General features: G+C 72.3%; 207 protein-coding genes, 1 tRNA gene and 1 pseudogene (2 of these 209 only partly in view). 108 read left to right on the top strand and 101 right to left on the bottom strand.

Annotated features, from left to right (window positions below):
• On the bottom strand, positions 1–1,597 hold the 5' end (the start) of the coding sequence (eccCa, locus tag NOSIN_RS20770; RefSeq protein ID WP_236743483.1) for a type VII secretion protein EccCa. 2,309 nt of this gene lie to the left of the window's left edge; only the first 1,597 of its 3,906 coding nucleotides appear in the window; the start codon lies at positions 1,595–1,597; the stop codon falls past the left edge of the window.
• A gap of 289 nt (positions 1,598–1,886) precedes the next feature.
• Between eccCa and eccD the strand changes: the two genes are divergently transcribed.
• Entirely contained in the window at positions 1,887–3,221 is a 1,335-nt protein-coding gene (gene eccD / locus NOSIN_RS20760) for a type VII secretion integral membrane protein EccD (protein WP_077692353.1), read from the top strand.
• Between the two features lie 379 nt (positions 3,222–3,600).
• On the opposite strand, the gene NOSIN_RS20755 is transcribed toward eccD, so the two are convergent.
• Positions 3,601–4,071, bottom strand: coding sequence for a GerW family sporulation protein (locus tag NOSIN_RS20755; RefSeq protein ID WP_077692352.1), 471 nt, complete (start codon positions 4,069–4,071; stop codon positions 3,601–3,603).
• Between the two features lie 192 nt (positions 4,072–4,263).
• Between NOSIN_RS20755 and NOSIN_RS20750 the strand changes: the two genes are divergently transcribed.
• The gene (locus NOSIN_RS20750; protein WP_077692351.1) at positions 4,264–4,890 is read left to right on the top strand and encodes a hypothetical protein; all 627 of its coding nucleotides are present in this window, start codon (positions 4,264–4,266) and stop codon (positions 4,888–4,890) included.
• A gap of 26 nt (positions 4,891–4,916) precedes the next feature.
• On the opposite strand, the gene NOSIN_RS20745 is transcribed toward NOSIN_RS20750, so the two are convergent.
• The 5 genes from NOSIN_RS20745 to NOSIN_RS20725 form a co-directional block, all read right to left on the bottom strand.
• Positions 4,917–7,064 (bottom strand): protein kinase family protein, encoded by a 2,148-nt coding sequence (locus NOSIN_RS20745; protein WP_077692350.1) that lies wholly within the window; start codon positions 7,062–7,064, stop codon positions 4,917–4,919.
• 131 nt (positions 7,065–7,195) lie between these two features.
• Positions 7,196–9,367, bottom strand: coding sequence for a serine/threonine-protein kinase (locus tag NOSIN_RS20740; RefSeq protein ID WP_077692349.1), 2,172 nt, complete (start codon positions 9,365–9,367; stop codon positions 7,196–7,198).
• A gap of 13 nt (positions 9,368–9,380) precedes the next feature.
• On the bottom strand, positions 9,381–11,579 hold the full coding sequence (locus tag NOSIN_RS20735; protein ID WP_077692348.1) for a WD40 repeat domain-containing serine/threonine protein kinase: 2,199 nt from the start codon (positions 11,577–11,579) through the stop codon (positions 9,381–9,383).
• 183 nt (positions 11,580–11,762) lie between these two features.
• On the bottom strand, positions 11,763–12,986 hold the full coding sequence (locus NOSIN_RS20730) for a WD40 repeat domain-containing protein (RefSeq protein ID WP_227014964.1): 1,224 nt from the start codon (positions 12,984–12,986) through the stop codon (positions 11,763–11,765).
• A gap of 754 nt (positions 12,987–13,740) precedes the next feature.
• Positions 13,741–14,118 (bottom strand): hypothetical protein, encoded by a 378-nt coding sequence (locus tag NOSIN_RS20725; protein WP_077692347.1) that lies wholly within the window; start codon positions 14,116–14,118, stop codon positions 13,741–13,743.
• 563 nt (positions 14,119–14,681) lie between these two features.
• Between NOSIN_RS20725 and NOSIN_RS20720 the strand changes: the two genes are divergently transcribed.
• Both NOSIN_RS20720 and NOSIN_RS20715 read left to right on the top strand, forming a co-directional pair.
• Positions 14,682–15,968 carry an MFS transporter gene (locus tag NOSIN_RS20720; RefSeq protein ID WP_077692346.1) on the top strand — a complete coding sequence of 429 codons (1,287 nt, stop codon included), beginning with the start codon at positions 14,682–14,684 and terminating at the stop codon, positions 15,966–15,968.
• 88 nt (positions 15,969–16,056) lie between these two features.
• Entirely contained in the window at positions 16,057–16,497 is a 441-nt protein-coding gene (locus NOSIN_RS20715; protein WP_077692345.1) for a TIGR03668 family PPOX class F420-dependent oxidoreductase, read from the top strand.
• A 43-nt stretch (positions 16,498–16,540) separates the two neighbouring features.
• Here NOSIN_RS20715 and NOSIN_RS20710 read toward each other — a convergent pair whose 3' ends face one another.
• The gene (locus NOSIN_RS20710; RefSeq protein ID WP_077692344.1) at positions 16,541–17,380 is read right to left on the bottom strand and encodes an SDR family oxidoreductase; all 840 of its coding nucleotides are present in this window, start codon (positions 17,378–17,380) and stop codon (positions 16,541–16,543) included.
• 171 nt (positions 17,381–17,551) lie between these two features.
• Between NOSIN_RS20710 and NOSIN_RS20705 the strand changes: the two genes are divergently transcribed.
• Positions 17,552–18,409 carry a GNAT family N-acetyltransferase gene (locus tag NOSIN_RS20705; protein ID WP_077692343.1) on the top strand — a complete coding sequence of 286 codons (858 nt, stop codon included), beginning with the start codon at positions 17,552–17,554 and terminating at the stop codon, positions 18,407–18,409.
• Here the strand turns inward: NOSIN_RS20705 and NOSIN_RS28045 are convergent.
• From NOSIN_RS28045 to NOSIN_RS27855, 12 genes and pseudogenes are all read right to left on the bottom strand, one after another.
• Positions 18,384–18,848: an ATP-binding protein gene (locus NOSIN_RS28045; protein WP_206057620.1), complete on the bottom strand. Its 465-nt coding sequence runs from the start codon at positions 18,846–18,848 to the stop codon at positions 18,384–18,386. The genes NOSIN_RS20705 and NOSIN_RS28045 overlap by 26 nt on opposite strands.
• 123 nt (positions 18,849–18,971) lie before the next feature.
• Positions 18,972–20,789: an acyl-CoA dehydrogenase gene (locus NOSIN_RS20695; RefSeq protein WP_077692342.1), complete on the bottom strand. Its 1,818-nt coding sequence runs from the start codon at positions 20,787–20,789 to the stop codon at positions 18,972–18,974.
• A 282-nt stretch (positions 20,790–21,071) separates the two neighbouring features.
• A pseudogene (locus NOSIN_RS20690) lies at positions 21,072–21,557 on the bottom strand (ATP-binding protein); the annotation flags it as partial.
• Complete coding sequence (locus tag NOSIN_RS27870; protein ID WP_227015219.1) at positions 21,554–22,153, bottom strand: hypothetical protein; 600 nt, start codon at positions 22,151–22,153, stop codon at positions 21,554–21,556. The gene NOSIN_RS27870 and the pseudogene NOSIN_RS20690, both read right to left, overlap by 4 nt.
• Before the next feature lie 220 nt (positions 22,154–22,373).
• A complete protein-coding gene (locus NOSIN_RS28125; protein ID WP_077692341.1) occupies positions 22,374–22,688 on the bottom strand; it encodes a DUF397 domain-containing protein in 315 nt (104 codons plus the stop codon).
• Between the two features lie 34 nt (positions 22,689–22,722).
• Positions 22,723–23,247 (bottom strand): GNAT family N-acetyltransferase, encoded by a 525-nt coding sequence (locus NOSIN_RS20675; protein ID WP_077692340.1) that lies wholly within the window; start codon positions 23,245–23,247, stop codon positions 22,723–22,725.
• A 257-nt stretch (positions 23,248–23,504) separates the two neighbouring features.
• Positions 23,505–24,686 (bottom strand): ATP-grasp peptide maturase system methyltransferase, encoded by a 1,182-nt coding sequence (tgmC, locus tag NOSIN_RS20670; protein ID WP_077692339.1) that lies wholly within the window; start codon positions 24,684–24,686, stop codon positions 23,505–23,507.
• The gene (gene tgmB / locus NOSIN_RS20665) at positions 24,683–25,663 is read right to left on the bottom strand and encodes an ATP-grasp ribosomal peptide maturase (RefSeq protein ID WP_077692338.1); all 981 of its coding nucleotides are present in this window, start codon (positions 25,661–25,663) and stop codon (positions 24,683–24,685) included. Before tgmB ends, tgmC begins: the two co-directional genes overlap by 4 nt.
• Positions 25,663–26,016, bottom strand: a complete 354-nt coding sequence (gene tgmA, locus NOSIN_RS20660; protein WP_077692337.1) for a putative ATP-grasp-modified RiPP — start codon at positions 26,014–26,016, stop codon at positions 25,663–25,665. The genes tgmB and tgmA overlap by 1 nt, the downstream gene beginning before the upstream one ends.
• A 152-nt stretch (positions 26,017–26,168) precedes the next feature.
• Positions 26,169–26,804 carry a helix-turn-helix domain-containing protein gene (locus NOSIN_RS20655; protein WP_077692336.1) on the bottom strand — a complete coding sequence of 212 codons (636 nt, stop codon included), beginning with the start codon at positions 26,802–26,804 and terminating at the stop codon, positions 26,169–26,171.
• A 227-nt stretch (positions 26,805–27,031) separates the two neighbouring features.
• Complete coding sequence (locus NOSIN_RS27860; protein WP_227015220.1) at positions 27,032–27,268, bottom strand: ATP-binding protein; 237 nt, start codon at positions 27,266–27,268, stop codon at positions 27,032–27,034.
• Between the two features lie 2 nt (positions 27,269–27,270).
• A complete protein-coding gene (locus NOSIN_RS27855) occupies positions 27,271–27,435 on the bottom strand; it encodes an ATP-binding protein (protein ID WP_227015221.1) in 165 nt (54 codons plus the stop codon).
• A 452-nt stretch (positions 27,436–27,887) separates the two neighbouring features.
• Here NOSIN_RS27855 and NOSIN_RS20645 point away from each other — a divergent pair, with 452 nt between their 5' ends.
• From NOSIN_RS20645 to NOSIN_RS20635, 3 genes are all read left to right on the top strand, one after another.
• A complete protein-coding gene (locus NOSIN_RS20645; protein WP_077692335.1) occupies positions 27,888–28,748 on the top strand; it encodes a helix-turn-helix domain-containing protein in 861 nt (286 codons plus the stop codon).
• Positions 28,745–28,933, top strand: coding sequence for a DUF397 domain-containing protein (locus NOSIN_RS20640; protein WP_077692334.1), 189 nt, complete (start codon positions 28,745–28,747; stop codon positions 28,931–28,933). Before NOSIN_RS20645 ends, NOSIN_RS20640 begins: the two co-directional genes overlap by 4 nt.
• A gap of 104 nt (positions 28,934–29,037) precedes the next feature.
• The gene (locus NOSIN_RS20635; RefSeq protein ID WP_227015222.1) at positions 29,038–29,664 is read left to right on the top strand and encodes a GNAT family N-acetyltransferase; all 627 of its coding nucleotides are present in this window, start codon (positions 29,038–29,040) and stop codon (positions 29,662–29,664) included.
• Between the two features lie 129 nt (positions 29,665–29,793).
• Here the strand turns inward: NOSIN_RS20635 and NOSIN_RS20630 are convergent, their stop codons facing one another.
• From NOSIN_RS20630 to NOSIN_RS20585, 10 genes are all read right to left on the bottom strand, one after another.
• Positions 29,794–31,512 (bottom strand): thiopeptide-type bacteriocin biosynthesis protein, encoded by a 1,719-nt coding sequence (locus NOSIN_RS20630; protein ID WP_077692333.1) that lies wholly within the window; start codon positions 31,510–31,512, stop codon positions 29,794–29,796.
• A gap of 63 nt (positions 31,513–31,575) precedes the next feature.
• Positions 31,576–33,138, bottom strand: coding sequence for a nitroreductase family protein (locus NOSIN_RS27500; protein WP_227015223.1), 1,563 nt, complete (start codon positions 33,136–33,138; stop codon positions 31,576–31,578).
• On the bottom strand, positions 33,090–34,844 hold the full coding sequence (locus NOSIN_RS20620; protein WP_236743407.1) for a TOMM precursor leader peptide-binding protein: 1,755 nt from the start codon (positions 34,842–34,844) through the stop codon (positions 33,090–33,092). Before NOSIN_RS20620 ends, NOSIN_RS27500 begins: the two co-directional genes overlap by 49 nt.
• Positions 34,845–35,038: 194 nt before the next feature.
• Positions 35,039–36,793, bottom strand: coding sequence for a hypothetical protein (locus NOSIN_RS20615; protein ID WP_077692332.1), 1,755 nt, complete (start codon positions 36,791–36,793; stop codon positions 35,039–35,041).
• Entirely contained in the window at positions 36,786–37,934 is a 1,149-nt protein-coding gene (locus NOSIN_RS20610; protein WP_077692331.1) for a lantibiotic dehydratase C-terminal domain-containing protein, read from the bottom strand. The genes NOSIN_RS20615 and NOSIN_RS20610 overlap by 8 nt, the downstream gene beginning before the upstream one ends.
• Positions 37,931–40,615 carry a lantibiotic dehydratase gene (locus NOSIN_RS20605; RefSeq protein WP_077693684.1) on the bottom strand — a complete coding sequence of 895 codons (2,685 nt, stop codon included), beginning with the start codon at positions 40,613–40,615 and terminating at the stop codon, positions 37,931–37,933. Before NOSIN_RS20605 ends, NOSIN_RS20610 begins: the two co-directional genes overlap by 4 nt.
• A 53-nt stretch (positions 40,616–40,668) precedes the next feature.
• Entirely contained in the window at positions 40,669–41,520 is an 852-nt protein-coding gene (locus NOSIN_RS20600) for an ABC transporter permease (protein ID WP_077692330.1), read from the bottom strand.
• Positions 41,517–42,419 carry an ABC transporter ATP-binding protein gene (locus tag NOSIN_RS20595; RefSeq protein ID WP_077692329.1) on the bottom strand — a complete coding sequence of 301 codons (903 nt, stop codon included), beginning with the start codon at positions 42,417–42,419 and terminating at the stop codon, positions 41,517–41,519. The genes NOSIN_RS20600 and NOSIN_RS20595 overlap by 4 nt, the downstream gene beginning before the upstream one ends.
• A gap of 115 nt (positions 42,420–42,534) precedes the next feature.
• On the bottom strand, positions 42,535–42,717 hold the full coding sequence (locus tag NOSIN_RS20590; RefSeq protein ID WP_077692328.1) for a thiazolylpeptide-type bacteriocin: 183 nt from the start codon (positions 42,715–42,717) through the stop codon (positions 42,535–42,537).
• 151 nt (positions 42,718–42,868) lie between these two features.
• Positions 42,869–43,051: a thiazolylpeptide-type bacteriocin gene (locus NOSIN_RS20585; protein WP_077692327.1), complete on the bottom strand. Its 183-nt coding sequence runs from the start codon at positions 43,049–43,051 to the stop codon at positions 42,869–42,871.
• Positions 43,052–43,437: 386 nt separating this feature from the next.
• On the opposite strand from NOSIN_RS20585, the gene NOSIN_RS20580 reads away from it, so the two are divergent.
• From NOSIN_RS20580 to NOSIN_RS20565, 4 genes are all read left to right on the top strand, one after another.
• Positions 43,438–44,049: a suppressor of fused domain protein gene (locus tag NOSIN_RS20580; protein ID WP_077693683.1), complete on the top strand. Its 612-nt coding sequence runs from the start codon at positions 43,438–43,440 to the stop codon at positions 44,047–44,049.
• 226 nt (positions 44,050–44,275) lie between these two features.
• Positions 44,276–45,112, top strand: coding sequence for a CPBP family intramembrane glutamic endopeptidase (locus NOSIN_RS20575; RefSeq protein ID WP_077692326.1), 837 nt, complete (start codon positions 44,276–44,278; stop codon positions 45,110–45,112).
• Positions 45,109–46,263 (top strand): sensor histidine kinase, encoded by a 1,155-nt coding sequence (locus NOSIN_RS20570; protein WP_077692325.1) that lies wholly within the window; start codon positions 45,109–45,111, stop codon positions 46,261–46,263. Before NOSIN_RS20575 ends, NOSIN_RS20570 begins: the two co-directional genes overlap by 4 nt.
• On the top strand, positions 46,260–46,919 hold the full coding sequence (locus NOSIN_RS20565) for a response regulator (protein ID WP_077692324.1): 660 nt from the start codon (positions 46,260–46,262) through the stop codon (positions 46,917–46,919). The genes NOSIN_RS20570 and NOSIN_RS20565 overlap by 4 nt, the downstream gene beginning before the upstream one ends.
• 151 nt (positions 46,920–47,070) lie before the next feature.
• Here NOSIN_RS20565 and NOSIN_RS20560 read toward each other — a convergent pair whose 3' ends face one another.
• The 3 genes from NOSIN_RS20560 to NOSIN_RS20550 all read right to left on the bottom strand — a co-directional run bounded on the left by NOSIN_RS20560 (position 47,071) and on the right by NOSIN_RS20550 (position 55,133).
• Positions 47,071–52,095, bottom strand: a complete 5,025-nt coding sequence (locus NOSIN_RS20560) for a DNA repair ATPase (RefSeq protein WP_077692323.1) — start codon at positions 52,093–52,095, stop codon at positions 47,071–47,073.
• Positions 52,096–52,106: 11 nt separating this feature from the next.
• Positions 52,107–54,152, bottom strand: coding sequence for an SPFH domain-containing protein (locus NOSIN_RS20555; protein WP_077692322.1), 2,046 nt, complete (start codon positions 54,150–54,152; stop codon positions 52,107–52,109).
• A gap of 255 nt (positions 54,153–54,407) precedes the next feature.
• Positions 54,408–55,133, bottom strand: a complete 726-nt coding sequence (locus tag NOSIN_RS20550; protein ID WP_077692321.1) for an OB-fold-containig protein — start codon at positions 55,131–55,133, stop codon at positions 54,408–54,410.
• 314 nt (positions 55,134–55,447) lie between these two features.
• Between NOSIN_RS20550 and NOSIN_RS20545 the strand changes: the two genes are divergently transcribed.
• Positions 55,448–55,885, top strand: a complete 438-nt coding sequence (locus NOSIN_RS20545) for a YciI family protein (protein WP_077692320.1) — start codon at positions 55,448–55,450, stop codon at positions 55,883–55,885.
• 128 nt (positions 55,886–56,013) lie between these two features.
• Here the strand turns inward: NOSIN_RS20545 and NOSIN_RS20540 are convergent, their stop codons facing one another.
• Entirely contained in the window at positions 56,014–57,882 is a 1,869-nt protein-coding gene (locus tag NOSIN_RS20540) for an FHA domain-containing protein (protein ID WP_170293671.1), read from the bottom strand.
• 571 nt (positions 57,883–58,453) lie between these two features.
• Here NOSIN_RS20540 and NOSIN_RS20535 point away from each other — a divergent pair.
• The 7 genes from NOSIN_RS20535 (at position 58,454) to NOSIN_RS20505 (ending at position 64,998) form a co-directional block, all read left to right on the top strand.
• Complete coding sequence (locus NOSIN_RS20535; RefSeq protein WP_077692318.1) at positions 58,454–59,722, top strand: RNA polymerase sigma factor; 1,269 nt, start codon at positions 58,454–58,456, stop codon at positions 59,720–59,722.
• Positions 59,723–60,124: 402 nt separating this feature from the next.
• Complete coding sequence (locus tag NOSIN_RS20530; protein WP_077692317.1) at positions 60,125–60,862, top strand: ABC transporter ATP-binding protein; 738 nt, start codon at positions 60,125–60,127, stop codon at positions 60,860–60,862.
• A complete protein-coding gene (locus tag NOSIN_RS20525) occupies positions 60,859–61,626 on the top strand; it encodes an ABC transporter permease (RefSeq protein ID WP_077692316.1) in 768 nt (255 codons plus the stop codon). The genes NOSIN_RS20530 and NOSIN_RS20525 overlap by 4 nt, the downstream gene beginning before the upstream one ends.
• A gap of 135 nt (positions 61,627–61,761) precedes the next feature.
• On the top strand, positions 61,762–62,745 hold the full coding sequence (locus NOSIN_RS20520) for an NAD-dependent epimerase/dehydratase family protein (RefSeq protein ID WP_077692315.1): 984 nt from the start codon (positions 61,762–61,764) through the stop codon (positions 62,743–62,745).
• A 121-nt stretch (positions 62,746–62,866) separates the two neighbouring features.
• Complete coding sequence (locus NOSIN_RS20515) at positions 62,867–63,130, top strand: type II toxin-antitoxin system Phd/YefM family antitoxin (protein ID WP_077692314.1); 264 nt, start codon at positions 62,867–62,869, stop codon at positions 63,128–63,130.
• A 163-nt stretch (positions 63,131–63,293) separates the two neighbouring features.
• Positions 63,294–64,211, top strand: coding sequence for a DNA-processing protein DprA (locus tag NOSIN_RS20510; RefSeq protein WP_077692313.1), 918 nt, complete (start codon positions 63,294–63,296; stop codon positions 64,209–64,211).
• A 181-nt stretch (positions 64,212–64,392) separates the two neighbouring features.
• Positions 64,393–64,998 carry a hypothetical protein gene (locus NOSIN_RS20505; RefSeq protein WP_143832967.1) on the top strand — a complete coding sequence of 202 codons (606 nt, stop codon included), beginning with the start codon at positions 64,393–64,395 and terminating at the stop codon, positions 64,996–64,998.
• Between the two features lie 55 nt (positions 64,999–65,053).
• Here the strand turns inward: NOSIN_RS20505 and clpB are convergent, their stop codons facing one another.
• From clpB to dnaK, 5 genes are all read right to left on the bottom strand, one after another.
• Positions 65,054–67,666 carry an ATP-dependent chaperone ClpB gene (clpB, locus tag NOSIN_RS20500; RefSeq protein ID WP_077692311.1) on the bottom strand — a complete coding sequence of 871 codons (2,613 nt, stop codon included), beginning with the start codon at positions 67,664–67,666 and terminating at the stop codon, positions 65,054–65,056.
• An 84-nt stretch (positions 67,667–67,750) separates the two neighbouring features.
• Positions 67,751–68,323, bottom strand: coding sequence for a heat shock protein transcriptional repressor HspR (locus tag NOSIN_RS20495; RefSeq protein WP_077692310.1), 573 nt, complete (start codon positions 68,321–68,323; stop codon positions 67,751–67,753).
• The gene (gene dnaJ / locus NOSIN_RS20490) at positions 68,320–69,486 is read right to left on the bottom strand and encodes a molecular chaperone DnaJ (protein WP_077692309.1); all 1,167 of its coding nucleotides are present in this window, start codon (positions 69,484–69,486) and stop codon (positions 68,320–68,322) included. Before dnaJ ends, NOSIN_RS20495 begins: the two co-directional genes overlap by 4 nt.
• A gap of 144 nt (positions 69,487–69,630) precedes the next feature.
• Positions 69,631–70,401 (bottom strand): nucleotide exchange factor GrpE, encoded by a 771-nt coding sequence (gene grpE, locus NOSIN_RS20485; protein ID WP_077692308.1) that lies wholly within the window; start codon positions 70,399–70,401, stop codon positions 69,631–69,633.
• A gap of 35 nt (positions 70,402–70,436) precedes the next feature.
• Complete coding sequence (gene dnaK, locus NOSIN_RS20480; protein ID WP_077692307.1) at positions 70,437–72,299, bottom strand: molecular chaperone DnaK; 1,863 nt, start codon at positions 72,297–72,299, stop codon at positions 70,437–70,439.
• Positions 72,300–72,924: 625 nt separating this feature from the next.
• Here dnaK and NOSIN_RS20475 point away from each other — a divergent pair.
• On the top strand, positions 72,925–75,132 hold the full coding sequence (locus NOSIN_RS20475; protein WP_077692306.1) for a (Fe-S)-binding protein: 2,208 nt from the start codon (positions 72,925–72,927) through the stop codon (positions 75,130–75,132).
• A gap of 92 nt (positions 75,133–75,224) precedes the next feature.
• On the opposite strand, the gene NOSIN_RS20470 is transcribed toward NOSIN_RS20475, so the two are convergent.
• Positions 75,225–76,523 carry an alpha/beta hydrolase gene (locus tag NOSIN_RS20470; RefSeq protein ID WP_077692305.1) on the bottom strand — a complete coding sequence of 433 codons (1,299 nt, stop codon included), beginning with the start codon at positions 76,521–76,523 and terminating at the stop codon, positions 75,225–75,227.
• 69 nt (positions 76,524–76,592) lie between these two features.
• Here NOSIN_RS20470 and NOSIN_RS20465 point away from each other — a divergent pair, with 69 nt between their 5' ends.
• The 4 genes from NOSIN_RS20465 (at position 76,593) to NOSIN_RS20450 (ending at position 80,577) form a co-directional block, all read left to right on the top strand.
• Positions 76,593–77,219 (top strand): TetR/AcrR family transcriptional regulator, encoded by a 627-nt coding sequence (locus NOSIN_RS20465; RefSeq protein WP_077692304.1) that lies wholly within the window; start codon positions 76,593–76,595, stop codon positions 77,217–77,219.
• Between the two features lie 93 nt (positions 77,220–77,312).
• Positions 77,313–78,311, top strand: coding sequence for an ABC transporter ATP-binding protein (locus NOSIN_RS20460; protein WP_077692303.1), 999 nt, complete (start codon positions 77,313–77,315; stop codon positions 78,309–78,311).
• A 64-nt stretch (positions 78,312–78,375) separates the two neighbouring features.
• On the top strand, positions 78,376–79,215 hold the full coding sequence (locus NOSIN_RS20455; RefSeq protein WP_077692302.1) for an ABC transporter permease: 840 nt from the start codon (positions 78,376–78,378) through the stop codon (positions 79,213–79,215).
• Between the two features lie 171 nt (positions 79,216–79,386).
• Positions 79,387–80,577, top strand: coding sequence for a sensor histidine kinase (locus tag NOSIN_RS20450; RefSeq protein WP_077692301.1), 1,191 nt, complete (start codon positions 79,387–79,389; stop codon positions 80,575–80,577).
• Between the two features lie 9 nt (positions 80,578–80,586).
• Here NOSIN_RS20450 and NOSIN_RS20445 read toward each other — a convergent pair whose 3' ends face one another.
• Positions 80,587–81,090 carry a hypothetical protein gene (locus NOSIN_RS20445; RefSeq protein ID WP_077692300.1) on the bottom strand — a complete coding sequence of 168 codons (504 nt, stop codon included), beginning with the start codon at positions 81,088–81,090 and terminating at the stop codon, positions 80,587–80,589.
• A 233-nt stretch (positions 81,091–81,323) separates the two neighbouring features.
• Entirely contained in the window at positions 81,324–81,884 is a 561-nt protein-coding gene (locus NOSIN_RS20440) for a gamma carbonic anhydrase family protein (RefSeq protein WP_077692299.1), read from the bottom strand.
• A 395-nt stretch (positions 81,885–82,279) separates the two neighbouring features.
• Between NOSIN_RS20440 and NOSIN_RS20435 the strand changes: the two genes are divergently transcribed.
• The 4 genes from NOSIN_RS20435 (at position 82,280) to NOSIN_RS20420 (ending at position 85,877) form a co-directional block, all read left to right on the top strand.
• Positions 82,280–83,602 (top strand): ATP synthase F0 subunit B, encoded by a 1,323-nt coding sequence (locus NOSIN_RS20435; RefSeq protein ID WP_077692298.1) that lies wholly within the window; start codon positions 82,280–82,282, stop codon positions 83,600–83,602.
• Positions 83,603–83,789: 187 nt separating this feature from the next.
• Positions 83,790–84,239: a GNAT family N-acetyltransferase gene (locus NOSIN_RS20430; RefSeq protein ID WP_077692297.1), complete on the top strand. Its 450-nt coding sequence runs from the start codon at positions 83,790–83,792 to the stop codon at positions 84,237–84,239.
• Positions 84,240–84,427: 188 nt separating this feature from the next.
• Positions 84,428–85,075 carry a TetR/AcrR family transcriptional regulator gene (locus tag NOSIN_RS20425; RefSeq protein ID WP_077692296.1) on the top strand — a complete coding sequence of 216 codons (648 nt, stop codon included), beginning with the start codon at positions 84,428–84,430 and terminating at the stop codon, positions 85,073–85,075.
• A gap of 145 nt (positions 85,076–85,220) precedes the next feature.
• A complete protein-coding gene (locus NOSIN_RS20420) occupies positions 85,221–85,877 on the top strand; it encodes an SAM-dependent methyltransferase (RefSeq protein ID WP_077693682.1) in 657 nt (218 codons plus the stop codon).
• Positions 85,878–85,928: 51 nt separating this feature from the next.
• On the opposite strand, the gene NOSIN_RS20415 is transcribed toward NOSIN_RS20420, so the two are convergent.
• A complete protein-coding gene (locus NOSIN_RS20415) occupies positions 85,929–86,309 on the bottom strand; it encodes a RidA family protein (RefSeq protein WP_077692295.1) in 381 nt (126 codons plus the stop codon).
• Positions 86,310–86,515: 206 nt separating this feature from the next.
• Here NOSIN_RS20415 and NOSIN_RS20410 point away from each other — a divergent pair, with 206 nt between their 5' ends.
• Positions 86,516–88,111, top strand: a complete 1,596-nt coding sequence (locus NOSIN_RS20410; protein ID WP_077692294.1) for an N-acyl-D-amino-acid deacylase family protein — start codon at positions 86,516–86,518, stop codon at positions 88,109–88,111.
• Positions 88,111–89,073 carry a sugar kinase gene (locus NOSIN_RS20405; RefSeq protein WP_077692293.1) on the top strand — a complete coding sequence of 321 codons (963 nt, stop codon included), beginning with the start codon at positions 88,111–88,113 and terminating at the stop codon, positions 89,071–89,073. Before NOSIN_RS20410 ends, NOSIN_RS20405 begins: the two co-directional genes overlap by 1 nt.
• Before the next feature lie 19 nt (positions 89,074–89,092).
• Here the strand turns inward: NOSIN_RS20405 and NOSIN_RS20400 are convergent, their stop codons facing one another.
• On the bottom strand, positions 89,093–89,413 hold the full coding sequence (locus tag NOSIN_RS20400; RefSeq protein WP_077692292.1) for a hypothetical protein: 321 nt from the start codon (positions 89,411–89,413) through the stop codon (positions 89,093–89,095).
• Between the two features lie 286 nt (positions 89,414–89,699).
• Between NOSIN_RS20400 and NOSIN_RS20395 the strand changes: the two genes are divergently transcribed.
• On the top strand, positions 89,700–89,990 hold the full coding sequence (locus NOSIN_RS20395) for a DUF6412 domain-containing protein (protein WP_077692291.1): 291 nt from the start codon (positions 89,700–89,702) through the stop codon (positions 89,988–89,990).
• Between the two features lie 68 nt (positions 89,991–90,058).
• Positions 90,059–90,784: a YidC/Oxa1 family membrane protein insertase gene (locus NOSIN_RS20390; RefSeq protein WP_077692290.1), complete on the top strand. Its 726-nt coding sequence runs from the start codon at positions 90,059–90,061 to the stop codon at positions 90,782–90,784.
• Between the two features lie 67 nt (positions 90,785–90,851).
• Here NOSIN_RS20390 and NOSIN_RS20385 read toward each other — a convergent pair whose 3' ends face one another.
• The 3 genes from NOSIN_RS20385 to NOSIN_RS20375 all read right to left on the bottom strand — a co-directional run bounded on the left by NOSIN_RS20385 (position 90,852) and on the right by NOSIN_RS20375 (position 92,714).
• Entirely contained in the window at positions 90,852–91,472 is a 621-nt protein-coding gene (locus NOSIN_RS20385; RefSeq protein WP_077692289.1) for a superoxide dismutase family protein, read from the bottom strand.
• A gap of 63 nt (positions 91,473–91,535) precedes the next feature.
• Positions 91,536–92,030, bottom strand: coding sequence for a DUF3291 domain-containing protein (locus NOSIN_RS20380; protein WP_077692288.1), 495 nt, complete (start codon positions 92,028–92,030; stop codon positions 91,536–91,538).
• Between the two features lie 21 nt (positions 92,031–92,051).
• A complete protein-coding gene (locus NOSIN_RS20375) occupies positions 92,052–92,714 on the bottom strand; it encodes a helix-turn-helix transcriptional regulator (RefSeq protein ID WP_077692287.1) in 663 nt (220 codons plus the stop codon).
• A gap of 110 nt (positions 92,715–92,824) precedes the next feature.
• Here NOSIN_RS20375 and NOSIN_RS20370 point away from each other — a divergent pair, with 110 nt between their 5' ends.
• The 4 genes from NOSIN_RS20370 to NOSIN_RS20355 all read left to right on the top strand — a co-directional run bounded on the left by NOSIN_RS20370 (position 92,825) and on the right by NOSIN_RS20355 (position 96,037).
• Complete coding sequence (locus NOSIN_RS20370; RefSeq protein ID WP_077692286.1) at positions 92,825–93,445, top strand: YigZ family protein; 621 nt, start codon at positions 92,825–92,827, stop codon at positions 93,443–93,445.
• Between the two features lie 118 nt (positions 93,446–93,563).
• Positions 93,564–95,111: a PQQ-binding-like beta-propeller repeat protein gene (locus tag NOSIN_RS20365; protein WP_077692285.1), complete on the top strand. Its 1,548-nt coding sequence runs from the start codon at positions 93,564–93,566 to the stop codon at positions 95,109–95,111.
• Between the two features lie 170 nt (positions 95,112–95,281).
• Positions 95,282–95,605: a hypothetical protein gene (locus NOSIN_RS20360; RefSeq protein ID WP_193371955.1), complete on the top strand. Its 324-nt coding sequence runs from the start codon at positions 95,282–95,284 to the stop codon at positions 95,603–95,605.
• A gap of 15 nt (positions 95,606–95,620) precedes the next feature.
• Positions 95,621–96,037, top strand: a complete 417-nt coding sequence (locus NOSIN_RS20355) for a spore-associated protein A (RefSeq protein ID WP_077692284.1) — start codon at positions 95,621–95,623, stop codon at positions 96,035–96,037.
• On the opposite strand, the gene NOSIN_RS26885 is transcribed toward NOSIN_RS20355, so the two are convergent.
• Both NOSIN_RS26885 and NOSIN_RS20350 read right to left on the bottom strand, forming a co-directional pair.
• Positions 95,950–96,345, bottom strand: a complete 396-nt coding sequence (locus NOSIN_RS26885; protein ID WP_236743406.1) for a DUF4184 family protein — start codon at positions 96,343–96,345, stop codon at positions 95,950–95,952. The two genes, NOSIN_RS20355 and NOSIN_RS26885, sit on opposite strands and share 88 nt — an antisense overlap.
• Before the next feature lie 33 nt (positions 96,346–96,378).
• On the bottom strand, positions 96,379–97,110 hold the full coding sequence (locus NOSIN_RS20350) for a hypothetical protein (RefSeq protein ID WP_077692283.1): 732 nt from the start codon (positions 97,108–97,110) through the stop codon (positions 96,379–96,381).
• 388 nt (positions 97,111–97,498) lie between these two features.
• Between NOSIN_RS20350 and NOSIN_RS20345 the strand changes: the two genes are divergently transcribed.
• From NOSIN_RS20345 to NOSIN_RS20325, 5 genes are all read left to right on the top strand, one after another.
• Complete coding sequence (locus tag NOSIN_RS20345) at positions 97,499–99,433, top strand: methylmalonyl-CoA mutase family protein (protein ID WP_077692282.1); 1,935 nt, start codon at positions 97,499–97,501, stop codon at positions 99,431–99,433.
• Positions 99,430–101,652 (top strand): methylmalonyl-CoA mutase, encoded by a 2,223-nt coding sequence (gene scpA / locus NOSIN_RS20340; protein ID WP_077692281.1) that lies wholly within the window; start codon positions 99,430–99,432, stop codon positions 101,650–101,652. Before NOSIN_RS20345 ends, scpA begins: the two co-directional genes overlap by 4 nt.
• Positions 101,653–101,873: 221 nt before the next feature.
• Positions 101,874–102,866, top strand: coding sequence for a methylmalonyl Co-A mutase-associated GTPase MeaB (gene meaB / locus NOSIN_RS20335; protein WP_171986615.1), 993 nt, complete (start codon positions 101,874–101,876; stop codon positions 102,864–102,866).
• A gap of 351 nt (positions 102,867–103,217) precedes the next feature.
• On the top strand, positions 103,218–103,589 hold the full coding sequence (locus NOSIN_RS20330) for an STAS domain-containing protein (protein ID WP_077692279.1): 372 nt from the start codon (positions 103,218–103,220) through the stop codon (positions 103,587–103,589).
• A 10-nt stretch (positions 103,590–103,599) separates the two neighbouring features.
• Positions 103,600–104,262 carry a class I SAM-dependent methyltransferase gene (locus NOSIN_RS20325; protein WP_077692278.1) on the top strand — a complete coding sequence of 221 codons (663 nt, stop codon included), beginning with the start codon at positions 103,600–103,602 and terminating at the stop codon, positions 104,260–104,262.
• 49 nt (positions 104,263–104,311) lie between these two features.
• Here the strand turns inward: NOSIN_RS20325 and NOSIN_RS27325 are convergent, their stop codons facing one another.
• Together NOSIN_RS27325 and NOSIN_RS20315 are read right to left on the bottom strand one after the other, a co-directional pair.
• Positions 104,312–104,956 (bottom strand): hypothetical protein, encoded by a 645-nt coding sequence (locus NOSIN_RS27325; RefSeq protein WP_077692277.1) that lies wholly within the window; start codon positions 104,954–104,956, stop codon positions 104,312–104,314.
• A 16-nt stretch (positions 104,957–104,972) separates the two neighbouring features.
• Positions 104,973–105,356 carry a hypothetical protein gene (locus NOSIN_RS20315; protein WP_077692276.1) on the bottom strand — a complete coding sequence of 128 codons (384 nt, stop codon included), beginning with the start codon at positions 105,354–105,356 and terminating at the stop codon, positions 104,973–104,975.
• 203 nt (positions 105,357–105,559) lie between these two features.
• Here NOSIN_RS20315 and NOSIN_RS20310 point away from each other — a divergent pair, with 203 nt between their 5' ends.
• Positions 105,560–108,049 (top strand): PEP/pyruvate-binding domain-containing protein, encoded by a 2,490-nt coding sequence (locus NOSIN_RS20310; RefSeq protein WP_077692275.1) that lies wholly within the window; start codon positions 105,560–105,562, stop codon positions 108,047–108,049.
• A gap of 20 nt (positions 108,050–108,069) precedes the next feature.
• Here NOSIN_RS20310 and NOSIN_RS20305 read toward each other — a convergent pair whose 3' ends face one another.
• The 3 genes from NOSIN_RS20305 to NOSIN_RS20295 form a co-directional block, all read right to left on the bottom strand.
• Positions 108,070–109,065 carry a DUF3592 domain-containing protein gene (locus tag NOSIN_RS20305; protein ID WP_143832966.1) on the bottom strand — a complete coding sequence of 332 codons (996 nt, stop codon included), beginning with the start codon at positions 109,063–109,065 and terminating at the stop codon, positions 108,070–108,072.
• Positions 109,066–109,447: 382 nt separating this feature from the next.
• Complete coding sequence (locus NOSIN_RS20300) at positions 109,448–109,960, bottom strand: hypothetical protein (protein WP_077692273.1); 513 nt, start codon at positions 109,958–109,960, stop codon at positions 109,448–109,450.
• Positions 109,961–109,982: 22 nt separating this feature from the next.
• A complete protein-coding gene (locus NOSIN_RS20295; RefSeq protein WP_077692272.1) occupies positions 109,983–110,390 on the bottom strand; it encodes a hypothetical protein in 408 nt (135 codons plus the stop codon).
• Positions 110,391–110,676: 286 nt separating this feature from the next.
• On the opposite strand from NOSIN_RS20295, the gene NOSIN_RS20290 reads away from it, so the two are divergent.
• Both NOSIN_RS20290 and NOSIN_RS20285 read left to right on the top strand, forming a co-directional pair.
• Positions 110,677–111,660, top strand: a complete 984-nt coding sequence (locus tag NOSIN_RS20290) for a LacI family DNA-binding transcriptional regulator (protein WP_077692271.1) — start codon at positions 110,677–110,679, stop codon at positions 111,658–111,660.
• A gap of 454 nt (positions 111,661–112,114) precedes the next feature.
• Positions 112,115–113,299 (top strand): pyroglutamyl peptidase, encoded by a 1,185-nt coding sequence (locus tag NOSIN_RS20285; protein WP_455430053.1) that lies wholly within the window; start codon positions 112,115–112,117, stop codon positions 113,297–113,299.
• A 166-nt stretch (positions 113,300–113,465) separates the two neighbouring features.
• Here the strand turns inward: NOSIN_RS20285 and NOSIN_RS20280 are convergent, their stop codons facing one another.
• The 3 genes from NOSIN_RS20280 to NOSIN_RS20270 all read right to left on the bottom strand — a co-directional run bounded on the left by NOSIN_RS20280 (position 113,466) and on the right by NOSIN_RS20270 (position 117,453).
• Positions 113,466–114,038 carry a hemerythrin domain-containing protein gene (locus NOSIN_RS20280; RefSeq protein ID WP_171986614.1) on the bottom strand — a complete coding sequence of 191 codons (573 nt, stop codon included), beginning with the start codon at positions 114,036–114,038 and terminating at the stop codon, positions 113,466–113,468.
• Between the two features lie 197 nt (positions 114,039–114,235).
• Positions 114,236–115,393, bottom strand: a complete 1,158-nt coding sequence (gene xylA / locus NOSIN_RS20275) for a xylose isomerase (RefSeq protein ID WP_077692269.1) — start codon at positions 115,391–115,393, stop codon at positions 114,236–114,238.
• Positions 115,394–115,449: 56 nt separating this feature from the next.
• The gene (locus tag NOSIN_RS20270) at positions 115,450–117,453 is read right to left on the bottom strand and encodes a beta-galactosidase (protein ID WP_077692268.1); all 2,004 of its coding nucleotides are present in this window, start codon (positions 117,451–117,453) and stop codon (positions 115,450–115,452) included.
• A gap of 83 nt (positions 117,454–117,536) precedes the next feature.
• Here NOSIN_RS20270 and NOSIN_RS20265 point away from each other — a divergent pair, with 83 nt between their 5' ends.
• Together NOSIN_RS20265 and NOSIN_RS20260 are read left to right on the top strand one after the other, a co-directional pair.
• Positions 117,537–119,870 (top strand): glycosyl hydrolase family 95 catalytic domain-containing protein, encoded by a 2,334-nt coding sequence (locus NOSIN_RS20265; protein WP_077692267.1) that lies wholly within the window; start codon positions 117,537–117,539, stop codon positions 119,868–119,870.
• Positions 119,871–120,013: 143 nt separating this feature from the next.
• Positions 120,014–122,746, top strand: a complete 2,733-nt coding sequence (locus tag NOSIN_RS20260) for a cellulose binding domain-containing protein (protein ID WP_077692266.1) — start codon at positions 120,014–120,016, stop codon at positions 122,744–122,746.
• Between the two features lie 45 nt (positions 122,747–122,791).
• Here the strand turns inward: NOSIN_RS20260 and NOSIN_RS20255 are convergent, their stop codons facing one another.
• Positions 122,792–124,063 (bottom strand): Bcr/CflA family efflux MFS transporter, encoded by a 1,272-nt coding sequence (locus tag NOSIN_RS20255; RefSeq protein ID WP_077692265.1) that lies wholly within the window; start codon positions 124,061–124,063, stop codon positions 122,792–122,794.
• Positions 124,064–124,133: 70 nt separating this feature from the next.
• On the opposite strand from NOSIN_RS20255, the gene NOSIN_RS20250 reads away from it, so the two are divergent.
• Positions 124,134–124,604: a MarR family winged helix-turn-helix transcriptional regulator gene (locus NOSIN_RS20250; protein ID WP_077692264.1), complete on the top strand. Its 471-nt coding sequence runs from the start codon at positions 124,134–124,136 to the stop codon at positions 124,602–124,604.
• Positions 124,605–124,768: 164 nt separating this feature from the next.
• On the opposite strand, the gene NOSIN_RS20245 is transcribed toward NOSIN_RS20250, so the two are convergent.
• Genes NOSIN_RS20245 through NOSIN_RS20235 form a run of 3 tightly spaced genes read right to left on the bottom strand, consistent with a single transcriptional unit; the run spans position 124,769 to position 128,371 of the window.
• A complete protein-coding gene (locus NOSIN_RS20245) occupies positions 124,769–125,683 on the bottom strand; it encodes a carbohydrate ABC transporter permease (protein WP_077692263.1) in 915 nt (304 codons plus the stop codon).
• Positions 125,680–126,717 (bottom strand): ABC transporter permease, encoded by a 1,038-nt coding sequence (locus NOSIN_RS20240; protein WP_077692262.1) that lies wholly within the window; start codon positions 126,715–126,717, stop codon positions 125,680–125,682. The genes NOSIN_RS20245 and NOSIN_RS20240 overlap by 4 nt, the downstream gene beginning before the upstream one ends.
• Positions 126,710–128,371 (bottom strand): extracellular solute-binding protein, encoded by a 1,662-nt coding sequence (locus NOSIN_RS20235; protein ID WP_077692261.1) that lies wholly within the window; start codon positions 128,369–128,371, stop codon positions 126,710–126,712. Before NOSIN_RS20235 ends, NOSIN_RS20240 begins: the two co-directional genes overlap by 8 nt.
• Positions 128,372–128,569: 198 nt before the next feature.
• On the opposite strand from NOSIN_RS20235, the gene NOSIN_RS20230 reads away from it, so the two are divergent.
• On the top strand, positions 128,570–131,410 hold the full coding sequence (locus NOSIN_RS20230) for a glycoside hydrolase family 3 protein (protein ID WP_077692260.1): 2,841 nt from the start codon (positions 128,570–128,572) through the stop codon (positions 131,408–131,410).
• 8 nt (positions 131,411–131,418) lie between these two features.
• Here the strand turns inward: NOSIN_RS20230 and NOSIN_RS20225 are convergent, their stop codons facing one another.
• Complete coding sequence (locus tag NOSIN_RS20225; RefSeq protein WP_077692259.1) at positions 131,419–132,687, bottom strand: ROK family transcriptional regulator; 1,269 nt, start codon at positions 132,685–132,687, stop codon at positions 131,419–131,421.
• A 115-nt stretch (positions 132,688–132,802) separates the two neighbouring features.
• Between NOSIN_RS20225 and NOSIN_RS20220 the strand changes: the two genes are divergently transcribed.
• From NOSIN_RS20220 to NOSIN_RS20210, 3 genes are all read left to right on the top strand, one after another.
• Entirely contained in the window at positions 132,803–133,387 is a 585-nt protein-coding gene (locus tag NOSIN_RS20220; RefSeq protein ID WP_171986613.1) for a GNAT family N-acetyltransferase, read from the top strand.
• A gap of 43 nt (positions 133,388–133,430) precedes the next feature.
• Entirely contained in the window at positions 133,431–133,901 is a 471-nt protein-coding gene (locus NOSIN_RS20215; protein ID WP_077692258.1) for an NUDIX hydrolase, read from the top strand.
• A 145-nt stretch (positions 133,902–134,046) separates the two neighbouring features.
• Positions 134,047–134,307, top strand: coding sequence for a DUF6504 family protein (locus tag NOSIN_RS20210; RefSeq protein ID WP_077692257.1), 261 nt, complete (start codon positions 134,047–134,049; stop codon positions 134,305–134,307).
• 263 nt (positions 134,308–134,570) lie between these two features.
• On the opposite strand, the gene NOSIN_RS20205 is transcribed toward NOSIN_RS20210, so the two are convergent.
• From NOSIN_RS20205 to NOSIN_RS20190, 4 genes are all read right to left on the bottom strand, one after another.
• On the bottom strand, positions 134,571–135,503 hold the full coding sequence (locus tag NOSIN_RS20205) for a M48 family metallopeptidase (protein WP_143832965.1): 933 nt from the start codon (positions 135,501–135,503) through the stop codon (positions 134,571–134,573).
• 236 nt (positions 135,504–135,739) lie between these two features.
• Positions 135,740–136,483, bottom strand: coding sequence for a DivIVA domain-containing protein (locus NOSIN_RS20200; RefSeq protein ID WP_077692256.1), 744 nt, complete (start codon positions 136,481–136,483; stop codon positions 135,740–135,742).
• A 27-nt stretch (positions 136,484–136,510) separates the two neighbouring features.
• Complete coding sequence (locus tag NOSIN_RS20195) at positions 136,511–136,831, bottom strand: hypothetical protein (RefSeq protein WP_077692255.1); 321 nt, start codon at positions 136,829–136,831, stop codon at positions 136,511–136,513.
• Between the two features lie 80 nt (positions 136,832–136,911).
• On the bottom strand, positions 136,912–137,796 hold the full coding sequence (locus NOSIN_RS20190) for an N-acetylmuramoyl-L-alanine amidase (protein ID WP_077693678.1): 885 nt from the start codon (positions 137,794–137,796) through the stop codon (positions 136,912–136,914).
• Positions 137,797–138,373: 577 nt separating this feature from the next.
• On the opposite strand from NOSIN_RS20190, the gene NOSIN_RS20185 reads away from it, so the two are divergent.
• On the top strand, positions 138,374–139,759 hold the full coding sequence (locus NOSIN_RS20185) for an LPXTG cell wall anchor domain-containing protein (protein WP_077692254.1): 1,386 nt from the start codon (positions 138,374–138,376) through the stop codon (positions 139,757–139,759).
• Positions 139,760–140,266: 507 nt separating this feature from the next.
• Positions 140,267–141,577 (top strand): hypothetical protein, encoded by a 1,311-nt coding sequence (locus tag NOSIN_RS20180; protein ID WP_236743405.1) that lies wholly within the window; start codon positions 140,267–140,269, stop codon positions 141,575–141,577.
• A 269-nt stretch (positions 141,578–141,846) separates the two neighbouring features.
• Here NOSIN_RS20180 and bldC read toward each other — a convergent pair whose 3' ends face one another.
• Both bldC and NOSIN_RS20170 read right to left on the bottom strand, forming a co-directional pair.
• Positions 141,847–142,050 (bottom strand): developmental transcriptional regulator BldC, encoded by a 204-nt coding sequence (bldC, locus tag NOSIN_RS20175; protein WP_013155387.1) that lies wholly within the window; start codon positions 142,048–142,050, stop codon positions 141,847–141,849.
• A gap of 704 nt (positions 142,051–142,754) precedes the next feature.
• Positions 142,755–143,606, bottom strand: coding sequence for a hypothetical protein (locus NOSIN_RS20170; protein ID WP_077692252.1), 852 nt, complete (start codon positions 143,604–143,606; stop codon positions 142,755–142,757).
• 235 nt (positions 143,607–143,841) lie between these two features.
• On the opposite strand from NOSIN_RS20170, the gene NOSIN_RS20165 reads away from it, so the two are divergent.
• The gene (locus NOSIN_RS20165; protein WP_077692251.1) at positions 143,842–144,069 is read left to right on the top strand and encodes a DUF3073 domain-containing protein; all 228 of its coding nucleotides are present in this window, start codon (positions 143,842–143,844) and stop codon (positions 144,067–144,069) included.
• Positions 144,070–144,221: 152 nt separating this feature from the next.
• On the opposite strand, the gene purM is transcribed toward NOSIN_RS20165, so the two are convergent.
• The 3 genes from purM to NOSIN_RS20150 form a co-directional block, all read right to left on the bottom strand.
• A complete protein-coding gene (gene purM, locus NOSIN_RS20160; protein WP_077692250.1) occupies positions 144,222–145,280 on the bottom strand; it encodes a phosphoribosylformylglycinamidine cyclo-ligase in 1,059 nt (352 codons plus the stop codon).
• Positions 145,281–145,379: 99 nt separating this feature from the next.
• Entirely contained in the window at positions 145,380–146,876 is a 1,497-nt protein-coding gene (gene purF / locus NOSIN_RS20155; protein WP_077693677.1) for an amidophosphoribosyltransferase, read from the bottom strand.
• A 9-nt stretch (positions 146,877–146,885) separates the two neighbouring features.
• Positions 146,886–147,362 (bottom strand): sterol carrier family protein, encoded by a 477-nt coding sequence (locus NOSIN_RS20150; protein ID WP_077692249.1) that lies wholly within the window; start codon positions 147,360–147,362, stop codon positions 146,886–146,888.
• Positions 147,363–147,785: 423 nt separating this feature from the next.
• Here NOSIN_RS20150 and NOSIN_RS20145 point away from each other — a divergent pair, with 423 nt between their 5' ends.
• A complete protein-coding gene (locus tag NOSIN_RS20145; protein ID WP_073704808.1) occupies positions 147,786–148,403 on the top strand; it encodes a DUF47 domain-containing protein in 618 nt (205 codons plus the stop codon).
• A 197-nt stretch (positions 148,404–148,600) separates the two neighbouring features.
• On the opposite strand, the gene NOSIN_RS20140 is transcribed toward NOSIN_RS20145, so the two are convergent.
• The 7 genes from NOSIN_RS20140 to NOSIN_RS20110 all read right to left on the bottom strand — a co-directional run bounded on the left by NOSIN_RS20140 (position 148,601) and on the right by NOSIN_RS20110 (position 156,542).
• Complete coding sequence (locus NOSIN_RS20140; protein WP_077692248.1) at positions 148,601–149,566, bottom strand: nucleoside hydrolase; 966 nt, start codon at positions 149,564–149,566, stop codon at positions 148,601–148,603.
• 415 nt (positions 149,567–149,981) lie between these two features.
• A complete protein-coding gene (pstB, locus tag NOSIN_RS20135) occupies positions 149,982–150,761 on the bottom strand; it encodes a phosphate ABC transporter ATP-binding protein PstB (protein WP_077692247.1) in 780 nt (259 codons plus the stop codon).
• A gap of 55 nt (positions 150,762–150,816) precedes the next feature.
• Positions 150,817–151,902: a phosphate ABC transporter permease PstA gene (pstA, locus tag NOSIN_RS20130; RefSeq protein WP_077692246.1), complete on the bottom strand. Its 1,086-nt coding sequence runs from the start codon at positions 151,900–151,902 to the stop codon at positions 150,817–150,819.
• Positions 151,899–152,864 (bottom strand): phosphate ABC transporter permease subunit PstC, encoded by a 966-nt coding sequence (gene pstC, locus NOSIN_RS20125; protein WP_077692245.1) that lies wholly within the window; start codon positions 152,862–152,864, stop codon positions 151,899–151,901. Before pstC ends, pstA begins: the two co-directional genes overlap by 4 nt.
• 339 nt (positions 152,865–153,203) lie before the next feature.
• Positions 153,204–154,196: a mycothiol synthase gene (gene mshD, locus NOSIN_RS20120; RefSeq protein WP_077693676.1), complete on the bottom strand. Its 993-nt coding sequence runs from the start codon at positions 154,194–154,196 to the stop codon at positions 153,204–153,206.
• Between the two features lie 122 nt (positions 154,197–154,318).
• Complete coding sequence (locus NOSIN_RS20115) at positions 154,319–155,497, bottom strand: hypothetical protein (protein ID WP_077692244.1); 1,179 nt, start codon at positions 155,495–155,497, stop codon at positions 154,319–154,321.
• Between the two features lie 277 nt (positions 155,498–155,774).
• Positions 155,775–156,542: a winged helix-turn-helix transcriptional regulator gene (locus tag NOSIN_RS20110; protein ID WP_077692243.1), complete on the bottom strand. Its 768-nt coding sequence runs from the start codon at positions 156,540–156,542 to the stop codon at positions 155,775–155,777.
• 105 nt (positions 156,543–156,647) lie between these two features.
• Between NOSIN_RS20110 and NOSIN_RS20105 the strand changes: the two genes are divergently transcribed.
• The 8 genes from NOSIN_RS20105 (at position 156,648) to NOSIN_RS20070 (ending at position 164,486) form a co-directional block, all read left to right on the top strand.
• Positions 156,648–156,905, top strand: coding sequence for a MoaD/ThiS family protein (locus NOSIN_RS20105; RefSeq protein WP_077692242.1), 258 nt, complete (start codon positions 156,648–156,650; stop codon positions 156,903–156,905).
• A 35-nt stretch (positions 156,906–156,940) separates the two neighbouring features.
• Positions 156,941–157,207 carry a glutaredoxin family protein gene (locus NOSIN_RS20100; protein ID WP_077692241.1) on the top strand — a complete coding sequence of 89 codons (267 nt, stop codon included), beginning with the start codon at positions 156,941–156,943 and terminating at the stop codon, positions 157,205–157,207.
• Between the two features lie 327 nt (positions 157,208–157,534).
• A complete protein-coding gene (locus tag NOSIN_RS20095; RefSeq protein ID WP_077692240.1) occupies positions 157,535–158,230 on the top strand; it encodes a redox-sensing transcriptional repressor Rex in 696 nt (231 codons plus the stop codon).
• 136 nt (positions 158,231–158,366) lie between these two features.
• Positions 158,367–159,872, top strand: coding sequence for a glutamyl-tRNA reductase (locus tag NOSIN_RS20090; RefSeq protein WP_077692239.1), 1,506 nt, complete (start codon positions 158,367–158,369; stop codon positions 159,870–159,872).
• The gene (gene hemC, locus NOSIN_RS20085; protein WP_077692238.1) at positions 159,869–160,861 is read left to right on the top strand and encodes a hydroxymethylbilane synthase; all 993 of its coding nucleotides are present in this window, start codon (positions 159,869–159,871) and stop codon (positions 160,859–160,861) included. The genes NOSIN_RS20090 and hemC overlap by 4 nt, the downstream gene beginning before the upstream one ends.
• A 104-nt stretch (positions 160,862–160,965) precedes the next feature.
• Entirely contained in the window at positions 160,966–162,651 is a 1,686-nt protein-coding gene (locus NOSIN_RS20080) for a bifunctional uroporphyrinogen-III C-methyltransferase/uroporphyrinogen-III synthase (RefSeq protein WP_077692237.1), read from the top strand.
• A 78-nt stretch (positions 162,652–162,729) separates the two neighbouring features.
• Complete coding sequence (gene hemB, locus NOSIN_RS20075) at positions 162,730–163,728, top strand: porphobilinogen synthase (protein WP_077692236.1); 999 nt, start codon at positions 162,730–162,732, stop codon at positions 163,726–163,728.
• Between the two features lie 95 nt (positions 163,729–163,823).
• Positions 163,824–164,486 (top strand): bifunctional DNA primase/polymerase, encoded by a 663-nt coding sequence (locus NOSIN_RS20070; RefSeq protein ID WP_077692235.1) that lies wholly within the window; start codon positions 163,824–163,826, stop codon positions 164,484–164,486.
• 68 nt (positions 164,487–164,554) lie between these two features.
• On the opposite strand, the gene rraA is transcribed toward NOSIN_RS20070, so the two are convergent.
• Positions 164,555–165,043 (bottom strand): ribonuclease E activity regulator RraA, encoded by a 489-nt coding sequence (rraA, locus tag NOSIN_RS20065; RefSeq protein ID WP_077692234.1) that lies wholly within the window; start codon positions 165,041–165,043, stop codon positions 164,555–164,557.
• 250 nt (positions 165,044–165,293) lie between these two features.
• Here rraA and NOSIN_RS20060 point away from each other — a divergent pair, with 250 nt between their 5' ends.
• The 5 genes from NOSIN_RS20060 to NOSIN_RS20040 all read left to right on the top strand — a co-directional run bounded on the left by NOSIN_RS20060 (position 165,294) and on the right by NOSIN_RS20040 (position 169,574).
• Positions 165,294–165,992 carry a phosphatase PAP2 family protein gene (locus NOSIN_RS20060; RefSeq protein ID WP_077692233.1) on the top strand — a complete coding sequence of 233 codons (699 nt, stop codon included), beginning with the start codon at positions 165,294–165,296 and terminating at the stop codon, positions 165,990–165,992.
• A gap of 127 nt (positions 165,993–166,119) precedes the next feature.
• The gene (gene hemL, locus NOSIN_RS20055; protein ID WP_077692232.1) at positions 166,120–167,427 is read left to right on the top strand and encodes a glutamate-1-semialdehyde 2,1-aminomutase; all 1,308 of its coding nucleotides are present in this window, start codon (positions 166,120–166,122) and stop codon (positions 167,425–167,427) included.
• Between the two features lie 31 nt (positions 167,428–167,458).
• Complete coding sequence (locus NOSIN_RS20050) at positions 167,459–168,094, top strand: histidine phosphatase family protein (protein WP_077692231.1); 636 nt, start codon at positions 167,459–167,461, stop codon at positions 168,092–168,094.
• A gap of 220 nt (positions 168,095–168,314) precedes the next feature.
• Positions 168,315–168,413: a 30S ribosomal protein bS22 gene (locus NOSIN_RS20045; RefSeq protein WP_013155353.1), complete on the top strand. Its 99-nt coding sequence runs from the start codon at positions 168,315–168,317 to the stop codon at positions 168,411–168,413.
• Positions 168,414–168,638: 225 nt separating this feature from the next.
• Positions 168,639–169,574, top strand: a complete 936-nt coding sequence (locus NOSIN_RS20040) for an NAD-dependent epimerase/dehydratase family protein (protein ID WP_077692230.1) — start codon at positions 168,639–168,641, stop codon at positions 169,572–169,574.
• A gap of 367 nt (positions 169,575–169,941) precedes the next feature.
• On the opposite strand, the gene NOSIN_RS20035 is transcribed toward NOSIN_RS20040, so the two are convergent.
• Positions 169,942–170,739, bottom strand: coding sequence for an HAD family hydrolase (locus tag NOSIN_RS20035; RefSeq protein WP_077692229.1), 798 nt, complete (start codon positions 170,737–170,739; stop codon positions 169,942–169,944).
• A gap of 266 nt (positions 170,740–171,005) precedes the next feature.
• Between NOSIN_RS20035 and NOSIN_RS20030 the strand changes: the two genes are divergently transcribed.
• The 12 genes from NOSIN_RS20030 (at position 171,006) to NOSIN_RS19980 (ending at position 182,061) form a co-directional block, all read left to right on the top strand.
• Positions 171,006–172,154, top strand: coding sequence for a putative quinol monooxygenase (locus NOSIN_RS20030; protein WP_077692228.1), 1,149 nt, complete (start codon positions 171,006–171,008; stop codon positions 172,152–172,154).
• Between the two features lie 263 nt (positions 172,155–172,417).
• Positions 172,418–173,116 carry an LmeA family phospholipid-binding protein gene (locus NOSIN_RS20025; RefSeq protein ID WP_077692227.1) on the top strand — a complete coding sequence of 233 codons (699 nt, stop codon included), beginning with the start codon at positions 172,418–172,420 and terminating at the stop codon, positions 173,114–173,116.
• Positions 173,117–173,298: 182 nt separating this feature from the next.
• Entirely contained in the window at positions 173,299–173,637 is a 339-nt protein-coding gene (locus NOSIN_RS20020; RefSeq protein WP_077693675.1) for a TlpA family protein disulfide reductase, read from the top strand.
• Between the two features lie 194 nt (positions 173,638–173,831).
• Positions 173,832–173,918, top strand: a complete 87-nt coding sequence (locus NOSIN_RS28220; protein WP_366930680.1) for a putative leader peptide — start codon at positions 173,832–173,834, stop codon at positions 173,916–173,918.
• 81 nt (positions 173,919–173,999) lie between these two features.
• Positions 174,000–174,422, top strand: coding sequence for a DUF4395 domain-containing protein (locus tag NOSIN_RS20015; protein ID WP_077692226.1), 423 nt, complete (start codon positions 174,000–174,002; stop codon positions 174,420–174,422).
• A 79-nt stretch (positions 174,423–174,501) separates the two neighbouring features.
• A complete protein-coding gene (locus tag NOSIN_RS20010; RefSeq protein ID WP_077692225.1) occupies positions 174,502–175,347 on the top strand; it encodes a sulfurtransferase in 846 nt (281 codons plus the stop codon).
• Positions 175,344–175,649 carry a DUF1416 domain-containing protein gene (locus NOSIN_RS20005; RefSeq protein ID WP_077692224.1) on the top strand — a complete coding sequence of 102 codons (306 nt, stop codon included), beginning with the start codon at positions 175,344–175,346 and terminating at the stop codon, positions 175,647–175,649. The genes NOSIN_RS20010 and NOSIN_RS20005 overlap by 4 nt, the downstream gene beginning before the upstream one ends.
• Positions 175,650–175,916: 267 nt before the next feature.
• A complete protein-coding gene (locus NOSIN_RS27320; protein ID WP_170293669.1) occupies positions 175,917–178,076 on the top strand; it encodes a hypothetical protein in 2,160 nt (719 codons plus the stop codon).
• Between the two features lie 90 nt (positions 178,077–178,166).
• A complete protein-coding gene (locus NOSIN_RS19995; protein ID WP_077692223.1) occupies positions 178,167–179,423 on the top strand; it encodes a Mur ligase family protein in 1,257 nt (418 codons plus the stop codon).
• Between the two features lie 10 nt (positions 179,424–179,433).
• Positions 179,434–180,144 (top strand): type 1 glutamine amidotransferase, encoded by a 711-nt coding sequence (locus NOSIN_RS19990; RefSeq protein WP_077692222.1) that lies wholly within the window; start codon positions 179,434–179,436, stop codon positions 180,142–180,144.
• A gap of 118 nt (positions 180,145–180,262) precedes the next feature.
• Positions 180,263–181,183: an NADP-dependent oxidoreductase gene (locus NOSIN_RS19985; RefSeq protein WP_077692221.1), complete on the top strand. Its 921-nt coding sequence runs from the start codon at positions 180,263–180,265 to the stop codon at positions 181,181–181,183.
• A 167-nt stretch (positions 181,184–181,350) separates the two neighbouring features.
• A complete protein-coding gene (locus NOSIN_RS19980) occupies positions 181,351–182,061 on the top strand; it encodes a DUF4352 domain-containing protein (protein ID WP_227015287.1) in 711 nt (236 codons plus the stop codon).
• Positions 182,062–182,096: 35 nt separating this feature from the next.
• On the opposite strand, the gene ygfZ is transcribed toward NOSIN_RS19980, so the two are convergent.
• Both ygfZ and NOSIN_RS19970 read right to left on the bottom strand, forming a co-directional pair.
• Entirely contained in the window at positions 182,097–183,119 is a 1,023-nt protein-coding gene (gene ygfZ / locus NOSIN_RS19975; protein WP_077692220.1) for a CAF17-like 4Fe-4S cluster assembly/insertion protein YgfZ, read from the bottom strand.
• Between the two features lie 437 nt (positions 183,120–183,556).
• Positions 183,557–184,096, bottom strand: a complete 540-nt coding sequence (locus NOSIN_RS19970) for a nitrobindin family protein (protein ID WP_077692219.1) — start codon at positions 184,094–184,096, stop codon at positions 183,557–183,559.
• Between the two features lie 207 nt (positions 184,097–184,303).
• Here NOSIN_RS19970 and NOSIN_RS19965 point away from each other — a divergent pair, with 207 nt between their 5' ends.
• Positions 184,304–185,077, top strand: coding sequence for a GIDE domain-containing protein (locus NOSIN_RS19965; protein WP_077692218.1), 774 nt, complete (start codon positions 184,304–184,306; stop codon positions 185,075–185,077).
• Positions 185,078–185,091: 14 nt separating this feature from the next.
• Positions 185,092–185,454 carry a DsrE family protein gene (locus tag NOSIN_RS19960; protein ID WP_077692217.1) on the top strand — a complete coding sequence of 121 codons (363 nt, stop codon included), beginning with the start codon at positions 185,092–185,094 and terminating at the stop codon, positions 185,452–185,454.
• 78 nt (positions 185,455–185,532) lie between these two features.
• Here the strand turns inward: NOSIN_RS19960 and NOSIN_RS19955 are convergent, their stop codons facing one another.
• The 5 genes from NOSIN_RS19955 to NOSIN_RS19935 all read right to left on the bottom strand — a co-directional run bounded on the left by NOSIN_RS19955 (position 185,533) and on the right by NOSIN_RS19935 (position 190,334).
• On the bottom strand, positions 185,533–186,279 hold the full coding sequence (locus NOSIN_RS19955) for a phosphoglyceromutase (protein ID WP_077692216.1): 747 nt from the start codon (positions 186,277–186,279) through the stop codon (positions 185,533–185,535).
• An 84-nt stretch (positions 186,280–186,363) separates the two neighbouring features.
• Positions 186,364–186,876 carry a type III secretion system chaperone family protein gene (locus NOSIN_RS19950; protein WP_077692215.1) on the bottom strand — a complete coding sequence of 171 codons (513 nt, stop codon included), beginning with the start codon at positions 186,874–186,876 and terminating at the stop codon, positions 186,364–186,366.
• An 18-nt stretch (positions 186,877–186,894) separates the two neighbouring features.
• Positions 186,895–188,193, bottom strand: coding sequence for a D-inositol-3-phosphate glycosyltransferase (mshA, locus tag NOSIN_RS19945; protein WP_077692214.1), 1,299 nt, complete (start codon positions 188,191–188,193; stop codon positions 186,895–186,897).
• Positions 188,194–188,522: 329 nt separating this feature from the next.
• Positions 188,523–189,506 (bottom strand): YbgA family protein, encoded by a 984-nt coding sequence (locus NOSIN_RS19940; protein WP_077692213.1) that lies wholly within the window; start codon positions 189,504–189,506, stop codon positions 188,523–188,525.
• A gap of 297 nt (positions 189,507–189,803) precedes the next feature.
• The gene (locus NOSIN_RS19935) at positions 189,804–190,334 is read right to left on the bottom strand and encodes an O-acetyl-ADP-ribose deacetylase (RefSeq protein ID WP_077692212.1); all 531 of its coding nucleotides are present in this window, start codon (positions 190,332–190,334) and stop codon (positions 189,804–189,806) included.
• Positions 190,335–190,566: 232 nt separating this feature from the next.
• On the opposite strand from NOSIN_RS19935, the gene NOSIN_RS19930 reads away from it, so the two are divergent.
• The 3 genes from NOSIN_RS19930 (at position 190,567) to NOSIN_RS19920 (ending at position 192,360) form a co-directional block, all read left to right on the top strand.
• A complete protein-coding gene (locus NOSIN_RS19930; RefSeq protein WP_077692211.1) occupies positions 190,567–190,929 on the top strand; it encodes a BlaI/MecI/CopY family transcriptional regulator in 363 nt (120 codons plus the stop codon).
• Positions 190,930–190,934: 5 nt separating this feature from the next.
• Entirely contained in the window at positions 190,935–191,879 is a 945-nt protein-coding gene (locus NOSIN_RS19925; RefSeq protein ID WP_077692210.1) for a M56 family metallopeptidase, read from the top strand.
• Positions 191,880–192,060: 181 nt separating this feature from the next.
• A complete protein-coding gene (locus NOSIN_RS19920) occupies positions 192,061–192,360 on the top strand; it encodes a DUF2516 family protein (RefSeq protein ID WP_077692209.1) in 300 nt (99 codons plus the stop codon).
• A 69-nt stretch (positions 192,361–192,429) separates the two neighbouring features.
• Here NOSIN_RS19920 and NOSIN_RS19915 read toward each other — a convergent pair whose 3' ends face one another.
• Entirely contained in the window at positions 192,430–194,889 is a 2,460-nt protein-coding gene (locus NOSIN_RS19915) for a hypothetical protein (RefSeq protein WP_077692208.1), read from the bottom strand.
• Between the two features lie 131 nt (positions 194,890–195,020).
• Positions 195,021–195,506 carry a MarR family winged helix-turn-helix transcriptional regulator gene (locus NOSIN_RS19910; RefSeq protein ID WP_077692207.1) on the bottom strand — a complete coding sequence of 162 codons (486 nt, stop codon included), beginning with the start codon at positions 195,504–195,506 and terminating at the stop codon, positions 195,021–195,023.
• A gap of 104 nt (positions 195,507–195,610) precedes the next feature.
• Here NOSIN_RS19910 and NOSIN_RS19905 point away from each other — a divergent pair, with 104 nt between their 5' ends.
• Positions 195,611–196,216 carry a class I SAM-dependent methyltransferase gene (locus NOSIN_RS19905; protein WP_077692206.1) on the top strand — a complete coding sequence of 202 codons (606 nt, stop codon included), beginning with the start codon at positions 195,611–195,613 and terminating at the stop codon, positions 196,214–196,216.
• Positions 196,217–196,345: 129 nt separating this feature from the next.
• Here NOSIN_RS19905 and NOSIN_RS19900 read toward each other — a convergent pair whose 3' ends face one another.
• Both NOSIN_RS19900 and NOSIN_RS19895 read right to left on the bottom strand, forming a co-directional pair.
• Positions 196,346–197,356, bottom strand: coding sequence for a neutral zinc metallopeptidase (locus NOSIN_RS19900; protein WP_077692205.1), 1,011 nt, complete (start codon positions 197,354–197,356; stop codon positions 196,346–196,348).
• A gap of 74 nt (positions 197,357–197,430) precedes the next feature.
• Entirely contained in the window at positions 197,431–198,399 is a 969-nt protein-coding gene (locus NOSIN_RS19895) for a neutral zinc metallopeptidase (protein WP_077692204.1), read from the bottom strand.
• Between the two features lie 87 nt (positions 198,400–198,486).
• On the opposite strand from NOSIN_RS19895, the gene NOSIN_RS19890 reads away from it, so the two are divergent.
• Together NOSIN_RS19890 and dtd are read left to right on the top strand one after the other, a co-directional pair.
• Complete coding sequence (locus NOSIN_RS19890) at positions 198,487–200,328, top strand: DUF2207 domain-containing protein (RefSeq protein WP_077692203.1); 1,842 nt, start codon at positions 198,487–198,489, stop codon at positions 200,326–200,328.
• Between the two features lie 33 nt (positions 200,329–200,361).
• Positions 200,362–200,787 carry a D-aminoacyl-tRNA deacylase gene (dtd, locus tag NOSIN_RS19885; RefSeq protein WP_077692202.1) on the top strand — a complete coding sequence of 142 codons (426 nt, stop codon included), beginning with the start codon at positions 200,362–200,364 and terminating at the stop codon, positions 200,785–200,787.
• A gap of 345 nt (positions 200,788–201,132) precedes the next feature.
• Here dtd and NOSIN_RS19880 read toward each other — a convergent pair whose 3' ends face one another.
• On the bottom strand, positions 201,133–201,828 hold the full coding sequence (locus NOSIN_RS19880; protein WP_077692201.1) for a response regulator transcription factor: 696 nt from the start codon (positions 201,826–201,828) through the stop codon (positions 201,133–201,135).
• A complete protein-coding gene (locus NOSIN_RS19875; RefSeq protein WP_077692200.1) occupies positions 201,825–202,994 on the bottom strand; it encodes a sensor histidine kinase in 1,170 nt (389 codons plus the stop codon). Before NOSIN_RS19875 ends, NOSIN_RS19880 begins: the two co-directional genes overlap by 4 nt.
• Before the next feature lie 148 nt (positions 202,995–203,142).
• Between NOSIN_RS19875 and phoU the strand changes: the two genes are divergently transcribed.
• The 3 genes from phoU to ispF all read left to right on the top strand — a co-directional run bounded on the left by phoU (position 203,143) and on the right by ispF (position 205,125).
• Positions 203,143–203,805, top strand: coding sequence for a phosphate signaling complex protein PhoU (phoU, locus tag NOSIN_RS19870; RefSeq protein ID WP_077692199.1), 663 nt, complete (start codon positions 203,143–203,145; stop codon positions 203,803–203,805).
• A 331-nt stretch (positions 203,806–204,136) separates the two neighbouring features.
• The gene (locus NOSIN_RS19865) at positions 204,137–204,619 is read left to right on the top strand and encodes a CarD family transcriptional regulator (RefSeq protein ID WP_026129182.1); all 483 of its coding nucleotides are present in this window, start codon (positions 204,137–204,139) and stop codon (positions 204,617–204,619) included.
• A gap of 35 nt (positions 204,620–204,654) precedes the next feature.
• Positions 204,655–205,125: a 2-C-methyl-D-erythritol 2,4-cyclodiphosphate synthase gene (ispF, locus tag NOSIN_RS19860; protein WP_171986677.1), complete on the top strand. Its 471-nt coding sequence runs from the start codon at positions 204,655–204,657 to the stop codon at positions 205,123–205,125.
• Between the two features lie 90 nt (positions 205,126–205,215).
• Here ispF and NOSIN_RS19855 read toward each other — a convergent pair whose 3' ends face one another.
• Positions 205,216–205,584, bottom strand: a complete 369-nt coding sequence (locus NOSIN_RS19855; protein ID WP_077692197.1) for a DoxX family protein — start codon at positions 205,582–205,584, stop codon at positions 205,216–205,218.
• A gap of 124 nt (positions 205,585–205,708) precedes the next feature.
• Here NOSIN_RS19855 and NOSIN_RS19850 point away from each other — a divergent pair, with 124 nt between their 5' ends.
• Complete coding sequence (locus NOSIN_RS19850) at positions 205,709–206,572, top strand: sigma-70 family RNA polymerase sigma factor (protein ID WP_077692196.1); 864 nt, start codon at positions 205,709–205,711, stop codon at positions 206,570–206,572.
• A gap of 9 nt (positions 206,573–206,581) precedes the next feature.
• On the opposite strand, the gene NOSIN_RS19845 is transcribed toward NOSIN_RS19850, so the two are convergent.
• A complete protein-coding gene (locus NOSIN_RS19845; RefSeq protein WP_077692195.1) occupies positions 206,582–208,552 on the bottom strand; it encodes a hypothetical protein in 1,971 nt (656 codons plus the stop codon).
• A 294-nt stretch (positions 208,553–208,846) separates the two neighbouring features.
• On the opposite strand from NOSIN_RS19845, the gene cysS reads away from it, so the two are divergent.
• The 4 genes from cysS (at position 208,847) to NOSIN_RS19825 (ending at position 212,877) form a co-directional block, all read left to right on the top strand.
• Positions 208,847–210,247, top strand: coding sequence for a cysteine--tRNA ligase (gene cysS / locus NOSIN_RS19840; protein WP_077692194.1), 1,401 nt, complete (start codon positions 208,847–208,849; stop codon positions 210,245–210,247).
• A 133-nt stretch (positions 210,248–210,380) separates the two neighbouring features.
• A complete protein-coding gene (gene rlmB / locus NOSIN_RS19835) occupies positions 210,381–211,346 on the top strand; it encodes a 23S rRNA (guanosine(2251)-2'-O)-methyltransferase RlmB (protein WP_077692193.1) in 966 nt (321 codons plus the stop codon).
• A gap of 155 nt (positions 211,347–211,501) precedes the next feature.
• On the top strand, positions 211,502–211,804 hold the full coding sequence (locus tag NOSIN_RS19830) for a hypothetical protein (protein WP_077693672.1): 303 nt from the start codon (positions 211,502–211,504) through the stop codon (positions 211,802–211,804).
• A 50-nt stretch (positions 211,805–211,854) separates the two neighbouring features.
• Positions 211,855–212,877, top strand: coding sequence for a DNA topoisomerase IB (locus NOSIN_RS19825; RefSeq protein WP_077692192.1), 1,023 nt, complete (start codon positions 211,855–211,857; stop codon positions 212,875–212,877).
• Positions 212,878–213,023: 146 nt separating this feature from the next.
• Here the strand turns inward: NOSIN_RS19825 and NOSIN_RS19820 are convergent, their stop codons facing one another.
• Positions 213,024–214,418 carry a YcaO-like family protein gene (locus tag NOSIN_RS19820; RefSeq protein WP_077692191.1) on the bottom strand — a complete coding sequence of 465 codons (1,395 nt, stop codon included), beginning with the start codon at positions 214,416–214,418 and terminating at the stop codon, positions 213,024–213,026.
• Positions 214,419–214,699: 281 nt separating this feature from the next.
• On the opposite strand from NOSIN_RS19820, the gene NOSIN_RS19815 reads away from it, so the two are divergent.
• Positions 214,700–215,650: an SAM-dependent methyltransferase gene (locus NOSIN_RS19815; RefSeq protein ID WP_077692190.1), complete on the top strand. Its 951-nt coding sequence runs from the start codon at positions 214,700–214,702 to the stop codon at positions 215,648–215,650.
• A gap of 44 nt (positions 215,651–215,694) precedes the next feature.
• On the opposite strand, the gene fdhA is transcribed toward NOSIN_RS19815, so the two are convergent.
• A complete protein-coding gene (fdhA, locus tag NOSIN_RS19810; RefSeq protein ID WP_077692189.1) occupies positions 215,695–216,915 on the bottom strand; it encodes a formaldehyde dehydrogenase, glutathione-independent in 1,221 nt (406 codons plus the stop codon).
• Between the two features lie 242 nt (positions 216,916–217,157).
• Here fdhA and NOSIN_RS19805 point away from each other — a divergent pair.
• The 3 genes from NOSIN_RS19805 to NOSIN_RS19800 all read left to right on the top strand — a co-directional run bounded on the left by NOSIN_RS19805 (position 217,158) and on the right by NOSIN_RS19800 (position 217,842).
• A tRNA-Thr gene (locus NOSIN_RS19805) sits at positions 217,158–217,230 on the top strand.
• Positions 217,231–217,307: 77 nt separating this feature from the next.
• Positions 217,308–217,520, top strand: coding sequence for a hypothetical protein (locus tag NOSIN_RS27850; protein ID WP_227015286.1), 213 nt, complete (start codon positions 217,308–217,310; stop codon positions 217,518–217,520).
• Between the two features lie 13 nt (positions 217,521–217,533).
• A complete protein-coding gene (locus tag NOSIN_RS19800) occupies positions 217,534–217,842 on the top strand; it encodes a hypothetical protein (protein ID WP_227015285.1) in 309 nt (102 codons plus the stop codon).
• On the opposite strand, the gene NOSIN_RS19795 is transcribed toward NOSIN_RS19800, so the two are convergent.
• Entirely contained in the window at positions 217,825–218,784 is a 960-nt protein-coding gene (locus NOSIN_RS19795) for an IS481 family transposase (protein WP_077692188.1), read from the bottom strand. The genes NOSIN_RS19800 and NOSIN_RS19795 overlap by 18 nt on opposite strands.
• 786 nt (positions 218,785–219,570) lie before the next feature.
• Here NOSIN_RS19795 and betT point away from each other — a divergent pair.
• Positions 219,571–221,712 carry a choline BCCT transporter BetT gene (gene betT / locus NOSIN_RS19790; protein ID WP_077693671.1) on the top strand — a complete coding sequence of 714 codons (2,142 nt, stop codon included), beginning with the start codon at positions 219,571–219,573 and terminating at the stop codon, positions 221,710–221,712.
• Positions 221,713–221,849: 137 nt separating this feature from the next.
• Here betT and NOSIN_RS19785 read toward each other — a convergent pair whose 3' ends face one another.
• Positions 221,850–222,557 (bottom strand): CPBP family intramembrane glutamic endopeptidase, encoded by a 708-nt coding sequence (locus NOSIN_RS19785; protein WP_236743404.1) that lies wholly within the window; start codon positions 222,555–222,557, stop codon positions 221,850–221,852.
• 123 nt (positions 222,558–222,680) lie between these two features.
• Here NOSIN_RS19785 and NOSIN_RS19780 point away from each other — a divergent pair, with 123 nt between their 5' ends.
• Positions 222,681–223,271: a DUF2975 domain-containing protein gene (locus tag NOSIN_RS19780; protein ID WP_170293702.1), complete on the top strand. Its 591-nt coding sequence runs from the start codon at positions 222,681–222,683 to the stop codon at positions 223,269–223,271.
• A gap of 378 nt (positions 223,272–223,649) precedes the next feature.
• Entirely contained in the window at positions 223,650–224,054 is a 405-nt protein-coding gene (locus tag NOSIN_RS19775) for a four-helix bundle copper-binding protein (protein ID WP_077692186.1), read from the top strand.
• Positions 224,055–224,268: 214 nt separating this feature from the next.
• Here NOSIN_RS19775 and NOSIN_RS19770 read toward each other — a convergent pair whose 3' ends face one another.
• On the bottom strand, positions 224,269–225,135 hold the full coding sequence (locus NOSIN_RS19770; RefSeq protein WP_077692185.1) for an LLM class F420-dependent oxidoreductase: 867 nt from the start codon (positions 225,133–225,135) through the stop codon (positions 224,269–224,271).
• A 200-nt stretch (positions 225,136–225,335) separates the two neighbouring features.
• Here NOSIN_RS19770 and NOSIN_RS27315 point away from each other — a divergent pair, with 200 nt between their 5' ends.
• The 3 genes from NOSIN_RS27315 to NOSIN_RS19760 all read left to right on the top strand — a co-directional run bounded on the left by NOSIN_RS27315 (position 225,336) and on the right by NOSIN_RS19760 (position 226,720).
• A complete protein-coding gene (locus NOSIN_RS27315; protein ID WP_170293701.1) occupies positions 225,336–225,512 on the top strand; it encodes a hypothetical protein in 177 nt (58 codons plus the stop codon).
• A gap of 1 nt (position 225,513) precedes the next feature.
• Positions 225,514–226,101 (top strand): GNAT family N-acetyltransferase, encoded by a 588-nt coding sequence (locus tag NOSIN_RS19765; protein ID WP_077692184.1) that lies wholly within the window; start codon positions 225,514–225,516, stop codon positions 226,099–226,101.
• Between the two features lie 127 nt (positions 226,102–226,228).
• Positions 226,229–226,720 (top strand): FBP domain-containing protein, encoded by a 492-nt coding sequence (locus NOSIN_RS19760; protein ID WP_077692183.1) that lies wholly within the window; start codon positions 226,229–226,231, stop codon positions 226,718–226,720.
• Between the two features lie 171 nt (positions 226,721–226,891).
• Here the strand turns inward: NOSIN_RS19760 and NOSIN_RS19755 are convergent, their stop codons facing one another.
• Positions 226,892–227,086, bottom strand: a complete 195-nt coding sequence (locus NOSIN_RS19755; protein ID WP_077692182.1) for a DUF1918 domain-containing protein — start codon at positions 227,084–227,086, stop codon at positions 226,892–226,894.
• 288 nt (positions 227,087–227,374) lie between these two features.
• On the opposite strand from NOSIN_RS19755, the gene NOSIN_RS19750 reads away from it, so the two are divergent.
• Positions 227,375–227,445, top strand: the beginning of a protein-coding gene (locus tag NOSIN_RS19750) for an ATP-binding cassette domain-containing protein (RefSeq protein ID WP_077692181.1). It continues 994 nt past the right edge of the window; the window shows 71 of its 1,065 coding nt (coding positions 1–71); it begins with the start codon at positions 227,375–227,377; its stop codon lies off the right edge, out of view.

The following is a 227,445-nucleotide window of genomic DNA, read 5'->3' as shown; positions in this document are numbered from 1 at the left end:
GCTGCTGGCGGCGCACCAGCTCGCCGAAGGTCGCCTCGCGGAACCGCGTCACCAGGCCGTCGTCGTCGGCCAGGTTGGTGATCAGGCCGGCGCTGTGCGGCAGCCGGTCGGTGTCGGCGAAGGTCGCGCCGCCCTTGAAGTCCACCAGCAGCAGCGCCAGGTTCTCGGGCGAGTGGTTGATGACCAGCGAGGCCACCATGGTGCGCAGCATCTCCGACTTGCCGGAACCGGTCGCGCCCACCACCAGGCCGTGCGGTCCCATACCGCCGAACGCCGACTCCTTCAGGTCCAGCAGCACCGTGTTCCCGTTCGGGCCGATGCCGATGGGCACCCGCAGGTAGTCGCCGGTGCTGCGCTTGCGCCAGGTCCGCCGGGTGTCCAACTGGGCGACGTCGGGCACCCCAAGGATCTCCGGCAGCCCGACGGTCCCGTGCATGGCGTCGTCGCTGTCGGTGACCGCGATGCCGTACGGGGCCAGCACACGGGCCAGGGAGGTCAGGTGGGCGACGCTGGACCGGTCCGCCCGGCCCTCGATCGGCGGGTACGGGGAGTCCTCGTCCGCGCCCGGGCTCCCCGTGTCCTCGGTGAGCGTGCCGTCGGCCCCGATGTTCAGCCGCAGGTCCACCGCCTCCGGCTCCTCGCGCTTGTCCGAGACCAGGGCGATCACGTGGACGCCCAGGTCGGCCAGGGAGTTCACGGGGGGTTCGGCGTGCAGACCGGACAGGGTGGACTGGTACTCGCCGTCCAGGACGACGACCAGGCGCTGGGTGCCCGGACCGGGCGGCGCGCCCCGGCGCCGCTGCAGGTCGACGGTGCGCCGCTCGATCTCGTCGGAGAGCAGCTCGGCGGCCTGGACGGTGTTCACCGACACGAACCGGGCGGGCAGCGGACCGTCCTCGGCCTCGTCGAAGGTGTTGTGCGGCAGCCACTTCAGCCACTCCCACCTGGGGCGCAGCCTGTTGTCCCGCACCACGCCGATCCGCAGGTCGTGCGGGGAGTGGAAGGTGGCCATCTGCGCGATGAGCGCGCGGGCCAGCCCCCGCCCGGCCTCGCGGTCGCCCACGATCGAGACCACGCCGTGCTCGCGCAGCGGGACGACCAGCGGCATCTCCGGCACGTTCGCGTACAGCTCGATGAGCTGGTCGGCCGAGCCCTGGCAGACGGGGTCGTAGACGATCAGCGGCGACGAGGTGTCGACCTTGAGCTTGAGCCGCCGTGCCAGGGGGCGCGTCCCGGTGCCCGCGCGCAGGTCCAGGAAGTCCGGGTCGGAGGCCCGCCGCTCCCAGCGGCGCGCCCGTGACCGGGCCGGGTCGGTGAGCAGCTCCGGAGCGGGATGGCGGAACGCGTTGTCGGCGCGCTGGGTGGAGGCCACGTCCCGGACGATCCCGCGCAACTGGTCGAGGTAGTCGACGTAGCGCTCGCGCTGCTCGCGGATGCGCTTGCGCGGGCCGTTGTGCTGGGAGACGAACATGATGATGCCGACGACCACGCTGGCCATCATGATCATCACGCCCGCGACGGCCATCAGCGGACGGTGCCCCATGGTGATGGACATCAGGAGGGAGCCCGAACCGGTGATGATCGGCATGATGATCATCGCGCCGGAGCTCGACGCGGGCGGGTTCTCCGGCATCTGCGGTGGGGTCGCGATGACGAGCGGTGTGTTCCCGGGGGCAGCCGGGACGCTTCGAGCCGGGCGGGGGACAGGTCTCGTCGCCACAGGGATCTCTTTCGGTCCGCCTACGGGGGCTGGTCTCTGGGTGACTACGCTAGGAATGATCCCGCGATCCTCGCGAATCTCCTAATTCGTATCCGTCCCTCCCCCCGAGGGCGACGGTCCCTCCCCGAGGGCGACGAGCGCCCGTGACGACGAAGGAACCATTGGTGTGAGTGGATACTGCCGGGTCACGGTCACCGGGCCGGAGCGCTGGGCTGATCTGGCACTTCCCGGAACGGTCCCCGTGGCCACGCTGATGCCGCGCATCATCGAGGTCTGCGCCTCCGAGGAGGAGGGCACCGAGCCCGCGGGGTGGGTGCTGAGCACCGTGGACGGCGTGCCGGTGCACCCGGAGGAGCCGCTGGAGAGCGCGGACGTCCACGACGGCGACGTGCTGGTGCTGGACCGCCGCACCGCGCCGAGCAGGCCCGCGCACGTGGACGACGTCCGCGGCGCGGTCGAGGACCGCGTCGACGAGACGGCGCGCATCTGGAACCCGACGACGACGCTGTCCTTCGGACTCCTCGTGGCCGGAACCGGCCCCCTCGCCCTTCTCCTCCTGATGATGTGGCTCAGCCCCTCCACCGGCCACCTGGCCGTGGCGAGCGTGGGGACGCTCTTCACCATCGCCGTCATGCTGCTCGCCGCCCGGCGGCCGCTGCCCGTCGTCGCCCACGTGCTGTTCGCGGCCTCCTGCGGATGGGGGGCACTGACCGTGGTGCTCGCGGCGGGACTGGTGACCAACACCGGGCCCCTCGTCCAGGCCGCGTTCGGGCTGGCCGGGGCGCTGCTCGTGGCCGTGATCGGCTGGGCCCTGCACGAGACGGGGCTGGCCCACATCGCCGCGCTCGGCGTCGTCACCCTGACCGCGGGGGTGCTGGTGGCCGTCGGCGCCTTCACCGAGCCCGTGCAGGGTGTCCGGGCCATGGGGCTGGCCCTCACCCTGTGCGTCGGGGCGCTGCCGCGCGTGGCGATGGTGATGGGCGGCCTGTCCGGGCTCGACTACGAGGTGGGCCGCACGGGCCAGGTCGCCACGGAGCGGTTCGAGGACACCTTCACCACCAGCGACCGCCTGCTGCTGGGCGTCGTGCTGGGCGCGGCGGTCAGCGGCGGCGCGGTCACCGTGCTGCTGGCCTACCTGGCCGCGGGCCTGCCCGACCTGCTGCTGTGCGGGCTGCTGGCGGTGCTGCTGGTGCTGCGCTCGCGGCTGTTCGACCGGATCCGGCACGTGCTGCCGCTACGCCTGGCCGGTGTGCTCGGGCTGGGCGCCACGGGCGTGGCGGTCGTCGGCGAGTACGCGTTCCTGGCCCCGTGGCTGCCGCTGGCCGCGCTCGTGGCGGGGGTGGTGCTGGGGGTGCTGAGCCGGGTGCGGCTGACCGACGTGCCCCGGGCCTCGCTGCGCCGCCTCCTGAACTGGACCGAGGTCCTGGTGATCATCGCGATGTGCGCGGTGTTCGCGTGGGGGATGGGCCTGTTCGCCTTCGTGCAGCAGATGTCCTCCTAGCGCCGTGCTCTCCTGAGGCTGCGCCGCGCCTCGCCTCGTGCCCGGACGCCGCGGGTACGGGAACCTTCGGCCCCTGTGCGGTGCGCCCGCTCGTACCTCGCGTGCGCATATGCGGGACCTCCGGCGGCCCCGTCGGGGCCCTCGCTGTGTCGTCTTTGAGGCTGCGCTTCGCCTCGTGCTCGGGCGCCGCAGGCACGGGAACCTTCGGCCCCTGCGGTGCGCCCGCTCGTGCCTCACGGGCACACCTGCGCGGCCTCCAGAACCCCGTCGGCGCCCTCGCTGTGCGGTGGCACAGGACCGAGTCCACCGAACAGAACCCAGCGCCGTGGCGCGGAAGCCTGGGGTGCGCGGACACGGGAACCGGTGGGCGCCCGGCGCCTCAGCCGGAGCGCTCCTCCCCGCGGGCCCCCTCCCGCGCGGCCCGGTCGCGACGGCGGCGGCGCGCCTCGCGCACCGAGACACCCACGATGCGGGTGGCCGCGGCGGCCGCGACCACGGCCAGCGGGATGGCGAGCATCGTGGCCGGCTGCCGGATGGCCTGGAACCGGGTTCCGTCGCCGTCGAGCACCAGGAAGCCCGCGGGCCGGATCCGGACGAAGCCCGTGCCCCCGGCGCCGTCCCCGACCGCGGTGAGGAGACGGCTGGAACCCCCGCCCATCGCGGTCAGCGCGGTGACCCGGGCCACCGGGACGACCGTGACGCCCTCCGAGACCACGGGGTCGCCGAACACCGACGTGGAGCGCGCCGACGCGCCGGTGTTGTCGATCAGCCGGGCCAGGGCGGACAGGGCGGGGCTTCCGCGGCGGGCGAGGGCCCCGCGCGTGCGGCGGGCGACGGTGGTGCCTGGCATGGTGGATCCCTCCGGGGACGGACACGGAACTCCACGCTATAGCGCGGACGCCGTGCCACGGGGGCATGCGGGGCTCCCGGTGCGTTCGGGGACCTGTGTCCCGCCAGGTGCGGCGGTCACGGAACGCTGGGTGACGGCCTGTGAGTGCCGGGCGATACGGTGTTCCCCTCACCCCCGAGGAAGGAAACCCCCGTGTCCCCTGCACCCCGCACGCCCAAGAGCGCGGCCGCCCTGGCCGCGGGCCTGCTCCTCCTGCTGACCGCCTGCGGCGGAGGGGAGCCCGAGCAGGCCGCGGAGGCCCCGGACGCCGCGGCGGCCGACACGGAGGAAGCGCCCGCGCAGGCCCCGCGGGAGACCGCCGAACTGCGCGACCCGGTGGAGATGGCCCCCGACAACCTGTGCACCGTGCTCTCCGGGCGGACGCTGGACGGGCTCCTCGGCGCGGAGGACCTGCGCAGTGACCCCCAGGCCACCACGGGGACGCCCGATCCGCAGGACCTGGAGGAGTTCGACCGGCTGAGGATGTCCTGCCTGCTGGTATCGGCGGGCGGGGCCATGCTCCAGTTCGACATGGAGGTCCACGAGGGGCCCTACGTCGGGAGCACCCTTCCCGTCGTCACCGAGGAGGAGGCCGACCCCGGGGTCGACCTCGGCGACTTCGCGGTCACCGGGACCGGTGGAGACGGGGCGGAGGTCACCGTGGTGGAGGGCCAGGTCCTCGTGTACGTCGACTACTCGCGGATGGGGGGAGGCGACGAGGACGAGATGCTCGACGGCGCCCTCCTGGCGGCCGAGGAACTGCTCGCCTCGGTCGGCTAGCTCCGAGGCGGCCCGGGCGGGGACGCCTAGAACAGCGGTGGTCCGAGGGGCTCCAGGGTCTGCGCGTCCACCAGGGCGACACGGTCCTCCGGGGTGACCGCCGCCAGCACCTCGCCCCCGGGATGGACGGACACGCTCCTGAAGGGGACGGCGTCCCCGTTCCCGGCGAAGAGGTCCTCGCCGGTCTCCACGTCCCACACGTGGCTGCTGTGGCGGGTCTCGCCGTCGGCGAAGCCCCCCTCGACGTGGAACCAGCTCGCGTAGACCCTGGACCCGTCGGGCGAGAGCTCGGCCCCCAGGTAGTACGGGTCCTCCACGTCGGCGAACCCCGGGAGCCGGAAGGACGCCACCTCGGCGCGCTCGGCGTAGTCCCACCACACGATCCGGTCGCCGTCGAGGTGGAGCACCTCGTCGCTGCCGGGCACGACCGTGAAGCTGTGGTGGGATACCCCGCGCACGGTGTGCAGCTCCTCGCCGGTCTCCGTGTCCCAGACGGTGACCGTGCCGCCGTCGTTGGTGGCCACGCGCCCGGAACCCGCGAACTCCGCCTCGAAGGCGAGCGCGGGGGCGACGGCGCCGGTCCGCTCGCCGGTCCGCGTGTCCACCAGGCCCACGTTCCCCGCGTCCACGTCCCCGCCCGGCTCCAGGGCCACGCCCAGCAGCGACCCGTCGGGGCTGAAGGACACGCTCCCGGCGTCGCGCGGCCGGGCGGGCCAGGCGCCGTCCACCGGGCCCCGCTGCGGGCCCAGGTGCGGGGCGGCGGTCCCCGACGGCAGGTCGAAGGTGGTCGCCACCGACACCGGGTACTCCTGGTCCCCGTACTCGGTGGGCACGATCGCGGCGACCACGCACCCCACGGGCGCGAACACCGGGCCCGTTCCGGGGAGCACCGAGTCCGAGGGCCGGGCGACCTCCTCGCGCTCACGCCAGTCCCACACCATGAGCCCGGTGTCGGACGCGGTGACGGCCAGCAGGTCCCCGTCGGGGCTGAACGCCGTGTCCCACGCGGTCACCTGCTCCCCGTCCGCCCCGGCCCCGGGAGCCGGGTACCCGACACCGTCCCGGCACGCGGCGTCGGTGACCACGCCGGCCCCCTCCCCGGAGCCCTCCTCCGCCGCGGAGCCCTCACCCTCCCCGGAGGCCGGCTCGCGGTACTCCCACACGGCGACCCCGGCGACCACGGCCAGGGCGAGGCCGGCGGCGGACAGCGCCAGGACACGTGCGACCCGGCTCTCCTCCCCGGTTCCATGGCCCGCACCACCGCCGTCACCAACGGTCCCGTCGGTCCCCTCGGTCCCGTGAGTTCCTTCAGTCTCCTCCGTGCTGTCCGTTCCACCGTCCCTGCCCGCTCCACCGGTCTCCCCGGCGCCCAGGGCCTCGCGCTGGCGCCCGGCCGCCTCACGGATGGAGGCGAGCACCTCCGGCGGCCACGGCCCCGGGTCGAGGGCCCCGTCGCCGCCGAGCATGCGCACCAGGTCGGAGGAGCTGGGCCGCAGTGCCGGGCCCCGGCGCAGACAGGCGTCCACCAGCCCTCGCAGTTGGAGCGGGATCCGGGGGAGCCCGGGCGCGCCCTCCACCCCGCTCGCCGCGAACGACACCGTGGCCGCCCATGTGAAAACGTCCGTGGCCGGGGCGGTCCCGCCCTCGGGCGCGACGAAGGACGGGTGCGGCGCGCGCCGCCCGGGGTCGGCCAGAGCCCACTCCAGGCCGGGATCGGCGAGCAGCGCCGACCCCCGGGAGAGCACGACGCCCTCCGGCCACAGCGATCCGTGGGCGCGGCCCGCCGCGTGCAGGTCGGCGAGTCCCCGTGCCAGGGCGAGCGCCAGGCCGTACAGCGCTTCCGCGGGCAGCGGACCGTGTTCGCGCACCAGGTCGGCCAGGGCGGGGCCGGGCGGCCGGTCCACCGCGGCCCACGGGACCGCGCCGCCGGTGTCGGCGGCGCGCAACCGGCACACGTACGGGCTCTCCCACCCGGACGCGTCCGCGACCATCCGGGCGAACGCCTCGCGGAAGCGGGCGTCGGCGGTGTGCTCAGCGCGCACGACACGCACGGCGACGGGGTCCCCGCCGGCCGCCGCCGCCAGGTAGGCGCGTACGTACGCGTCCTCGCCCAGGCGGGCGTGGAGGCGGTAGGGGCCGACGGCGGGCGGGTCGTGGGGGTGGAGGGGGAGCATGGGGCCTCACAGTGTCATGGCGGTGGGCGGACCGGTCGGGACCGCCGGGTCGGCCGGGACCACCGGACCGGTCCGAACCGGCGGACGGCCGCGGTCGACAGGACGGTCGCGTCGGCGGGGCGGCACGGGAGTCAGCCGACGGTGTCGACCAGGCTCAGGTCCGCGGGGTCCAGGATCCGCAGGGGCGCCTGCTCCGGGGGCAGGCCCGTGACCACCTCGCCCTCGGGGTGCACGGTGATCCAGCCGACGTACTCCTCGTCCTCCCGCGCGGTCAGCTCCCTCCCGCTGGAGAACTCCCACACCTTCGTCCCGTAGAGTTCACGGCTCTCCCGCGAGACGATCAGGTCCCCGGAGGTGTAGCTGGCGTACAGCCGGTCGGCCGCCGGGTTCAGGGCGATCTCGCTCAGCCCGTTCTCCGGCGCGACGGCGGGTGCGAGAACCCGCGGCTCCCCGCCGTCGAGGAAGTTCTCGTGGACGACGCCGCCCCCGGCCATGTACAGGAGGTCGCCGTCGTCGCCCGGCAGCTCCAGGTTGTTGCCGAACCCCGGATCGGCGCCCTCGGCCGTCAGGAGCCGCTCCCCGCTCCGGGCGTCCCACACCCCCACGGCGCCCGCGTGGTTGACCGCGGCCACGTACGCGCCGTCCGGGGAGACCGTGACGCTGTGGGGGCCCTCGACCCCGTCGTAGACCCCGGTGACCTCGTCGGTCTCCAGGTCGACCCGGAGCAGGGCGGAGCCGAACGCGCCGTCGTCGGACAGCAGCAGCTCCTCACCGTCCCCGGAGAAGGCCATCGCGCCGACGTTCGTGCCCTCCTGGTACACCCTGTACCCGCCCGTCTCGATGGTGTACACGTGCGCGCCGTCCTCGGCGGCGTAGCCGATCCGGCACCCGTCGGGGCTGAGGACGGGTGTGCCGTCCAGGGGCGCGATCTCCGCCTCGATCCGGGCGATCTCGACGCCCTCCCGCCAGTCCCACAGCACCAGCCCCTCGGTGCCGCCCGCCGCGAGGACCCCTCCGTCGGCGGAGAACGCGGTACTGACCATCGAGGTCGACGGCAGGCTCGGCGGGTCCTGGGCGGCCCGGGCGAACTCGGGGGCGATGTGCTCGGTGATGTCGCAGCTCTCCCGCCGGCCGGGCTCCTCCGGGGAGGGCGCCTCCTCCCCGCCGCCGGAACCGGCCGTCGCCCATGTGCCCACACCGGCGGTGAGCAGCAGCGCGGCCGCCGCCGCTCCGGCCGCCAGGAGGCGCCGCCTCCGGCGCCGGAGGCCGTCCTCCGGAGGGGGACCGGCTCCCACGGCCGTCCCGGGACCGGCGGGGACTCCCGCCCCGTCCCCTCCGACAAGGCCTCCCGCCCCGTCCGCTCCGGCGGGGCCCTCCGCCACCTCCGTCCCGGCGGAGCCCACCGTCTCCTCCGCTCCCGCGGACCCGACGGCGTCCCGGTACTCCCGGCCGACCTCCTCCATGACCCCGACGGCCGGCGGAGGCAGCCAGGATCCGGCGTCGTCCGCGGGTGCGACGGGCCCGCCCAGGGACTCCAGTACCTGTGCGGCGTCGGGGCGCCGGCCGGGGGCCTTGTCCAGGCACGCGGCGACGAGTTCGCGCAGCGACTCGGGCACCCCCGTGAGCACCGGGTCCCGGTTGGCGATGCGGTACATCACCGCCGAGGGGTGGCCCTCGCCGAACGGGCCGGTACCGGTCAGCGCGTACACGACCAGCCCGCCGAGCGCGAACACGTCCGAGGGCGGGCCGCCCGGCTCCCTCCGGACGTCCTCCGGCGCCATGTAGCCGGGCGTGCCGATGATCCGGCCGCCCTCCTCCCCCACGAGGCGGGCGATACCGAAGTCGATCACCTGCGGACCGGCCGCGGAGACCATCACGTTTCCGGGCTTGAGGTCGCGGTGGACCATCCCGCCCGCGTGCACGCGCTCCAGGGCCTGGGCGACGCCGCGTGCGGCGAACCGCACCGCCCGCTCGGGCAACGGGCCGGTGAGCTGCACGAGGTCGTGCAGGGAGGGGCCCATCACGTACTCGGTGGCCATCCAGGGCGTCCGCCCGGCGGGGTCGGCGGCCAGCACCCGCGGCGTGTGGGCGCCGTGCACCTGGCGGACGAGGGCGAGTTCGCGCGCGAAGCGCTCTCGAAAGTCCGGGTCGTAGGCGTACTCGGCGCGCACCACCTTGACGGCGGCGGCCCCGCCCCGCGGGTCCAGCCCCAGGTAGACGCGGCCCATGCCGCCGACGCCCAGCAGGGCGACGGTCCGGTACGGACCGACCCGGCGCGGGTCGCCGGGGACGAGGTGTCGCATGGGTCCTTCCCGGTCAGGTCAGCTCGTTGACGATGGCGTAGTCGGAGCCGAGGACCAGCACGCGCCCGCCGCCGTCGGCGACCGTGGCCAGGTACTCGTCCTCGGGATGGGAGCCCATGGGGGCGTACACCGACACGTCGGCGTCGCGGAGGAGTTCACCGCTCCGGGCGTCCCACACGCTGCCCCGGTCCTCGACCCAGCCGTAGGCCCCCGCGTACACCCGGGAGCCGTCGGCGGAGTAGCCGACGCCGGTGATGGTCTCCTGCCTCCCGGAGGGCTCGGCGAGGGGGAGGACGACCTCTCCGGTGGCCAGGTCGACGATGTCGATCCGGCGCTCCCCGCTCTGGAGCGCCATGGTGCGGCTGTCGGGGGACAGCGCGAAGGAGTAGGAGTCCCCGCCCCCGAACAGGTGGAGGCGCTCGCCGGTCGCGGGATCCCACACGGCGACGCCGACGTGCTCCTCGTAGCCGGGTTCCATGACGGTCCCGACCAGCAGGGAGTCGTCCGGGGTGTAGCTCAGGCGGGTGAGGACGCCGTCGACGGGGAACTCCACCTCGGGGGTGCCCGACGCCACGTCCCAGACCTGGATGAGGCGGTCCCCGTCCGGGACGCCGCCCTCGGCGGCGAGCACGGCCACCCGGGACCCGTCGGAGGTCAGGGCGGGCATGTCGTAGAAGCCGAGGCCCCGGTTGTCCTCGCCGAAGCTGTTGACCTCGTTGTCGCTGGTGCCGTCCCAGACGCGGATCATGTCGCTGTAGGCGGCGGCCACGTGGTCGTCCGCACCGATCTGGGCGCCGCCGGGGACGGGTTCGAACACGTCGACGGGTTCGCCCGTCCGCCAGTCCCACGCGGACAGGGACATCCCGAACACGTAGAGGGTCTCGCCGTCGGCGGAGAAGTCGACCTCGTAGATCCACCCCTCGAGGTCGGCCTCGGGCGCGCCGTCCCCCGACGGCCCGCCGGAGGGCCGGGGCTCCTCTGAGGGCCCGGCGGAGGGGGCGCCGGGGGCGGAGGCACCCCAGGGGTCGGCCACGGCCAGCGTGGCGGCGGTGGCGCAGACGGCCAGGGCGGCCGCGGCGGCGGAGACGGCGGTGGCGCGGCGCCGCCACCACGGGCGGTCGGGCCGCTCCCCGGCCGGGGAGCCCCCTGAGGCGTCCTCCGGGGCGTCCGCCGAAGCGCCCTCCGGGATACCCGCCGAAGTGTCCTCTGAGGCGTTCTCCGGGGTGCTCTCCGGGGCGTCGCCGGAGCCGGGGTATGCCCCAGTGGTGTCCGTGGACGGCCGCTGCCCGGAACCGGCCATCGGTACGGTGGTGCGCTCGGCCTCGTCGGCCCGCCGGGACTCGTCCTCCCGCGCCTCGATCTGCTGGGTGACCGGGGAGGGGAGCCAGCCGTGCTCGGCCGGGGGCAGCGGCAGTTCGGACAGTCCTCGCACGACCTCCTCGACGCCGGGGCGCCACCCGGGGTCCTTGGCGAAGCAGCGGGCGAGCAGGTCGCGTACCGGCCCCTCGGGGACCGCGTCCAGGCGGGGATGCCCGGACATGACCCGGCGCAGTACCGCGGCGGCCGGTCCGGAGCCGAACGGGGGTTCGCCACTGGCGGCGAAGACCACCGAGCCCGCCAGGGAGAACACGTCGCTGAGGGGGGTGACGCCCTGGCCGACGACCTGCTCGGGGGAGGTGTAGGCCGGCGTGCCGAAGGTCTGGCCGGTACGGGTGAGGACGGTGCCCTCGACGGCGCGGGCGATACCGAAGTCGATCACCTGCGGGCCGCGCGGGGAGAGCAGCACGTTGCCGGGCTTGAGGTCGCGGTGCATGAGCCCGGCCGCGTGGATGGTCTCCAGGGCGCGGGCCAGGCCCAGCGCCAGGACCAGCAGCGACGGTTCCGGGAAGGGGCCGCCCGCCAGCACCGCCTCCTTGAGGGTGGGGCCGGGGACGTACTCGGTGGCCATCCACGGCACGTCCGCGTCGGGGTCGGCGTCCACGACGGCGGGGGTGAAGGGGCCGCGGACGCTCCGGGCGACGCGGATCTCCCGGGCGAACCTCGCACGGAACAGGGTGTCGTGGGCGAGTTCCTCCCTGACCGCCTTGAGGGCGCCCAAGTGGCCGTCGGGGGTGCGCGCCAGGTACACCCTGCCCATGCCGCCGGAGCCGAGACGGGCCAGGACCCGGTACGGGCCGATGCGGTGGGGGTCGTCGGAGGCGAGGGGCTGCACGGCGGTACGTGTTCCTCACTGCGTCGAGAGGACGGTGCCTGATCCCACCGTTTCGGAAGGGGTGGTGGGGATGTCCCAATGTAGCGGTCCGGGGAGTCGCGTCCCAGGGCCGGCCCGGATCCGGCCCCGGGCCCGGCGGCGGGGGAGGAGGGCGCCCGCCGCGCCCCGCGGGCGCCCTCCGGTTCAGTCGGTGAGCACGTTGAGCAGGGACAGGTCCGTGTCGTAGACCGCGATGTCGCCCGTCCCCGTCCGCAGGCCCGCCACCCGCGAACCGTCCTTGGACAGGGCCATGGGGAACACGCGTGGCAGGTCCGGGCCCAGGGCGACCTCGGTCGCCGCACCGTACTCCCACGCCACCATGTCGCCGGTGTCGTTGACGGGGTCCAGGCGGGCCGCGAACACCCGGCCGCTCGCGGCGCTGTAGGCGACGTCCACCAGGACTCCCCCGCTGGTGTCGGGGACGTACTCGCGCTTGACCTCGTCGGTCGCCGGGTCCACCAGGAGCACTCTGCCGGAACGGATGAGCAGCACGCCCGAGCCGTCCGGGAGGAGGTCGAACGCGCCCGCGCCCACACCCGCGCGGTCCAGGACCAGGCCCGTCGGCGAGGGGACGCCGGTGCTCCACACGGTGACCCCGCCGCCGTCCTCGCCGCCCGCCACCACGCTGCCGTCGAGCGAGTACCTGATCGAACCCAGCGTGGCGGAACCGGACAGCCGGTCCTCCAGATCCCAGGTCACGGTGTCGTACAGGTGCAGGAGCCGGCCGTCGGGATCGCTCCGCACGCCCAGCGCGAGCGAGGAGCCGTCCGGGCTGAAGGTGACGGACCGCACTGCCCCGCCCTCACCGACGGTCCTCCTCCCGCCGGTCGCCAGGTCGACGACGACGGCGCCGTGCGGGGTGCCGTAGGCGAGCAGGCAGCCGTCGGAGCTGAACGTCGCGGGGGTCGGAGGTACGGAGGAGGACTCGTGGTCGATCCGGGCGAGGACCCGTGACTCCCGCCAGTCCCACAGGGTCACCGTGTCGATCTGGGAGACGGCCAGGACGGAGCCGTCCGGGGAGAAGGACAGCTTGAGGGGGATCTCGTCGGAGAAGGCGACCTGGGGATCCTCCGGCGGCGCGAGGCTGTCGGAGACGGTCCAGGCGGACGCGGAGCAGGCCTCGGCGCCGGCGGCCGCCGTTCCCTCGGGGGGCCGGGGCGGGGCGGTGAAGGCGTACAGGCCCGCGCCCGCGAGGAGGACCGCCACACCGGTGAGGGCGGCCGCGCGCAGCAGGACGCGGCGTCCCCGCCGGAGCCGTGGTCCGGTGGCGGGCACGTCGGAGCCGCCTGGTACGCCGCCGGGACCGGGACGGGCGTAGGAACGGAAACCCCCGAGGCCGAGGGGCTCGTCGGGGTTGAGGGGGCGCATGGGTCCTCTGAGGTGGTTCAGGGGGTGATCGAGGACGGCCCGCCGGGGTTCGGGCCGGTGCGTGTGCCCGGAAATGTGTCAGCAGTCACCGTAACCCGTGGGCGATCCACGTGGGGCACAACTTCGGATGGTTCAGAGGGGTTGTATGCCCATATGTGGGGGTTTGATGCCGTAGGTCGGAAGATCTGTTCTGCCGGGTGACCGCCTCCCCGTCGGAGCCCCCGCCGGGCGGCCCTCACATCGGGCGGTCCTCACGCCGGACGGTCTTCACGCCGGGCGGCCCTCACATCGGGCGGTCCTCACGCCGGACGGTCTTCACGCCGGGCGGCCCCCACACCGGGTGGGACTCACATCGGGCGGTCCTCACGCCGGGCGGTCCTCACACTGGGTGGAATCCGCGTCGGCGGAGCCCGTGGCACGGGCGGGGACGCGGGGAGTCCAAGACGCGGGGCACCCCTGGCGCGGGCCGCTCTCGAAGCGGCGCGAGGGGCGGGGAGGAGCGGGCCGGTGTTCGGGTCCCGCCGGCCGGAGCGGGACCCTCCCGCCCGTGACGGGGCGCCTGGCGTGGGAGCGCCCGTGTCCGGGTTCCGGGCACGGGACGCCCGATGCGCGGGTGTTCGGTGCGCCTGGTGCGGAAGCAGGCCTCTCCCGTCGCCGGTCGGATCACCGGGGGAGGGCCGGGGGCGCGGGTGGAGCCGTGCCGGTGCCTGGAGCCGCAGTGCCCTGGAGTCGGCTCAGGAGCACCGGGAGGGTCTCAGGCGGCGACCGTGTGGCTGATGACGGAGCCGTGTCCGTACACGGGCTCCGGTCCCCGTGCGAAGGGGTTGAGGAGCTCGGCGGCGCCGGCGGGGTCGCTCGCGGGGTGGGAGATGGGCCCGCCGTGGAACAGGTCGTTCCAGAAGAAGCGGCCGTCGCGGCACCAGACGTTGACGTCGCGCTGGACCGAGACGACGGCCAGTTCGGAGGTGCCCGACCAGTAGAACTGGCGAGGAGTCAGGGAGGCGAGTTCGTTCAGCAGTGCCGTGATCGCGCGCTCGGCGCAGAAGGAGTGGCGAGGCTTGTGCTTGATTCGCCTGGCGAGGGCCGACTTCACCCTGGAGGCCCGGGGATTGTTCAGGCGCCAGTGACTCAAGGTCGTCTCCATTGGTCTAGGTTGCCGCGGTGGTGACTGTGCCGCATGTGCGGCCACGTCGCCGCGGTTCGAGGTGCGCCGCCAGCCGGCGGGTTCCCTCCACAAAGTTGGTGAGGCCCGAACGATGTCGTTACCTCGTAGTTATTCTTTGCGCTCCGGATGCTAGCAGCAACTGACCCCCGGTAGTCGAGGCTTCTTGGAGTGACCAATATCACATTTAACGAAACCATATCAACTGCGCGTCATCAAGAACCACCAGGTCAGCGCGGGTATTTCGTTCGTGCGTCCGACTCCTGGATGCGGGGGAAAAGATGTCCGCTTGCACGCGGGATGTCGTGAGTCTCACCCGTTTTGGCAACTCTTGGCTTGTTCTGTGTCGCTCTCAGTGACTCTGTGCAGGTTACGCGCCCTTGACCCGATCAAACATGGGCTTTGCCGGCCCCGTGCCCTGGTATGCCACGGGTGTTACGTCCGGTTTCGCCCGCCCCTCGCCCCGGTGTATGAGGCGGTCCGCCGCTTGGAGGACACTGGGAAGGTCGTACGAAACGGAGAGAAGTCGCCCAGTGGCACAGACCGATACATCCGATGAGCGGACTACAGCATCCGGGGGCGCCGTCCCCACGGGGCCCGTGGGCGGTGCCCGCGCCTGGCTCGTGTGGGCCGTCGCCGTGGGCGGGTACTTCCTGGCGATGCTGCACCGCAACGGCCTCGGCGTGGCCGCCCTGGAGGCGCAGGCGCGCTTCGACGCGGGCCCCGCGCTCCTGTCCCTGCTGCCGATGCTGCAACTCCTGGTGTACGTGCTCCTCCAGGTGCCCGCCGGTCTGCTCGCCGACCGGCTCGGCCCGCGCTACACGCTCGTGATGGGCATGGTGGCGATGATGGTCGGGTCGTGCCTGTTCGCGCTGGCCCCCGGCATCGGGACGGCGGTGGCCGGGCGGTTCCTCGTCGGGGTCGGCGACGCCCTGGTGTTCCTCAACGTCATCCGGTTGGCCGCCCTGTGGTTCCCGCGCTCGCGCTACGCCCTCATCAGCGGGCTCACCGGCGTGGTCGGCGGAACCGGCCAGGTGGCCAGTGCCGCGCCGCTGGCGTGGGCCCTGGACGGGATCGGCTGGGTGGCCGCGTTCCTGAGCACCGCGGCCCTGACCGCGCTGATGGCCCTCCTGATGCTGCTGGTCGTGCGCGACCGGCCGGCCGGGGCGGCGGGGCGGTCCACGGTCGCCGACCCGATCCCGGTGTGGGCCGCGCTCAAGGAGGCGCTGCGCACACGCGGCCCGCTGATCGGCATGGCCCACCACGCGGCCGTCATGGCGCCGTTCACGATGATGATGGTGCTGTGGGGCTACCCGTTCCTCGTGGGCGGCCTGGGACTGCCCGAGGGCACGGCCGCCCTCACCCTCACGGCCCTGGCCGCGGGCGGGCTGTGGCTGGCCCCGTTCGCCGGTGTCGTGATCGGCCGCAGGCCCGGTGTGCGCGGGGCGCTGGCCCTCACGCTGGGAACGGTGCTGAGCCTGGGCTGGCTGCTGCTGGTGGTGTGGCCCGGAGGGCCTCCCGTGGCCCTGGGGCTGACGGTGATGGCGGCCAGCGCGGTGGGGCAGACCCTGGCGCCGACGGTCTCCTTCGACTTCGCGCGCGACGGCATCCCCGCGAGCCGGACCGGGGTCGCCTCGGGCCTGGTGAACATGAGCGGCTTCACCACCGCCGTGGTGTGCACCGTGGCGGCCGGCGCGGTCCTACAGGCACTGCCGGACGAGCCGGAGTCGTACCAGGTGGCGTTCGTGCCGATGTGCGTGACCACGGCGTGCGCGACCGCGGTGCTGTACTTCTTCATCCTGCGCCGCTCCCGCGCCTAGCGCGGGGCCCGGCTCCGGATCCCGCTCCCGGACTCCCGGCCGGTGCGGCCCCCTTGTGCCCTCCCCGTCCGCGTGGCACGTTCTCCGTATGAGGTGGAGCCGGGAGCAGACGAGGGAGAGGTTCGCGAAGAGCCGCGTCGCCAGGCTGGCCACGGTGGACGACGGCGGGCAGCCCCACCTGGTGCCCGTGGTGTTCGCGGCCTACGGCGACACGGTCGCGATCCCCGTGGACCACAAGCCGAAGACCACGTACAGGCTCAAGCGGGTGCGCAACATCGAGGGCGATCCCCGGGTGTCGCTGCTCGCAGACGAGTACAGCGACGACTGGGACCGGCTGTGGTGGGCTCGGGCGGACGGCGAGGCGCTGGTCCAGCACTCGGGCCCGGCCTGGGAGGAGGCCCGGGAGCGGCTCGCCGAACGGTACTCCCAGTACCGCGCCGAGCCGCCCGCGGAGGCGGTCATCCTGGTCGAGGTCCACCGCTGGTCGGGGTGGTCCTCCCAGGAGGAGGCCGACTGGCCGAAGCGCTGACCCGGGACGCGAGGCCGGCGGCCGGCGCAGGCGGCCCGGACGGTCAGCCCGCGCGCCAGGTGGCGTCCTGGAGCGCGCCTCCGGCCTGCGGGCCCATCAGCGACAGGCCGCCGTCCACGAACAGCGAGGCCCCGGTGACGTAGGACGCCTCCGGCCTGGAGAGGAAGGCCACGGCCCCGGCCACCTCGTAGGCGTGCCCCGGCCGGGACAGCGGGTACCCGGCACGCGAGTCCAGCACGGGCTCCTGCTCGTGCTGGCCGGTCATGGGGGTGGCGATCTCTCCCGGCGCCACCGCGTTCACGGTGATGCCGTACAGCCCCAGTTCCAGGGCCAGGACACGGGTGAGGAGCTTGGCCCCGCCCTTGGCGACGCAGTAGGCGCCGGCGTTCACCCTCGGGTAGTCCTCGTGAACGCTGGTGATGTTGACGATGCGGCCGCCGCGCCCGGCGTCGCGCATGTGCGTCGCCGCGGCCTTCGCGCAGAGGAAGGCCCCGTCCAGGTCCACGGACAGGACCTGGCGCCAGCGCTCGTAGTCCGTCTCCAGCAGGGGCTCCCCGGAGCCGGTACCCGCGTTGTTGACCAGGACGCCCACGCCCCCGAGGTCCTCGATCAGCTCGGTGATGGCCTGGGATCCCCGCACGGGGTCGGTGAGGTCGTGCTGGCGGATCGACACCCGGCGGCCGATCTCGCGGATCTCGGCCTCGGTCCGGCTGACGCCCTCCTCGTCCCGCTCGAAGGTCACGCCGATGTCGAAGCCCTCCTGGGCGAGGCGGATCGCGGTCGCCCGGCCGATCCCGCTGTCCGCACCGGTCACCAGTGCCACACGGTCGTAGTCGTCGAACGCGTGCACGCCCTCGACGCGGTCGTCGTTGGGTTGTGCCATGCCTGTGCCCCCTTCCGTGCGCCTCCCGGCGGCGCATGTGTTCGGGTGTGCGGCTACCCAGGGCGACTTTCCGTACACGTGGGCCCGGAAGGCGCGCCCAGGGGGTGGGGATCCCTCCGGACGCTCCGGAAAACCGGTTGACCCGGGCCGTGCGGTCCGTAGGGTCTCTCCGTGACGAAGAGCGACGGCCTGCTCGCGGCCCATGGCGAGCAGACGCGGGGCGCGCCCCCGAACCTCCCGGCCGGTGTCCGGGCCGAGCGCGACGGGCCGGTGACGCGCCTGGTCGGCCGGCACCGGGGACTCGTCACCGCGCCGCCCGACACGGGGATGCGCGGAGAGGAGCTGGATCGGCTGATCGCCCGGCAGCGCGACCACTTCGCCGCGCGCGGGGAGCCGGTGGAGTGGAAGACGTACGGGCACGACCGGCCCGGGGACCTGACCGGGCGGCTCCGCGCGGCGGGGTTCGTGCCGGAGGAGCGCGAGACCGTGATGGTCGGACGGACCGGCTCGGTCGCCGCCTCGGAGCCGCCCGCCGGTGTCGTCCTCCGCGGGGTGGGGGAGGACGCGGACCTGCGCCGGATCGCCGACATGCAGTCACGGGTGTGGGGACAGGACTGGGGGTGGCTGGCCGGCGAACTCGCCGACCGCATCGCCGCGGACCCGGACGGGCTCTTCGTCATGGTCGCCGAGACCGACGGCGAGGTGGTCTCCGCAGCGTGGCTGGAGCTGCGGGAGGGCACGGAGTTCGCGGGACTGTGGGGCGGCTCGACGCTGCCGGGGTGGCGGGGGAGGGGGATCTACCGCGCGCTGGTGGCCGCGCGTGCCCGCGTCGCCGCCGCGCGCGGCGTCCGCTACCTCCAGGTGGACGCCTCCGAGGACAGCGCGCCCGTCCTGCGCCGCCTGGGATTCGAGGCGGTGACCACCACGACCCCCTACGTCTGGACTCCGCCGGGAGGCCGGGCGCGGGGGGAGGCCGACGCCGACGGGGCGGGGGGAGGTACGGTCACGGCCGGTCCGGCCACATCGTGAACCCGCCGGCACCGTCGGAGACGACCGTGTGGACCTCGTCGAAGCCGTCGGCCGGGGTGGGACGGCGCAGGAGCTTCCTGGTGGCGTGGACCCCCACGTCGGGAACCCGGCGCCGGCCCCGCCTCTGCGCGTTGCGCTCCAGGGTGAGCGGCAGGTCCGGGGGGAACCAGTAGCCGACCACCCGCGCACCGTGCTCCCGGGCGGCCTCGACGAGCGGCCGCCACTCCTCGGGAGAGGGGTTGGTGTTGTCGACGGCCACGCTGAGCCCCGCGCCCAGCGCCTCGTGCACCATGCGCATCTGGCGCCGCTGGGGCCTCCGGGCGTTGGGGAAGTCGTCCTTGCTGACGTGCAGGTGGGTGGCCGCGAGGCGGGCACGGTAGAAGGTGGTCTTGCCCGACGCCTGCAGCCCCACGAAGAGCGCCATCTCCGGACGGTCCATCCCCCCATTGTCGGACCCCGGCGCGCCGGGGTCCGCACGGTGGCGGTCGGACACGCGTGACGGGCGGGGCGGCCCGGAGGCCGCCCCGCCCGCCACGGGGTCCCGTACGCCGGGGAGGGTGCCCTAGAAGGCGGACTCGGGGACGTCCATCAGGTCCAGGGCCACGCCCTCGGCGACGCGGAGCTCGGCGGCGATGCGCGGCAGGAACTGCTCGGTGAAGAAGCGCGCGGCGGCGATCTTGCCGGTGTAGAAGTCCTTGTCCTCGTCGCCGGCGCCGTCGATCTTGTTCAGGGCCACCTCGGCCTGGCGCAGCAGCAGCCAGGACAGGACGACGTCACCGAAGGCCATGAGCAGGCGGGTGGAGTTCAGGCCCACCTTGTACAGCTCGCGCTTGTCCTCGGCGGAGCTCATCGCGTGGCCGACCATGAGCTCGACCATCTTCTCGACGTTCTCGGTCCCCTCAAGGAGCAGCGCGCGCTCCTCCTTGAGCTGGCCGTTGCCCGCGTCGCTCTGCGCGAAGGCCTTGATCTCACCGGCCAGCCTGCCCATCGCCTGGCCGCCGTTCTTCACGATCTTGCGGAAGAAGAAGTCCTGGGCCTGGATGGCGGTGGTGCCCTCGTAGAGGGTGTCGATCTTGGCGTCGCGGATGTACTGCTCGATCGGGTACTCCTGGAGGAACCCGGAGCCGCCCAGGGTCTGGAGGGACTCGGCGAGCAGCGCGTAGGAGCGCTCGGAGCCCACACCCTTGACGATCGGCAGGAGGAGGTCGTTCATCGCCTCCAGCTCCGTGACGTCCTGGCCCTCCTGGTGCGCGATCTGGATCGCGTCCTGCTGGGTGGCGGTGTACAGGACCAGGGCGCGCATGGCCTCCACGTAGGACTTCTGCGTCATGAGGCTGCGGCGCACGTCCGGGTGGTGGGTGATGGTCACCTTGGGGGAGTCCTTGTCCCCGGCCAGGTCGTTGCCCTGCACGCGCTCCTTGGCGTACTCCAGCGCGTTGAGGTAACCCGTGGACAGGGTGGCGATCGCCTTCGTCCCGACCATCATGCGCGCGTACTCGATGATGAGGAACATCTGGCGGATGCCGTCGTGCTTGTCGCCCACGAGGTAGCCGATGGCGGGGTGCTTGTCGCCGAAGGTCAGCTCGCAGGTGGTGGAGGCCTTGAGGCCCATCTTGTGCTCGACGTTGGTCACGTAGGCGCCGTTGCGCTCACCGAGGGAGCCGTCCTCGTTGACCAGGAACTTGGGCACCAGGTAGAGCGAGAGGCCCTTGGTGCCGGCGCGCGCGCCCTCGGGGCGGGCGAGCACCAGGTGGAAGATGTTCTCGGACATGTCGTGCTCGGCCGAGGTGATGAAGCGCTTCACGCCCTCGATGTGCCAGGTGCCGTCGCCCTGGTCGACGGCCTTGGTGCGGCCCGCGCCGACGTCCGAGCCCGCGTCCGGCTCGGTCAGGACCATGGTGGCGCCCCAGCCGCGCTCGATGGCGAGCTTGGCGAACTCCTTCTGCTTCTCGTTGCCCTCGGAGTAGAGGATGCTCGCGAAGCCGGGACCGGCCGAGTACATGTGGACGGCGGGGTTGGAGCCGAGGACCAGCTCGGCGGCGGACCAGACCAGGGAGCGGGGGGCGCCGAGGCCGCCGAGCTCCTGGGGGAGGTCGAGGTTGTACCAGCCGGCGTCCATGTAGGCCTGGTAGGACTTCTTCAGGCTCTCGGGGATGGCGACGGTGTTCGTCTTCGGGTCGAAGACCGGGGGGTTGCGGTCCGCGTCCTCGAAGGACTCGGCGACGACACCGGTGGCGAGGCGGTTGACCTCGTCCAGGATCGTGCGGGCGGTCTCCTCGTCGAGTTCCTCGAAGGGGGCCTTGCCCAGTACGTCCTGGCGCCTGAAGACCTCGAAGAGGTTGAACTCGATGTCGCGCAGGTTGCTCTTGTAATGCGTCATGGACAGCTCCGCTGTGTGTCCCGGCCGCGGTGTCTGTACACGCGGATCTACCGACTAGTAACAAGCCAATGTTACTACCGAGTAGCCACAGGCGCCAGTGGGGGGCAGGGACTTGTGTCCCAAGGGATACGGAAGGGTGCCGAAGGTCCCGTCGGCGGAGAAGGGGGCATATACGGGACATCCTATGGAAGCGCTCCCATGGGCGTGGCGCGGGTCGGGGAGGCGAAGGCCCACCGCCTCCCCGCCCTGTCCTCGTTCAACCGGCCGCGCCGGTGAAGACGTGGGGCGCGGGTCGGGCGGGGCCGCGCCCGCCTCCACGTCGAAGACGGCCCAGACGTGGGTGCCCAGATCCGCCCAGGGCGCGAGCCGGAAGTGGCCCCACCGCCTGGACAGGTTCTCGACCAGGAGCAGACCGCGCCGGCCCTCGGCCCAGCTCCACTCGTCCTCTGTCCGTTCCTCCGGGACGGCCGGGACGCCGCCCCCTCCACCGCAGTCGCTCACCGAGAACCGCAGGGTCCGCGCGTCCGGCATCGACAGCGCGCGCAGGACCTCGCCGTCCCGTCCGCCCGAGTCGGTGTACTTGACGGAGTTCGCGAAGAGTTCGCTCGCGCACAGCCGCACGGTCTCGACGAGGTCCTCGTCGAAACCGGCCAGGTCCGTCGCGAGTTCCGCGCGGACCCGCGCGAGCTGGTCCAGCGTCCCCGGGTAGACGCGGTGCTCCCAGAACACGAGGGGCCTGGGCACCTTGGGCATGGACAGGAAGGTCATGCCGGGACCGCCTGCCGGTGGTGCCGCTGCCCGGACCGCTGCGTGGGCTGCTGCGTCCGCCGTCGCTGTTGGTCGAGCCAGACACGGGTGAGGCGGGTGAGCGTACGCCAGTCCTCGGGGTCCTCGCATGCGGGCGACGGGGCGCGCGGGGCGGGTACGGGAAGGGGTTCGGGGCTCGGAGCCGGGAAGGGTCCGGCCGCGAGGAGGTCGCCGCGGGGCGGGACGTCCTCACCGGTCCAGCGGTGCGGGCGGGTGGTCGCCGTGGCCCGAACGCGCGCGAGTTCGCGCTCCCGGGCCTCGTAGTAGGGGCGGACCAGGGCGATCTCGTCGGCGGGGAACCGCTCGCTCGGCGGAGCCAGGCGGGGCGCGGGGACGGGAGCGGGGAGCCTGGGGCGCTCGGGGGCCCGGTCGGTTCGCATGGGAGGCGCGGGAGGTGCGGTGTCCTCGACCGGGGCGGGAACCGGGACGTAGCGGCGGACCCGGGTGGAGCGGCGGCGACGGCCGCAGACGGAGGAGTGGCGTCCGCACGGGGAGGCGAAGAGGGCCTTGGCCGTGCCGATGGCACGGATCAGGGCCGCAGCGCTAAACTTGCGCATGCTGGCAATCCTTGTCGTTAAAGGGTGGAAGTTGCTGGCCACGGCCCCGGACGGTGCTAACCGTCGCGGGGTCATTGTGTGGATTGAGTTGTGGGAACGCTGCCAGATTAGAGCAGGACTGGAGCGGATGCGAACCTTTCTGCGAGTTACCCCTGGGTAATCTCTGGTGTTCGCCATGTTCGCAGTTCAGGGCGGACAGAAAAGGAATTTTGCTCCTCTGTCATTCTTTCCAAACAGTCCTCAATGTCAGAATTGATGACATTTGCTCAAGGCGCCCATCGCCATGTGAGGACACGAAAGAGGGTGGCCTCCCGTGGGGGAGTACCGCCTTGGGGCCCGGTGGCCAGTCGTGGTCCCTGAGGGTATCCACGGGCACGGCCCACTCGGCGGCCGCGAACGCTGGGTGTCCCTGCTCCCGGTTCTGCGTGTCCCGCACAGCGGTAGGGGCTCCACCGGCGACCTCGACGCAGTTGGTGTCACCAGCGCTGTCTGGGTGGGTGGACCTTCCCCAGACGAATGCCTTCGTGCCTCCCATATGGAGTAACGGGGCGCCTTCCTCACTTCCAGTGTCAGGCTGTGGTCCTGGTTTCCATCCCGAGAGCTTCAAGGTCGAGACGTTCCGCTCGGCGTGCGAGTAGGTACAGGTGCCCGGCACTTCGGTTCTGTTCCTTGACCAGGCTGTACCCCTGGGTCTCGTAGTACTTGACCAACTCAGGGAAGAAGCATCCCCGCCTGACCCAGGTACGTCCCTGTCGTGCGGCCCGGTCGACGGCCCACAGCGCGATCAGGGTTCCAGGTTTGTGTTCCTGGTACGCGGGATCGGTCACGGTCGTGAACAAGTACAGGGCTGGTTCGTCCGCCTCCTCAGGTGTCCAGTCCTTGGGCGGTGCCTGGGTCATGACCGTGGTGCATCCGACGATGCTGCCCTCGAATTCGAGTACCCACATGAAGCCGCTCCCGGACTGCCCGGCGAGGTCGTCGATGTTCTCACGCCACGACTCCAACCCCTGCTGCTCCATCCAGCCACAGCGCGCTGTGATCATCGACGTGACCGCAGGGGTGTCGGCCTCGGTGGCGAGACGCATGGTGAACATGGCTTGTCCTCAATTCGTGCGTAAACGGTTCCAGGTAGCCCTGCTGAAGGACTGACTGGACTGGTTAGGGAAGGATCGGTTTCGCGACGGCTCCGTGGTGCGAGCCGACCGCATGGCGACCTCCACGTCTTGATCCCGAGCCCGTGAGCTCTGTCCAAGACCGGGCCCTGCGGTCGGAGGCGTGTCCCTCGTGCGGCACAAGGACCTCACCCAGGTGACCGGGCAAGGCCCCATCGCGTGTGACCACTGCGGGGCGGTCACCGCGGATGTGGCAGTGGCCAGCGCTGGTCGCTCTCCGGAGAGCCGAACCACACGTGCTGTTCTTCAGGTATGACGGTGGCTCCGAAGGCGCTCCAGTCCGGCTGACCGTTGGCGAGCCACCAGTGGTGCGCGTTCTCTACCTGGTTCCACAGACGGCGCGGACCACCCTGAACCACCGGGTGGCGGCCATTGACTGTGTCCGTGTCGATCTCGGCCCAGGCCCCGTCGGCGCCTTCCATGAAGAGGAAGTCAGCGCCGTCATCGGCTGTCCTGAGAACGGTGTCGGCGTCCGTCGTGGCCAGTTGCGCCAGGAATGCCATGGCCGGTTCCTCGCGCACGACCGCGGGGTTCAGCGCGGTCGTGCTCTGCTCACCCGCGTCGTCCACGGTGACGCGCTGCCGGGGGGTCTCGCTCCGTGCGGGCATGAACCCCGCCCACTGCGGGATGAAGCGTCCCTGCGCGGTGTGGTCGTCGCGCACCTGGAGTTTGAGCATGGCTCCTCCGGTCCCACCCGCGATGTTGACGAGGATGTCTCCCTCGGGAGCCGTCTGCCGGATCCACTCCGGTGGAACGTGGGTGAAGGCCGTGGTGCTGATGATCCGATCGTACGGAGCACGGTCGGGAAAACCCTTGTGGCCGTCATACTCGGCCACGACCGGTGTGTACCCCAGAGCGGAGAGGCGTTGGGTGGCGTCGAAGGCCAGACGCGGTGAGATGTCGATGCTCGTGACACGGTCCGAGCCCAGGACTTCGCACAGGATCGCGGCGTTGTATCCCGAGCCGACCCCGACTTCCAGGACGCGAGGGTCGCCATCCAGGTCGAGCTGGTGGAGCATCCGCACCATGAGGCTGGGCATCGTGGAGGAGCTGGTCCACCGGCCTGTGCCCGTGCCCCCGGGCAGGGCGTCGATGACCGGTTCTCCGGCGATCTCGATGATCAGCGTCTCATCGGCGTAGACATGACGAGCCCACGCCTCGTGCTGCTCGGGGACCTCACCCCGCACGAGCCTGTAGCGCACGCCCTGCGAGGTGTGCTCGTGCAGGGCGAAGGCCGGAACGAACACCCCCCGGTCCACACGCCGGAACGCCTCGGTAAGGCGGTCTCCTGGCACCAGTACGCCCTCCTCGATCATGTGAGCGGTGAGCCCGGACGAGAGTTCGTGAACAGCTCTGGTCACATCTGTCCCTTCTCCAGTAGTGCGGCGATGCTCTGTCCGACAGGCAGGCCGCAATGGTCCGCCAGCCACCCCCATTCGCCGTTGGGGTTGACCTCCAGCAAGGTCCACCTCCCATCGGGTGAGACCACGAAGTCAGCGGCGCCGTAGACGAGCCCGAACGCGTGCATGTAGCGCTCCAGGCCGAAGCGGACAGCGTCGGGAACGTCGACGACCTCGTACCGGTGGGCGCCATAGTCGCTGCGCCAGTCGATGTGCGCGGCCTGGGATCGGGCGTGGATCGCCACGGCGGACATCGCCTTGCCCACGATCGTCAGGCGGACCTCGAACGCTTTGTCCACCCATTCCTGGAAGCAGTGGGCGGTCAGGCCCACGGCGGGGTCGCGGAGTTCTTCGACGGCGGCGACCGCGTTGGCGTAGACGATCCAGGTGCGCCCCTGCTCGACGTGCAGGGCGCCACCGATCGGTTTGTACACGACGGGGCCGGAGATACCAGCGGCCCAGTCTGCAGCGTGGCCGGGCACGTTCGTGATGATCGTGCGCGGAACCCTCAGCCCGGCCCTGGCCGCTGTCGCGAGCTGAACGGGTTTGTACTCGGCCGCGCTCATGCGCGACGGCTGGTTGATCCACAGGCAGTCCAGTGCCAGTAGGACACCGCCGAATCCCATGCGGGCTTCACGATAGGCCCAGCGCTGGTCGGGGCCGGACATGCCTTCGGCCAACGTGAACTGGGAGGGACGCCGGTAGTAGACACTGCGCACCGAGCCCAGGTCCACTCCGCGGAAGGCGTCGTGGACCGCTCCCTCCCAGTGCTCGCCATCGAAGGCGGCTTCGACGGTCATCGAGGCCGGGAAGTCACCAGGGTCCATACGCACGACGGGCACGCCGCGTTCCGACAGGTGGTGGATCACGGGGTCGGCGGTGCCGTCCTCGGTGTTGGTGAGGACGAGCACCGCCTTCCGTGCAGCCGAGGAGACCATCAGTCGGAGGTGGTCTCCTCGGCTGTCGGGCGGCTTCCGTCGGGGTCGCCGGTGGTCTCCTTCGTGCCGCTGGAGCGCTTGCCGACCGCCGGTGCTCCGGTGATGCGGTCGGTGCCCTGCTGGGTCACGGGGTCGTAGACGAAGCGGTCCACCGCTTCGGCCACCTCGGGGCGCAGCTTCGGGGTGACCGCGCGCCGCAGACCCCACGGGCGGACCTGGGTCGGGGCCTCGTCGCTGGCCTCGAAGATGGCCGTGGACGGGTCGAGGGGAAAAGCGTCGCCGAGTCGGGCGATCTCCGCGCGAGACTCGCCGTCGGGCGACTCCAGCAGAGTCGAGAGGTTCTTGGGGGACATGTGGAATTCCTTCCTTCTCGGGTACCTCACGCCGTGTCGGTGTGAGGCTTCTCCCAGGTTCGCTCGGATGGTGTCTGCGGAACCGGGAGGCTTCGTTCGCTTTGCCACGGAGGTCATTTCCCCAGCGGGGGTTTCGAGCAGGTCGGAGGGGGTCATGTTCGGGCTTTCAACTCGTGGGCGGTCGTGATGTGCTGTTCGCGGTCGGTGAGGGCGAACCATGCGGTAGCTCCGCCAGGGGCGCTGGTCACGCCCCAGGGGATGTCTTGGTTGACGATCAGGCGCGGACCGTCCGTGTCGATGACGAAGGCGACATCGCTGTGACGGTTGGTTCCTGTGGTGGAGGGGTCGGGTGGGTCCATCACCTGCACGTAGATGGGGACGGGGCTGGTGATGACCACACACGGCACGCCTGGAGTCATTTGAGGCTTGGCCGGGGGCAGAGGCTCGCTGTCGTCGGGCAGTCGCCACCGTTTCCCGTCCGCGGCCCCGGGTGCTCCAAGGCCCGCCAGGGCGTCGACGGCGCGGTTGATGCTGGCGACGTTCACGCCGTTCTCCAGGCGCGAGACCATCGCCTGCGACAGGCCGGACATGGTGGCCAGAGCTACTTGGGACAGGTGTCGTGTGTCGGGGTGTTGGCGCATGCATCGGATGACCTCGGACAGGTTCAGGGTGCGTACGGCCTGGGCAAGATCGGGTTCTTCCCACACGTGGGCGGGGATGCAGGTGCAGCGGTAGGTCGGCGCTCCGCCCTCGCGTGGGTTGCCGCAGTGCCCGCACAGGAGAACCATCCGCTCGCTTTCTCGTTCATCGTCGGTGCCGTTGGATCTTGTCCACGAGGCCCCGTGCCGTGGGGGCGCTCAGTATCAGGGGGTGGGGGCCTCCGCGCAGGAAGCCCCAGAAGCTTCGCGACGCGGGTCCCCAGAACACGAGCCATCGAGGGCCGACGTGGTGCTGGAGTTCTCGGGCGGCGTCGTAGGCAGGTTGGTCGTCTGCGTGTGTCCAGCCCATGGCGGCCTCACGAGCTGAGGGTGAGAGGGACGCGGTCGAGCTCGAACCACACCGTGGTCCGGCCGTTCTCGTGGATCGTGCCCCAGCGGCTGGCTTCGTTCGCGACCAGGCGCAGACCGAACCCGCCCTCGCTGAGCGGATCCGAGGCGCGGAGGTAGGGAAAGGAGATACCTTCCTCGCTCTCTCGCGGTCCCTGGTCTGTGACACGTACCTGATAGCGACCGGGGAGCTTGAACACTGACACGGTCACCTCTCCCCGGGGCCACCACTGTGGGAATGACGCAGAGAGTTGGTGAACAACTCGCTCGCCAGGAGCACCACGGCGTCAGTCTCGGGGCTGTGTCCGTTGGTGCGCGAGCGGATACGGCGCCGCATGACGGCGACCTGGTCCGGCTCTCCAGGGAGGACCATCGCGGCACCCAAGTGAGGGCGGCCCTCATCGAAGGCCAGGGGCGCATTCGAGCGCGAGTCACCGAGGCGACGGGGGAGCCGGTCAGGGGCTTGTTCCCTAGGGCCGCCCGACCGCTTCTCATCCATGTCGATCACCATCGCCATCGTCGCCCTTTCTTCTTAGGTCGTCACCCTGAGTAGTTGAATGCATGGTTGGGCATCCAGGAAGAGAGCCAAGTCTTCAACGCCTCAGGCTCGACCCGTAAGGTCTGATTACACCTTTTGTCGCAACCGTTCCCGTTGCGATTTCGGTGCCCAGTGCTCTCCTTGTTGGCGCAACCAGCTAGATTCCGTTTGAGTGCTTCACTGGAAACGATGATCTGCGAGCGGTCTCGGTGTCCAGAGTCTTCAACCTTCGCCCAAGTTAGTTGAAGGACTTAGGTTCCTGGTGAAGTACGGGTGAAGCAACGTCGATGCCGATCCTGCTGGACAGGGTGATCAGCTCATGCGAAGGAGGCTTGATGGGCTTAAAAAAGATCAGCCCGATATGGGGGAAGTATGGCTCTGACGTGCGTAAATGGAGGAAGGCAGCCAAGCTTACGCTGAAGGATCTAGCTCCTCTGGTCGGCCTTTCAGAAGCCTCACTGTCGTACGTCGAGAACGGGAAGATGTCCCCAAAGGATGACCATGCTGCGAAGATCGACGCAGCTTTGGGTGCCAAAGGGAAGCTTCTCCAGTCATGGGAGAGATGCTCCAACCACGGACTCGTGCCAGTAGGGTTCCGCAAGGTTGTGGACATCGAGAAGGAAGCCCTCGAACTGCGCTTCTACCAGCCCGTTCTCGTTCCTGGGCTCGTCCAGGCACCCGAATACGCGAAAGCTCTCTTCGCGGCTGACCGCCCCCAGGCCGACGAAGAGACGATCGAACGCCTAGTGCAAGGTCGCTTGCAGAGACAGAAAATATTCAACCGACTTGAGCGGCCGATAGTATGCGTAGTCGTTGAGGAGTCCGTGCTTCGGCGCCTCGTGGGAGGCGTGCCCGCCATGCGGGCGCAGCTCGCTCACCTCGTGGACGTGATCGGGAAGCGCTGGGTTCGCTTCCAGGTTCTGCCCCGGACGCCCCGGGAGCATCCAGGCTTTCCAGGAGGGTTCCGGATCATGGTCCTAGAAGATCAAACAGTGGTGTCCGCCGAGCACGCCTTCGATGAAGTACTCATCGAGGACCCGGACCAGATACGCAAAGCCGTCAGCGTATACGGAAGACTTCAAGGTGAAGCGCTGTCACCGCATGACAGCCTAGAGCTGGTTCGGCAGCTAGAACAGGGAGAGCTATGAGCCATCACCGTCCGTGGCACAAGAGTTCCTACAGCGGTGGGAGCGGCGCCGAGTGCGTTGAGGTCGCCGAAGGCGACACGGTCTTCGTGCGTGACACCCAGAACCGCGAGCTGGGCCACATCGAGTATTCGCCCGCAGAGTGGACCTCCTTCCTTCATGATCTCAAGGCAGGCCCCCTCCAGTAAGCCTCCTCTTCGCCGCGCCCCCGGATTAGCCATGTCCGGGGCGCTGCTGTTCCTGCCGTCCGCCTGTCCTGTGGGCACGATGTCACGGTGTGCGAGGAGGAGACATGGCGGAGACGCCGATCCAGCCAGCACTTCAGAGCCGACCCGAACCTCGGGTCGCTAACCTGCCGGTCATGTATCCAGTCGAACTCTCCAGTGACAGGCTCACCCTGCGTGAGCTACGTCCGACCGATGTCGATGACCTGGTCAAGGTCTACGGTGACCGGAAGGCCGTCGAGCACCTGTCGTTCACACCACGCACCAAGGAACAGTGCGCTGCGCTCATCGAGGCCGCGGTCTCCGACGCCGGGCGGGGAGACCGCAGCGTCTACATGCTCGCCGCAGTGCAGAAGGACCATCTCGTTGGCACCGCGCGCTTGGCCGTGGACGAACGCCCCCACAGCGCTCAGATCGGGTTCGCCCTCCGCACGGATCTGTGGGGGCAAGGCTTCGGCAGTGAACTCGTCGGACTCCTTCTCCGACTCGGCTTCGACCGCCTGGGGCTCAAACGGATATGGGGTGCTCGGTCTCCGGAGAACCGGGCTTCTGAGCGCGTCATGCTCAGAGCCGGAATGGTCGAGGAAGGGCGCATCCGTCGACATCTGTGGACCCGGGACGCATGGCGCGATTCCGTCGTTCACTCGATCCTGGACGACGAATGGGTTCCGACTCCAAAGACGCGTGAACCGTAGATCCCGTGGTTCAGCTTGCGGGCACGGTGCCACGGTGTGCGAGGAGGAGACGGGGCCGGAGACGCCGATCCAGCACTTCCGAACGCCACAGTGGGGGCGCGGCCCCGGACCCACCGTGCTCCGCGGTACCTAGGCAGGGGAGGGCTTTGAGCCCACCGGCAACAGCGTCAGCGCGATCCGGTCCACGCCGTCCAGGTGCAGCCGGGCGTTCACCGCGTCGTCGGCGAACCCCGACACCACCAGGCTCCGCAGCCCCAGCGCCGTCGCGCACAGGGACAGGTTCTGCGCCACGTGCCCGGCCTCCTGTAGGAGCAGGCGCAGGGCGCGCTGGCCGTACCCCTCCCGCAGCCTCCCCAGGTCCCCCACCAGCACCAGCAGTGCTCCCACCGTGTCCGCCACGGCCCCCGGGCGGCCGTCGGCCGACCCCCGCAGGAACGGGGACAGCTCCGCCAGCCGGTCGGCGGCCGCGGCGCCGTCCGCCCGGACCAGGGCGTGTTCCTCGGCACGGTAGCGGTAGGTGCCCCGGTCCAGCCCCTCCACGTGCCGGGCGACCACCCACACCTGCGTGGCGTAGGCCGCACCCGGGCTCGGGTGGTTGCGCGGCGGCCGGCGGCGGCCGGGCTCGCCGGAGCGGGCGCGGCTGACCCCGGCGGCGTGCCCCAGGAGGGACGACAGGTCCGCCAGGGACATGCGGGAGCCGTAGTCGCCGTGCGTGCTGTACCGCTGGTCCAGCACGTCGCCGACCGGGGCGGTCAGCGGGCCGGGAGCGGGCAGGCCCACCACCGGAAGGCCCGCGTGGGAGGGGGCGGAGGCCGGGGAGAGCCCCTCCTCGTGCGGTACCGGCCGGGGCAGGTGCTCGCCGCCGATGGTCGCCGTCCGGTACTTGCTCGCCTCCGCGTACGCCCGGTCGGGCGAGGCCACCCCGGGCGCGAAGAAGTCCCCGGCGGGCTCCCACCGCGGATAGGACAGTGACAGGAGCCAGGCGATGCGTCGCTCGTCGTCGATGTCCAGGCCGATGCGGTTGTGGTGCATGTGCAGCAGGGACCACACGATGCGGGTGAGGGCGTTGGTGAGCGGCTGCTCCGCGTGCAGACGGCGCAGCTTCGCCACGGTCTCGCCGAGCGCACGGTGCCACAGGTGGTGGGTGGAGGAGCCGTCGGCGGAGACCAGGCGCTCCAGTTGCGTGCGGCGCTGGAGCCAGCGTGAGGGCGAGGAGTGGAACAGGTGCTCGGCCTCCTCGCGGGCACGGCCGTCTCCCCGGGCGACCTCGGCGGAGTAGTCCCAGGCGGCGTGGTAGCCGCGGGCCTGGCGGACCGCCTCCACGTCCGAGAACCCGAGCACGGAGAAGGCCAGCGACGCCAGGTCGGCGGCCACCGCCTGGCGCTGGTGCGGCTGTGGCGCGGAGCGCAGGACGGCGAGTGCGATGGCGGAGCTGACGCAGAAGAAGTCCTCGCACACCTCCAGCGCCTCCGGGCCGCCGTAGCGCCCGGTCTCGGGCTCGTAGACGGCCCCGACCACGTCGCCGTCACCGTGCCAGCGGCCGGGGTCGGCCTGCGGCAGGTTCGCGTAGTAGGCCGCGCTGTCCAGGGCGACCGCGTCGTCGGCGGTCTCCGCCGCGGCGGCGCGCATGTGCTCGGAGAACGCGTCGACGGCGTCGGCGTCCGCGTCGAGGAAGCGCACCCGCAGGTGGGGGCCGCCGTCCCAGTACCGCAGGAAGAACCACGCCTTGGCGCGGCCCCGCGCCACCAGTTCCTCCGCGCGCGGGGCCAGGTGGTCCAGCAGGAAGGCGTCGAGGTGCTCGCGCTCGCGGTGGAGGTGGACGTACACGGCCGACCAGGTACGGGTCACGGTGGCTGCTCTTCCTTGGCTTCGGGGGTCTCCCGCCCGGACACGGGGGCCGGGCGGACGGGGTCAGGGGGAGGCGTCGACTGGAAGGTCCATGTAGGAGCCGCGTTCGGCGCGCACCCACAACTGGTAGGCGGGGGTCTGGTCGGGGCCGAGCCCGAGCACGGCCGCCCAGTCGGCCTCCTGGTAGTTGCGCATGGGCCGGGCGCACAGCCCGGTGGCGGCGGCGCCGAGGCAGCCCCACTGCGCGGTCCAGCCGAGGAGGGTGTGCAGGACGGTCTGGGCGTGGTCGCCGTGGGCACGCGCCCACGGGCGGAAGTCCACGGCGAGCGTGTAGCCGAGGGAGGAGGAGAAGTTGGTCTCCCCGGTGCGCGCCACGGGCCGGGAGGGGAGTTCGGTGCCGTCGGGCACGAGTTCGCAAGCGGCGCGGTCGTCCACCCGGTCCGCCACGAGGACCTTCCGGTACAGGCGGAGCGCGCCGGGTACGGGGAGGGCCTCCCCGGCGGCGCCGAGGGCGGCCGCGAGGGCGGTGCTGACGCCCTCGCCCCCGCCGGGGCCGACGTGGGAGCTGGTGACCAGGTTGGCGGTGGACACCCCGCTGGTGCGGTCGTCGAGCCAGCGGCGCAGCGCGGTGCCCGTCGGCGCGGAGGCGGCTGCCACCCGGGACAGCGCCTCGGCCGACACCGTCGGCGCGGTGTCCGTAGGGGTCCCGTCAGCCTCGGGGAACCCGTCCGGCTCCGTGGCCCCTTCCGTTTCCGGAGCGCCGCTCACCTTGGGAGTGCCGCCTGCCTTAGTGGTCCCTTCCGTTTCCGGAGTGCCGCCTGCTTCTGTGGTCCCTTCTGTTTCCGGAGCGCTGCCCGCCTCGGGAGCCTCGCCTGCCCCGTCCGCGTCGGAGGTCCCGTCCGGCTCCAGGGTGATGGCGCCGCAGGGCGAGAAACCGCTGGGCACCGGGGTGTCGGTGGGACCGAAGTGCGTGCGGGGACGCAGACCGGCGCGTTCCAGGGCCAGACCGAGCGTCGCCAGCAGGTGTCCGCCCTCCAGCAGGGCGAGCGAGGGGCGCAGCCGCCCGTACTCGGGCGGGTAGCGGCGGTGGTCCACCGCCACGACCAGGCGTGCGTCGGCGAGGTCCTCCGGCTCCCTCGGCGCGGGCAGGCCGTCCAGGGGCTGGAGCGCGTGCGACTGCGGGTCCACGCGCAGGCACCGGGGTACGGGACCGCCGGAGACCACGAACAGGTCGGCGCCGAAGAGCCCGCGCGGGGACGGGTAGGCGCGGTGCACCGGGTAGCGGTCGGCCGCCGAGATCCGGCGCACCCGCACCGCCTCCACGCACGCGGCGAGCAGCCGCTGCGCGCGGGACCAGGGGCCGCCGAGCGGGGGCCCGGAGGCGTTCGTGTCCCGCAGCGGGCCCAGGGCGGGCAGACTCGGGCGGGCCTGCCCGGGTACGGGCCGGGCCAGGCCGTTGGACAGGTCCGGCCCGAAGAACAGGGTCTCCACCGGGGAGACGTCCTTGTCGTGCGACTGGCCGTGGAACCCGGCCAGGACCCGGGCCCGGGAGTCGGTCGCGGGAGGGCGGGGACCGGTCACGGGAAGGGGTGCGGTACCGGGTGGACCTGGCCGTGTCGTTCCCATGGGACTCCTCCCTCGAACAGCGTGGAAGCGCGGGTCAGCCGCTCCAGGGAGCGGGTACGGCGGTGGGTGTGGCCGAAGGTCATCGGCAGGGCTCCGGGGACGATCACCTTCACCGAGCGGACCCCGGCGGCGTCCGTGTACGGGGCGCTGCTCTGGTCCACCACGACCACGTCCAGCCCGAGCGCGTGCACGGCGTCGAGGCGTTCGCGGAGCAGGGCGGTGAGGTCGGCCCCGGCGAAGGAGGAGGGGCGGCCCGCGGCGAACCCCTCCATCGGGACGGTGGCGGTCGGGGCCCCCAGGAACTCCCAGTGCCGGCGCGACTCCCACAGCCCGTGCATTCCGGTGTGGTCCTCCAGTGTCCTGACCAGGGTGAAGTCCTCCAGCATGGGGCGGCAGCGCTCCACGTCGACCGACGCGCGCATCCGCACCCACTTGGGGTACATGAGCGCGTTGGTGGCGGTCTCCTCCACCGCCGCCATGACCGCGCGCCGGGGGTCGAGGTGGGTGCCGGTGGCCAGGCTCAGCGCCGGTGCCAGCCCCGAGCGCACCGCCTCCTCCGGGGCGGTGACCACCGCCAGCGCCGTGGGGATCCCCAGGTCGGAGGTGAGGTCGAGCAGCCGCAGGTGCAGGCCGCGCTCGTCCAGCAGGTCGGTCAGGTGGGCGAGGCCGGGGTCCGCCTCGATCTCGCGCAGCCGTGTGCGCGAGTACCAGGCGAGCAGGAACGCGTCGCGCTCCACCACCTCGAACAGTCCGTAGAGGACGGCCTCCTCCAGGGTCCCGCCGACCGCGCAGCCGTTGGAGGACTCGTACAGGAAGCGGGTGCCCTCGGTACCCGCGTGCCAGTACGCGACATGCTCGGGCACCAGGATCCGGCGGCGCTCCAGGGTGGACCAGCCCCAGACCCAGGAGGTGGGGACGTCGGGGGAGTAGGGGACCAGGTCGAAGACCGGGTGCCCGTACCACTCGGGTTCGTGCAGGCCGAGCCGTTCGGGGTCGAGGGCGTCGTCGGCGAGTTCGGCGTAGCTGCCGAAGACCGTGGCCGCGCCGGTGTGCCGGTGGCCGCCGGTGACGCGTTCGACGCCTTCGAGGAAGGCGGGGACCTCGCTGTCGGAGAACCGGGTGGAGCGCCCGTAGCCGCCCTCGCGCCTGGTGTGGCCGGGGGCGACGGTCTCGCAGGTCATGAGGGACAGCGGTGACTCCTCGTCCCGGTAGACGTGGGCGGCGGGTCCGAAGCGAAAGTCCAGGAGCCGCGCCCGCAGGCCGGCGCGGTCCATGGAGCGTGTGCGCAGGGCGTCGCCGGCGACCGGCCTCGGGGTCCGCAGGTCCAGGCCGCCGGGGACGGCGAGTCCGGCGCCCCCGGGAAAGCAGTGCGAACAGCCCGGGTGCGGGACGAGACGGTGCCGGGTGACCTCGCCGGTGCGGCAGTCCAGGGCGACCAGCGCCAGCCGCAGGTCCTCGGGGCCGTGTGCGGCGGTTTCGGCCAGGCCGGCGAAGGCGTCCGCCCACAGGGGGAAGAGCTCGGGGACGGGCCGGTCGGGGGCGGTGTCGCCCTCCACGTCCCGGCGCCAGAGCCCGGCGCACCGCGCACAGCCCGTGGACGCGTCGGGGGTCCACGGTCCGACGACCGCGAGCGCGCCGCTCATCGCCACGTGCAGCAGGCCCCCGCCCGTACGGAGGGTGCGGGGCTCGGCCAGCGTCGCCCCCACGGGGGACGGGACCCGGGCACGGACGCGCCCGTCCCGCTGGCCTCGCTTTTCACGTGCGGACCTCTGGTCCCGTTGGTCCCGCTCCTCATGCGCGGTCCGCTGGTCCCGGTGGTCCTGCTGACCCTGCCGGTCCTGCGGGTCTCGCTGGTCTCGCCCCTCAGGTGAGACCCGTTGGTTCCCCTGGTTCCGTGTGGTCAGGTCCATGAGGCCACCGCCGTGTACACACCGCGCTCCGCCCAGGCATCGGCCCCGCCGGGCGCGTACACCCGAACCAGGCCGGTCTCGCGCGCCCACCGCGCCAGGGACGCGGTCACCGCCTCGGTCCTCGTCGCCGTCACGGCCACGGTCTCCTCCGCGGATCCGGCGGACGCGGTGTCCCCGGAAGCACCGCCGGCCGCCCCGTCCCGCGCGGCCTGGACGCGGGCGACGGCGCGGAGCAGGGCCTCCCGTGTCGCGGCGTCGACGTCGGGAGCGGCGCTGACGCCCATGGGCTCCTCGCCGGGGCCGAGAACGGTGACCCGGCACAGGGCGGTGCCGTCCAGCTCCTGGCAGAGCAGCCGCGCCCCGACCCCGAAACGCAGTGTCAGCGCGGCCCACAGCCTGCGGGCGGACGCCGACATCGGTTCCGGCCGGTCCACGTCCTTCCAGCGGTCGCGGACGCGCACCACCAGGTCTCCGACGGCCTCGCCCACCGCCGCCGACGGGGTCAGCCCCAGCCCGAACCCGGGATCACCGGCCCGGGCACGACCACCGTCTCCCGTTCCGCGGCCGGATCCCTCCGGCCGGGCGACGGCGTGCAGCGCGGTGGTCAGCGCGTCCAGTCGGGCCGACGCGGTGGTGGTACCCGCGCCGAGGAGGGAAGAGCGCTCCACCCGGGCCAGTCCCACGGGCAACTGCTCCAGGTCGTCCGGCCGGGGTTCGCCGACCGGGCCGAACACCCGGTCCCACAGGTGCGCCACCGCGTCCAGTCGTTCGGGCACCTCCTCCGCGGGCACGGCTCCCGTGGGAAGGGGTGCCTCGACGCGCGGGTCCAGGGCGGGCAGGGCGACGAACGGATGCGGCTCGCTGACCAGCTCGTCCGTGGTCACCATGAACTCCGGATCGCCCGGGGGCTCCGCCGCGTCCACGCTCCGGGCCACCTGCGCGACCAGGGCCAGCGCCAGTTGGGCGGCCACCAGGGAACGTGTGATCGCCAGCCCGGGGCTCTCCTCGTTCCCGGACGCCCCAGGGACCCCGGAAACCCCAGAGCCCCCAGAGCCCTCGGAGGTCTCGGCGGCACCACTCGCCTCGGGGGCCCCGAGAGCGCCGTGCCCCCCGAACCAGGCCCGCACACGGTCCACCAGCTCGGGGCCGCCGGACGTGTTGCGCGGGCCCGAGACCCACACCCCGCGTTCGGTGTCGACCAGGTGCAGCGCCTCCTCCCGCCCGGGCACGGAGAGCCTGGTGGTCAGCAGCGCGCCGGTGCCGGGCCCGGTGTCGGCGTGTACCTCGCGGAAACCGGCGCGCCCCAGGGCACGGCGCACCTCCGCTTCGAGCAGCGGACAGGACGACCGGATCCGGACGGTGCTCTCCGCGAGCGCGCGCAGCGCCGCGTACGGCCGCGCGGTCAGCGACTCCACGTGCGGGTAGGCGGCCAGCTCGGACTCCGACAGCCCGTGCTCCTCCTCCGCCTCCCGCAGGAACCCGTGCTCCTCCAGTTGGTCCAGGACGCCCTCCAGGAACGGCCTGCCCCCGGCCGGGAACCGCTCGGTCAGGGCCCGCCGGGTGAACCCGGCGCGCAGCGCGGGCTCCAGGGCGCGCCACACGGTGTCGGCCCGGGCGCCCCGCACCACGACGGCGGTCGCCCCCATGCTCAGGGCGACCCCCTCCTCGGCGAGGGAGCGGGCGCGCACGGCGCTCTTCAGCCGGCGCGTGACGGTGTGCTCAGGCGTGGCGGTGTGTTCAGGCATCGCCCACCCACGGCAGGGTCGGCTTCAGCTCCGGGTCGCTGCTCTGGTGGTCGACCACCCGGCGCACGGTCTCCTCCCAGGTCTCGCCCACCACCTCCTGGGCGGCCTCGGTGAACAGGTACGCGATCGAGTACCGCTGGATCGGCGACACCCCCATCAGGGGCAGCAGGTCGAAGAAGCAGTTGATGACGAACCGGAACGCCGCGAACCCGTACCCGTCGCCCAGCCGGGTGAAGTCCAGCTTGCGGAACTCCCGGTGGAAGTCGCTGTAGGAGCGCTCGTCCGAGCCGCTCCACCGGATCCGCGTGTCCTCGCCGAAGCGGGTCGCCGTGTCCAGACGGTCCGGGTGCGGGAACGGCAGGATGTGCTCCCCGCGCGCCAGGGCCACCGCCTCGGGCAGCCACCGCCGCGTCCACTCCAGCCAGGACAGCGCGGACGGGTCGTCCGTGGTGCCCTCGTGGACCGCGCGCAGCGTTTCCACCAGATCCTCCCGCTGTGCCAGGTAGGACTCGGCGAGCCGCGCCTGCGCCCTCCCGTCGGGGTCCGACCAGTGGAAGTACTCCTTCCAGTGCGACAGGAACGCCTGGTAGCCGGAGCGCAGTCCCCACTCGGGGTACTGGGAGGCGATCGCGCCCATCCCCGCGAACACGTGGGAGGCCGCCGCCCCTCCGTCGGCCCGGCCGCCGACCAGGCCGGCCACCCGGGAGAGCCCGTCGGTCAGCACCCGGCCCTTGAGCTCGGCCGCCTCGCGCCCGCGCAGGAACGTGTCCACCGGGTCCCCCTCCAGCCGCCGGACCGAGTTGTCCGGTTCCAGCGGTGCGTAGGGCGGCTCCACCAGCTCCATGCGGCCCATCCTCGCGGAGAAGTCCGCGTACTGGCCGGGGTCGATCGCGTACGTGGAAGGCTCGCGTTCCAGGAACCCCCGTACGCGGACGTCCGCGTCGCGCAGCGCGGCGTCCACGGCTTCGGCGTCGCCGTCCGCGTAGAGCACGCAGTGCGGACCCAGCCGCCAGTGCAGGTGGAGCCAGGCGGCGGTGATCCCCTCCCTTCGGGAGGTCTCCAGGGCGGCCGGTACCAGGCACTCGCCCAGCAGCGCGCCCTTGTCGCTGTCGTAGTAGGTCACTCGGAGTCCGACGGTCAAGGGACCAGCCTCACTTCGCCTGGGGGAACGGGCATCGGAGGGACGGGGGAGGGCACGGTGGACAGTTCGAGGAACACCTCCGTGGCGTGCCGCCCGCGCGGCCCGCTCAGGCCGCCCTCCGACGGGCACGGCAGGAGTTCCTCCGCGAACAGGGTCGGACCCAGGTGGGCCAGCCGTTTCGCGGCGGTCGCCGTGTGCAGTCTGCTCAGGAAGTCCACGTGCTGGGGTTTGGGCGCCATCGCCCGCTCCATCGGACCCATCCGCGAGCCCTGGAGCGGTCGGACGAACACCTGGTCGGGCATGCCCCGCAGGGTCCGCTCGACGTTGATCCGCCGGTGCAGCGACTCCGGGTCCTCCCCGGGACGGGCGGCCAGCAGGTCGGCGTCCAGGGCCCAGCGTCGGCGGAACAGCAGCACGTCGCCGAAGGAGATCCGCGGGGTGCCGCCCGGCGCCCGGCGGTCGGAGCGGCTCCTCTCCCAGCGTTCGTGCAGGTCGATGACGGTGTCGCTGAACGAGAAGAACGGCGAGTCGGCGAGCATCGCCACGAGCATCTCGTCGTAGGGCAGCGCGTGCGGCACCAGGAAGCCGGTGTAGACCGGGTCGACCTCACGGGAGCCGCGCACCAGCCTCAGCCCGCGCGGGGTGTGCACGAGGTGGAGGTCGGCGGTGGAGGGCCCGTCCGCCAGGACCGGCTCGTCGCGCAGCGCCAACTCCTCGGGGGCGAGCAGCGGCGACAGGTTGGCGTTGAACCCCAGCGCGGACCGCATGTGAACGGTGTCCGCGTCCGGCGGACCCAGGCGGCGCACGTGTGCCGCGACCCGGTCGCGCACGCCGTCCGGCAGCGCGGCCAGGAACCGGCTGAAGTAGCGCGCCCGTCCGCCGTACAGGTGGTTGAGGACGAGCCCGCCCCGGTGGTCGGGGTGCCCGAACACGGCGAAGGAGCGCCGTGCGGTGAACTCCCGCTCGGGCAGGAGCGAGGCGACCTCCTCCACCACGGCCGGGTCCACCTCGACCGCCTCGGCGTCCTGCCCCGACAGGTCATTGAGGTGCTCGACCGCACGCCGCCGGGCGGCCAGCAGCCGGGACAGGTCCTCGTCCGCTTCGCCGGTCTCACCCGCCATCAGGCGCTGGGTCATGGGGAAGGCCGCGCGTGCGTGCCCGGCGAACTCGTCCAGGTCGGTGCACCGGCCGCCCCGGCCGTAGCGGTCCACGAACACGCTCTCCAGCGCGCCCGCCAGCACCCGCTGGTCGTCCAGGGCGAACAGCAGCGGCATGAGTCCGCGCAGGTCGGCGGACCACGCGCGGGTCCACTCGCGTGGGACCGGTGCGCCGCGTGAGACGTGGCAGTCCTCCACCAGGGGTGAGGAGGCCGTGTCATCGGAAGGCCGCCGTGCCGTCCGGGACCCGGACTCCTGGATCTCCCCGGGCTCCTGGGACTCCCGGTCCCCGGAGGCCCTTCCGCTCCCGCGGTCGTCCCGGTCCGCGGAGGCCGCCGGGCTCACCGCCGCCGACCACAGGCGTTGCAGGTGCAGCACGGAACGCGCCCGTTCCGTGCCCGTGGCCTCCCCGAAGTCATCGAGCACGTCCCGGGTGGCCTCGAAGGCCGCCGCCACCCGTGCGGCGGTCGCCCCCGGAAGCCGCCGGGCCAGCCCGTACCAGCGCCGGACGAAGTCGGGGGACTGCTCGGCGGCCGGCGCCCACGGCACCAGCACACCCGTTCCGACCAGCTTGTCCAGCACGCGCATCACCGCGTCGGACCCGTGCCCCAGATCCGCCGCGAGGCCGTCGCGCAGCTCGGACAACCGCACCGGCCGCGCCGCGCGCCGTTCGAGCGCGGCCACCAGGGGGCCCCACGCCCCCGAGAGCGGGATGCGCACCTCCTCCTCGCCGAACGCCTCCGCGCGCAGCCCGGGTGCGGGCGGCACCCACCGGCGGCGGCGCACCAGCAGGCGGTCGCCCTCGCGGCGGGCCCCGCCGGTGAGCACCCACTCCATCCCCAGGCGGGCCTCCGGGTCGGCGGCCAGCACGCGTCCCGCCTGCCGGACCAGCAGGCGGCGCAGGTCGGCGTCGGTGGTGAACCTCAGCGGCTCGCCGTCGCGCGTGACCGACGACGGCTGTTCCATGTCGTCGAAGTACACGCCCGTGTAGAGCGAGTACGGGCTGACCTTCACCGTGGAGCGCGAGTGGTAGCGCACCAGGGACGGCTCGGCCTTGCGCATCCGCTTGTCGGGCGGTCCGTCGGTGGCCCCGCGCGCTGCCACCGCCCGGTGCAGGTCCGGGCTGGACATCGCCGTGCTGCGGTCGGTGAGCGGGTCGCGCGCCCACGCCGCGAGCACGGCGCGCTCGGCGGCCAGGGCGGCTCCGTGCGCGGCGTCGAGTTCCCCGGCGGCGGCGCGTGTGCGCTCCCAGCTCCGCACCCACGCGCCGAGCGCGTCGATCCGCCGCGTGACCGGATGGCCGGCCAGCGACGTCCGGGGCGGGCGCCGGTTGTACACGTCGCGCTTGGCGGCCAGCGCCGTCCTCCGGTGCTCCTCGTCCTCGATGCCGGGGGCGGACGAGTGCAGGGTGTCGAGCAGCCGCTCGCGGATCCGCTCCCGGTACTCCTCCTCGTCGGCGAGGGTGCGCACCAGCTCGCGGTCCGTTTCCACGGCCGCGCCGCGCAGGGGCAGGTAGGGGTACATGTTCACGCGGGAGACCAGGTAGGGGCCCTCCACGCAGTCGAACGGAGAAAGGATCAACCCTCGACCCCCGACCCCTTGCGCTTGGCCGATCCGAACCCGCGCGGTTCGCGCTCGGAGGCCCACCGGAACCAGCGCAGCGCCGCCACCGTGCCCAGCAGGGACCAGGCGAGCAGCAGCCCCACCGCCGACCAGTCCCAGGCGGGGCCGGACTCGGCCAGGGAACCCTGGATGAGGACGGTCAGAGGGCGGCCGGGCAGCAGGTCCACGACCGCTCCGACGGTGTCGCCCAGCGGCAGGATGACGAACCCGCCCGCCAGGAAGGCCGCGGGGAAGAAGATGCCGTTGACCATCGGCACGGCGGCGTCGGCGTTGGGCGGCAGCAGCGACGCGGCCGCGCCCAGCGGGGCCATGCACACGAAGCCGAGCAGCAGCGCGACGAGCAGTTGCGGTACACGCGCCGGGTCGACGGTCACGCCCATGCCGAGCAGGCCGATCGCGGTGACGACCACCAGTACGATCACCGCCGTGAGCAGGGTGTTCACCAGGTAGGCGCCCATCACCGTCGCCGGGCTGACCGGGGTGGTGCGGAAGCGCTTGAACAGGCCGTGGTGGCGGCGGATGGCCAGGCCGATGGCCACGTTGGCGAAGGCCACCGACATCAGCGCGAAGCCGAGGATGCCGCCGTAGCTCAGGTTGGCCTGGGTGATCTCGTGGTCCCCGACCACACGGACCACGTCGGCCTCGGAGCGGAACGCGAGCCCGAAGCCGACGTAGAACATCACCGGCATCAGGACGATGAACGCCAGGGTGATGGGGGAGCGCCAGAACTCCTTCAGCTCCCCGTCCACGTGCAGGAGGAAGCTGCTGGGTCGGCGCCTGGTGCGCGCGGTCTCGGTGGTGCTCATTCGGTCCTTCCCGTCTCCAGCATCGCGATGTAGGCGTCGTCGAGGCTGGGCGGAACGATCGTCAACCCGCTGATCTCGGTCTCCTCCCGCGTGGCCCACTCCTGGACCTCGCGCACGACGGTGTCCTGGTCGTCGGTCCGGATGCGCACCCGCCCGTTGACGAGCGCGGCGCCCTCCGGCAGGCGTTCGGCGGCGACGCCGGGGTCGGCGAACTCCACCACCGTGAAGGCCGAGGAACCGCGGACCAGGTCGTCGGGGCTGCCCGACGCGATGAACTCGCCGTCGCGGATGACGTCCACCCGGTCGGCGAGCTCCTGGACCTCGGTGAGGTCGTGCGAGGTCAGGACCACGGTGGTGCCGCTGTCGCGCAGCCCGGAGACGAGGCCGCGGATGCGGCGGCGCGACACCGGGTCCAGGCCGGTGGTGGGCTCGTCCAGGAAGAGCAGCTCGGGGCGCCCGGTGAGGGCCAGGGCCAGGTCCAGGCGGCGGCGCATGCCGTCGGAGAGGGACTTGACCAGGGCGGAGCGCTTCTCCACGAGGTCGACCTGGTCGAGGACCTCGTCGGTGTCGAGCGGATCGGGGTAGTAGGAGGCGTGGCGGCGCAGGATGTCGCGCACCGACAGGCCGGGTTCCAGCATGGTCTGCTGGAGGACGACGCTCATGCGCCTGCGGAGCCGGGCGAAGTCGCGGCGGCTGCCCGGGTCGAGCCCCAGCACGGACAGCCGGCCCGAGGTGCGTCCCCGGTGTCCCTCCAGGATCTCGATCAGCGTCGTCTTGCCCGCCCCGTTGGGGCCGAGCAGCGCGGCGATCTGCCCGGTGGGCACCTGGTAGGAGACGCCGTGGAGGACCTCCCCCTTCCCGTAGTCCTTGGTGATGTCGGTGGCTTGGATGGCGTACACGTGCGGCCCTCGTGGTTCGTCGGGGTGGGGCGTGAGGGGGCGGCCCCCGGACCGGAGAGGGGGCCGCCCTGGGCGGTGCCGCTGGATCCGGGGCGGGAGCCCCGAGGGAGCACCGCTAGCCGCACGACCCCGAGGAGCAGCAGCTGCTGGAGCCGCAGCACGAGGTGGAGGTGCAGCTGCTGGAGCCGCTGGTGGCGCCCGTTTCGGGGACCGCGACGGCCTCGCGGACGCTCATGACCTCCATGCTGTCGAAGTCGAGGTCGGGCAGGTCGATCACGGGGGAGTCCTGCATTGCCATCAAGCACCTTCTTCTGAGGCTGGGTTCAGGGGATGTGCGTGCCTTCGAGCAGGCACGTCGAATTGGTTCACGCTTTGATCTGCTGATATGGCGTGAATTATCGAATCGGGGGTTTGGGGGACGTTGGTATCGGGAATGTAGCCGAATCGGCTCAGCCGCAGGAGCCGCCCGAGCAGCAGCTGCTGGAGCCGCAGCACGAGGTGGAGGTGCAGCTGCTGGAGCCGCTCGTGGCACCCGTTTCAGGGACCGCGACGGCCTCGCGGACGCTCATGACCTCCATGCTGTCGAAGTCCAGCTCCGGCAGGTCGATGTCGGGTGCTGTCGAATGGGGCATAGGTGCCTCTTCGCTAGTTCGTTTCTGCCTGACCCCCCGGGCCAAAAGAAAATAGCATGCGGCGAACGAGGTAGATAGAGGATGTATTGATCATTTCCTGAAGTGTGGTCGTCAGTTACACCCCCCGTAACAGGGAAGCCTTCGCCGGTTTTCGGGCCCCCGTACCGGCCGGAATGAGAACCCGGGTTTATCCCCGGGTGAAGTGGAGAATTCGAGTGGTTATTCGAATACCCTCCGTGCCCTCACTCGCCGGATACCCGGCCCTTTCCCCGGGACCCTCGGTCCCCGGCCGGGCCGCCACCGGGCCGGACGCCCCCGGCGCGCTCATATCCTCGGAAGGCGAACGACCACCGACGAAGGCCATCGGCCTGGAGAGCGACGACGCGATGCTGGAGATGCTGCCCGGACTCGTCCGGATCTACGAGGAGTGGGCGGAGCGGTATCCCGACGTGCAGCCGCTGACGGTCCAGTTCGCGGCGGACGGGAAGCGGGACGGGGGCCTCGACGGGGTGCTCGCCTATCCCCTCGACGGCCACTGGCTGCTGGTGACCTTCGGGCTGACCGAGCTCGGCGAGAAGACCAGCGAGGAACCCCGGGTCTCCGGCGCGGGCTTCGAGTTCACCTGCCGGATCCCGCGCGAGGACGGGGACGAGACCGTCCCCGGCTGGATCCTGCGCGTCCTCCACGCCCTGGCCGACCACTTCCTCTCCGGCAGCGAACTGGACGTCGGCCACTGGATCACCACCCCGTCCCCGCTCGGCGGCGAGCCCGCCAACGGCGACATGACCTCCCTGGTCATCGTTCCCGACGTCGAGATCCGCGTCATGGACACCCCCAACGGGATCGTCCTCTTCCACCAGATCGTCGGCCTGACGTCCGGGGAGGGCGCCGACGTCCAGGAGGCGCAGACCGCCGCCCCGCTCGTCGCGCTCCTGAGGGACCGTGACCCGAAGCTGCTCACCGACCCGGGCAGGGAGCCCGTCCGCCTGGACCAGTAGCAGCGGATCCCGAGCCCCGTGGACCCGCGTCCCGCGTTCGGTCCCGGGACGCGTGCCTCCCCGCCGGTGCCCGGGCGCGCACGTCGCTTCGCTCCGGCCCGGCCCCCTGTCCCCCGTGCGAGCTACGCGCAGGTGTCCACCGCGGGGTGACGACTCCGAACCGCCGGATCCGTAGTGTTCGACGCAGTCGCGGCGCTTCGGCCGCGGATCCGGCAAAGGAGTTCTCGTGAGACTGGTGTGGCAGTTCTTGGCCGTTGCGGTGGTCGCTCTCATAGGAGGCCAGAGCCTCGTCGCGGTGCAGGGAAACCTGTGGCTCACACTCGCCGTCGGTGTTCTGACGGCCGTGCTCTCGGTGCTCGTCTACGGGTGGGTGGTACGCCGGACCGAGCGCCGCGAGGTCACGGAGATCGCCCGGGAAGGCGCCGTGTCCGCGATCGGCCTGGGGACGCTGATCGGCGTCGCGCTGTTCGGGCTCGTCATCGCGAACATCGCCGCCCTCGGGTTCTACGAGGTCAACGGCCTGGGCTCGGTGGCGGGCGCGGTGGGGCTGCTCGGCTTCATGGCCGCGGTCGCGGTGGGTGAGGAAGTCATGTGGCGCGGCGTCCTGTTCCGGATCGTCGAGGGGTGGACCGGGACGTGGATCGCGCTGGTGCTGACCGGTGTGCTGTTCGGCCTGGTGCACCTGGTCAACCCGCACGCCAGCCTGTGGGGCGCCATCGCCATCGCGATCGAGGCCGGCGGCATGCTCACCGCCGCCTACGTCGCCACCCGCAAACTGTGGCTGCCGATCGGCCTGCACTTCGGCTGGAACCTCGCAGGGTCCGCCATCTTCAGCACCGAGGTCTCGGGCAGCGACACTCCCCAGGGACTGCTGGACACCGCGTTGTCGGGCCCGATGCTGATCACCGGCGGCGACTTCGGGCCGGAGGGAAGCCTGTACTCGATCCTGTTCTGCACGCTGGCGACGATCGTGCTCCTGTGGATGGCCCACCGGCGCGGCCGTCTGGTGCCCCTACGCCGGCGTGCGGAGGGGACCGGCGCCACCGCTAAGCTTCCCGGATGATCGATCGTCGGCGGTTCCTGGAGCTGTGGCACCGGCTCGACGTCACGGTCCGGGACCTTCCACTCGGGCTGCTGCTCCTGGCGCTCTCCTTCGTGCCGGCGCTGCACAGCCAGGGGACGGACCTCGGCGGCGTGGCGCCCCGCCCCTTCGACGCACTGGCCGTCCCGGCGATCGCCCTCCAGTGCCTCCCGCTCGCCGCGCGCCGACGGTGGCCGGTCGTCTGCCTCACCCTGGTGGCGCTCGGCTTCGCCGTCGACCAGCTCCACGGCTACCACTCGCTCGCGGGCATCGCGCTGCCCATCGCGCTGTTGAGCGCGGGCGCCCATCTGGAACGGCACCGGCACGCCACCGCGCTCGTGTTCTCCGCGGCGTACGTGCCGCTGGCGGTCACGCTCTCCCGGTTCGGTTCGGGCGAGACACCGAGCGGGTTCGTGACGTTCTACCTGGTGCTGGTCCTCGTGTGGGGCATCGGGGCGTGGCTGCGCTCCACCCGGGCCGCGGAGGCCGAGCACCGCCTCCGTGTCGCGGAGGACACCCGCGCCGCCGAACGCACCCGCATCGCCCGCGACCTCCACGACGTGGTGACCCACCATGTGACGGCGATGGTCGTGCAGGCCGAGGCGGCGCGCTACCTGACAGCCGCACCCGACCGCCTCGACCAGGCCCTGACCGCCGTCACCGACACCGGGCGAAGGGCCATCACCGACCTGCGGCACCTGCTCGACCTGCTCAACCCCGACCACGGCACCGGGCCGGGAACGGTGCCCGCCGGCGGACTCCTCACGCTCGTGGAGCAGACGCGCCGTGCCGGGCAGCCTGTGGAGTTCACCGAGGAGGGCACACCCGCGGAGGAGGCCGGCAGCGCCGACCTCGTGGCCCACCGGGTCGTGCAGGAGGCGCTGACGAACGCCCTCAAGCACGCCCACGGCAGTCGCACCTCGGTCCGGGTGCACCACGGCGAAAGGGAGATCACGGTGGAGGTCGGCACGGACGGCTCCGGCTCGCGGGCCGGGTCCCCCGACGGAGGCGGGTGGGGCCTCGCCGGCCTCCGCGAACGGGTCGACGTCCTGGGCGGCGACTTCAGCGCTGGTCGGCGGACGGACGGCGGCTTCGTCGTGCGGGCGCGCATACCCGCGGGGAGCCCGTCGTGACCGCGCCGGTCCGGGTCCTGGTCTGCGACGACCAGGTGCTGATCCGCACGGGGCTGACGACGATCATCGACGCCCAGCCCGACCTGGAGGTGGTGGGCGAGTGCGGGGACGGGCGGGCCGCCGTCGACCTCGCCGGCCGTCTGCGCCCGGACGTCGTGGTGATGGACGTGCGCATGCCGGTGCTCGACGGCATCGAGGCCACCCGCCTGCTGGCCGGTGCCGGGGTGCCGCGTCCCGTCAAGGTGCTCGTGGTGACGACGTTCAACCTGGACGAGTACGTCTACGAGGCCCTGCGCGCCGGGGCGAGCGGGTTCCTGCTCAAGGACGCTCCGGCTCCCCGGCTGCTGCACGGGATCCGTACCGTGGCCACGGGCGCGGCACTGCTGGACCCCGAGGTGACCCGCCAGCTCGTGGGGAGGTACGCCGCCCGGATCCGGCCCGCGGAGGGCGGCCCGAAGGACATCCCGCTGACCCCCCGCGAACTGGAGGTCCTCCGCCTCATCGCGGACGGCCTCTCCAACAGCGAGATCGCCGCGGCCCTCGTGATCAGCCCGGAGACCGTCAAGACCTTCGTGTCGCGCATCCTCGGCAAACTCGCGCTCCGCGACCGCGTCCAGGCGGTCGTCTACGCCTACCGCCACGGCCTGGTGACCTGACGCGCCGTTCGGGCGGCGGCGGAGCGCCGGGGCCATGGCCGGGAGCGCGCGCCGCCGGAAGACCCTCCGCCCACCGGACACACGGGCGGGCCGCCGCCTCCGGGTGGTTCCCGGGGCGGCGGCCCGTGCGTCCCTCGGCCGGTCCGCCCGGCTACCGCTCGGAGCCCCGGCCGATCGCGGCGCCGATCTCGCCCACCCGGTCGGCGAGCAGGCCCACCGCGCCGATGGCCCTGGTCATCGGGTCGTCGTCGGCACCGCCCAGGGCCCGGCCCCGGCGGAAGGCCTCCTTGACCTCCGTCCAGCGGGCCTCCTGCTCGGGCGTCATCACCCCGCGCAGCTCAGCGAGCTTGAGCAGGTTCGCCTCCGCGCCCGACGTCAGGGTCTGCGCCTCGCCCATGTAGTGGTCGTCGATCGCGGCCTCCACCTCGGCGCCGTTCATGACCGGCACGATCCTCTCCGCCAGCCGGTTCATGTTCCGGTACGAGCCCTGGAGCCGGAACGGCGGCTCGGTGCGCGCGTCCTCCGACTGCGCGGCCGAGGCGATGTAGGCCTGGTTGTTGGCCAGCACCACCTCCTGCACCCGCAGCAGCTTGCGCATCACCGACACGATCCGGTCCACCTCGGCCGCCGAGTACGGGTGGCCGAGCTGGTCCGCGCCCACCGAGTCGTCGCCCCGCGCCATCCGCACGAACCGGTACACGTCCTCCCGGTCCCGGGTGGACAGCGGCGCCAGGACCGGGTTCGAGGTGAGCGCGTTCTCGACGTAGCTCAGCGCGAACAGCTCCTCCCTGCCCGACAGCACGTCGCCCAGGTTGTACACGTCGGCGCGGTTGGCCAGCATGTCCGGGATCCGGAACCGCTTGCCCTGTTCGGTGTAGGGGTTGCCGGCCATGCACACCGCGAACCGCTTGCCCCGCAGGTCGTAGGTCCGGGTCCGCCCGTTCCACACGCCCTCCATGCGGCGCTGGCCGTCGCACAGCGAGATGAACTTCTGCAGTAGCTCGGGGTTCGTGTGCTGGATGTCGTCCAGGTACAGCATCGTGTTGCTGCCCGCCTCCAGCGCGAAGGAGATCTTCTCGACCTCCTGGCGGGAGGTGGCGTCCGGAGCCTCGTCCGGGTCCAGCGAGGTCACCGCGTGCCCCAGCGCGGGCCCGTTGACCTTCACGAACACCAGTCCCAGGCGGCTGGCCACGTACTCCATGAGCGTGGTCTTGCCGTACCCGGGCGGGGAGATGAGCAGCAGCAGGCCGCTCTGGTCGGTGCGCTTGTCGTCCCCGGCCGCCCCCAACTGCTTGGCCAGGTTGTCGCCGATCAGGGGCAGGTAGGACTCGTCCAGCAGCTTGTTGCGGACGAACCCGCTCATCACCTTCGGCCGGTACTCCTCCAGCCGCAGGCGCTCGCGCTCGGCCGCCACCAGCTCGTTGCGGCGCCGCTGGAAGTCCCGGTAGGCGGGCACCTCCTCCAGCCGGAACCGGCGGGTGCGCGGCAGGAACTCGTCCAGGCGCACCTCCAGGGAGCGCTCGCGCACGCGCGGGTGCGAGCCCAGCAGCCCGCCCACGCTCTCGTGCACGGCCGCCGACGACTCGTACCGGTCCACGGCGGCCAGCTCGATCGCGGCGGCCTCGGGCAGGTCGCCTGGGTCCACATCCTCCTGGGTGGCGGCGAACGCCTCCAGCCACGCCGTCACCAACTGGTGCCGCGCCGCCAGGTCGCCGTCGAGCTCGCGCAGGTCCTCCTCGAAGGCCTTGCGCGTGGTCTCCCGCGCGCTGCCCAGGGCCCGGTGGAAGCGGTCCAGCAGCAGACGGGCGCCCGCGCCGGACACGAAACCCCGCTCACCGGGAGTCTCCGAGGCGATCTCCTCGAACAGGTACTCGCCCACCAGGTCCAGGTCGGCGTCCTGGTGCAGCCCCGTCCCGGTCAGGAAGCCGTCCACACCGGCCGCCAGCTCCGCGCGCAGCCCGTCGACCGCCGCGGACCGGCGCACCCCGAACACCTCGCGGGCCCGGGCCAGCGAGGCCGCCCGGGTCCGCCACGCCGACCGCTGCTCCCCGGTGGCGCCGAACGCCCAGAACAACTGCGCCGCCGCACGCGCCGCGCCCGGGTACCGCAGCAGTCCGGCGCCGGTGCGCAGCCGCAGCAGCGCCGACAGGATCCGCGCGGCGTCGTGGTCGTGCACGCCCCGCTCGTACCCCTCGTCGTACCGGGCCGCGGCGACGTCGCGCACGAGCGCCGTCAGCGACGAGCCGTTCTCGGCGTGCACCTCGGCCTCGCGAAGCCGCTCCAGCGACAGCCCGTCCGCGCCCTCCTCGGCCGCGGCCAGGATCGACGCGGCCAGGTACTCGGCGCGGTACACCTCCGGGCTCTCCGACACCAGCATCCGGTCCCACAGGTGCCGGGTCCGCCCGAACCCCTCGTCGGTGACCGGAGCCCGGAAGTCGGTGCCGGTGATCGCCACCGACATCTCTCCGCCGTGCGGGGTGAGCGTCAGGTCGATCGGCTGGGTGTTCACCGCGAACCGGTACCTGCCCAGGCGGATCGTCTCGCCGCCCGCGCCGCCCTCGAACAGGTCGGCGCGGTCCCGCAGGGCCCGCCCCGCCTCCTGCCGGGCGGCCATGACCTGGCCGTCCAGCTCCTCCGCGCGCACGGTGTCGCCGAGTTCGCGCATCTCCTCCGCGGTGCGGCGCAGCCGCGCCACCATCGCGTCCGACGCGAAGTAGGTGTTGACGTCCTCCAGCGTGTCCAGTTTCGCGACCCGCCGGTGCACGCCCTCCAGAACGCGGGCGGCCGACGATGCCAGGCGGTCGGTCCGCCGCGCCCGCTCGTCCACCAGCGACTGCTTGCGCGTGGAGAACGCCTCGTACACGTCCTCGCGCTTGTCCGCCAACTCCCCGAGGAAGTCGTCGAACTCGGCGAACCGCGACTCCAGGTTCTCCAGTTGGAGCATGACGCGTCCGAGCTGCTCGTCGCACCGGTCCGGGGTGTCGGCGGCGGCCAGGGCGCCCGTGACCGCCTGTCCCAGCAGCGCGAACTCGGCCGCGAACTCCGCCCGGCCCTCCAGGGCCAGCAGCTCCCCGCGCCGCGCCTCCAGCGTGGCGCGCGCCCGGTTGATCCCGGCCAGCACCTCGCTGACCCGCTCCAGGATGCGCGTGCGGACCTGGGCGTCGCCGATGTCCAGGGACCCGACGACCTCGGTGACCACCTGCAGGCCCTCGGTCTGCTCGGCGACGCGCTCGCCGACGGCCGTCGCGGCGCTGACCGCCTCGATGCCCTCGGCGTCCGCGACGAGCCGGTCCACCTCGTCGTGGTACCCGCTGAAGGCCTCGCCTCGTTCCAGGAAGGCCACAGTGCGGCGGCCGGTCGCGGCGATCTCCTCCGAGAGCCTGCCGTCCAGGTCGTCCAGGCGCTCGGTGTCCACGTAGCGCGTCTCGCGCAGCGTGGCCGCCTGCCCCTGGGCGCGGCGCAGCTCGGTCAGCCGCCGCACCCAGCCCTCCGCCGACCGCGGCGTCTCCCCGCGGGCCGTCCGGATGAGCGCGACCACCCTCTTCTCGGTCTCCGCGAGGGTGTCGGCGGCCTGCCGGGTCAGGGTCTGGACGGTCTCGAACTCCTCCAGGACCCGGGTGGCGGTGGCCCGCGCCTCCGACAGGGGCGCCGCCAGGTCGCCCATCTCCTCCTCGCCCAGCCAGTGGAACCGGTCGCAGACCCGGCGGCAGGCGGAGATGATCGCCTCGAACACCTCGGTGGACGGCCGCATGTCCTCGGCCATCCGCGCCACCGACAGGCACTCGGAGACGCCCCGCACCAGCTCGGCGTTGCCGATCCGCTCCAGGGGGCCGGTCCCCACCGGCTGCGCCGCCGCGTACACGTCCGACACGTACGGGGTCCGCCACACTTGCATCGGGTGCACCCGGGTCGGCTCGCCCGCGTTGTCCCGGAACACCGTCATGGTGCCGTCGTCGAACAGCGAGTACCCGTGGCAGACGATCGGGGCGGCGACCTCCTTGCGGATGGTGTTGTACGGCAGCAGCAGGCTGCGGCCGTCCGCGCGGGAGTGGAAGACGTACAGCACGTCCTCGCCGTTGGGCGAGCGCACCACGCGCTCGAACTCCAGGTCGGTGACGTCGGTGTCGAACGTCCGCGCCGACCCGGTGGCCAGGTAGTAGCCGCCGGGGAAGATCAGCCCCTGGTCGTCGGGCAGGCGCTGGCAGGACTGGCCGACGCCGTCGAGGCGCTCGACCTCCTTGGTGCGCGTGTTGAAGACCAGGTGCCGCCACGCGGTCTCGTTGTAGGGCCGTACGCGCAGCAGGATGAGCGCGCCCACCCGCGCGTAGTGCACCGACGCGTCGGCCAGGCTCTGTAGCGGCTCGTCCACGGGCTCGCTGTAGACGCCCTCGCCGACCTCGGTGTTGTTCTCGACCTTGATGGTGAGGTCGCCGCCCAGCGTCTCCACGAACAGTTCGTCGAGGATCGAGATGTGCGGGTGGCGGCCCGCCACGTGGTCCTCGCGGGTGGTCTCCACCCACGTGAAGTCGTGCGACGGCGGGAACACGTGGTCGCGTTCGCCGCGGGCGTCGAGGTAGGCGATCTCGCCGGAGGGCGAGACCGACCACCGCAGCACCCGCACGTCCTCGGTGTTCGGCCCGGTCTGGAACACGGCCAGCAGCCGGTCCTCGACCCGGCGCAACTGGAGCAGGTGCGCGTCGCGGTAGTAGCGGTAGAGCTGGCCGAAGTCCTGCTGGAACCGCTCGTCGGAGAGCAGTCCGGGGACGGTCCCCTCGGGGGCGTCGGTGAAGGAGAACCCCTCACCGTCGCGTTCGTACCGGTGCAGCGAGAACACGTCGGGGACGTGGGTCTCGCGCTGCATTCCGATGAAGACGTTGTAGCCGAACAGGATCATCGCGCCGTCGGCGCCGGATCCGACGGAACGTCCCACGCTCACGATGTCCCGGGGCACACAGTTGTGCTCCGTGCGGATGCGCTCGGTGCCGAGCAGGGACAGCTCGGTGCCGCCGAACACCTCCAGACGGCGCGTGTTCAGTTCCTCGGTCCGCCGGGCCAGTTCGCCGGTCTGCTCGCGCAGCCGGGCGCGGAGCACCTCGTAGGTGCCCGCGTCCAGCGACCGCGCGTCGTCGGCGCCCGGCCCGGTGCCTTGGGTCTCCTGGGACTGGGCCTCGGTCACGAAGGACTACCTCACTGCTTCGCGTGGGCGAGAGCGGTCGCGGGCAGCTGGTCCACGCCCAGGGAACGGGCGGTGCCGAGCAGGCCGTCCAGCTTGTCGGCCTGCGGGCCGCCCGCGCCGATGAGCTTGAGCAGCAGCGCGGAGACGGTGAGGTTCTTGACGTCGTCGGTGTCCACCGACGCCAGTACCCGGCGCATGTCCTCGGCGAAGCCGCCCCCACCGTTGAGCCAGTCGCCGCCCAGCGCCTGCACGGTCTGGGAGTTGCCGACGAAGCCGTCCACGGCCTTGCCCAGGCCGATGGAGTTGACCATGCGGTCGAAGAAGGCGCCGTCGCCGCCGACGATGCTGATGTCGGCGCTCTCCAGCCCCGTGGCCAGCACGGTGGCCTGGGCCTCGGCGACCTGGCGGTGCACGTCGATCCCGGCCAGGCGGACCTCCTTGTCGGCCTCCAGCCGCAGGCGGTACTCCTCGTGCTCGCGGCTGACCTGGTCCAGGGCGGACATGGCCTCGGCCTTGTCGGTGAGGCCGGCGGCCTCGGCGCGCAGCTTCTGCTCGATGGCCTCGGCCTCGACCCGGGCCTTCTCACTAGCCACGGCGGCCTCGGCGCGGCCGACCTTCTCGATGGCGTCGGCGTCCTGCTCGCGGACCTGGACCTCGGCCAGGCCGGCGGCCGCGGCCTCGGCCTGGGCGCCCTCGGCCAGGCGGATCTTGGCGCGGGTGTCCAGCTCGGCGGCCTGCTGGCGGGCCTCGGCCAGGGTGAGCTCCTCGGCGGCCCGGTGCTTGGCGGAGGCCTCCGCGGCCTCGGCCGCCTTGATGTCCTTGACCAGGTTCTCCTGGGCCTCGGCCTCGGCGTGGATGATGACGGCCTGGCGCTGGCGCTCGGCCTCCTCGACCGCGCGCAGCCTCTTGATGGCCTCCTCCTGCTCGGCCACCGTGCGGTCGACGGCGATCCGCTCGCGGACGACGTCGGCGACCTCGCGCTTCTCGGCCTCGACCTCCTTGTCCTTGGCGATGCGGCTCAGCTCGGTCTCGCGCTCGCGCCCGATGACCTCCAGGAGGCGGTCCTTCTCGATGCGCTCGCTCTCGATGGCGATGACGCGCTCGCGGTTCTTCTCGGCGACCGCGACCTCGCGCTGCTGGTTCTGGTGCTGGACGCCCAGCGCCTCGGAGGTGCGGATGTTGGCGGTCTCGGCCTTGAGGCGCTCCTCCGCCTGCACGCGGGCGGTCTCGGCCTCCTCGCGGGCACGGATGATCTCGATCTCGCGCTTGGCCTTGGCGGCGGCCTCCTCGCGGCGCTTCTCCAGCTCGGCGAGGGTCTCGGCGGTCTCGGTGTTCTGCCGGTCGAGTTCCTTCTTGCGGTCGTTCTCGAACTCGTTGGTGCGCTTGTGCTCCTTGGCGGTGCGCTCCGTGATCTTCGAGATGCCCTGCGCGTCGAGGATGTTGTTGGCGTCGTGCTGGTGCAGCGGGGTCTGCTCCAGCTCGTCGATGGCCACGTCCTCCAGGATGTAGCCGTTGAGGTCGGTGCCGATCAGGGAGATGATCGCCTGGCGGAACTCCTCGCGCTGGGTGAACAGCTCCTCGAAGTCGAACTGCTTGCCGACGGTCTTGAGCGCCTCGGAGAACTTGGAGTTGAACAGCTCCTGGAGGGTGTCCTGGTCGCTGGCCCGCTCCGTGCCGATCGCCTTGGCGACCTTCTTGACGTCCTCGGCGGTCTCGTTGACCCGGACGTAGAAGTACACCTTGATGTCCGCGCGGATGTTGTCCTTGCAGGTCAGACCGTCACGGCCGCCGCGTTCGAGCGTCAGGCTCTTGAGCGAGATGTCCATGATCTCGGCCTTGTGCAGGACCGGGAGGACGATCGAGCCGGTGAAGGTGACGTGGACGTCGCGGACCTTGGAGATGATCAGCGCCTTGCCCTGTTCGACCTTGCGGAAGAGCCGGGTGATCATCAGGAGGAGGGCGATGAGGACGACGACGCCGACGGCGATGGCGACGCCCACGGTCAGGAAGGCCGCGTTCGCCGCCTCCTGGCCGTTCGTGGTAGCGCTCAGCAACACGTGGGGGTCTACTTTCTGCGAGTGACGTGCGTAAGAGGGGGAGAGCGTCGCCGGAGGGGCGCTCGGAGGGTGTGACGCGACGCGCGGGGAAACGGTTCCGCGCCGCCGGCGCCGTGCGGGGGACCAGGGCGGGACGCGTTCCGGGGGCGCCGGGCGGCGGTCCGTACGTCCGGTGCGGGCGCCGCGCACGTCACGCGGCGGGGCCTCGTGCGGCGGGCGGGTTCCCGGAAGGCCGGGATCGCCGAGGGGCGCGGCTCAGCCCTGGCCGGGGTCCAGCGCCGCGTCGAAGTGGGTGACGAGGAAGAGGTCGTCCTCGGTGCTGTGCTCGAAGATCAGGGCGGTGCTGCCGACGGGCAGGACCTCGCCGCCGGTGGTGCGCACCGGGATGGAGATCGCCGCGCCGCCCGCGGTGGTGATCTCGGCCTGGCCGAAGCCCTCGCTGGCCTCGCCGATGCGGATTGTGCAGGTGCGCCCGACCAGTTCGTGCTTGGAGTCGCCGCGCCGCTCGGGCAGGAACCGCTGCACCGACATGACCACGCCGCTGGTGACCGCCCACGCGGCCACGACCGCGATCAGCAGGACCACCGCGCCCAGGGCGATCAGCAGGGGAGTGGAGACGGTACCCAGAAAGCTGGTCACGATGCTCCCCATCATGCTCACGAACCAGGCGACGCAGACCAGCATGCTCAGCGCCACCGTGACCGGGACCCTGCCGAGTCCCACCCGTCGCCCGCCATCGCCCGCGGGGCGCTGCGCGTGGGACGGGCCACCACCCTCAACGGAGGCCTTCGGCCCGGTCAGCCCTACTCGCCCCATCAGAGCGCTCAGCCCCACGGCGTCGCCGGAGTCGTCCACGCTGTCGAGCACCTCGGAGTCGGTGGCGCCGAACACGACGAACAGCCAGTAGAGGGCGACGACGATCAGCAGCGGGGTGAACAGCACCGTCGGGAACCCGAAGGCGGTATCCAGGAAAAGCCCCACCCGTCACCCCTCGCCCTCGAACACGTCGGCAGTGTCGGCCGTGCCGACTGTGCTGGAACTTTACCGAACCCCGGCGCGCGGGACGCGGACGGGGGCTCGGTGGCCGCATGTGGCCACCGGGCCCCCGGACCCCGCCCCCTCCGCGTCCCTGCGGGCGGTGCCCGCCGGTCGGCACACCTTCGCGGGACGGGTCGGCGGCCGGGAGGAGGAGTCCGGAAAAAAGTTCGGGGGAGGTGTCGATCCGGCACGGGGCCGTTCGACGTGTGGATGAGAGCGGGGCAGAGAAGCCCCCCACCGCACGAGAGGAGCACGCCATGCGCTACCTGATGTCGATCATGTCCAGCCCGGAGACCGAGGCGGCCGACTACGAGCCCGCATCCGAGGTCTACGAGGCCATGGCCGCCTACAACGAGGAGATGGTCAAGGCGGGCATCCTGCTGGCCGGGGAGGGGCTCGCCCCCACCTCCGAGGGCGCCTACGTCACCTTCCGGAACGGCGAGGCCGCCGTCACCGACGGGCCCTTCGTCGAGGCCAAGGAGTTCATCGCCGGGTACTGGATCATCCAGGTCTCCTCCCGTGAGGAGGCCCTGGAATGGGCCAAGCGCTGCCCGCACCCGCCCGCCGGTGACGACACCGCCATGCGGCTCCAGCTGCGCCGGATCGCCGACATGGACGACCACGAGGACATGCCCGAGCACCTGAAGGAGCGCGAGCGCGAGCTGCGCGCCGAGGGATACGCGCACGGGAGCTGACCGCGCCCGCGCCGGCGCGGCCCGCGGTGCTCCGACGAGCCCGTGGGCCGCGCCGGCGCCGCACACGGGGTGAGGCGGCCGGCGCGTCGAGCCCGCCGCCCGCCGTCCCTTTCCGCGCCTCCTCGGGCTCAGGCCTCCGCGGCGGGCACGGCCTGTGCCTCGTCCCGGTAGAAGATGTCGATGTCGACCTCCTCGCCGCCCACGGCCAGCGTGTCCCACGGGCCGCCGGCCACCAGGGAGCGCAGGGTCTCGTCGTCCAGGAGGCACAGGTGGTTCCTCAGGGACACGTCGTCGGGCATGCCCGGAACGCGCGGGGACAGCCGCTCGCGGATCGCGCCCAGCCGCTCCATCATCGTCTCCAGGTCGGCCTCGCGGCCGGGGCCCTCCTCGTCCATGCTGCGGGCGATCCTGTCCTTGAACGTGCACACCGCCCCGTCCTCGTCGGTGGTCACCATCGCCTTCCACGCACGGCTCTTGTGCCGGTACTGCAACATCGACATCGCCGCCTCGTGGCGGATGAAGTCGGCGTCGCGGAAGGGCCTGCCGCTCCACGCGCTGCTGAGCGAGCGCGCCAGCGAGATGGCCGAGGCCAGTCCGCTGTTGAGCCCGCGGCCGGGCCAGAAGTGGATCGCGTTGGCGGCGTCACCGAGCAGGAACCCGTAGGTGCCCGGACTGGTCGGCGTCGTGGAACGGAGTTGGGCGGTGAACCGGGGCCGCTGGACCATGTTCAGCCGGAAGGCGGTCACGGCGCTGAGGTTGTCCTCGGCCACGCCGAAGAGCGCCAGCCCCTGCCGCACGCGCTTCCACAGGGCCGAGCCCCCGACCATGGCGGGGAGGAACAGCGTGCTGTGGGTCGGGCAGGCGAAGTCGCCGTGGCCGTCGCGCCCCATCACGCACGGGCGCGAGGCGACGCACTCCTGGAACACCTGCCGGACGGGGTCGATCCCGACGACCTCCCCGGCCTCGGCGTCGGTCAGGCGCATGTTGAGGAAGCCCTCGCCGCGCAGCGAGTTCAGCAGGAAGCGGTTCTGGGCCACGGTCAGCAGGACGGTGGTGGGGTCCGTCAGGTCGGACCTGACGCGCAGGCCCAGCACGACGTCCTGGACGTGCTCGCCGCCCAGGGAGTAGATCGTCCTGTCGGCCTGGCCGAACTTGTCGGTGAAGTACGCGCGTGTGCGTGAGCCCGCCCCCTCGCACACGGCGAGCACGTGGCTGTCGGCCACGACCTGGTGGTGCCCGGCCGCGTCGAACTCCTCGGGCACGAGCCGGATACGGCGGGGCCTCTCGTTGGCCATCTCCAGCAGGACGTCCTCGACGCGGGAGATGCGGATGTTGCGCGGGCCGTACCCGCGGATCGAGTCGGGGCCCGCGGGCCACATCTCGGTGTAGGAGCCGGCGTCGAACAGCCGGTCCCGCATCTCCTCGGAGAGGTTGAGGTACTGGCGGCTCTGGACCGTCACGACCTGCTGGCGCCGGACGTTGCCCTGCCTCTCGTCCTTCCACACGACGCGTGACCCGTCCCGGGTCCAGCGCCCGTCGTAGACGGTGACGACCACCTGGGGGCCGATGAGGTGTTCGAGCAACAGGGCGAGGGCCAGTCCGACGGGGCCGCCGCCCGAGACCGCGACGTGCAGGACCGGGCCCGAGACCACGGCGGACCGTACGAACATCTGGGTCACCGGGGGGCCGTCGGCCTCCGCCGGCGTCTCGGAGAACTCCCAGCGGAACGTCTCGTCGCCGATCGTGACGAGGTCGCCGGGCCGGAGGACGTGCGACGTCGTCTCCTCCCCGTTGACCGTCGTCCCGTTGCTGCTCTCCCGGTCGTACAGGACGTGTTCGTCCCCCTCGCGGACGATCTCCGCGTGGAAGCGCGAGGCCACCTTGCTGACGACCACCACGCTGTTGCCGGCGTGGCGGCCGAAGGTGACCGGTACGTCGCCGACGGGGAACCGCTGCTGGGAGAAGGGGCCTTCACACCCGACGATGAAGAACGACACGGCCTGCTTCCTTCTGTGAGTGGGGGAACTCTGCTCGGCTGCCCGGTACGGGCCGCTCATATTCGGGACGCGGATTCGGGGCGTTCGGATCTGGGATCTACGGAATTCATCGACTCAGTGCGCGACCGGATGTTCCGGACGATATCACCGCGCCGACGCGGCCGAGGGGGGCGAGGCTCGGCATCACGCGCGGAGAATCACCACCCGTCCCACCTGCCACTCCACGCCCCGATCGGTCACCGAACCCCTCCCTTTCCGGCCGGCTTCGGCGGCGTCCCACCTGTTCACGACATCCCGGGATCGGATGTTTATCCCGGGGAAGCGTATTCCAGGGTTAATGAATGCGGGCGTGCCCGTAGGACGCCATTGTCCGTTCTCCCCTAAACCCCTCCCCGGTGGATTCCGCGCACGGGGAACGCGGATCCGTGAACGGATTGTGGATCCGGGTTCCGGTCGTGACTCGACGCGTTTTCCGTGGTGTTCCAAAAAGGAGGGAGGTGTGTACGTGAGGGCGGGGAGCCGGCCCCGACCAGGCTTGCGGTGAGGCGGCCGGTGGTGCTGAGATGACCCCGTGAGCCACACCGACGCCACGCGCGCGGTCGAGGCGGTCTGGCGTATCGAGTCGGCCCGCCTCGTCGGCGCGCTCACCCGTATGGTCGGCGATGTCGGCCTCGCCGAGGAGTTCGCCCAGGACGCCCTGGTCAGCGCCCTGGAGAAGTGGCCCGCCGAAGGGGTGCCCGACAACCCCGGCGCCTGGCTGACCACCGTCGCCAAGCGCCGCGTGCTCGACCGCTGGCGCCGCGACGAGCGCTTCCAGCGGCGCATGGCCGACCTCGGCCGCGAGATCGTCGAGCGCGACGGGCAGGCCGGGTTCGACGCGGTCCTGGAGGAGGACTACGGCGACGACCTCCTCAAGCTGATGTTCGTGTGCTGTCACCCGGTGCTGTCCACCGAGGCCCGCGTCGCGTTGACCCTGCGCCTGCTCGGCGGGCTCACCACCGACGAGATCGCGCGCGCCTTCCTCGTGCCCGAGCCCACCGTCGCCCAGCGCATCGTGCGCGCCAAACGCACCCTCACCAGGAGGAGGGTGGCCTTCGAGGTGCCCGCGGGAGAGGACCGCGACGCCCGGCTGTCCTCCGTCCTGGAGGTCGTCTACCTGGTGTTCAACGAGGGATACACGGCCACGTCGGGCACGGACTGGATACGTCCGGAGCTGTGCGAGGAGGCCATGCGCCTGGGCAGGGTGCTCGCCGGGCTGCTGCCCAAGGAGCGCGAGGTACACGGGCTGGTGGCGCTGATGGAGCTGCACGCCTCCCGGTTCCGGGCCCGCGTCGGCCCCGACGGGGAGCCCGTCCCCCTCGCCGAGCAGGACCGCTCGCGCTGGGACCGACTGCTCGTCAACCGGGGGCTGAAGGCCCTGGCCAGAGCGCTTTCCTCCGGCTCGGGCGAACCCTGGGGCCCCTACACGCTACAGGCGGCCATCGCGGCCAAGCACGCCCAGGCGGTCACCCCCGGGGACACCGACTGGGCGGTGATCGCCGGGCTGTACCTGTCGCTGGCGAGGCTCACGGGGTCGCCGGTGGTGGAGGTGAACCGGGCCGTGGCGGTGTCGATGGCCTTCGGCCCCGGCCCGGCGCTGGAGATCGTGGACGCGCTGCGGGACCGGCCGGGGATGGCCGGCTACCACCTGCTGCCCGCCGTGCGCGGCGACCTGCTCCTGCGGCTGGACCGCCGCGACGAGGCCCGCGCGGAGTTCCACCGGGCGGCCGCCCTGACCCGCAACGAGCGCGAGCGCTCCCTGCTCGACGGACGTGCACGCGGCTGCGGCGCCGACACGTGACCTGGCCGCATGCGGCCATTTTCCGAGGGGCCGTCGGCTTTCTCCGGGACGCTCATCGGGGGCCTTCGCCGCTTTTCCTCCGGGGCGGCACATCGAAAGACGTGTGCCGGTGTGCCGAAGGATATGCCGTTCACGGTACGGGCCTTTCCCGGCCCGGCGGCGCCACCGCCCGGCGCGCCGCCGTGTCCCCGGCTCCTGGGACGTATCCGCTGGACCCGGCGGTTCACCACCCACGAAAGTCATGTGCGGCGGCGGTCGGGTCCGGGCCCTCCGGCCGCCGGAGAACGCCCGCGCATTCTTGTTAGCCTCCTTGCGGGCGCCGGAGAACGAGGGAACGGGACGGGGACACGGATATCACCGTCCGACGGTTCGCCCTGCCATTCCCCTAGGAAAGCGTAGGAAATGTCAGCGATCGAGATAAGGGAAGTATCCAAGGCCTTCCGCGGCCACCAGGCGGTCGACCGGGTCTCCTTCACGGTGGAGGCGGGCACGGTCACCGGTTTCCTGGGACCCAACGGCGCGGGCAAGACCACCACCCTGCGGTGCCTGCTGGGCCTGGTCCGGCCGGACGGCGGCGAGGGGCTGGTCAACGGTCGTTCCTACGCGAGCCTGCCCAACCCGCTGACCGAGGTCGGCGCGGTGCTGGAGGCCACCAACCTGCACCCGGGCCGCTCCGGCCGCAACCACCTGCGCGTCATGTGCGACGCCGCGGGCCTGCCGGGCTCACGGGCCGACGAGGTGCTCGCCGAGGTCGGGATCGCCGAGGCCGGGGACAAGCGGGTCGGCGGCTACTCGATGGGCATGCGCCAGCGCCTGTCCCTGGCCGGGGCGCTCCTGGGCGATCCCGGGGTGCTGATCCTGGACGAGCCCGCCAACGGGCTGGACCCGGAGGGCATCGAGTGGCTGCGCAGGTTCCTGCGCCACCAGGCGCACGAGAAGGGGGTGGCGGTCCTCGTGTCCAGCCACGTCCTGGCCGAGGTCGAACAGACCGTCGACGACGTCGTCATCATCGCCAGGGGCCGGCTGGTCCACCAGGGAACCCTCGGCGAGGTCACCGGCGACGGTGAGAGCCTGCACGACGCCTTCCTCCGCCTCACCTCCGCGGGGACGGCCGCCCACCCGGTTGGAGACTCCAAGTGACCGCGCTCGTCAAGTCCGAACTCCGCAAGGTCTTCACCACCCGGATCTGGTGGATCCTGCTCCTGGCCTCACTGGCCTGGGTGGCCCTGTCACTGGGCATCTCGATCCTCGCCTCGGGGATGGAGGACGGCCTCAGCCGCGACAGCACCGAGTACGCCGGGTCCGTCTGGCCGGTGGGGGCCTCCGGGACCCTGTTCACCATGGTCGTCGGCATCATGATGGTGACGTCGGAGTACCAGCACCGCACCATCAACGTCACCTTCCTGACCAGTCCCCGGCGCCTGCCCGTGGTCCTGTCCAAGGTCGTGGCCGCGGTCCTGGTCAGCCTCCTGTTCGGCGTGGTCGTCGTCGGGATCTCCGCGCTCGCCGCGGGCGCCTCCATCCTGAGCGGGGGAGGAGAGCTGAACCTGGTCGACAACCAGGTGCCGCGCATCCTCGTCGGCTCCGTGGCCGCCTACGCCGTCTACGCCATGATCGGCGTGGGTATCGGCGCGCTGATCCGCAACCAGGTCGCCGCGCTGGTGGTCAGCGTCCTGTGGGTGTTCATGCTGGAGCCGATCCTCGTCGTCGTCCCCCAGCTCCAGGACGTCGGCAAGTGGATGCCCGGCGGCGCGGTCTCCGCGCTCTACGACACGGGGGTCGACTACGGCTTCGGCGCCGCGGACCTGCTCCCGGTGTGGGGCGCCGCCCTGGTCCTGGTGGGCTACGCCGCCGTGGCCATCGCGCTGGCCTCGGTCACCACGCTCCGCCGCGACGTGGTCTGAGGGCACGCGCGGCCCCGCGGGGCGCCTCCTCCGAGCGGATCGGAGGGCGCGCCCCGCCGGCCGTGCCCCCCGCGCGGTTCTGCCCTGGGCAGGAAACCCTGGCGCGGCGGACCGCGAGCCGACAGACTGCCCGCCATGAGACTCCTGGTTCTGGGTGGCACCGAGTTCGTGGGACGAGCCGTCGTGGAGGACGCGCTCGCCAGGGACTGGGACGTCACCGTCTTCCACCGCGGCGGGCACGCCGCGCCCTCGGGCACCACCGTCCTCCACGGGGACCGCACCGAGGAGGGCGGGCTCGACGCCCTGGCGCCGGGCCGGTGGGACGCCGTCGTCGACACCTGGGCGGGCGCCCCGTCGGCGGTGGCCGACGCCGCGCGGCTGCTCGCCGGCCGGGCCGGGCACTACGCCTACGTCTCCAGCCGGTCCGTCTACACCTCTCCCGCCCGGGCGGGGCTGGACGAGGACGGGCCGGTCGTGGACGCCTCCCCCGAGGACGACGGCACCGACTACGCACGGGCCAAACGGGGCGGTGAGCTGGCAGCCGAGTCCGCCTTCGGCGACCGCGCGCTGTCCGTACGGGCCGGGCTCATCCTCGGTCCGCACGAGAACATCGGCCGCCTTCCCTGGTGGCTGGGGCGCATCGCCCGGGGCGGTCCGGTCCTGGCGCCCGGACCGCGCGACCTGCCGTTGCAGTACGTGGACGCGCGCGACCTGGCCGCCTGGACCCTCGACGCGGTCGAGAAGGGTCTGGGCGGCCCCTTCAACCTGGTGAGCCCGCCCGGACACACCACCACCGGGGAGCTGCTGGAGGCCTGCGCGGCGGTCACCGGCTCCGACGCCGAACTGCGCTGGACCGACCCCGGGGCCATCCTCGACGCGGGGATCCAGCCGTGGACCGAGCTGCCGATCTGGCTGCCGCCCGGCGAGACGCACGGGGCTTTGCACCGGGGCGACGTGTCCAAGGCGCTCGCCACCGGGCTGCGCTGCCGCCCCGTGGCCGAGACCGTCGCCGACACCTGGGCCTGGATGCGCTCTCTGGACGGTCCGGTCCCGCAACGCCCCGACCGCCCCCGGGTCGGCCTGGCCCCAGAGAAGGAGGCCCGCCTGCTCGGCGCCTGACGCGCGGATCCGGACCGCGGGGACCGCGCGGTGTGCAGGGAGGAACGCGCCCAGGATGTGCTCCGACAGTGCCGGGAGAAGATGTGTAGCACACCGGGACACGGAGAGCCGCAATCAGACTATGAAGACCATCATCCAGCGCGAGTTCCGCAACAACGCGGCCTCCATCATGGACCAGGTGGAAGCGGGCGAGAGCTTCCATGTGACCCGCAACAGGGTCGAGGTGGCCCAGGTAAGCCCTGTCACACGCCGTCGGCTCCCCAGCGCGGAAGAGCTCATGGAGCGTCACCGCAGGCTTCCCCGGGTGGACTACGTGCGGATACGGGAGGACGCCGACGAGTTCTTCGGCGGCGAGGACCGGATCGGGGACGACGAACGTGGCTGAGCGGTGCAGACCGTCCACGCCCACCGTCATGACCTTCAGGTATCGATTTTGTCGTCGTAATATTGGAACATGTGTTCTATGTAGTTTGCTTTGTGTTCCGAAGGAGGGGAGGAAGACAGTGTCTGGGGCCGATGAACAGGACAGGCGTTCTAGCCTTGGAGACATGAAGCAGAGTGAGGAACGGGTTTCCCTGCTCGCCCTCCTCCTGAGCGGTCGAGTCAGTTGGCGCAGAGCTGTCACGGACGTCCTTGAGACGACCAGCGCCCACCAAGCCCTGATGAACGCTCTGGGGCAGGGGGAGACACTGTTCGAGCTGGAGAAGGACCCCGTTCGGTCGGCTCTCACAAAGGCCCGGGAGCTGGTCGGCTGGTGTGTCTCCCACGATGTCGGGATCCACGCCTTCTGGGAGGACGGCTATCCGCTTCAGCTCAGGGATGTACACGAAATGCCACCAGTGGTCTTCACCCGGGGCACGGTTGTCCCGGACGAGCGTCGGGCGATAGCCGTGGTCGGATCGCGCAAGGCGTCCGACCGGGGACTGGAGGTCACGGGGAGCATCGCCAGGGAACTGGCCCGGGAGGGCATCACCGTGGTGAGCGGCCTGGCTTCCGGGATCGACACCATGGCTCACAGGACCGCCCTGAGCTACGGAGGCCGTACGGTCGCCGTGATCGGTACCGGTATCGATCGCTACTACCCTCCCGAGAACAGGGCCCTCCAGGACGAGATCGCGGTCAGAGGGCTTCTGCTCAGTCAGTTCCTGCCTGACGCACCGCCGACCAGGCAGAGCTTTCCCATGAGAAACGCGGTGATGAGTGGTTACGCCGCCGCCACGGTCGTCGTCGAGGCCGGGGAACACAGCGGTGCACGGATCCAGGCGCGCATGGCCCTTCAACACGGCAGGCCGGTGATTCTTCCGCGAGAGCTGCTGACGAATACCTGGGCCCGCGAATACGCTCGCAGACCGGGCGTCCACGTGGTGGGAGGGATCAGCGAGTTGATGGACACGGTGCACTCGGTCCTTGCTAACGCGGAGGTGGCTCCGGAAGATCTCGTCGAGGACACCGAACTTGTCTGGTGAGTACCGGCGATACTCGGTTCGTGCGCACGTCGAAGTCCAACTCGCCTACCTGCACGCCACGCCGGTCCAGGCTCCCGGTGTGTGTCGGACCTGCTTCGGAGCCTGTGAACTCAAGTACGCGAACTGTATCCCTTGCCGTGACATCGAGTACGCGGCTGGAGTGCACCGCGCGGATCTGGTGGTGCCCATCACCTACCGCAAGGGGTCGGAAGGACAGCACAGCCAGAACCTGCGGATGTACAAGCAGGTTCCCGCCAACAAGGCGGCGGCGACGAACCTGACCGCACTCTTCGCCCATTTCTGCCAGAACCACATCACTTGTGTGAAGGCCGCCGCCGACGTGGAACACTTCACCCACGTGTGCTTTGTGCCGAGTACGAAGAACAGGTCTCAGGCCAGACATCCTCTGGAGGAGGCACTCGCCTCGAAGGTTCGATCGCTTCGGCGGATCTCGGTAGGCGTGAACCCTGATGTTCAGCCGGATTCACGGTCGTTCAACAGTGACTGGTTCGTAGTCCAGAGCATCCCCGACCCTCAGCCTCAGACGGATGTTCTGCTTATCGACGACACATGGGTCACCGGTTCACGAGCGCAGTCCGTCGCGTATCAGTTGAAGCGGTCTGGGGCTCGACGCGTGGTGATCATGGTTCTGGCCCGGCAGATACAGCCCGGATACGGACCTGCGCGACCTCTGGTCGAACGTATCTCCTCTGTGCCGTATGACATGGACATCTGTGCTTTCCACGGCCACGGACGCGTGGGAGCCTCCCCGGAAGGCGACGGGTAGCGGGCCGCCCCCTCGGGGACGGCCCCTCCTGCTCGCCTCGGGCCCGGGCGTGCGGTCAGAGCGCCGGTGCGCCCGCCTCCCGCCTGCCCACCCGGAGCCTGTCCGCGGCGTCGTCCACGTCCACCACCACGGTGTCGCCCTCGGAGAGCTCGCCCGACAGCAGCTCGCGGGCCAGCGGGTCGCCGATCGCGGACTGCACCAGGCGGCGCAGCGGGCGCGCGCCGTAGTTCGGGTCGTAGCCCGTCAGCGCCAGCCACTCGCGGGCGCCCAGCGACACCTCCAGACCCAGCTGCCGGTCCGCCAGGCGCCTGGACAGCTTGTCGATCTGCAGGTCCACGATCCGCGTCAGGTCCTCGGTGGACAGCGCGTCGAACATGATCACGTCGTCCAGCCGGTTGAGGAACTCCGGCTTGAACGTCGCTCGCACCACGTCCATCACGCGGTCCCGGCGCGCCGACTCCTCCAGGGACGGGTCCACCAGGAACGACGATCCCAGGTTGGAGGTGAGGATGAGGATGGTGTTGCGAAAGTCCACCTGGCGGCCCTGGCCGTCGGTCAGCCGACCGTCGTCCAGCACCTGTAGCAGGGTGTCGAACACCTCCAGGTGCGCCTTCTCCACCTCGTCCAGCAGCACCACCGTGTACGGGCGCCGGCGCACCGCCTCGGTCAGCTGGCCGCCCTCCTCGTACCCCACGTAGCCGGGGGGCGCGCCGACCAGGCGCGACACCGAGTGCTTCTCGGAGTACTCGCTCATGTCGACGCGCACGATCGCGCGCTCGTCGTCGAAGAGGAACTCCGCCAGCGCCTTGGCCAGCTCGGTCTTGCCCACGCCCGTGGGGCCCAGGAAGAGGAACGACCCCGTGGGCCGGTCCGGGTCGGAGATGCCCGCGCGGGCCCGCCGCACCGCGTCCGACACCGCCGCCACGGCGTCCTTCTGGCCGATGAGCCGCCTGCCCAGCTCGTCCTCCATGCGCAGCAGCTTGGAGGTCTCGCCCTCCATCAGCCGCCCCACCGGGATGCCGGTCCACGACGAGACCACGTCCGCGATCTCGTCGGCGCCCACCTCGTCCTTGACCATGGTGTCGCCGCCCTGGCTGGCGGCGTTCTCCTCGGCCTTGGACGCCTCCTCGATCTGCTTCTCCAACTGCGGGATGTCCCCGTACATCAGCCGGGACGCCTCGCCGAAGTCGCCCTCGCGCTGGGCCAGCTCCGCCCGCGTGCGCAGGTCGTCCAACTGCCCCTTGAGCTCACCGACCCGGTTGAGCCCGGCCTTCTCCTGCTCCCACCGGGCCACGAGTCCGTTGAGCTGTTCCTGGCGGTCGGCCAGGTCCGCGCGCAGCCGCTCCAGCCGCTGGCGGCTGGCCGGGTCCGACTCCTTGTCGAGCGCCATCTCCTCCATCTTCAGGCGGTCGACGATGCGTTGCAGCTCGTCGATCTCCACCGGGCTGGAGTCGATCTCCATGCGCAGCCGGGAGGCCGCCTCGTCGATGAGGTCGATCGCCTTGTCGGGCAGGAACCGAGCGGTGATGTACCGGTCGGACAGGGTCGCGGCGGCCACCAGCGCCGAGTCGGCGATCTGCACCTTGTGGTGCGCCTCGTAGCGGCCCTTGAGTCCGCGCAGGATCGCGACCGTGTCCGCGGCGGACGGCTCGCCCACCATGACCTGCTGGAACCGGCGCTCCAGGGCGGCGTCCTTCTCGATCCGCTCCCGGTACTCGTCCAGCGTGGTCGCGCCCACCATGCGCAGCTCGCCGCGCGCCAGCATGGGCTTGAGCATGTTGCCCGCGTCCATGGCGCCCTCGGCGGCGCCGGCGCCCACCATGGTGTGCAGCTCGTCGATGAACGTGATGACCTGGCCCTCGGACTCCTTGATCTCCGAGAGCACCGCCTTGAGCCGCTCCTCGAACTCGCCCCGGTACTTGGCCCCCGCCACCATCGCGGACAGGTCCAGGCTCACCAGGCGCTTGCCCAGCAGCGACTGCGGCACGTCGCCGGCCACGATCCGCTGGGCCAGGCCCTCCACGACCGCGGTCTTGCCCACGCCCGGCTCGCCGATGAGCACGGGGTTGTTCTTGGTGCGGCGGCTGAGCACCTGGATGACCCGCCGGATCTCGCCGTCGCGGCCGATCACGGGGTCCACCTTGCCCTCGCGGGCCCGCTCGGTGAGGTCCACCCCGTACTTCTCCAGGGCCTGGTAGGTGTCCTCGGGGTTCTCGGAGGTGACCCGGCCCGAGCCGCGCACCCGCTCGAACCCCTCCAGGAGCGCCTCCGGGGTCGCACCGGCCCCGGTGAGCAGCCGGGCCGCCTCACCGCCGTCGGCGGCCAGCCCCACGAGCAGGTGCTCGGTGGAGACGTACTCGTCCTCCATCTGCTGGGCGCGCTGCGCGGCCGTGTTGATGGAGACGATCAGCTGGCGCGAGGAGCTCGGCGAGCTGACCGTGGAGCCCGCCACCTTGGGCAGCGCCCCGATGGCCGCCTCGACCTTGTCCCTGAGCGCGTCCGGGTCGGCGCCGACCTCCTTGAGCAGGGGCCGGGTGATGCCCCCCGCCTGCTCCAGCAGCGCCGACAGCAGGTGCACGGGCTCCGTCTGCGGGCTTCCGTCGGTGGTGGCCCGCCGGATCGCCACCGACAGGGCTTCCTGGCTCTTCTGGGTGAGCTTGTAGTTCATGCCCGTGACCCCTTTCGCAAGTGTTGTCACGTGGAGTGATGGACCATGGCCGACCACGCCCCGTGCCGCCGCGGCGGAACTCCGTCAGTCCTGCTCGTCCTCGGTACGGCCGGGCCCGCCCTGGCCGAAGCCGCCGTCTCCGGGACCGCCCTGCCCGGGCACGTCCGGCCCGTAGCCGCCCCGCCCGGAGCCCTCCGCCCTGGGCCGCCCGTCGCGGGGCTCGTCGGGGTTCCCCGGCTCGGCGGTGTTGAAGATGGTCAGCCGGGTTCGGCGCACCAGCTCGCCCCGCACCCCGGCACCGCCCTCGGGCCCCGCCGGACGGCCCCGCCGGGTCACGGCCCGCCGCGCCGCCTCGAGTTCGTTGGCCAGGTGGAACACCTGCTCGCGCAACTGCTCCACCTCGTGCTCCAGTTCCAGGATCCGCTTGATCCCGGCGAGGTTGACGCCCTCGTCCTGGGACAGACGCTGCACCTGGCGCAGCGTCTGCACGTCGCGCATGGAGTAGCGGCGCCCGCGGCCGGACGCGCGGCCGGGCGAGACGATCCCCAGTCGGTCGTACTGCCGCAGGGTCTGGGGGTGCATCCCCGCCAGCTCGGCGGCCACCGAGATCACGTAGACCGGAGCGTCAGCGCCGAAGGAGTCGTTCACGTCGTTCACACACCCTTCGCCCGCGCCTCAAGGCCGTCGCGCGGGTCGTAGTCGGAGGTCGCGGCGCGAAACTTCTCCAGAGCCTCGCGCGCGTCACCGTTGAGTGTCCTCGGCACCGCAACCTCGACCGTGACGAGCATGTCGCCGGCGGTGCCGTCCCTGCGGGTCGCGCCCTTGCCGCGTACCCGGAGCTTGTGCCCGTTCTGCGTGCCCGGCGGGATCTTCACCGTCACCGGGAAGCCCTGGAGGGTCGGGATGCGCACCTCGGCGCCCAGCGCGGCCTCGGGGAAGCTCACGGGAACGGTGATCGTCACGTTGTCGCCGCTCCTGCCGAACACGGGGTGCTCCTTCACGTGGACGACGACGTAGAGGTCGCCCGCCGGTCCGCCGTTCTCCCCGGGCGCGCCCTTGCCCTTGATGCGGATCCGCTGCCCGTCGGACACGCCGCCGGGGATGCGGGTCTGGATGGTGCGGGTGCTCTTGCCGCGCCCGCTGCCGTTGCAGGTGGGGCAGGGGTCGTCCACGACCAGGCCGCGGCCCCTGCACTCGCTGCACGGCTCGGACAGCGAGAAGCCGCCCAGGTTGGTGTTCTCGTGCCCGGTGCCGGAGCACTTGGGGCACATCCGCGGGGCGGTGCCCGTCCTGGCCCCGGTGCCCTTACAGGTGGGGCACGCCGACTCGCTGGCCAGCTTGAAGGAGCGCGTGGCCCCCTCGACCGCCTCGCGGAAGGTCAGTGTCGTCTCGGTCTCGACGTCGGCGCCGCGCCTGCTGCGGGCTCCGCCGCCGCCGCGCCCGCGGCCGCCGAACAGTCCGCCGAAGAGGTCGCTCAGGCGCTCACCGCCGGGGGCCCCGCCCGTGCCGGGACCCTGGCCGAACAGGTCGCCCATGTCGAACCCGCCGGGGCCGGTACCGCCTCCGCCGGGCCGGTAGGAGCCGCCGAACAGCGAACGCGCCTCGTCGTACTCCTTGCGGCGCTTGTCGTCCGACAGGACGTTGTAGGCTTCGGAGATCTCCTTGAAGCGGTCCGCCGCCTTCGGATCCTCGGTGTTCGCGTCGGGGTGGTTCTCCCGGGCCAGCTTGCGGTAGGACTGCTTGATCTCGTCCTTCGAGGCGGTCTTTGAGACTCCGAGGACCTTGTAGTAGTCCTTCTCCAGGTAGTCCTTGGTGCTCATCGACTGGTGCCTTCTCCCGCTGGTGCCGGTTGCGTCCGATGCTTCCACGTGGCCCCGGACCGCGTCGGTCCGGGGCCCGTCTCCGTCTCCGGCCGCGGCCCCGCGTGAGCGGCGGCCGCGGCCGGAGGGTCACGGGCGGACCCGTTACTTGTCGTCTTCGCCGTCGGCGTCGGTGCCGGCCGCGCCGGACGGCTCGGAGGTGTCCCCGCCGCTTCCGGCGGTGGACCCGGACGACTCGGCCGAGGCCTCGGCGTCCTCCTCCGCGGGCTCCCCGACGACCACGCGGGCCGGACGGAGGATCCTCTCACCCATGCGGTACCCGGGCTGGAACACCTCGATCACGGTCTGGGTGGAGATACCCGGAACCGGGACCAGGGTGAGCGCCTCGTGGAGGTTGGGGTCGAACTCGTCGCCCTTCTCCGCGTACCGCTCCAGGCCCAGCTTGGCGACCGTGGCCTCCAGGGCCTCGCCCACCGCCTTGAACCCGCCGTTGAGCTCGTCGTGCTCGCGGGCGCGCCCGACGTCGTCCAGGATCGGCAGGAGTTCGCCGACGACCTGTGCGGTGGCCATCTCGCGGACGGTCACGCGGTCGCGGTCGACGCGCTTGCGGTAGTTGGCGTACTCCGCCTGCACCCGCTTGAGGTCGTTGGTGAGCTCGACGACCCGCTCGTCGGCGTTGATCGCCTCGCTCACCACCGACTCCGGCGTGTCCGGGACCTCGGGGGCGTCGTCCTCCAGGTCGGCCTCGACGACCTCCTCCTCGGCGACCTCGGGGATCTCCTCGGTGTCGTCGCCCTCGGCCTCGGGATTCCTGACCTCACCCGTCTCGGGGTCGATCCGGCGGTTGTCGCGGATCACCGGTCCCTGGCGCTCCTCGCCCTCACCGGCGCCGTTCGTGTTCTCCGACGGAGTCATCTGCGACGTGTCTCCTTCCTCGGCTCGACCTCGGATCAGGACTGGCTGCCCTTGTCGTTGCCCTTGTCGTTGTCCTCGTCGACGATCTCGGCGTCCACGACGTCGCTGTCGTCGGAGGCGTCCGAGGTGCCCTGACCCGCGTCGCCCTCGGCGCCGCCCTGCTCGCCCTGGCTGTAGATCGCGGAACCGATCTTCTGGCTGGCCAGTGCGACCTTCTCGCTGGCGGTGCGGATGGCCTCCACGTCGGAGCCCTCCAGGGCGGTCTTCAGCTCGGCGACCGCCGCCTCGGTCTCGGAGCGCACGTCCGCCGGGATCTTGTCCTCGTTGTCCTTGATGACCTTCTCGGTCTGGTAGACGAGGGACTCGGCGTTGTTGCGGACCTCGGCCTCCTCGCGGCGCTTGCGGTCCTCCTCCGCGTACTGTTCGGCGTCGCGGACCATCTTGTCGATGTCCTCCTTGGACATCGCCGAACCGCCGGAGATGGTGACGGACTGCTCCTTGCCGGTGCCCAGGTCCTTCGCGGTGACGCTGACGATGCCGTTGGCGTCGATGTCGAAGGTGACCTCGATCTGCGGGACGCCGCGCGGCGCCGGGGGCAGACCGCTCAGGTCGAAGACACCCAGCTTCTTGTTGTACTGGGCGATGTCGCGCTCACCCTGGTACACCTGGATCTGCACGGACGGCTGGTTGTCGTCGGCCGTCGTGAAGATCTCCGAGCGCTTGGTCGGGATGGTCGTGTTGCGCTCGATGAGCTTGGTGAACACGCCGCCCTTGGTCTCGATGCCCAGCGACAGCGGGGTGACGTCCAGCAGCAGGACGTCCTTGACCTCGCCCTTGAGCACACCGGCCTGCAGCGAGGCGCCGATGGCCACGACCTCGTCCGGGTTGACGCCCTTGTTGGGCTCCTTGCCGCCGGTCATCTCCTTGACCAGGTCGACGATGGCGGGCATACGGGTCGAGCCGCCGACGAGGACCACGTGGTCGATCTCGCTGAGCTGGATCCCGGCGTCCTTGATGACCTGCTGGAACGGGGCCTTGGTCCGCTCGACCAGGTCGGAGGTCAGGCGCTGGAACTCGGCGCGGGTGAGCTTCTCGTCCAGGTGCAGCGGGCCCTCGGCCGAGGCCGTGATGTAGGGCAGGTTGATCGCCGACTCGCTGGAGCTGGAGAGCTCGATCTTGGTCTTCTCCGCGGCCTCGCGCAGGCGCTGGAGGGCCATCTTGTCCTTGGACAGGTCCACGCCGTTGGAGTTCTTGAAGCGCTCGACCAGCCAGTCGACGATGGCCTGGTCCCAGTCGTCGCCGCCCAGGTGGTTGTCGCCGTTGGTCGCCTTGACCTCCACGACGCCGTCGCCGACCTCCAGGAGGGAGACGTCGAAGGTGCCGCCACCGAGGTCGTAGACGAGGATCGTCGCCTCGCCCTCCTTCTCCAGGTGGTAGGCCAGCGCGGCCGAGGTCGGCTCGTTGATGATGCGCAGGACGTTGAGGCCCGCGATGGTGCCGGCCTCCTTGGTGGCCTGGCGCTGGGAGTCGCTGAAGTAGGCCGGGACGGTGATGACCGCGTCGGTCACGTCCTCGCCCAGGTAGGCCTCGGCGTCGCGCTTGAGCTTCTGGAGCACGAAGGCGCTGATCTGCTGGGGGTTGAAGGTCTTGTCGTCGATCTTCACCGACCAGTCAGTGCCGATGTGGCGCTTGACCGAGCGGATGGTGCGGTCGACGTTGGTGACGGCCTGTCGCTTGGCCACCTCACCGACGAGCACCTCGCCGTTCTTGGCGAAGGCGACGACGGAAGGGGTGGTGCGCGAACCCTCGGCGTTGGTGATGACCGTCGGCTCGCCGCCCTCCAGGACAGCGACGCAGGAGTTCGTCGTACCGAGGTCGATTCCGACCGCACGTGCCATGGTTGCTTCCTCCGTCAAAGTTGAGTCGTTCAGACGTAAGTTTGCTTCGTCGAGTGGCGGCTGTCAAATCAGTTGAGTCGCCCCGACTCAAGTTGGGTCCTACGCCCTGACAACGGCTGGCCCGGCCCGGATGTTCCCGGCCTGGGCACTCTTCGACGGAGATGTGGGGGAACCCCGGGACAACTCGGGGAGATCCTTGACCTGGAAACCAGGGATCCTCAGGGGTGTCCGGGGGGAGTGCCCGGGGTGGTGGCCGTTCCACTCCCGCGCGTGCCGCAGTCTGGTAACGGGAGGAGCGGTCGGGAGGAACGGTGAAGTCACCGATACCCCCGCCGCGTCGTCCGGTGCCGGCCGTCCGCTACACATAGGACGTGCGGTGTGCCAGAACTCCGTTCGGCCGCACCCGCGCGGTCCGCCGCGGGCGTCGGCCGACGCGGGCGCACGCGCGCCGGCCGGGCCCTCGCGGCCCGGTGGCACGCGGCGACGGCGGCGCTCCCGGAGGGGCTTCTCGGGGGCGGTCGGACCCCTCCGGTGGTGGCCGCGCTATTACTCGTAAGTAACATAGACTTGGACCGCCGGTGTGTGGCGCACCGGACGACGAAGTCAGGATGGGAGGCCACGGACGATGCTGTACCTGACACTGGGCATCATCACCTCGGTCTTCGCCGTGGTCGCGTTCACCATGTTCGCTCTGGGAATCCGCCAGATCGTGCGAACCGTGGGTGTGGGCCGTACGGCGGAGCCGGATCGCAAGGGACCGCTCGGTCAGCGTCTCACCATGACGCTCATCGAGATCCTCGGACACGGGCGGATGCTCAAGCGGCCCTGGGTCGGCGTCGCCCACTGGTTCGTGATGGTTTCCTTCCCGCTGCTGGTCTTCACGGTCGTGGAGGCCCAGGGCGAGGTCTTCGACCCGCACTTCCACCTGCCGGTCATCCACGACTGGGCCCTCTACGGCCTGGTCATCGAGGTCATCGCCGCGGCCAGCCTCGCGGGCATCGTCGGCCTGACGATCTACCGGCTGCTCAACGGCCCCAAGCGCCTCGGCCGCCAGTCCCGGTTCACCAACTCCCGGCACTGGACCGCGTACTACGTCGAGGCCTACCTGTGGGCCCTGCTGATCTCGATCTTCGTGATCCGCGGCTTCAAGTCCGCGATGGGCGACTTCCCCTTCCCGGCCTGGGCCACGCCGATCTCCACCGCCCTCGGCACGGTCCTGCCCGGCGATCCCGCGATCGCCGAGCCCGCCATCGCCCTGGTCGCCGCGTTCAAGCTGGTCATCAGCTACCTGTTCTTCATCGTCATCGCCCGCGTGCTCACGATGGGCATCGGCTGGCACCGCTTCCTCGCGCCGTTCAACATCTTCTTCAAGCGCAACGCCGACGGATCCCCGTCCCTGGGCGCCGCCAAGCCGATGATGGACAAGTCGGGCACCAAGCCCCTCGACTTCGAGGAGGCCGACCCCGACGAGGACCCGTTCGGCGCGGGCAAGCTGGAGGACTTCACCTGGAAGGGCCTGCTGGACTTCAGCACCTGCACCGAGTGCGGACGCTGCCAGTCCCAGTGCCCGGCCTGGAACACCGGCAAGCCGCTCTCGCCCAAGAAGGTCATCCTCGACCTGCAGGCGCACGCCTACGAGAAGGCCCCGTACCTGCTCCAGGGCATCACCGAGGAGACCCTCGCCGAGAAGCCCGACGAGAGCCACCAGGGCGTGGACGTGCTCGCCCTCCTCAACCGGCCGCTGGTCGGCACCGAGGAGGAGGGTGGCGTCATCCACCCCGACGAGCTGTGGGCCTGCACCAACTGCGGCGCCTGCGTCGAGCAGTGCCCGGTCGACATCGAGCACATCGACCACATCCTCGACATGCGCCGCTACCAGGTCATGGTCGAGTCCAACTTCCCGTCCGAGGCCAACACGCTCCTGAAGAACCTGGAGAACAAGGCCAACCCGTGGGGCATGGCCGAGGACCGGCGCATGGACTGGATCCAGGAGCTCGCCGAGAAGGAGAACCCGGTCGAGGTCGAGGTCGTCGACGACAAGCTCTCGCCCGACACCGAGTACCTGTTCTGGGTCGGCTGCGCCGGTGCCCTGGAGGACCGCGCCAAGAAGACCACCAAGGCCATCGCCGAGCTGCTGGACATGGCGGGCGTCAAGTTCGCCGTCCTGGGCGGCATGGAGGCATGCACCGGTGACCCGGCGCGCCGCCTGGGCATGGAGTACGTCTTCCAGATGCTCGCCCAGCAGAACGTGGAGACGCTGAACGAGGCCGGTGTCACGAAGATCGTGGCCAGCTGCCCGCACTGCTTCAACACCCTCGCCAACGAGTACCCGCAGCTCGGCGGCACCTACGAGGTCGTCCACCACAGCCAGCTGCTGGCCAAGCTCGTGGAGGAGGGCAGGCTCACGCCGGTCAACTCCGTGGACGAGAACATCACCTATCACGACCCCTGCTTCCTGGGCCGCCACAACAAGGTGTACACGCCGCCGCGCGACATCATGGCGCAGGTCCCCGGGGTCAAGACGCAGGAGATGCACCGCCACAAGGAGCGGGGCTTCTGCTGCGGCGCCGGTGGCGCGCGCATGTGGATGGAGGAGCGGATCGGCAAGCGCATCAACACCGAGCGTGTGGACGAGGCGCTGACCACCAACCCCGACACCGTCTCCACCGCCTGCCCGTTCTGCCAGGTGATGCTCGGTGACGCGATCAACGAGAAGAAGTCGCAGGGCGAGGCGAAGGAGTCGCTGGAGGTCGTGGACGTCTCCCAGCTGCTGCTGCGCTCGGTCCGGGAGGCTCCCAAGGAGAAGCCCGAGCCCGCCGACGCACAGAGCTGACGCCTGAGGGCCCGGAGCCTTCCGAGGGGGCCGGCGCCGACCACGGGTCGGTGCCGGCCCCCTCGCGCGCCTCGGGCCGGCGCGGGCGGCCCTCACGCGGAGAGGTGCTCGGTGAGGAAGTCCTCCAGCACGGGCCGGGTGACCTGGCTGGCGAGCCCTCCCCAGTTCAGGTCGAACATGTGCTCGGCCCAGGGGATCTCCAGGAGCCGGTGCTCCACCCCGGCGGCGCCGAGCCGGGCGGCGAGGCGGCGGTTGTCCTCCACGTCCAGGAACAGGTCGTGGCCGGACATGACCAGCAGGGTGGGAGGGGTGTCGGAGGAGACGTGGGTGATCGGCGAGATCATCGCGTACTCCCCGGGCACCTCGTCCGGGGTGCCGCCCATCATCCGCACGGTGTCCTCGTCCAGCTCCTCCCGGATCGGGGAGTGCCGCAGGCGCCACGGCACCCCGGGGGCGTCGGCGGTCCCGTCGGCCACCGAGTACCAGGCCACGACCGCGTCGACGCCGATGCCGCGCACGTCGCAGCTCGGCGGGATCTCCTCCGCCGACGTGTACCCGGCCAGGAGGGCGATCAGGCCGCCCGCCGACTGGCCGGTGACGGCGACCCGTTCGGGGGCCGCCCCGTACTCCTCGGCGTGCTCGCGGGCCCAGCCGATCGCGCACTTGACGTCGGAGACCGGTACCGACCAGCCGCCGTCGGGGAAGTAGCGGTAGTCGACGTCGAACACCACGTGCCCGCTGTCGGCGAGCCACGTGTCCCACCGGGGGAGAAGGCTCTGCGGCAGGTCGTCCGCGCCCCCGTGGACGTTCACCACGATCGGCGGCGGGGCGCCGCCGTCCCGGTCCCTCGGCTCCCACACGTCCACCTCCAGCTCCTCGGGGGCGGAGGCGCCGACGCCGGACCCGCCGGTCCGCAGGTAGACGCGGGTCTCGGGCTCGCGGTCGGTGCCGGTGGCGAGCCCGGCGGTGTACGCGCCGGGGCCGAGCGGGACGCCCTCGGCGCGGGCGGTGGACCAGATCGCCGCGGGCGGGACGAGCGCCGCGACCAGTACGGCACCGTTGGCCGCCGCGGCCGCCGCCGCGAGGCGCCGCCTCCACACCGCTCCGGCGCCACCGGTGGACGGACGCCCTCCGGCGCGCGCCTTCGCGCGTCGCCGGACGCGTCCCGACGCGACGAGGGACGACAGCAGGCCGAGGGCGGCCAGGGCGGCGAACACCAGGCTGAACTCCAGTGCCAGCAGACCGAGCTGCCACGCCGTCCAGGAAGGCGGCGGCAGCAGGACGAGCGCAGCGGCGCCCGTGCCGGGAAGGGCCGCCGTGGCCGCCAGGACGGTCGCCGTCCAGCGTCCGGCGGTGGCCGCGCGGCCTCGCCCGATGCTTCGGGGTGTCATGCTTCCTCCTTTTGATACGAGTGTATCGATACGAGCGTATCAAAGCGGGGAGTGTGTCAGACTACGGCCGTGCCCAGGTACGTAGACAAGGAAGAGCGCCGCCGCCACGTGGCCGCCGCGCTCCACCGGATCGCCGCGAGGGAGGGCCTGGAGAGCGTCAGCATCCGTACCGTCGCGGCCGAGGCGGGACTCTCCGTCGGAGCCGTCCAGCGCGACTTCGGCACCAAGGACGAACTGCTCCGCTTCGCCCTGCGCGAGATGCTCGCCAACGTGGAGCGGCGGTTCTCCGAGATCCGCGTCGGCCCGGGGGGGCTGTCCTTCGCGGAGGGGCTGCGCCGTGTCCTCACCGACCTGCTGCCCACCGACGACGAGCGCCTGGCCGAGGCCCGCGTCTGGTCCGCGTTCTACGCGAGGGCCGCCGTGGACGCCGGCTTCGCCGACACCCTCGCCGAACTCGACGCCCGGGCACGCGCGGCCCTGCGCTCCGCCGTCGGCTGGGCCGGCGAACAGGGGGAGCTGGCACCGGGGCAGGACCCGGACGCCCTGGTGGAACTGCTGCTGGTCCTCGTGGACGGGATCTGGCTCAGCGCCGTCCGCCAGCCGCCGGGCGCCTCGCTGGACGCCCAGCGCGCGGCCGTGGCGGCGGCCGTCGCCGCCGTCACCGTCGAGGGAGGACGGGAGGCGCGCCGCGGATGACATTTGTCAGTGCGTCCGCCGGGAGGTTCCGCACCGGCAGCCTGTGACAACGGCGTCTGTCCGGCGGACCCCGGTCCACGGGAGCCTGGACGCATGACGACGACAGCGAACACCGCGACGGCCGGCCCCGGCCACCGGGACACCACCGGCCCGGCGGTGGTCGTCCGCGACCTTCGCCAGCACTACGGCGACTTCGAGGCGGTCAAGGGGGTCTCCTTCGAGATCCACCCCGGCGAGCTCTTCGCCCTCCTCGGCACCAACGGCGCGGGCAAGACCACCACCATCGAGACGCTGGAGGGCTTCCGCCGCCCCAGCTCCGGCAGCGTCCGGGTCTTCGGCCTCGACCCCCACGGCCACCCCCGCGGAGTCCGTGAGCGCACCAACGCCGTCCTCCAGGGCAGCGGCCTGCTGGAGGACCTGAGCGTCGACGAGACCATGGGCCTCGCCCACGACCTCGCCGCCGGCCCCCGCGACACCGCGGAGGTCCTGGACATGGTGAACCTGACCGACAAGGGCGGGGTCGCGGTCCGCCAGCTCTCCGGGGGGCAAAAGCGCCGCCTGGACCTGGCCCTGGCCCTGGTGACCAGGCCCGAGGTGCTGTACCTGGACGAGCCGACGACCGGCATGGACCCCGAGGCGCGGCTGGAGACGTGGCGGGTCGTCTCCGAGCTGAAGAGGGACGGGGTGGCGATCCTGCTCACCACCCACTACCTGGAGGAGGCCGAGCGGCTCGCCGACCGGCTGGCGATCATGCACCGCGGCGAGGTGAGGGTCGAGGGCACCCTGGCCGGCGTGCTGGCGGGCTGGGGGGACCGGGTGGGCTTCCGGCTCCCCGAGAACGTACGCACCAGCGACCTGCCCGACCTGCCCGGCGCCGACCTGGCCGTGGAGACCCGCGACCACGCCCTGTGGGCCACCTACACGGCCATGGACGAGGACGTGGCCGACCGGGCGCACCACACGGTCGCGGCACTCGTGGCCTGGGCCGCCGAACACGGCACCACGCTCAAGCACCTCCAGGTGCGTGGCGCCTCCCTGGAGGACGTCTTCCTCCAGGTCGCGGACGGCGCCTCGGACCTCGTCTCGGGCTGAGCGGCCTCCCCGCCCGCACCGGGGCTCCGTCCCCCGCCGTCCCCCACAGACTCCAGGAGCACAGATGAGTACGACCACCGCCGCCCCGCCGCGTTCCCGCCCCTCCATCGGCTGGGCGAGGCAGACCCTGCGCCTGACCAGGACCGAGTTCACCCTGTTCGTGCGGTACAAGACCGCCTGGATGTTCCTGGCCCTGCCGCTCTTCCTGCTGTTCGTCGCGATGGGCCTGCCCTCCGAGGACGTCTTCCCCGGGGTCAGCAGCAGCACGCTGTCGATGGCCGCGACGCTGGGCAGCATCGGTGTGATCGTGGGCGTCGGGCACGCCTCGAACGTGTTCACCGCGCGGCGGGAGTCGCTGGTGCTCAAGCGGTTGAGGGTGAGCGGTGTGCCCCAACTGGCGATCTTCGGCGCCCTCACCGGAGTCGTGGTGCTGTTCTCGGTACTGGTCGCCGTGCTGATGGCCGCCCTGATCTTCGCGACCTCCGGCGTGCTGCCCCGGGACCCGCTGATGCTGCTGGTGGCCGTGGTGCTGAGCGCGCTGTCGATGACGCTGGTCGGGCTGCTGATCACGCCGACCGTGCGCAACGCCGAGGCCGCGCAGATGGCGGCGATGGTGCCGATGATGATCCTGCTGTTCGCGAGCGGGGTGTTCCTGCCGATGGACCTCCTGCCGGACACCGCGCGCCAGGTGGTGCAGCTGTTCCCGGCCACACCGAGCAGCGACATGGCGCAGGCCGCCTACAGCGGATACGACGTGTTCGGCGGCTACGCCGACGCCGAGGAGCCCGGCTACCTCGGCCTGTGGGCGGCGGCGCTGCCCTCCGTCGGCGTCATGTTCGCCTGGATCGCGGTGCTGGGGCTGCTGGTGCGCCGGTACTTCAGGTGGGACCCCCGCCAGCCCTGAGGGGCGGCGGTACGGGAGTGCCGGGGAGGCCGGGGACGGCGGTCTCCCCGGCGCGGCACACTGGAGCCGTCCACAGGTGTGGACACGGAGGCCGGGGAGGGGATCCGGCCCTCGGACCGGTCGCCGCACCGGTCCGGTCGGGAACCGCCCAGCCCAGGAGGAGGCACCGCGTTGACAGAGCACGGGACACCGCCGGCCGGGGACGTCCGGAACGGCCGCAAGCTCCGCGTCGCCAGGCTCATCATCCTGGCGTCGATATCGTTCCTGCTCGTCGCGCTGCTCGTCTTCCCGCTGATGGAGGTGACCATGGCCGGGGAGGGCTTCTCCCCGTGGCGCTCCCTCGCCGCCGCCGGCATCTCGGTCCCGCTCGGCGTCACGCTCGTGCTGCTGCTGCGGAGCAGGCTCGACGGAAGGCGTGACCCCGACCCCCGGCTCTACTGGGGTTCGGTCGCGCTGACCGTCGTCGGCGCGGCGGCCCTCCAGCACCCCTTCCTCTCCATGTCCTTCCTGGCCGCCTGGTGGGGGGTCGGAGTGTTCGTGGCGCCCCGCAGGCGGGGAGCCGTGGTCACCCTGGGGCTGCTGGCGGTGCCCTGGCTGCTCATCCCGCTCAGTCCCCTGGACATCCACTTCCTCGCCTACCTGGCGGTGTGGCTCTTCGCGATCGCCTGGGCGCTGGTCCTGGCCGCGGGGTCCCTCGCCTCGCTCTGGCTGTGGGACGTCACCAACGACGCGGTCCGGGGCCAGGCCGCACGCGCCCAGCTCGCGGTCACCGAGGAGCGCCTGCGCTTCGCCCGGGACATGCACGACCTGCTCGGCCACAGCCTGTCGGCCCTGGCGGTCAAGGCCGAGCTGGCGGGCAGGCTGGCCGAACGCGCGCCGGAGCGGGCCGCCGCGGAGATGACCGAGGTGCACGAGCTCGCCCGCAAGGCGCTCCAGCAGGTGCGCACGGCGGTGAGCGGCTACCGCGAGGTCGACCTCGCGGGCGAGGTGGACGCGGTGGGCTCCGTCCTGGCCGCCAACGGCACCCGGGTGTCCGTCACCGGGCTGGACGGCCTGGCGCTGTCCCCGGAGCGTGCGTCGCTGGCGGCGTGGGTGGTCCGGGAGGGCGTGACCAACGTGCTGCGGCACAGCGACGCCACCGAGTGCCAGATCGTCTTCACCCCGACCAGGGACACCGCGGTGGGCCGGGTCCTGGTGGTGGAGGTGTCCAACGACCGGGCACGCGGGGACGGAGCCATGGAGGGGTCCTCCGGCAACGGGCTGGCGGGGCTGTCCGAGCGCGTCTCGATGAGCGGCGGAACCCTGTCCGCGGCGCACACCGGGAACGGCGGTTTCCTGCTGCGGGCCGTGATCCCCCTCTGAGGCCTCCGGTCAGGGCGGCCAGGGGGTGAGGGGGAGGTCGGGCGGGGACCACGCGGTGAGGGGACCGTCGAACGGTACCGGGAGCACGTCGGCGAACGGCGGTGCCTCGGGCAGGACGCGCGTCGCCGGGAACAGCGGCCCGGTGGCGGGGAGCACGCGGGCCTGGGGTGCCTCCCCGCACGGCGCGGGCGGCCGTGTTGCCGGGCTCCGGTCCGGGGTGCGCGGAGGGGGCCCGGTCGGCCTCGCCTGGCGGGCCGGCCGCTCGGTCCGGACCGGTGGCGCGTACCGTCCGTCCGCAGTGTCCGCCCGGGGAACCGGCGCCTCGTCGGCGGCTCCGGCCGCGTCCTCCGAGGACGAGACCCCGAGTACGCGGTCGATCTCGTCGGGGGTGAGCCGGTGGTCGGCGTCGGCCACGGCGATGAGCACCTCGGCGTACAGCTCGATCTCGTCCAGCGCGACGTGGTCGTGGAGGATGGCGTGGTCGCGCGGACGCGGTTCCGTGTCGTGTTCCACGTGCGCTCACCTCCCGGCGACAACGGTGTCGCGGAAGGGGTGCCGGCCCCCGACGGGGCTGACGTGGTCCCGGGCGCGACGAAACCGGGTCCACGCGGCATGGGTTCTCAGGCTACGCGGGCACGCGGGCCCGCGCATGACCCGTGAGGACCAGAGAAGGAGTCACCCGTGTTAGCCAGAAGCGGCCGGCGCGGGTGCTTCCGGACCGCCCGCTCCCACTCCCCGGCGACGTCCTATTCCCAGGTGACGTCCTGGTGCTGGGCGGCGAGCGCCGCGTAGTGGGACGGCGTGTGCTGTAGCACGAGCCGGTCGTCGTCGTTCAGTTCGCGGATCACCTTGCCGGGCACGCCCGCCCACAGGGTGTCCGGCGGGACGGTCTTGCCGGGCGGGACGAGGGAGCCCGCCGCGACCAGCGCGCCCCGGCCCACGCGTGCACCGCCCAGGACGATCGCGCCGATGCCGATGAGCGCGCCCTCCTCCACGACCGCGCCGTGCACCATCGCCTTGTGGCCCAGGCTCACGTCGTCGTGCAGGACGGCGGGCTCCCCCGGATCGGAGTGCATGCCGCACTGGTCCTGGATGTTGACCCTCTCCCCGACGACGACGTCCTCGGTGTCGGCGCGCAGTACCGACCCGTACCAGACGCTGCTCCCGGCGCCCAGGCGCACGCGGCCCACCACGACCGCGCCGGGCGCGATCCACGCGGTGGGGTGGACCTCTGGCCGTCCGAACCCGGCGCCGCCCACACGCGGCCCCGCGGTCCCGTGCCCCGTCTCCCTCTCCGTCGTGCCCATCGCGTGGTCCTCCCTGAGTCTCTGCCGCCGTGTCCGCTCCCCCGTCGGGAGCCGGATCAGCGGGAAGTTGACCGCTCTGCCCCCGTACGGGGATGATCGCGCATACCTTAGTAAGAACGTGACCAGGGGCCGCACGGCGATGTATCCGGTCGGGAATCTTGACGCGGTCGCGTCGCGCGTGTCTACCTTGGTCGTTTGGACGGTGTCCACGACGTTACGCTCCGCCCTCGACCGAAGCCCCATACGGCCGAGCCGGCGCGGAAAAGGACACTATCGGGCGGATGTCGCTAACAGGACCCGATGGGTGTCCTTGTGACAATGGGTACGGGTCAACTCTCACCTTCTGCGACGTGCAGTCGAAACGGTGTTAAGGACATGAAAGGCACATGAGCGATATGTTGCCGGGCGGCGGACTGCAGCAAGACAGGTTCCCGACAGTGCGCAAGGGCGGCTACGACAAGGCGCACGTCGACGACTACTACGTACGGATGGACAACCAGGTCAAGAGCCTCCGCGAGCGCCTGCAGCGGTTGGACGACGAGCTGGAGCAGTACAAGCGCGACCTCGCCATCGCCCGCGAGAAGGCCCAGGTCAAGCCTGAGCACGAACAGATCAGCGAACGCATGGCCGAGATCCTGCGGATCGCCGAGGAGGAGGCCAAGGAGCGTCGCTCCAGGGTCGAGTCCGAGGTGAGGGAGATCGAGAAGAAGGCCCAGGAGGAGATCGCCAAGCACCGAAGGGACGCCGAGCAGCACGCGGAGCGGGTCGTCTCCTCCGCGCGCTCGGAGGCCAACGAGATGGTCGACAGCGCCAAGAAGGAGGCCGACCAGCTCCGCGACCAGGCCAAGCAGGAGGGCGAGCGCCGTCTGAGCGAGGCCGAGGCGCGCGCGAAGAAGATCCACGACACGGCGGACCGCAGGCTCGCCACGCTCACCGCCACGCACTCCGAGGCGCTGCGCCGCCTCAAGGACATGCACTCGACCCTGGCCGACCTGGTCGCGGCCGAGGACCGGGCGGGCGCGCTGGAGGCGGGCCTCTCCCGGGAGCGGGAGGAGGCCTCCGCGCCGGCTCAGAAGGGTGGCCAGGGCGGTCAGGCCAAGCCCGGCCAGGCGGCTCAGAACAAGCCCGCACAGGCGGCCCGGCCCGACCAGAAGCCCGCGCAGGCGGCCCAGCCCGCCTCCGGCAAGCCGGAGGAGGCCGGGGCGAAGGCCCAGGAGCGCGGTGCCGAGGGCTCACGTCCCGAGCCCGCCCAGGCTGCCGGGCCCGAGCCGGAGCGCGAGGAGGAGTCGACCGAGGCGACCACCAAGCTGCCTCCGCTCCAGCAGGAGTCCGACGAGGCGACCGTGCGCATCAAGCCGGTGGCCAAGCCGGAGCAGGGCGGACAGGACTCCCCGAAGGCCGGACAGGCCCCGTCCGGGGAGGAGCGGCAGGGTGACCAGGCCGCGCCCCGTCCTCCGCAGGGCGCCCGCTTCAACGCCCCCGCGCCGGGGAGCGCCCAGGGCCGGCAGCAGGCGCGGTCCGGTCCGCAGCAGGGCGACTCGGGCCCGCAGGCCCCCGCGGGCGACCCGGGCATCACCGGTGTCTACCGGCATCCGGAGTCCGGCCAGGGCCAGCAGCCCGCCTCGGGCCAGGGCCGGCAGCCCGGACCGGACCAGCAGTCCGGACCGAACCAGCCTCCCAAGGGCGACGAGGGCGTGCGGATCATCCGCAAGCCGTAGAGACGCCCCGACCCGACCCGCGCCGCCCGTGTGCCGTGCGCCGCGACGGCGGGGAACCGGTACTCCGGCCCCCGCACGGAACGGTTCTCCGGGGGTGGGGACGTCGTCCCCGCCCCCTGGTGTTTTGTGGCCGGTTGTAGGGTGACGTCCGCCTTGTCGCAGGCTGTCGGTTACGATGCCGTCAGCCATGATTATCCGCGCGGCCATCAGGTCCGACCTCGGTGCGATTCTGCGTCTGCTCAGGGAACTCGGCGACGCCACCCACGCGCAGAGCGCTCATGTTCGCATGTCCTCCGCGGCCGTGCGCGCCTGGACGAGGATGGAGAACGACCCCGGCCGCACGGTCCTCGTCGCCGAGCAGCGCGGGCAGATCATCGGCACCCTGGGCCTTCTGGTGGTGGCCAACCTGACCCATGACGCCCAGCCCTGGGCGGTGGTGGACAACCTCGTGGTCGACCCCCTCACCCGCGGCAGGGGCATCGGCCGGGCCCTGATGGAGGACGCGCTGGACCGCGCGACGCAGGCCGGGTGCTACAAGGTCGAGCTGCTGTCCCACGAGAGCAGGCACGGCGCCCACCGTTTCTACGCCTCGCTGGGCTTCGACCACTCCGCCGAGGGCTTCCGCCGCTACCTCTGACCGGATCCCCGGTCCCTGCGGTCCCCGCCACCACCGCGCTGAACGCGGCCGCGCCCGCTCCGGACTCATGTAAACACTGCTTACCTGTCAAAACGATATCTCTCCCCACGTTTCGGTATGCGCGGAGTCTTCGAAGGTGCCAACCTGGAGGACCGCAAGCCAGATCACAGCCGTCAAGGGGTGTGTAGATGGACCGTCCGGAGGAAACCGGAGGTGGTTCCGGGCCGACGCGAGGCCGGGAGGCCACGAGGGCCCGCATCCTCGCCAGCGCCAAGGAGCTGTTCACCAACGAGGGGTACGGCTCGGTGTCGTCGAGGATGATCGCCTCGCACGCGGGGGTCAACGTCGCGCTGATCAACCGCTACTTCGGGGCCAAACGCGGACTGCTCACCGAGATCCTCCGCGAGGACGGCGTCTTCCCCGGGCTGATCGAGGGCGACCCCGCCACCCTCACGCGGCGCCTGGCCGAGCACGCGGTGAGCCGCCTGCACGGCGAGGGCACCGCGCTCCAGCGCGCCCTGGACGACTCCGCGGGCGATCCCGACCTGCAGGCGGTCTACCAGGGACGGATCACCAGCGCGATGATCGATCCCCTGGAGGCCTACCTGGGCACGGACGGCGCACGGGCGCACGCGTCCCTGATGGCCGCGGTGATGCTGGGACTGACCCGTGTGCGGCTGGTCGAGGGGGCGACGGCGCTGCGCGCCCTGGACCGCGAGCTGCTCACGGACCGGCTCCGGGTCCTGCTGGACCTGTGCCTGGAGGACTTCGGCGAACCGGGGGCTCCGGAGGAGCCGGAGGGGCCGCGGGGTACGGAAGGGGTCGGGGAGGGCTGAGGGTCGGCGGGTTTTTCCGGGGAGCACGCGAACACGGTGTCCGCAGGGCGGGGCTGGGGCCTCGGCGACACGTTCTTGCCGCTTCGGCAAAGGACCTCGCGCATCGCCGGACCCGCGTGGAGAGTGGGGCTCGGAGGTGGTGGACATGACCCGGGAACACCCGGAGAACCCCTCGCTCGAGGACATGGGCGAGGACTTCTGGAACGAGCGCTACCGCTCGGAGAAGCGGATCTGGAGCGCGAACCCCAACCGCCACCTGGTGGCCGAGGCCGCGGACCTGGCGCCGGGCCGGGCACTGGACGTGGGCAGCGGAGAGGGCGCCGACGCGCTCTGGCTGGCCGAGCGCGGCTGGAGGGTGACCGCGGTCGACATCTCGGCCGTGGCGCTGGAGAAGGGCGGTGCCCACGCCCGCGAACGCGGCGGGGACGTGGCCGGGCGGATCACGTGGACGCGTGCGGACGTGACCGCGTGGACTCCGCCCGAGGACGCGTTCGACCTGGTGACGTCGCAGTTCATGCACCTGGGGCCGGGAGACCGCGCGCGGCTCTTCCCGGCGCTGGCCTCGGCGGTCGCGCCCGGGGGAGAGCTCCTGGTCGTCGCACACCATCCCCGGGACCTGGAGGAGGGTGTGCCGCGTCCGCCGATCCCCGAGATGTTCTACACGGGCGACGAGGTGGTGGCGGCCCTGCCGGAGGGGGAGTGGACCGTGCTGGTCGACGAGGCGCGCCCGGGGACGTCCACCATGGACGGGGTGGCCCACACCGTGCACGACCTGGTCGTCCGCGCCCGCCGACACGCCTGACCGCGTCCGCGGGGACGGCCGGCCCCCGGGCCGTCCCCGCGGACGGATCCGTCAGTCGCGGAGCAGGGCCACCACGTCGATCTCCACCAGGATGTTCGCCAGATCAGATCCCACGGTGGTGCGCACGGGGTAGGGAGCCGTGAAGTGCTTCTCGTACACGGCGTTGAACTCGGCGAAGTCCGACTTGAGGTTCTCCAGGTGGACGGTCGCCTTCACGACGTCGTCGAGGGTCAGGCCGTGCTCGGCGAGGACGGCGGAGACGTTGGCCAGCACCTGGGCGGTCTGCTCGCCCACGGTCGGCGCCACCCGGCCGGTCCCGGGCTCCTGCGGTCCGAAGCCCGCGGTGTACAGGAACCCGCCCGCGACGACTCCCTGGCTGTACGCGCCGGCCGGGGCGGGGGCGCTGTCGGTGCGGATCGCCTTCTTGGACATCCGTGGACTCCTTCGATGGGGGTGTGGCTCACCGGGTGTCGCGTGCGTGTTCACGCGCCGGCGCCCGCGCCGACCTCTGGCGGTTACGGGCCCATTTAGTGGAAACAAAGTTATCAATTGTCTTTCCGACAGCGTATCTTGGGCCGCACCGACACACTGGTGACGGCGCGCCGCCATCGGCGATCGGCACTTCGATCGGAGGAACAGTGCAGTCCGAGACCGTACTCACCGGGGGACGGGTGGTCGACGGCACCGGCGGGCCCTCCCGCCGCGCCGACCTCGTCCTCCGCCAGGGCCGCATCAGCGGCGTCCTCCCGCCCGGCAACGCGCGCACCGCCGGCGCCGTCGTCGACGTGGACGGGCTCGTGGTCGCCCCCGGCTTCATCGACATGCACTCCCACTCGGACCTGGCCGTCCTCGCCGACCCCGCGCACGAGGCCAAGACCCTCCAGGGCGTCACCCTGGAGGTCCTCGGCCAGGACGGACTCGGCTACGCCCCCGTCACCGACGACACCGTCGAGGAACTCCGCGCCCAGCTCGCCGGATGGAACGGCAGGCCCCGCCTGGACCACTCCTGGCGCACCGTCGGCGAGTACCTGGACCGGATCGACGCGGGCTCCCCGGTCAACGCCGCCTGCCTCGTCCCCCAGGGAAACGTCCGCATGATGGTCGTCGGCGGCGAGGACCGCCCGCCCACCCCCGGCGAACTCGACCGCATGCGCCGGATCGTCGCCCAGGGCATGGACGACGGGGCGCACGGCCTCTCCACCGGCCTGACCTACACCCCCGGCATGTACGCCACCGACGACGAGATCACCGCCCTGCTCGCACCCGTCCACGCCGCGGGCGGCTACTACTGCCCCCACCACCGCAACTACGGCTCCCGGGTCGTGGAGTCCTACCAGGAGTGCCTGGAGGTCGCCCGCCGCGCCCACGTGGCCCTGCACCTCGCGCACTGCCACGTCAACTTCCCCCGGAACCGCGGCCGCGCACCCGAGGTCCTCGACGCCATCGACGAGGCCACCGTCCGCTACGGGCTCGACGTCACCCTGGACAGCTATCCCTACCGGGCCAGCGCCACCCACCTCGGCGCACCGCTGCCCGGCTGGGCACAGGCCGGCGGCACCGCCGCCACCCTGGAGCGCCTGCGCGACGCGCCCACCAGGGCACGCATCCTGCACGAGATCGAGGTCGAGGGCACCGACGGCAACCACGGCGTCCCCATGGACTGGTCGGCCATCGTCGTCACCGGCGTCGGAGACCCCGCCCTGTCCTGGGCCGTCGGCTCATCCGTCGCCGACCTCGCCGAGAAGCGCGGCGAGGAGCCCGCCGGCCTCTACGCGGACCTGCTCGTGGCCGACGAGCTGCGCGGCGGCTGCCTGCTCCAGGTCGGCAACGAGGAGAACATCCGCACCATCATGCGGCACAGCTCCCACACCGCCGGCAGCGACGGCATCCTCGCCGGCGCCAAGCCGCATCCGCGCGGCTGGGGCACCTTCCCCCGCTATCTCGGCCACTACGTGCGCGAACTCGGTGTGCTCACCCTGGAGGAGTGCGTCCGCCACCTCACCTCGCGGCCCGCCCGCAGACTCGGCCTCACCGACCGGGGCGTCGTCCAGACGGGGGCGGTCGCCGACCTGGTGGTCTTCGATCCCGACACCGTGGCCGCGCGCGCCACCTACGAGGAGCCCCGCCTCGCGCCCCAGGGCATCCACCACGTCCTCGTGTCCGGGGAGTTCACCGTCCGGGACGGGCACCGCACCGACCGCCTCCCCGGCCGATCCGTTCGGAGGAACCGCTGATGACCGACCGCCGAAACGACACCGGGGGCGGGCCGACGGGCGGGACCGACGTCGTCTGCGTCGGGGAGACCATGGCCGTGCTCGCCTCCTCCGATGCGCTCAACGCCGGAACGAAGCTCGTCGTGGGCACCGGCGGCGCCGAGTCCAACGTGGCGGTCGCCCTGGCCCGCCTGGGGCACACCGCCGCCTGGGTCAGCCGGGTCGGCGACGACCCCTTCGGCAGGATCGTCACCGAGTCCGTCGCCGAGTGGGGCGTGGACGTGCGCGGTGTGGAGGTGGACCCCGGGCGTCCCACCGGCCTGTACGTCAAGGACACCGCCCCGGGCGGCGCGGGGGTGCTGTACTACCGCGCCGGGTCGGCCGCGTCCGCGCTGTCGGCCGCCGACGCCGACAGGGTGCGGTCGCTGGGCGCACGCGCCGTCCACCTGTCGGGCATCACCCCGGCGCTGTCCGCGAGGGCCGCCGCGCTCGTGGAGCACCTGCTGGACCACGGGGCCGGGGACGGCGTGCTGCGCTCCTTCGACGTCAACCACCGGCCCGCCCTGTGGCCGCCGGAGGCCGCCGCGCCGGTGCTGCTCGACCTCGCACGCCGCGCGGACGTGGTGTTCGTGGGCCGGGACGAGGCCGAGCGGCTGTGGGGCACCCCGACCGCCGAGGACGTGCGGGCGGTGCTGCCCGGGGTCCCGGTGCTGGTGGTCAAGGACGCCGAGCACGGCGCGACCTGCTTCGACGCGGACGGCGCGGTGTTCGTGCCGTCCCCTCCGGTGAACGTGGTCGAGGCGGTCGGCGCGGGCGACGCGTTCGCCGCGGGGTTCCTGTCCGGGCTGCTCGACGGCCTGCCCGTGGAGCGGCGGCTGGCCCTCGGCCACGCGGTCGCCGGCGCGGTGCTGTGCTCACCCGGGGACACCCTGGAGGCCCTGCCCGAGGGCGTCGCCGGGATCCGCGGGAACGCGGGGCGGTGACGCGCCGGTCCGGCGGTGGTCAGCCGATGACGATGGCTCCCGCGAGGACCGGGTCGCCGAAGCTCACCGAGCCGTGCCCGGAGGCCAGGGCGCGGCTGCCCTGGCAGCTCGTTCCGGCGAAGAGGGCGAACTTGACCTTGCTCTCCGTGGCGATCCCGGTGACGCCGCCCTGTCCGGTCTTGAGGGTGCGGCATCCCCCGTTCTCCAGGGTCTGCTCGTAGCCGGACTCGAACGTGACCCGGACCGGGGGAGCCTGGTCCTCTTCTCTGCTCGACAGTCCGGCGATCGCTCCGGCGATGGTGGCGGACATGGTGGCGAGGTTCGCAGGGCGGATCGGCACGTGATTCCCCTTCTCTGCCGGGCTCGCACGGGCACGACGGCTCCTGGCGAGTACTGAGTTGGTTACTCTGTGTCATTTAGCTACAGGATCACGCGAACCGAGCGGAGCCCGGGCGGAGTGTCGTCGGATTTCTCGGGGCCGTACCGGTCCGGGGGGTGCCGGCCCGGCCCCGGAGGACGTGCCGCCGGCCCCGGACAACGCGCCGGTCCGGGCCCGGACGCGCGTTGTCGGCCACGGAAGGGGCGGATAGGATGCGGTCCTGCCGCGAGCGAGGAGGGAGGGTGCCATGAGTCTCGTGCTCACGTTCTTCGAGTTCCTCATGCTGGGCGTCGTCCCGGCCGAGCTCCTCCCGTCCCCCGCCACCCTGGCCCTGCTGCTGGCCACCGTCGGCACGGCCGTCGCCCTGTGCGTCCTGTGCGGCGCCGCTCCGCGGCCCGCGGGCGACACGGCCACGCGCACGGCGCACGCGATGCGCCGCAGGTCGGCGCGTATGCCCGTGCTCGCCCTCCGCGACCCCGACGCGCCCGGACGGCCCCGTCCGAGAGCACCCGGCGCGGCCCTTCCGGCCGCTCGCTGACCGCTTCCGCGCCTTCCCGAGCGGCCTGACGTCTGTTCCTCCCGTACCGGACGAAGGGCCATCCGACCTTGTACAGCTTCGGGCCGATCGCGGCCGCCATGACCCTGCTCTCGACAACCCTCGCCACCCTCACCTCGCTGCTCACGCCCCTCACCGCGGGCCTGGCGGCGGGACTCGCCGTCGTGGCCCTGACCGTGGCCGTGCGCCTGCTGCTCGTCCCCCTCGGCGTGATGCAGGTCCGCGCGGAGAAGGCCCGCGCGCGCCTGGCCCCACGACTGGCCGAGATCAACGCCGAGCACGGCAAGAACCCCGAGAAGCTCGTCGCCGAGCAGCGCAGGGTCTACACCGAGGCGGGGACCTCACCGCTGGCGGGATGCCTGCCCTCCCTGGCGCAGATGCCCGTCGTGGTCGCGCTCTACGGTGTCTTCATCGGGGCCGGGGGCGTCGACGAGCCGATGCTCGACCACACCTTCGGCGGTGTCGAGCTGGGGGCGACCATGCTGGCCGGCGCCGACGGCCTGTCCGTGGCGCCGGTGTTCGCCGTCGTCATCGCCCTGATCGCCCTGATCGCCCTCGTGGCCTGGGCGAGCCGCCGCTACCTCATGCTGCCCGTCATGCGGGCGAACGCGGCCGCCAACCCGAACCAGCCGCAACCGGGCTTCCTGAGCTACATGCAGTTCACGACCGTGGTGGTGGCCGCCCTCGTGCCGCTGGCCGCTGGCCTGTACCTGCTGACCTCCGGCGCCTGGGCGCTGGGCGAGCGGCTCCTCCTGCGCCGGGTCATCCCCGACTGAGCGGGGACACGGCGGCTCCGTCCCTCCCCGGGCGCGTCCGGATCCCGCGCCCGGGGAGGGGCCGGCGTCAGAAGTCGACGCTGACGCAGGCCAGGCGGTCCCCCGCGGTGCCCGCCTCGCCGGGCCCGGTGCTGGTGTGGTGCTCGTGCAGCACCAGGGACCGGGCCTCGCCCTCACGGAACTCCCAGTCCACCGTGGCGGTGGCGTAGGCGTTGCCGCTCTCGTCGGTGGTGAAGTCCAGCCAGACCTCGTTCTCGGGGTTGGCGTAGGCGGGATCGGAGGACGGCTCGCCCCCGGTCGCGGCCGGATCGGCCTCGTTCTGGTAGTGGGGGCCCGCGTCCCCGGGCTTCTCGCCGCAGGGCCGGGTGTGCACGTGGGCGCCGAACTCGCGGTCGGGCGCCAGGCCGGTGCCGGTGAACTGCACGTAGGTCTCGCCCTCCTGCTCGCGTACCTGCACGTCGGAGGTGGCGCCCGGGGGCACGGCCGTCTCGTCGTAGGTGATGGCGCCCGTGCCCTCGCCGGGCGGCAGGAAGGTGGAGGCGGTCACCATGGGGGAGGCGGTGGGACGGGTCCCCGAGGTGGCCTCGGGGGTGGCGGAGCCGTCGTCGGCGGCGGGCTCGGGCCGCGCGCATCCGGAGGCGAGGATCGCTGTCAGGGCCAGGCCGACAGCGAGTGGTGTCATGCGCATGACGGAACTCCCGGTGTGTTCTCGGTGTCGCCCGCAAGACTACTCAAAGTATCCGGAGGGTGACTAGACGTGCGGAGCGCGATCTGCCGGGGGCGGGAAGGACGTCCTGAGGGTGAAGGCCTCCGGAGTGGGACCGTGCTCGCGCAACAGGTCCAGGCGCCTTCCGGCCTCCTCGACTGTGGGGATCGTACCGCTGGGAACCCACCACAGGGCCAGGTACGCCTCCTCGATGCGCTCGAACCACTCCCGGCGGCCGCGCAGCAGTTCCAGGTGCTCGCTCCGGTACGTGAAGTTCCACAGCGACTCCACGTCCTCCCAGACGGAGTAGTTGATCAGGAGCGCGTCACCGAAGGGGCGCAGGCCGGTGGCGTCCCCCGCACCCTCCTCCACCAGCCGCCACACGAATCCGGGCGCCTCGTCGGCCAGGGCGTTGACGGGGTCGATCCGTTCGGCGAACCCCGCCATGGAGGGGTCGTCGAGGGGTGCCTTCAGGACGCCGACGTTGATCTGGGCCAGGTGGTGGCCGGAGGAGGGGGTCTCGTTCATGTGGCACAGCACACCATGGCCCGGGCTTCTATGTCAACGTTCATTGTTTTTGGAGATCACCACGCAGCAGCGGTCCGGCCGGGCGTCCATCCGGGCGCGTTCGCCGTCCTCGCCGCGCCCCTCCAGCATCCCGCGCAACAGCTCCAGGTTCAGGCCGCAGGCCAGCGGCGGGAAGGCGCGCGCCAGGGTGTGGAAGGGGCAGTTGCGCAGCCGCACGGCACCGTCTCCGGCGCCGTCCTCCACCCCCTCCCCGGGCTCGTAGCCCCGTGCGCGCAGCAGTTCGTCGAGCGGCTCGCCCCGGTGCCCGGCCCCGATCCGGCGGCCCTCCTCGCGCGCGGCCGCGTGCAGGGACTCCTCGGCGCCGTGGCGCTCCACCGCCTCCGCCAGCACGTGCGCGGCCAGCTCGTAGTCCCTCGGGGGCAGGTGCAGGGACAGCTCCCCGGCGGAGCGCCGGTACAGCTTGGCCGGACGTCCCGAGCCCGGCCCCTCACGGCCGCTCACCTTGCGCAGGGACACCTCCAGCAGCCCGGCGTCCGCCAGCCGGTCCAGGTGGTGCGCGGCCAGGGTGCGCTGGATGCCGAGCGCTTCGGCGGCCTGGGCGCGGCCGACCTCGCCGCTCTGCGCCACGTACTCGTACAGCCTGCGGCGCACGGGGTCGGCCAGGGTCCGCGCCGCGTCGATCGAGGAGTCGTCCATGCCCCCATTGTCCGCGCGCGGACCCGCCGGGTGGTCTGCGCCGGGTGATCCGGTGCCGTCACCGGGATGGGACACTGGTGGACGACCACGACCCCTGCCGAACAGGCGACATGCGAACGATCAGACGCGGCGGCGAGCACGAGCTGGAGATCAGGAAGTCACGCTTCATCTGCGCGCTGGCCAGGGTGGACGGTGAGGAAGCCGCACGCGCCTTCATCGCCGAGCGCCGCAAGGAGCACTGGAGCGCCAACCACAACTGCACCGCCTACGTGCTCGGCGACGAGGGCGGCGTGCAGCGCTCCAGCGACGACGGCGAGCCCGCCGGGACCGCCGGGGTGCCCATGCTCGAGGTGCTGCGGCACCGGCGGCTCACCGACACCGTCGCCGTGGTCACCCGCTACTTCGGCGGGGTCAAGCTCGGCGCGGGCGGGCTGATCCGGGCCTACGGCAGCGCGGTGTCCGCCGCCGTGGACGAGTTCGGGGTCCTGGAACGCCGCCGGCTCCTCGTCGTGGACGTGTTCGCCGACTACGTGCTCGGCGGACGCCTGGAGAGCGACCTGCGCGACTCCTCCCTGGACGTGCGCGACGTCGCCTACGCCGACCGGGTCCGCATCGAGGTGGCCCTGCCCGAGGACGGGCTTCCCCGCTTCGAGCTGCGCCTGGCCGAGCTGACCGGCGGCAGGGCGGAGTTCGAGGTGAGGGGCACCACGGTCGTGGAGGTGGAACCCTGATCCCCGCGGTACGGCGACGTTCCACCCCCGTAACGAGTGAGGGTCGGCGGTGTCGGCATATCCTGGCTCAGCTTAGGATTTTGCCGTAAACATCATCTTTCGTGGGGAGAAACCTTCCATGCGCAGCTCACGGGTGCCCCAGGCCCTGACCTGTGGCCTCGCGGTGCTGCTGGTCGCCGCGTGCACAGGCGATCCGGAACTCCCCGAACCCGGACCGGAGGAGGAGCCGAGCCCGGTTCCCACCGTCTTCGACGGGGAGGCCCCGCCCGGGATCGAGGGCGAGGTGCTGCGGTACCTGCACGGTGACACCGCGGACGTCCACGAGATCCTCGCCGACCCCCTCGGAGTGCGGATCAGCCCCGTCGGAGACGCCCTCCTCATCAGCTCCGGCAGCGAGGACCGCCACCTCCTGCACGACGCCGCCACCGGCGAGACCCTGTGGGAGGGCGAGGCCCGCTTCGGCGGGTTCGACACCGACCGCGACGGCGAACGGGTCCTGCTCATGGCGGAGGCCGACGGGGCCCCGTTCGTCCTGGACGCCCGCGGCGAGCGGCTGTGGGAGCCCGCCGAGAAGGGCGACGCCTACCTGGACGGCCTCGCCGTGCGCCGCCCCGGCGGATGGAGCTCGCAGGAGCCCCACGGCGCCTTCTCGCTGCTGGACCCCGGGGGCGACGAGCTGTGGTCCTACGAGTTCGAGGCCCCGCCCGGCCCCGAGGCCGAGGAGGGCTCCGAGGAGGCGGAGGACACGGAGCCCGCCGGGGACGCCTCGGAGGAGTCCGGAGAAGGGGTCGGGGAGGAGCCCGACCTGGGCGTACCCGTGGCCGCCCGGGACGGCCTGGTGCTGCTCGCCTCCGGCGGCCCCACCCTGCACGCGTACTCCGTCGACCCCGACGCCGGGGCGGACTCCGACACCGACACCGACGGCGCCGCCGCGGGCGATGAGCTCTGGACGGTCGACGGCGGGGACGCGGACCTGGGCCTGCCCACCTCCGCGCCCGTTCCCGCGCCGCAGGTGATCGGCTTCTATCCGCTGCCCGGTTCCGAGGGCGGGTCGGCGCCGGAGGAGGACCCCGGCGAGGGCGGGGAGGACACCGGAGGCGACGGGGAGACCGCGGCCGGAGAGGACGGGGAGGTCCTGCTGCTGCGCTGGGCCCAGTCCGAGACGCCCTCCATGCTCTCCGCGCACGATCCCGAGACCGGCGACCTGCTGTGGACCCTGGAGGAGCCGGGCGCGAACCCGGTCGTCGGACCGTTCGAACCGGCCGGGGTCGCGGGCAGCCTGTACGACGACACCACCGGCACCCTCCTGCTGCCCCAGGCCGGCGGCGAGGCCCCCGTGGTCGCGATCGACCTGGCCGCCGGAGAGGTCCTGTGGGGCCTGGAGGAGGACGCGGGAGCCATCTCCCCGGCCTTCGCCTTCGACGGGCTCGTCTACGGGGACTCCCGTGCCAGCACGGGCGGGGACCGGCAACTCGTGCTCGACGCGGTCACCATGGACGTGGTCGAGGACGAGATGCCCGCGTACGTGGAGGCGGTCACCGAGAGCGGGCACGCCGTTCTCGTCCAGGGCCGGCAGCGCTTCGTCTACGGTCCGCCCCCGGAGGACGGGGAGGAGTCCGGGGAACCCTCGGACGGGGCCACCGGCTCTCCCGGCGCGGCCGACTGACGGCCGCACCCGGCATCCCCGGGCGCCCCGGCGGCCACCGCCCCGGGGCCTGTTTCCTTGAGGCCGCGCCGTACCCCGCCCCGTGCTCGGACACCGGAGGTAGGGGAACCCCCGGCCCCTGCGGTGTAGCCGCGCCTGCCTCACGGACGCACACGCGGAACCCGGCGGCGATGGCCGGGGCGGCGAGGGCCCTCGTCGGCAACTGGGACTCCCTGCCCATGGCCGCCTGGTTCGGGGAAGATCCCGTGGAGGAGGGCGCTCCGGCGCAGGAGCCCGGTGAGGAACAGCGCCGCCCGGGCCCGGTGGGCAAGGAGCCGCAGGAGAGCGCGTCGCCCTCCGACGACCCCTCCGAGGAGGCGTCCGAGAGCCCCGGGGAGGACGACGGGGAAGAGGAGGACGGGGACGGCTCCGGGACCGCCGGCGACGGCACCATCACCATCACCCGCCTGGTGGAGCTGCACCGCACCAGCGGCGTGGGCACCCCTCCCTGGTAGCCGAAGGGACCGAACGTGAACGGAAGAGACACGTCGAAGACCCTCGTCCGCGGGGCCGCCGCGGCACTGGGCCTGGCCCTGGCCGCGACGGCGGCCGGCTCCGCGCCCGCCGTCGCCGCCTCCTACGGCGGCCAGTGCGGCGGCGGGTACCAGGTGGTCAACAAGGCCGCCATCAGCGGAGGCACCGTCTTCCTGGCCTACAGCGGCTCCACCGGCAAGAACTGCGCCGTGGTGGTGCGGTCCAGCCCGGGAGGCGCCGTGGACATGGACGCGGCGCTCAAGCGCAGCGACTCCACCTCGTGGCAGACCGATCCGGGCGACTGGACGGAGTACGCCGGACCGGTCTACGTCGAGGCCGCGGGCCAGTGCGTGGACTGGGGCGGGGCGATCGGCGACGAGTGGGTCGTGCGCAACGGCACCAACTGCGGCTGACCCCTCGCGCCACCGCCCCGCCGTCCGGAACGGGGGCGCAGGCGTGCGGTGCGGGAGCCCGTTCGGCCAGCGCGTACAGGGGGAGCCCGAAGCGCGCACACGTACACGCCGGCACGGCGCCGCCGAGCAGCACGTCCGACCACAGGCCCGAGGTTCCGTGGATGGTCGCCGCGGCCTGGGTCAGGGGCAGGTAGATCAGGTAGATACGGCAGGCCGGGCGCGACCGAGCCGGCGGCCGGGGCCGGCAGCGGCAGGCGGGTACGCGCCAGGGGAAGGACCGCCGCGACGTGGCTCGGGGCGAAGGGCACGTCGCCGTCCGCTCCCTCCGGTTCGCCCGGCCCCTATCCCCCGTTCAGGTACGGGTAGGTGGCCAGGGTGCCCCCGATGAGGACGTAGACCTCGTAGGGGGTGATCGCGGGGCCCTCCGCCGACGCGCCGCCACCGCCCGCGGCGTAGCAGAGGTAGGGGGCCCTGTCCTCGCCCGGTGTGACGGCCACGACGTCGTCCATGTCGCAGTACACCGCCTCGACGCCGTGGTCGAAGCGGATGGTGTCCTCGACGACCGCGCGCACGGTGGGCAGCTCCGGGTACTCGAACCGGAAGGTGACGCCTCCGTCGCCGTCCTCGGCCAGGGCCGGGAACCGCATGTCCAGGCCGCCGTAGGTGAGGGTGCAGGTGTAGCTCCGCCCGGCGGCCTCCTCCATCCGCTCAGGGCACACGGCGGCGCTGCCCGGGGCGGCGTGGGAGGCCTTGCGGGACACCTCCGCCAGCAGGAGCCAGGCCACCCGTTCGGGCAGGGGCGCGGAGTCCCCGGGCTCGGGCGGTAGGGCGGACTCGTCCATCCGGGGCCTGGAGGAGGGGACGGGCTTCTCGACGAGGAGCCCCGCGAGCTCCTCCTGGGACAACTGGTCCGCGGGTCCGTCCTCCGCGGCGGTGTCCTCGGCGGACTCCTCCGAGGGGGCCGAGGCCTGGGCGGGTTCCTCCCCGCCGCCGCAGGCGGACAGGGAGAGCGCGAGCGCGAGGGAGGCCACCGGAGTGAGGGGGAGGCGGCTGTCACGGGGGAAGAAGGGCATTTCTGTCCTTTTCATCCTTGGTGGGGGGCGAGGGAGCGGAAGGTGCCGCAGGTCGCGAAGCGCGTGGGTGGCCCGTGTGTCCAAGTCTCGTCACTCTGCGTCGGTTCGCCGGATACCCGGAGTACGTCCCACCTCACTGAAAGAAAGTACATGGTGTCGTTTTCGTCAAAACCGGCCCCGGAAGGGGCCGACGGCCTCCCGTGTGCGCCCGGCTCCGTGGTGAACAGGCACGGAGCGCGCACGCCGCGGCCGCGCCGGTTCCACACCATGCCACCGATGTGTCCCATGTCACCCGGCGCTCCCGAAGCGGTACGGCCGCGCCGTCCCGTGCGTCACGCACCACACCCCGGGGCCCCGGGAACGAACGTGATTCTCTACCATCCGATATATGGACGTCCCTGAGAGCGGGGCCGCCGGATCCGGCGCCCCCAACCTGGCCGAGGGGTTCCCGGCCGCCACATACGAGCGGTGGCGTGAACTCGTCGCGGGGGTGCTGCGCAAGAGCGGCGTTCCCGAGGAGCGGCTCGCCGACGTACCCGAGTCGGTACTCGCCACGCACACCTACGACGGGTTCGACATCGAACCCCTCCACACCTTCGACCCCCCGGCCGCCGACCCCGGCTTCCCCGGGCTGCCCCCCTTCACCCGGGGCTACCGGCCCGGCGGGGGAGTCGCCCAGGGCTGGGACATCCGCGCCCGCCACACCGACGCCGACCCGGCCGTCCTGCGGCGCCGCGCGCACGACGACCTCATGAACGGCGCCGGCTCCCTGTGGATCGCCGTCGGCGGCACCGGGCTGCCCGCGTCCGCGCTCGGCGAGGCCCTCGCCGACGTCCACCTCGACCTCGCACCCGTGGTCCTGGACCCCGGCGCCGACCACGAGGACGCCGCCGACGCGCTGCTCGAAGCCCACGCCGACGCCGGTGTACCCGACGGCCGGATCACCTCCCACCTGGGCGTGGACCCCCTCACCACCGCCGCCCGGTCCGGTGGGCGCCCCGACGTCATGGACCCCGTCCGCTTCGCCGCGGACCGGTCCCGGGGGCGTCCCGGCCTGGGGCTGGTCGTGGCCGACGGCACCCTCGTGCACAACGCGGGCGGCTCCGAGGGCCAGGAGATCGGCTTCGCGATCGCCGCGGGCACCGCCTACCTGCGCGCCCTGCACGCGGCCGGGCTGGACCTGCCCGACGCCGCCCGGCGCGTCGAGTTCCGACTGTCCGCGAGCGCCGACCAGTTCTCGGTGATCGCCAAGCTGCGCGCGGTCCGCGCCATGTGGAACCAGGTGCTGGCCGCCAGCGGCGTGCCCGCCGACCAGCGCTCCATGCGCCTGCACGCCGCCACCTCCGAGGCGATGATGACCCGCCGCGACCCGCACGTGAACATGCTGCGCACCACCGTGGCCTGCTTCGCCGCCGGAGTGGGCGGCGCCGACTCGGTCACGGTCGCGCCCTTCGACTCCGCCGTGGGCCTGCCCGACGACTTCGCCCGGCGCGTCGCCCGCAACACCCAGTCCCTCCTCATCGAGGAGGCCCACCTGGCGCGGGTCGTCGACCCCGCCGGGGGCTCCTTCTACGTCGAGTCGCTCACCCGCGACCTGTACCGGGCGGGCTGGGCCCTCTTCCAGGAGGTGGAGGCCGCGGGCGGTGCCGCCGAGGCCGTCGAGCACGGCCTGCTGCGCGAGCGCGTGGACGCTGTGTGGGAGCGCCGCCGCCTCGACCTGGCCCACCGCCGCGCCCCGCTCACCGGCGTCAGCGAGTTCCCCAACGCGGACGAGACCCCGCTGGTCCGGCCCGTCGACCCCGCGCGGTTCGACGCACCGGCTCCCGGCGGCTTCCCGGTGCGCCGCTACGCCGACGACTACGAGGCCCTGCGCGACCGCAGCGATACCCGGGCGGGCGACACCGGCCACCGGCCCACCGCCTTCCTGGCCACGCTGGGCCCGGTCGCCGCGCACACCGCACGCGCCTCCTTCGCGGTCAACCTGCTCGCGGCGGGCGGCATCGCGGCCGAGGACCCCGGACCGCTCGACGGCGCCGCCGCCGTCAGGGACGCCTTCGCCGCCTCGGGCCGCCGCGTCGCGGTCATCTGCTCCTCCGACGCGGTGTACGCCGAGCACGCCGAGGCCGTCGCGCGGGCGCTCAAGGACGCGGGAGCCCGCCGGGTCCTGCTCGCGGGCGCGCCGGACGACGCCTACCGCGAGGCCGGGGTGGACGCCTTCGCCCACCGGGGGTGCGACGCCGTCGCCCTCCTCACCGACCTGGTCGACGTCCTGCTCACCGATCCACCGGAACCGTCCGCCACAGCCCAGGGGGCGCGCACATGATCCCCGACTTCTCCACCGTGGCCCCGGAACTCCCCGGGTTCTCCGAGGGCACCGCACCGGACAACGGCGCGGCCGCCTGGCAGAGCGCCCTGGAGGCCGACACCGGCAAGGCCGCCGACGCCCTGGAGTGGGAGACCCCCGAGGGCATCGGCGTCAAACCGCTGTACACGTCCGCCGACCGCGCCGGCCTGGACTTCGTTGACGGGCTGCCGGGCATCCCGCCCTACCTGCGCGGCCCCTACCCGACCATGTACGTCAACCAGCCCTGGACGATCCGCCAGTACGCCGGGTTCTCCACCGCCCAGGAGTCCAACGCCTTCTACCGGCGCAACCTGGCCGCCGGGCAGAAGGGGCTGTCGGTCGCCTTCGACCTGGCCACCCACCGCGGCTACGACTCCGACCACCCCCGTGTGGCGGGCGACGTCGGCATGGCGGGCGTGGCCATCGACTCCATCTACGACATGCGCCAGCTGTTCGACGGCATCCCGCTGGACAGGATGAGCGTGTCCATGACCATGAACGGCGCGGTGCTGCCGGTCCTGGCGCTGTACATCGTGGCCGCCGAGGAGCAGGGTGTGCCCCCGGAGAAGCTGTCCGGGACCATCCAGAACGACATCCTCAAGGAGTTCATGGTCCGCAACACCTACATCTACCCGCCGCGGCCGTCGATGCGGATCATCTCCGACATCTTCGCCTACACGTCGCAGCGGATGCCGCGCTTCAACTCCATCTCCATCTCCGGCTACCACATGCAGGAGGCCGGGGCCACGGCCGACCTGGAGCTGGCCTACACCCTGGCCGACGGCGTGGAGTACATCCGCGCCGGCCAGCGCTCCGGCCTGGACGTGGACGCGTTCGCGCCGCGCCTGTCGTTCTTCTGGGCGATCGGCATGAACTTCTTCATGGAGGTCGCCAAGCTCCGCGCCGCCCGCCTGCTGTGGGCGCGCCTGGTCAAGGACCTGGGCGCGGCCAGGGACAAGTCGCTGAGCCTGCGCACCCACTCCCAGACCTCGGGGTGGTCGCTCACCGCCCAGGACGTGTTCAACAACGTGGCCCGTACCTGCGTGGAGGCGATGGCCGCCACCCAGGGCCACACCCAGTCGCTGCACACCAACGCCCTGGACGAGGCGCTGGCCCTGCCCACCGACTTCTCCGCGCGCATCGCCCGCAACACCCAGCTACTGCTCCAGCAGGAGTCCGGCACCACCCGCGTGGTGGACCCCTGGGGCGGCAGCTACTACGTGGAGCGGCTCACCCAGGAGCTGGCGGCCAAGGCGTGGGCGCACATCCAGGAGGTCGAGAAGGCCGGGGGCATGGCCGCCGCCATCGACGCGGGGCTGCCCAAGATGCGCATCGAGGAGGCCGCCGCCCGCACCCAGGCCCGCATCGACTCCGGCCGCCAGCCGGTGATCGGCGTCAACAAGTACCGCCCCGACACCGAGGACGAGATCGAGGTCCTCAAGGTCGACAACTCCCGGGTGCGCGCCGAGCAGCTGGAGAAGCTGCGCCGCCTGCGCGAGGAGCGGGACGAGACCCGGGTGCGCGCCGCGCTCGACGCGCTCACCGAGGCCGCCGGGCGCGAGTCGAGGGCGGACGAGGGCCTGAGCAACAACCTCCTGGCCGCGGCGGTCGACGCGGCCCGGGCCAAGGCCACCGTCGGCGAGATCTCCGACGCCATGGAGAAGGTCTTCGCCCGCCACTCAGGCCAGATCCGTACGATCCAGGGTGTGTACAGGGAAGAGGCGGCGGGAAGCGCCGACACGGCCGGGCTCATGGAGCGCGTGGCCCGGCGGGTGGACGAGTTCACCGAGGCGGAGGGCCGCCGCCCCCGCATCCTGGTCGCGAAGATGGGCCAGGACGGGCACGACCGCGGACAGAAGGTGATCGCGACCGCCTTCGCCGACCTGGGCTTCGACGTGGACGTCGGCCCGCTGTTCCAGACCCCGGCCGAGGTCGCCGCCCAGGCGGTGGAGTCCGACGTGCACGTGGTCGGGGTGTCCTCGCTCGCGGCCGGGCACCTCACACTGGTGCCCGCCCTGCGCGAGGAGCTGGCCGCGCTCGGCCGTGAGGACATCATGATCGTGGTCGGCGGGGTCATCCCCCCGGCGGACTTCGCGCCGCTGAGGGAGGCGGGCGCGTCGGCGATCTTCCCGCCCGGGACGGTCATCGCCGAGGCCGCCGTCGACCTGCTCGACCAGTTGGAGGAGCGGTTGGGCTAGGTTCTGCTCGGTGGACTCGGTCCCGTGCCGCCGGGGAGCGGTGAGGGCGCCGACGGCGCCACCGGAAGCAGGGTCATCGTCGTCAGGCGCGTCGCAGAGGGTGCCGGCCGTGGTGGTCACCGCACCGGGAAGTGACGTAGGCGGCCCGAGGGCCGGAGGGGGAGAGTGTGGACGACCGGGATGGTGCGCGGGGGACGCGCGGTGCGGGGCGGAGGCGCCCCGTGGACGTGGACGCCCTCGCCGAGGGGGTCCTGAACGGGCACCGGCCCACGCTGGCGCGCGCGATCACGCTCGTGGAGTCCCGCCGCCCCGACCACGTCCGGGCCGCCCAGGAGCTGCTCGTCCGGCTCCTGCCGCACACCGGCGGGGCCCACCGGGTCGGGATCACCGGTGTCCCGGGTGTCGGCAAGTCCACGTTCATCGACGCGCTGGGCACCAGGCTGACCGGGGCCGGTCACCGGGTGGCGGTGCTCGCCGTGGACCCCTCCTCCACGCGCACCGGCGGCAGCATCCTGGGCGACAAGACCCGGATGGCGCGCCTGGCCGGGGACCCGGCCGCGTTCATCCGTCCCTCGCCCACGGCGGGGACCCTGGGCGGGGTCGCCCGGGCCACCCGGGAGACCATGCTGCTCATGGAGGCGGCCGGGTTCGACGTGGTGCTCGTGGAGACCGTGGGCGTCGGCCAGTCCGAGGTCACGGTGGCCGCGATGGTGGACTGCTTCCTCTTCCTCACGCTGGCCCGCACGGGCGACCAGCTCCAGGGCATCAAGAAGGGCGTGCTGGAGCTGGTGGACGTGGTCGCGGTCAACAAGGCCGACGGCCCGCACGCCGACGACGCCCGCAAGGCGGCCCGCGAGCTGTCGCGTGCGCTGCGGCTGCTCCAGCCGGTCCACCCGGACTGGCGTCCGCCGGTGCTGACCTGTAGCGGGATGACCGGTGACGGGCTGGACGAGGTGTGGGACACCGTGGTGGAGCACCGCGCGGTGCTGGAGCGCGACGGCGCTCTCGACGAGCGCCGCAGCCGCCAGGGGGTCAGTTGGATGTGGGACCAGGTCCGGGACCGGCTGATGGACACCTTTCTGCGCGATCCGGAGGTGGCGGAGCTTCTTCCGCGCATGGAGGCCGAGGTGCGTTCGGGAAGGACCACGGCCACTCTGGCCGCACGCACACTGCTGGAATCCTTCACCCGGAGTGACCGTCCTCCGGCTGAATGAACGCGTAGTAACCATGTTACTGCTGATAGAGTCAATGGCCGATGAACATGTGTCCCGGGTGCGTTCCATGTCGTGAAATAACCCACGGTAAACGTGTCATACCGAGTACTCCTGGTGAGGTTCGTGCCCAGGAGGCGAAAATTTCTTCCGGTATGCCATTCCCGAACGGGCGGTTCGCTTATACCGTGTGTGTCCAAAGACTTACCAGGTTCGCGGGCGTGTGAGCGTTCTCCCCCGGTGGTCCGGTTCTGTGGGAGTGGTGCCGGACGGGGCGGGCGCGGTCCGCCAGCCTGCGTATGGTTAAACGAAGGGACCCCTCACCATCTCAACGTGGGGCCGGGAGGAGTGAACGTGCACAGGCTTGGGCTGAGCACGCGGGTAGAGAGCCGCAGCGTCATCGTCGCGATCGAGGGAGAACTCGACATCGCGACCGCCGCCGACCTCCAGGAGCACATCCAGTCCGCGATCAACGACCACGGTCCTTGGCTGATCCTGGACCTGTCGGGTCTGGAGTTCATGGACTCGAGCGGTCTGAACGTCATCATCAACGCCTACAGGACCGTCCGCGAGCTGGGCGGGTCGCTGGCACTGGCCGCGCTGAACGAGCGCGTCACCAAGGTCGTCCGCCTGGTCGGCCTGCACCGGCAGGTGCCGGTCCACCAGACCGTGGCCACCGCGGTGACCGCGATGGAGGCTCTGGAGGCCAAGCGCCAGGCCGGATAGCCTCCGGCGCATGAGCCGACTCCTCCCCCCGGGTTCCCTCGACATCTCGTGGGACCACAACAGCCACTACCACGGCCACCTTCTCCGACACGTGCCCCCGCACTGCACCCGAGCGCTCGACGTCGGGTGCGGCGGTGGCCGGTTCGCCCGGGTCCTGGCCTCGCGCGGCATCGCCGTCGACGCCATCGATCCGTCGCCGCGGATCATCTCCACGGCCCGTGAGTGGACACCGTCGCGTCTGCCGGTCGAGTACCGCGCGGCCTCCCTGGAGGAGGCGGACCCGGCCCCGGAGGGGTACGGGTTCGTGAGCGCGGTCTCCAGCATCCACCACATGCCGTTCGGGCCCTCGCTCGGACGGATGGCCGCCGCCCTCGCCCCCGGCGGCACCCTGGCCGTCCTCGGCCTGTACAGGGAGGAGAGCGCGGCCGACGTCGCGACCAGCCTGGCGGCCCTGGGACCGCAGTGGGCCATCGGGGCCGGCATGGGCCTCGGGCGCCTGCTCACCGGTGTGCCCGACCTCCACAGCGTGGGCCCCACGGCCGAGATGCCCGTGTGCGACCCGCGGATGAGCCTGCGAGAGATCGCGGTGGAGGCCGCCGAACGCCTGCCCGGCGCCAGGCTGAGGCGGCTGCTGTTCTGGCGCTACTCACTGCTTTACACACGTCCGGCCTGACCCCGCGCGGGGCCAGGCCTTCGGGCTTCTCACGGTCTTCGCGGCTCGGTCAGCCGGCGCCGCCACCACCGCCGTCGCCTCCGCCGCCTCCTCCTCCGCCGGAGTCCCCGCCGCCGAAGAGACCGCTGCCGAAGAAACCGCCGCCGGAACCTCCGCTGCCGGACCCCCCGCCGTCCCCGGGGTTCCAGTCGGCGCAGTCTCCGGCGTCACCGCCGTAGGAGCCGGCTCTTCCCGGATACGCGCTCCCGGCGCGCGGACCGGGGTGTCCCCGGTAACCGTGGCCGGGCGGTACCTGGCGGGCCTGTCCGAACACGTACGGCTGGCCGGGGGCGGGAGCGTGGCCGGGACGCGGACCGGCGGCGGCAGGGTTGCCGGGGCGGGCCGCGGCGGACCGGGACCGCATCAGCGCGATGACGAGCGCGGTCAGCGCGCCGGTCATCAACAGCCCGTACAGGACCTCCACGAGGATCACCGACAGGTCGTTGACCAGGAGGACCGTGTCGGGAGGCGGCGAGAGGTTCTCGATGACGGGGTGGACGGCCAGACCCGACCCCTGCACGATCCCGACGGCGATCATGAGGATCCCGGCGGTACGGACGGCTCCCGGGGCGGGGGACCCGTCCGCGCGGACGAGGGCGACGACCCCCACCGCGACGAGGAGGACGATGCCGAGGACGTAGAAGGTGTTGCTCACGGAAGGGCTCCTCGTGTCAGCGGCCGGGGGAGGGCTGGGGGCCGGGGTGCGGCGGAGGCGGCGGCGCGGCGACGGCCCGTCCGGCGGAGCGCCTGGTCGCGGCCAGCACCAGGACGAGGAGGCCTCCGACGAACACGAACGTGAACACGTTGTGGAGGACGAACGGCAGTTCGGGCGGCAGGTGGGGGACCGTGCCCATGCGCAGGGCGACGAAGGCCCAGGCCTGGGCCACCACGTCGCCGAGGGCGCCGATGCCGAGCACCACGCCGCCCATGGCGACGAGTCCCTTCCGGTCGGCCGCCACCATGGCGGTGAGGGCGAGCACGACGACCCCGATCACCACGTAGAGGCTCTCGAACAGCAGGGCCAGGACGGAGGAGAGGGAGTGGAGACCGAACATCCGGGGCCTTTCGTGGGGGGTGCGCGGGCCAGGCTCCGACGACGGGCGGTTCTTCCGTGTCGACGCGGTGACCCGCCGTCCGCCTGTGCGCCTTAGGACGGCGGATCCGGCACAGGAGTTTTCCACAGCGCGCCCTTTCTCGTGGAAAACCGTCGCTCCGGCGGGGAGTATGGGGGGACGGCAGGACACTCGGAGGTGACGCCGTGCTCGTGGTGGAACTGGACCGGATCACTGAGGGCATGATCGACCTGGTCGGCGGCAAGGCCGTCGGGCTGGGCGGGGTGATCGCCGCCGGGGAACGCGTCCCACCGGGTTTTTGCGTGACCACCGAGGCCCACCGCTCCGGGACCCTGCCGACCGACGAGGTGACCGCCGCCTACGAGGCCCTCGGCGGGGGCCGGGTGGCCGTGCGGTCCAGCGCCACCGCCGAGGACCTGCCGGACGCCTCCTTCGCGGGCCAGCAGGACACCTACCTCGACGTCGAGGGCGTCGACGACCTCCTCACGGCCGTCCGGCGGTGCTGGGACTCCCTGTGGACCGACCGGGCCGTCGCCTACCGGCGCGACCGGGGCATCGACGACGACGCGGCGCACATGGCCGTCGTCGTGCAGCGCATGGTCGAGCCCCGGGCCGCGGGCGTGCTGTTCACCGCCAACCCGGTCACCGGCACCCGGGGGGAGACCGTCGTGGACGCCGTGCCCGGCCTCGGCGCCGCCGTGGTCGACGGCACGGTCCGGCCCGACCACTACGTCGTGGCCGCGGACGGGGCGGTCGAGGGCCCGGACGAGGGGTGCCTGTCCCCGGGGGAGGTGGAGGCGCTGCACGCGGCGGGGGACCGGCTCGGGACGTACTTCGGATCGCCGCAGGACGTCGAGTGGGCCCTCGACCGCGACGGAACCCCGTGGATCCTCCAGTCCCGCGCGATCACCACCCTCTTCCCCCTGCCTCCCCGGCACGACGACGGGCCCCGCGCCTACTTCGAGGGCGGGCACATGCAGGGCATGCTCCGCCCCTTCACCCCGATGGGCATGTCCGCGCTCAAGGCCGTCGCCGCCGCGTGGTTCGACTCCGTGGGCGCCGACGTCGACCCCGACGGAGAGGGCGGCATGGCGGTCGCCGTGGGAGGCAGGTTCTACCTCGACCTGACCCCCTTCCTGCGCAACCGCTGGATCCGGGACTCCCTGCCGGACGCCATGACCCTCTACGGTCCCCGGGCCTCGGCGGCCGTCCGCCACCTCCTGGAGGACCCCCGCTTCGCCCCGCGTTCCGGCGGGCGGATCGACCCGCGCCGGGTGGCCGGGGTCGCCGTGCGGGTCCTGCCGCTCACCAGGGGCCTCGTCGCCCAGGGCATGGCCGCGCTCGCCGATCCCGACGACGCCAGGCGCCGCATGCTGCGTGCGGGCGAGTCGATGCGTCAGCAGGCCTCCCGCGCCCCTGAGCGCGTGGTCACGGCCCGGGACCGGCTGGAGTACGCGACGGCCGTCCAGAGCCACGCGCTGACGGAGGGCCTGACCCGGATGATGGGCCCCCTGTACGTCGGCCTCCTCTCCGCCAGGGCACCCGAACTGCTGCTCCGGGGGATCGCGGAACCGGGCGAGGTCGCCGCCGTCCTCGGCGGGATGCCGCACAACGTCACCACGGAGATGGACCTCGCGCTGTGGCGGCTGGCGGTCGGGGCGCGCGAGCACCGGGAAGTGCTCCAGGGCACCCCGCCGGAGGAGCTGGCGGACCGCTACCGCGCGGGGACGCTCCCCGACATCGGCCTCGGCGGCTTCCTGGAGAGGTACGGGCACCGCGGCGCCGCCGAGATCGACGCCGGCGTGCCCCGCTGGTCGGAGGACCCCGCGCCCCTGTTCGCGGTGATCGCCAACTACCTGCGGGTGACCGATCCCGACCAGGCGCCCGACCGGAGGTTCGCCCGGGCCGCCGCCGAGGCCGAGCGCGTGAGAGGCGTACTGGTCCGGAGGGCGCTCGCCACCCGGCCGGTCCGCGCGCGCCTGGCGGACTTCTTCTTCGGGCGGGCACGAGCCCTGGCGGGGCTGCGGGAGTACCCCAAGTTCGCCTGGCTGTACTCGATCGCCGAGACGCGACGCCAGCTCCTCCTGGTCGGGGAGCAGATGGCCGGGGAGGGGCGCATCGGCCTCCCCGACGACATCATGTTCCTCACGCTCGCGGAGGCACGCGCACTGGTGGGCGGAACCGACCAGCGCGCGCTGGTCGCCGAGCGCAGAGCCGAGTACCTGCGCGAGCGGCGCCGCCGCCGGGTGCCCCCGCTCCTGCTGTCCGACGGCACCGACGTGGAGACCGCGCTGCCTGCCCTCCCGGCGGGGACGGACGGGGAGCTCGTCGGCGTGCCCGCCTCGTCGGGGACCGCGACCGGCAGGGCCAGGGTGGTCCACGATCCGGCTGGGGCCTCGCTGGAGCCGGGGGAGATCCTGGTCGCGCAGACCACGGACCCGGGGTGGACGCCCCTGTTCATGACCGCCGGAGGGCTGGTGGTGGAGACGGGATCGACCATGGCGCACGGGCCCACGGTCGCCCGGGAGTACGGCATCCCCGCCGTGATCTGCGTGCCCGGCGTGACCGAGCTGCTGCGCGACGGCCAGATGATCACCATCGACGGCGGCGCGGGAACGATCCGCCTGGAGGCGGAGGAGGACCCGCGGGACCCCGAGGAGACGCGGGCGCCGTAGGGCCACGGCTGGTGCGAGGGCTACCTGGAGCGGTCCGCGATCCTCACCAGGGCGGGATCGGTGGAGCTCGTCTCCAGAAGGACCGTGTCGCCGGCGGTGTGGCTCCTCTGGTCGGAGCAGCCGATGTCGAGCGTGCGTTCGTAGGGAAGGTCCTCCACCTGGTAGGAGACCCTTACAGAGAACCAGCAACCCCTTCTGCTGCTCTTGTCGACCGCTTCCACGGTTCCCCGAACCGTCGGGCCGGACGACAGGGCCGCATCGTTCCGTAGACGCTTCGCGAGCAGGTGCCCGGGCACCGCAAGGATCAACAGGCACACCAGGACCACGGCCGCCTTCACCCCTACCTTCCTTGCCGGAGAGTGCGGACGGGAGGGGAGGGCCGCACGGTTGAGGGCCGCGTGGCGTGCGGTCGCTCGCCAGGCCAGCGGCACGGCGACCAGGAGCACGGCCGTTCCCATGGTGAACCAGGTGAACGAGGGATCGAGGCGCACCATCTCCGCGGGGGTGGCGTCCAGGTACGGCCATGCGCAGAGAAGAGTGCCGACGCAGAGGCACAGCACGGCCGGGACCGACCACCGAGCGGTCGGCAGGGCCGGGGCCCGCCTGCGCAGGCGGGCCCTGACGGCGGGCGGGGTTCCACCCCCGTACCAGGTGTGGGCCAACAGCCAGGACATCAGTGCGGCCAGTGTGAGCACGGAGAGCAGCGCCGGTCCCCACGAGGCGCTGTGGTCCGCCAGAACCGCCTCATGGGGGGACTCCGGCAGATACCGGATCTCCACCTCACGGGGATCGTGGTGGGGATCGTAGGCTCCGGCGGCGACGGTCTCCACCTGTTCGCCGTCGACGGTGAAAGCGACCTGGGCCTCGCCCTCCACCACACCGGTGACCTCGGCTTCGGCGACTCGGCCGCCCTGGGCGAAGGCCGCGTCCGTGACCAGCGGGTGGACCAGGGCGTTGAGGGCCACCCCGCCGATCACCCCGAGCAGCGCCAGTGCCATGGCTGAAGAGGCCCCCATCCAGGCCAGGATCCGGATGAGCTCGAAGTCCCAGCTCCGGGGACGGCGTTTGCCTCGCTTGGCCGGTCTGGTCCCCCAGGCGTCTGGACGGTGCCGCAGATGGTGCTTCTTGCGTTTGCGTGTCACTGTTCTCTGAAGACTCCCCCGTGATTCCGGCGAAGGGGTATGGAGAGTCCGTGCCGGCCGTATGTGCGGTCGCCCATCCCGGAATGCGCGGACCACGCTAACGCAATCGGTGGATACGGATCGGTGCCGCCCCCACGCGGACCCATGGACGAGACGGTGGTCCGGGCCGTGGAGTACCTGGTGACAGGCTCGCTGGCCCTGCCTCCGTGTTGGTCGGCGGTCGTGCCGGTGTTCCGGCCGACCCGCCGCAACAGGGCTAGCCGTCGATACGGGGCCCTTGGCCTCTCGGTGGTCCGGACCCGGGCGGAGATGCGGGCGGGCGTCCGGGAGCGGGGGCCTGCGGCCGGAAGCCGTCGTGGGGCCGGCCCGGTCGCGATGGGTGGCCGGGACCCGTCGGCTGCTGGTGGCCGGGGTCGGCGGCGGGAGCGGCCCGCTGGTGCCGTCGGGCGCTGAGCACCCCGAACAGCAGGAGGGCGAGCGCGGCCGTCAGCAGGAGGGCGCGACCGGCGCCGTAGGCCATGGTCGTGGACGGGAGGAGCGGCGGGGGCATCGCCATCCGCCACGAGAAGGAGCTGTGCGGACCCGAGAACCGGGACCACGTCCACACCTCCCAGCCTCCCGTGACGAGGGCGGCGAGAACCAGCAGGCCGCCCCCGGCGAAGACCAGGCCCCGGCCGCTGGGGGAGCCCGCCGCCCGCAGTAGCGCCACCACGCCGCAGACGAGGAGGGGCAGGGAGTAGAACAGCAGGTTCAGGACGAGAGAGACCATGGTTGGCTCCGGGTGTGGGGGATCAGCGCTGTACGGGACCGTGCGGGCGGGGCGCGGCCGGACCGGGCGGGTACGGCCCCGCCGGGACGTGCGCGGGCCGGGGAGCGCGTACGCGCGGAGGACGGCGGGTGGCGCCGAGGACGAGTAGGAGCAGCCCGGTGGCGAACAGCGAGTGGGCGAAGTAGTCCAGGCCGTCGACGGCCATGCCCGCGGTCCTGCCGCCGAAGAGGCCGGAGAGCAGGGACTCGGTCGGCTGGTACAGGAGCACGAGGACCAGCCGGACCGCCGAGGCGAACAGGACGAGCCCGCCCCCGACGCCGGTGAGAGCACGGCGTCCCCTCGGAGCGGCGAAGCAGCAGGCCAGTCCGGCGGCTCCCAGGAGCGCGGACAGGACCGGCCCGATCATGTGGGGCAGGGTGTGGGGGAGCACGGGAGTCCTCTTCGTCGGGGGCCGTCGGCGGGGGGGCCACCGCACGATGGTCGAACGCTTCGCAGGTCAGACCCTGGCGAGCGGAGGGCTCCTCGTGGCGGCCGCGTCCGTTTGTGGCCGGCGGACCACGGCCGGCGGACGTCACCGCCGCGCCCCCTCACGGCGCCGCCGCGGGGCACCACACCACGCGGTCCCGTATCCCCTGGCGGCGCCCGCGGCGTTGCGCCAGTGTGGTGTGGTGCGTAACATCTCTTCGAATCGGTTCGACGACGGACGGGACGGCACGGTGCGGATCTCCGATGTGGCCCGGCACGCCGGTGTGTCGCCGAGCACGGTCTCCTACGTCCTCAGCGGCAAGCGGTCCATCTCCGAGTCCACCAGGCGCCGGGTGCGCGAGAGCATCGAGGCCCTCGGCTACCAGCCGCACGCGGGCGCGCGCTCCCTGGCCAGCCGCCGCACCAACGTGATCGCCCTGGTCATCCCGCTGCGCGAGGACGTGCACGTCCCCGTCGCCATGCGCTTCGCCGTCTCCGTCGTCACCGCCGCCCGCGCGCACGACCACGACGTCCTCCTGCTCACCCAGGGCGAGGGGCCCGACGGCCTGCGCAGGGTCGCCGGAGGCGCCATGGTGGACGGTGTCATCGTCATGGACGTGGAGGCCGACGACGCGCGCGTGCCCGTCCTGCGCGAGCTGGACCTGCCCTCGGTCCTCATCGGCGTTCCCGAGGACACCGAGGGCCTGACCTGTGTGGACCTGGACTTCGCCGCCGCGGGCGCGGCCTGCGTGCACCACCTCGCCGACCTCGGCCACACCGAAATCGCCTTCGTCGGCCAGCCGCCCTCGGTCTACGAGCGGCGCACCGGGTTCGCCGAGCGCACCGTCACCGGATTCGAACTCGCCGCCGCCGAGCGCGGCGTCCGCGCCACCCTGCGCCCCTGTTCACCCGACACCGCGCAAGGCGTGGCGGAGGAGCTGCTGCGCGAGCGGCCCGGCCTCACCGGCCTCATCGTGCACAACGAGCCCTCGGTCGGCCCGCTGCTCGACGCCTTCACCGAGTACGGCCGTACTCCCCCCGGGCTGTCCGTGGTCGCCATCGGCCCCGTCCCCTCCGGGGGGCCGCCGCTGACCTCGGTGGACCTGCCCGCCGAGGAGGTCGGGGCCAGGGCGGTCGGCCTGCTCATGGACAAGATCGACGGCCCCGCGCACCCGGGGGTCACCCTGCTGGAACCGAGGCTGACCTCCCGGGAGAGCACCGCCTCCCCGGTCTGACGCCGGTTCCCGGACCGGTCCCCGTCCGCCTGGGCGGGCGCTCCGGCGACCTCGGCGGGAGAACACGGAAACGATTCCGCCGTCGCGGAATACCGGCCCCGCCCCTCCCGTTGTACGGGGTGCTGGACGGTGCGGTAGCAAGTGTCCCCCGGGCTCCACACATAGCCTTCACGGAATACCGCGCCCGCAAGGGTGGCAGGAGCCGTGTTGTGCACCGCGCCGTGAGGCGACCGCCGCATCGGTCCAGCACACGTGACGGCCCCGCCGGGCAGCAGCCCGGCGGGGCCGTTCCACGTCCGGCACCCGAAGACCCCCGATGGCGGGCGCGGAGGCCGACCAGGGCCCGTGCCCGGACCCGGCCGCACCCCCCGTTTCCAACGACGGAAGAGAACCCGCTGTGGGCACACCCACCAGAAACCGAGGACTCACGGGGCGCCTGGCCGGGGCCGGACTCATCACCGGGGTGCTCGCGCTCTCGGCGTGTTCGGCCGCCGGCGGGAGCACCGCCGAGGAGGAGAGGGTCGCCGGAGACGTTCCCCAGGAGATCCTGCGGCGCTCCGGTTTCGACACCGCGGCGTCCGATCTGGCCGACGACCTGCGCGGAGCCGGTGACCCGGGCGCCGCCCGCGCCGCCGTCGAGCGGCACGGCGCGGGCCTGTGGCGCGCCGCGGTGGACCGGGCCCAGGGCGAGGGGCGCGTCTCCGGTGACCTGGGCGCCGGGGACGACCGCCCTCTGTACTGGGCGCGGCTCGGCATGGTCTCGGCGCTGCGCGAGTGGGAGCCGTCGTTCCCGCTGGAGGACGCCGAGCGGGCCGCACTCGTGTCCGATCTGGAGGGGCTCTCACGCGGGCACGGCGAGATGGACTTCCCCGAGGACCCCGACGCCCTGCGGGTGGTGGTCACGGGGTTCGACCCGTTCGGCGGGGACCGGGACGGCAACCCGTCCGGCGCCGCCGCGCTCGCGCTCGACGGCACCACGGTCCGGACCGAGTCGGGCCCCGTCGCCATCGAGGCGGCGGTGTTCCCCGTGCGCTGGAGCGATTTCACCGACGGCATGGTCGAGAGGGTGCTGCTGCCCCACTACACGGGTGGGCGGCCGGCCGACGCGGTCGTCACCGTCAGCCAGGGCGGCGGCGGTTTCGACCTGGAGGCCTACAACGGGGCCTGGCGGGGCGGCTCCCCCGACAACGTGGGGGACAGGGCCGAGGGGATGATCCCGGTTCCGGAGGGTGTGCCCACGGTGGACCCGCAGCCGCAGTGGAGCGAGTCCACCCTGGACCGGGGCGCGATCGCCGCCGCCGAGACCGGCCGCTTCCCCGTGCGCGACAGCACCGGGGTCGTCGAGGTGCCCGAGGGGGAGAGCGAGAGGGTGGACCGGGAGGACGGTCCGACCGCCGGCTCGACGGCCGTGTCCGGCAGCGGCGGTGACTACCTGTCCAACGAGATCGCCTACCGCAACACCCTGCTGCGCGACGCCACCGGCCGCGACATCCCCGCGGGGCACGTGCACACGCCGGTCCCGCGGTTCGGTACGGCCGACGAGGAGGTCGTCACCGACGAGGCCTTCGAACGCGACCGCGCGGACATCGTCGACCAGGTCCGGGCCATCGTCCTGGAGGCCGTCGCCGCCCGTCCGTGACCCGTGCCCTCCCGTGTCCCAGCGTCCCCGGGGACGCGGGAGCGCGCGGGCGGGAGCCGGTCGCGCACCGTGCCGTGAGGCGACCGCCGCACCGGCCCGGCACACGCGACGGCCCCGCCGGGCAGCGGCCCGGCGGGGCCGTTCCACGTCCGGCGCCCGGAGGGAGTCAGTGCTGCCGGGCCTTCTGCACGGCCTCGGCGAGCTCGTCCTTGTCCATCTTGGAGCGGTTCTTGATGTCGAGCCGCTCGGCCTCCTCGTAGAGCTCCCGCTGCTTGGGGATCTGACCCGGCTCGGGCCTGTTGAAGCTCCGCAGCTCCTGCTCGCGCCGTTCGGAGAAGGCCCTGCCCAGCTCCTGTACGCGCTGCTCGCTCACGGCGCGCCTGAGGGCGGGCAGGACCTCGCTCTCCTCCTCGTCGACGTGGTGCTTGACCGCGTCGACGAACTCCCGGCACCGGTCGTCGAACTCCTCGCTGTTCGGGTCGCAGTCCTTCAGGCGCCGCAGCAGCTCCTCGGCCTCGTGGTGCTCCTCCGTGCTGTGCTGCACCTGCGACTTCTCACCGGAGGCCTCGGCCGTGGCCGGGTAGACCTCGTCCTCCTCGGCGCGGCTGTGCGCGGTGAGCATGGCGTCGATCTCGTCCAGCAGCCGCGGCCGCTGGTCGGGCTCGGACTGGAGCCGGTCGAACAGCTCCTCCATCCTGCGGTGGTCCTGGGTGATCAGAGTGATGGCGTCGTCGGCCATGTTCGCCTCCGCGTCGGTAGTGGCACTGGCGATCACCGCCACTACCCACGGGCCCGGTGTTCAGACGTCGCACCCGCCCCATACCCCGCCTCCTTGACCCGGACTTGGCCTGGCCCGTGTCCCCCGGCCCCGCGAGGCCGGGGGACACGGCGGGGCCGCCCGTCGGCCGGCCCCGCCCGGGGTGGTGGATCCCGGTGTCAGCGCACGCCGAAGAGGTGCTCCATGGCGAGCTGGTCCAGGCGCTCGAAGTGGTAGCCGCGCTCGCCCACCTCGGCCAGGTCGATCTCCTCGGACAGCAGGGCGGACAGGGACTCGCCCCGGCCCAGCGTGGACTCGGACAGCTCGGGCACGCGCGACGCGGCGAGCGCCTCCGCCACCTCGGGGTCGGCGCGGAAGGCCCTGGCCTTCTCCTTCAGGATGAGGTAGTTGCGCATGCAGGCCGCGGCCGACTCCCACACACCGCTCATGTCCTCGGACCGCGGGGTCTTGAAGTCGAAGTGGCGGGGGCCGTCGTAGCCCGCGCTCTCCAGCAGGTCGACCAGGAAGAACGCCTCCTTGACGTCACCCGCGCCGAAGCGCAGGTCCTGGTCGTACTTGATCCCGCGCTGCCCGTTGAGGTCGATGTGGTAGAGCTTGCCCGCCCACAGCGCCTGGGCGACGCCGTGCGCGAAGTTCAGCCCGGCCATCTGCTCGTGGCCGACCTCCGGGTTGACCCCGACCATCTCGGGGTGCTCCAGCTCGTTGATGAAGGCCAGGGCGTGCCCGACCGTGGGCAGCAGGATGTCGCCGCGCGGCTCGTTGGGCTTGGGCTCGATGGCGAACCGCAGGTCGTAGCCCTGCTCGCGCACGTAGTTGCACAGGATGTCGAAGGCCTCGCGCAGCCGGTCCAGGGCGGCGGCGTCGTTCTTGCCCGCCTCCGTCTCGGCGCCGTCCATGCCGCCCCAGCACACGTACGTCTTCGCGCCCAGCGACACCGCCAGGTCGATGTTGCGGATGACCTTGCGGATGGCGTAGCGGCGCACGTCGCGGCTGTTGGAGGTGAACCCGCCGTCGCGGAACACCGGGTGCGAGAACAGGTTGGTGGTCGCCATCGGCACCGTGAGGCCGGTCTCCTCCAGGGCCGCGCGGAACCGCTTGAGGATGGCCTCGCGGTCGGTGTCGGAGCTGCCGGGCGGGATGAGGTCGTCGTCGTGGAAGGTGACGCCGGACGCGCCGAGCCCGGCCAGGCGGCGCACCGCGTCGGCCCCGTCGAGCGGGGGCCGCACGGGCTCGCCGAACGTGTTCACCCCGCGCCATCCCACGGTCCACAGGCCGAAGGTGAACCTGTCCGCGGGTACGGGCTGGTAGTCGTTCATGATCGTGTCTCCTGAGGTAGGCGCGGGACTCCGCATTAGTTTGTCTAGTTCCCCAACTAATTGTCAACGGGGTGGCCGCGCAGAACCGCGACCCCGCCTCCGGGCAGGGCCATCCCCTCCGCGGAGGCACCCGACACCAGGTCACGTGCCCCCGAGTCCAGTCCGAACCGGGCCGGATCGATGCGCCGCGGCCGGTTGTCGTGGTTCGTGACGAACACCCACGCCCCGTCCCGGTCCACGCGCCGCACCACGTCCAGCCCCGGCTCGGGGAAGGGGCCCGTCCCCGCCGCCTCCGCCAGCAGCCGGGCCAGTCCGCGGTCCGTCAGCCGCGCCGACAGGTACCAGGCCTCGCCCGCGCCGTGGCGCCGCCGGGTCGCCGCCGGGAGTCCGTCCAGCGGTCCGCCCGCGTAGTGCGCCACCGCCTCGGCCCCCGCCAGGTGGACGTGCTCGCTCCACAGGGTCACCTCCTCCCGCACCGACCCCAGGTCCATGCCCACCGACTCGCCGGACGGCAGCGGGTACACCTCCTCCACCCGCACCCCCAGCAGGTCGCGCAGCGCGCCCGGGTAGCCGCCGGTGCGCACGGTCCCGTCCGGGTCGGCGACCCCGCTCAGGAAGGTCACCACCAGGGTCCCGCCGTCCTCGGTGTAGCGGGCCAGCCGCTCGGCCGCCCCGTCCGACAGCAGGTACAGCGCGGGTACCACCAGCAGCGGCACCCGGGGCAGGTCCCGGTCGGGGCGCACCATGTCCACCGTGCGTCCCGACCGCCACAGGACCCGGTGCGCCTGGCGCACCGACTCCAGGTAGTCCACGCCCCGCGAGGGCAGCGACGGGCTGCCCAGCGCCCACCAGCACTCCGGGTCCCAGGTGAGGGCCGCGTCGGCGACCACGTCGGCGTCGCGCACCTCCGCCACCCGGGGCAGCAGGCTCCCCAGTTCGCACACCTCGCGGAAGATCCGCGAGTCCGGCCCGGCGTGCGGCACCATCCCCGAGTGCCACTGCTCGGCGCCGCCCCGCGAGGCCCGCCACTGGAAGAACATCGCCCCCCGCGAACCCCGGGCCACGTGCGCCAGGCTGTGCCGCACGGTCTCGCCGGGGGCCTTGGGACGGGTGACCTCGCCGGTGTAGGTCACCCCGGCCGCCTGCTCCATCAGCACCCACGGCCGCCCCGGGCCGGGCACCCGCTCCGCCCACGAGCGCGCCAGGTCGGCCGAGAAGGCGGTCTGCTCGGCCCCGCCCGCACCCGTGCGGTCCGGGTAGTCGTCCACGGCGACCAGGTCCACGTGCTCGGCCCACCGCCACGGGTCCACCGGGACCCAGTCGCCGAACGCGAGGTTGGTCGTGACCGGCGTGTCCGGGCGCACGGCGCGCAGCACGTCGCGCTGGGACAAGAAGTGGTCGAGCATCGCGTCGGACAGGAACCGGCGAAAGTCCAGCACGTGCGCCGGGTTAGGCAGGTACTGGGTGGCGCGCGGCGGCTGGACCTGTTCCCACTCCGAGTAGTGCTGGCTCCAGAACGCCGTCGTCCACGCCGCGTTGAGCCGGTCCAGGTCGCCGTGGCGCCCGCGCAGCCAGTCGCGGAAGGCCCGGGCGGTGTGCTCGGAGTGGGACCACGTCCCGTACTCGTTGTGCACGTGCCACATCCGCAGCGCCGGGTGGGAGGCGTACCGCTCGGCCAGGGCCCGGGCGACACGCACGGAGGCCTCCCTGTAGGCCGGGGCGCACACGTCGTAGGTGTCGCGGCTGCCGTGGGTGAGCCGGGTGCCGTCGGCGGTCACCGGCATCGCGTCGGGGTGGGCGAGGCCGAACCACGGCGGGGGAGAGGCGGTCGGGGTGGCCAGCGCGACCCCGACCCCGTTCTCGTCCAGGCGGTCCATCACCCGGTCCAGCCAGCCGAACCGGTACTCGCCCTCCCCCGGTTCGAGGAGGGACCAGGAGAAGACGCCGACCGTCACGAGGTTGACCCCGGCGCGGCGCATCAGCTCCACGTCCTCCGCCTGGACATCCTCCGGCCACTGCTCGGGGTTGTAGTCGCCGCCGAACCAGAGCGGAGAGGGCATGGAGACTCCTTCTAGTTTGATGTGTGCGCCAACAAAGTAGGGCGAAAACCCTTTCGGCGACACCCCCCACGCGAGGAGTACACATGCCCGAAGCACGACAGGTCCGCACCCGCCACCCCGTCGGGGACTGGGAGGACGCGCTGGTCACCGGCAACGGGCGCCAGGGAGCGCTCGCGCACTCGACGGCCGGCGGGATCCGCCTCACCCTCGGCCACGAGAGGCTCTTCCTCCCCGTCGCCGAGTCGCTGCCCGCCCCCGCGACCGCGCGCCTCCTGCCCGAACTGAGGGAACTCCTGCGCCGGGGCCGATCCCGGGCCGTGGCCGAGCGGATCGTGGCGGCGGCCGCGGAGGAGCACCCGGGCTACGCCGGCACGCGGTGGATCGACCCGCTCGTGGGGGCCGCCGTGCTCTCCTACACGCCGTTCGACCCGCGAGGAGGGCCGGTCACGCGCACCTGCGACCTGGACTCGGGGCTGGTCACCGAGGAACTGCCGGACGGGACCGCGCACCGGGTCTTCGCCTCACGGGCCGACGACGCGGTGGTCGCCGAGATCGCCTCTCCGGCCGGCCTGGACGGGCGGCTGCGGCTCACCCCGCTGGAGGAGCGTCCGCCGGTCCCGCTCGCGGTGGACTCCGGGGCCGCCCCCGGCCTGCTCACCCTGCGGGTCGGCTTCCCCGAACGGCCATCCGGCACCCTGCCCGGATACACGGTGACCTGCGCCGTCAGCGCGGAGGGAGGGTCGGTCCGGGCCGACGGCGCCGGACTGGAGCTCCGGGGGGTCGGGAGGCTCCGGCTCGTGGCCCGCGTACGGGTGGAGGCCCCGGAGCCGGGGGCGCCCTCCACCGGCCCCGGCCCCGGCCCCGGCCCCGGCACCGGCCCCGGTCCCGGTGCCCCGGTGTCCGCGGGCGGCCAGGCCCCGGAGGCGCCCTGCGGAGGGACCCCCGGCACCGCCTTCGACGGGATGCTCGACCGCCACCGGGCGGTGCACGGCGCACTCATGTCCCGGTTCCGGCTGGAGCTGGACGGCGGCCCCGGGCAGCCCGCCCACGACGCCCCGGGCGAGGACCTCCTGGCGGCCGGACCCACCCCCGGCCTGGTCACCCGGCTGGTCGACGCCGGACGGTACGCGATCGTCTCCAGTTGCGGCGACCTGCCGCCCACCCTCCAGGGGGTGTGGAGCGGCACCTACGATCCCCCGTGGCGGTCGGGGTACACCTTCGACGGCAACCTGCCCTCCGCCGTCGCGGCGCTGCACGCCACCGGCACGCCCGAGCTGATGGCCGGCCTGTTCGACCTGCTCGACGGCATGGCCGGGGACCTCGCCGAGAACGCCCGGCGGCTCTACGGCTGCCGGGGCGCCCTGCTGCCCCCGCACGCCTCCACCTCCGGGCGGCACAACCACTTCGGCCCCGAGTGGTGCCTGACCTGCTGGACCGCCGGCGCGGCGTGGATGTCCCGCCTCTACTGGGACCACTACTCGTACACCCGCGACCGCGCGTTCCTGCGCGAGCGAGCCCTGCCCTTCCTCACCGCCGCCGCCGAGTTCCACGAGGACTTCCTCACCGACGAGGGCTTCTCCCCCTCCTACTCGCCCGAGAACACCCCGGGCGACGGCGACGGGCAGGCCGCCGTCAACGCCACCATGGACGTGGCCGTCGTGCGCGACCTGGTCCGCAACCTGGTGCGGGCGCACCACGTCCTGGGCGAGCCCGGCGCCCGTCGCTGGACCCGGCTGGGGGCGCGGCTGCCCGGCTACCGGATCGCCGGGAACGGCGAACTCGCCGAGTGGGCGGGTCCGGCCGGACCGGTCGGGCAGACCGAGCGGCACGGCCACCGGCACGCCTCCCACCTCTGGCCGCTCTGGTACGAGTCCGACCCCGCGTTCGCCTCGCCCCGGCTGCGCGCCGCGGCCGTCGCCGCCGTGCGCGCCCGCCTGGACTGGTGGCGCGGCCAGGAGTCCGACGAGATGGCCTTCGGCCTGGTCCAGCTGGGCCTGGCGGCGGCCCGCCTCGGCCTGGCCGCCGAGGCGCACGAGACCCTGGCGCTGCTGGCCACCCGCTACTGGCGGCCCACCCTGGTGCCCACCCACAACCGGGGCAGCCTGTTCAACGTGGACATCGGCGGCGGGTTCCCGGCGGTCGTGGCGGCGATGCTGGCCGGATCCGGCGAGGGGCGCCTGGACCTGCTGCCCGCCCTGCCCCGGGAGTGGCCCTCCGGGCGGGTGGAGGGACTGCGGGCGCGCGGCGGGGTCGTCGTGGAACACCTGGAGTGGTCCGAGGGCCGGGCGTCGGCGCGGCTGAGGTCGGTGGAGCCCCGCCGGACGCTGGTCGGCCTCCCCGACGGGACCCGGCGACGGGTGTCCCTGGTGCCGGACCGAACGGTTTCCCTGCGGTTCCGACTGGTTACCGTTCAGTAGTCGAAGCGCTTCGAAATTTCTCGCACAACACCCCTTGCCGCGTTGTCGCCCGGCTACTCAGAATAATGGTGAATTCGTGTCCGCCCCGGGAACCGGATTTCCCGGGGCGGGCATACCCCCCCGATTCCCCAAGGAACCCGCACATGTCCTCCGAACGAGAACGGCCCCCCGGGCGAAGGCGCGGACTGCCCGCGCTCGCCCTCGCCGCGGCCACCGCACTGGCCGCGTCCACCGTCGCCCTCACCACCGCGGCCGGAGCCGCCCCCGCCGAGCCGTCGACCGCGCAGAGCGCCTACGAGTGGGACAACGTCCGGATCAACGGCGGCGGCTTCGTCCCCGGCATCGTCTTCAGCGAGACCGAGCCCGGCCTCGCCTACGCCCGCACCGACATCGGCGGCGCCTACCGCTGGGATCCCGGCGCCCAACGCTGGATCCCTCTGCTGGACTGGGTCGGCTGGGACGACTGGGGCTACACGGGCGTCGTCAGCATCGCCACCGACCCCGTCGACCCCGACCGCGTGTACGCGGCCGTGGGCACCTACACCAACGACTGGGACCCCTCCAACGGAGCCATCCTGCGCTCCGACGACCGGGGCGAGACCTGGGAGGCCACCGAGCTGCCCTTCAAGCTCGGCGGCAACATGCCCGGCCGCGGCCTCGGCGAGCGCCTGGCCGTCGACCCCAATGACAACAGCGTCGTCTACTTCGGCGCGCGCGGCGGCCACGGCCTGTGGCGCAGCACCGACCACGGCGCCACCTGGGCCGAGGTGGAGGCCTTCCCCAACCCCGGCGACTACGTCCAGGACTCGAGTGACGAGACGGGCATGATGTCCGACATCACCGGTGTGACCTGGGTGGACTTCGACCCCCGCAGCGGCGGGGACGGCTCGGTCACGCAGGACGTCTACGTGGGCGTCGCCGACCTGGAGAACCCGGTCTACCGCAGCCAGGACGGCGGTCGGAGCTGGGAGCCCGTGCCGGGCGCGCCCACCGGCCACCTGCCCGCGCACTCGGTCGTGGACCACGAGGGCGGCCAGCTCTACATGGCCACCACCAGCACCCCCGGCCCCTACGACGGCGACTCCGGCGACGTGTGGCGCATGGACCTGGCGACGGGGGAGTGGACCAACGTCAGTCCCGTCCCCTCCGGTTCCGAGGACAACTACTTCGGCTACGGCGGCCTGACCATCGACCGGCAGGACCCGGACACCCTGATGGTCGCCACCCAGATCTCGTGGTGGCCCGACATCCAGATCTACCGCAGCACCGACCGCGGCGAGACCTGGACCCAGGCGTGGGAGTACAGCTCCTACCCCGAGCGCGCCAAGCGCTACGAGATGGACATCTCCGCCGCGCCCTGGCTGGACTTCGGCGGCGGCGGAACACCTCCGGAGACCCAGCCCAAGCTCGGCTGGATGACCCAGGCGATGGCGATCGACCCGTTCGACTCCGACCGCTTCATGTACGGCACGGGCGCCACCATCTACGGCAGCGACAACCTCACCAACTGGGATTCCGACACCACCTTCGACATCGAGGTCAAGGTGCAGGGGCTGGAGGAGACGGCCGTCAACGACCTGATCAGCCCGCCCGAGGGCGCTCCCCTGCACTCGGCTCTGCTCGACGTCGGGGGCTTCACCCACCAGGACCTGGACACCGCCCCCGACCGGATGTACCAGCAGCCCTACTGGGGCAACGGGACCAGCCTGGACTTCGCCGAGCTCAAGCCGGCGACCATCGCGAGGGTCGGCGGCAGCGACGAGGAGGCCGCCATCGGCCTGTCCACCGACGGCGGTGACAGCTGGTGGGCCGGACAGGAGCCCGCCGGGGTGACCGGCGGCGGAACGGTCGCGGTGAACGCCGACGGCTCGGCCGTCGTGTGGAGCCCCGACGGCACCGGCGTCCACGTCTCCACCACCGCGGGCTCCTCCTGGACCGCCTCCACCGGCGTGCCGGCGGGTGCGCGCGTACAGGCCGACCGGGTGGACCCGGACGTGTTCTACGCCGTCTCCGGCGGCACGTTCTACACCAGCACCGACGGCGGGGCCACCTTCACGGCGCGCTTCGACGGGCTTCCGGCCGAGGGCGACATCCGCTTCGGCGCGGTGCCCGGCCACACCGGTGACGTGTGGGTCGCCGGAGGCGCCGGCGACCACTACGGCATGTGGCGGTCCACGGACGCAGGGACCACCTTCGAGCAGATCGGGGCCGTGGACGAGGGCGACGCGGTCGGCTTCGGCGCGCCCGCGCCGGGCGCCGACTACCCGGCGGTCTACACCAGTTCGAGGATCGACGGCGTTCGCGGGATCTTCCGCTCCGACGACGCGGGCCGGAGCTGGGTGCGGATCAACGACGACCAGCACCAGTGGGGCTGGACGGGAGCGGTCGTCACCGGCGACCCGAACGTCTACGGCCGTGTCTACGTCGGCACCAACGGGCGCGGCATCATCTACGGCGACCTGGCGGACGGCGGCGGTGAGGTCGACCCCGATCCGTCACCGGACCCGACGGAGGACCCGGGCGGGGAACCCGACCCCTCGCCCTCCCCGGACCCCGAGCCCGGCGGGTGCGGAGTCGAGTACGGCGTCGGCAACACGTGGACCGGAGGGTTCCAGGCCGGGGTGACGGTCACCAACACCGGCACGGAGGACCTGGACGGCTGGGAGGTCGGCTGGGAGTTCACGGCCGGTGAGGAGATCACCAGCCTCTGGAACGGCTCCCACACGCAGGACGGCGCGTCCGTGCGGGTCACCGACTCCGGGTGGAACGCCCGGATCGCCCCCGGCGACTCGGTGCGGATCGGCTTCAACGGCACCGTCGACGGCGAGCCCGCGGACCCGACCGGGATCACCCTGAACGGTCAGGCCTGCGACTGACGCCCTGACGCGGGAGAGGGCCGGGAACCACGCGGTTCCCGGCCCTCAGCCACGTCCGCGTGCGCCCTCGGACGGCCGCGCCGCCAGGAGGAACGCGCCGATCGCGAGGGCGCCCGCGGCCAGCATGACCACGGCCATCGGGGCGGCGGTGTGCTCTCCGCCCAGACCCACCAGCGGGGTGACGGCGGCGGCCAGGCCGAACTGGAGGGCGCCCATCAGCGCCGACGCACTGCCGCCCGCGCGGGGGACGGCCGCCATGGCCAGCGCCGTGGCGTTGCCCATGACCAGGCCGATGCTCGCCACCGACACGAGCATGGACAGCGCCAGCCACCCGACGGGTGCTCCGGTGGCGACGAGCAGTCCGGTGCCGACACAGCCGGCCATGGACAGCACCAGTCCGGCGCCCAGTAGGCCGCGCACCGAGCGGGTGGCCGCCAGGCGGGCCGACAGGGCGCTCACGGCCGACAGAGCCAGGGCGTTGGCCCCGAACGCCGCGCCGTACGTCGCCGCGTCCAATCCCATCATGGCCTGGTACACGAACGGTGAGGCCGAGATGTAGGACATCATCACCGCGAACGCGAAGCCGAAGGTGAGCGCGTACGCCAGGAAGGCGCGGGAACCCAGCCCGGAGGGCGCCGAGTGCCGCGTCGCCGACCGGCCGGGCTCCGCCGACCGCTCCCGTGCCTTCGACCGCGCCGCCGCCGGGCGGGATTCGGGTACGGCCAGGAGCACCGCGGCCAGCATCGCCACGGAGAGGGCGAGCACGATGCCCAGCAGCCCCCGCCAACCCAGCGGCCCCAGCAGGAGCCCGCCGAGCACGGGCCCCACGACCGGGGCCACGCCGAGCACGATCATCATGAGGCTGAAGGCGCGTGCGGCGGCCTTCCCCCGCGCGAGGTCGGAGACGATCGCACGGCCGATCACCATCCCGGCGGCGCCGCCCAGTCCCTGGACCAGCCGGGCCGCGACCAGCACTCCGGCGGTCGGGGCGAGGGCCGCCACCGCGCCCGCCACCACGCACAGCACCGCGCCCGCGATGAGCGGCCACCGCCGCCCGAAGCGGTCCGACAGCGGGCCGAAGACCAGGTGCCCGGCGGTCAGTCCGACGAGGAAGGCGGTCAGGGTCGCCTGGATCGCGGTGGAACTCGCGGACAGGTCCTCCGTCATGGCGGGGAAGGCGGGCAGGTACAGGTCCATGGCCAGCGGGGCCACGGCCGAGAGCAGGCCCAGGACCAGGAGCAGGCCGGTGCCGATCCGGCCGGTGCCGCCGGTGTCGGGTGGCGCCTCGCGGGGGTGGCGCCGTGCGGTGTCGTGCATGGTGGGTGGTCGCCCCGTCCTAATGGTTATTTAAAGATAACTATTATCGCATCATAGTTACACTGGACGGGTGACACCACATGACGACGATCACGACGAGCTGCTGGCCGACCTCGCCCACGCCGTCCAGGACCTGGCGCGGGAGCTCAGACGCGGCGACGACTCCGGCATCGCCCCGCTCACCGGCACGCAGGTGACGGTGCTGCGCTACCTGGACGGCCACCCCGGGGCTCGGCCCGCGGCCGTCGCCGAGGCACTCGGCCTCCAGCGCAGCAATCTGAGCGCGGCGCTGCGCGTACTCCAGAACGAGGGCCTGGTCCGCCGCGAGGCCGACCCCGAGGACGCCCGCGTGGGCCGGCTCCACCTCACGGACCGGGCGGACGAGAACATCCGCCGCCTGGGCGTGATGTGGTCGCGGCGGCTGGCGGCCGTGGCCGGGGGAAGGCGGCGGGACCGGATCGCGGACGCCGCGGACCTGATCGACGACCTCGCGCGCGCACTGCGCTCGAACGGTGCCGATCCCCGGCCGGACCCGTTCTGAACGGTCGGGCCCGCGGCCCGGGCGGTCACCGTCGGAGACCGCGGGGACCTCTGCGGACAGGATCCGCGGCCGGTCCGCTCCCCGGGCGCCCTGGGGCCACGCGCAGGGAACCGCCCTCCCGGCCCGCGTTCGGGAGGGCGGTTCCGTGCCCTCGGAGCGGGCGGTCAGCCCTTCACGGCACCGATGATGACGCCCTTGGTGAAGTGCTTCTGCACCAGCGGGTAGATGAACGTGACCGGCACCAGCGCCACCACCACGATGGCCATCTGGATGGCCAGGTTGGGCGCCGACGCGGTTCCTCCCTGCACCGCGTCGCCGATCACCGAGCTCGAACTGAGCTGCTGGCCCTGCTGCACGTACTGGCGCAGCACCAGTTGCAGCGGCCACTTGGAGTTGTCGTTGATGTAGAGGATGGCGTTGAAGAAGGCGTTCCAGTAGCCCACCGCGTAGAACAGGCCGACCACCGCGGTGACGCCCTTGGACATGGGCAGGACCAGCCGGGTCAGGATGGTCCACTCGCTCGCCCCGTCCACGCGGGCGCTGTCGCCGATCTCCTGGGGCAGGTTCATGAAGAACGCCCGCATCACCACCAGGTTGAACGCGTTCACCGCCGTCGGCAGGATCAGCGACCAGTAGCTGTCGATCATCCCGAGGTCGCTGACCAGCAGGTACAGCGGGATCATCCCGGGGGCGAACAGGAAGGTCAGCAGCACCGCGAACAGCAGCGGCCGGTGCCACAGCGATCCCGGTTGGGACAGCCCGTACGCGGCCAGGACGGTCGCGACCAGGCTGACCAGGGTTCCCACCGCGGTGACCCCCAGGCTGACCAGGACGGCCCGGGTCACCACGCCTCCGCTGAACAGGTCGGCGTAGGCCTGGAAGGAGATCCCCTGCGGGACCAGCACCAGGCCGCCCGCGCTGTTCACCGCCGCCGCGGGGGACAGGCTGGTCAGGATCACGACGTAGAGGGGGAAGACGATGACGACCGCGATGGCGGCCAGTGTGGTGCTCTTCGCCGCACTCGCGGGAAGGCTCGGGCGCTCCGCCCAGACGGGGCGGTCCTTGAACAGTGTGCTCATGCTCGTCGGTAGATTCCGTGTTCGCCCATCTTGTGGGCCAGCTTGTTGGCCAGCAGGATGAGGACCAGTCCGACCACGCCCTTGACCAGGCCCGCGACCGCTCCCGCGCTGAAGTTCCCCGTCACCAGGGTCTGGTGGTAGATGAAGGTGTCCAGGACCTCCGACACGTTCGAGCCGAACGCGTCCCGCTGTAGGTAGAACTGCTCGAAGCCGACGTTGAGGATGTCACCGAGCTTGAGGATGAGCAGCAGGATGATCACCGGCCGCAGACCCGGCAGGGTGATGTGCCACATGCGCCGCCACCGCCCGGCGCCGTCCACGGCGGCGGACTCGTAGAGGTTCTGGTTCACGGCCGCCAGCGCCGCGAGGAAGATGATCGTCCCCCACCCGGCGTCCTTCCAGATCATCTGGGAGGTGACCACGAACAGGAACGCGTCCGGGTCGGTCATGATCTCCAGCGGCGCGTACCCGTTCTGCCGGAGCATCTGCGAGAACAGCCCGGCACCGCCCAGGATCTGCTGGAACAGGGTGACGACCAGGACCCAGGAGAAGAAGTGCGGCATGTACACGACGCTCTGGAGCACCAGCCGCAGCCTCGGGGAGAGGACGCTGTCCAGCAGGATGGCCAGGGCGATGGGGATGGGGAAGAAGAACACCAGTTGGACGGCGGCGATCATCAGGGTGTTGCCGACCGCGCTCCAGAAGCGGGGGTCGGTGAACAGCCGCTCGAACTGGGTCAGTCCCACCCACGGGCTGCCCAGCACGCCGTCCCAGGGGTTGTACTCCTGGAAGGCGATGACGTTGCCGAGGGTCGGCGTGTAGTGGAACACCGCCAGCAGCCCGATCGCCGGGAGCGTCATCAGCAGCAGTTGCCAGTCGCGGCGCAGCCTGGCCGACAACGAGGGCCTGGCGCGCACCGAGGCGTGCCCGCCCCGGTGGTCGGGGACGGCCGGGGGCCGCCCCCGGCCGCCGCGCCGGCGGGGCGCGGAGGACGGGGGCGGTGCCTCGCTCGTGGTCACGGTCCGCTCAGTCACGTCCGTGCTCCTGGAGGACCTTCATGTAGAACTCCCGGCCCTCGTCGCCGCCGTCGCGGCGCCAGTTCGCGACGGCCTCGTCCAGTGCCCCGAGGCCCTCGCGGCCCCGGATGATGTCCTCCACCCTGTCGGTCATGGGGGTCTCGGCCGCGGAGAAGCGCTCGGGGCGCTGGATGCGGATGCCCGCGAACGGGTCCTCCTCGGTGAACTGCGCCGCGTGGTTGTACCAGTCGCACTTCCACTGGACGAAGTCCGGGTACTGGCTCTCGGTGACCGCCGGGGGACGCCCGCTCAGGAAGTAGTAGCCGTCGTTGACCTCCGCGTTGCCCGTGTCGGTGAGCTGCGGGGCGCCGTCGTCGTTGAGCTCGTGGTGGACGCCCTCCTCGCCGTAGCGGTAGTCCATGTACTCCCGCGTCCCGAACGGCGCGGCGCAGAAGTCGAGGATGCCGAGGATCTCCTCGACCTGCTCCGGCTCCATGCCCTTGCGCACGAACACGGACTGGCCGGAGGGGTCGCTGCGGTGCATGACGGGGTCGCCGCCGCCGTTGCCGAAGACCGGCATCAGGTCCAGGCGGAAGTCGGGGTTGTCGCCGAGCATCTGCATGTAGGCCTCGTGCCAGGCGCCGATGCCGTCCTGGTTGAAGACGATCTGCCCGGAGTTGAGCAGTTCCTTGGCGTTGTCGCCCTGGGCGACGATGTCTGGGTGGACCAGCCCGGCGTCGAACACCTTGCGCATGTACTCGACGCTGGCCCTCCACTCGTCGGTCTCGAACATGTGGACGAGCTCGCCGCCCTCGTAGCGCCACTGCTTGGGCGCGCCGAAGACCTGGCGCATGCTGAGGTTGAAGTCGCCGAACGCCCAGCGGTTGTTGTCGGGGTCGTTGACCTCCTCGCCGATCGCGAAGAGGTCGTCGGGGCTGGAGGGCGGCTCGATGCCGTACTCCTCCATGAGGTCGCGCCGGTACAGGACCCAGTTGCCGAAGGGCTCGGAGGGCCAGGGCACGCCGTGGAGCCGCTGGTTGAAGACGTTCCACCGCCAGGCGTCGCTGTCCAGGTTGGCGAGCAGGGGGTAGGCCCGAGCCGCGTCACCGGCCAGGTGGGGGGTCAGGTCCTCGAAGAGCTCGCCGACGGCCCGGTTGAACTGCGGGATCAGGTTGATGGTCCAGTCGGGGATCATCGTGATGTCGGCGACGTCGCGTCCGGCGATCACCGCGTTCATCTTGTCGATGACCGTGTTGCCGTCCTGGAAGTTGAACTCGACCGTGGCGCCGAGGCGCCCGTTGACGTAGTCGAAGAAGGAGTTGGCGCCCAGGCCGGGCGGGATCGGACCCCACAGGGGGGTCATCGCCGTGTAGTGCCCGCCCCTGCCGGGGGCCTCGGGCATGGCCCGGACGAAATTCTCGGGGTAGGCGGTGAACCCGTCCGGAGCGCCGTGCCGCCCCTTGATGTCGGGGGTGACCCCCTCGAACGGGATGTGGGTGGGGATCAGGTCGTCCAGCGAGCCGGCGTCGGAGGCGGACCCGCCACCGCCGCCGCCCGACCCCGACCCGCAGCCGGAGAGGGCGCCCGCGGTGAGCGCGGCGGTGGTGGAGGCACCCACCAGGCCGAGGAAGCGGCGCCGGCGTATCGCCGGGCGCAGGGGGTGGGAAGGCATAGCGTCGTTCCTTCGGTAGGCCAGGCCGCAGCCCAGGGGGGTAGGAAACGAAGGGCCATTTTGCTATGAATTAGTTGGCCGTTTAGGCAAACAAATTACTCCACTGTGAAGTAGCACACAAGGCCCTCCGGTATCGAAGTCGAAGCGGTTCGATTTCCGAGAGCAATACTCCCTGTGCGCGAGAGGCGGACACCCCCCATGACCAGTCAGACACCGGTACCGCCCTACCGGAACCCCGACCTGCCGGACGAACACCGTCTGGACGACCTGCTCGGACGCCTCACCACCGAGGAGAAGATCGGCCTGCTCCACCAGCACCAGGCCCCCGTCGAACGCCTCGGCATCGGCTCCTTCCGCACCGGGACCGAGGCCCTGCACGGCCTGGCCTGGCTCGGACCGGCCACCGTCTACCCGCAGGCCGTCGGCCTGGCCAGCACCTGGGACCCGGACCTGGTCCGCCGCGTCGGCCGGGCCACCGCCGACGAGGTGCTCGCCCGGCTGGACGCGGGCGCCGGGCGCAACGTCTGGGCGCCCGTGGTCAACCCGCTGCGCGACCCCCGGTGGGGCCGCAACGAGGAGGGCTACTCCGAGGACGCCTGGCTGACCGGCCTCCTGGCCGCCGCCCACGCCCGCGGACTGGCGGGGGAGGGACCGCGCCTGCGCACCGCGCCCACCCTCAAGCACTTCCTCGCCTACAACAACGAGGAGGACCGCTGCACCACCTCCAGCGACCTGCCGCCGCGCGTCCTGCGCGAGTACGAGCTGGAGGCCTTCCTGCCCGCCCTGGCCGACGGGGCGGCCGTGGCCGTCATGCCCTCCTACAACCTGGTCAACGGACGTCCCGCGCACCTGAGCCCGCTGATCGAGGACGTGCTGCGCCGGGCCGCCCCCGACCACATCCTGGTGGTCAGCGACGCCTACGCCCCCGCCAACCTCACGGAGGCGCAGCGCTTCCACCCCGACCTGCCCACCGCCTACGCGCACGCCGTCCGGGCCGGCCTCGACAGCTTCACCCAGGACGACGACCGCACCGAGGCCACACTCGGGCACGTGCGCGAGGCGCTGCGGCGGGGACTTCTCGCCGAGGCCGACATCGACCGCGCCGCTCGGCACGTGCTGTCGGTCCGCCTCCGGCTGGGCGAGTTCGATCCCGGGTTCGGGGCCGGAGGCGGGGACCTGCTGGCCGGTGACGGATCGGCCGGGGTCGCCGTGGACGGGGGAGCCCTCGACACCCCCGAGCACCGGGCGCTGGCCCGTGAGGCGGCCACCCGCTCGCTCGTGCTGCTGCGCGAGGACGGGGTGCTGCCGCTGCGCGGCGTGCGCCGGGTCGCCGTCGTCGGCCAGCTCGGCGACACCGTGCTGGAGGACTGGTACAGCGGCACACTGCCCTACTCCGTCACCGCGCGGGCCGGGATCGCCGAACGCGTCGAGACGGTGTTCTGCGAGGGGGTCGACCGCGTACACCTGAGCTCGTCCGGCCGGAGCGTGGTCGTCGAACCGGGAGAGGGGGAACCGCTGCGGCTGGAGGGCACGGTCCACGACGCCGGGGGAAGCGCGTTCGACCTCCTGGACTGGGGAGGCGGGGCCCTGGCGCTGCGTTCGGCGGCGACGGGCGCGTACCTGGACGAGGGCCCGGACGGCACCCTGGTCTGCACCGCCCCCGGCCCCGGCACCTGGGAGGTGCGCCAGACCTTCCGCCTGGAGGAGGCGGAGCCGGAGCGGTTCGCGCTGGTACAGATCCACACAGGACGCCACGTCCGAGTCGGCGGCGACGGCACCACCCTCGTGCTGGCCGAGGGAGCGGAGCACGCCGTGCCCTTCCGGATCCGGGGCCTGGGCAGCGGCGCCGACGAGGCCGCGCGGGTGGCCGCCACCGCCGACGCGGCGGTGGTCGTCCTGGGCGACCACCCCATGGTCAACGGGCGCGAGACCGAGGACCGGGCCGACCTGGACCTGCCCGCCGCCCAGGAGCGTGTGCTGCGCGCCGTGCGCGGGGCCAACCCGGCCACCGTCCTGGTACTCAGCAGCGGATACCCGTTCGGGACCACGTGGGCCGACGAACACGTTCCGGCGATCCTGTGGTCGGCGCACGGCGGCCAGGAGTACGGGCACGCGCTCGCCGACGTGCTGTTCGGCGACGCCGAGCCCGCCGGACGGCTCACCCAGACCTGGTACCGGTCCGCCGACGACCTGCCCGGGATGCTCGACTACGACATCATCGGCGCGCGCGGCACCTACCTGTACTTCGAGGGGGAGCCGCTCTACCCGTTCGGGCACGGACTCGGCTACACGCGGGTCGAGTACGCGGAGCCGGTGGTCGGGGTGGAGGACGGACGGGTCACCGTCACGGTCACGGTCGCCAACACCGGGACGCGGCCCGCCGAGGAGGTGGTGCAGGTGTACACCCGCCAGCTCGCCTCACGGGTGCGGACCCCGCTGCGGGCGCTGCGCGGATTCGCCCGGGTGCGCGTGGAACCGGGGAGCGGCGCCGTGGCCACGGTGTCCTTCGACGTGGACCGGCTCGCCCTGTGGGACACCACCCGGGACCGCTTCGTGGTGGAGGAGGCGCCGCGCGAGGTGCTCGTCGGGCGCTCGGCGACCGACATCCGCGCCACCGCCGCCCTGGACGTGCCCGGCGAGGACATCCCGCCCCGCGACGCGCTCACCCCGTGGTCGGCGGCGGGCTACGACGACGCCCGGGACACCTCGCTGTGCCCGCTCACCCCGGAGCGGGGCGACGCCGTGCGCTCACGCGGGAAGGGCGCGTGGGCGGCCTTCCACGGAGTCGACCTCGGCGACGGGGCCACCGGGTGCCGCCTGCGGGTGAACGCCGAGCACGCCTGCGTGCTCCGGCTGCGCCTGGACGACCCCGAGGAGGGGCCGACCGTCGCCGAGGTCGACGTCCCGGCGGGCTCCGACGGCTACGACTTCACCGAGGTCGGCGCGGCCGTCGCCGGCGCCCGGGGGATCCGCGACCTCTACCTGGTCTTCGACCGTCCGGGCGCGGCCGTCGCGACCCTGGGGTTCGTCCGCGGCTGACGGGAGGCTCAGGCGGGGTCCGGGGCGGTGGGGACGGCCGGTGCCCGGGGCTCGGGCAGGGGCAGCAGCCCCGCGTCGAGCGAGTGGATCATCGCGGTGGCCCCGCCCCGGGCCGCCGCGCTCAGCCCCAGGGACGACAGCTCCACCCGGCAGCCGCCCGCCCCCGGAGCGAACGAGCTCGCCACCGACTCCGCCCGGCAGTTCGGCAGCAGCCACGGCCCCATGGGCACGAAGTAGCCGCCCAGCACCACCAGGCCCGGGTTGGTGACGTTGATGAGCATGGCCAGGCCCCGGCCCAGCCACGTGCCCGCCCGCTCCAGCGCGCCCACGGCCGTCGCGTCGCCGCCGCGGGCGCGCTCCACCGCCGCCTCCACCAGCCGGGCGACGTCGTCGCCCGAGAGCGGGCGGTCCGGGACCAGGTCGGGTACGGCCCCGCGCAGGATCGTCCCGATCCCGGCCAGCGCCTCCAGGCATCCCCGCCGCCCGCACGCGCACTCCGGCCCGTCCGGGACCAGCGACAGGTGGCCCACCTCGCCCGCGAACCCGCTGGAACCGCGCAGCGGCTCCCCGCCGACCAGCAGTCCGGCGCCGATCCCCACCTCGCCGGTCAGGTACACCAGGTCGGCCGTGCCCGCGAACGAGCCCACCCGGTACTCGGCCACCGCGCCCAGGTTCGCGTCGTTGTCCACACGCACCGGGACGCCCTCCATCCCGGCCTCGCGCAGCAGGTCCGACAACAGCCCGCGCAGCGGCACGTCGCGCCAGCCGAGGTTGGGCGCGTGCGTCACCGTCCCGTCGTCGATCAGCGCGGGGACCGCCACGCTCACCCCCACCACGGTGCGCCCGCTCAGCCCAGGGTCCGCGGCCATCGCGCTCAGGGTGTGCGCGATGTGCCGTGCGCACTCCCGCGCCCCGGCCGACCGGGCGTCGAAGGGGACGTGGCGGCTGACCAGTTCACGCTGGAGCAGGTCCACGGCGACCACCGACAGGTAGTCCACGTTGACCTCCAGGCCGACCGCGGCGATCGAGGAGTCGTCCAGGGCCAGCAGCACCCCGGGGCGGCCCACCCGCTGCCGGGAGTTGCGCCCCGTCTCCCGGACCAGCCCGCGCGCCATGAGGTCGGCGACCAGGCTGGACACCGTGGTCTTGTTCAGCCCGGTGGCCGAGGCGACCGCCGCCCGCGAGCAGGGGGACAGTTCGCGGACCGTGCGCAGCACGACCCCCAGGTTCGTCTCCCGAACCCTCTGGAAACTCACCGTTCCCGAACCGACCGTCACCTGGTCCCCCTCGCCTCGCCCGACGCGGCACACTGTGCCCGGATCGTACAGGGGCGTCCGGGCGCGCCCCGAAAACCGGTTGTGCCCTCCCGGAGTCTCTGGTGGGATCCGGAGCATGGTGCCCCACGACGTCTTCCGCGACCAGCCCGTCCTCACCGGGACGAGGGTCCGACTCGAACCGCTCGACGCCGTGACCGGCGCCCACTTCGTCGAACCCGTCCTGAACATGGACCCGGAGGTGCGCCGCCTCACCGGTACCCACCGCAGGTTCACCGAGGAGGAGCTGCTCCGCTGGGCCGCGACCCGCCCCGACCACCACGACCGCGCCGACTGGGTCGTCTTCGGCCGGGAGGACGGCGCCTCCCTGGGCGAGTGCGCCCTGATCGACCTGGACCCGGACAACGCCAGCGCGGGCTACCGGATCGCGCTCAACAGCATGTCCGTCACCGGCAGGGGCTACGGGACCGAGGCCACCGACCTGGTCCTGGAGTACGCCTTCACCGTGGCCGGGCTGCACCGGGTCTCCCTGGAGGTCTTCGCGTTCAACACCCGTGCCCAGAAGTCCTACGCCCGGTCCGGGTTCGTGAGGGAGGGCGTATGGCGCGGGTGCCTGCGCTGGGACGGTGAGTGGCACGACGCGGTGCTGATGTCGATCCTGGCCGAGGAGTACGCCGAGCTGCGCGCCGCCCGGAACCGGTAGCGGTTCTCCCGGCCCGCCGGCCCCAGCGGTTAGTCTCGGGCCCATGCCCGTTCCCGAGTTCCTCCTCGCACTGCGCCGACACGTCGGACACGGCCTCCTGCCCCTCGTGGGCGTGACGGCGGTGGTGATCGGGGAGGAGGGCGAGGTCCTGCTGCACCGGCGCGCCGACGACGGCCGCTGGTCCACGCCCGGCGGCATCCTGGAGCCCGAGGAGGAGCCCGCCCGGGCCGTGGTCCGCGAGGTCCGCGAGGAGACCGGCGTGGAGGTCGAGGTGGAGCGGCTCGCCAGCGTGGCCGCCCAGGAGCCCTTCACCTACCCCAACGGCGACCGGGTGCAGTTCCTGGACCTGGCCTTTCGCTGCCGTCCCGTGGGCGGCGCCCCCGACACCAGCGGCGACGAGACGCTGGAGGTGCGCTGGTTCGGTCCGGACGCCCTGCCGGACATGCCCCGGCGCATCCTCGACCGGATCGGGTACGCCCGCGAGGACCGCACGGACCCCTTCTACGTCACCTGAACCGCTTCCGGCCGACACGCCGACCGGGGGTCCACCACCCGCCGCACCGCCTGCCCCTAGGGTGTTCCGCGACCGCCGGGCACATACGGGCCCGGCCTTCCGAGATCCTTGACTTTCTCGAACGCGAGTTCGATAGGCTGCCCGCGTGAGTCTCCTGAACGAACAGATCGACGTCCGCTCCACCGAGGGCGGGAGCCCCGTGCGGTTCACCTGGCGCGGCCGCACCTTCCGGGTGCGCAGGATCATCGGTGACTGGCCCGTGCGCCCCGAGGCGCCCGGCACTCCCGCCACCGGGGTCCACATGCTCCGCGTCTCGGCCGAGTCCGACGCCGGCGAGCCCAGCATCGTCGACATCTCCCGCGACGCCGGGTCCGACCGCTGGACCATGCGCCGCCAGTGGAACTAGGGCGTGTGTGGTGGGTGCCGCCCGTCGTTTGGAGGGCGCTGCGCGCGGATCCCTCCTTGTCCGGGCGCCCTGTAGGCGGGAGCCTTCGGATCCGCCGGTATGGCGGCTCGGCCCGCGCCGCCGCCCGCCACCGCCCTCGAACGACGGCCTCCGGTCGCAGTACCTGTCGTCCCGCCTACGGATCCTCCAGAACCCCGTCGGCGCCCGAACGACACCCCCGGGGGCTGAGCGAGTACGCACAACACAGGTGGGACCCCGGGGTGTTAGAGGAAGACCCTGCCGCGCCGGGTGCGGTCGCGCAGGGCGGCCATCCGGCGGGTGTTCCCCGGCCGCCGGACCAGCAGGTGGTACAGCAGCAGCGAGAAGCCCCGGTCGGTGCGCGCCCGGTCCGCCATCTCACCCATGTTGATCCGCGTGTACAGGCGTCCGCCCCCGGCGGTGATCCGCGCGGCGTAGGCCCCCTCGGGGACGTGCGCGTAGGCGTGGTTGTCGGCCGTGTACTCCATGGCCCGCGACAGCGCCGCTCCCAGTCCGGGGACCAGGTCCGCGCCCAGGGTCGCGGTCCTTCGCCAGAAGCCGGCGTGTCCGGCGGCCACGTGCCCCAGCTGGTGCGCGACCAGGAAGGCCAGCGCCCGCGGATCACGGACCCTGCCGTCAGGACCGAACAGCTCGTCCGACAGCACCAGGTACCGGCGCAGCCCGTGCCCGGCGGCGTCCGTCTCCCGGTGGCGCCCTCCCACCCGCACGTACACCTCCGGGGTCCGGGACAGCCCCATCCCGGCGGCCAGCGACACCACCGTCCGGTACACCTCGGGGAACTGGGTGGGCGAGATCTTCACCGACTCCGCCCTGCGCCGCGCGTACAGCAGCCCCCGCACCTTCCAGTACACGGCGGCCACCGCGGCCGGGACGGCGGCCGCCCACACCCACGACCCCGTCGCGGACCACACCGCGTGGACCAGCCCGGCGGCCATCAGCAGGGTCACGCCCACGCACACGGCCAGCAGCGGCGCCTCCCACGGGTGCGCGGGCGCCGGGACGACCTCCTCGTCGGCGTCGAGCGCGTACGGTTCCCCGGGGTAGCCGGGAAGGGCGGGCCGCTGGTCCGCTCCCGGGCCGGACACCGCGGAACCGTCGGGCACACCGTGGACCGAACAGGCGGTGGCACGCCCCTCCGGCGGCGTCACATGGGACATCCTGCCTCCCCTCGGGTCGCGGCGGTCTGCGGGACGGCGGGGGATGACTACTTCCTGTGTCCGAATATTACTTTCCGCTGCCCTGGGGGTGGGGTTGGCGCGCGACGGCGTGTCCGGGACCCTGCCCGTCCAGCGGGCAGGAGCCGGTGCGCCGCCGCCTTCGGAGTACCCCCGTCACCGGGAGCCCCCCGATCCCGAAACGTCACCCGGGGTGACCGCGGTGGTCGGGGAGGCGGTCAGCCCGGCCGCTCGTACTGGCGCATCTCCTCGGCGAGCACGTCCAGGAAGCGGTCCACCTGCGCGGGGTCGTACCCCGGCCGCGCGCGTGTGGTGGCGAACTGGACCCGCTCCACCTCGGCGGCGGTGAGGGTCGCCCGTTCGGGCTGTCCCCGCTGGAGCACGCCCAGCGTGAACTCGGCACGGTCCAGGAAGTCGTCGACCTCCTGCTCGTTGTAGCCCGTGGTCAGCCGGGTCGTGGCGAACTGCTGCTCCCGGATGTCCTCGGGGGTCATCCCGAAGCCCCGTGGCGGCCGGGGCGGCCGGTCGGACGGCCCTGTTCCATGACGCTGCCGCGGTTCGTCCGGCGGATGGCCCTGGGTCCGCGAGGGAGTGCCCGGGACACCGGGGCCGCCAGGACGGCCCCGGCCTCCCACGGGTCCGGGGGGCGGGGGCGGCTGCTGCTGACCGTTGGAGCGCCCGAGCCCGCGTCCGGCCAGGTCGGCGACCACGGTGTCGAGGAAGTCGTCGACCTCGTCCTCGTGGTACCCCGGGCTCAGCCTCGTGGTGCGAAACCGCGCGTTGCGCACCTCGTCGGCCGTGATGAGGGGGCCGGTGCGCGGCCCGCCCTCCAGGGCGATGAGCGTCGCCTCGATCCGGTCCAGGAGTTCGTCGACGTCCTCCTCGTTGTAACCCGGGCGCAGACGCACCGTGTGGAACTTCTTTTCGCGGATGTCCGCCGGTGTCAGAGGCATGGTCCCCATTGTGCAGTTCCGAGGTTCTCCGGGCGGTTATCCCCGGGCTGTGCGCGACTCGGCGTCGTCGAGCCGTTCCGCGAGGTCGGACAGGACGTACGAGACCTGGCTGCGGTCGTATCCGCGCAGGACCAGGTCCAGGGTGGCCGCCCGCAGCTCCTGGGCGGTGATGGGGTCCGGGTTCTGCTCCGGAGGCAGGCCGGCGATCGGTATCGCCGCGTCGGTGAAGACCGGAGCGCCGGTGAGCGTGGCCAGAGTGAAGTTGACGCGGTCGATGAGACCGTCCACCTGGTGGCGGTGGAAGCCCCGCAGGACCACGTCGAAGGCGGGCAGCGGCTGGGGCGCAGGGGACGTCATGGACGCATTATGCCTGTCGGGGGTGGCCTCCGCCACACACCGCGGCCGTTTGCGGCCGGGTGCCTGCGTCCCGGTCCGCCTCACTGACGCGTGAGGTAGGTGGACAGGCCGAGGGCGATGGCGTCGGCGGCCCGCTTCCGCCACGCGGGGTCCTTCATGAGCGCGGCGTCCTCGGGGTTGCGCATGTTGCCCGTCTCCAGGAACACCTTGGGCACGTCGGACATGTTCAGCCCGCCCAGGTCGGTGCGCACGTCCAGGCCCTCGTCGGCGAGGTAGTCGGCGGTGGGGACGCCGCTGCCCTCCAGGTACGCGTGGTGGAGGTCCTCGGCGAGCAGCCGGGAGGGCTCCACGATGTCATCGGTGAAACCGTCGACGTCGCCGGGCGTGATCACGTGGAAGCCGCGCCCCGACTCGGGGCCGCCGTCGGCGTGGATGGACACGGCCGCGTCCGCCCCGGCCTCGTTGCCGATGCCCGCGCGCTCGTCGATGCACGGCCCGACGCCCTCGTTGTCCTCGCGGGTGAGGACGACCGTGGCGCCTTCGGCCTCCAGCCTCTCCTCGACCAGGACGGACAGCTCCCAGTTGAACTCGTGTTCGGCATAACCGCTCGTGGTCTCGGTGCCGACGGTGTCGCAGGCCTTCTCGTTCGGCCCGGCGGGGACCATCGCGCTGATCTCGTCGGAGGCGGAGGCGTTGCCGCCGTTGTGGCCGGGGTCGATGACGACGACCCGGCTGTCGAGGGGGCCGTCGTCGGCGGGTTCGCCGTCGGACCCGCCCGAGGCGCCGCCGTCGGACGGGTCGGCACCGTCCTCGGGGCCGGGAAGCGGCGGGGCCGCGGTGGGGTCGGCGCCGGACGGCGTTCCGGTCGACGCGGAGCAGGCGGCGGTGAGGAACAGGACCGAGGAGGCGAGGGACAGGGCGCGGACGGCGCGGCTCCGGGGCCCCGGCGGTACGGAGACGGGCATGCCCACAACCTAGCCGTTCGCGGTGTCCCGAACGTACCTCCGTGAGGGGCGCGGGGCACCGGGAACGCGACCGGTGCGGGAGTGCGGGATCCGGCCGGACGAGCGGCGGGCCGCCGGGCACATGGTCCCTCGCGCCGGAGGACACCGGATTGCCGGAAGCCATTCCAGAGACATTCCGGTGCGACACACTTATTAGTAAGACGCTTGATTCGTCGGTTGGTTTACAGGGACAGCAAAGATTTTTCCCAATCGAATGAGGCTGTCGCTCAGGGTAACATCGACATCTGGCGTGATGCCTTTGTTATGCCATTCATTGGCCTTTTACGGTCGCTCGATGTAAGCTCCTGGTCAGGAAACGGGACGTGGTTCCGACCCGGCCCCGCAAGGCTCCTCCGCCTTGTCGTTGCGGCCGTGTCCACCTGTTTCCGCTGGCAGTGGGCTTCTGTACGCCTTCGCCGTCCCCCATCCGACCCTGGTTCGTGATTCCCGCGCCCCGAGCTTCTCCACAGCCTGCGGTGGTACGCGTGTCCAGGCCAGCCCGACGAGTTCGGGCTGTGGCGATCCGAAGAGGATTGACTTGAAGAACAACCGCGTTACCGCGCGCCGCATTCTGCAGGGTGGTGCCGCTTTTGCCGCCCTGGGTGCGCTCAGCATTTCCACGGCTCTTCCCGCCGCCGCCGACACCCAGACCGTTGGCTGGGCCCACGCCAACGTCGCTGACGGGCTCGGTGTCGCCGCGACCCACATCACCCCGAAGGGCCAGGAGGACAGCGCCTCCAACGGTGGCACCTTCGCGCTCGACGACTACCTCAGCATCGACGCCTCCACCTCGGCCACGGTGAACGCCGGCGGGGCGACCTCGACGACCACGGTGAACAGCGCGCACCTCCAGCTCACCGCCTCCGACGTCGACGCGATCCTCGACGAGATCGAGAACCCCGAGGACAAGCCGTCCGAGGAGCCCTCCTCCCCCGAGAGCCCGTCCGACGAGCCCTCTCCTCCCGCTGAGACCCCGTCCGACGAGCCCTCCACCGACGACGGGACCGACGGCGGGACCGATGGCGGAACCGACGGCGAAGGCGACGGCACCGGTGGTGACGGCGCGGCCGACGGCGGCGCGGACGACGGTGAGGACGGGTCCGGTGGCGGTGAGGCCGGCGACGGCGCCGGTGGGACCGGCGGCGAGACCGGTGGAGCCGGCGACGGCGCCACCGCGCCGGAGGAGTCCGGCGACGAGTCCGGTGAGACCGGTGGCGAGAGCGGCGAAGGCGCCGGTGAGGCCGGCGATGGCACCGACGCCTCTTCCGCCCCGGCCGCCGCGGCCTCGGCCGAGGAGACCGTCACCCTGGAGGCGGACGACACCGCGCCGGCCGCCAACGGTGACGAGATCGTCCTCGACGCCACGATCAGCGGTGCGAGCGTCACCACCACGCAGAGCTGGAACGGCGACGTCTCCCACTCCTTCGAGGGCGGCGACGTCTCCATCGGGGTGAACGAGCTCGACGCCGAGGTCGGTCCCCTGTACGTCGACGAGGGCACCTACCCCTCCGAGGACGCCGGCTTCGAGTGGAACGACGCCTACACCGCCCTGCTGGTGGACGTCACCGTTCCCGGTCACTTCGAGGGCGGCTACGCGCTGGGTGTGACCTACGCCAGCATCGGCGCCGCTCCGGAGGAGGACCCCGGCAACGGTGGCGGCACCGGCGGCGGTGACGGTGACGAGGACAAGGGCGGTGACAAGGGCGACGACAAGGGCGACGACAAGAACCCGCCGGCCCGTGACCCCGAGACGCTGCCCAAGCCGGAGCCGAAGGCGACCGAGTCCCTGGCCCAGACCGGTAGCCCGGTGGTCGGCCTGATCGCGGCCGGTGCCGCGATCGCCACCGGCGGTGGCGCGGCCGCCTACCTCGCCCGCCGCAAGAAGAACGCCGCTGACTCCGCCACGGAGACCAGCGAGGACTAGGCCTTCGGCTTGGTGGTCGGCTGAGCCGACCGGGCCCCGGGGACGTGCTCCCCGGGGCCTTCCCGTGTTCCCGGCCCCTCACCGCCCCCGGCCCGACCGGTCCGCCCTGACCCCCGGCCTCCCGGACCCCGTCCTCCGGACCCGGCCCCGACCCCGGCCCCGACCCCGGGCTCCGGGCACCTGGAACTTCTGCCGGACCTCTGCCGGAAACCTCGGAACTTCTTGCCAAATGCCTCCGTTGTCTGGTGGTTGGTGCACATATGTCTGCCGATCGCCGTACGAGAGATGGTTTCCGTTTTGTGATCCAGGGGTTAGGCTCGCTGTAGCGGCCCCTCCACGCGCCGTACACCGGAGCCCTCTCCCGGGGCGGGAGGACTCCGGTGCGAATCCGCCCCGCACACCGCGGCCGGCCCTCCCAGACCGGCCCGGCAACCCTGTCCGCCGCTCGCGGCGGGCACGGGCCGACCCCCGGGTCGGACATCCCCCAGATACAACAGGAGTGTTGTGGTGTCTCCCGCCAAGTCGACCGCACGCCGCCTCGCCGGTGCCGGCGCCCTGTTCACCGCACTCGGCGTGATCGGCGCCGTGTCCGCGCTCCCGGCCTCCGCCGACCAGCTCGTCTGGGGAAACGCCCAGGCCTGGGTGTCCGACGGCGACGCCGTCGCCGGCTACTCGACCGCCACCGGTTTCGGCGGCACGACCGAGGGCAGCGCCGCGGCCGAGGACGTCTTCGGTCCGATGGCGCACTACCTGGAGATCGACGGCGAGAGCCACACCGTGGTCGACGAGGCGGGCGCGCGCGCCGCCTCCACCGTGCGGACCGCGACCTTCCGGATGGACGTCACCGACCTCGCCGCCCACGGGATGATCGACGTACCGCCGGACGCCGCGCTCCCCGACGCCTCGCCGTCCCCCTTCTCCCCGACCCCCGTCCCCTCCTCGGGGGCCGAGCCCACGGAGGAGGCCGCCCCGCTCCGGGACGCACCCGTCCCGAGCGACAAGGAGCCCCTGACCGGCGGGGAGGCGTCCGGGGCCGACGGAGGTGCCGGCACCGCCCCCGGCGACGAGGAGGGGGCCCGGGGGGACGGGGCGCCGTCCGACGCGCCCCTTCGCGAACCGCTGGGGGACGCCTCGTCCCCGAGCGCCTCCCCCAGTGCCTCCCCCAGTGCCTCCCCGGGCGAGGACGACGTGTTCGTCCTCGACGAGACCGGCTACGAGACGGTCTCCGCCGACGGCAACGCGGTGGAGTTCACCCTCTCCGACGTGACCACCACGGCCACCGCCGCCTACGGGGGCGAGACGGAGGCGACGTTCGCGCACGGCGACCTGACCGCGTTCGGCACCTCCGTGGGACCGCTGGAGGCGGGCGGGGACCGGCTCGTGGCGCGCGACCTCCTGGAGGTGGTCGACGAGGACGGCGACGTGGTCCTACAGGTGCCCGTCAGCGTCCGCTTCGCGGCCGCCGAGACGGCTTTCGGGGACGAGGACCCCGACTGGGAGGGCCGGGGAAGCCGCAGTTGGATGACCGTGTGGGTGCAGGTGGGCGAGCCCCGGGAGGAGAAGGGCTTCGCGGTGGACTTCGCCGACTCGTGGGCCCTCGGCTCCACCCGCGCCGCGGACACGTCACCGGTTCCCGGCGACAAGGACGGCGGGAGCGGGGAGACCGGGGAGGCGGCCGGGGACGACGGCCGCCTGGCGACCACGGGCGGCTCGCTCGTCGGGCTGGTCACCGCCGCGGTGGTGGCGGTCGGCGGCGGTACGGCCGCGACCCTCCTGGCCCGCAAGCGCACCACCGCCATGGACGACCGGATCGGCTAGGTCCTGTCCGGTGGACCCGGTCCTGTGCCGCTGGGGGTGGCGAGGGCGCCGACGGGCTGCCGTACCCGCGGCGTCGGGCACGAGGCGGAGCGCGGCGGAGCTCCGAGGAAACACGGTCCAGCCGGCTCCCCGGCCCCGGAGCTCGGGACACACGGAAGGCGGGTCTCCTTCTCGAAGACCCGCCCTCGACCATTGTCAGCCTTGCTCGGCTTTGTCAGCAGCCGGAGCCTGCCCGACCGTTCCCCCCGGAACCGGCACAGACCGGGAGATCACTCCGTACGCTGGCTGGGGATTCCGGCCAGCAGGGCGCGGACCTCAGTCTCGCGGTAGCGGCGATGTCCGCCCAAGGTGCGGATCGAGGTCAGCTTGCCCGCCTTGGCCCAGCGTGTCACGGTCTTGGGATCCACGCGGAACATGGTGGCAACCTCGGCGGGGGTCAACAGGGGCTCCGCCTCGGGCGTGCGAGTTGACATGTGTACGGCCTCTCCTCCTGGATCTGTGTGCCGATCCTTGAGCCTTAATCCTGGCACTTGGCCCGGATGTCCAATATTCCCTCTAGGTCTATATTGGCATCACCCGAGGTGATTGTACGACCACTCCAAGCAACTTTGCGCGTGGGAGGCCAGAAAGCCGCCCGTGGCCGCGTCACGCTAAGTGATTCTAGCGACACGTTTAGTGGCATGTGGCGTATTCGGTCAAAACTTCGTTCTCCGGCCTCGTTTTTCTCGATCCGGAGTTCCCGAAGTGCTACGGAGGCCTGACCGAAACCCGGTGTCATGTTCCGGGGGAGGAGGGCGTGGCCCTGGTCGGTCGCCGTGGGGGAGGGCGTGGGGTGGACCGGTGGAGGCGAGGCCGTGTGTGCTTCGGCTGTCGGGTCGGGAAGTGCGGATCGCCCGCGTGGCAAGGGTTCCGTGGTTACTCAGAGTGCGCTCAGTGATCGGCTGGTTACAGTCTACGTCGATCCCTATCGGGCGTTATGCCCAGTTTCACGACGCTTGATGTCGTGCGCGGACGACGTCCGGGCTCGCACCGTTGTCACGTGCGAAAAGATCTCCGGAGGAGGCCGAGAAACCTGGTGTACCAGGTTGGACACCGGCGTGGCGCGTGCGTACCCAGGCCATGCGGAGACGACAGAAGGCATACCCGTGTCCACGAAAAAGTGGGGATACCGTAACTCTCAGTTGGCGTGCTCCAGGGCACGTACCGACCTCCAGCGCCGCGTGAGCCTCTCCCGCAACTCCAGCACGCGCTCGACCTCCCCTGTCACCAGGGCTTCCACCGCCCCCGACACCTCGGCCACCGAGTGGTCCTCACTCAGGTGGTCGTCGTCGAGCAGGTGCGGCAGGCCCCCGTAGTCCAGCTCCAGCAGCGAGTCGGGGTGGGCCGTCAGGGACAGCCAGTCCGCCAGGTTCTCGGTCGAGGCCGACACCCCCCGCTGCCCGATGTGCTCCCGCAGCACCGCCAGCGTGTGTTCGAGCCGGCGTGTGGCCAGTGAGGTCCGGGTGAGGTACAGCAGCGTCCGGGTGGAGTTCGACGACAGCACCAGGCACCGCTCCTGGGGCTGGAACGGCACGAACCAGGGGACCGGGATGGTCCAGTTGCTCGACAGGATGCCCGGACGTGTCAGCGAGCCCGAGTCCCGCCACTCCCGGTAGTGCTCCTCGGTGCGCTCGGCCTCCGGATCCGGTACGAACGCCCCGCTCACCGCCACCGGCATCGTGTCGGTGAACTCGGTGAAGGCCCGCCAAGAGCGCAGCCGCGTCTGCCACGGGCAGACGTACAGGCGCTCGTTCACCCGCCGGAGGTAGGCGTTGCGGCTCTCCTCCGCCGGCGCCACCACCGGAGGCGTCGTGACCAGCCGCCGCAGGCTCTCGGCGTGCTCCGCCGCCAGCGCGTTGATCCGCCGCGGCCGGTCGGGTGAGGCCGCGTACTCCTCCCAGTAGCTGCGGTCGCACGGGGAGAACGAGTGGATCGGCTGGTAGACGCGGAGGTAGGCGGTGTAGGGCAGCACGAACGCATCGTGGCACATATCGTTGCGCGTGGCACTCACCGTGGCGATCCCCTGTCAGGGCGCCGATCCGTGTGCGCACCACATCCGTCACACCCGGGTGGCGTAGGCACGACGGGGGCCGACCAGGTACGGTTGTGTGTGTACGTAAGCTGGCGCCTGTCGTCAGTCGCGTTTGACGGCCGTCAGCCCGATAGTGCGGGTTAGTAAGTGATCTGGGGTTCGTCGGAACCCAATCGTTGAGGGGGTCGAGCCAATGGGGCGCGGCCGAGCCAAGGCCAAGCAGCAGAAGGTCGCCCGGAAGCTCAAGTACAGCTCCGGCGGGACCGACCTTGAGCGGCTGCGGTCGGAGCTGGGTGTCGCTGAGGACGAGGGGTCTACCTCCGGGCCGTTGGGTCCGGACGGTGCCTACGAGGATCCTCAGGACGACCTGGTCGACCGTTACGCGGATCTTGCCGACAAGTACTCGGACTCCGACAAGTAGTAGCCGGTCGGGCGAGGTTCTCAGGTCGCTCGGACAACAACCGCTGACCTGTGGCGGTTACGGTTCTCCGTTCGGAAGCCGTGGCGGACAGGTGGATATAGCCGGTGCGAACCACCCTGGTGGTTCGCACCGGCTATGTTCGCGTCCGTTTCTCACGCGTACTCGCCGGTCAGGACCGCCTGGCCGGAGCCGGCCGTCACCGTGCCCAGCCGCCAGGCCGGGACACCGCGGTCGGCCAGTACCTCCAGCGCGCGTCCGGCGTCCTCCGCCGCGACGACCGCCACCATGCCCACACCCATGTTGAACGTGGCCTCCATGTCCTCCCGGCTCACACCGCCCCTGTCGGCGAGGTGGCCGAACACGGGAGCGGGCGACCAGGTGGCGCGGTCCAGCTCCGCGTCCAGGTGGTCGGGCAGGGACCGGGAGAGGTTGGCCGCCAGGCCGCCGCCGGTGACGTGCGCGTAGGCGTGCACCCCCACCGCGCCGGTCAGCGCGACGCAGTCCTTGGCGTACACCCGGGTCGGGGTGAGCAGGACCTCGCCCAGTACCCCGCCCAGCTCGGGGACGTGCGCGAACAGGTCCAGGTCGGCCCGTTCCACGATGTGCCGGATGAGCGAGTAGCCGTTGGAGTGCGGCCCCGAGGAGCCCATGGCGATCACCGCGTCGCCCTCGCGGACCCGGTCCGGGCCGAGGATCGCGTCGCCCTCCACCACGCCGGTGCCCGCGCCGGCGAGGTCGTACTCGTCGGGCTCCATGGCGCCCGGGTGCTCGGCGGTCTCCCCGCCGATCAGCGCGCAGCCCGCCTGGTGGCAGCCCTCCGCGATGCCGCCGACGATCTCGGCGATGCGCTCGGGGACCACCGCGCCGCAGGCGACGTAGTCGGTCATGAACAGGGGCTCGGCGCCACTGACCACGAGGTCGTCGACGACCATCGCCACCAGGTCGACGCCGATCGTGTCGTGCTTGTCCATCTGCTGGGCGAGCAGCACCTTGGTGCCCACGCCGTCGGTGGATGTGGCCAGGACCGGGTCCTTGTACCTGCCCGTGTCGAGCCGGAACAGACCCGCGAAGCCGCTGGCGTCGGTCACCTGCTCGGGTCGGCGGGTGCGCGCCACGTGACGCTTCATCAGGTCGACGGCGCGCTCACCGGCGGCGATGTCGACGCCCGCGGCCGCGTACGCGCCCGTCGTCCCTGTGCTGTCGGCTGCCACGCGAGTCTCTCCTCGTGCTGTGTTGCGTTGGTGGTGCGGTCCCCGCGGCCCGTCCCCGGGCACGGCGGAGCCGCCGCGCCGGGTCCGGTCCGGGGGTGGTTACTTGTCGCTGGTGGCCAGGGTCGAGCCCTCGGGCGTGCCGCAGGCCTTCTCCAACAGGTACTTGCCCTGGGAGTCGACGTCCACGTCGATCGGGTACACGCCGTCGAAGCAGGCCCGGCACAGGTCGTCCTTGGGCACCTCCGACGCGGCGATGAGCTCGTCGAGGTCCACATAGGCCAGGGAGTCGGCGTTCACCGACTCGGCGATCTCGTCCACGGTCAGGTTCGCGGCGATGAGCTCGGCGCGGGTGGCGAAGTCGATGCCGTAGTAGCAGGGCCACAGCACGGGCGGGCTGGAGATGCGCACGTGGACCTCCGCGGCGCCGGCGTCGCGCAGCATCCGGACCAGGGCCCGCTGGGTGTTGCCGCGCACGATCGAGTCGTCCACGACCACCAGGCGGCGGCCCTCGATGACCTCGCGCAGCGGGTTGAGCTTGAGCCGGATGCCCAGTTGGCGCAGGGTCTGGCTGGGCTGGATGAAGGTGCGTCCCACGTAGGAGTTCTTCACCAGGCCCTGGGCGAAGGGGATGCCGCTGGCCTCGGCGTAGCCGACCGCGGCGGGCGTGCCGGACTCGGGTACCGGGATGACCAGGTCGGCCTCCACCGGGTGCTCCCTGGCCAGGCGGCGGCCCGTCTCCACACGGGTGGAGTTGACGTTGCGGCCCGCGATGGTGGTGTCGGGGCGGGCGAGGTAGACGTACTCGAACAGGCAGCCCTTGCGGCGGGCGGGCGCGAAGCGGCGGGACCGGACTCCGCGCTCGTCGATGGTGATGAGCTCGCCGGGCTCGATCTCGCGGACCATGGTGGCGCCCACGATGTCCAGGGCGGCGGTCTCGCTGGCGACCACCCAGCCGCCGGCGCCGGAGGTCTCGCCCATGCGGCCCAGCACGAACGGGCGGATGCCCTGCGGGTCGCGCGCCGCGTACAGCGTGTTCTCGTCCATGAACACCAGGGAGAAGGCGCCCCTGACCTTCGGAAGGAGTTCGGCCGCCGCGTCCTCCACCGAACTGCCGTTCCTGGCCCGGTCGGCCAGCAGGTTCGTGAGGACCTCGGTGTCCGTGGTGGCGCCCCGACGGGTGTCGGGCAGCATCGCCGCCAGTTCCGGGGTGTTGATCAGGTTGCCGTTGTGGCCGAGGGCCAGACCCCCCTCACGCGCCGTGTAGAAGGTCGGCTGGGCGTTCTCCCACACCGGCGAGCCGGTGGTGGAGTAGCGGCAGTGGCCGATCGCGAGGTGGCCGCGCAGGGAGTCCAGGGTCGCCTCGTTGAAGACCTGGGACACGAGTCCCATGTCCTTGTAGACGAGGATCCGGTCCCCGTCGCTCAGTGCGATGCCCGCGGACTCCTGCCCGCGGTGCTGCAGGGCGTAGAGGCCGAAGTAGGTGAGCTTGCTGACTTCTTCGCCGGGTGCCCAGACCCCGAAGACGCCGCAGGCGTCCTGCGGGCCGCGTTCGAGCGGATCGAGGTCCATGGAGAGCCGGCCGTCGGAGTACGACACACCCACAGCCTAGTACCTGGCGGTCCGCCCGGCACCACCCGGGGGAGGTACCGGCCACAGGGGCAGCCGTCCGGACAGGTCGGAGCGGGCTCCGCTCGCCCGCACCAGGTGCCCGGAGACGGCCTGTTCCCAGGAGAGGCGCCCGGTGGCCACACGCAGCCAGGTGAGGGGATCGGTCTCCACGACCCCCGGCGGGGTGCCCCGGGTGTGACGCGGCCCCTCGACCGCCTGGACGGCGCCGTACGGTGGCACGCGCACCTCCAGGCTGTGTCCGGGGGCGCGGTCCGCGAGTACGGCCAGACTGCCCCGTACGGCGGCCTTGACGGCCGCGCGCAGCGGCTCGTCGGCGCGCAGGACCGCCTCCGCGCAGGCGGCGACGGCGGCCTCGTCACCGCCCTCGAAGGGGGCCTCTCCCAGCGCGGAGAGCTGTTCGTCCAGGGACCCGCGCAGGCGCCGCAGGGCGCTCGCGCTCAGAGCGGAAGGCATGGACCAAAGCCTACGGGCGGGACCGGCGGGGGCGGAGCCATCGTGTGGGTGAACAGGAGGGGTGCTTGTCATTGCGACCAAATGGCCCGAAGGTGGACATCGAAGAACACCGGCGGAACTGTCCGCCGGTCTCCGCTCGATTGGGTGATTCCTGTCTCAGCGCACCGCTGGTCAGCGGGAGCGGGACACGGTAGCGTCCCGAACCGTCCCGGTGTTGTCGAGATTGAGAGGATTGCGATGGACCCCCTACCCCCAGGGTGTTCCATACGGCGGCACCGCCAGAGATGAACAAGGGGTGACCAGGTCCGTGTCCGCCCGTCTCCACGGCGCCGGGCCCGTGCCGCCCTGCCCGCCGCGCAGGACCAGACGGCCCGCGCGTCTACCATCCACCAAGGAACACCACCGCACCATCGGGAGAACGACGTGCGCCTGCGCTTGCGCCCGCGTGATGACAGTTACTACGAGATGTTCACCGACTCGGCGAACAACCTGGTCATCGCGGCCCGCCTGCTGGTGGAGCTGATGAGTGACGGGGCTGACCGCGAGGCCATCACCGAGAAGATGCGCGCCTGTGAGCACGCGGGTGATGACGCCACCCACGCGATCATGCGTCGCCTCAACAAGAGTTCGGCCACACCCATTCACCGCGAGGACATCTACCGGCTGGCCTCGAACCTGGACGACGTCATGGACTCCATGGAGGCCGCCGTCGACCTGATCGGCCTCTACGGTCTGGAGCGGCTCCCCAAGGGGATCATCGACCAGATCGAGGTGCTGGAGCGCGCCGCCGAGCTGACCGCCGAGGCGATGCCCCGGCTCCGCGCACTGGAGGACCTGAACCGGTACTGGATCGAGATCAACCAGCTGGAGAACCAGGCCGACCGCATCTACCGCAAGCTCCTCGCCCGCCTGTTCAGCGGGGAGTACGACGCCCTGACCGTCCTCAAGCTCAAGGACGTCATCGAGGAGCTGGAGACCGCCGCGGACGCGTTCGAGCACGTCGCGAACACGGTGGAGACCATCGTCGTCAAGAACGGCTGAGGACACCGAACACCCCCGGACCCGAGTCCCCCGACCGAACCTCCCCCGTCCCCCGCCCCGTGAGGACCGGTGGCGGGCGACAGGCGTGCCCTCCTGCCCTCCGAGGGGCTCCGGGGCCCGCCGGAGTACCCGGCGGGCCCCGGAGCGCCGTCCGGGGTACCGCCGGCCGTCCCCCCGCGCGGGGAGCGGGCCGGGAGCTACAGGCCGGTGATCTCGCGGGCGGGGACCGTCCGGCGGGACAGCACCTCCACGAGGTGGTCGAAGAACCCGTCGGCGTCGACCTCCTCGACCACCGTCGCGTTCGCCTCCAGCCCGTGGACGCCCCAGGACATGGCCGCGTACCCGCGGGTCAGCTCCCCGGCGGTCTCCACGTCCACGTGGTACCGCCCGGAGCGGCGCACCAGCTCCGGGTGCAGCAGCACCGCGGCGGTCAGCGAGTCCGGGTGCGTGGTGCCGTCGATGCCCACCCTGCGGTCGAACTCCAGCGTCGCCGAGCACACGCGGCCGAAGAAGTCCCCGAGAGGGGTGCCCAGGGCGGCGATGGCGTCCAGCCGCTCCTGGTCGAACACCGCGTGGCGCAGGGTCAGCGGGTCCCACGGGACCACGGTGACATCGAAGCCCGCCGCGAACACGGCCTTCGCGGCCTCCGGGTCGACGTAGAAGTTGAACTCCGCGGCGGCGGTGATGTTGCCGCGGCCGTTGTTGGACCCGCCCATGACGTACAGGGCGCCGACGTTGCGGACGAAGTCCGGGTCCTTGGCCACGGCCATCGCGATGTTGGTCAAAGGCCCGATCGCCACGATCGACAGCTCACCGGGGCTCTCGGCGGCCAGCCGGACCAGGGCGTCCACCGCGTGCTCCGGCTCGGGCTCCAGCTCCGAGCAGTCCATGGCCAGCCCGCCGGATCCGTCACCGTGCACGTTCTCCGCGCTCACCCACGGCCGGACGAGCGGGCGGCGGGAACCCAGGTACACGGGCACCTCGCCGAGGCGACCGGCCACGCTGAGGGTGGTGAAGGCGTTGCGCACCTGCTGTTCGAAGCCCACGTTCCCGGCCACCATGGTGATGGCGCGCAGGTCGGCCCCCGGGTCCAGCAGCCCCACGAGGAGTGCCACGCAGTCGTCCTGCGCGGTGTCGGTGTCGATCACCAGCGGAGTGGTCACTTCTCTCCTCTTGGCCGCCGTGGCCGTCTCGTCGGTCGTCCCGGTGGGAGACGAGTATGCAACGGAACAGCCGGGGCGGCCACCCCGCCAACGGCCTCTCCATCGCCGGTCGTGCCTTCGGGGAAGGCACAGGTGAGGGGTTGGCCGAAGCGGCCTCTCCATCACCGGTCGCGCCTGGTGGGAGGGGGGTTAGCCGAAGCGGCCACCCCATCACCGGCCACCCTGTCGGGGGAGCCGTAGACGAAGGGTTGGCCGAAGCGGCCTCTCCATCACCGGTCGCGCCTGGTGGGAGGGGGGTTAGCCGAAGCGGCCACCCCATCACCGGCCACCCCTTCGGGGGAGCCGCGGACGAAGGGTTAGCCGAAGCGGCCTCTCCATCGCCGGCCACCCTTTCGGGGGAGCCGTAGACGAAGGGTTAGCCGAAGCGGCCGGTGATATAGTTCTCGGTCTCCTTCTTCTCCGGCCTCGTGAAGATCTGGTTCGTCTCGCCCATCTCGATGAGCTGGCCGGGCTTGCCCGGAGCCGACAGGTTGAAGAACGCCGTCCGGTCGGACACACGAGCCGCCTGCTGCATGTTGTGCGTGACGATGACGATCGTGTAGTCCTCCTTCAGCTCGTGGATGAGGTCCTCGATCGCCAGGGTCGAGATCGGGTCCAGCGCCGAGCAGGGCTCGTCCATGAGCAGCACGGAGGGCTTCACCGCCGTGGCGCGGGCGATGCACAGCCGCTGCTGCTGACCGCCCGAGAGGCCCGCACCGGGCTTGTTCAGCCGGTCCTTGACCTCCTCCCACAGGTTCGCGCCGCGCAGCGACCCCTCCACCAGGTCGTCCGCCTCGGACTTGCTCATCCGCCTGTTGTTGAGCCGCGCACCGGCGATGACGTTGTCGTAGATGGACATCGTCGGGAACGGGTTGGCCTTCTGGAAGACCATGCCGACCTCGGTGCGCACCATGACCGGGTCCACGCCGGGCGCGTAGATGTCCAGGTCGTCCAGGAGCACCTTGCCCTCGGCGCGGGCGCCGGGCGTCACCTCGTGCATCCTGTTGAGGGCCCGCAGGAAGGTGGACTTGCCGCAGCCGGACGACCCGATGAACGCTGTCACCGACCGCGGCTCGATGGTCATCGACACGTCCGCCACGGCCAGGAAGTCGCCGTAGTAGACGTGGAGTCCGGAGACGTCGATACGTTTCGCCACTGGAAGTTCCTCGTGAATCTGCTCCGCGCGCGGGGCGTGGGCGGTTGGTCTGGGGTCAACGGGCCTTCGGTGCGAACAGGCCGCCGATCATGCGGGCCAGGAAGAACAGCAGCATCACCACCAGGATCAGCGTCAGCGCCGCGGCCCAGGCCCGCTCGTAGTTGATGGCGCCGCCCATGCGGACCTGCGAGTAGATGAACACCGGGAGGTTCATCATCTGTCCGTCGAACAGGTTCCAGTTGATCGACACCGCCGACGTTCCCGCCGTGAGGATCAGCGGAGCCGTCTCTCCGATAACACGTGCGATGGCGAGCATGATTCCTGTGGTCAGCCCGGCGGCGGAGGTCGGCAGCACCACCTTGGTGATGGTCCGCCACCGGGGCACGCCCAGGGCGTAGGCCGCCTCGCGCAGGTCCTGCGGCACCAGCCGCAGCATCTCCTCGCTGGAGCGCACCACGACCGGGATCATCAGCACCGCCAGTGCGATCGCGCCCGCCGCGCCGTTGGTGTGGCCCGGGCCGAACAGCACCATCCACAGCGCCACCACGAACAGGCCGGCGACGATCGACGGGATGCCCGTCATGACGTCGACGAAGAACATGAGGAGCTGCTTCATGCGGCCCTGGGCGTACTCCACCAGGTAGACGGCGGTCATCACACCGATCGGTACCGAGATGAGCGTGGCCATCCCGGTGATCGCCAGGGTGCCGACGATCGCGTGGTAGGCACCGCCCGCGTCCATGCTGGGCAGGACGCCGTTCATCGACACCGACAGGAAGTAGATGTCGAGCCGGTTCATGCCGTTGGTGAACACGGTCCACAGCACCGACGCCAGCGGCAGCATCGCCAGCAGGAAGCACATGTAGACGATCGAGGTGACCAGCCGGTCCTTGGCCTTGCGCCCGCCCTCTACGCGGGCCGAGGCTGTCACGGCGATCACCACGTACGCGACGGCGGTGAGCACCCCCCACAGGAGGAACCCGAAGGAGGAGAAGGCCAGCAGGACCCCGGCCACCACGGCGGCGCAGGAGGCCAGCAGGGCGGCGGGGAAGCGGCGCGGCAGCGTCCCACTGCGCAGGTTGATCCGGGGCGAGCCCATGCCCGGTCCGGGAGCGGGGGGCTGGGTGGTCGTCGTGCTCATCGTGACTCCTTGTTCCCCCGCGCCACCACGTAGCGCGCGCCCATGTTGACCACGAGGGTGATCGCGAACAGGACCAGGCCGGCGGCGATCAGCGCGGACACGCCGTACCCGGTGGCCTCGGGGTACTGGAGCGCGATGTGCGCGGCGATGGTCTGGTTTCCGCTCTGCAACAGGTCCCAGGAGACGACCAGGGCGGGGGACAGGATCATGGCGACGGCCATGGTCTCGCCCAGGGCGCGGCCCAGGCCGAGCATCGCGCCGCCGATCACTCCGGACTTGCCGAACGGCAGTACGGCCAGCTGGATCATCTCCCAGCGGGTGGCGCCCATGGCCAGGGCGGCCTCCCGGTGTCCCTGCGGGGTCTGGCGGAACACGTCGCGCGACATCGCGGTGATGATCGGCAGGACCATGACGGCCAGCACCACGCTCGCGGTCAGGATGGTGCGCGCGGAGGTGGACGCGGGGCCGGAGAACAGCGGGATCCAGCCCAGGTAGCGGGCCATGGCCTGGTACACGGGGACCAGTTGCGGCGCGAGGAAGCCGATGCCCCACAGGCCGTAGACGACGCTGGGGATGGCGGCCAGCAGGTCCACCATGTAGCCGAGCAACGAGGCCAGTCTGCGCGGTGCGTAGAAGACGATGAACAGGGCGATCCCGATCGCCACCGGTGTGGCCAGCAGCAGCGCGATGGCCGCGGCGAGCACGGTGCCGAACGCCAGCGCGGCGACACCGAACGCGGGATCCTCGCGGACGTTGGGCTCCCACGCCATCGTCGTCAGGAAGTTGGCGGTGTTGGCGGCCAGGGAGGGCCAGGCCTGAACGATCAGGAAGGCCGCGACGCCGGCGAGGATCAGCAGGATCAGGATGCCCGAGCCCCGGGCGAGCCCGGCGAAGGCGACGTCGCCGATCCGGCGCTTGCCCGAGGACGGCGGTGCCGTCTCGGGCGCGTCCGTGGTCGTCATGGATTGACTCCGGTTCGGAAGGTCTCAGGGCGGTTCGCCCGTGTGGTGCGGTGAGGGCCGTGCACCCTCGTGCGTGCCTGGTCTCGTTGTTCCCGACGGGGCGACGTCCTCCCCGGAACGGGGAGCCGCCCTCCCGACGGAGGCCCGTCCGAGCTCCGTGTGCGGCCGGTCACCGGCCACCCCGCCACGGTCGTGACGTGCGATGGCCGTATCGCGCCGAATGTGAAGGTAGGCGGGGAAGGTGACGAGTTGTACCAGGGAAGATGAACGGAGAATGAACGGGGCGTCGCACTACCGTGGCGGTAGGGAGATTGCTCGGTTAATGTGACGATCCGCACGTCAGGAGGGGCTCTGCCGGTCCCCGTCGACGGGCGGCGCGTACATCACGTCGGTGTCCCACATGGCGAACCCGAGCGACTCGTACAGCCGCACGGCTGCCCCGTTGTCACCGTCCACGTACAGGTGCACCCACGGCAGCCCGGCGTCGCGCAGATGGCGCAGGCCGGCCAGGGTCAGCGTGCGGCCGAGCCCGGTGCCCTGCCAGTCGGGGTCCACACCCACCACGTAGACCTCGCCGACCGGCTCGCCGTCGGTGAGCCCGGCGCCGTCGGCGTGGACCTTGGTCCAGTGGAAGGCGACGACCCGTCCGTCGTTGGCGGTGGCCACGAAGAAGCCGTCCGGGTCGAACCAGTCCTCCACCTCGCGCTGGAGCAGGTCGTCCAGGGTGATCTGTCCCTGTTCGGGGTGGTCGGCGAAGGCGCGCGCGTTCGCCTCCAGCCAGGCCTGTTCGTCCTGGCCCACGACGAACGTCCGCAACCGCACCCGGTCGGCCACCTCGGGCCGCAGCTCCGGCTCGGGCAGCTCGGGAGCCGCCCAGGGGCCGCCCGCCTCGTCGTCGGCGATGTCGCGCAGCGGCATCCGCATCTTGTGGAGTTCGCGTACGGCGGTCCAGCCGCCCTCCTGCGCGACCGAGACCGCCTGCGGGACGCGTCCGTGCGCCCACACGCGGACCCCCTCGGGGCCGGCGTCCCGGTGGACCGAGTCCAGCAGGGCGGTGCCGTGTCCGCGCCCCCTGTGGGCGGGGTCGACGACGACCTCTCCGGAGCCGGGCTCGTCCGCGACGCGTTCGACGAACGCGAAGCCGACCACGCGTTCGTCCTCGATGACCAGGTGGAAGCGGCTGCTCCCGGAGGGGGCGCCGTGTCTGACGCGGAGCAGTGTGTGCTCCGACAGCGGGGCGACGCCGTCGGCCGCGCGGGCGGCCTCGGCGAGTGTCAGCACCTGGTCGGCGAGGGCCGCGTCCAGGTCGTCGGTGACTAGCGGGGTACTCATGAAGCGCAAGCCTACGACGAAGCGGCCACGGGAATTCGGACAGGCACGGCCGCGGAGGGGTTTGTCCTGGTGAGTCGCCCGGCCCCGCGGGGCGGCGGGGCCGGGCGACTCCCGTCTCGGCCCTACTGCCTGCGGCGCTTGCCCTGGTAGCCGCCGCCGACACGGACGCGCCGAGCCGGCGCCAGCGGGGTCGCGAGCAGCAGCGCGAGGAGGAACGCCGCGAGCAGCACCGCCGGGGCCATGTTCGGGCCCAGGTCGCCGTGGCCGGCGGCCACCTCGGTCTCGTCGCCGTCCAGTTCGTCGCCGCCGGATCCCGGGGTCACCGTCGGCAGCGCGGCGAGGTCCTCGGAGCCGGGGGCGACCTCGGGCAGGGCGGCGTCGTCGCTCGGCAGGTCCGGGAAGGCGGGGTCGCTGGTGGGCACGTCACTGGTGGGGACGTCGCCCACTCCGCCGCCGGTCGAGGGGTTCGAGGGCGTGGAGGGGTTGCCGGAACGGCCGGAGTCGTTCCTGTCACCGGAGCCCCCGGAGCCGTTGCCGTCACCGGAACCTCCGGAGACGCTCGGATCCTTGGTCGGGTCCTCGGTCTCCTCTGGGGTCCCGGACGGATCCGGGTCCGGCGGAGGAGAGGTCTCGCTCTCGGTGGGATCCGGCGAAGGGGTGGGTGACGGCGTCGGAGGGGGCGTGTGGCTCGGCCCGGTCACCGAGACCGTCCACGCCCCGGTGGCGACGGTGTGCACGGTCGTCGGTTCGAGGGCCGTGCAGTCGACGCCCTCCTGTGCGAGCGCGTAGGTGAGGATCGCGACGACGTCGGTCGGCTTGCTGGGCCTGCCGGTGACCTCGCCCGCGGACACGGAGTCGCCCGGAGCGACCTCCTGTGGCTCGAAACCCTGTGCACTGAACTCAAGGGCCTTCACGTCCAGCCCTGTCAGGCAGATGCTGGCGTCGCCGGTGTTGCTCACGGTGAGGGGGTTGGCCGGGGCGGACTCGCCCAGTTTCACCTCGCTGGTGCCGTTCTCGAAGTCGATGACCGCCGACGCGGTGGGCGGTTCGGTGGGCGGGTCGGAAGGGGGCGGCGAGGGCGACGGGGATGCTGAGGGAGGAGGAGAGGTCGAAGCAGAGGCCGGGGGAGAGGCGGATGCGGAGGGTGAGACGGAGGGTGAGGGGGTCCCGGACGGGCTCGGTTCGGCGTGGGCCGGAGGCATCACGGCGATCAGGCTGGAACCGACGAATACGGCGCCCAGAGCGGCACCCGCGCGGCGGAGGCCGGGGGTGAGCGGGGAACTCGCGGCGGACGTGGACATCGGGGCGTTCTCCTCCTTGCGGATGGCGCGCCAAGACGGTTTCGGCACACCCTGCCGCGAGGAGTTCGCCGCGCCTGACGTCCCGGCGTTCGGGTGCCCCCCGATCCTAGGACCTGGAGCCGTCGAACACGAGAGCCCACGCGCCCTCTTCCGCACCGTTGGTCATCTCGCGGTGGCGGAGAGCACGGAGGACCCCGGGGCGCCCGCGCGGTGCGCGGCGCCCCGGAGCGGTCCGTGGATCCGTGCGGACACGGTTCGCGGGCCCGCCCACCTGCTGTTATCTGCTGTCGGCCTCGGCGACCCGGGCGGCGGGCAGCGGGTCGACGCTCTCCACCGGGGCCACGGGAGCCTTGGCCACCGGGTCGGGCACGAAGCGGTAGCCCACGTTGCGCACGGTGCCGATCAGGGACTCGTACTCCGCGCCGAGCTTGGCGCGCAGGCGCCGCACGTGGACGTCGATGGTGCGGGTGCCGCCGAAGTAGTCGTAGCCCCACACCTCCTGGAGCAGCTGCGCCCGGGTGAACACCCGGCCGGGGTGCTGTGCCAGGAACTTGAGCAGCTCGAACTCCTTGAAGGTGAGGTCCAGGATGCGGCCGCGCAGGCGCGCGATGTAGGTGGCCTCGTCGATGACGAGGTCGCCCCTGCGGATCTCGTCGGGGTCGTCCGTTCCGGCCTCGGCCGATCCGACGGCCAGCCGCAGGCGCGCCTCCACCTCCGCGGGGCCGGCGGTGGCCAGGACGAAGTCGTCCGCCTGCCAGTCGGGGGTCAGGGCCGCCACGCCGCCCTCGGTGAGGATGACGATCAGCGGGCAGTCGAGACCGGTGGTGTCGAGCAGGCGGCAGAAGTTGCGGGCGGCGGCGAGGTCGGTCCGGGCATCGACCAGAATGGCGTCGACCGGTGAGCCGGATCCGCCGGCCGCGCCCGAGGCCAGCAGGGCTCCGGCCTCGGCCGGTGCCACCCGCACGGAGTGCAGGAGGAGGCCGAGGGCGGGAAGTACGTGGTCCGACGGTTCGTTCGAGTTCGTCAACAGAAGCAGATGGCTCATGCGTCTCTTCTCGTCATCCCGCGATGCGGGCGATCGAAGGCGCCATTGCCCCCGGGTGAAGATGTCTTGTACGTCGCCTCCGAGCAACACAAGGATAATCAACAGATGGCGAAGTGCACTATCAGGTACTGGGCAGCGGCCAAGGAAGCGGCCGGAACGGCCGAGGAGACGGTTACCGCCGTCACGCTCGGAGAAGCCCTCGCGGCGGCGTGTCTGCTGCATCCGGACGACCGCTTCCAGCGCGTACTCGGATCTTCGTCGCTCCTGGTCGACGAACGCCCGGTCGGGCGCAGGCCGCATGGTGAGGTCGGGGTCGCGGACGGGACTGTGATCGAGGTCCTACCGCCCTTCGCGGGCGGATGAGGCGGCCGGAACGGCCACGGAAGCAGGGAGGGAACATGACGCGAAGCCCCGAGTGGGCGGGCCGTGCGCGCGTGGTGATGCTCGGCAAACCGGAGTGCCACCTGTGCGAGGACGCCTGGGGGACCATCGAGCGGGTCACCGGCGAACTGGGCGAGAGCCGGGCCCGGGAGTGGCTGGACGATGTGGGCGAGGCCGACCGCGAGGAGTACTGGGACAAGGTCCCGGTCACGTTCGTGGACGGTCGCCGCCACGACTTCTGGAGGGTCGGCGAGGACCGGCTGCGCGCCGCCCTCGGCGGCTGATCGGAACACGCCGGGCGGCGGGGAAAGTTTGTTGTGTACACAAATGCTCACATCTGAGCTATTTCGGTTGTCCCCTTTGCCATAACGCGAACTCGTGGTTTCCGGAAGGCGTGCCACGGCCCTTCCGGGTGGGAACTCATGAGCCCGTCGTCACACCGGCCCCCACTTTGTGCGCACTTTCACAAGCACGTAATCTAGGGGTTCCAGACCTGTCGGGGGAGCGGGGCGACACCCCGCCCGCTCCTGGCGCCGGACCGCGCGGCCCGCCTCCCGCGCGGTCCGTCCCCGCACCAGCCCGCACCGACCGCCGCTCAGGAGCGCCCGCCTGTGATCAGTCGTCCACCACGGCCCCGGGACAGGGGCATCCCGGAGGCCACCGTGGCCCGGCTCCCCGTCTACCTGCGCGCCCTCCAGGCGCTCCAGGACCGCGGAACCCTCACCATCTCCTCCGAGGCCCTCGCCTCCGCCGCCGGTGTGAACTCGGCCAAACTGCGCAAGGACCTCTCCCACCTCGGGTCCTACGGGACGCGCGGAGTGGGGTACGAGGTCGAGTACCTCGTCTACCAGATCTCGCGTGAGCTTGGTCTCACCCAGGACTGGGCCGTGGCCATCGTCGGCATCGGCAACCTGGGCCGCGCACTGGCCAACTACGGGGGCTTCGGAACCCGCGGTTTCCGTATCGCGGCCCTGCTCGACGCCGACCCCGCGATGGTCGGACAGAACGTGGCGTCCCTGGACGTGAGGCATATTGACAGCCTGGAGGAGGTTGTGCGTACCAAGGGCGTTTCCATCGGCGTCATCACGACACCGGCGGCCGCGGCCCAGGGCGTGGCGACGCGCTTCGTCGAGGCCGGCGTGGCCAGCATCCTCAACTTCGCCCCGGTCGTCCTCAATGTGCCGGACGGAGTCGATGTGCGTAAGGTCGACTTGTCCATCGAACTCCAGATCCTCGCCTTCCACGCGCAGCGCAGGGCCGATGGCGACGGCCGGGGCGCGGAACGCGCTGGACTGGAACTGATGTGAGACATGTCGACGATTCGGGGCCGCTGGGCCCGTGTGAGCGGTGGGCGATGAGCGAGCGTGCGCCGCGTACCGGGAGGTCCGTCCGCCTCCGGGAACATACGAAGACGCTGTGTAGTGCCTGCATAGGAGAATGCGGATGAGTGTCCTGGCCGTGGGGTTGAGCCACCGGAGTTCGCCGGTGGCGCTACTCGAACGTGTCGCGCTGAACGGGGAGACGCGGACCAAGGCGGTCGGGGAGATGGTCGGCTCCGAGTCCGTCAACGAGGTCATGATCGTCTCCACCTGCAACCGCACCGAGGTCTACGCCGACGTCTCGGCCTTCCACGGCGGTGTCGCGGCCGTCACCGAACTCCTCTCCTGGCACACGGGCGTCCCTCTCGGCGAGCTGTCCGAACACATGTACGTGCACTACGAGGACCGCGCCGTCCAGCACCTGTTCTCCGTCACCTGCGGGCTGGACTCCATGGTCGTCGGCGAGGGACAGATCCTCGGCCAGGTGCGCGACGCCCTCAAGGAGGGCCAGGAGAGCGGCTCCGTCGGCCGCGTCCTCAACGACCTCGGACAGCGCGCCCTGCGCGTGGGCAAGCGCGCCCACACCGAGACCCACCTGGACCACGCGGGCGCCGACATGGTCAGCTTCGGCCTCACCGTGGCCTCCGGCGGCCTGGGCCTCGGCCCGACCGGCGCCCCCCGCACCACCGCCGGCCAGACCCTCCCGGCCGTGGACGCGGTGCCCCCCGCGGGCTGCCCCATGTCCGCCGATCCCCGCGACACCGTCGAGGCGCCCGGCCTCGCCCAGCCCACGCACGGGCCCCTCACGGGCGTGCGCGTCCTCGTCCTCGGCGCCGGGTCCATGAGCGCCCTGTCCGCCAACACCGTCTCCCGCCAGGGCGCGGCGGCGGTCGTGGTGGCCAACCGCACCATGGAGCGCGCCGCACGCCTCGCCGAGTGCCTCACCGAGGCCTACGAGACCGTCGACGCCCGCGCCGTCCCCTTCGAGGACGCCGCCGACACCCTCGCCGAGGTCGACCTGGTCATCTCCTGCACCGGAGCCCAGGGCCTCGTCCTCGCCGCGGACGCCGTGGCCGCCGCCACCGCCGCGCGCACGCGCCCCCTGGTCTTCCTCGACCTCGCGCTGCCCCGCGACATCGACCCCGCCGTGCGCGGACTGGCCGGTGTGGAGCTGGTCGACATCGAGGACCTGCGCCAGGCCGCCGCCACGGCCCCCGGCACCGACACGGGCCGCGACAGCGCCCTCACCCTCGCCCGCGGCATCGTCGACGAGGAGGTCGCCGAGTTCCGCGCGGTCCGCCGCGCCCACCAGGTGACCCCCACCGTCGTCGCCCTGCGGGCCCAGGCCAGGGACGTCGTGGAGTCCGAGCTGTCGCGTCTGCACGGACGCCTCCCCGACGACCTCGACGACCGCGCGCGCGAGGAGATCACGCGCGCCATGCGCCGCGTCGCCGACAAGCTCCTGCACAGACCGACCGTGCGCGTCAAGGAACTGGCCGCCGCACCGGACGGGGAGTCCTACGAGGCGGCCCTTCGGGAACTCTTCGCACTCGATCCGGGGACCCCGGAGGCGCTGGCCGCCACCGAGGGACCCGCCACCGCGGCACCGACCGCACAGGAGAAGCCATGACAGGTACGCCCGCCAACGGCAGCCCCGTCGACAGCGCCCCCGCCAAGCTCGGTACCCGCCGCAGCACCATGGCCACCAGCCAGTCGCGGATGGTCGCCGACGCCATCACCGAGCGCACCGGCCGGGCGATCGAACTGGAGCTGATCACCAGCTTCGGCGATGTCACCAAGGCCCACCTGACCCAGCTCGGCGGCACCGGCGTGTTCGTCAACGCCCTGCGCGACCGGCTCCTCGAAGGCACCATCGACTTCGCCGTCCACTCGCTCAAGGACCTGCCCACCACCCCGGCCGACGGGCTCGTGCTGGCCGCCGTCCCCGAGCGCGACGACCCGCGCGACGCCCTGTGCGCCCGCGACGGCCTCAAGTTCGCCGACCTGCCCCCCGGCGCCGTCATCGGCACCGGATCCCCGCGCCGCGTCGCCCAGCTCGCCCTGCTGCGCCCGGACCTGACCTACGTGCCGATCCGCGGCAACGCCGAGACACGCCTGGGCAAGGTCACCTCCGGCGAGCTCGACGCCGTCGTCCTCGCCTACGCCGGACTCGGCCGCGTCGGCCGCGCCGAGGACGCCACCGACGTCTTCGAGCCCGAGCAGATGCTGCCCGCTCCCGGCCAGGGCGCCCTCGCCGTCGAGTGCCCCGCCGAGCGCCTCGAGGGCGACCTCGCCTACCTGGCCTCGGTCGACCACGCCGCCACCCGCGTCGCGGTCGTGGCCGAGCGCACCGTGCTCGCGGAGCTCGAAGCCGGATGCGCCGCCCCGGTGGGCGCCTACGCCCAGTACGACGCCGAGACGTCCCGCCTGCACCTGCGCGCCGCCGTGGTCGCCACCAACGGGTCCAGCGCCGTGCGCCGCGAGCGCGGCGTCGAACTCGAATCGGTCGCGGACCTGGCCGCCGCCACAGCGCTCGGCCGGGACCTGGCCCGCCAGATGATCGACGAGGGAGCCGACCGCATCGTGGCGGAGGCCTTCGCGGAGAGGGACACACCCTAACCAGGAGCCGGCGGCGGGCGTCCTCGGCCGGAACCCGCCGCATCCGCAACCGCCCCGGATACCGCGTACCGGGGCGCGGGCGACCCACACAGAGGAGCCAGTACGTGAACGCCAACGCCAACCCCCAGCAGGAGGAGCCGCGCCGCCCCGCGCACGGGTCCGGGCACGTAGCCCTGGTCGGTTCCGGGCCGGGCGACGCCGACCTGCTGACCCTGCGCGGCGCCGAGCTGCTGCGCCGAGCCGACGTGGTCATCACGCTGCGCGAGCCGGCGGCCGAGGAGCTCTCCGCCTTTCGCGGCGAACTCCTCGCCCACTGCTCCGAGGACGTCTCCGTGGTGGAGGCCGGCGAGTGCGGCGGCGACGTCAACGCCCTCGCGCTGACCCGGGCCCGCGAGGGGCGGCGGGTGGTCCGCCTGTACTCCGGCGATCCGTTCTTCGGCTGCCGCGGAGCCGAACTGGTCGCCGCCTGCCACGAGGCCGGGATCGAGGTCGAGGTCGCCCCGGGCGTCTCCGCGATCACCTCCGTGCCGACCTTCGCGGGCGTGCCGCTGATGGACGCGGAGAGCCCCGAGGTACGCGTGCTCAACGCCCGGGTCGAGGGCGGGGTCGACTGGAACGAGGCGGCCGCCAGCGACGCCACCCTGGTCGTCATGGGCGCCGACGCGCCCGCCGGAGAGGCCCCCGGACACCAGGGTCCCGGCTTCGACGTGCTGTGCAAGGCCCTCGTCTCGGGCGGCCGCCCCGCCACCACCCCCGTCTCGGTCGTGCGCGCCGGGGGCACCACCCGTCAGACCACGGTCACCTCCACGCTGGCCCGGCTGGTCGCCGACCTCAAGGCCAAGGACGCCAAGGGCCACCACGCCACCGCTCCCGCGCTGATGATCGTCGGCCCCGCCGCGGCACGCCAGCCCGACCTGTCCTGGTACGAGACCCGGCCGCTGTTCGGCTGGCGCGTCCTGGTGCCCCGCACCAAGGAGCAGGCCGCGGCCCTGTCCGACCAGCTGCGCGGCTACGGAGCGGTGCCCGAGGAGGTGCCCACCATCTCCGTGGAGCCGCCGCGCACCCCGCAGCAGATGGAGCGCGCCGTCCGCGGACTGGTCACCGGCCGCTACCAGTGGGTGGCCTTCACCTCCGCCAACGCGGTCAGGGCGATCCGCGAGCGCCTGGAGTCCTACGGCCTGGACGCGCGCGCCTTCGCCGGGGTCAAGGTCGCCGTCGTCGGCGAGGCCACCGCCAGGGCCGTGCGCGACTTCGGCATCCAGCCCGACCTGGCGCCGCCCGACGAACAGCAGTCCAGCGCGGGCCTGGTGGAGGTGTGGCCGCCCTACGACGCCGAGATCGACCCGATCGAGCGCGTGCTGCTGCCGCGCGCCGACATCGCCACCGAGACCCTGGCCGCGGGCCTGGACAAGCTCGGCTGGGACGTCGACGACGTCACCGCCTACCGCACCGTGCGCGCCGCGCCCCCGCCCGCCCCTGTCCGAGAGGCGATCAAGGGCGGCGGTTTCGACGCGGTGCTGTTCACGTCCTCCTCCACGGTGCGAAACCTGGTGGGGATCGCGGGCAAGCCGCACAACACCACCGCCATCGCCGTGATCGGCCCGGAGACCGAGAAGACCGCGATCGAGTTCGGACTGCGCGTGGACGTCGTGGCCCCGAAGGCGTCCGTTTCCGCCCTCGCGCAGGCCCTTTCGGAGTACGGTGCCGCCAAGAGGCGTGAAGCCGTCGAGGCGGGCAAGCCCGTCCTCAAGCCCAGCCAGAAGCGGCGCGGGCGCCGGCGCAAGCTCTGAGGGCTCCGGGGCCCTCGGAGCCCCGGAGCCCCGCCCCGCCGTCCGACCGCCGCACGAACCCACATCGGGAGTCCCGCGATGACCGCCTCCAGCAACGACGCCGCCTTCCCCGTCGCCCGGCCGCGCCGCCTGCGCCGTGGCCCGGCGCTGCGCCGCCTGGTCGCCGAGACCCGGGTGCTTCCGGAGAACCTCGTCCTGCCGGTGTTCGTCAAGGAGGGGATCTCCGAGCCGGTGGCGATCTCCTCGATGCCCGGCCAGGTGCAGCACACCCGTGACAGCCTGCGCAAGGCCGCCCACGAGGCGGCCGCGGCCGGGGTCGGCGGGCTGATGCTGTTCGGCATCCCCGGGCACAAGGACGAGCGCGGCTCGGCGGCCGACGACCCGGAGGGCGTCGTCCAGGTGGCCCTGCGCGACCTGGCCGCCGAGGTCGGCGACGACATCGTGGTGATGGCCGACCTGTGCCTGTGCGAGTACACCGACCACGGCCACTGCGGTCCGCTGCTGACCGACGGACACGTCGACAACGACCTCACCCTGGAGCGGTACGCGTCCATCGCCGCCGCCCAGGCCGAGGCGGGCGCCGCCGTGGTGGCCCCCAGCGGCATGATGGACGGCCAGGTCGCGGCCATCCGCGCCGGGCTGGACCGCGCCGGGCACGAGCGGGTGCCGATCCTGGCCTACGCCGCCAAGTACGCGTCGGCCTTCTACGGGCCCTTCCGCGAGGCGGCCGAGGGCGCGCCGCGGTTCGGCGACCGCTCCGGCTACCAGCAGGACCCCGCCAACGCGCGCGAGGCGCTGCGCGAGGTCGCCCTGGACGTGGCCGAGGGGGCCGACATGGTGATGGTCAAGCCGGGCCTGGCCTACCTCGACATCGTGGCCAGGGTGGCCGAGGCCTCCCCGGTACCCGTGTCGGCCTACCAGGTCAGCGGCGAGTACGCGATGATCGAGGCGGCGGCGGAGCGCGGCTGGATCGACCGCGAACGGGCCGTTCTGGAGACCCTCACCTCGTACCGGCGGGCGGGGGCCGAACAGATCCTCACCTACTGGGCTACCGAGGCCGCCCGCCTGCTGCGGTAGCGGGGCCAGGCCCCGCCCCGGCCGCGGTCTCCGGGCGCAGGGCCTTTCCGACGGCGAGGCCGCGCCTGGATCACGAGGACCACCGGGGAGGCTTCATGGCCGAGGTTCTGTACCGACGTAAACGGCGCCACGCCGCGGACAGCATGCTCGACGCCGCGCTGGGATACGCCGCGCTGGGCTGGCCGGTGGCGCGCGGCACCTCGCCCGGCCAGGACCGCGCGTGCAGTTGCGACCGCATGGGCTGTCCGGATCCGGCGGCGCATCCGGTGACGATGGCCTGGGGGGTGGAGGCCAGCACCGACGCCGACGTCATCCGCCGGTGGTGGACGGCCACCCCGGAGGCGAACATCATCCTGCCCACGGGCCGGGTCTTCGACGTGTTCGACGTACCCCGCGAGGCGGGCGTGATGGCGCTGGCCAGGATGGGCCGCTCGGGAGTGCCCTCGGGGCCGGTGGCGACGGCGGAGACCTCCCGCTACCTGTTCTTCGTGGCCACCCGCTCACCGGTCGACGAGGACGAGTGGTGGTCCTGCCGCCTGGACTGCGTGCCCGAGGCCGTGGAGGACATGCCGGGCCTGCGCTGGCACTGCCGGGACAGCTTCGTGCTCGGCGCACCGTCCCAACTGCCCTCCGGCGGCAGGTTCTCCTGGATCCGGGCCCCGCACGGCACGGACGGCACGGACGGCGCGGTGGTGCTGCCCGACCCGATCGCGGTGCTCGGCATCCTCGCCGACGCCAGCGAGGAGTTCGCCGGCTAGTCCGCGCGGGACGGATGCGGCGGAGGGGCCTCGCGCGGCCCTCTCCGCCCTCCGCGCGCGGCCGGGTGTCAGAGCACGATCTCCTCGGCGTTCACGACCACGCCGTCCTCGTCGCCGTAGAGCCACTCGCCGGGGACGAACGTGACGTCGCCGAAGGAGACCGGCACGTCCAGGCGCCCGGCGCCGTCCTTGAGGGACTTGCGGGGGTTGGAGCCCAGGGCCTTCACACCCAGGTCCAGGCCGCCCAGGGCACGGGTGTCGCGGACCGCGCCGAAGATCACGGCGCCGGCCCAGCCGTTGGCCACGGCCGCCTCGGCGATCATGTCGCCCATCAGGGCGGACCGCAGCGATCCGCCGCCGTCCACCACCAGGACCGCGCCGTCGCCGGGGGTGTTGAGGACCTGCTTGACCAGGCCGTTGTCCTCGTGGCACTTGACCGTGCGGATCCGGCCGGAGAACACCTCGCGCCCTCCGAACCGGCGGAACTGCGTGGAGCAGCTGCGCAGGGTGTCGCCGTGGTCGTCGATGAGGTCCGCCGTGGAGAAGTTCGAGGTCATGGCAGCTCCGGTCTCGGGGAGGCGAATGGACACCACCAAAGTTACTCGCTGGTACCTCCGACGCTTTGGTCGGTGCCGCCCGTCTCTTTCGTCGATACGGCACTTTCGGGTGATTCCGGAAGGCCGGGTTGATGACAGGATGAGCTTCTTCCCGTCACCGAACCGTGGGAGTCCCGTCATATTCGGACGGGACGTCGCCCAGTTCCTCCCCCCTGCGCGCGACCCTCCCCGTACGACCCACTGGAGAGAGATGGCCTCCGAGATCTTCGCCGTCAGCGCAGCCTGGTCCCGAGCCGTGATCGAGTTCGCGGTGGAACTCCCCCCGTGGGCGCAGAACACGGCCCACACGGGCACCGACCTCTTCCTCGGCGTGTTCGCCGTCCTCTTCCTCGCCGCGTGGTGGCGCGCCCGGTCCTTCGGCACGCGCCTGGTCGGCCTGGCCCTGTTCGCCCCCGTGGCGACCGTCGTCGCCTACGCGGTCAGCAACACGGTGAAGTCGTTCTTCGAGCAGATGCGCCCCTGCCAGGCGATGACCGACCTCGCCACGATCGCCACCTGCGACCCCGTCGGCGACTGGTCCTTCCCGAGCAACCACGCCGCGATCGCGGGAGCCGCCGCGGCGGCACTCGTCCTCGCCTGGCGCCGCATCGCCGTCGTCGCCGTCCTGGTCGCCCTCCTGGAGGCCTTCTCCCGGGTCCTCGTCGGCGTCCACTACCCGCACGACGTCACCGCCGGCCTCCTCATCGGAGCCACCGTGGCCGTCCTGGCCTCCCTCGCCATGGCCCGCCCGATGACCGCGCTCACCGAGCTCCTGGCCCGGAGCGACCGCCTGCGCCCCCTCGTGCGCGCCGACCGGCCCGCGTCCCCGGGCGCGACCGCGCGGCCCGCTCCGGCCGGCTCCGAGGCCAGGGCCGAAGCCTTCGCGAGCGGCCGCTCCACCCGGGCCTGAGGACCCTCCCCGTGTGCCCCGTCCCGCCCCGGGACGGGGCACACGTGTGCGCGGACCTGGGCCGGGGCACGGCCTGCGCGGGGCGGGTCACGGTCTCGGAACAGGACACAACTGACACACTGGTGGGGTGGGTAACCAACAGACTTCAGCAGAGCTCTTCCAGCGCGCCTCCGCCGTCGTGCCCGGCGGCGTGAACTCGCCTGTGCGCGCCTTCGGCGCCGTCGGCGGCACCCCGCCCTTCTTCGTCAAGGGCGAGGGTCCCTACCTCACCGACGCCGACGGCCACCGGTACGTCGACCTCGTGTGCTCATGGGGGCCGCTCGTCCTCGGCCACGCGGCCCCCGCCGTCGTGGAGGCCCTCCACAGCGCGGTCGGAGCCGGGACCTCCTACGGTGCGCCGACCCCCGGCGAGGTCGAGCTCGCCGAGCTGATCGTCGGACGCGCCCCCGTGGAGAAGGTCCGCCTCGTCAACTCCGGCACCGAGGCCACCATGTCCGCGATCCGCCTCGCGCGCGGCTTCACCGGGCGCAGCAAGGTCGTCAAGTTCGCGGGCAACTACCACGGCCACGTCGACGCGCTCCTGGCCGCGGCCGGCTCCGGGCTGGCCACCTTCGCCCTGCCCGACTCCCCGGGCGTGACCGGCGCCAGCGCCGCAGACACCCTCGTGCTGCCCTACAACGACACCGAGGCCGTCGAGCGCGCCTTCGCCGAGCACGGCGACGACATCGCCTGCGTCATCGCCGAGGCCTGCCCCGCCAACATGGGAGTCGTGCCGCCCGGGGAGGGGTTCAACGCGCGCCTCAAGGAGATCGCGCACGCCAACGGGGCCCTGCTCGTCCTCGACGAGGTCCTCACGGGCTTCCGCGTCAGCGCCTCGGGCTGGTACGGCCTGGAGGGGGTCGCACCCGACCTCATGACCTTCGGCAAGGTCATGGGAGGCGGCCTGCCCGCCGCCGCGTTCGGCGGACGGGCCGAGATCATGGACCGCCTCGCCCCGAACGGCCCCGTCTACCAGGCGGGCACCCTGTCCGGGAACCCGCTGGCCACCGCCGCCGGGCTCGCCACCCTGCGGGGCGCCACCCCCGAGGTCTACGACCGCATCGACCAGGTCTCCGAGCAGGTCCGGACCGAGGTCTCCAAGGAGCTCGGCGCGGCCGGGGTCGCCCACCGCGTCCAGAGCGGCGGCAGCCTCTTCACGGTGTTCTTCACCGACCGGGAGGTCGTCGACTTCGACACCGCCCGCACCACCGACACCGCGGTCTTCTCCGCGTTCTTCCACGCCATGCTCGACCAGGGCGTGTACCTGCCGCCCGCCGCCTTCGAGGCGTGGTTCTTCTCCGCGGCGCACGACGACACCGCCGTCGACAGGGTGGTCTCGGCACTGCCCAGGGCGGCCCGGGCCGCTGCGGAGGCCCAGGGCCGGCCCCGCTCCTGACGCCCACGACCACGAAGGAAAGACACACACGATGACGACGACCACCGTCGTGCACCTGCTGAGGCACGGAGAGGTGTACAACCCCGGCAAGGTGCTCTACGGAAGGCTTCCCGGCTTCCACCTCAGCGACCGGGGCCAGCAGATGGCCGAGATGACCGCAGAGTGGTTGGACGGCCACGACATCGCGGCGCTGTTCTCCTCGCCGCTGGACCGCACCCAGGAGACCGCCGTCCCCCTCCAGAAGGCGACGGGCCTGCCCGTCACCCTGGACGACCGGCTCATCGAGGCGGCCAACAAGTTCGAGGGCATGGCGCTGTCACGTCGCTCGGTGCGCGACCCCCGCGTGTTCAGCCGGGTCTACAACCCGTTCCTGCCGTCCTGGGGCGAGCCCTACTCCGAGATCGTCGCCCGCATGGTGGAGGCCGTCAAGGTCGCGCGCCGCGCCGCGTGGGGGCGCGAGGCCGTGTGCTTCAGCCACCAGCTGCCGATCTGGATGGCGCGCCGCGCGGCCGAGGGCAAACGCCTGTGGCACCGGCCGGACCTGCGCGAGTGCAACCTGGCGAGCGTGACGTCGCTGACCTTCACCGAACAGCACCTGACCAGCGTCAGCTACGCCGAACCGGCCGCCGTCCTGTACAAGGACGAGCCCGCGTTCCCCGGGGCGTGACCCAGAGCGCTTACCCGTGGCGGTAAGCTGGTGCTTCGGGTGCGGTGGGTGCGCTCTCCAGCGCTGGCCTCCCCGGGGCCGTCCCGGTCGCACCGGCCACCCCGCGTCCTGCGCGGGTCGGTGCCCAGTGGGCCCAGCGACCGCATCCGAGCTCCTTGCCGGTTTCCACCGTCCAGCGGTGCGGCATGTCCGTAACTCTCGTCAGCGAGAAGGTGATCCCATGGGTTCCGTCATCAAGAAGCGCCGCAAGCGGATGGCGAAGAAGAAGCACCGCAAGCTGCTCAAGCGCACGCGTGTCGCGCGTCGCAACAAGAAGTAGGAGCAGTTGCGGCGAACGTCGTCTCTCCGCGGGCGCGGGCGCGCCACAGGCACGCCCCGGACGCGGAGACGCCTTCGTCCTTGCGCGGCCTTTGCCGCAGCAATGGAATTTTCTGGGTGAGGCACTGTTGTGCCTCACGGGTCGCGGTCGCCGGTTCACCCTCGGGGTGAACGGTCCGCGGGCCTGCCGGAACAGTTCCCGTCTCCTCCCAAGGAACGTGTCGCCATGGCTCGTGTCGTACTCGTCACCGGGGTCTCCAGCCCCTTGGCCACCAGGGTCGCCCAGGCCCTGAGCGAGGAGCCCGGTGTCCGCCGGGTGATCGGCGCGGACTCCTCCTCGCCGTCCGAGGACGCGCCGGGGGTCGAGTACGCCCATGTCGACCTGCACGACGGGAGCCTGGACAGGATCGTCACCGACTCCGGTGCCGATCTCGTCCTGCATCTGGGCCTGGACACCGTGAACGTCCCCAACCGTGAGGACAACGTCCTGGGCACCATGCGGGTGCTCGGCGCGGCCCAGCGCTCCACGACCGTCCGGCGCCTGGTGGTGCGCTCCAGCGCCACCCTGGACGCCGACGACGCGGCCGAGGTCGAGCGGCACACCCGCGGACTGCAACGCCGCCGCCCCGACCTTTCGGTGGCCGTGCTGAGGTTCGCCAACCTCATCGGCCCCTCCGTGCGCACCCCCCTCACCCGTTACCTGGACTCGCGCGTCGTGCCCACGGTGCTGGGCAGCGATCCCCACGTGCAGTTCCTGCACGAGGACGACGGCGCCGAGGCGCTGGTGCGCATGGCGCTCAGCGACGGCACGGGATCCTTCGACGTGGCGGGCGCGGACTCGGTCCCGCTCTCCCACTGCCTGCGCCGTGTCGGCGGCCAGCGGCTCCCCGTTCCCGAACGCGGTCTCAGGGTGCTGCGCGGTCTGGCCAGGCACGGCCGGATCGCCTACGCCAGTTCCAGTGCCTCCCGCGCCGTGCGGACGGAGCTGGACACCTCCGGGATGGACCCCGAACCCCTGGAGCGGGTGCTGGACTGGTCGCCCTCCTACAGTTCGGTGGAGGCCTTCGACGCCTACGCCGACAGCCGCCGCACGTCCTCGCGCGCGGACCGCCTGCGGCCCGTCCACGTGCTCGCGCTCGCCAGGGCCACGCTGGGCCGCTGAGAACCCGCCGCCCGGCCCTGAGGTGCGGCGCGGGAGTGAAAACGTCCGGAAAGGGCATCTGGCGGCTTTTCGGGCAGCCCGAAACGCTCTGACCCCGGGACCACTCGCATCTATCGCAGCAGTCGGCGCCCGGCGGCGCCACGCCCCCTCCACAGCCTGTGGACAAGCGGGCGCCGGCACACGGCCCCTGACCGGTCCTGACGACCCCCGACAGCCCCCGACGGCCCCAGACCCCCCGGCAGGATCCGGCGGCCCCGAGCACCCTTCGCCGGACGTCTCCGCCGGCCGCTCCGGCCATCCGTCGTCGGACGTCCCGGTGCCTTCGGCCGCCCGTGTCCTCGGCGCCCGCCGCGCGGGAGTCCCCTCCTCAGCCCGTCCTGTGGTGTCTCACCGCGCGCAGCGCCACCGCACCGGCGACCGCGCCCGCCATGGCGGCCGGGACGGCCACCCGCATCGCCGTCCGGTGCCGCCGGAAGTCGTGCACCGGCCACCCGTGCGTACGCGCGTACCGGCGCAGGTCGGCGTCCGGGTTGACCGCGTGAGGGCGCCCCACCAGGGACAGCAGCGGCAGGTCGTTGGAGGAGTCGCTGTAGGCCGAACAGGACGCCAGGTCCCATCCCTGCCTCCGCGCCAGCGCGCGCACCGCCACGGCCTTGGCCGGACCGTGCAGCAGGTCCCCGTTCAACCGCCCCGTGTACACCCCGTCCACGTTCTCGGCCTCGGTGCCCAGCGCACCGGTCAGCCCCAGCCGGCGCCGGATGATCTGCGCCAGCTCCACGGGGGTCGCCGTCACCAGCCACACCGGCCGGCCCGCGTCCAGGTGCCCCTGGACCAGCGCCCGGGTGCCCTCCCAGATCCGGTCGGCCATGGTGTCGTCGTAGATCTCCTCGCACAGGGCGACCAGGTCGTTCACGTCGTGCCCCGCCACGAAGGCCAGCGCGGCCTCGCGCGCGGCGTTGATGTGCTCGGGCTGCTCGCTCCCGGTCACCCGGAACACCGTCTGCCCCCACGCGAACCGCACCAGGTCGCGGGTGGTGAACAGGTCGCGGGAGGCCAGGCCGCGGGCGAAGTGGTAGATCGACGCACCCCGCATCAGGGTGTTGTCCACGTCGAAGAAGGCGGCCCCGGGACCGTTCGGAGGCGGGGGCGCGGCGTCGTGTGACACGGTTATCTCCTGGCTCGGGCGGGGGAGACGGCCCTCCGGTGCGGTCGGGCCCTCCGGTGCAGGGGCGGCGTTCCCCGCGTACTGGCGAGCCTACGGCCACTCGCGGGGCGGGTGTGGCCGCTGTGCGGCGGCGACAAACCGGGTGATGAAGGTCACAGTGTGAATCACCGCCGTGGCCTCCACTCTGCGGGATCTTCCCCGAAGGGAACCCCTCATATGTGCACCGAGGGCACATCCACCCATCAACGTGCATCATCATTGTCGGGATGGTGACGGTAGGACTGGCATTCATAAGCGCGTTGGTGGGCTGGAGCGCCACCGCCGCGCTCGCCGCTTATGCCCAGCGCCGTCCCGGTGTGGCCTCCGTCGGTTGGCTCGTCGCCGCACTGGGTACGACGGTCGGGCTCAGCGCGGGCGTCGTCGGGGCGATGTTCGACTTCGGCGGAGCCACCTTCCGAATACTGCACATCGGCATCAGCCTCCTGGGGCCGCTCTACATGGCCTGGGGGGCCTTCGAGTACGGCGTCCGGTCGCCCCGCGGCCGGTTCACCTCGCGCCTGTTCCTCAGCGCGTTCACCATCGTTCCCCTGGTGGTGCTGTCCATCGACCGGGTGGGCACCAGCTTCGGCGACTCCTACCCCGCCTTGGGCGAGCACTACGACCTCATCCCGCGCTCGCTCGTCAACGTCGCGCAGGTACTCGTCGCCGTCCTCCTCGTCACCGCGCTCGTCGCGGTCGCCAGACGCGACTCCGTCAACCGGGGCACCGACCTCTCGGTGCTGGGGCTGGTCGCCCTGTCCGTGCTGCTGTCCGTCCTGGTCGGCCGCCTCGGCCTGGGCGCCTGGGGTGCGCTGCTGATGCTCGGAGCCGTCTCCGCCCTGTGGGGAGCGGCGGCCATGGCCGCGCGCCCCCGCCGCGACCCCTACGACGACGACGGCTACGACGACTACGAGGACTACGGCGACGCGGACGAGGACCTCGACGACGACCTTCTGGAGGAGCCCGTGCGCCGTAAGCGCCGCGAAGCCGACCCCTACGACGACTACTACGACGGCCCGCCGGTCCGGCAGGCCCCGCCCGCCAAGCTGCGCGGCGTCATCACCATCTACACGCTCGCCGACGGGCGCGGGACGGGCTTCGACCGCCTCGCCGACGCCGTCGTCGCGCAGGTCTCCCACCGGGAGCCCGACACCCTGCTGTTCGCCTGCCACACGGTGCCCAGCGCCCCGCTACAGCGCATCGTCTACGCGATCTACCGCGACGAGCTGGCGCAGGAGGAGCACGAGCAGCAGCCGCACGTGCTGGAGTTCTCCCGCCTCAGCACCCAGCACGTGGTCGCCACCAACGTGATCGAGCTCTCCCTCTCGGGCGCGGCGGCCAGTGACGGTCTCACCGCCATGCTGATGCCCCACTGAGGACACGGGCCGCGGTCCCGGGAAGCCCCGCGACCGCCTCGCTCCACCCCGTTTTGAGCTGGATGAATGTCTCGAATCGGTGTACTTGTCCAGGCATGATGAACCACCGGAAGACCCCCGGCGTCCCATCCCGGGTGAAGTACTCTTCCCTACAGGTTTTTCATGACCGGTGCCCGTCGGGTACCGATGGCGTGTGACCAGAACCGGCGGGACGACCCAGCCGAGAGCGCGCCGGAACGAAAGAAAGTGTGCTGGGATCTCCGATGCGTAAGTTCCTCGTCGTCCTCCTCGTCCTCTGCGCGGCCCTCGTGGTGGTGGCCGACATAGGCCTCCGCAGCTTCGCGCAGGACATGGTCGCCCGACAGGTGGCCCAGCAGCTCCAGATGTCCGAGGAGCCGGAGGTCTCGATCGAGGGCTGGGCCTTCCTGCCGCAGGCGCTCGGCGGGACCTACTCCGAGATCAACATCTCCGCGGCCTCCGCCACCATGGACAGCATCACCGTCGAGCAGATCGACGTCACCGCCACCGAGGTCGAGGTGCCCCCCGCCGACCTGCTCGACCAGCCCAGCGTGGTGGCCGGGCGACTGGACGGCTCCTTCACCGTCCCCTACTCCTACTTCAACGCGTACCTGCCCGAGGGGATCACCATCACCACCGAGGGCGGCGACCCCCGCATCAGCGGCGAGCTGGCCCTGCCCGGATCCGGTATCAGCACCCCCGTCGAGGCCGGCGGCGAGTTCGCCGTGGACGGCGACACCGTGACCGTCACCCCGGTCGACATCCGGATCGGCGAGGTCCCGACCGGCGTCGACGACATGGTCTCGGGCATGCTCACCTCCAGCTTCCAGGTCCCCCACCTGCCCTTCGGCCTGACCATCACCGAGGCGGAGACCACCTCCAGCGGCCTGCGGGTCACCGGTACCGCCGAGGACGTCCCGATCATGGGCTCCGAGGCGGCCTGATGGACCTGCCCGGCGTCATCGCGCTCGCGGTGACCCTGTCCCTGGCCACCGTCGCCGGACTGGTGTGGCGGCGTGGCCTGGGACGCTTCCGCGCACCGCCGGGTACGCGCGGGCGCGTCGTTCCCGCGGGAGGGCGAGGGGCGGTACACCGGGAGGAGAGCATCCAGGGAGAGGGAGACGACATGGCGGAATCCGTCGGCGACGCCGCGGGCGGCGCCCTCAGCGGTGAGGACATCGGCGCCGAACTGGGGGAGCGTGCCACGCTCGTGCAGTTCTCCACCGCCTTCTGCCAGCCCTGCCGGGCCACCCGGCGGATCCTGGACGAGGTCGCGGACATGGTCGGGGGCGTGGCGCACGTGGAGGTGGACGCCGAGTCCAGGCTCGACCTCGTCCGGCGCCTGGACATCATGCGCACCCCCACCGTCCTGGTCCTGGACGCCTCGGGCCGGGTGGTGCGCCGGGCCAGCGGGCAGCCCCGCAAACCGGACGTGATCGCCGCCGTCGGCGCTGCCGTCTCCTGACCGCCCCGCGGACACCCTCCCGGTGCCCGAGCCTCCTCCGGGCGTCCGAACACGCTCGCGCACCCTCCGAGCGCCCGGCCACCCTCCCGGCGCATGGAACGCCCCGCGGGCGAACGCCCCACCGGGGTGGACACCCCATCTGTGATCCACCACACCCGTGACAAACGCGTAACGGGGGCTGTAGCGTCTGGGGTGTGACTTCCTTGACGAGCGCGTATCTGACGAAGCGACGGGCGGTGGACTTCTGCCGCGTCGCCGCCGCGCTCTGTCTGTGTTCCTAGGGCGGACGGCCTGAAGGGCCCACGCCTCCTCCGTGCGACCGGTTCCTCGTTCTCCTCGTACGCAGCTGGGGACATCACGCCATGCAGGTCGACCCTCGCGGGCAGCGCTTCGCGGCTGCCCTGACCACCCTCGTACTGGCCACGGCCCTCGCCACCGGCAACCTCTGGGTTCTCGGCTTCCAGGCGCTGGTCTTCGCCGCCGCGGTGGTCATGGGGGTCCGCCGATCGCCCTACGGCCTGTTGTTCGCCGTCGCCGTACGTCCCAGGATCGGCCCCGCCTCCTCGTCGGAGGACGCGCGGCCGCCCCGGTTCGCACAGGGAGTGGGACTCCTCTTCGCCGTACTCGGACTCGTCGGATACCTGGCGGGCCCGGAGTGGCTCGGTATCTCCGCGACCGCCCTCGCCCTCTTCGCCGCCTTCCTCAACGCCGTGTTCGGCTACTGCGCCGGATGCGAGACCTACCTTCTCGGCCGACGCCTGCTGGCGTCGGCGAGGACGGCCTGACCCCCCTCACTCCGGGGCGACCGACCCCGCGAGCACCGACGTACACGCGACACCGCACAAGAAACACAGGAGGTTCCCTATGAGCCGCTCCGACGTCCTCGTGGACGCCGACTGGGTGGAGGCTCACCTGGATGACGACAACGTGGTCCTCGTCGAAGTCGACGAGGACACGTCCGCCTACGACAAGGGACACATCCGCGGCGCCGTCAGGATCGACTGGAAGACGGAGCTCCAGGACCCGGTCCGCCGTGACTTCGTGGACCGCACCGGCTTCGGGAAGCTGCTGTCCGCCAAGGGCATCGGCAACGACGACCAGGTCATCCTGTACGGCGGCAACAACAACTGGTTCGCCGCCTACGCGTACTGGTACTTCAAGCTCTACGGCCACGAGAACGTCCGCCTGCTGGACGGCGGCCGCAAGAAGTGGGAGCTGGAGTCCCGCGAGCTGGTCGAGGAGGTCCCGGACCGGGCCCCCACCCAGTACACCGCCAAGGAGCAGGACTCCTCGATCCGCGCCTTCCGCGACGAGGTCGTCCAGGCCATCGGCGACAAGGACCTGGTGGACGTGCGCTCGCCCGACGAGTTCACCGGCAAGCTGCTGGCCCCCGCGCACCTGCCGCAGGAGACCTCGCAGCGTCCCGGCCACATCCCGACCGCGCGCAACATCCCGTGGGCCAAGACCGCCAACGAGGACGGCACCTTCAAGAGCGCCGACGAGCTGCGCGAGCTCTACACCGAGGCCGGGGTGGACCTGGACAAGGACATCATCGCCTACTGCCGGATCGGCGAGCGCTCCTCGCACACCTGGTTCGCCCTGCACGAGATCCTCGGGCTGGAGAACGTCAAGAACTACGACGGTTCGTGGACCGAGTACGGCTCCCTCGTGGGCGTCCCGGTCGAGCTGGGAGAGGCTGAGGCCAAGTGAGCGAGAGCTGCGGAGCACCGGTCGGCGGCGTCGCCCTCGCCGACGTCGACGCGGGCAACCAGGCGGTCATCCAGGGCACGGTGACCCGTGGCGGAGAGCCGCTGCGCGGAGCCTACGCCCGCCTGCTCAACTCCTCCGACGACTTCGTCGGCGAGGTGGCCACCGGCGACGAGGGCACGTTCCGCTTCTTCGCCGCCGACGGGTCCTGGAAGGTCCGCGTGCTGGCCTCCCAGGGCTTCACCGCCGAGTACACGGTGCAGGCCGAGGTGGGCAGGGTCATCGACCTGCAGGTCCAGGCCTAGGTCCTGTGCCGCTGCGGCGTCCGGGCACGGGGCGAAGCGCGGCGGAGCCTCAGGGAAGCACGTCCTGGCAGCGGACGGCGGGCGTACGGGGCGCCGGTGCCGACGGGAGACCGTCCGGCACCGGCGCCCCGCCTTCTTGTGCCCGGGGCCGTGACAAACACGCGGGGCGGGTGACAGCATTCTGCCCACACTCCGGCCCCGGCCGGAGCCTCGCACGAAACGAGTCCCCGGCCACCCCGCGACGGCCGGTCAGGAGGTGTTCGGACGGTGCCCAGCTCCCGGTCGGGCGGCGCGCCCCGAAGCGAGGCCGGACGTACCTACGTCGGCTGGCGGCACGCCGTGCTCCTGCCGCCACCGGGGCCGGCGCCGCGCCGCCCGACACCGGCCGACACCGAGGCCGTCAGCGAGGAGTGGATCGCAGCCCAGCGCGACAACGAGGCCCGGACCAACAGGCCGCTCTACTTCGCCCTGGCCGGGCTCGCCCTGTTCTCCCTGCTGTTCCCGCTGCTGTGGACGCTGCGCATCCTCCCGGGCAGCTTCGCCCTCGGCGGAGTGTTCGCCTGCGCCGCCATCGCCGCGCCCATCTCCGTCGCCCTGGTCCAGAGCCGCCGGGTCGTCGCCGAACGGCTGGAGCGGGCCCGCGAGCGCCTGGCAGCCGAACGCGACGAACGCGACCGCGCCCTGCACGAACGGCAGCGCGAGCACGCCCGCAGGTACACCGAGTGGCAGGCGGCCGCACGCGCCTACGAGGCCCAGCCGCTCTGGTACGGGGTGACCGCCGACGTCGGCACCGTCGTCGTGGTCGGCGGCGACGAGGCCGGATGGTCCGCGCTGCTCGCCACCCTCGGCGTCTCGCGACTGCGCGAGGGCGGCGACCTCACCGTCGTGGACCTCACCGGCCGCTCCGTGGTCCGCGAACTCGTCCGGCTGGCCCGCCGCTGCGCCGTCGCCCCGCGCCGCTGGGTGCTTCCCGCGGACCTGCCCCGGATGACCCTGGGCACCAACCTGGACGCGGGCCAGCGCGCCCGCATCCTCTCCGCCGTCGCGGCCGCCTCCGGCGACGCCGGAGGCGGCACCGACGGCGCCGACGCGGACGAGACCCTCCTGCTGCGCCTGCTGGAGGTACTGGGGCCGCGCGCCGGGATCGCCGAGCTCATCGGCGGCCTGCGCGCGCTCCTCACCCCCGAGGACGACGCGGCCGCGGACGACCCCGCGCTCGCGCTGCTCACCCCGGAGCAGCGCGTCCGGGTACGCGAGCGCTGCGCCGACGGCCCCGACCTCCGCAGGCGCGCCTGGGAGCTCGAACGCCGCCTCAGCCCCTTCGAGGCCGTCGGCACCCGCGCGGACGGCTCCGAGTACGCCCAGGTCAAGATCATCTCCACGGACCGGGCCTCCGGCAGGGCCGCCGCACGCGTCTACGGCACCTACGCCGTGTCCGCGCTCAGCGAGCTGCTGGAGGTGCCCGAGCAGCCCAGGACCGTGGACGGCAGGCGTAGCCGGGCGCGTCCGGAGCGCACCCGCACCGTGGTGGTCTGCGGCGCCGAGACCCTTCCGCCCGGGGAGGTCGACCAGGTCCTCACCGCCGCCGCCGACAGCGGGGTGGAGGTGGTCCTGATGTTCCGCACGGCCGCTCCCACCGCCCTCGCCCGCTTCTCCGACCCCGGCTGCCTGCCCGTGGTGATGCGCCAGGGCGGCGGCTCGGCCGCGGACGCCGCCCGTGCCGTGGCCGCCGCGCCCGGTGTCGCCGGGCACGACCCCGGCGGGCTGCGGCTGCACCGGCTCACCGAGGTGATCGGCGAGGCCGTGGGCGACTCGGTCACCGGGGCGGGGGAGGACCCCGACGCCGAGGTGGAGGCCGACGACCGGTTCTTCCCCTCGCCCCACACCGAGTCCGGCGCGGTGATCCGCAACGCGGCCGCCGCGCTCACCCCCCTCGACCTCGTCCGCCATGTGAGATCCGCCACCGCCTGGGGGCGGGCCACCGCGCAGGCCGCGGAGGCCGACGCGCCCGCCACCGCGGGGGACGGCGGCGCCCAGCCCGTCCGCACCTGCGGCCTGGACGCCGAGTCGCTGCGTGGACTGCCCTCCACCGCGGCCCTGGTGCTGACCGCCGACGGCCCCGTGCTGGCCGACACCAATCCGGGTATCCTCACCCTGTCCACAGCCACCCTCGCCACGGTGGAGGACTCCCGGAACACCGCCGCCCGACCGGACGTTGGGGACGGTGGCACCGCGGCCGAGAGCCGGGCCGGGAGGAGGCGGCGCACCGTGGACGGCCGCCCCCGCATCGCGGCCCCGGGCCCCGCCACCCCCGACACGCCGGACGGGGCCGCCCCCGGAAGCGGTTCTCCCACTCCGGTGGGAGCCGACGGCCAGGTGCCGCCCAACCTCGGCCCACCGCCCGAGCGGTTGGACTGGCGGGGCTGACCCAAGGTGGACAATAGGCTTGGCCGACACATCGCCCGCCGCCTCCCAGGAGCGAACGGCGCGGGTGATCCAGCAATTCTGGAGAATGAGATGAGCGAGCTTCCCTTGCGCGCCCAACTGGCATCCGTGCTGGGAAGGAGCGCAGCCGGCCTGTCCCGTGCCACGGGACGGGGAGACGGCTCCGTGATCGGTGGACGGGTGGCGCTCAAGGTCGAACCCGACCTGCTCGCCAAGCTCGCCCGGGGCCGCAGGCTCGCCCTGGTCAGCGCCACCAACGGCAAGACCACCACCACCAGGCTCATCGCGCAGGCCCTGCGCGAGTTCGGCGACGTGGCCACCAACGAGTTCGGCGCGAACATGCCCACCGGGCACATCACGGCGCTGTCCGACAACCAGTCCGCCGTCAACGGCGTGCTGGAGGTCGACGAGAAGTACCTCCCGCAGGTGCTCATCGCCACCCAGCCCGCGTTCGTGGTGCTGATGAACCTGAGCCGCGACCAGATGGACCGCGCCTCGGAGATCAACCTGCTCGCCAAGAAGTGGCGCGTCGCCCTGGGCAAGAGCAACGCCCACGTCATCGCCAACGCGGACGACCCCCTCGTGGCCTGGGCGGGCCTGGGCGCGCCCAACGCCACCTGGGTCTCCGCGGGCCAGCGCTGGAAGGAGGACTCCTGGTGCTGCCCCGAGTGCGGCGGCCACCTCAAGCGCGACGTGGACCCGTACTGGGAGTGCCCCGAGTGCGGGCTGGCCAGGCCCGAGACCACCTGGGCGGTGGACAACGACTCCGACGTCCTCCTCACCCCGGAGGGACAGCGCCTCAAGCTGCGGATGAACCTGCCCGGTGACGCCAACCGCGCCAACGCCGCGATCGCGGCCGCGACCGCCGCCGGGTACGGCATCCACCCCGAGCGCACCCTGGAGCGGCTGCGCGAGGTCACCTCGGTCGCGGGCCGCTACACCTCCGTGGTGACCATGGGCGTCGAGGTGCGCCTGCTGCTCTCCAAGAACCCCGCCGGGTGGCTGGAGTCCTTCGCGGTCCTGGACCCGCCCCGCACACCGGTGATCCTCGCGGTCAACGCGCAGGTCCCCGACGGCAAGGACACCTCCTGGCTGTGGGACGTCGACTACACCGTGCTGCGCGACCGCCGCGTGTTCGTCATGGGCGAGCGCCGCACCGACCTCGCGCTGCGCCTGGAGACCGACGGCGTCCAGTTCGAGGTCGCCGAACGGGTGGACGAGGTCCTGGGCCGCCTCAAGGCGGACCAGCCCGACATCACCAAGGTCGACCTCATCGCCAACTACACCGCCTTCCAGCAGATCCGTACGGCCTACGGCCGCGTTCAGTAGGGAGATACCCATGACGAACACCAGCGCCCTGCGGATCGTGTGGATCTACCCCGACCTGCTGAGCACCTACGGCGACCAGGGCAACGCCCTGATCCTCAAGCGCCGGGCCGAGCTGCGCGGTATCCCCACCGAGACCGTGCACGTCTACTCCAGCGACCCCGTGCCCGAGCAGGGAGACATCTACCTGCTCGGCGGCGGCGAGGACCGTCCGCAGATCCTGGCGGCCGAGCGCCTGCGCGCCGACGGCGGCCTGGCCCGCGCCGCCGCGCGCGGCGCCTGCGTCTTCGCGGTGTGCGCCGGATACCAGATCATCGGCGAGTCCTACGGCGACGACGAGTCCAACCCGCTCCCGGGCGTGGGCATCCTCGACATCCGCAGCGGCCGCGGCCAGAGCCGCGCGGTCGGCGAGATCGTCGCGGACGTGGACCCGGCCCTGGGCGTGGGCCGGATCACCGGCTTCGAGAACCACCAGGGCCGCACGGCCATCGGCCCGTCGGCCAAGCCGCTGTCCACCACGGTGCGCGGTATCGGCAACGACGACCGCACCGAGGGCGCCTACCAGGGACAGGTGCTGGGCACCTACCTGCACGGGCCGGCCCTGCCCCGCAACCCGGAGCTGGCAGACCTGCTGCTGCGCTGGCGGGTGGGCCCGCTGGCGCCGCTCGCCCCGTCCTGGGGGGAGCGCCTGCACGACGAGCGCCTCGCCGCCGGTATGCGCTGACCCTTCCTCCGCGGCCGGCCCGGGGCCCGGCGGGTACGTCCCGCCGGGCCCCGGGTGTCCTCCGGCACGCCACGGCGTGTCGTGGAATGAACCGCCTGGGCCAACCGCTGTCGGATACATGAAGGCAATCGCACTACAGCAGTACGGATCCGCCGACGACCTGTCCCTGACGGAGCTCCCCGACCCCAAGGTCGCGCCGAGCGAGGTCCTGGTCCGGGTGAGGGCGGCCGGGGTCAACCCCGTCGACTGGAAGCTCGCCTCCGGAGGACTCGACGCCCTCATGGAGGCGGAGTTCCCGTTCATCCCCGGATGGGACGTCGCCGGCGTCGTCGAGGCGGTCGGGCCCGACGCGCACGAGTACCAGGTCGGCGACGAGGTCTACGGATACCTCCGCAAGGACTGGGCCAAGAACGGCACCTACGCCGAGCTCGTGTCGGCCAACGTGCGCATGCTCGCGCCCAGGCCGAGGTCGCTGAGCTGGCAGCAGGCCGCCGGGGTCCCGCTCGCGGGCCTCACCGCCTACCAGTCCGCGGAGCGGGTGGGGGTCGGCTCCGGTGACACGGTGCTCATCCACGCCGCGGCGGGCGGCGTCGGGTCCTTCGGCGTCCAGATCGCCGTCGACCGCGGGGCCCGCGTCATCGGTACCGCCAGCGAGCGCAACCACGACTTCCTGCGCTCCCTGGGCGCCGAACCGGTGGTCTACGGCGACGGCCTCAACGACCGGGTCCGCGCCCTGGCCCCGGACGGGGTCGACGCGGTGCTCGACTTCGTCGGCGGCGGGGTCGCCGGGGAGTCGCTGCCCCTGGTGGGCGACGCCGGCCGGGTCGTGTCCGTCGCCGACCCCGAGATCCAGGAGCAGGGCGGCCACTGGCTGTGGGTGCGCCCGGACTCCGCCGACCTCGCCGAACTGGCCCGCCTGGCCGACGGCGGCAGGCTCACCGTGCACGTGGACCGCGAGTTCCCGCTCTCCGAGGCGGCCGACGCGTGGCGTCTGAGCCAGGCCGGCCGCACGCGGGGAAAGATCGTTCTCACCGTCTGACGGATCCGGTCGGCCCCGACCGAGGGGATCCGGCCGACGGGGCCCGGCGGGAGCGCACCGGCCGGGCCCCGTCGGCGTGCCCCCGACCAGGGCCTGTGGCGGTGGGCGCAATTCGGAAAAATCGTGCGAAACCGGAATGAACTACCTATGATGCGCGTCACACCAGCATGGGCATCAGAGGCACGCATTCACCACCGCCGAGGGAGACCGGCTCCCTCGCGCGCGTCCTCGCCATCCCCGTCGCCGTGCTCCTGGCCGGGCTCGGCTGCGTCGCCATGCTCCTCGCGCTGGCGAGCGTTCCGCTCCCGCACGCCCGGGTGGTCGCCGTGGAGGAGCAGGCGGAGCCCGGTGCGGCGCGGGAGCCGGAGCCCGGCACCGGGCACGGGCCGGACCGGGAACCGCCGGGTACGGAACCGGGACGGGGGGACCCTCCCGCGGGGGAGGACGGGACCGGGGAGGGCGGGACGGGAACCGCACAGCAGCCGGTACCGCCGGAGTCCTACAACGGGGCCTCCGCCGAGTTCGACACCTTCCTCGTGGAGGTCGAGAAGGCCTACACCGACACCACCGTCACCGACGGGATGGGGTCCTCCGACACCGCGCCCTCGGGGATGGAGTTCCACGTCTACCGGCTCCACGTGACCAACCAGGGCACCGGTCCGGCGGTCTTCGACACCTACGGGACCACCGGCCTGACCACCGACGGCCTGGAGTACGCCAACGACATCGACGCCGAGATCACCGTGGCGTGGGACTACTTCTGGGACGACATCAACCCGGGGGAGACCGTCACCACCCACATCCTGTTCCTGGCCCCGGTCGGGACCGAGTTCGCCGAGGTCAGGATCGCCGGGCGCACCCCCCTCGAACCGAACTGAGGCCGCCCGGCCACGGACACGCGCGGGAACCGGTCTCAGCGGGGGCGGCGGCGCAGGTTGATCTGGGCGTTGGCGCCCGTCTCCGGATCCACCACGACCTCCTGCCCGGCGGCGATACCGTCCACCACCAGGTCGGCCCCGGTCGGCACCGCGCGCTTGACCACACCCAGGGCGATCGGCCCCAGTTCGTGGTGGCGGGCCGACGTGCCCACCCGGCCCACGGCCCGTCCGTCCAGCTCCAGCGCCGCACCCACCTCCGGCAGGCGCTCGGCGGTGCCGTCCAGGTGCAGCATCACCAGGCGGCGCGGCGGACGGCCCAGGTTGTGCACCCGCGCCACCGTCTCCTGGCCCGGGTAGCAGCCCTTCTCCAGGTGCACCGCCCGGCCCACCCAGTCCACCTCGTGCGGGATCGTGCGGTCGTCCGTGTCCAGCCACGGGCGCACCCGGTGCTCCGCGATCCGGTGCGCCTCGTAGGCCCACATGCCCGCCGGACGCGCCCCGGCCGCCGTGAGCGCCTCGGCCGCACCGGTGAGCCGCTCGGTTGGCAGGAACAGGTCGGTCTCCCCCTCGGTCGTGCGCGCGGGCACGTCGTCGAGCGAGGCGGCTCCGACCACCTTGGCGCGGTCGGGACCGAGCACGGTCAGCACAGCGCGGGAGTCGCCCAGGTCCTCCACCTCCACACGCAGCATGAACCGCATGGAGTCCAGGAACTTCGCCAGCTCCGGGCCGTCCCCCGGCTCGGTGTGGATCCAGGTGGCCTCGCCGTCGTCCATCAGGGAGAGGTGGTGCCGCAGGTGTCCCCGGGTGTCCAGGACCAGCGACTCGGTGCCCTTCCCCGGGGCCAGGCCCGTGGTCAGCTGGCTGGTGAGGTCGTTGAGCCAGCCCAGGCGGTCGGGCCCGACGACCCGGACCACGCCCCGGTTGCTCCGGTCGACCCAAGCGCTCGAACGTTCGATGGCACGTCCCTCGTGGGAGGGGTCGCCGTAGTGGGCGGCGACCCCGGAGTCGGGGGACTCGGCGCTCACGGCGCCCGGTGTGCTCAGCAGAGGCGAAGTCATACGCCGAGCCTAGGACATGTCCCACGGGTGCCGCCTGTGGCGAACGGCGTACGCGTTCGCGGAGCGCGGCCTCAGGCCGCCCCGCCAAGGGGTCCGTGAACGCGTCCCCCACCTGCGGTTTTGCTCACAGAAAAAACATTTGCCCCACGGCTCGCGCGGGACGTACTGTCGGTGGCACGCAGGAAAGGAGGTGGTCCGAGTAATGGTTGATCTTAGGACTGGCGAGGTGGCCGTCCGCTAGGACGACGCCGCGTTCGCGCGACGCCGTTCGCAGCGAATCCCAGACGGACACCCGGACCCCGGGCTGCCGGCCTCGTCCGACCGGCCCCGCCCCAAGGCGGGACAGAGCCCGGGGTCTGCCCCTGTCCGGGGACGGGCCCCGACCGCTTCCCCGGCCGTCTCCCCGCCCCTCCGGTGCCCCGGTCGCCTTCTCCCGGTTACTTCGGGCCGACCCGCTTGAGCTGCGCGGACATGTACGAGCGCAGGCTGTGGCCGCTCGCGGCTAGGTCCCAGGCGTACCCCAGCGTCTCCCGGTTGTCGCCGAACAGGCCGTACAGCCGGTGCGAGGCGGTCGCGTCGATCCCGGTCTCGGTGTGCACCACCGCGTCGGTGGACATCTCCACCCGGTTCGCGAACACGTTGCCCAGGTAGACCTCGGTGAAGCCCTCGGGGTGCGCGATCAGCGCCTCCAGGTGCACGACGGGCTCGTTCGCCCCGCGCTCCTCGGCGTCGGACTCCGGGCGCACGCGCCAGTAGCCCGACTCCTCGGCGACCAGCTCACCCGGCTCACCCCCCGGGGTCATCCGCCAGGCCCTGCTCGCGAAGGCCAGGTACGGCAGGTCCGCCCTCTGTGAGAACTCGATTTCCTGGCCGAACTGGAACTCCTCCACGTCGGCGTAGCCGGCGACGCCCACGCCCTCCCAGCGGCCGAGCAGGAAGGACAGTTTCGCCAGATCGGGGTGTACCTCAACGTCCATAACCATCGAGCGTAGCGGCGGTGAGGGGTGGCGGTGACCACCGGCGGCACACGTGGCGACCGCCACTCGCGCGCCCCGGTCCGGACATGCCCAATTGGCCCCGCTTTCCCGGAGAACTGGTAAAGATTGTCAGCAGCGCGGTGTGGCCACGGGGTGTTCTGTCCGCCGCCGTCGTATGACCTCACGCACTTTCCAAAGGGGCGGCCTGTGTTACTGGTGATCGGTTCGGCGCTGCTCGTGGTCGCGGCGGTCCTGCTCCCCCTGACCGTGTTCGCCCTGCGGCGCTGGCTGCGGCAGCGCGGCCTGGCCCGGCTGCGCCCGGGAGCGCTGGCGGCCAGTGAGGGCAGGCGCGTCACGCTCACCGGCGTGACCGCCCCCGGCCCCGACGGCCCCGTCTCCTCCGGTCTGGCCGGCGCGGAGTGCGTGTGGCACGGCCACGAGGTGCTGCGCCACTACTGGCCGCTCAACCGCGACCTGGAGGAGGGAGCGGTCCGGGAGCGGGCCTGCGACTCCATCGCCGACTACGCCTCCGAGGACCTGTTCGGGATCGTGGCCGAGGGCAGCCCCGGTGACGCCGACCGAGTCTTCGTCGATCCGCGCGGCACCGACCCCCAGGGCGTCGAACTGTGCCTGAAGCGCCTGGTGGGGCGCCCCCAGCCGGGGGTGGCCTCCCCGGCCGACGACCTGCTGCCGCGCGTGCGCGGCCGGATCTCCGGCGTCTTTCGCGGCGAGACCATCGAGTTCGAGTACCGCGAGTGGGTGATCCGCCCCGGCGCCCGTGTGCGCGTCACCGGCCAGGTCCAGGTGCGCGGCGGACGCGTGGTCCTGGCCGCACCCGAGGGCGGGACCCTCGGCATCGAGCACGGCGTGGACGGCCAGCCGGTGCGGGTCTCGCCCCGCCGGACCGAGGCGCTGGTGCTCACCGCGGTCCTCGCGGTCTGCTCGGTGGCGGGCGCCGTGCTGACCACCGTCGCGCTCTGAGTAGGCTGACGGCCATGTCTCGTTCCTTGGTGATCAAGGTCACCGCCGGTGAGGACGACCCCGAGCGGTGCAACCAGGCCTTCACGGTGGCCGCGGCGGCTCTGGCCAGCGGTGTCGACGTCTCTCTGTGGTTGACGGGGGAGTCGGCGTGGTTCGCGGTCCCCGGCCGGGCCGAGCGCTTCTCCCTGCCGCACGCGGCGCCCCTCAAGGACCTCCTCGACGCGGTGCTCTCGGCGGGCGGGGTGACGGTGTGCACCCAGTGCGCGGCCCGCCGCGACCTGACCCGGGACGACCTCGTCGACGGGGTGCGCATCGCCGGGGCCCCGACCTTCGTGGAGGAGGCCGTCCGGGAGGGAGCCCAGGCCCTCGTCTACTGAGGCGGTCGGCCCCGGACACGGCCGTGCCCGCACCACCGGCGGCGGCGCGGGCACGGAGGGATGACGGGACCGGGGAGGCTACTTCCTACCCTGGTTGGCGACGGCCTCGATGGCGTCCTTGGCGGCCTCCGGGTCGAGGTAGGTGCCACCGGGGTTGGTCGGCTCGAACCGCTCGTCCAGGTCGTACCGCAGCGGGATGCCCGTCGGGATGTTCAGCCCGGCGATGTCGGTGTCGCTGACGCCGTCCAGGTGCTTGACCAGCGCGCGCAGCGAGTTGCCGTGGGCGGCGACCAGAACGGTCTTGTCCGCGGCCAGGTCCGGGACGATCGAGTCGTACCAGTACGGCAGGGCGCGCTCCAGCACGTCCTTGAGGCACTCGGTGCGCGGCAGCAGCTCCGGCGGCAGCTCGCCGTAGCGGGCGTCACCGGCCTGCGAGTAGGTGTCGCCGTCCGCGATGGGCGGCGGCGGGGTGTCGTAGGAGCGGCGCCAGATCATGAACTGCTCCTCGCCGTACTCCTCGCGCGTCTGCGCCTTGTCCTTGCCCTGGAGCGCGCCGTAGTGGCGCTCGTTCAGACGCCAGGTGCGCTCGACCGGCAGCCAGCTCAGGTCGGCGGTGTCCAGCGCCAGGTTCGTGGTGCGGATGGCGCGCTTGAGGAGGGAGGTGTGGACCACGTCCGGCCGCACACCGGCCTCCTTGAGCAGTTCACCGCCCCGCCGGGCCTCCTCCTCGCCCTTGGCGGAGAGGTCGACGTCCACCCAACCGGTGAACAGGCCCTTCGCGTTCCAGACACTCTCACCGTGTCGCAGCAGTACCAGAGTTCCCATGGGGCCAGCCTAGCCACCCGGCTCCCGGGCCCGGGAGCCCGGGAGGCCGCTCGCCGATCCCACACGTCTCCCCGTCCGCCGCTCCTACCGGTCCTCTCCCTGTCCGACCAGGTGGGCGAAGGACCTCAGGTTGCGCATGTCGTGGCCGCGTTCGGCCCGCCACCGCCACTCCTTGCGGATCGCCGACGCGAACCCCCGCTCCAGCGCCCCGTTGAAGTTCTCGTCCGAGTAGGTGAGCACGCATCCCAGCAGCCGGTCGACCTCGTCGGGGGTGACCCCCTCCAACGGCAGGCGGCCGCGGATGTACACGTCGCCGACCTCGTCCGCGACGAACGCCATCCCGTACATGTCCGCGTTCCGGCGCATCAGCCACAGGTAGAAGTCGGCGTGGTTCTCGTCCGGCTGGCGGCAGAAGAACGACGTCAGGGTGAGGCTGTGCGGCCCCACCTCCAGCCACACGAGGGTCTTGAGCTTGGCCCTGCCCGGCAGGGTGACCAGGAACGACCCCTCGCGGGGGCGCTCCACCTCCAGACCGGACTCCGCCACGGCGGCGGTGATCGCCTCGACCGCGGCACTGCGCGCCGTTTCCCTACCCACTCGTACATCCCTCCTCGGTCACCTGCACGCGGCCAGCGGCAGCGCGCGGGGGGCCGTGCTCGCCCGGTACACGTCAAGCAGCTCGTCCACAGTCCGCGACCAGCCCAGGGTGGCGGCGTGTCCGGGTGCCGCCGCCGCCAGCTTGGCACGCCACATCGGTTCGGAGATCATCCGGTACAGCTCGGCCGCGTAGTCGGCCGGGTCGTGCCCCCTCACCAGGACCCCGGACACCCCGTCAGCCACCGCCGTGGCCAGCCCGCCCACGCGCGCGGCCAGCACCGGGGTGCCGCAGGCCTGCGACTCCACCGCGACCAGGCCGAACGACTCCGAGTAGGACGGCACCACGGTCACCGCGGCCGCGCGGTAGTAGTCGGCCAGCCGCTCGCGGCTCTGCGGCGGTTCGATCCGCACCACGTCCGCCACGCCCAGCGAGCGGGCCAGGTCGGTGAGCAGCCCGGGCTCGCGCATCCCGCCGCCGGACAGGCCGCCGACCACGCCCACCACCAGGCGCGTGCGCAGCGAGGGGTCGCGCTCCAGGAGGTCGGCCGCGGCGCGGATGAGCACGTCGGGGGCCTTCAGCCGCTGCACGCGTCCCACGAACAGCAGCAGCTCGGTGTCGGCGGGCAGCCCGATCCGTGCCAGGGCCTCCTGGCGCGAGCCGGGGCTGAACACCTCCAGGTCCACGCCGGGCGGGATGACGCTGATCTGGTTGTCGCGGGCACCGTAGTGGTTCCTCAGTTGGCGGGCCTCGTCGTCGGTGTTGGCGATCAGCTGGTCGGCCTGGCGGACGAGCTGGTCCTCCCCGAGCACCCGGGTCTCGGGCTCGGGCTCGTCCCCCTCGGCCAGGGAGGCGTTCTTCACACGCGCCATGGTGTGCATGGACTGCACCAGGGGCACGCCCCAGCGCCGGGCGGCCATCACACCGGCCTGGCCCGACAGCCAGTAGTGGCCGTGCACGAGGTCGTAGTGCCCGGGCGCGCTCTGGGCCTCGGCCCGCAGCATCCCGAAGACGAACGGGCACAGGTGCTCGGCGAGGGTGTTCTTGTCCAGGCGGCCGTAGGGGCCGGCGGGCACGTGCCGCACGTTCACACCCGGGGCGAGCTCCACCACCGGGGGCAGGTCGGGGCTGGTCGCGCGGGTGAACACGTCCACGGCCACGCCGCGTTCGGCCATGCGCCGGGCCACCTCGACCACGTACACGTTCATGCCGCCCGCGTCGCCGGTACCGGGCTGGTCGAGCGGGGAGGTGTGCAGACTGACGGTCGCGACCCTGGACGGGACCGACGCCTGTCCTCCCGCGGGAACGATTCCAGACACCGGGCGGGTCCCTTCAGGTCGTGTGTACAGCCGCTGTCGTCAACAGCGACGAAGGTACACACTGTTCCCCACCGGTTCGTTCGAGGGGCCGGGTGTTGACTCCGGGAGGCCCGCGGTGTGGTCGGCCGGCCGGATACCGGGAGGTCGGCGGTACCGGGGAAGGAGCGCCTCCGCGCCGCGGGGCCGTGTTCCCCGGGCGAGCGAAGCGTGGCGACCGCCACATGAGGAACCGTCGGCGCCGTGTTGGCACGGGCCGACCGGAGCCCGGGAACGCCGTTCGCCGCGGCCGGTCGAGCCGTGGGCGTGTCCGTGCCGCGGCCCTTCGGGGATCAGACCGCGACGGAGTGCCGCAGCCGCAGTTCGTCGGGATAGGGGCGGAGGTAGGTCTGGTCGCGCGCCCACCCGACGTCCTCCGCCGTGCAGTGGTGGCGCAGCAGGGCCACCGGGACGCTCAGCGGTACCTGTTCACGCCGGTAGTCCTCGATCGCCGCCAACAGGTCGTGCCTGCGGGCGTCGTCCAGCAGCGGACTCAGCATCCCGAAGGCGTGCTGTAGGGCGTTGACGTGCTTGCCCCGGCTCGGCCGCACCGCCATCGCCCGGTGGAACGCCTCGGTGTAGGCGACCTCGACCTCCTCGGGGGCAAAGGCGCCCGCGCGCGCCGCGATCCGGCCCGTCTCCCGGTAGCCGTCGGGCGAGTGCGACATCAACTGGAGCTTGTGCCGCGTGTGCAGCGCGACCAGGTCACGCGGGCGCCAGGGCGACTCCCACAGCTCCCGCAGCCTGGCGTGCGCGAACACCCGCTGCACGAACACCTCGCGCAGCACGGGGTCCGTCAGGCGGCCCTGCTCCTCCACGGGCAGCGCGGGAAGGAGTTCGGTGAGGCGCCGTGCGAAGGCGCCCCTCCCCCTGCCGCCCACCCGGCCGCCGTCGTCGTCGAACACCGGCAGGGCGAAGAGGCCGCAACTCGGCGACTTGTTCTTGAGCACGTACCCGTCCAGGTGGCGCAACCGGGCCAGGTGGCGGTCGGCGGTCCGCGCCAACTCGTCCGAGTGGTCGGCCCCGTCGGCGCTGGAGACCACCCGGTCCTCCCCCTCGCGGCGTTGCAGGCGCAGGGTCGGGCGCGGGACGCCCAGGCCGATCTCCGCCTCGGGGCAGACCGGGAGCCAGTCCACGTACCGGTCGAGCTCGTCGGTGAGGAAGCGTGAGCGCGAGTGCCCGCCGTTGTAGCGCACCGGAGCGCCGAGCAGGCAGCTGGACACTCCGATCCGGGGACGAACCGTGCGGGTCCTCGCAGGTGAGAGGCTCTTCTCCATGAAGGGTTCCTACCCAGGCCTCGGCCCCGGCACCGGGCCTCCACGGGGATGGCCATGGTTCTTCGCCTGGCCGCGTCGAGAGGGAGCGTCCCCCGGACCCGGCCACCGCCGTCCTGGTCACCTGGGACCTTCGCGTCCACGGCCGCCCGGCCCCGGCCCGCGAACGCCCGGGGCCATGGCCGCGGCGGGGACCGGCCGACCACCCCGGCCGGCCGTCCCCGCCGCGGTCGGCACGGCGTCCCGGCCGGTGGGACCGGGCGCGGCGGGCCCTCCCGCGCACATGGGGACCCGGCCGGGTCAGCGGGGGCCGAAGGCCGCCTTGAAGGCCCGAAGCGCGGTGTCGTCGAACAGGACCATGCGGATCTCCGGCACGCGGAGCTGCGCCGAGTGGACCGCCCAGGCCGCGATGCGCGCCGCGTCCTCGATCGGCCACCCGTAGGTGCCCGCGGAGATCGCGGGGAAGGCGATCGACTCCGCGCCCAGCTCGTGGGCGACCCGCAGGGACTCGCCGTAGCAGGAGGCGAGCAGCGCGCTCCGGTCCTCGGTGGCGCTGTGGACCGGGCCGACGGTGTGGACCACCCACCGGGCGGGCAGCCGGCCGGCCGTGGTCGCCACCGCGTTCCCGACGGGCAGCCCCTTCCCGTAGTGCCCGGCGCGCAGCCGGCGGCACTCCTCCAGGATGGACTTGCCGCCCTTGCGGTGGATGGCGCCGTCCACACCGCCGCCGCCCAGGAGGGAGGTGTTGGCGGCGTTGACGATCGCGTCGACGCTCTGCTCGGTGATGTCGCCCCGGACGACGGAGATCCGGGAGTGGTTCGGGGAGGCCATGGTGGTGCTTCCTTCCGGTGCTCGGTGGGGCAGTATCGGCCCCGAGGGCGAGGGGAGTCCAGTCCCCGTACCGGGACGGGGGCCGCGGCCGGTTCCACGGGCGTCGTCACCCGCGAGGGAGGGGGCGGGATCACACCTGTCCGAAAGGGCGTTATCCCTTGTCCCGTAGGTGATGAGGAATTAACCTGGGGGTACGACAACCGGTAGTACGACCCCAAGTAGACTCCTACTCATGAATCGGCTTGGCGAACTCGAACGCGCGGTGATGGATGTACTGTGGGCACGGAACGAACCAATGACGGTCCGTGAGGTCGGCAAGGCTCTCGCCGAACGCGACCTGGCGCACACGACCGTCATGACCGTGCTCGACAGGCTCGCCAAGAAGAAGGTCGTCACCCGGGCACGTGAGGGTCGTGCGTGGCGTTACCGTCCGGCAGCCAGCCGCGAGGCATACGTCTCCGAGTTGATGTTCGACGCGCTCGGACAGACGGGAGACCGCGACGCCGCCCTGGCCGCCTTCGTCCAGTCCATGGACGGCGAGCAGGCTGAAGCGCTTCGGCGCGCACTCGCGGAAACCGAGCAGCCAAGGAACTAGTCCGTATGGTCAGTGCCGCCCTTCTCACCCTCGTCGCGGTCTGCTGCCTCATCGCCATGGAAGCCCTCCACCGGGCCAAGTGGCCCTCACGGGGCCCCTACACCGCCGTGATCACCTGGCAGGCCCTGGGCCTGGCCTGGGGCGTGTCCACCATCGGCGCGCTGCTGGCCTTCGGACTGTCCTCCTACCGGCTCGGCGCGGCCGGAGGCCTCATGGCCCTGGCCACCGACATCGTCACCGGCGAACTGCTCCTCGCCGAACTCTCCCAGGGCTTCGAGGGCATCACCCACATCGCCGCGGTGGCCCTGGCGTTCGTGCTGACCCTCGTGCTCTTCTGCGGCCTGGTCGCCTCCTTCGTCCACGTGATCCGCGTCCGCCGACGCCACTACGACCTCCTCGAACTCGTCGCCAGCGACCACCCCGACGTTCCCGGCGCCCGCGTGGTCGACCACCCGGCGGCCGCCGCGTACTGCCTTCCGGGCGTGCTCCGCTCGCAGGTGGTCATCAGCGCGGGAGCCCTCGCGGTCCTCGACAACCGGGAGCTGGCCGCCGTCCTGGCCCACGAGCGCGCGCACCTGCGCCAGCGCCACGACCTCGTGCTGCTGCCGTTCTCCTCCCTCAAGCGCGCCTTCCCGAGGGTTCGCCTGGTGCGCACCTACTACGAGAGCGTCGCGCTGCTCATCGAGATGTGCGCCGACGACCAGGCCCGCCGCAGGAGCTCCTCGCGCGAGCTGGCCATGGCGCTGCTGCGCTTCGGCGCCGCGGGCCCGGCCCCGGTGCCCGCCGGGGCGATGGCCGCCGTCCCCGAGGCCGAGCCCGGGGTGATGCGGCGCGTCAACCGCCTCCTGCACCCCGGCGACGAACTCCCGTACCACACGGGCGCCTTCATCATGGGCGCCTCCGCGTTCCTCCTGGCGACGGTCACCTGCCTCTGGCACATCCCCCTCTGACCGGGGACGGCCGTCGGCCTCCCACTCCGGGACCGGCCCGCCGCCGCACCCGTCCGGCCCGGCCGCCGCCCCGGTGCAAGTGTGTGATGTGGGACTCCACGGGCACGATCGGCGCCGCCGGTCCGTTTACGGTGGAGAGCGGGCGGACCCCCCGCTCGGAACGTCCCCGGGAGTGTGCGTTTTGTTCTACCTGATCTGGCAGGCCATCTACCTGGTCACCTTCGTGGCCAGTCTGTACGCCCTGATCGAGGCGATCCGTACACCGGCCGCGGCGTTCGAGCTGATGGACAAGCAGACCAAGAAGCTGTGGGTCATCCTCACCGGCGTGGCCACCGCCCTGTCCCTGCTGGCGGTGTTCTCCGGTACGGGGATGTTCGTCATCCTCGGCCTGGTCGCCACCCTCGTCTTCCTGCTCGACGTGCGCCCGGCGGTCAAGGGCGCGGGAGGCAACAGCAACAACGGCCCCTACGGTCCCTGGTAGCACCTCCGCAACGGGTCTCCCGGCCCCAGGACAGGGCTCCCTCACTCCTTCGCGGGCGGGATGCCCGCCTCACGCACCGGATGACGGCGGGCACCCTCCGACGGCGCCCCCGCGGGGCGCCTCCGCCTCCTCCATGGCCCTCAGCACCCGCCGGAGCGTACCGGCGTAGGCGGGATCGCCCGTGTAGTAGGAGTGGCCCAGGATCTCCGGCCGTCTGGCCTCGCCCGGCGGGGCGTCGTACGAGCGCGGGTCCGGCAGCGGCTCGGCCCGCTCCACGGTGACCGGGGGTCCCGGTTCGCCGGAGGGGGCCCGCGTCCGCACCGGTCCGGCGATCGCGTCGGTGACCCGCCACAGGTTGTGCCACGCCGACACCCGCTCCCGCAGGTCGGCGAACGGACCCGGGCCGAAGTAGGCCGGGAAGTAGCGGGCGTACAGGCGGTCCAGCGGTGAGCCGTGTGTGAGCAGCGCGATGCGCCCCAGGCAGTCGGTGGGCAGCTGCCACACCGTGGCGGCCGCCAGCACCGATCCCTGTGAGTGCCCCGACAGCACCACGTCCGTGCCCTCCCGGCACATCAGGGCCACCCGTGCGGACAACTGCGGCACCGCCCGCTCCGCGTAGGACGGTGGCGCGAGCGGGTGGGCCACCCTGGGCCAGAACGTGCCCACGTCCCACAGCGCGCCGACCGCCTGCCGTGTGGGCCGGTCGCGGTAGGCACTGCGCCCGATCCACACCAGCGCCACCAGCGCCGCGCCTCCCAGCAGCGATCCGACGCCGATCAGCCCCGACACCGCTCCCCGGGCGACCTCCCGCACCTCACCGGACGCGCTGGACACGGCCGTCGCCGCGGCCGCGGGATCGGCCGCCAGGTCCCTCGACAGCACCGAGTACAGCGCGAGCGCGCCCAGCGCCACCACCGGGAGCAGGAGCGCCCCCAGCACGGACGGCAGGACCTCGGTCATCCGGCCCACCGCCCGCGCGTGGGCGATGGTCCAGGTACGGCGGTCGCGCACACTGCGCGCGTAGTCCTCGGTGACCCCCGACAGGTGCGCCCGGGTGTCGCGGCGCAGCTTCAGGGCGAGCACCGCCACCACGGCCAGCACGATGGCGGCCTCCAGGGCGAAGGCCAGTTGGAGCCAGGAGTAGGCGGTCGGCACCGACAGCGGCAGGCAGTCCACCTCCGGCGTGGCCATGGAGCCGCAGCCGCTCAGCAGCAGCGAGCTCTGGTAGACGAGGGCGGCCGAGAAGCCGCCGCCCAGCAGGGCGCCCAGGGCGGCCGTGGCCGGCCCCGCCAGGCCGAGCATCGCCGTGCCGTCGTGGGCCCGGTCGGAGGCGAACAGCACCAGCGCCGCCACCAGCGTCACCAGCACCAGGGCCACCTGGACCGCGAACAGGGTGTTGAGTACCGCCCCGTCACCGGGCAGCCGTCCGGAGGCCGTCCACCCCGGGCGGGGCCACAGCGCGTAGGCGACCACCGCCAGTCCGAGGACCAGGGTGGTGTCGCGCAGCAGGCGGCAGATCCGGTCGGCCCGCGCGTTCCAGCGGGGGTCCGCGCCCGGGACCAGGACGCTCAGCGTGCTCGCCGCCGTCACCGCCGCCAGCAGCGCCGACAGCACGGTGCCGGCGATCCAGGGGCCGGGTCCTCCGGGGACGCCGTCCACCGCCGGCGCCAGGTCGTGCCGGAGCGCGGGGAGGAGCAGCGACGCGGCGATCGTGCCGAGGGCCACCGAGATGTGCGCCGACCGCAGCCGTGCCATGGTCTCGCTGTTGCGCCAGAACTCGGCGTGGCTCAGCGGGGCGGCCGCGGTGGGCCGGGGCGGTACCGAACCGGACACGACCTCGTAGTCGGCGGCGGTGCGGCGGGAGAGCCGCCACAGCACCACGACCACGGCCACCGGCAGCACCGCGCCCACCACGAGGGCCGGTCCCGGCGCGGACAGCGGTGAGGAGGGCGAGCCCAGGAACGCCAGCCACGGGCGTGCCCGCACGCACGCCTCACCCAGGCCGGAGGCGCACTGCCAGGCCACCAGGTCCATGCCGACCCCGGCCGCGGCCAGGGCGATGAGCACCGTCAGGGACAGCGCCAGCAGCCGTACACCCGCGCCGTAGGAGTTGTTGGCCAGCCGCCGCACCCCCGCCGGTGCGCGGTCCATCCGGCCCGGACGCATCCAGTACGCCACGTTGACCAGCATGAACGGCAGCAGCAGCAGCCAGAACGCCCGGGAGGAGCTTCCGGAGGTGAGGTTGCCCCAGGCGAAGATCTCCCGGCGTACGCCCGGGACGGTCTCGGTGTCGGGTTCGCGGCGCCACCGGAAGAACCCCGCCAGCCGGTCGCCGCCCACACGCATGGCCGGCTCCACGTCCAGCAGTTCCTCGGCCTGTCCGCCGCTGACACCGTGCACCCGCAGCTCCACGCGCCCGCGCGTGGGGCCCGCGCGCCCGGGCGGTGCGACGGAGGTCTCGGGGGAGCGGGGGACGGGGGCGGTCGCGTCAGGCTCGTGCGGATCGAGGGAGGCGGCGAGGTCCGACATACCAAGCATCCTGCCACGCTGTGTGTCCGAGCGGCAGCACTCCACCAAACCTGTGGACGGCGGCGAAGGCCCGTATACGTACCTCCCCGGTCACGGGGGAGGTGTGCCGGGAACGTGCGCGCGCCGGGTGGTCAGGGCGCGGGGTCCCGGTCCGCGTCCGCGTCCGGCGCGCGGTCGAGGGCGCGGACGCGGCGGACGGCGCGCACGAACGCGGGCAGCCCGACGAGGAACGCGTCGCGTTCCTCGGGGGCCATGGCCGCGACCCACCGGACGTAGTGGTCGTGGTACTCGGCGGCCATGGCCGCGTGGGCGGCCCGCCCCCGACCGGTGATCCTGAGCCGGTAGGACCGCCTGTCGCCGGAGGGCCGCTCCCGGACGAGAAGGGCCTTGCGCTCCATGTCGGCCACCATCCGGCTGACGGTGCTCTTCTCCAGCCCGAGCCGCTCGGCCAGCTCCCGCTGGGACAGCGGCGGGTCGGTGTCGAGCTCGTGCAGCGCGAAGCCCTGGGACAGGGACACCGTGAGGTCGGAGACCGCGTGCTCGGGCTGGAGCAGGCCGACGGTGCGGACCAGGTCCATGACCATGGTGTGGATCTGTTCGGGTACCGCGTCGGTCACGCGCCGCCCCCTTCCCCCGGACAGGCCCCGGAAATGGTTGTGCTCTGCAACTGTCTGGCGTACCGTCGAAACAGTTGTCCCATACAACTCTAAGGGAGTGCGCAATGCGGTCGACGAAGCAGGTTCACCACGGCGACATGCCCGGGCTCTTCGAGGGGCGGGCCGGCCGGGTCTACGACCTCGTGGCGCGGCGGCTGCTGCGCGGCGTCTACGCGCGTTTCGCGGAGGACCTCGCCGACGCCGCGCCGCACGGCGGCTCCGTGCTCGACGTGGGCACCGGACCAGGCGTGCTCCTCGCCGAGGTCGCACGCCGCCGCCCCGACCTGAGGCTGACCGGCGTCGACCTGTCCGCCGACATGGCCGCCCTGGCCGAGCGCAACCTCCGCCCGTACGGGGAGCGGGCCCGGGCCGGGCAGGGCGACGTCACCGCCCTGCCGTTCCCCGACGACGCCTTCGACCTGGTCGTCTCCTCGTTCAGCATGCACCACTGGGACGACGTCGAGGCGGCCGTCCCCGAGATCGCCCGGGTGCTGCGGCCCGGAGGACGGCTCTACGTCTACGACTTCCGGTCCGCCCCGTTCGACACGGTCGTCGCCGCGGCCCGCGCCCGCTCCCTCCTGGAGGGTGCTCCGGCGCGCCGGCTCCTGATCCGCACGGGTGTGCCGCTCCTGCCCCGGTACGCCAGGCACGTCATGACCGCGTCGTCCTGAAAAGGCCCTGGGCCTGCTCGGTGGACTCGGTCCTGCGCCGCTGGGGGTGGCGGGGGCGCCGACGGGGCCGCCGTACCCGCGGCGTCCGGGCACGAGGCGAAGCGCGGCGCGGCTTCGAGGAGACGCGCCCTAGTCCACCAGCGACTCGTCCGATACGTCCCAGGTGTTGCACGCCCCCGGGGACTGCTCCTCCCAGCCCTTCCGGGTCCACCTGACGCTGTTCTCCACCGAGCCGTGCGTGCGCTCCTCCTCCGGGCCGTCCTCACGGTCGGCGGTGGCCGCGGCGTCCGTCAACAGGGTCTCCAGATCGCCGTCGTCCAGCGGATAGCTCACCCGGACCGACCCCAGGAACGCCCCGGCCAGGCAGTTCGCCTGCAACTCACTGCGGCGCGTCCACACGTTGCGCTCCAGGGGGTCCTCCCTCATCTCGCGCTGCTCGTGGTAGTACTCCAGCAGCCCCGACTCCCCCTGCACGTGGTGGCCGTACTCGTGGGCCAGCAGGGAGGCGTACACCACGCCGCGCGTGGCGCCGTTCCACTTCTCCACCACGTCCGAGGTGCCGATGTAGATGCTCGTGCTCGCCCGGCAGTAGAACGCTCCGGCCCGCGACGGGTACTCACGGCACGGGCTCACCCCGGGCTCCTCCCAGAACACCCGATCCGGCGGTGTGAAGGGGATGCCCGCACGGGCGAACTGGTTCTGCCAGGCGCTGTCCAGGCAGTCCGCGACCGAGTCCAGGAACACCTCCATCGACTCCGCGTCGTCGACGTCCGGCTCGGCCACCGGGCACGGACGCGGACTCAGCCGCCCCGTCTCGTACAGCGGGTTGTCGACCAGCGCCGCGTGCCCCGAGGGGCGCTCCCGCTGCCCGAGCCGCTCCGACAGCCCCGTCCGCCCCCCGCCGCCTCCGCCGACCAGCCCCGACGGGTCCTGGGCGGGCTTGTCGTCGGAGTCGGGGGCCGCACCGGAACCGGTGCCGTCGGCGGACGCGCCGGACCGGGGGTCCTCCTCGCCGGCCGTGGTCCACGACAGCAGCGCGAACGCCAGCAGCACCGCCACGAGAGCGGTCGCCAGACCGAACGCCCGCCGGTCGGCGCGTCGCGCCGGGGACGTCGGTGACTCACCGAACCCTGCGTACACCCCTGTCCGCCCGCCCTGTCGTCACCTTCACCGGACCGTACGGACCGGTTCCTGGCCGTGCCCCCGCCGGCGCGTCACCACACCAGCTCCTCGGGGGCGTTCCACGTGTTGCACGCCGCCGGGTTCACACGGTCCATGCCGTGCGCCGTCCACAGGCGGCTGTTCCCCGCCGAACCGTGGGTGTGCTCGCCTCCCCGGTCCGCGCGGAGCTCGACGTCGTCGAGGATATTCTTCCGCTCGGACCGGCCGAACCCCAGCGACTCGTCCGAGGCGCCCAGGAAAACCCCTCCCAGACAGTTGGCCTGGAGCTCGTTCCGCCTGGTCAGCTCGTCGACCTCCTCCTGCTCCGCGCCCGCGCGCTCACTGTGGAACTCGGCGAGGACGCGCGACTGCCCCTGCACGTGGTGCCCGTACTCGTGGCTGAGCAGGAACGTGTACGCCTCGGGTTTGTCGCTGCCCGCCGAGGCCGCCACGATGTCCTTCACCCCCAGGTACAGGCCCTGGTTGGCCTGGCAGTAGAAGGCCGCGGTGTCCTCGGTGGGGAACGCCCCGCACGGGCTGTGCCCGGCGGCGTACCAGTACACCCGGTTGGGGGCGGTGAACTCCATCCCCGCGGCCGAGAAGTAGGAGCCCCACGCCTGGTCCAGGCAGTCGGCGATCGCGTGGACGAAGGCCTCCACCGACTCGGGGTCGTCCTCGTCCAGTCCGGGCGCCTCACAGGTCACCTCGCCGAGTTCGCCGACCCGGTACAGCGGGTTGTCGCCGAGCAGGTCCGCCTGGTCGGTCCCGGCCACCGGCCGCTCCGCCGAGGCCCCCTCCGTCGTCGAGGCCGTCCCCCCGCCCGCCCCGGAGACCGGGAGCGACGCCGGGTGCGACCACGCGTTCGACGACGGCAGCAGCGCGGAGATCGCGAGGAAACCGGTGAACGCCGCCGCGGCCAGCCCCGTGCCCAGCGTGAGCGACACCCCGAGGCCCGTCCGCTGGAGGAGACCGGGCCGTTCGGACCAAAAGTCCGGGCCCGACACGGGGCCGCGCCTCAGCACGGCGCCTCCTCGCGGTGTCGGAGCACGGCGTCGGACGCCGTGCCCTGGAGGGAAGGTACACCGGGGGACCGGATAGGCTCTCGCGTCATGTGGTGGGTCGGCTCCTGGCGCCCGGCCGTCGTGGTGGCGACGGCCGTCTTCGTGTTGTCCTCACTGGTCACCGGGGCCGCGGTCGCGTGGCCGGAGGGGGAGGCCCGCGCCGCGACGGTGGCGGCAGCGGCCCCCACAGTACCGGGGAGCCCCACGGCCGCCTCCGGCACCCGTTCGGACCCGGTGATCACCAACGACATCCGGCTCGAACTCGACCGCTCGGGCACCCTCCGCGGCGAGGAGACCATCTCCTTCTCCGGCGGCGCCCCGGCGGTCTTCACCCGGGCCTTCACCGAGACGATGCTGTACGACACCGACCACGACCGGGAGTTCGAGGTCGTCGGTGTGCGCGCCACCGACCTGGACGGGGACACCCTCGACGCGGACGTGCGCGAGGAGGACGGGGTCCTCTTCGTGGACGTCCCCACCGCCGGGACCGAGGGAGCGGTGCTCACCTACCGGGTGATCGGAACCGTCAGCGAGGTCGCCCAGGGGGTCCAGATGGAGTGGCGGGCGGTCGGCGCCTACAGCCACACCGTCCAGTCCACCGACGTCACCGTCACCGCGCCGCTGCCCCCCGAGGCGCTCTCCTGCCTGGCGGGAGAGCCCCGCAGCGCCATGTACTGCACGGCGTCGGACATGGGGACCGATGCCGGGGTGGCGCACTTCCTCCAGGCCGACATGGGTCCCGAGGACCGGCTCGACATCGTCGTCAACTACCCCTCCGGGACCGCCGAGGGGGAGCCCATCCTCACCCGCCGCTGGTCTCTGGCGTCCGCGTTCGCGGTCACCCCGGCCACCGCCAGCGTGTTCGGCCTCCTGCTGGTGGTCCTGGTGGGCGGCCTGGCGGTGCTGATCCGCGTCCGGGGCCGCGACGAGCGCGCGCTGCGCAAGGAGGCCGCGGCCGGCGAACAGGCGCCGGTGTCCGAGGGCGAGCAGGGGCGGCTCAGGTTCGCCCCGCCGGACGGCGTGCACGCCGGCCAGATCGGCACACTCGTCAACGAGACCGTGGACATCACCGACCTCACCGGTGCCGTGGTCGACCTGGCGGTCCGCGGCTACGTCCGCCTGGAGGAACTGCCGCACGAGAACTTCACGTCCGTGGACTGGCGCCTGGTCCGCCTGGACGGCCCGCCCGACGACACCCTCCTGTCCTACGAGTGGATGCTGCTGGACGCGGTGTTCGGGGGGCGCCGGACGATCCGCCTGTCCCAGGTCGGGTCCCCCCGCATGTCGCCCGACTTCCCGGCGCGCATCGACCGGGTGCGCGAGGAGCTGTACCGGGACATGGTGCGGATGAAGTGGTTCGCCCGCTCGCCCAACCAGGTGCGCGGCCGCTGGAGCACGATCGGCATGGTGGTGACGGCCGCCGGCGTGGTCCTGACCGCCGCCCTCGCGATGTTCACGGGCGCCGCCTTCACCGGCCTGGCCGTCGTCATCGCGGGCGCGGCCGTCACGGCGGGGGCGCAGTACATGCCCGCCAAGACCGCCCTGGGCAGCTCGGTGTACGCGCACACCGCGGGTTTTCGCGACTACCTGCTGGGCCCGCGCTCGGCGAGCGCGCCCCCGGGCCAGCGCGTGGAGCTGTACTCGCGCTACCTGCCGTACGCGGTGATCTTCGGCGACGTCGACCGCTGGGCGAACATCCTGGCCTCGGCCGCGCTCACCGACCTGACCCCCGACGAGCTGACCGGCGACGGCCTGGCCTGGTACACGGGTCCCCGGGAGTGGCGGATCGAGGACTTCGCCGACTCCATCAGCACGTTCGCGGTGACGTTGACCGGGATCATCACCAACGCCCGGCGGCTGCGGCTGCTCAACCAGCTCCAACAGCGGTAGGACCGCCGGAGAAGGCAACACGAGGGAGGAACCATGCGCGCGGTCGTGCAGCGGGTGTCGCACGCGTCGGTGACGGTGGACGGCGAGGTGGTCGGAGAGGTCGACGGGCCCGGCCTGATGGCGCTCGTGGGGGTGACCCACACCGACACCGCCGCCGAGGCGGCCAGGATCGCCAGGAAGCTGTGGACGCTGCGGATCCTGGAGGACGAGCGCTCGTGCTCCGACATCGGCGCGCCGCTGCTCGTGGTCAGCCAGTTCACGCTCTACGGCGACGCGCGCAAGGGCCGCCGCCCCACCTGGCAGGCCGCCGCCCCCGGACCCGTCGCCGAGCCCCTCGTGGACGCGGTCGTCAAGGAGTTGCGGGAGTTGGGCGCCGAGGTCGCCACCGGGGTGTTCGGCGCGAAGATGTCGGTCGCCCTCACCAACGAGGGGCCCTTCACCGTCGTCCTGGAGGCCTGAACCGGGTCGGCCGGGGCCTGACCCGGACCGCTGGGAGCCGCCGTCCCGGGCCGGTGGGGCCCGCCACGTGTCGCCCGGAGGCCGCTCCGGCCGCCTGGGGACCTTCCCGGGCCGCTCGGGGACGCTCCGTCCTGCCACGGGCCGCCTGGGGGCGCCTGGGGGCGCCCGGACCGGACCGCCGCGGCGGGGACCGTGTCCGGCCCCGGACGCCGACGGCCCGCAGGGGACCCGACGGCGCGCGAGGGGCCCGACGGCGCGCATCCCGGGCTGTGGCCGGCGCCACGGCCCGGGACACGGGAACCACCGGTGGAGAGGGGGAGTCCCGGAGGGGGCGTCCCGTGTCCCTCAGACGTCGACGGTCACCGGCTCGAACTTGTAGCCCAGACCGCGCACGGTCACGATGTACCTCGGGCTGCCGGGGTCCTCCTCGATCTTCGCGCGCAGCCGCTTGACGTGCACGTCGAGGGTCTTGGTGTCACCGACGTAGTCGGCGCCCCACACGCGGTCGATGAGCTGCATCCGGGTGAGCACCCGCCCGGCGTTGCGCAGGAGCACCTCCAGCAGCTCGAACTCCTTCAGGGGAAGCTGCACGTTCTCGCCGCGCACCGTCACCACGTGCCGCTCCACGTCCATGCGGACGGGACCGGCCTCCAGCGCGGCGGGCAGCACGACCTCCTCCTCGCCCCGGCGGCGCAGCACCGCGCGGATCCGCGCCACCAGCTCGCGGGAGGAGAAGGGCTTGGTCACGTAGTCGTCGGCGCCCAGTTCCAGACCGACGACCTTGTCGATCTCGGAGTCCTTGGCGGTCAGCATGATCACGGGGACGTTGGACTTCTGCCGCAGGGTCCGGCACACCTCGGTCCCCGACAGCCCTGGCAGCATCAGGTCCAGCAGCACCAGGTCGGCCCCGGTACGGTCGAAGGTCTCCAACGCCACGGTCCCGGTGGGCGCCACGGCGACCTCGAAGCCCTCCTTGCGCAGCATGTACGACAGGGCGTCGCTGTAGGATTCCTCGTCCTCGACAACGAGTACACGCGTCACTGTGCCGCCTCCTGACGGTCGGTGTTCCGGGCGGCCTCGGGCCCCCGGCTCTCGGGTCTGGGCAGACGCAGAGTGAACGTCGAACCCGACCCCTCCTTGCTCCACACGGTCACTTCTCCACGGTGGTGGGTCATGATGTGCTTGACGATCGCCAGGCCCAGACCGGTACCTCCGGTGGCCCGGCTCCGAGCGGCGTCCACACGGTAGAACCGCTCGAAGATCCTTTCCAGGTCCTGCTGCGGGATCCCGATGCCCTGGTCGGCGACGCTGATGTCCACGCTCGACCTGGTCACCCCGACCGACACGGCGACCCGGGTGTTCTTGGGGCTGTAGGCCACGGCGTTGGCGACCAGGTTGCGCAGGGCCGTGCCCAGCAGCCCCTCGTCGCCCAGGACGGTGACGCCCTCGGCGCCGCTGCCGACCAGTTCGATCCCCTTGGCGTCCGCGGGCATCCGCACCGAGTCCAGGGCCTCCTCCACGACGGGTCCGAGTTCGACCCGGGTGGGTTCGGCCATCGGTTCGGCGCCCTGGATGCGGGAGAGCGTGATGAGGTCCTGGATGACCGCCGTCAGCCGGGAGGCCTCCGTCTGCATGCGCTCGGTGAAGCGGCGCACGGCTTCCGGGTCGTCGCTGGCGTCCTGTACGGTTTCCGCCAGCAAGGACAAAGCGCCCACCGGAGTCTTCAGCTCATGCGAGATGTTGGCGACGAAGTCGCGGCGTACCGCCTCCAGGCGTCGGTGTTCGGTCTGGTCCTCGGCCAGGACCAGCACCAGCCCGGTGCCCCCCAGGGGTGCCACCCGCACGGCGAAGGACGTGGCGTCGGGGCCGAACTTGCGTACGGCCACCTCGATGTCGGTCTCCCGGATGACGCCGTCCCGCCGTACCTGCCGGGCCAGGGCCAGGAGCTCGCTTATCACCAGCTCCTCGCCCCGGACGATGCCGAAGGCACGCGCGGCGGAGGACGCCCGCAGGACCCTGTCGGCGGAGTCCAGGACCACCGCGGAGGAGGGAAGGGCGGAGAGCACCTCGGCGATACCGGGTGGAAGCGTACTGCCGGCCCGGCGCTCCGGCGTCGGAGTCTGTCGCGAGGTGGCGCCCGTACGGAAGAGGGCTCCGGCGAGGACGCCGATGACGACGCCCGCGACGAGTCCGATGATGCCGGTCACGGCGGTGAGAAGTTCCCCTTGCACGTTTCGATCGTAAACGTGCGGACGGGATCTTTACCCGGTCGGGGCGTGTGACACAACCGAGCTTCTTCCATCGTTCACCAATTCTTGGCCGATCCTTCAAACAACCACTGGGAGCATTGACGCCATGCGCGATACCTACCACGACGACCTCGACAGCCTGAGCGAACGCCTCGTCGAGATGACACGGCTCGCCCGGCACGCCGTCGCTCGTGCGACCACGGCTCTGCTGGACAGTGACCTGGAGGCGGCCCAGGAGGTCATCTCCGGTGACGAGGCGATCAACAGCCTCGACCAGGAGATCGAGGACACCGCCTTCAGCCTGATGGCGCGGCAGCAGCCGGTCGCCTCGGACCTGCGGACCATCATCACCTCGCTCTACATGCGCGGCGACCTGGAGCGGATGGGCGACCACGCCGTCCACCTGGCCAAGATCGCGAGGCGCCGGCACCCGGACTCCGCGATCCCCAAGCCGGTCAGGTCGATCGTTCTGGAGATGGGCCACCAGGCGGAACTGCTGGTGACGAAGGCCGGCGAGGTCATCACGGGGCGCGACCCGGACACCGCGCTGGAGCTGGACAAGGACGACGACACGATGGACCGGCTGCGCCGCAAGCTGTTGCAGCGCATCCTCTCCCCCGGCTGGGAGTACGGGGTGGAGGCCACCATGGACGTCACCCTCGTCGGCCGGTTCTACGAACGCTTCGGTGACCACGCGGTGCACGTCGCCGACAACCTCGTCTACATGGTGACGGGAGAGAAGCGGGAGGACTACGACCCGGAGGGGTGACCGCGCTCGCGCGGCCCTCTCCCGCGCCGCTCGGGCCGGGGGCCGCGGCCGTCTCCGGGGCCCTGTGTCGGGGGTGACCCGGTGTCGTGACATCCATCGCTTCCGCGCCGCCGCACACCGCCGCGAAACCCCGCCCGAAGGGTCGGCCACGGCTGCGCCCGGGTGCCCGGAAGCCCTTGCGTACATGGCCTGACCAGGCACGCCGCGAACTTCGGGTACACTTTGTCAAGCCCTAAAAAGTGTGGCCTGACCTGCGTGTTCGCAAACCTAATAGGTACGTTAAGTCACGGATTCGTGGTATCCTTGTGGTAGCGGAAGGGGTACCTGTCACATGGCTTTCAAGGTCGGCGACACTGTTGTCTACCCCCATCATGGGGCTGCTCGTATTGAAGCGATCGAGACTCGCACCATTAAGGGCGAGGACAGAACCTACCTCGTTCTGAGGGTCGACAAGGGCGATCTGACGGTGCGTGTGCCGGCCGCGAACGCCGAGGACGTCGGCGTTCGCGACGTGGTGGGGCAGGAGGGCCTGGACAAGGTCTTCGAGGTGCTGCGCGCACCGCACACCGAAGAGCCCACCAACTGGTCCAGGCGCTACAAGGCCAACTTGGAGAAGTTGGCGTCGGGCGACGTCAACAAGGTCGCCGAGGTGGTCCGTGACCTGTGGAGGCGGGACAAGGAGCGCGGTCTGTCCGCCGGCGAGAAGCGGATGCTCGCCAAGGCGCGGCAGATCCTCGTCAGCGAACTCGCCCTCGCCGAAAAGACCAACGAGGACAAGGCCGAGGCCCTCCTCGACGAGGTTCTCACGAACTGAATCCCGGTCTCGGAATCACGTAATTCATGACGAAAATGCCTCGGGTGGGCGTCGGAACCGACGTCCACCCGTTCTCGCCTGAACGCACCCTTTTCCTCGCCGGTTTGGAATGGCCGGGAGAAGAGGGCGTCAGCGGCCATTCCGACGGCGACGTCGCCGCCCACGCCGCGTGCGACGCGCTGCTGTCCGCGTGCGGCCTGGGGGACCTCGGGTCCAACTTCGGCACCGCCGAGCCGCGGTGGAAGGGCGCCTCGGGCGCCGCCCTGCTGGCCGAGACCGCCGCACGCGTACGCGCGGCCGGTTTCGAGATCGGCAACGTGGCCGTGCAGATCATCAGCAACCGCCCCAAGTTCGCCCCCAGGCGCGCCGAGGCCGAGAAGACGCTCTCGGAGGTCGTGGGCGCGCCCGTGAGCGTGTCGGCGACCACCACCGACGGCCTGGGCCTCACCGGCCGGGGAGAGGGCATCGCGGCCGTCGCGACGGCCCTGTGCGCCCCCCTGGACTGAGCCCGTCCCCCTCACCGTGCGGCGGGGACCTCGCCGTGCCGGCGGACCGCGGACGGCCACGCCGGGGCGTATCCGCGGTCGGCGCGGGCCTCAGAGGACGTTCCGTGCGAAGTGGGCCAGGGCCCCGGCGGCCAGAGCCAGGTACAGCAGCGGGAAGCCGATGTTGTGGAGGACTCCGGCGCGCACGTGCGCCACGACCGCTCCGGTGAAGAAGAGGACCAGGCCCACGGCCGCGGCCAGCCCGAGCCACGCCACTCCGGCGAGTCCGACCGCCAGACCGACCGCACCGGCGCCCTTGAGCGCCGCCAGACGGGGAATCGCGGCCGGGCTCAGTCCCACCTCAGCGGCGTTCGCCAGGACGAACCGGGCCCGTGACAGGTCGGCGACGACGATGAGGGCGTTGGCGAGGGCGCACGTCGCCGTGACGACGGCCAGGGCCGTCGGGACTCCGCCGTTCATCCGTCGTACCGCCGGAACCGGACGGTCTGTACGCTCATGGTCGTCTCCCTCGTGCACGAGTACGTCGTTGTCTGGTCACCCGATCGTCCTGACGCCCCGCGAGCGCGAAAGGTGACCGACGAACGTGGATCTGATCGACGAGTTCCAGGCCGCCCGGCCCCGACTGCTCTCCCTCGCCCATCGGATCGTGGGCTCGGTCCACGACGCCGAGGACGCCGTGCAGGCGGCATGGCTCCGCACGCAGACCGCCCGGCCACAAGAGATCGACAACCCGGACGGGTGGTTCACCACCGTGACCGCGAGGCTGTGCCTGGACCAGTTGCGCGCACGGGAGCGACGCGGCGAGGTCCCGCTGCTCGCCGAGGCGGTCCCGGGTGAACAACTCGCCGCCGACGAGGAGGTCCTCCGCCGCGAGGACGTCTCACGCGCGCTGATGGTCCTGCTCGGCCGGCTCACGCCCGCCCAGCGGGTGGCCTACGTCCTGCACGACCTGTTCGCCGTGCCCTTCGACCAGGTCGCGTCCGTGCTGGACACCGCGCCGGTGAACGTCAGGAAGCTGGCCAGCCGGGCCCGGATCCGCCTACGGGCCCCCGGTTCCGGTGTCGGCGCGGGGTCCGCCGACCAGGCCGCGCACACGGGGATCGTCGATGCCTTCCTGGCCGCCGCCAGGGGAGGGGACGTCAATCGGCTCATGGCCCTGATGGTGCCGGACGTCGTACGCACGGTCGACCCGGACGTCCTCCCCGAGGGCGCCGCCGCCGAGGTCCGCGGCGCCCGGAACGTGGCCGAGGAGACCGGTCACTTCACCGACCGGGTGCACGCGAGCGTCCCGATGCTCGTCGACGGCCGCCCCGGGGCCGTCATCGCACCGGGGGGCCGCCCGTTGGCGGTCATCCGCTTCGACATCCGCCAGGGCGGGATCGCCGGAATCGCGATCACCCGCCCCGGGCGGACCGACCACGTCTCGCCGCCGTACGACGCACGCTGACCCGCGCGGTCACTCGTCGGGGCGGAGCGGTTCGCTGCGCACGCGCCGCGACGGCGGGCCCGACACGAAGTCCGTCACCGGCGGCCTGCGCGGCTTGAGCACCATGGGGCGCTTCTCCAGCGGCGACCGCTGCCCGCGCCATGCCCGCTGGGAGCCTTCCCCCGGGCCGGGCCCGGGGCCGCGCCCATCCCCGTCAGTACCGGCGGAGGGGGGCTCCTCCGCCTCGGTCAGGGGCTCGGAGCCGGGTACCGGCCCGTGTTCCTCCTCCGCCTGTGCCGCCCGTGCCGTCTCCCGGGGCTCCGGAGCGGGTCCGGCGGGCTCGTCCGCGGGGCTCGCGGCGCCCGGGGGCACGTCGCCGATCCGGAACGCCGCACGCACGTCGGGACCCGTGTCGTGGTCCAGCACGGGTGTGGCCTCCGGCTCCCGGTACTCCTCCGCGGGCGGTGAGGGATCCTCCGGCGGTGTCCACACCGGCGGCACGTAGTCCGCCAGGGCGCGGGCAGCGGTGCCGGAGTCGTCCTCGGGCGGTTCCCAGAGCGCGGTGCCCGGCTCCTCGGCCTCCCCGCTCCCGTCGGCCCCGGTCTCCTCGGCCCCCTCCGGGGCCTCCGGCGGGAGGCCGTGGTCGGCCTCGGGCTCGTCCGGGGTCCGCGCGGACGGGACGGGCTCGGGCTCCGCCGGGTCCTCCTGTGCCTGCGGCTCCCCGGCCTCCGCCGCCGACACGTGTTCGGGGACCGGTCCCGGCCGAGGTTCCGGCTCCGGCTCGGGCTCCCCTCCGGCGTCCGGTCCGGGCGTCCGGCCGGGAGCCGGCGCGGGCTCCGGCCCGGACCGAGGATCCGAGGTGTCGGCGACCAGTGGAGCCTCAGCCGGTGAGGCGTCGGCGTCGGCGTCGGCGTCGGCGTCGGCCTCGGCCTCGTCCGAGACCGGGTCGCCGGGCGGCGGCTCGTGTTCGAAACCCTCGTCGGCGAGGTGGTCCGGCACCACCACGACCGGCTCCGGCTCCGGCTCGGCATCGGTGGGCGCGGCCGCGCCGGGCACCACCGGGACCTGCTCGGCGGCCCGCCTGATCGGGTTGTGCCCGGCCTGGCCGCGCCGGGGCAGGGGAGCGACCGGCACGGAGGACTCCGTGCCGTCCTCACCGTTCTCTCCGGCCCAGTCGTCCTCGGGTTCCCCGTCCCAGCCGGCCTCCGGCCCGGGCACCGTTTCCGGTACCGCCTCCGGGGCCGCTCCGGCTCCGGAGACCTCCTCCTCGGCCTCGGAGGTGTCCTCGGGTCCGGATCCGGGCTCGGGGACGTCCTCACGGGGCAGCCGGGGCAGCGGTTCGGTGGTGGCGGTCCCGTCGTCCCACCGGTCCCTCTCCCAGTCCCAGCCCCGCTCGGCCGCGTCGTCCCCCTCCCGGCGGGGAGCGGCCGGTGCGGGGGCCTCCGCCGGAGGGGCCGCGGCACGGGCGTGCAGCACCGTGGTGGGGTCGTCCGCCGGGCGCGGCCGTGCGACCGGCCCGCGGCGGCGCCGCCTGCGCGTGTGCGCGCGCAGGACCATCCACAGCAGGAACGCCACCAGCAGGCCCGCGAACGGCATCACCGCCACGACCACGTTGGCGACCCCCTGGTGCACCCGCTCGATGAGCTGGAGGTTGTGCAGCAGCATCGCCACGGTCGCGAACAGGACCAGGAGCGGGATCAGCACCAGGTCGACCCAGAACCGCTCACGCGGGTGCGCGTCGCGCAGGAGGTAGCTCACCCAGCACGCCATGACCAGCAGCAGCGTGTAGGCCACCGGGAACGCGTGGGCGAGGAGGGCGTCCTCGTGTCCGCCGTACTCGGCGAGCGGGAAGATGCCGTTGTAGGAGATGACGAGGGCGCACAGGCCGATGAGGCCGACGAACAGGGCGCCACCGACGGGAGCACCGGCTCCCGAACCGCGACCTGCCGTGGGCCGACCGTCCCGTGTCCCTGCCTCGGGGGCGTTGTTGTAAGGGGCCATCGCCTCCGCAGCGTAGTCGAGGCGGTGCCGCGAACACGAGATTCCGGATGATTATGACCGCTTCCAGACGAGCCGTCCTGAAGGCGTTCTGTGCCGTTCTGTCGGGATATGCAGTGGATAGTGGCTCGGCGATGGAAGGAGACGGGCTTTGTGGTGGAGCTGTCTCACGCCACGGCTGCCGGAATACGGCTAATCACATATACGCACTTGGGGATGTCCGTGAAGACTTCCACGGGGGCCGTGCTTCCTGATCTGTGACGTCCGCGGGAGGGGAAAGCGGCTACGCTTGACAACGTGAGTCTGCGCTTCTATGACACCAGTGCCCGACAGGTCCGCGAGTTCGTCCCCCTGCGTGAGGGATCCGCCTCCCTGTACCTGTGTGGTGCCACGGTGCAGGCGCCCCCGCACATCGGACACATCCGGTCCGGGGTGAACTTCGACATCCTGCGCCGCTGGCTGACGCACCTGGGGTACGACGTCACCTTCTGCCGCAACGTCACCGACATCGACGACAAGATCATCCGGGTGTCGGCGGACGAGGGCGTGCCCTGGTGGCAGGTCAGCGAGCGCAACCAGCGCGCCTTCACCCACGCCTACGAGATCCTGGGCTGCCTGCCGCCCACCGTCGAGCCGCGGGCCACCGGACACGTGCCCGAGATGATCGACCTCATACGCCGCCTCATCGACGCGGGCCACGCCTACGCCGCGGGTGACGGCTCCGGCGACGTCTACTTCGACGTGAGCTCCTACCCGCCCTACGGGGAGCTGTCCAACCAGCGCCCCGACCAGGTCGTGGAGTCGGCCGACGCCGACCCGGGCCGGGCCAAGCGCGACCCCCGCGACTTCGCCCTCTGGAAGGGCGCCAAGCCGGGGGAGCCCAGCTGGGAAACCCCGTGGGGACGCGGCCGCCCCGGCTGGCACCTGGAGTGCTCGGCCATGTCCACCAAGTACCTGGGCCCCAGCTTCGACATCCACGGCGGCGGCCTGGACCTGGTCTTCCCGCACCACGAGAACGAGCTCGCCCAGTCCCGCGCCGCCGGTGACGGCTTCGCCCAGTACTGGCTGCACAACGGGATGCTCGTCGTGGGCGGCGAGAAGATGAGCAAGTCGCTGGGCAACTCCCTGCTCATCCCGCAGATGGTGCGCAAGGTCCGTCCCGTCGAGCTGCGCTACTACCTCGGCCACGTGCACTACCGCTCCGCCATCGACTACTCCGACGCGTCGCTCCAGGAGGCGGCCACCGCCTACCAGCGCGTCGAGGGCTTCCTGATCCGGGCCGTCGAGGTGCTGGGCGAGATCGCCCCCGCCGCCGACGTGCCCGCCGAGTTCGCGTCCGCGCTCAACGACGACCTCGGGGTCTCCCAGGCTCTCGCCGTCGTGCACGGGCACGTCCGCGAGGGCAACACGGCGCTGACCTCGGGGGGCAAGGAGCAGGTCGCCGAGATCGCCGGTGAGCTGCGCACCATGCTCGACGTCCTCGGCCTGGACCCGCTCAGCGAGCAGTGGGCCGAGGGCGACCAGGGGCTGCGCGAGGTCGTCGACGCCCTGGTGGCGGTCGCCCTGGAGCAGCGCCAGGCGGCCCGCGGGCGCAAGGACTACGCGGCGGCCGACGCGATCCGCGACCAGCTCACCGAGGCGGGCATCGTGGTCGAGGACACCCCGCAGGGCCCGCGCTGGGACCTGCGCCGAAGCTGAGGCGACGCGTGCGGTGACACGGCGGCACTAGGCTGGGAGTTTGCCGCCGTGTTCGCACCGGTCGGCGATATTCCACCAGCCGGATGCCCCGCGCCTCCGGCATGTTCGCAACACGTACGGGGAGGCGGCGACCATGCCGGCGAAGAAGAACAAGAAGGGCCCGACCAAGGGCAGCGGCGGCAAGAACCGCCGTTCCCTGGAGGCCAAGAGCGGCACCCTGCCCGCCGAGCAGCGGCACTGGTACGAGGGCAAGAAGCGGTCCAAGGCCGCCAAGCGCTCCCAGCCCGCCGACGGTCAGTCGCGGGGCGGCCCGGGTGCCGACCGCCGCCGTCCGGACAACTCCGACCTGCTGGTCGGACGCAACCCGGTGGTGGAGGCGCTGCGTGCGGGGATGCCCGCCACGCGCCTGTTCCTGGCCAACAGCCTGGACCCCGACGAGCGGGTCAACGAGGCCGCCCGGATGGCGGGTGAGCAGGGCGTGGACGTGGTCGAGGTGACCCGTACCGAGCTCGACCGCCGCTGCGAGAGCAACGGGCAGCCCGGCGCCGCCCACCAGGGGATCGTGCTCCAGGTGCGGCCCTACCAGTACCGGTCCCCCGAGGGCCTGCTGGACAACGCGCTGGAGTCCGACACCCCGCCGCTGATCGTCGTCCTGGACGGGGTCACCGACCCGCACAACCTGGGCGCCATCGCGCGTTCGTCCGCCGCGTTCGGCGCGCACGGCCTCCTCATCCCCGAGCGCCGCTCGGCGGGGGTCAACATGACCACCTGGAAGACCTCCGCGGGCACCCTGGCCCGGCTGCCCGTGGCCCAGGCCACCAACCTGACCCGGGCCCTGGAGACCTTCAAGAAGGCGGGCCTGTTCGTCGTCGGCCTCGACTCCGAGGGCGAGACCCCGATCACGGGCCTGGAGCTGGCCACCGGCCCGCTGGTGGTCGTGGTGGGCTCGGAGGGCAAGGGCCTGTCCCGCCTGGTGCGCGAGACCTGTGACGTGGTCGCGAGCATCCCGATCGGCAACGCGGAGTCGCTGAACGCCTCCGTGGCCGCCGGGGTGTCCCTCTACGAGGTGGCCCGCCGCCGAGCCGAGAACGACGGCTGACGGCCTGGCCGAAGGCGCCGCCGCTGTGACCGGGGGGCCTCGGGCCCCGCTGGTCGGCGCACCGTGCGGTGCGCCGCCCCTGTTTTTCCTCCCGGCGTACGGGTAGCTGTGCGGCTACGTCCGTACCGCCCGAAGAGGAAACACAGGTGAGCGACATGGCGGCGACACCTCCCGTCCCCGGATACGACGACCTGTCGGTCGAGGAGTTGCGGGAACGCCTTCTCTCCCTGTCGGCGGAACAGGTACGCGAACTGATCGGGTACGAGGAGAGCCACGCCAACCGCATGGACGCGCTGGAGCTCCTCGAGGACCGCCTGAACGGGCTCACGGCGGGGGACGAGATCCCCGAGGGAGCCGGGCCCGAGGGCGGCCCGGACCCCGAGGACGAGGCCCACGCGGAGGCGGTGCCCCAGAGCGCGGAGCGCCCGCCGCCCGACCGTCGGACGGAGCGGTCCTGACCGGCGTCCGTCTCAGGAGGTCCCATGGATGTCCATGACGGGGACGCGGTATGACGCTACGGCGCAGTGACCCGTCCGAGCCCGGGATCACCCGGGTCCGGCGCGGCCGCGGTTTCCGCTACCACGGCCCCCGGGGAGAGCCGGTCACCGATCCCGACGTGATCCGGCGCATCAAGGAACTCGTGGTGCCGCCCGGCTGGCACGACGTGTGGATCTGCCCCTTTCCGGAGGGGCACATCCAGGCGTGCGGAACCGACGACGCGGGCCGGCGCCAGTACGTCTACCACCGGGAGTGGCGGCGCAGGAGCGAGGAGGCCAAGTACGACAGGATGCTCGACTTCGCCGAGGTGCTCCCGGGGATCAGGGACACGGTGGCCGGGCACCTGCGCCGTCGCGGACTGGTGCGCGAGCGCGTTCTGGCGGCGGCCGTCCGGCTGGTCGACCTGGGCTTCCTGAGGGCGGGCGGAGACGCCTACGCCGCCCGGAACGACTCCTACGGGGTGGCGAGCCTGCTGCGCGAGCACGTCCACCGCACCGGCGGCACGGTCGTGTTCGAGTTCCCGGGCAAGTCGGGCAGGGAGCAGCGCGTCGAGTGCGCCGAACCCGAGATCTGCCGGGTGGTCTCCGGGCTCCAGCGCGTCCGCTCCCGGGGGCAGGACCTGTTCGCCTACCGCGTCGGGGACGACTGGCACGACGTGACCAGCGACGACCTCAACTCCTACCTGCGGGACATCACCGGGGAGGACCACACGCTCAAGGAGTTCCGGACCTGGCACGCGACGGTGCTGGCCGCGGTGGGACTCGCGGTGGCCGTGCCCCCCGACGACGACAAGGCCCTCGCGCGCCTGAGGACCCACGTGGTCCGCGAGGTGGCCGACTACCTGGGCAACACCGAGGCCGTGGCCCGGAGCTCCTACATCGACCCGCGGGTCTTCCGGCTGCACGAACGCGGGGTGACGATCGCCCCGTCGCTACCGGAGCTGGGCAGGGAGGTGCCCGCGGGCGAGCTCGCCACCCAGGGCGAGGTGGAGAGGACGGTGCTGCGCATGCTGCGCGAGCACGGCGACGCCTGACCCGCACCGGCCCCGGGCGCCGGTTCCGGACCCGGGAGCCGGTCCCGTCCACGGCGCCGCGGCGTGCCGCGGTACCGGTCGGGACCGACGGGGACCGGTGGGACCGGCCGGGCCGGCACTGGCCGAGGGCGGCCGAAGGCGCCGCCTCACCCCGCCCCGCTCCGCTTCCGGAGCCTTCGTCCCCGTTCGCCGGGAAGGGCCAGGAGGCCCTTGGTGACCAGGTGGAACCGCTCCAGGCCGGGGCACTGGACCTGCACGACCGTCGTTCCGTGCTCCAGGGTTCGGAGCGGATGGGCCGCGACGCGGTGACCGGCCCCGGAGAGCCGTTCCACGACCGCGGCCCGCTGGAGGGCCACGCCGGTGCCCGGCGGAACGGTCTCGGGAGGAAGCGCGGCCGGGGCGGCCTCGCCGAGGCGGTCGGCGAAGTCCAGCATGGCGCAGGCCAGGAGCCGGGGATGCCCGGCGAACCGGGACCCGACCCCGGTGGCGACGTCGTGGTCCGCGACGAGCTGGGCGAAGGGCCCGGTGCGTTCCGTCGAGGCCGACTGCTCGGCCACGACCCGGGCGAGCAGCTCGCCCTGGACGAACTCGGTGACGGCGCGCTCCACGGCGAGTTCGCCCGAGAGGGAGGCGCCGAGCCCGTAGCGGTGGTCCGGGCTCCTCCCCGACCGCTCGGGGGCGTAGGCCATGACCACGGGGACACCGAGGTCGGTGGTCAGGTCGAGCAGGACCACGGGGCCGCCGACGAGGTCGCGGGCGCGGTCCAGGTGGGCGCGCGGGAGGTCGGGCAGGGCCTCGCGGGGCACGCGCGCGGGCATGGGACCGCCGTCGTAGACGCAGCCCAGGAGGAACAGCGAGAACGCGTCGCGCTCCACCCACTCGTTGAGGGCGTGCAGGAGCGCCTCGTCCCGGGTGGCGCCGATGGCGCAGCCGGAGTTGACGCTGTAGGACATCGCCGTTCCGTAGTCGGCGGTGTCGCCGACGGCACGGCGCACCTCCGCCGCCTCCCCGGCGGGCAGCGGGTACCAGGGCGCCCACAGGAACACGGGGACGTCGACGGGTGGTCCGCCGTCGAGCGCGGCGTGGCGCACGCAGGCCACCCGGGCGCCGTCCTGGGCGGCCACGTCGCGGACCGCGCGGTCGGCGGCGAAGGGGCCCCGGGCCAGGTCGGCGGCGTCGACCAGCCGCAGCGGAAGGGACTCCAGGACGGTGGGACCGGTGAACGCGTGCTCAAGGGCCTCGAACTGCGCGCCGACGCGCGCGGGGGCGCCCGGGCCCTTGCCCGCGCCGAGCCCGTAGGGGACCTCCGCGCCGTCCGCGTCCCACAGGCCGCACTGGACGGCGGTCGGCTCCCGGTCGTCGAGCACCTTGTACAGCGAACTCCAGCCGAGGGCGCGCACCTCGGCGCGGACCCGCCGCTCCGCCTCCTCCAGGGGAAGCTCGCGCTCGCGCGTACCGGACCACTTCCGGTCGCCCGGTCCGGGGAGCGCGGCCGAGCCGTCCCGCTCCCCGGACACGGGGACCCACGAGGATCGAGGCACCGCTACTCCGCGGTCTCCTCGTCCAGCTCATCGACGGCGGGGGCGATGTCGTCCGCGTTCTCCAGCGGAACGGTCCACTCGTAACCAGCGCAGGCCATGTCGTGACTCCTCAGCGGTAGACACATGGAACGCGACGTTGTGTACGCGCTCCCGTACTCTTTACCCCAACATGGTGACGCCTGTCACTGAAAAAGCGCGGAAAACTGACGTTCTGCCTTATGTGGGACCGGGTCTCAAAACCTGGGAGTGCGTCGGGGCGCGGAGGGTGGCACACTCACGCCATGGCCAACGCCGGACCCGACCCCGACCCCGACTCCGATCCCGCGACAGCCGGACCCGGCCCCGCGGCCCGTGTCGACGCGTGGCTCAACGGCGCCTGGACGCTGGCGGCGCTCGCCGCCGCCGCGGAGGGCCGACCGCTGTCGCGGGAGCACGGCAGGCTGCTCGCCGCCGCGGGGTGCGCCGAACCCGACGGTGACGGGTGGCGGCTCCTCCCGGCCTACCGCGCCCTCCTGGCCGGTCCCTCCGGCAGGCCGGCCTTCCCCCGCAGGGTCGCGCGGCAGCTGGGCCAGGCCGCCGACGCCGCCGTGGGCCGGGACGGCCGTGAAGAGGAGGACGACGCGGCCCTCCTCCAGGAGGGCGCCGCCTCCGGCGAGCGGATGGGGGCCTTCCTCGACCTGCTGCGGGAGCACGTCGCGGGATTCGGAGACCTCCTGGAGAAGGACGGCCTGCGCTTCCTCGACGTGGGGACCGGGGTCGGCGCCGTCGCGGCCGCCGTGCTCGACCGGGTTCCCGGCTCCAGCGCGGTCGGCCTGGACGTCGAACCCCGGGCTCTGCGCCTGGCCGAGCACCACCTGGCCGAGCGCGGGCTGGGCGACCGGGTCGAACTGCGCCTGCTGGACGTGGCCGACCTCTCCGAGCGGGGTGCCTACGACCTGGCCTGGTTCCCCCTGGCGGCCCTCGCACCCGACACCGTCGGGCGGGCGCTGCCCCGCGTGCGCGAGGCCCTGCGGCCGGGCGCGCGCCTGCTCACCGCGACCGTGCTGCGCGACGACCCGGCCGACGACGTGCTGCGCGAGGCGGTCGTGCGCTGGCGCATGTCCCTCGGCCGGATCACCCCGTGGGGACCGCGGGAGGCGGCGCGTGAACTGGCGGCGGCGGGCTACCGGGACGTGCGGTGCGTGCGGACGCCCGAGCGGGTCCTCACCCTCGTCACCGCCCGCGCCCCGTGACCCCCGCCGCGCGGCCTCCCCGGCCGGTTCCCCTCCCGCGGGTCTCAGCCCGTGCCGAGGTAGCCGTTCGGGTCGAGCACGTACTTGCTGGCCGCGCCCTCGTCGAAGGACCGGTAGCCCTCCGGGGCCTCCTCCAGCGGGATCGCCACGGCGTTGACGGCCTTGGCGATCTGCACACGGTCGGTCATGATCGCCGCCATCAGTTCCCGGTGGTACTTCATGACCGGGCACTGGCCGGTGAAGAAGGCGTGCGACTTGGACCAGCCCAGCCCGAGCCGGATCGACAGGGAGCCCTCGCGGGCGGCCTCGTCGGAGGCGCCGGGGTCACCGGTCACGTACAGGCCGGGGATGCCGATCGAGCCTCCCGCCCTGGTCAGGGCCATCGCGGTGTTCAGCACGCTCGCGGGCGCCTCCTTCTCTGCGTCCTTCCCGGTCCCGTGCGCCTCGAAGCCCACGGCGTCCACCGCGCAGTCCACCACGGGGCTGCCCAGGATCCGCTCGATCTGCTCCCCGGGGTCGCCCTCCGCCACGTTGACCGCCTCGCACCCGAAGCTGCGGGCCTGGGCCAGGCGCTCCTCCTTCATGTCACCGACGATCACCACCGCCGCGCCCAGCAGTTGGGCCGACGCGGCCGCGGCAAGCCCGACGGGCCCGGCGCCCGCGACGTAGACGCTCGACCCCACGCCCACGCCCGCGGTGACGCAGCCGTGGTAGCCGGTCGGGAAGATGTCGGAGAGCATCGTCAGGTCGAGGATCTTCTCCATCGCCCGGTCGCGGTCGGGGAACCTCAACAGGTTCCAGTCGGCGTAGGGCACCAGCGCGTACTCGGCCTGCCCCCCGACCCAGCCGCCCATGTCGACGTAGCCGTAGGCCGAGCCCGGGCGGTCGGGGTTGACGTTGAGGCAGATCTCCGTCCGCCGCTCCTTGCAGTTCCGACAACGCCCGCAGGAGATGTTGAACGGTACCGAGACCAGGTCGCCGACCTCGACGAACTCGACGTCGGACCCCTTCTCGACCACCTCCCCGGTGATCTCGTGGCCCAGGACCAGCCCCTCCGGCGCGGTGGTGCGCCCCCGCACCATGTGCTGGTCGCTTCCGCAGATGTTGGTGGCGACGACCTTGAGGATCACCCCGTGCGGCACCTTGCGCCCCACGTTCGCCGGGTTGACCCCCGGGCCGTCCTTGAGTTCGAACTCCGGATAGGCGATGTCCTGGACCTCGACCCTGCCCGCGCCCTGGTACACCACGCCCCTGTTGCCCGCCATGGCCCTTCCACCTCTCCGCCCCCGGGAGGGAGCATGTCCCCCTGTCGTTTCCGGACGGGACGGCGGCTAACCGGGCTCCGCACGCCGCCAGGTGCTTCTTTGCCGGATCGGGGAGGGACGCGGCCGAGGGCCGACGGACGGGATGGCGTCCGCGCGGCTCGGAGGCATCCGAGTAGGCCTGGTGGCCTCTGACCCGGTACCATTTCCCCGGGACGCAACCGGGGCCACGGTCTCGGCAGCCCGCCAGCGTAGCTCAATTGGCAGAGCAATCGCCTTGTAAGCGATAGGTTAGGGGTTCAAGTCCCCTCGCTGGCTCTCACATGGTCTGACCTGGGCGAACTCGTGAAGCAGGACAGCCTCCATAGGCTGGAGAGCTTGACGAGGTATCGCTTATGGCTACCGGTCGTATCCGTCGAGGCCCGCGCAACCTGGCCGCGGGGCCCCTGAGGACCCACGTCGACTCCTTCGTGCTCCACCTGCGCTCCGAGGGCAAACGCGACAACACCGTCACGATGTACGCCGACGCCGTGCGCTGGTTCGCTGCCGAGCACCTGCTGACCGGCGGTCAGCCCACCGACCGACACCCGCTTCGACACCGACGCTGACACCAGCGCTGACATGCTGCGCTTCGAGCCCGTGCGCGACTGGGAGCTGGTCTCCCGTGTGCACCTGCGCTCCTGGCTGGTGCGGCTGCGCCACCGTCAGCACAAGGACGCCTACGTCAACAACCAGTACCGGTGCCTGCAGCAGTTCTTCAAGTGGTTGACGGACGAGGAGGAGATCGCCAACCCCATGCGCAAGATGAAGCCACCCAAGGTGACACCGGAGCCGGTCCCGGTCTTCGAGCAGGACGAGATCATCAGGATCCTCAGCACGGCCGAGGGTAGGGATTTTCTCGCGCGCCGCGACCTAGCTGTACTGCCCTGAGAGGTTGGTGACGCGGGAGGCGGGAGGGCCACCGAGCGCGGTGTGGAACCGGTGGTGATTGTAGTGATGCAACCACCCCGGGAACGCCTCCCGCCGTTGGGACTCTGACGCATAGGGGCGGGCGTAGGCCCACTCCTGGACCAGGATCCGGTTGAAGCGCTCCACCTTGCCGTTGGTCTGGGGCCGGTAGGGACGGGTGCGCTTGTGCTTGACGCCCTGGTCACGGACCAGGTCACGCCACAGACGCGAGCGGTAGCAGGACCCGTTGTCGGTCAGTACCCGCTCCACCGTGATCCCCACCGACGCGAAGTAGGCGTGCGCACGCTCCCAGAACGCGACGGCGGTCTCCTTCTTCTCATCGGTCAGGATCTCGGAGTAGGCCAACCGGGAGTGGTCGTCCACGGCGTTGTGCAGGTAGGCATACCCCGCGTTGGAGCGGTGCCTGCGCCCCCGGGGGCGTCCCAGCGCCTTGTGGCCGCCGCCGTGGGGGATGTTGCCGAGCTTCTTGATGTCCACGTGCACCAGCTCCCCGGGGCGTTCGCGCTCGTAGCGGCGCACCGCCCGTCCGGTGGCCCGGTCGGTGTGGGCCAGGCGGGCACACCCGTAGCGGGTCAGGATCCGGTGCACCGTCGAGGCGTGCATGCCCAGGTGGCCGCCGATACGGGCCGGGCCCCACCGGCGCAGGTGGCGCAGCTTGATCACGCGGCGCTCGCGTCGGGGCCGGGTGCGCCGTGGTGAGCGGGCCGGGCGGCTGGAGGCATCGACCATGCCCGCTTCACCCGTGGCCCGGTAGCGGTCGGCCCAGCGTTTGGCGGTGGTGGTGCTGGTCTGGAAGCGTTCGGCGGCACGCCGCAGCGGCCACCCCTGGTCGATGACGCAGCGGGCCAACGCGAGGCGTCCTGCGGGAGTCAGACGAGCGTTGGCGTGGGTAGTGTGGGGCATCGAGGGCCTTCTGGTGAGTCGGGTAGATCTCGCAATCCACACCGATACCGAAGGCCCTCTTCGTGTGTGTCAGCCGGGGTGGGTGTTACCAACCTCCATGGTCAGTACAGCGTGACCACCCACATCGCCTCCGCGCCGGGATTGCTGAGAGGCCTGGCGGCGGGAACCGGGGAGGCTACCCGTTACTTCGAGCACGCGGGCGAGACGGTTGCGGCCGGGAGAGCAACGACAGCCTGCGCTGGGTCTTCTCCGATCACCATGGCACGGGGTAGATGGGTGTGAACGCGGTCCGTGGTGACGTGGTCCAGCGGCGGACGACCGTGTTCGGCCAGAACCGCGGTGCCACGGGGACGTGGCCGAGTGGGCACGGGGTCCGGACGCGATCAGTACCGCCCTGTCGTCGGAGCGTGGAAGTACTGGTAGAGGTTCCCCATCCGGGCATCCTGCCACCGCGCGCCGACGTCCGGCCTTCCCTTCCCCGGGCCCGGCGACGGGTCGACGCCTTCCCCGGGGCCGGTCCTCCCCCTCCGGTCTTCGGGAGGTTTCGCGGGCCGTGTCCTGGGAAGCGGCACACCGTCATACCTGGGTTACCGCTCCATCACCGAGCGGTCATAGAGGATGAGGACGTGGACTGTTCGGAAGTCGCGTCTCCCGCCGGTCGTGGAGGGACACGACGGCCCCTGGTGACGGTGCTCCCGGGGCCGGCGGCTCCGTCCTTGGTAACACTCCGTTGCCGTCAGACGCAGTGAACCACTACCGGCACCGTACGGACGAGAGGGGATATTGGTGTCCACCAACGGAGGGCAGGACAGCGGAGCGGAACCGGGGACCCCGAAGACCGCGGTCGACGCCCAGAGCAGCAAGAGCAGCCAGCTCAAGCCGGTGGTCTTCATCGGTTCGTCCGTGCTGGTCCTCGCGATCTCGATCTGGGCGATCATCACGCCGACGGGCGCGTCGACCACCATCGGTACGGCCGTGTCGTGGATCTCCCAGACGTTCGGCTGGTACTACTTCCTCGTCGCCACCCTGTACCTGGGGTTCGTGGTGTTCATCGCCGTGTCCCGGTACGGCCAGGTCAAGCTCGGGCCCCAGCACTCCAAACCGGACTACGGGGTGTTCGCGTGGGCGGCCATGCTGTTCGCCGCGGGCATCGGCATCGACCTGATGTTCTTCTCCGTCTCCGGTCCGGTCACCCACTACCTCGCACCGCCCGAGGGCGATCCGCAGACCATCGAGGCGGCCCGGCAGGCCGTGGTGTGGACGCTGTTCCACTACGGCATCACCGGATGGGCGATGTACGCGCTGATGGGCATGGCGCTGGGCTACTTCGCGTTCCGGTACCACCTTCCGCTGGCCATCCGGTCGGCCCTGTACCCGCTCATCGGCAAGCGCATCCACGGCCGGATCGGTGACGCGGTCGACCTCGCGGCCATCATCGGCACGGTCTTCGGCATCTCCGTGTCGCTCGGTATCGGCGTCGTGCAGCTCAACTACGGGCTGAACTTCCTCTTCGGCATCCCCGAGGGAATCGCGGCGCAGACGGGACTGATCCTCGTCGCCGTGCTCATGGCCACGGTGTCCGCCGTGGCGGGTGTCGACCGTGGCATCAGGCGGCTGTCCGAGCTCAACGTCCTGCTCGCCGTCGTCCTGATGCTGTACGTACTGATCGCCGAGGGCCCCGCCAACCTGCTCAACGCCCTGGTCCTCAACATCGGCGACTACATCAGCCGCTTCCCCTCGATGACGCTGAACACCTTCGCCTACGACCAGCCGACCGAGTGGCTCAACGCCTGGACGCTGTTCTTCTGGGCCTGGTGGATCGCCTGGGCGCCGTTCGTCGGGCTGTTCCTCGCCAGGATCTCGCGCGGCCGCACCATCCGGCAGTTCGTCGCGGCGACGCTGGTGGTCCCGCTGCTGTACACGCTGACCTTCCTGTCGATCTTCGGCAACAGCGCGCTGGCCATCGTGATGCGGGGCAACATCGAGTTCGGCGAGACCGCCATGAACGTGCCCGAACAGGGCTTCTACACACTGCTCATGCAGTACCCGGGGGTCATGTTCACCGCCGGGCTGGCGACCTTCGTCGGGCTGCTGCTCTACGTCACCTCCGCGGACTCCGGCGCGCTGGTGATGGGCAACCTCAGCTCCCACCTGCCGACGCCGGTCACCGACGCCTCCCCGTGGCTGCGGATCTTCTGGGCCGCGGCGACCGGCCTGCTCACGCTCGCCATGCTCATCGTCGGCGGCGTGGACGCGCTGACCAACGCGACCATCATCATGGGCCTGCCGTTCTCGGTCGTGATGCTGCTGATCATCTGGGGCCTGTACAAGGCGCTCCGGATCGAACGGTTCCGGCAGGACGCGTTCCGCACCACCCTGACGTCGTCGCTGTCGGACCGGACCACGTCCGAGCGCCGGGGCCCGGAGAGGAACTGGCGGCAGCGGGTCGCGAGGGCGGTGAACTTCCCCGGCAAGCGCGCGGCCGTCAGGTTCGTCCACGAGGTGTGCCGTCCCGCGTTCCAGGAGGTCGCGGAGGAACTGCGCAACCAGGGGGTCGAGGCGACGGTCACCGAGGGGACCGACGAGGAGGCCCAGATCCCGCACCTGGACCTGAAGGTGCCGATGGGCGCCGAGGAGGACTTCAGCTACCGGGTGTGGCCGATCGTGATGCCCACCCCGGCGTTCGCCACGCGGACGCTCACCGAGCACGACACCTACGTGCGCTTCGAGGTCTACCTCACCGAGGGCAGCCAGGGCTACGACGTGATGGGCTTCACCAAGGAACAGCTCATCGGCAACATCCTCGACGAGTACGAGCGCCACCTGGAGTTCCTGCGGCTGCACCGGGAGGCGTCCGCCCGTTCGGCGATGCCCGACCACGGCCCCGGAACCGCCGAGATCTACCAGCCGGACGACGAGGAGCGCTGACGGCCTCCTCCGGTGGGAGAAAGCGTGGCCGGATCCCCGGAAACGGGGTCCGGCCACGCGCCTCTTCGGCCGCACCGCCGCGCGGGCCTTCCCCCGGCTGCCTCGCCGCGCGGGCCTTCCTTTGGCTGCCTCGCCGCTCACCCGTAGAGGGCGAGGACGGCGACCAGGGCGGAGATGTTCCACAGCGAGTGCGCGACGACGGTCGCGGTCAGGCGGCGGGTCGCGAGGAACAGGGCCGTGTAGACCAGCCCGGCGAGCACGATGGCGACCACGTCGGGGCCCGAGGACGGAAGGTGCAGTCCCGCGAAGAGGAGCACCGAGACCAGGGCCGCGCCGTACAGCGCGGCCCTGCGGTGGACGAAGAGCCTGGGCAGGGCTCCCAGGAGGAAGCCGCGGAAGTAGAGTTCCTCGGCCAGGCCCCCTCCCACCACGCCGAGCACCGCCGTCGCGACCAGCGCCACCGCTCCCGCCGAGGCGTTGGTGAGCACCTCCTGGACTCCGGGGTTGTCGGCGCCGCCGGCCGCGGGGATCAGCACGGCGAACTCCAGCAGCAGGCGCGGCGGGACGGTCGCGGCTCCCAGCAGGGCGTCGCGCCCCCAGGACCGCGACGTCAGCCCGAGCGCGCTGAACGGCAGCCCCCGTCGGCGGAGCCACCAGAACACGAGTGCCGCCGCGGACACCAGCTCGGCCAGGGCGAGCGCGAGGAGCGCGCCGGGCGGGGGTGGCGCGGGCGCCAGGACTCCCACCGCCAGGGGTGGGACGACGAAGCACAGGACGGTTCCGGCCAGGAAGAGGGCGGAGGTGCGGACGGGGGCGGTCTCGTTCACGGGGGCGGTGTCGTTCACGTGGAGGGCCTCAGACGTGTGGAGGTATGGGGGGAAGGATGCTTCGCCATATCGATTACCGATACATTAGACGCAGACCTTATCGATTGTCGATAAGTGAGACGTGAGATGTGGTGGATACCTGTGAACGCTGTACGTCAACGCGCCTCGGAGTGGACGGCCCTCGTGGCGACCGCCGTGGGAGTGCTCCTGGCCTGTTTCTCCGCTGTCGGGACACTGGTCGCGGACAACGTCCTCATCCCCGTCACGACCTCGGCGGCCGGTCTCCCGTCCGTCGGGGACGGTGACGGGTTCGCGCTCACGGGTCCCGTCACCGCCGTGCTGGAGGTCTCCGAGCCGACCGCCGGCGGTCGGCTGTGGGCGTTCGCGCCCTCGCTCGTGCTCGCCGTGCAGGTGATGGTCGTCGGGCTGCTGCTGTTCCGTGTGGTGAGGTCGCTGCGGACCGGGGACCCCTTCGCACCGGTCAACGTGCGCCGTATCCGGGTGTGTGCCGTCGTCGTCCTGGCCGGAGCGCTGCTGGCGGCCGCTTCGCGGGTGTTCGGGTACCAGGCCGCCGTGGACGAGGCGGGCCGTGCGCTTCCGGGATCCCCCGCCCTCGAGGTCGTCGTCGACGTACCGGTGACCGCCGTGGTCCTCGGGCTCGGCCTCGCGGCCGCCGCGGAGTTCATGCGGCGCGGCACGGCGCTGCGCGACGACGTGGACGGCCTGGTGTGAGGGCTCACCCGCCCGCTCCGGCGCGTGCGCGCGGACCTGGGAGGGCGGGTCGGTTCGGCGGTTCGGCGGTTCGGACCAGGCGGTACGACTTCCTGCCGCTGCCGCTGCCGCTGCCGCTGCCGCCGCTGCCGCTGCTGCCGCTGTCGCTGCCCTCGACCTCTTCCCGTCCCCGCCCGGTACCGCGGCCCTGTGGAACCCGGGGCCGGAGACCCCGGGACCGGAGCCTCCGCCGAGGGGGCGCTGACCCGGCCGCGCCGAACCCCGAGGGGGTTTGGCACGGCACCCGGGGGTTAGTGGCTGGGTGGGCCGGTGCCGTCGGTTCCGGCCTGGGACTTCAGACGTGTTCCAGACGTTTTCGACCGAAGGGGGAGCCCAGCCATGAGCGTGGCAGGCCAGATGTTGGAGACCTATCCCAAGGACCTGGGCGGAGTCGATCGGGAGAAGCTGCTCGCATGCATCGAGGCGTGCTTCGAGTGCGCCCAGTCGTGTACCGCGTGCGCGGACGCCTGCCTGAGCGAGGACACGGTCGCCGAACTCACCAAGTGCGTGCGTACCAACCTGGACTGCGCGGACCAGTGCGACACCACCGGACGTGTGCTCTCACGCCACACGGGCTATGACGCCAACCTGACCCGGGCGATCCTGGAGGCCTGCGAGCAGGCCTGCAAGACCTGCGCCGACGAGTGCGAGGCGCACGCCTCCATGCACGAGCACTGCCGCGTGTGCGGGGAGATGTGCCGACGCTGCCAGCGCGCCTGCCGCGAGCTGATCGACTCGCTGTGACCTGAGGGCCCCGGTCCCGAAGCGCCCCCGGATTCGGGGCCGCGGTGTCCGCGGGCGTGCCCGGGCCACCGGGACCACGCCCTCCTCCGTGTCGTACCGGGAACGGGCGCGGCCCCCGCCGGCGGCCACACCGTTCCCGGACGACCCGGCGCCGGCCCGGGGGCGCGGCCCCGGGCGTGCTCGACGGGCGTGTACCGACGGCGTCGGCCGCTCCTCAGGCGTCGGCGATCTCGGGCAGGACGGAGGCGAGCAGCTCGACCGCCCTGCGGGGGTCGGAGAACCCCTGGCCGAACACGTAGGCGACCGTGAACCCGACCCGCCTCATCTCCAGGAGCTGACGGACCAGTTCGCCCCGCGTGCTGTCGGGGGTGAAGGAGAAGGTCGTGGTCTTCTCGATGCGGTCGTAGTCGCGCCCCAGAGCCTCACAGTGGCTCCTGAGCACGTCGAGCTTGCGCTCCGAGCCGGGACCGCCGAAGACGTTGCACGCGTCCGCGTACTGGGCGACCATCCGCAGGGTCTTCCTCTCACCGCTGCCGCCGACCATCAGGTACGGGTGCGGATCGGACAGGTTCCGCGGGGAGTCGAGGGTGCGGTCCAGCTTGTAGTGCCTGCCCTGGTAGGAGCCCTCGTCGTCGCTCCACATCTGCAGGCAGATCTGGATCGCCTCCTCCAGCCGTTCGAACCGCTCGGCGGTGGGCGGGAACGGGATGCCCAGGCCGTGCGCCTCGTCCGCGTACCAGGCGGCCCCCACGCCCAGTCCGGCGCGGCCGCCGGACAGCGTGTCGAGCGTGCTGACCTGCTTGGCCAGCACCCCCGGCTCGCGGTACACGGCTCCCGTGACCAGGGCGTGCAGGAGGACCCGCTCGGTGTGCGCGGCCAGGAATCCCAGGGTGGTGTAGGCCTCCAGCATGGCGTTCTCCCGGGCGCCGGAGTCGCCGCCCATCTGCCAGAAGTGGTCCATCACCGTGAGCCGCGAGATGCCCGCCGCCTCGGCCTGGCGCGCGGTGTCGGCGAGGGTCGGGCCGATGGCGGGCGTCCCGCCGTCCCAGGTGAAGTCGGCGACGTGCAGGCCAAGTTCCATGTGTTCTCCTCGACGTGGGTTCGGGGGCCTCCCGGACGGGGTCCAGTCTGCTCCCCGTCCCTTGCGCGGGCCGGGGTGTGACACGGTCCGGAACACGGGGCGCTCCGTCCCCGGACACGGTCACCCGGCCGGAGGCGCGGGAGAAACCGCAGTACACCGGGGGTATGGGCTTTGAGGTGGTCTGGACCTAGACTCCTTGTGTGGGAGCGAAGAGGCCGCGCGCGCCGAGAGTGGATCGCGAGCAGCGCGGGGAGGGGATCCCGCGGACCGCGATGGAGGCCTTCGCGACCCGCGGCTACGGCGGGGCGTTTCCCGCGCGGGCCTTCGACCGCGCCGCGGCCCGGCCCGAGACCCACACCCGGCTGGGGTGCTCGTGACATGATCCGCTTCCCCCGCATCCCGCACATCCTCCGTCTCCCCTGCTTCCCCTGTTTCCTCGGCCCCTCTCCTCTCCCGGACCCGCTCGGCACCCGCGTCACGGAGAGGCTGGTCCTGAAGCCCATCGGCCCCGCACACGCCGACGACCTGTGGCACCTGCACCGGGACCCCGGCGTCGCACGGTGGTACGGCGGAACGTGGAGCCGCGGAGAGGCCTGGGAGAGCGCCCTGTACATGGAACGCGCCTGGGCGTCCGAGGGCGTGCACAAGTGGATCGCCCACGACCGGGAGTCCGGCACCCTGGTGGGGCGCGGCGGCCTGTCCTACGCGGAGGTGGACGGCGCCCGGCGCCTGGAGATCGGATGGGCGGTCCTCGAACGGTTCTGGGGGCTCGGCTACGCCAGCGAGATCGGGCGCGCGGGGCTCGATCTGGCCTTCGGCGACCTCCGCGCGGAGGAGGTGGCCTCCTTCACCGAGACACGCAACCTCCGCTCCCGGGCGGTCATGGAACGGCTCGGCTTCCACTACGCGCGTGAGATCCGCCATGGGGGAGAGCCCTTCGTGCTGTACCTGATCCAGCGCCCCTGAGCCAGAGAGCCCGGAGGGCCGGCTCCTGTAGGGGCGGACGGCGGGCCCCGGGGGAGAGCGGTCCGTGTGTCCTTTTCGCTGGTAAATCCGTTGCCTGGGACGACCTGCCCGGTTTAGCGTTCGTCCAATGAGAGCTGTGACTGAGCGGGACATCCGGAAGTCGTTCGTGAACTGCTCGCAGGGGGAGGCCAAGCGGCTCTCCCTGCCGCGCGACCTGGACCGGATGCCGTGGGAGGACCTGGACTTCCTCGGCTGGCGTGACCACACCGCGCACGAACGCGCCTACATGGTCGTCGAGCGCGACGACCGGCTCGTGGGCGTGGCGCTTCGGCTGCCGACCGTGCGCACCGGGCTGCGCAAGAGCGTGTGCTCGGTGTGCCTGACCACCCACCGCGGACAGGGCGTGACCCTGATGGCGGCGCCCAAGGCGGGAAGGGCCGGGCGGGAGGGCAACACCGTGGGGCTGCTCATGTGCGCCGACCTCGCGTGCTCGCTGTACATCCGGGGGAAGAGGAGTTCCGGGCCCGGCGGGCGGTTCGAGGAGGACCTCACCGTGGAGGAGCAGATCGAACGCGCGTCGGCCAACCTCGCCGGTTTCCTGGACCGGTTGTCCGTCTGACACGCGAACGGCGGCGGGCACGTCCCACCGCCGCTGCCACCGCCGCTATCGCTGTCGCCGTCACGGCCACGCCCCGGCGCGGGCACCGACCGCTCCGCGCACCGTCCCGCTCCGGGACCCCCGGTGACGAACACCCGGGTGCCCAACGCCCCGGGGCCTTCTCCGGCTCCGTCAGTCCACCGGGTCCCGGGGCTCCACCACCGTGCCCGGTCCCGGGTAGATGACCCGCTCCTCGCCGTCGGGGAACCGCACCACGTACGGCGGACCGTCGTTGGCGCCGCGTACCTCCACGATCTCCCCGGTGTTCCTGCCATCGGTGCTGGCGACCCCGTGAGTGTGCACGTAGTCGCCGACGGACGCATGCATGGTTCTCCCCCGTTTCGGCCGTCGGGTCGTACTGGCCACAACGGCGACCTACCCGGGGCGCCGGTCCGGTGAAACGGGGCCGGCCGGCTGCGCCGGGGCCTGCTCAGGTCGGCTGAGCCGGCCGGTCGGGGACGGTCCGGACACCGTCGACCGCCGACCCCCGCGAACCCGGCAGGTCCCGCGGCCAGTAGGCACAAGTGCGTAGTCGGGTCCCGACGAACCACAGATGTGGGGACGGGCCTCCGGTTCCTAGCGTGGTGCACCTAGGAGCGGGAGAAAGGGGAAACCGTGCTCACGGTGCGCGAACTGACCAAACGCTACGGAGACAAGGCGGCGGTGGAGGGGCTCACCTTCACCGT

This window comes from Nocardiopsis sinuspersici (genome assembly GCF_001998325.1).
GTDB lineage: Bacteria > Actinomycetota > Actinomycetes > Streptosporangiales > Streptosporangiaceae > Nocardiopsis > Nocardiopsis sinuspersici.
Note: the sequence above shows the minus strand (reverse complement) of the source record. Positions and strands in the feature narration are given on the sequence as shown.

Excerpts from the sequence above, each read along its gene's own strand:
- NOSIN_RS20755 (WP_077692352.1), bottom strand. The coding sequence starts at position 4,071 with ATGCCAGGCACCACCGTCGCCCGCCGCACGCGCGGGGCCCTCGCCCGC.
- NOSIN_RS20745 (WP_077692350.1), bottom strand. The coding sequence starts at position 7,064 with ATGCTCCCCCTCCACCCCCACGACCCGCCCGCCGTCGGCCCCTACCGC.
- NOSIN_RS20740 (WP_077692349.1), bottom strand. The coding sequence starts at position 9,367 with ATGCGACACCTCGTCCCCGGCGACCCGCGCCGGGTCGGTCCGTACCGG.
- NOSIN_RS20730 (WP_227014964.1), bottom strand. The coding sequence starts at position 12,986 with ATGCGCCCCCTCAACCCCGACGAGCCCCTCGGCCTCGGGGGTTTCCGT.
- NOSIN_RS20715 (WP_077692345.1), top strand. The coding sequence starts at position 16,057 with ATGAGGTGGAGCCGGGAGCAGACGAGGGAGAGGTTCGCGAAGAGCCGC.
- NOSIN_RS20710 (WP_077692344.1), bottom strand. The coding sequence starts at position 17,380 with ATGGCACAACCCAACGACGACCGCGTCGAGGGCGTGCACGCGTTCGAC.
- NOSIN_RS28045 (WP_206057620.1), bottom strand. The coding sequence starts at position 18,848 with ATGGACCGTCCGGAGATGGCGCTCTTCGTGGGGCTGCAGGCGTCGGGC.
- NOSIN_RS20695 (WP_077692342.1), bottom strand. The coding sequence starts at position 20,789 with ATGACGCATTACAAGAGCAACCTGCGCGACATCGAGTTCAACCTCTTC.
- NOSIN_RS27870 (WP_227015219.1), bottom strand. The coding sequence starts at position 22,153 with ATGCGCAAGTTTAGCGCTGCGGCCCTGATCCGTGCCATCGGCACGGCC.
- NOSIN_RS28125 (WP_077692341.1), bottom strand. The coding sequence starts at position 22,688 with ATGGGAGGCACGAAGGCATTCGTCTGGGGAAGGTCCACCCACCCAGAC.
- NOSIN_RS20675 (WP_077692340.1), bottom strand. The coding sequence starts at position 23,247 with ATGTTCACCATGCGTCTCGCCACCGAGGCCGACACCCCTGCGGTCACG.
- tgmB (WP_077692338.1), bottom strand. The coding sequence starts at position 25,663 with ATGGTCTCCTCGGCTGCACGGAAGGCGGTGCTCGTCCTCACCAACACC.
- tgmA (WP_077692337.1), bottom strand. The coding sequence starts at position 26,016 with ATGTCCCCCAAGAACCTCTCGACTCTGCTGGAGTCGCCCGACGGCGAG.
- NOSIN_RS20655 (WP_077692336.1), bottom strand. The coding sequence starts at position 26,804 with ATGGTTCTCCTGTGCGGGCACTGCGGCAACCCACGCGAGGGCGGAGCG.
- NOSIN_RS27855 (WP_227015221.1), bottom strand. The coding sequence starts at position 27,435 with ATGGTCCTCCCTGGAGAGCCGGACCAGGTCGCCGTCATGCGGCGCCGT.
- NOSIN_RS20645 (WP_077692335.1), top strand. The coding sequence starts at position 27,888 with ATGCCGATCCTGCTGGACAGGGTGATCAGCTCATGCGAAGGAGGCTTG.
- NOSIN_RS20640 (WP_077692334.1), top strand. The coding sequence starts at position 28,745 with ATGAGCCATCACCGTCCGTGGCACAAGAGTTCCTACAGCGGTGGGAGC.
- NOSIN_RS20635 (WP_227015222.1), top strand. The coding sequence starts at position 29,038 with ATGGCGGAGACGCCGATCCAGCCAGCACTTCAGAGCCGACCCGAACCT.
- NOSIN_RS27500 (WP_227015223.1), bottom strand. The coding sequence starts at position 33,138 with ATGGGAACGACACGGCCAGGTCCACCCGGTACCGCACCCCTTCCCGTG.
- NOSIN_RS20615 (WP_077692332.1), bottom strand. The coding sequence starts at position 36,793 with ATGCCTGAACACACCGCCACGCCTGAGCACACCGTCACGCGCCGGCTG.
- NOSIN_RS20605 (WP_077693684.1), bottom strand. The coding sequence starts at position 40,615 with ATGTACCCCTACCTGCCCCTGCGCGGCGCGGCCGTGGAAACGGACCGC.
- NOSIN_RS20600 (WP_077692330.1), bottom strand. The coding sequence starts at position 41,520 with ATGAGCACCACCGAGACCGCGCGCACCAGGCGCCGACCCAGCAGCTTC.
- NOSIN_RS20590 (WP_077692328.1), bottom strand. The coding sequence starts at position 42,717 with ATGGCAATGCAGGACTCCCCCGTGATCGACCTGCCCGACCTCGACTTC.
- NOSIN_RS20585 (WP_077692327.1), bottom strand. The coding sequence starts at position 43,051 with ATGCCCCATTCGACAGCACCCGACATCGACCTGCCGGAGCTGGACTTC.
- NOSIN_RS20580 (WP_077693683.1), top strand. The coding sequence starts at position 43,438 with ATGCTGGAGATGCTGCCCGGACTCGTCCGGATCTACGAGGAGTGGGCG.
- NOSIN_RS20570 (WP_077692325.1), top strand. The coding sequence starts at position 45,109 with ATGATCGATCGTCGGCGGTTCCTGGAGCTGTGGCACCGGCTCGACGTC.
- NOSIN_RS20545 (WP_077692320.1), top strand. The coding sequence starts at position 55,448 with ATGCGCTACCTGATGTCGATCATGTCCAGCCCGGAGACCGAGGCGGCC.
- NOSIN_RS20530 (WP_077692317.1), top strand. The coding sequence starts at position 60,125 with ATGTCAGCGATCGAGATAAGGGAAGTATCCAAGGCCTTCCGCGGCCAC.
- NOSIN_RS20520 (WP_077692315.1), top strand. The coding sequence starts at position 61,762 with ATGAGACTCCTGGTTCTGGGTGGCACCGAGTTCGTGGGACGAGCCGTC.
- NOSIN_RS20515 (WP_077692314.1), top strand. The coding sequence starts at position 62,867 with ATGAAGACCATCATCCAGCGCGAGTTCCGCAACAACGCGGCCTCCATC.
- NOSIN_RS20510 (WP_077692313.1), top strand. The coding sequence starts at position 63,294 with ATGAAGCAGAGTGAGGAACGGGTTTCCCTGCTCGCCCTCCTCCTGAGC.
- clpB (WP_077692311.1), bottom strand. The coding sequence starts at position 67,666 with ATGAACTACAAGCTCACCCAGAAGAGCCAGGAAGCCCTGTCGGTGGCG.
- dnaJ (WP_077692309.1), bottom strand. The coding sequence starts at position 69,486 with ATGAGCACCAAGGACTACCTGGAGAAGGACTACTACAAGGTCCTCGGA.
- grpE (WP_077692308.1), bottom strand. The coding sequence starts at position 70,401 with ATGACTCCGTCGGAGAACACGAACGGCGCCGGTGAGGGCGAGGAGCGC.
- dnaK (WP_077692307.1), bottom strand. The coding sequence starts at position 72,299 with ATGGCACGTGCGGTCGGAATCGACCTCGGTACGACGAACTCCTGCGTC.
- NOSIN_RS20475 (WP_077692306.1), top strand. The coding sequence starts at position 72,925 with ATGCTGTACCTGACACTGGGCATCATCACCTCGGTCTTCGCCGTGGTC.
- NOSIN_RS20470 (WP_077692305.1), bottom strand. The coding sequence starts at position 76,523 with ATGACACCCCGAAGCATCGGGCGAGGCCGCGCGGCCACCGCCGGACGC.
- NOSIN_RS20460 (WP_077692303.1), top strand. The coding sequence starts at position 77,313 with ATGACGACGACAGCGAACACCGCGACGGCCGGCCCCGGCCACCGGGAC.
- NOSIN_RS20455 (WP_077692302.1), top strand. The coding sequence starts at position 78,376 with ATGAGTACGACCACCGCCGCCCCGCCGCGTTCCCGCCCCTCCATCGGC.
- NOSIN_RS20440 (WP_077692299.1), bottom strand. The coding sequence starts at position 81,884 with ATGGGCACGACGGAGAGGGAGACGGGGCACGGGACCGCGGGGCCGCGT.
- NOSIN_RS20435 (WP_077692298.1), top strand. The coding sequence starts at position 82,280 with ATGTTGCCGGGCGGCGGACTGCAGCAAGACAGGTTCCCGACAGTGCGC.
- NOSIN_RS20430 (WP_077692297.1), top strand. The coding sequence starts at position 83,790 with ATGATTATCCGCGCGGCCATCAGGTCCGACCTCGGTGCGATTCTGCGT.
- NOSIN_RS20425 (WP_077692296.1), top strand. The coding sequence starts at position 84,428 with ATGGACCGTCCGGAGGAAACCGGAGGTGGTTCCGGGCCGACGCGAGGC.
- NOSIN_RS20420 (WP_077693682.1), top strand. The coding sequence starts at position 85,221 with ATGACCCGGGAACACCCGGAGAACCCCTCGCTCGAGGACATGGGCGAG.
- NOSIN_RS20415 (WP_077692295.1), bottom strand. The coding sequence starts at position 86,309 with ATGTCCAAGAAGGCGATCCGCACCGACAGCGCCCCCGCCCCGGCCGGC.
- NOSIN_RS20405 (WP_077692293.1), top strand. The coding sequence starts at position 88,111 with ATGACCGACCGCCGAAACGACACCGGGGGCGGGCCGACGGGCGGGACC.
- NOSIN_RS20395 (WP_077692291.1), top strand. The coding sequence starts at position 89,700 with ATGAGTCTCGTGCTCACGTTCTTCGAGTTCCTCATGCTGGGCGTCGTC.
- NOSIN_RS20385 (WP_077692289.1), bottom strand. The coding sequence starts at position 91,472 with ATGCGCATGACACCACTCGCTGTCGGCCTGGCCCTGACAGCGATCCTC.
- NOSIN_RS20375 (WP_077692287.1), bottom strand. The coding sequence starts at position 92,714 with ATGGACGACTCCTCGATCGACGCGGCGCGGACCCTGGCCGACCCCGTG.
- NOSIN_RS20370 (WP_077692286.1), top strand. The coding sequence starts at position 92,825 with ATGCGAACGATCAGACGCGGCGGCGAGCACGAGCTGGAGATCAGGAAG.
- NOSIN_RS20365 (WP_077692285.1), top strand. The coding sequence starts at position 93,564 with ATGCGCAGCTCACGGGTGCCCCAGGCCCTGACCTGTGGCCTCGCGGTG.
- NOSIN_RS20360 (WP_193371955.1), top strand. The coding sequence starts at position 95,282 with ATGGCCGGGGCGGCGAGGGCCCTCGTCGGCAACTGGGACTCCCTGCCC.
- NOSIN_RS20350 (WP_077692283.1), bottom strand. The coding sequence starts at position 97,110 with ATGCCCTTCTTCCCCCGTGACAGCCGCCTCCCCCTCACTCCGGTGGCC.
- NOSIN_RS20345 (WP_077692282.1), top strand. The coding sequence starts at position 97,499 with ATGGACGTCCCTGAGAGCGGGGCCGCCGGATCCGGCGCCCCCAACCTG.
- scpA (WP_077692281.1), top strand. The coding sequence starts at position 99,430 with ATGATCCCCGACTTCTCCACCGTGGCCCCGGAACTCCCCGGGTTCTCC.
- NOSIN_RS20325 (WP_077692278.1), top strand. The coding sequence starts at position 103,600 with ATGAGCCGACTCCTCCCCCCGGGTTCCCTCGACATCTCGTGGGACCAC.
- NOSIN_RS20315 (WP_077692276.1), bottom strand. The coding sequence starts at position 105,356 with ATGTTCGGTCTCCACTCCCTCTCCTCCGTCCTGGCCCTGCTGTTCGAG.
- NOSIN_RS20305 (WP_143832966.1), bottom strand. The coding sequence starts at position 109,065 with ATGGGGGCCTCTTCAGCCATGGCACTGGCGCTGCTCGGGGTGATCGGC.
- NOSIN_RS20300 (WP_077692273.1), bottom strand. The coding sequence starts at position 109,960 with ATGGTCTCTCTCGTCCTGAACCTGCTGTTCTACTCCCTGCCCCTCCTC.
- NOSIN_RS20280 (WP_171986614.1), bottom strand. The coding sequence starts at position 114,038 with ATGGCCGACGACGCCATCACTCTGATCACCCAGGACCACCGCAGGATG.
- xylA (WP_077692269.1), bottom strand. The coding sequence starts at position 115,393 with ATGAACGACTACCAGCCCGTACCCGCGGACAGGTTCACCTTCGGCCTG.
- NOSIN_RS20270 (WP_077692268.1), bottom strand. The coding sequence starts at position 117,453 with ATGCCCTCTCCGCTCTGGTTCGGCGGCGACTACAACCCCGAGCAGTGG.
- NOSIN_RS20265 (WP_077692267.1), top strand. The coding sequence starts at position 117,537 with ATGCCCGAAGCACGACAGGTCCGCACCCGCCACCCCGTCGGGGACTGG.
- NOSIN_RS20260 (WP_077692266.1), top strand. The coding sequence starts at position 120,014 with ATGTCCTCCGAACGAGAACGGCCCCCCGGGCGAAGGCGCGGACTGCCC.
- NOSIN_RS20255 (WP_077692265.1), bottom strand. The coding sequence starts at position 124,063 with ATGCACGACACCGCACGGCGCCACCCCCGCGAGGCGCCACCCGACACC.
- NOSIN_RS20245 (WP_077692263.1), bottom strand. The coding sequence starts at position 125,683 with ATGAGCACACTGTTCAAGGACCGCCCCGTCTGGGCGGAGCGCCCGAGC.
- NOSIN_RS20235 (WP_077692261.1), bottom strand. The coding sequence starts at position 128,371 with ATGCCTTCCCACCCCCTGCGCCCGGCGATACGCCGGCGCCGCTTCCTC.
- NOSIN_RS20230 (WP_077692260.1), top strand. The coding sequence starts at position 128,570 with ATGACCAGTCAGACACCGGTACCGCCCTACCGGAACCCCGACCTGCCG.
- NOSIN_RS20220 (WP_171986613.1), top strand. The coding sequence starts at position 132,803 with ATGGTGCCCCACGACGTCTTCCGCGACCAGCCCGTCCTCACCGGGACG.
- NOSIN_RS20215 (WP_077692258.1), top strand. The coding sequence starts at position 133,431 with ATGCCCGTTCCCGAGTTCCTCCTCGCACTGCGCCGACACGTCGGACAC.
- NOSIN_RS20205 (WP_143832965.1), bottom strand. The coding sequence starts at position 135,503 with ATGTCCCATGTGACGCCGCCGGAGGGGCGTGCCACCGCCTGTTCGGTC.
- NOSIN_RS20200 (WP_077692256.1), bottom strand. The coding sequence starts at position 136,483 with ATGGGGACCATGCCTCTGACACCGGCGGACATCCGCGAAAAGAAGTTC.
- NOSIN_RS20195 (WP_077692255.1), bottom strand. The coding sequence starts at position 136,831 with ATGACGTCCCCTGCGCCCCAGCCGCTGCCCGCCTTCGACGTGGTCCTG.
- NOSIN_RS20190 (WP_077693678.1), bottom strand. The coding sequence starts at position 137,796 with ATGCCCGTCTCCGTACCGCCGGGGCCCCGGAGCCGCGCCGTCCGCGCC.
- bldC (WP_013155387.1), bottom strand. The coding sequence starts at position 142,050 with ATGTCAACTCGCACGCCCGAGGCGGAGCCCCTGTTGACCCCCGCCGAG.
- NOSIN_RS20170 (WP_077692252.1), bottom strand. The coding sequence starts at position 143,606 with ATGTGCCACGATGCGTTCGTGCTGCCCTACACCGCCTACCTCCGCGTC.
- NOSIN_RS20165 (WP_077692251.1), top strand. The coding sequence starts at position 143,842 with ATGGGGCGCGGCCGAGCCAAGGCCAAGCAGCAGAAGGTCGCCCGGAAG.
- NOSIN_RS20150 (WP_077692249.1), bottom strand. The coding sequence starts at position 147,362 with ATGCCTTCCGCTCTGAGCGCGAGCGCCCTGCGGCGCCTGCGCGGGTCC.
- pstA (WP_077692246.1), bottom strand. The coding sequence starts at position 151,902 with ATGAGCACGACGACCACCCAGCCCCCCGCTCCCGGACCGGGCATGGGC.
- pstC (WP_077692245.1), bottom strand. The coding sequence starts at position 152,864 with ATGACGACCACGGACGCGCCCGAGACGGCACCGCCGTCCTCGGGCAAG.
- mshD (WP_077693676.1), bottom strand. The coding sequence starts at position 154,196 with ATGAGTACCCCGCTAGTCACCGACGACCTGGACGCGGCCCTCGCCGAC.
- NOSIN_RS20115 (WP_077692244.1), bottom strand. The coding sequence starts at position 155,497 with ATGTCCACGTCCGCCGCGAGTTCCCCGCTCACCCCCGGCCTCCGCCGC.
- NOSIN_RS20110 (WP_077692243.1), bottom strand. The coding sequence starts at position 156,542 with ATGAGCCATCTGCTTCTGTTGACGAACTCGAACGAACCGTCGGACCAC.
- NOSIN_RS20105 (WP_077692242.1), top strand. The coding sequence starts at position 156,648 with ATGGCGAAGTGCACTATCAGGTACTGGGCAGCGGCCAAGGAAGCGGCC.
- NOSIN_RS20100 (WP_077692241.1), top strand. The coding sequence starts at position 156,941 with ATGACGCGAAGCCCCGAGTGGGCGGGCCGTGCGCGCGTGGTGATGCTC.
- NOSIN_RS20090 (WP_077692239.1), top strand. The coding sequence starts at position 158,367 with ATGAGTGTCCTGGCCGTGGGGTTGAGCCACCGGAGTTCGCCGGTGGCG.
- hemC (WP_077692238.1), top strand. The coding sequence starts at position 159,869 with ATGACAGGTACGCCCGCCAACGGCAGCCCCGTCGACAGCGCCCCCGCC.
- hemB (WP_077692236.1), top strand. The coding sequence starts at position 162,730 with ATGACCGCCTCCAGCAACGACGCCGCCTTCCCCGTCGCCCGGCCGCGC.
- NOSIN_RS20070 (WP_077692235.1), top strand. The coding sequence starts at position 163,824 with ATGGCCGAGGTTCTGTACCGACGTAAACGGCGCCACGCCGCGGACAGC.
- rraA (WP_077692234.1), bottom strand. The coding sequence starts at position 165,043 with ATGACCTCGAACTTCTCCACGGCGGACCTCATCGACGACCACGGCGAC.
- NOSIN_RS20060 (WP_077692233.1), top strand. The coding sequence starts at position 165,294 with ATGGCCTCCGAGATCTTCGCCGTCAGCGCAGCCTGGTCCCGAGCCGTG.
- NOSIN_RS20050 (WP_077692231.1), top strand. The coding sequence starts at position 167,459 with ATGACGACGACCACCGTCGTGCACCTGCTGAGGCACGGAGAGGTGTAC.
- NOSIN_RS20045 (WP_013155353.1), top strand. The coding sequence starts at position 168,315 with ATGGGTTCCGTCATCAAGAAGCGCCGCAAGCGGATGGCGAAGAAGAAG.
- NOSIN_RS20040 (WP_077692230.1), top strand. The coding sequence starts at position 168,639 with ATGGCTCGTGTCGTACTCGTCACCGGGGTCTCCAGCCCCTTGGCCACC.
- NOSIN_RS20030 (WP_077692228.1), top strand. The coding sequence starts at position 171,006 with ATGGTGACGGTAGGACTGGCATTCATAAGCGCGTTGGTGGGCTGGAGC.
- NOSIN_RS20025 (WP_077692227.1), top strand. The coding sequence starts at position 172,418 with ATGCGTAAGTTCCTCGTCGTCCTCCTCGTCCTCTGCGCGGCCCTCGTG.
- NOSIN_RS20020 (WP_077693675.1), top strand. The coding sequence starts at position 173,299 with ATGGCGGAATCCGTCGGCGACGCCGCGGGCGGCGCCCTCAGCGGTGAG.
- NOSIN_RS20015 (WP_077692226.1), top strand. The coding sequence starts at position 174,000 with ATGCAGGTCGACCCTCGCGGGCAGCGCTTCGCGGCTGCCCTGACCACC.
- NOSIN_RS20010 (WP_077692225.1), top strand. The coding sequence starts at position 174,502 with ATGAGCCGCTCCGACGTCCTCGTGGACGCCGACTGGGTGGAGGCTCAC.
- NOSIN_RS19995 (WP_077692223.1), top strand. The coding sequence starts at position 178,167 with ATGAGCGAGCTTCCCTTGCGCGCCCAACTGGCATCCGTGCTGGGAAGG.
- NOSIN_RS19990 (WP_077692222.1), top strand. The coding sequence starts at position 179,434 with ATGACGAACACCAGCGCCCTGCGGATCGTGTGGATCTACCCCGACCTG.
- NOSIN_RS19985 (WP_077692221.1), top strand. The coding sequence starts at position 180,263 with ATGAAGGCAATCGCACTACAGCAGTACGGATCCGCCGACGACCTGTCC.
- NOSIN_RS19980 (WP_227015287.1), top strand. The coding sequence starts at position 181,351 with ATGGGCATCAGAGGCACGCATTCACCACCGCCGAGGGAGACCGGCTCC.
- ygfZ (WP_077692220.1), bottom strand. The coding sequence starts at position 183,119 with ATGACTTCGCCTCTGCTGAGCACACCGGGCGCCGTGAGCGCCGAGTCC.
- NOSIN_RS19970 (WP_077692219.1), bottom strand. The coding sequence starts at position 184,096 with ATGGACGTTGAGGTACACCCCGATCTGGCGAAACTGTCCTTCCTGCTC.
- NOSIN_RS19960 (WP_077692217.1), top strand. The coding sequence starts at position 185,092 with ATGTCTCGTTCCTTGGTGATCAAGGTCACCGCCGGTGAGGACGACCCC.
- NOSIN_RS19955 (WP_077692216.1), bottom strand. The coding sequence starts at position 186,279 with ATGGGAACTCTGGTACTGCTGCGACACGGTGAGAGTGTCTGGAACGCG.
- NOSIN_RS19940 (WP_077692213.1), bottom strand. The coding sequence starts at position 189,506 with ATGGAGAAGAGCCTCTCACCTGCGAGGACCCGCACGGTTCGTCCCCGG.
- NOSIN_RS19935 (WP_077692212.1), bottom strand. The coding sequence starts at position 190,334 with ATGGCCTCCCCGAACCACTCCCGGATCTCCGTCGTCCGGGGCGACATC.
- NOSIN_RS19930 (WP_077692211.1), top strand. The coding sequence starts at position 190,567 with ATGAATCGGCTTGGCGAACTCGAACGCGCGGTGATGGATGTACTGTGG.
- NOSIN_RS19925 (WP_077692210.1), top strand. The coding sequence starts at position 190,935 with ATGGTCAGTGCCGCCCTTCTCACCCTCGTCGCGGTCTGCTGCCTCATC.
- NOSIN_RS19915 (WP_077692208.1), bottom strand. The coding sequence starts at position 194,889 with ATGTCGGACCTCGCCGCCTCCCTCGATCCGCACGAGCCTGACGCGACC.
- NOSIN_RS19905 (WP_077692206.1), top strand. The coding sequence starts at position 195,611 with ATGCGGTCGACGAAGCAGGTTCACCACGGCGACATGCCCGGGCTCTTC.
- NOSIN_RS19890 (WP_077692203.1), top strand. The coding sequence starts at position 198,487 with ATGTGGTGGGTCGGCTCCTGGCGCCCGGCCGTCGTGGTGGCGACGGCC.
- dtd (WP_077692202.1), top strand. The coding sequence starts at position 200,362 with ATGCGCGCGGTCGTGCAGCGGGTGTCGCACGCGTCGGTGACGGTGGAC.
- phoU (WP_077692199.1), top strand. The coding sequence starts at position 203,143 with ATGCGCGATACCTACCACGACGACCTCGACAGCCTGAGCGAACGCCTC.
- NOSIN_RS19865 (WP_026129182.1), top strand. The coding sequence starts at position 204,137 with ATGGCTTTCAAGGTCGGCGACACTGTTGTCTACCCCCATCATGGGGCT.
- ispF (WP_171986677.1), top strand. The coding sequence starts at position 204,655 with ATGCCTCGGGTGGGCGTCGGAACCGACGTCCACCCGTTCTCGCCTGAA.
- NOSIN_RS19855 (WP_077692197.1), bottom strand. The coding sequence starts at position 205,584 with ATGAACGGCGGAGTCCCGACGGCCCTGGCCGTCGTCACGGCGACGTGC.
- NOSIN_RS19845 (WP_077692195.1), bottom strand. The coding sequence starts at position 208,552 with ATGGCCCCTTACAACAACGCCCCCGAGGCAGGGACACGGGACGGTCGG.
- rlmB (WP_077692193.1), top strand. The coding sequence starts at position 210,381 with ATGCCGGCGAAGAAGAACAAGAAGGGCCCGACCAAGGGCAGCGGCGGC.
- NOSIN_RS19830 (WP_077693672.1), top strand. The coding sequence starts at position 211,502 with ATGGCGGCGACACCTCCCGTCCCCGGATACGACGACCTGTCGGTCGAG.
- NOSIN_RS19825 (WP_077692192.1), top strand. The coding sequence starts at position 211,855 with ATGACGCTACGGCGCAGTGACCCGTCCGAGCCCGGGATCACCCGGGTC.
- NOSIN_RS19815 (WP_077692190.1), top strand. The coding sequence starts at position 214,700 with ATGGCCAACGCCGGACCCGACCCCGACCCCGACTCCGATCCCGCGACA.
- fdhA (WP_077692189.1), bottom strand. The coding sequence starts at position 216,915 with ATGGCGGGCAACAGGGGCGTGGTGTACCAGGGCGCGGGCAGGGTCGAG.
- NOSIN_RS27850 (WP_227015286.1), top strand. The coding sequence starts at position 217,308 with ATGGCTACCGGTCGTATCCGTCGAGGCCCGCGCAACCTGGCCGCGGGG.
- NOSIN_RS19800 (WP_227015285.1), top strand. The coding sequence starts at position 217,534 with ATGCTGCGCTTCGAGCCCGTGCGCGACTGGGAGCTGGTCTCCCGTGTG.
- NOSIN_RS19795 (WP_077692188.1), bottom strand. The coding sequence starts at position 218,784 with ATGCCCCACACTACCCACGCCAACGCTCGTCTGACTCCCGCAGGACGC.
- NOSIN_RS19775 (WP_077692186.1), top strand. The coding sequence starts at position 223,650 with ATGAGCGTGGCAGGCCAGATGTTGGAGACCTATCCCAAGGACCTGGGC.
- NOSIN_RS19770 (WP_077692185.1), bottom strand. The coding sequence starts at position 225,135 with ATGGAACTTGGCCTGCACGTCGCCGACTTCACCTGGGACGGCGGGACG.
- NOSIN_RS19765 (WP_077692184.1), top strand. The coding sequence starts at position 225,514 with ATGATCCGCTTCCCCCGCATCCCGCACATCCTCCGTCTCCCCTGCTTC.
- NOSIN_RS19760 (WP_077692183.1), top strand. The coding sequence starts at position 226,229 with ATGAGAGCTGTGACTGAGCGGGACATCCGGAAGTCGTTCGTGAACTGC.
- NOSIN_RS19755 (WP_077692182.1), bottom strand. The coding sequence starts at position 227,086 with ATGCATGCGTCCGTCGGCGACTACGTGCACACTCACGGGGTCGCCAGC.